The organism is Bryocella elongata (assembly GCF_900108185.1).
In the GTDB taxonomy this organism is placed as follows: Bacteria; Acidobacteriota; Terriglobia; order Terriglobales; family Acidobacteriaceae; genus Granulicella; species Granulicella elongata.
The window spans coordinates 228,883-459,568 of sequence record NZ_FNVA01000005.1 but is presented as its reverse complement, the minus strand read 5'-3'; the positions used below and the strand labels follow the sequence as shown (position 1 = coordinate 459,568).

The window sequence follows — 230,686 nt, the reverse complement described above, 5'->3', positions numbered from 1 at the left end:
GAACCACGCATCGAGGTAGCATAGCCGAACATCGTGGACAGTGGCACCGTGGCCTTGATGGCCTGAACGCCGCCGACCATCTCCATGCCTTCAATGCGACCACGGCGAGAGTTGAGATCGCCGATGATCGTGCCCATGTACTCCTCGGGCGTCGTCACTTCCACCGCCATCACCGGCTCAAGAAGAACCGGCTTGGCCTTGCGGGCGGCTTCCTTGAACGCCATCGAACCGGCGATCTTGAAGGCCATTTCGTTCGAGTCGACATCGTGATAGCTGCCGTCATACAGCTCCACCTTGATGTCCACCATCTCGTAACCGGCGAGCACGCCACCGAGCAGAGCTTCCTGAATACCCTGGTCGATCGGCTTGATGTACTCCTTCGGGATGGTGCCGCCCTTGATTACATTGATGAATTCATAGCCCTTGCCGGGCTCGTTCGGAGCAATGCGGATCTTGGCGTGGCCGTAGTTACCCGAACCACCGGTCTGGCGAATGTACTTGCCTTCCGCTTCCGCGGTGCTGCGGATTGTCTCGCGGTAGTTCACCTGCGGCTTACCGACGTTCGCTTCGACCTTGTACTCGCGCATCATGCGGTCGACGATGATCTCGAGGTGAAGCTCACCCATGCCGGCGATGATCGTCTGGCCTGAGGTGACATCGGTGCGAACCTTGAAGGTAGGATCTTCCTGCGCCAGCTTGGCGAGGGCGATGCCCATCTTTTCCTGGTCGACCTTGGTCTTCGGCTCCACGGCCACTTCGATCACGGGGGCCGGGAAGTCGATCGACTCGAGCACGACCGGGGACTTCTCGGTGCAGATCGTGTCGCCCGTGACGAGGTTCTTCAGGCCCACGCAAGCGCAGATATCGCCAGCGAGGATCTCGGTGATCTCTTCACGCTTGTTGGCATGCATCTTCAACAGGCGGCCGATACGCTCCGTCTTGCCGGTGCGCGGGTTCAGGACCGAGTCACCGGTCTTGAGCTGGCCCGAGTACACACGGATGAAGATCAGCTGGCCGACGAACGGGTCGGTCATGATCTTGAAGCCCAGCGCCGCGAACGGCTCACTGTCGTCGGCGTGACGAATCACCTTGACTTCGGTGTCGTAGGGGTCGATGCCTTCGATCGGAGGAACATCCAGGGGGCTCGGCAGGTACGCCACAACCGCGTCCAGCAGGGTCTGAATGCCCTTGTTCTTGAACGCCGTGCCGCACATCACCGGGAAGATGTTCATCGCGATGGTTGCCTTGCGGATCGCACGCTTCAGTTCCTCGGTCGAGATCGCCTCGCCATCGAGGTACTTCATCATCACTTCCTCGTCAGAGTCAGCGACTGCCTCGACGAGCAGTTGGTGCATCTCCTCGGCCTTGGCCTTGAGGTCAGCCGGGATCTCGACGACCTCGTACTTCGCGCCCATCTCTTCGTTCGTCCAGACGATACCCTTCATCTCGACGAGGTCGATGACGCCCTGGAACTTGGCTTCTTCGCCAATGGGCCAGTTGATCGGGATCGCACGTGCGCCGAGGCGGTTCACGATCGTCGAGGTGGCGTACTCAAAGTTCGCGCCGGCCTTGTCCATCTTGTTGATGAAGCAGATACGGGGAACCTTGTACTTGTTGGCCTGGCGCCACACCGTCTCCGACTGGGGCTGAACGCCCTGCACGGAGTCGAAGCAGGCCACCGCACCATCGAGCACGCGGAGCGAACGCTCCACCTCGGCCGTGAAGTCCACGTGGCCGGGCGTGTCGATGATGTTGATGCGGATGCCGTTCCAGGTGCAGGTCGTCGCGGCCGACGTGATCGTGATGCCGCGCTCCTGCTCCTGCTCCATCCAGTCCATGGTGGCGGTGCCCTCGTGCACTTCGCCGATACGGTGGTTGACACCCGTATAGAAGAGAATGCGCTCGGTCGTCGTCGTCTTGCCGGCGTCGATGTGAGCCATGATGCCGATGTTCCGACACTTAATCAGAGGTACTGTGCGAGCCACGGTAGTTCTTTCTGCAGGCTTGACCTGCGGTGATGCGATCTCGTTGTACGTTCTACGTTGAACGTTGCACGAGTGCGCCTACGTACAACGTAGAACGCACGACGTACAACGGAGCACCGTTACCAGCGGTAGTGAGCGAACGCCTTGTTCGCCTCAGCCATACGATGAACGTCTTCCTTCTTCTTCATCGCGGCGCCACGGCCATTGGCCGCATCCAGCAGCTCGGCCGTCAGCTTCTCGACCATGCCCTTTTCGCCACGGGCGCGGCCGTAGCTCACCAGCCAGCGGATCGCCAGCGAGGTGCGGCGCTCGGGAGCGACCTCGATCGGCACCTGGTAGTTCGCACCGCCAACGCGGCGGCTCTTGACTTCGAGGGCCGGCTTGACGTTCTCAACGGCCTTCTTGAACAGCTTGAGGGCCTCGTCGCCGCCCTTCTTCTCGAGGTTCTCCATCGCCTCGTAGAAGATGGCCTGCGCGGTGGACTTCTTGCCACCCCACATCATGCTGTTGACAAACTTCGTGACCAGGGTCGACTGGTAGATCGGGTCCGCAGGGACCTCACGCTTGGCGATGTAGCCTTTTCTCGGCATTCTCTCTCTTCTTTCTTCTTCCCCCGGTGCGGTGACTTCTCACGCTGCCGGGCCTGAATTGCGTTGTACGTGGTGCGTTGTACGTTCTACGTGAACACAGCCTTAGAAGCCGTACCGTAGAACGTACAACGTAGAACTTGTTACTTGCTCGAGGCCTTCGGGCGCTTCGCGCCGTACTTGGAGCGGCTCTGCTTGCGGTTGGCGACGCCAACCGAGTCAAGCGTTCCGCGCACCACGTGGTAACGGACACCCGGGAGATCCTTCACACGGCCGCCACGGATGAGCACGATCGAGTGCTCCTGCAGGTTGTGGCCGATGCCCGGGATGTAGGTGGTGACTTCGATGCCGTTGGTCAGGCGAACACGGGCGACCTTACGCAGCGCCGAGTTCGGCTTCTTCGGGGTCTGGGTGTACACACGGGTGCAGACGCCGCGGCGCTGGGGCGAACCCTGCAGCGCAGGCGAGGCAGTCTTGTAACGGGTCGGCGTGCGGCCCTGCTTGACGAGCTGATGGAATGTAGGCACTTCGAAAAACCTCTCTCTTCTTGCAACACCGGCAGCTGCGTTGATCGCAACCTCCGGGCTTTCGACTTCTCCCTCGAACGCACTGCAGGGCAGCACCTTCGCTCTTCTCCGCATTCACACCAGCGCAATACCACCGGCGCACACGCGAAAGGCGGAGCTCGCTGCTGGTCTCCCAGCGGATTGCCCTCCTCTTTTCAGGGGAGTCTGCAACCCAAGCTCCGGCGAAGTTCTGAATCCTGCACGCGGCCGTACTGCTCCCAGACCGCTGCTGGGTACTGCAATCACTGCTCAAGGCTTGAGACAGGCGACGGTGGCTGAAGTCATCTCTCCGCTTGCAGGCTCGCGCCCACGCCCAAAGATCCGCCCAACTCCGTATCGCGCTGTTCCGGCCCGCAACTCCCGTCCCTGGTTGAATCCGCTGATGCTTTCTCGCGGAAGGAGGGTGGCGCAGGCTCTCAGACAGGTGGTCCCGCAAAACACACGGAACCTTCACACTCTACCAAGAGCCAGGGGGTGAGTCAAGAAAACGAGACCCTCAAACAGAGGGACAGGGGCCAGTCTTTCCCGCCATTTGCCCCATTTCCGGGGCAGCCCGTCGAGGCCTGCCGACCACTTGCTATCGTCTTTCCATGCCAGACGCTCGCCCCACTCCCCCGCCCGAGGCCACCGACGACCGCTTCGCCAACACGGCGCTGACTGCGCTGCGTTCGTCGCAGGCCCACCTGGCGGATGCTCCGGGCGAACATATGCTCCGCTACCGGCCCGATGTCTCGCCCTTCGTCTGCCTGCTCGGAGACCCCGAGGCCGGGCTCACCGAGCTGGCAGGCCGCATGGCTCCCGGAGAGCTGGAGTGGGTGCTGCACCCCACCGCCGATCCCCTGCTTGCAGAAGACCGCGCGGGGGCCTGGGCCGAGGCCCACGGCGTCCGGCTCAGCGGCTTCGGCGGCGTCAGCCAGATGGTCTTTCCCGCGGAGGCACCGATCCCCGAAGGCCCCGGCGACGACGAGGTCGTCCCCATGAGCGGCCCCGAAGCCGGCCAGGAGATGGTCGACCTCACCACCGCCGCCTTTCCGGGCTTCTTCCGCATCCGCACCAACGCCATGGGACCTTACTTCGGCATCCGGCGCGAGGGCCGCCTGATCGCCATGGGCGGCGACCGCATGTGCTTCGGCGAGTTCCGAGAGGTCTCCGGCATCTGCACCCTACCCGAGTACCGCGGCCAGGGCCTCGCCTCCGCCATCATCCGGCGCATCCTGCGCGAGCATCGTACTGCGGGGTATCGCAGCTACCTGCACCTTGGCAGCACCAACACCGGGGCCCGCCGCATCTACGAGCAGCTGGGCTTCGTCTTCAATCGCGAGGTCTTCTGCACAAGGGTCTTCAAGCCCGAGGAAGCCGCGGGCTGACCCAGCCATCTCACTCCGGTCCCGAACCCATTTCGCCTCAATCTGATATGTCAAAATGGGCTGCGAGCGCAGATCGTTGGTAGGCTGGACGACATGATCCGCCGTTCAACCGCTCTCCTCTCATGCGCCTCACTGGCTGTGTTCACCTTCTGCGCCGGGGCGCAGCGCCCAGGCCGGGTGCGCACGCCGGGTGCCGTAGCTATCTCCCCTGACGGTGCCCTGGTCGCCTGGACCTTGCGTGGCGCTGGCACCGAAGGCCTCCGCTCCGGAGGTGCGTCTACCTTGTACGTGACCGGGGTCGCGAATCCGGGGCAGGACAAAATCATCGCTCCCGGCGGGCCCCACTGCACCGACTCCGATCCGGTCTGGTCGCCTGACTCCCAGACGCTCGCCTTCACCGTAGGCTGCCCAGGCACGGACGGTAAGGGCGCACAAGGCGAAATCTTCCTCTGGTTCCGCAGTAGCGGCGAGATCAAGCAATTGACGCGCATTACCGGCATCTTCAAGCAGGCGACCTTCTCGCCCGATGGCAAGACGCTCGCCTTCCTCTTCGTGAAGGACGCCAGCCGCCAGGCCGGTGCCCTCGACGCGATGAAGCCGTGGGCCGGCGTCATCGGCGAGGACAACCTGGAGATCCAGGGCGTCTATGGCGTGGACACCAACAGCGGAGTGGGTTCGTGGCTTGTCGAGCCCACGCCGCAGCGATATGTCTTCGAGTACACCTGGGCGCCCGACTCAAAGAGCATTGCCTTCATCGGCGCTGCAGCTCCTGGCGAGAACAACTGGTGGGTAGCCAAGCTATACACGGCGACTGCTGGCTCGACGGCGGAGGTCATCTTCAACCCCAACACCACCAGGTCCGCGATGCATGGCCTGCAGATGGCCGTGCCGCGGTTCTCGCCGGACGGCAAGCGAATCGCCTTTATCGGCGGGCTGATGAGCGACTTCAGCTCCAACGGCGGCGATGTGTGGGTGGTCAATGCGGACGGCAAGGGCGAGCCCATTGACGTCACCCCGAAGATCGACGGAACCCCCACCTATGAGGCGTGGCTGAACGACAAGACCATTGGCTTCATCGAGGATCGTCGCGGACACATCGTCGCGCCCGACTACGACGTCACGACGCGCAGGGAGATTCCTGGTTCGGCCACCGATCTGGGAGAAGTAGCTGTCTCCGGCGGCCCGCTGAAGAACGCGGTTTCGTTCACGAACAAGGGCGTGTTTGCGTTCGTCAAGTCGGGCCTCACCGCACCGCCCGAGGTCTACGTGGGCCCGCTCGACAAGTTGCAGCAGTTCACCCACCTGAACGACGGCGCGAAGCCTACCAGCCGCGTCGAGTCCGTCGAGTGGGAGAACGAAGGCTTCCACGTGCAGGGTTGGATCACCTACCCCAGGGACTACGACCCCGCGAAGAAGTATCCGCTCATCGTGACCGTGCACGGAGGACCGTCGGCCTCGGTCGGACCACGCTTCAGCACGACGGCAGGCTGGGCTGACGAAGGCTACTTCGAGTTCCAGCCCAACCCCCGCGGCAGCTACGGCCAGGGCGAGGCCTTCACCATGGCCAATCGCAAGGACTTCGGCTACGGCGACCTGCGCGACATCCTGAAGGGCATGGACATGCTCGAGGCGAAGCTGTCCATCGACAAGAACCGCGAGGGACTCACCGGCTGGAGCTACGGCGGCTTCATGGCGATGTTCGCCATCACCCAGACGCATCGCTTCCGCGCGGCCGTCGCCGGCGCGGGCGTCAGCAACTGGCAGAGCTACTACGGCGAGAACTCCATCGACCAGTGGATGCTGCCTTTCTTCGGTGCCAGCGTCTACGACGACCCGGCCGTCTACGCCAAGAGCTCGGCGATCAACTTCGTCAAGAACGTGAAGACCCCGACGCTGATCATCGTGGGCGACCGCGATGGCGAATGCCCCGCACCGCAGAGCTTTGAGCTGTGGCACGCACTGCGCGCCGAGGGCGTGAAGACACAGCTCGTCGTCTACCCCAACGAAGGCCATGGCTTCAAGGATCCCGAACACCTCCGCGATCGCCACGACCGCGAGGTGAAGTGGTTCGCTGAAAACATGCCGGCAAGCCATTAGTTCGGTTGGCAGGAACAGCAGATCGCGGCATCAGCCGTGACACAAGCCCGGCACGACCCAAAACACCCACCCCACGGGGCCAAAGTTTTCACTTTGGCCCCGTGCTCTTTGTGCAGTAGGCTGGCGAACATCCGGGGACGTCGAGACAGACTGCGGCGGGCCTTCACCTGCTCCCGGCGGAGAGTACGTGACCTACCTGATTCAGCGCGACGGCCAGCAGTTTGGCCCCTACACCCTGGAGCAGCTGCGCGGATACGTCAGCGCAGGCTCGATCCTGCCGACCGACATCGCGCTGCAGGCCGATAACGGCGCGATGTCCACTGTCGCGGCAGTGCTGGAGAAGGCGACAGCGCTCCATCCTCCGCCAGGCTATGTTGCGCCCGCTTACGGCTTCCTGCGTCCGGAACACGTGCCGATCGTGCCGCTGCCGCCAAACCTCCATTGGGCCATCGTCCTGGTGATCAGCCTTGCCTTCAGCCTGTTTCCACTCGGCTGGCTCATCTACCAGATGGTCTGGGTGCGCAGCCTCGACCTGGCCAACAAGGCGCTGGTGTACCTCCTCGCCGGGTTTGGCGTTGGGCTGGGCGGATGCCTCGCGGGTGGTCTTTCGATGGCATTCGCCGGCTCGGACCACTTCCCGGTCCTGGGATTCGCCGTAATCATGCTGGCCATCTTTGCGATGTGGGCGCTGAACATCCTGTCGGTCTTCGAGGTCCGCCGCTCGATGCTGGCGTACTACAACACCGTCGAACCCATCGGGTTGCGACTCTCCGGCGTGATGACGTTCTTCTTCAGCCTCTTCTACTTCCAGCACCACATGTCGAGGATTGTGACCTGGAAGCAGACCGGCTACCTGAGCCCGCAGGGCTGATCCGATCACCCGGACTTTACAGGCTCTGCCCTCTGTGGTCGCAGGGGATACCCGGCTGCCGCAGGAGATGGCCGGCCACCGATGGGCCATCCGGAGGCAAAGGTTGGAGTGTGCCACCTTGCCGCTTCTTACGTCCAACCCCTAAACTGAATTCTCGGAGATTCAGCGGGATTGCGGTTTACCGCTCAGCGTGAGTTCCGGTTGAGCGGGGAGGTTCTTAGTGCGTTTGGTGGTTCATTCGACAGCGAGGCGGATTCTCGGCCTGGCGATTCTTCTGTTTCTTGCCCTTCCCTTCGGCATGTCGGTCACGGGATGCTCGAAGCATGTGGCAACGGTCTATTGCAATGGTCTCAGCTCGGGTCCGGTCGTGGGACAGGTCGCCAGCATCACGCTGTCGCCCACTCTGGCCACCACTGGCCTCTCGCTGAACTATGGACAGATCGGAACGTCCCTCTCCGCCACGGCGGTGGATTGCAAGAACAACAGCGTCTCGGTCTCCAAGTACACGTACGCGTCCAGTGATATGTCGGTGGTGGACATCAATCCGTCCACCGGCTCGACCTGCGCTGGCAGCTGGAACCGCAACACCGGCGGCGGCGTTGCCGACTACACCATCTGCACGGCGCCGGCGACCGTACCCAGCACGCACCTGGCCTACATCACGGCCACGGCAAGCGGAGCAAGCTCGAACGCGATTCCGGTCTTCGTGCATTCCACTGTCACGAGCGTCACGCTGGGGGCCGCGAGTACGGACTGTATCAACGACCCGGCGACCAACTGCACCTTTGCCGGTCTGCCCGCACCGACGACCTCCGCAACGCCGTACCTCCAGAACACCTGCGTGTCGCAGACCCAGACCGCGCAGCTCATCGCTCGCGTCTACGCCGGCACGACCAACATCACGGCGCAGGTGGGTCACCTGACCTTCACCGCGCTGACCTCGTCCTCTGTCGGCACCATCGACGAAAACGGCGTCGTCACGGCGAATATGCCTGGCTCTTCAGCCATCGCGGCTTCGATCGCAAACTCCTCGACGGCATCTGAGGTCGGCTTCTTTTCGACCTGCCCGCCCACGTCGATCGTGATGTCGATTCCCGGCGCCGCGACCGGTACTTCCAGCATCAGCGTCTCGCTGAACACCACCCAGTCGCTCAACACCGTGGTGTACGACAAGAACGGCCAGCAGCTCACCGGCCTGACGCTGGGCTTTGAGTCCACGACGCCGCAGACGATCCCGGCCAGCTCGGGCTCCGCGACGCCCAGCTTCCCCGGGTCGGCCCTCATCAACGCCGTCTGCATGCCTTCGTCGTGCAACCCTGCGCCGTTCAGCCAGATCGGCTACCTGGGCAATGGCGTGCCGCTGACCTCCAACGGCATCACCATCAACACCACGGGCACCAGCGCCACCGTGCTCTTCATCGGCAGCACGCAGTCGCAGTACCTGTACCCCTACGACACCACCACCGGTGCGGCCAGCTCGCTGATCAAGCTGCAGTTTGTGCCCAACACAATGGTGATGAACCAGGGCGGCACGGAGATCTACCTTGGCAGCGCCCAGGGCATGATGGTCGTCTCGACCGCATCTCTGGCACAGACCAGTGCTTACACCTCGCTCCAGGGCCAGGTACTCTCGGTCTCGCCGGATGGAAGCACCGTCGTCGTCACCGACCCGAACCGCCAGACGATCTCGCTGGTCTCGGCTTCCACCGGCGCGGTATCGACGAGCTACAACGGCGTCGGCACCAGCGCCGCCTGGACCCCGGACAGCTCCATCGTCTACATCACGACGACCGCAGACACCCTGCTCAAGTACTCCGCCTTCACCAACTGGCAGTCTGACACCACCACGGTTCCCTACTCGGCCGTAGCGGTGACCGTCCCTGCCGTGGGCGCGTACTTTGCGGGCCAGAGCACCCCCGGCGCCGGTACCACCGATGGGCGCAGCTACTGCCCGTCGCAGACTGCAGCCACCGGCACCACGCCGCCCTCCATCACCAACGACTTCATTCCGCTGGCCGACACGCAGCCTGGCGTCATCAACGATGTGCTGGTGGCAACCAACGACGGTGCGCGCATCCTCGGCGCCACGGCGGCCTCCCCAGCCCGCATCAACGACCTCGCCATCACCCTGCCCAAGAGCACCGGCTACGGTTCCACGGTGGTGGTTCCGGCGGTCTGCCCGACCACAGTGGCCACCGGCTACTTCTCCAGCACCAACACGCCGCACAACATCACCGGCCCGACGATCACCTCGATCACCGGCGTCGTTCCCTCTCCAAACTCGGCGTTGGCCTTCGTGACCTACAACGGTTCCGGCGGTCTGTTGCCCGAGTATGTTCCGGCGACCGGCACTGTCTCAACCGTGACCCTGGCCAACGGCGCAACCTCTGCTTCGGCTCCGGTCGCAGGCGTCTTCTCGAGCGATAACCTGACCTTCTGGGCTGGAACCTCGAGCGACGACCAGGTGCACACCTTCTCGATCAGCGGCACCACCCCGACCGAGACCGGCGTCATCGTTCCGAAGCTGCCCTGCAGCATCGGAAGCAACCTGACACCGACCCCCACCTGCACCAGTGGCAGCTACGTGATGCCGAACCTGCTCAGCCAGCATCCGAAGAAGTCGCTGAACTAAGGCAGCGGAACAGCTGAGTAGCAGAACAGCAGAACAGAAAAGCAACGGACCAGCGAGAGCTGGTCCGTTTTGCTTTGCATACAACTCGCAGAAGGCAATGGTCCAATCTGCTGTTCTGCTGTTCTGCTGTTCTGCTGTTCTGCTGTTCTGCTGTTCTTAGCGCGAAGCGCTGCCATTCAGCCGCTGCTCCAGCAGGTCGCGCCCGATGGCATCGAGCACGCCGTTCAGAAACTGCAGGCTCTCCGGCGCGGCGAAGGCCCGCGCGATCTCCAGCGTCTCGTTGATGATGACGGCTGCGGGCGTCTTCGGGAAGCCCAGCATCTCGGCGGTAGCGGCACGCAAAAGGCTGCGGTCGACCACTGGCATGCGCTCCAGGCGCCAGTTCTTGGAATGCGCCTGGATCAGCTTGTCCACCTCGTCGATGCGGGCAGCGGCGGTGCGGTGAATGTCATCGGCAAAGCCGCGCGTTTCGTCATCGACGTCGTCGCGCGACTCCCAGAAGAGCTTCTCTACCTGCTCGGGTGTCTGCTTGCCAAGGTCGCCCTGGAAGAGCATCTGCATCGCCAGCTCACGGGACTTTCTACGGGTTCCCATCAGGCTGTCTGCTCCGCGGGTTCGGGCTGACGTGCAGCCAGTTTCTGTTGAATGGAGGCCATCTCGATCGCGGCAATCGCGGCCTCGAAGCCCTTGTTGCCTGCCTTCAGGCCAGCGCGATCCAGTGCCTGCTCCAGCGTCTCGCAGGTCAGCACGCCGAAGGCATGGGGCACGCCGGTATCCTGCTGGCTCTGGCCAATGCCGCGCGAGACCTCGTTGTAGATGGCCTCGTAGTGCGCCGTCTCGCCGCGCAGCAGCACGCCCAGCGTGATGATCGCGGCAAAGCGCTTGGACTCGGCCAGCATACGCGCGGCGCTGGGGACCTCCCACGCGCCGGGAACACGGACGATCTCGATGTCTTCCTTCTTCGCTCCGGAGCGCAGCAGCGCGTCCAGCGAGCCCTGCAGCAGGCGATCCGTGATCACCGCGTTCCATCGCGCCACCACGATGGCCCACTTGCGGCCTGCCGCGGAGAGATCGCCTTCCAGCGCTACCGGAACGCCGTGCAGCACGTTCTCCGACTGCCAGAAGCCGACCTCGAGGTCAGCGTCCAGCTTGACCGTGAACAGCCGCGAGTTCCAGTGCGTCAGCTCGACGGAGCTGATCTTCGCGGGCACCTCTTCCGTGCGGAGGCGTCCCTGTAGCCAGGCCTCGACCGTGGTGTGCACCTGGTCCAGCTGCGTGGTTTCGATGAGCAGGCGGGGCACGGCAGGCTGCCGCCCCGTCACGAGCTCAAGGTTCGCCAGCGGCGCAAGAAATGCCGCGCCCCGGCCCGTACCGTCGTTCCAGTTCTTGCCGGGCTCGAAGCCCAGCGCGGCCAATAGTTCGCCCAGCGCGTCGAAGGTCTCCGACGACGCGACCGGCGTGACCGCTGTAATCGCTTTAATCATGACTCTTTGATTGTATCGCCCGGTACGATCTCCAGCCTCGAAGGGCGCGGCCGCCAACGCGCAGCGCATAGCGGGTACCGGCGGAGCCGCTGCCTCCTGCTATCCTTTCCCCGTGCGTTCCCGCTACCTCTCCCTCCTGCTTGCCCCGGCGCTCCTGTTGGCCGGTTGCCACAGTCATCCGCCCTCGCTCAGCCAGCTCGAGCAGAAGAAGGCCGAGCAGCAGGCCCTGGCCAATGCGCAGCGCTCCCAGCTAGAGCAGATCCTTCCCCCCTCGAAGAACCGCTACATGAATATCCACAGCTTCGACGAGTGGCAGAACCCCTACATCACCGTCCAGCCAGGCATGCTACAGATCCACATCATGCAAGGCGACGCGACGCCGGGGGCGTTTGGGTCGGGAGGCATGTTGCGACCGGCCGGAGCCCGCCGCCAGGAGGTCGATATCGCCTTCGACAAGCTCGGTGAGGCGGTGACCTCGATCCCGCAGAACGCGTGGCCCTACGGTCGCGTGGTGGCGATTGAAGAGGCCAACCACACGCCCAAGGCCGCCGAACCCCTGGTCCGTAAGAATATGGAGCAGGCCATCGCCACGCTCAACGACCTTGGCATCGAGGTCTACGACATCGGATCGGGGAACCTCCGCTAAACCGTAGTCTGCGACGACGTTGGCCGCTGCTCCGAAACGAGAAACCGCCCTGCGACGCGGCGGAAGACGCAATCCCATTCCAAGATGGGACGCTCCGGCCCGTTGGACCAGACCGGATGAATAGCCTGCGGCAGGAACCCCAATGTCCGGCAGGAGGCGATGACCTCTTCCATGTTGGGCGTGCCTTCGTACAGGCACAAAGCGGAGAGCTCCATCTGGAACTGCGGCACGCTCGGCAGGATCCCACTCGCGCCAGCAAGCACCTGCAGATCGTGCCCCTGCGTATCGATCTTGAGGTACAACCTTGTGTTGGCGGCGTCGATACCCAGCTCCGGCAGCAGCGTGTCGAGGCGGCGAATGGCGATCGCCTCCGTCCCGCCCGGTTCGAGGTGACTGCTCAACCAGCTTGCCTCCCCGAAGGTGGACGGAGCGTGCAGTGAATTGAACTCTGCGGCCTGAAAGCGGAGCAGTTCGGCAGTGCCGTCGAAAGCGCCGGCACACAGCCGATGCACCTCCCAGTTCCCGTCCGCCGCGCATACCGGACCGATGCACCCATACGCCTCCGCCGAAGGCTCGAAGCTCACGATGCGCCCTTTGTATCCCAGCGAGCGAAGCAGCGAGCCGAATTCGCCGTGGTGCGCGCCCACGTCGATCACGCATTCGATGCGACCTTCGCGAAGTGCCTCCTGCAAGTGGCGGGCGAGGGTGTTTCGTCCCGGCAGCTTTGAGATCGTGAACCCAAGGCGCTCCAGCCCAGAGTTCACTACGGCGGCAACTCTGCCCATCGGTGTTCGCTTCATCGGAACCTCTGAGCTACCCGACTGATTCGGCAACCCTTCGCTGTTGTATGGGACGGTGCGCCGATCATACGTGCGACTTCGGCAGATGCCAATGCCCTCCCGAAGCTCGCTTCGCGGCCCTGCATGGACTGGTACCATACGCAGAAGCTCATCTCTTCAAACCATGATTCTGCATCCGACCGCGCTTGGCGTCTTCATCCTCCTGTTCCTGCTAGTCACGATCGCGGGCTTCTGGGCCGCACGTTGGCGACGTCCCGCAGCCGGGCTGCATTCGCTCGAGGAGTGGGGGCTGGCCGGGCGCAGCTTCGGCACGCTCATCACCTGGTTCCTCGTCGGAGGCGATCTCTATACCGCTTACACCGTCATCGCTGTCCCGGCGCTGATGTACGGCGGCGGGGCGAACGCGTTCTTCGCTGTGCCCTACGCGGTGATCGCGTACCCGTACATGATGGTGGTGTTGCCGCGACTGTGGCGCGTGTGCCATCGGCACAGCTATGTCACCTTCGCGGACTTCGTGCATGGGCGTTACGGCAACCGCTGGCTGGCTGCGGCGATCGCCATCACCGGCATCCTCGCGCTGATGCCTTACATCGCGCTGCAGCTTGTGGGCATGCGCGTGGTGTTCGAGGCCATGGGCCTGGGAGGCAATGGATGGAAGGGCGAGCTTCCGCTCATCATCGCCTTCATCATCCTTGCGACGTACACCTACTCCAGCGGCCTGCGCGCGCCAGCGGTCATCGCCATCGTCAAGGACATCATGCTGTACGTGATGGTGATTGCCGCGATCATCATCGTCCCGTTGAAGCTGGGCGGCTACGCGCACATCTTTGCCTCGGCACAGACTGCGCTGGCAGCGCACAAGGCGTCGACGCTGCTGCGGCCGCCGCAATACCTCGGCTACTCGACGCTGGCGATCGGCAGCGCCATTGCGCTGATGCTGTACCCGCACACGGCGACCGCGGTCCTCAGTGCCAAGGACGAGAACGTCGTCCGCCGCAACGCCGCACTGCTGCCGGCCTACAGCTTCATGCTGGGGCTCATCGCGTTGCTGGGCTATATGGCGCTCGCTGCTGGCATCGTGACAAAGGATCCCAACACGGTCGTCCCTCTGCTGTTCCTCAAGCTCTTTCCGGAGTGGTTTGCTGGCTTCTGCCTCGCAGCGATTGCGATTGGCGCGCTGGTGCCCGCGGCGATCATGTCCATCGCCGCAGCGAACCTCTTCACGCGCAACCTGCTGGGCAGCTTCCGCCGGTCGGAACTCACCGACCGCGAAGAGTCCTCGCTGGCCAAGATTGTCAGCCTTCTCGCCAAGGTAGGCGCTCTGTGGTTCGTGCTCAAGATGCCCACCACCTACGCCATTCAGCTGCAGCTGCTGGGTGGCATCTGGATGGTGCAGTTGCTGCCCTCGGTCGTCGTGGGAGCCTTCACGCGCTGCTTCCATCCCTGGGCGCTGTTCGTGGGCTGGATGGCCGCGATGGTCTCCGGCACAGCGATGGTCGCGTCGCTGGGATTCAAGGCCAGCGTCTATCCGCTGCATCTCTTCGGCCATACGTACGCGATGTACGCCGCGGTTCCTGCGCTGCTGCTGAACCTCGCGCTGAGTATGCTGCTCACGCCGCTGTTCCGCGCCGCGAACCTCGACAATGGCAGCGATGAGACGGTGGCCGAGGACTACGCCTGACCTCTCCCCGTTGCGGGACACCACGCGCGATGATCGCGCGTCTGTGACGAGAATCATTGTCACCTCTAAAATCGCGGTGCTATGCTTCGCCCCAGAATTGACGCGGGTTTCCGCACGTTTGCGGAGCCTTGCGCCACGCGCGGGCGCGCAACCCAAACCTCCCCGCCCGCGACCCCGAAAGGCGAGGACTCCTCATGCAGACCAGCTACAACGGCATTCCCGTGCCCACCGACGGCGCAGCCATCCAGTACACCGACGGCCAGTACCAGGTGCCCGATAACCCCATCATTCCCTTCATCGAAGGCGATGGCACCGGCCGCGATATCTGGAAGGCCTCGCAGCGTGTCTTCGACGCCGCGGTCGAAAAGGCCTATGGCGGCAAGCGCAAGGTGGCCTGGTACGAGGTGCTCGCGGGGGAGAAGGCGTTCCGCCAGACGCAGAACTGGCTGCCCGACGACACCGTCAAGGCGACGGTAGACTTCCGCGTCTCCATCAAGGGACCGCTGACCACACCCGTCGGCGGCGGCATCCGCTCGCTGAACGTCGCGCTGCGCCAGCTCATGGATCTCTACCAGTGCATCCGCCCGGTGAAGTACTACGCCGGTGTGCCCAGCCCGGTGAAGCATCCTGAGCTCGTCGACATCGTCATCTTCCGCGAGAACACGGAAGACATCTACGCCGGCATCGAGTTCCGCGAAGGCACACCCGAGGCCGAGAAGTTCATCTTCTTCGTCAACAACGAGATGCTGCAGGGCACCAAGAAGAAGGTCCGTCTTGACTCCGGCGTGGGCGTGAAGCCCATCTCCATCACCGGCTCCAAGCGCCTGGTTCGCGCCGCCATCAAGCATGCGCTCGAGAACAAACTGAAGACCGTCACGCTGGTGCACAAGGGCAACATCCAGAAGTTCACCGAAGGCGCCTTCCGCGACTGGGGTTACGAGGTCGCCACGCAGGAGTTCCGTGATCAGACGGTCACCGAGCGCGAGAGCTGGATCCTCGGCAACCTCGACGCCAACCCCGGCCTGACCGCCGAAGCCAACGCCGCCATGATCGAGCCCGGCATCGACTTCGCGCCCAAGGCATTCAGCGATTCCATCATCGCCGAAGTCAACGACGTGATCACCAGGATTGGCGCCACGCATGGCAACGGCGCGTGGAAGTCGAAGATCCTCGTGAACGACCGCATCGCCGACTCGATCTTCCAGCAGATCATCATCCGGCCCAGTGATTACAGCGTGCTGGCGACGACGAATCTCAACGGCGACTACATCTCCGACGCCGCAGCGGCGCAGGTCGGCGGCCTCGGCATCGCTCCCGGAGCCAACATCGGCGATGGCTACGCGGTCTTCGAAGCCACCCACGGCACCGCACCGAAGTATGCCGATAAGGACGTCATCAACCCCGGCTCGGTGATGCTCTCCGGTGTGATGATGTTCGACTTCCTCGGCTGGAAGGAAGCCGCACGCATGATCGAAAGCTCGATGGAGAAGACCATCGGGCAGAAGTACGTGACCTATGACTTCGAGCGCCAGATGCAGGGCGCGACGAAGGCGAAGACCAGCGAGTTTGCTACGCGGATGATTGAGAACATGTAAGGGCAGTGAGCAGTGAATAGTGAGTAGAGGCAAGACACAAGGGCTGACGAATGCCGTCAGCCCTTGTGCTTTTCTTCACTACTCACTACTCACTACTCACTGATCTCTACTCACTTCAACACCACATCCACCGTCTGAATCGTCAACGCCGGCACTGTATGACTCCATGAGCTGCCCTGCACCTGCGATGAGGACAGCAGTGGCCGTACAATGCTGGGCTCGGTGATCGTGTTCGTGGCCTCGTAACTGGCCCCATGAAGCGACGTGAGCTTGGCCACATGCAGGCCGGTCAGACCTGTCAGCTCCACCTCGAGCGGCTGCTCCTTGTCGCTCGCGTTCACGAACTTCAGGTGCAGCGTGCTCGTCTTCGAGTCCACCGTCGCGGAGTAGTAGAACCTCGGGCCGGCCTCGGTGATCGTCGACTTCGGCACACCATCGCCCAGGTGTTCCGCAAACATCACCTGCGCGTAGTAGCTGGGTGAGCCGAAGCTCGTCTGCGCATCGAAGCCGATGAGGTTCGTGCCCCACTGCGAACCCTGCGGATTCACGTTCACCAGCAGAGGAGCATACGCACTCATGATGATGAGATCGCTGTTGCGCTCCATCGACGTCATCCACGCCGAGTCCGCCAGCGCCGCACCGAAGTTCGGCGTCGGCGAACCTGCCAGCGTCGCCCACTCACCCACGAAGATCTTGGGCCCGGTGCGCGGCGCATCGTCGTAGTGCTTCGTGAAGTCCAGCATGTCCGCCGTGTGCTTGTAGTAGTGGTCGTCGACGACCTCAGGCTCTTCGAGCTTGTCCGTCGCCTTCACCGGCTCGGTCGCAATCAGCTTGTACTGCGGATACTTCGTGTGCAACGCGCGTGCAAACTGCGGCCAGCGCTCCTTGTAGCTTCCACTGTGGTCGAGCCAATCCTCGTTGCCCACCTCGATGTAATGCAGCGGGAACGGCTTCGGGTGGCCATCCTTGGCGCGCTCTGCACCCCACTTGGTGCTTACGTCGCCGGTCACGTACTCGACCTCATCCAGCGCCGCCTGCACGTAAGGCTCCAGGTCTTTGCCCGCCTTCACGTGCTCGCCCTTCAGCGAGTAGCCCGCATACACCGCCAGCACCGGTTCCACCTTCAGGTCTTCACACCACTCGAGGAACTCAAGCAGGCCAAAGCCATCGGTCGACCAGTAGCTCCATGGAGCCTGATGCCCGGGGCGATCCACGAGCGGCCCGATGGTCTCCTTGAAGTCGTACCAGTCCTGCAGCTTGTCGCCTTCGAGATAGTTCCCGCCGGGCAGACGGATGAACGTCGGCTTCATCGCCGCCATCTTCTCCATCAGGTCGATGCGGTTGCCGTTCTCGCGATTCGCATAGGTGGGCGGCATCAGCGAGACGGACTGGAGCCACAACGTGCCCGGCTGTGAGACCGTGAACTCGATGTGGTTCTCCGCTGAGGCCGCGATGGAGCCCGTCTTCAACGTGTAGGTGTACTGCTTCCAGTCTCCCCCTTTGAGGTCCACCTTGGTCTCGGCCATTGTGAGGCCACTCTTGTTGCCAATCAGCTTCACGGTCAGCGGACCGCTGAGGCTTTCTGATTTGGCATAGAACGAGCCTTTGTATTCGGTGTGTGCCTTCAGGCCAATGCCCCACCAGCCCGGATTGCCCAGCCCCGCCACGTTGCTTTCCGTCGCCGAGGCCACCACCAGCTTCGCGCTGTAGTTCAGGGCAGCGCTCGGGCCCGTGGTCTTGTCGATCGAGAGCGTAGCCTCAGCGTTCCCGTGACGCGCGATCTCCCAACGCTGCAGGCCAGCCCAGTCGCCGCGGAAGGTGCGGTTCGAGATCAGTTCGGCGTAGAGACCGCCCTCGTACGAGTGGTTGATCTCCTCGGTCATCAGGCCATACAGCATCGGACTCACCGGATGCACGATGTCCTTCACATCAATCGTCAGCTTCGCTGCATCCGGATGCGACTCCTGCGCGAAGCCTGCTGCGGGCGATGCCATCATTACCGAGGCGCACATCACTCCAAGCCACTTGCTGGTCATGTTCTCTCCGTTCTCAATCTCTTGGGAAGTCTTTTATGCTTCACGCACAGCGTCAGGGCTTCGCCATCCAGCCGTGGATGCGCATCCATGTAGCCAGTTCCTCGGTCCACGCCTCGACCCCGGGCTTGCCGACCGCGAGTCCCATCCCGTGCGGCCCGTGCTCGAAGAGGTGCATCTCCACTTCGACATGATGCGCGGCGCAGGCCTCGTAGAAGCGGACCGAGTTGATCACCGGCACGGTCTTGTCATCGGTCGTCGCAAACAGGAAGACCGGAGGGGTAGTGTCCTTCACCTGCAGCTCGCTGGAGAACAGAGCCTGCATCTTTGGATCCGCCTCCTTGCCCAGCAGCGAATCATGAGAGCCCATGTGCGTGATCGCCGGATCCATGCTGATCACCGGGTAGGCCAGCGCGGCAAACGCCGGCTTGTCGGAGAGCTTGTCGATCGCGTCCGTCGGGAGCGAGGACGTGTCCGGAAGCGTCTCATCGAAGTGCGTGGCCAGCACCGAGGCGAGATGCCCGCCAGCCGAGAATCCCCACACGCCGATGCGGTCCTCACCGAGGCCAAACTCCGTCGCCCGCGAGCGGATCACACGCATCGCGCGCATGCCGTCCAACAGTGGCGCGGGATAGGTATAGGGGGCCACGCGATAGTGCAGCACGAAGGCCGCGACCCCACGCGCGTTGAGCCACTGCGCGATCAACGTGCCTTCCTTGTTGATCGCCTCGTGCGTGTAACCGCCGCCCGGGATTACCAGCACCCCAGTCTCCGTCGGGTTCTCCGCAGGAAGAAAGACATCGATCGACGGGATGTCGGTGGTGAGGGTCTCGGTGCCGAAGGCTGTACCCTTGGCGAGGGGTGCGGGGCCGTCCCACAGGGGCAGGTTCCGGGCAGGTGCCTGGGCCAGGGCAGCGCCAGGAGCAGCCCCCAGCATCGTGGCGGTAGCCAGCGCTGCCAAGAGGGCAAACCGCGCAAGAGAGGGGCGGGACAACGTTTTCTTCATCAGGGAGGATGATTCACCCAAACCCCAAAGCACGTCAATACGAAGCGCTAAAGTGCACAGGCTGCGCCAGTTTCCTGCGCAGCCTGTGAGTGGAGGCCATTGCCCTGTTTGCATGTCGATTGCAGCCTCTAAGAGGCCGGTGGAGCTGCAAAGCCCGAAGCCGGGACGTACGCAGGCGCCGGAGGCAGCAGCGGCTCAAGATACGCGCCCACCCTGGGATAACGTCCGCCCAGAAAGTACAGCGCATAGGCTTGCAGGAACGTATACAGGTAGCCGAAGAGAATGATCGCCGTGACGACGATCAAGGCGACTGCAACGAGTCCAAGAACTCCCGCACCGGTGTACAGAACGGCATGGCCGGCCACGCCCGAGTGGCGAAGGATCGCCCAGAGCACCGCCCCCGCTCCCCCCAATGGGATCACCACCACCACAGCGAAGATACCCAGCACGAGCCCGCCGGCCATCGCTCCCGCCAGTGACAGCAGGAAGTTCATCAGCAGGAACAGGAAGATATCCACCGGCTCCGCCTGCGCGAGGTTGAAGACCCGCCGCACCGTCTCGCGCAGCGTTGTGCTTTCGAGCGCCATCGATGGCAGCGCGAAGCTCACCAGCAGGCGATACGCCGCTCCCAGCAGAGTTCCCACGACGAACAGCACCATGCCGTAGCCCAGCATTCCCACGAAGAACCCGGCGATCTGCCGAGGGTCTTTCGAAAGGTGAGGTAATGTGCGCAGCATATGCACGAGCATCGGCACCAGCACGGGAGCAAGGGCCAGCAGCACCACCGCCAGGAACGCCAGCTTGAGCGCGATCCAGCGCCACGTCGCCGCGCTGTACCGGCTCCAGATCGGCCCGATCGTCGTATCCCGCCGCAGCACCACCTCGAACAGCACAAACTGCATGCGCGAGCCGACATAGAACAGCACAGCCCATATCACCAGGCCGGCGATCACCAAGGCCACGATGCCAGCCACCAGCGCGGCAACCATCCCCGCAGGCAGGCCGGTATGAGCGCCGTGCATGGGCCCGTTCATATTCTTGTTGCCAGAGAGATTGAAGCCGGCCATCTGGGCCAGCACGGCGACGAGGCCGACCTTCAGCAACAGCCGCCAGCTCCGCGGAGCCCACAACAGGTTGCGCGTGTGATTCCACGCGGGAGAGATCGCATCAATCGCAGAGAGAGGACGCATGCTGCACCTCGAGGAGAGATCGGCCTGCGGGTGTGAGTCTAGTCCAGTCCAGGTCCGAACGCTATCGTACGCATTGTTCTACGCAGAGAGCACGCTCGTGGTTCCGCGCCAAATCCTACTGCGATTCGGATGGAGCGGGCGGCGGCGGAGGAGGCCACATCCCGATGGGAGACCGAAGGGGCTCTGCCGGAGTCGACCGTTCAAGAGCTTCCGCCAGCAACGGATAACGCCCGGCAAGGAAATATGCGGCATACGCCCGGTCAAAGGTCAGCAGGATTCCGACCCCATAGATCATGAAGTAGAACATGCTTCCGTACAAAATCGGTATCCCGATCACCAGCCCGATCACCAGCATCGCGTTATTCCCAACTCCCAGCGCATGCAGCACAACGTAGCCCAGGAGCGCGACGACGGCCACCACCAGGAGCACCAACATCAGGACCAAATTGACCGCCACGCTCAGGCCGATGTAACCGCCAAGGAACAGCACAAACTTCATTGCGATGTAGCCCAGCAGCTGGCCGGGAGACGTTCGGGCAAACACCCAGAGACGGCGGAAGGCCTCAGCAAGTCCGGCATCTTCCAACGCCAGAGGCGGCATGACGAAGTCCGAGAGCAACCCGCCCACAAGCAGCATGATTCCCATGACAAGAAGCAGGCAGAGCTCGAATCCGAAGATTGCGCCGAAGAGGCGCGGATCCGGCGGGTGGCCAGGAGCCAAATTCAATCGGGGAAGGGTTTGCACCATCTTCACGATGATTTCGCCAAATGGCACGGCCACGACCGCGGAGATTGCGGTCCCGACTGCAGCCTTCAGCAGCGACCATCTCCACCGGGCAGGGGCCGTCCGATGCCACGCCGGCGCGACCATCTCGCCACGATGAACCACGATGTCAAAGAACGCCAGCTGCAGGCGGGAAAAGACGAGATACAGCCAGAAGAACAGCGCCGTGAACACCAGGGTACCGACGACCAGAAAGACCCTGAACCCAACGGGGACCCACGGAATCGCCGCGAGGTACAGCAGAGGCCACGGCACAAAAAGTGTCGAAGCGAAGCCCAGGTAGGCGGTCGCGCAGAGCTTCCACGTGCGCCCGACGCGGAACGGCGTAAACAACACATGCCCGGTACGGCGCAGCGCGGGCGAGATGGCCTGGATCGGGTCGAGGGGCAGCATGGACGTGTAGCGGGAGGCTATCACGCCGCCCTGGCGCACGCTACGCCGTCAGCGCTGCGGCACTCCGCTCCAGCCAGACGTCCCAGGCCTCCAGCGCGCGCTCGCACTGAATCCGGTGGCGTACCTTCTTGTCGCGGATCTTCTTGCGCAACTCTTCTTCGAGTGGCACCAGCAGGTCGAAGGTGATGTTGGCCGGCTGGAAGGTCTTCCCCTCGGCGTGGGTGATGTAGTGCGAGAGAGCTCCATTCGCGCTCAACCGCGGCGCAGGCGCAGGCTGCACGCCGCGAGCCAGCGCCGCCGCATATCGCCCGGCAAGCATCCCGCTGGCGATGGACTCCGTATAGCCTTCAACGCCTGAGAGCTGGCCAGCGATCATCACGCCGGGATGCTCGCGCAGCTGCAGCGTCTCCGTCAGCAGCGAGGGAGCATGGATGTACGTGTTGCGGTGGATCTGCCCGTAGCGCGTAAACGTCGCCTTCTCCAGCCCCGGAATGAGCCGCAGCACCTTGTCCTGCGCGCCATACTTCAGCGAGTTCTGGAAGCCCACGATGTTGTAACTGTCCGCGCGCAGGTTCTCCTGCCGCAGCTGGACACAAGCGTAGGGCCAACGGCCGGTTTTGGGGTCGGTGAGACCCGCAGGCTTCATCGGGCCAAAACGCAGCGTGTCGCGCCCGCGGCCTGCAAGGATCTCGATGGGCAGGCAGCCCTCGAAGTACGAGGGTTTAGGAGCAGAGGGTCCAGAGTCCAGGGCCAAGGGTCCAGACTGCGCACGGTTGCCGGCCACAGGGTCGCTGTCTGAGCCCTGGGTCCTGGGCCCTGGCCCCTCTTCGACGCGCTCCCATGACTTATGCGGCACACGCTCAGCCTCGATCAGCGCGTCGATAAAGGCGTTGTACTCATCTTTCGTCATCGGGCAGTTGATGTAGTCCGCCGTGCCCTTGTCCCAGCGCGCAGCCATGTAGACCTTGTCGCGGTCGATGGTGGAAGCATCCACGATGGGCGAGATGGAGTCGTAAAACGCCAGCTGCGACGCGCCTGTAAGCCGCGTCAGCTCGGCCGTCAGCGCAGCGCTTGTCAGCGGCCCGGAGGCAAGGATCGTGATGCGGTCAGGATCGTTCTCTTCGAGCTTCGTAACCTCTTCGCGACGCACCTCGATGTTGGGATGCGCTGCAATCGCTTCTGCCACGCGGCGCGAGAACTCCACGCGGTCCACCGCCAGCGCGTGGCCAGCCGGAACCGCCGTCGCATCGGCCTCACGCAGCAGGAACGAGCCCGCACGCCGCATCTCTTGCTTCAGGAGCCACGGCGCGGTGTTCTCGCTCTCGCTCTTCAGCGAGTTCGAGCACACCAGCTCCGCAAAGTCCGACGTGAGGTGCGCTTCCGTCGAACGATGCGGCCGCATCTCGTACAGCACCACCTTGCAACCCGCCGCAGCCGCCTGCAACGCGGCTTCCGGGCCAGCGAGCCCACCGCCAATTACGTGAATCGTCTTCATCGTTACTATCGTTTCATAACGACTGGCACTTCATCCCCCAGAGGCGCCCATGCAGAAGGAACGGATCGCACCCAAAGCCGGCTCACCCGGCAACGTGTCTGCCGCACTCTCCATGCTCTGTGCGGCTCCCTACCTCATCCTGCGCGTGGCCCAGGCTCCTGACTGGATGGCGCCGGCAGTGATCTGGACCCTCTTCACCGCGCCGTTCTTGGGTCTGGTGCTGGCTCTCATCGCGGTCCGATGGGACAGGCGATGGCTTGTCCTCGCCCTCGCGTGGGGCGCGTTCCTTGCGTACGGCTGGTGGTGGGAGCTGCACCATCCGTTTGATCTGTAACGCCGTTTCATCGCGAAGCCGCTTGATCTATAAGACCGTTTGATGGCAAAGATCAGCTGCTGCGATCCATCCGCGCCATCGCGTGCAGCGCCTCATCCGCCAGCCGCATAATGCGCCACTCCGTCTGCACCCATGCGCCGATGCGTTCATACACCGCAATCGCCGGCGCGTTCCAGTCCAGCACATCCCACTCCAGCCGTGGACAGCCCTCATCCACCGCGATCTTCGCCAGCCGCGCTAGCAGTGTCTTGCCCACACCATGCTTGCGCTTCGCGGGCGTCACGTACAGGTCTTCGAGACGGATGCCATGGTGCCCACGCCAGGTCGAGTAGCTCCAGAAGTACAACGCGAAGCCGACCGGCTCTCCATCGAGCTCGCCGATGAGTGCTGCGAAGCGGGGTCGCGACTCGCCAACAAGTGGTGTCACTCCATCGGCACCGAGTCCCCACCCATCGCGTAGGAGATCAGCCTCGGTGGCAAGCACGGCATCCGGCTCGCGCTCGTACTCGGCGAGCTCGCGGATGAAGCGCAGCATGGTGGGGACGTCGGAAGGCTGTGCGGGGCGGATGTGAATCATGAGTATGCGAGATGGCCTCGTGGCGGCAGAGCTCTTAGCTTCTAGCTAAAAGCTAAGAGCTAATGGCTCGCCTTTAGTGGCTATCCTTCCCTTCCACCGTCGGATGCAACGCTATCTCAAACGTATCCAGCGCCTGCTGCGAGGTCGTCCAGCGCACCTTGCGCAGCTCCAGCGTAGCCTTTTCGAGCACAGGGTGGTCGAGCCCCTGCATGTCGTAGAACAGGTAGCCCGCGACCGTGGAGTGCGCCTTCACCGTCGTCGTCTTGAAGCCGAAGTCATCCAGGTCAGCGAGGATCTTCTTGTCGACGTTCTTGTGCACGGTGATCGGCGGCAGCGGCAAGGGCAGCGGAATCTTCTTGCCCATTGCGTCTTTAAGGCCCACCAGCCTGCGCTGCAGCTCGTCGTCGGTGGCCGCGGGCACGGTCGTGTTGTCTCCGGCGATGAAGTGGATCCGCACATCGTCCAGCGTCAGGTCCTGGTCTGAGTTGTTGGTCACGATCACCCGGATCGGCATCATCTCGCGGTCGTAGTAGTCCACGCGGGTATCGGGCCGCGTCTCCTTCACATCGCCAGGTTCGGCGGCAATCGTCACTTTCTCCAGATCGTGCGTCTCGTGCATGGAGTACTTCGCTGCGTCCTGCGGAGGCACCGGCACACGAGGCTTCTCAGCCTGCACGGCGAGCGGCAGCGCGAACACCAGCGCAGCAAAGGCGAGACCCGGCGCGGCGAAAGTAAGACTCGAGGTGCGAAGCATATCCGATCCATTATCCTTTGGTTGATGTTCGAGAAGCAAAGCGCGCGCCTGCAGGGTGTCTCGCCGCACGCGGACGCCGCGGCAGCGGGGACGCGATGATGCCCGCCTACAGCCTGCTTCTCCTGCTCGCTCTGACGTTGAGCGCCCCGTGGTGGTTGACGCGCATGTTGACCACGCAGCGCTATCGCGAAGGCCTCGCGCAACGCCTCGGGCGCGTTCCCGCCACCCTGCGCGAGTACGCCCGCGGCCACCGCATCGTCTGGCTGCACGCCGTCAGCGTGGGCGAGGTCCTCGCCGCTACGCGACTTGTGGCGGAACTCGACGCCGCGCTCCGCGAGCAGAAGAACGACAGCTTCCGGATCGTCATCTCCACCACCACACGCACCGGCCAGGAGCTTGCCCGGCAGCGATTTGGCGCAGAACGGGTTTTCTACTACCCGCTGGACCTTGCCTTCGCCGTGCGCGCGTACCTGAACGCCCTGATGCCCGACGCCCTAATCCTGATGGAGAGTGAGCTATGGCCGCGCATGCTCGCCGAATGCCATCGCCGCAGCATTCCCGTCAGCGTCGTCAATGCCCGCGTCAGCGACCGGTCCTTTGCCCGGGCGCAGCGATTTCGCGCGATATGGTCGCGATTGCTCGCGAAGGTCACGCTCTTCCTTGCTCAGAGCGAAGAAGACGCTCGCAGGCTCGTCAACCTCGGCGCACGAGCGGATGGGGTGCGGACGAGCGGCAACTTGAAGTACGACGTGCGAGCGCCAAAGCAGAGCAAAGTTGCGGATCTGATCCGGATCGTCGCGAACGGACGGCCAATCGTTGTCGCCGGAAGCACCGTCGCCAGCACCGAGGCGCGAGTTGCCCCGGAGGAAGCACAGGTCGTCGAGAGCTGGATGCGGGGCGCTCTGCCGAGCGATGCCCTGCTCGTGCTCGCACCCCGTCACCCAGAGCGCTTCGAAGAAGCATGGCAGATCGCCTATGACTTCCCATCTCTCCGGGCTACCGACCTTCTCGCTGGGAAGAGTGCGGAAGATACCGTGCAGCGCAATCAAACTGACGGCCACAGCCTGGATGCGCCAGACATTGTGTTGCTCGATACGATCGGCGATCTGGCGGCCGTCTACGAATTAGCCGATGTCGCCTACGTTGGCGGTAGCATGTTCCCCCGAGGCGGCCACAATCCTTTGGAGCCGGCACAATTCGGCGTACCCGTCGTCATGGGCCAATCGTTCGAGAACTTCAGGGATATCGTTGGCAAGATGCGCGAGGTTGACGCGATTCGAATCGTCCGTGACGAGCTGGAACTCGAAGAGGTCTTCCGATATCTCATCGAGCATCGAGACGAAGCCAGGTCCATCGGTGCACGCGGGCGCAGTGTCTTCGAGCAACAGCAGGGCGCCACCGCCCGCACCGTCGATGCCCTGCTCGCACTGCTCTCCGGAGCCTCCCGATGAGCGCCCGTCGCCCCTGGGCGTGGCCCCTGGTGCCCATCTACGCCGCCGCGCTCAAAGCCAAGGACGCCCTGCGCCGCATGGGCCTGCCCGCCACGAAGCGGCTCACCTACCCCGTGCTCAGCGTCGGCAGCATCTCCGCCGGCGGCGCGGGCAAGACGCCGGTCGTGATCACGCTGGCGAAGCTGCTGCGTGCACGCGGCTGGCAGGTCGACATCCTCTCGCGCGGCTACCGCCGCGAGAGCCGCGGCGTGGCCCACGTGGAGCCCACGGCCGACAATGCCGCCGCCATCTACGGAGACGAGCCCGTGCTGCTGGCGGAACGTACAGGGGCTCCTGTCTGGGTCGCCAGCAAGCGCTACGCCGCCGGCCGGGCGGCCGAAGCAGCAATCAAGCCCGCCCCCTACGAGCTGGGTCCATCGACGCGCGCGCTGCATCTGCTCGACGACGGCTTTCAGCACCGCCAGCTCGCGCGCACCCTCGACATGGTGCTGGTCACTGAAGCCGACCTCGACGATGCGCTGCTGCCCGCAGGCAATCGCCGCGAGCCTCTGGCCGCGATTGCACGCGCCGACTTCATCCTGCTGCGCGAGGACGAGCAGGAGCGCATCGAGAAGCGCGTCCGGCTTCTGATGCGTCCGGCAACCCCGCAACGGCCGGCGGCTTTGATCTGGACGCTGCGGCGCAGCCTGCACTTCGCCTCGCCGCTGTTCGTCTTTGGCGCAGGCCTGCGGCCTGTCGCCTTCTGCGCCATCGCGCGACCGGAAGGCTTCGCGGTCATGCTCACGCAGGCGGGCTGCGGCATCGCCGACACCATCTTCTTCCCGGACCATCATCGCTACACGATGCCCGACATCGAGAAGATCATCGAGCTGGCGCAGTCGCTCAAGGCCACGGGGCTCGTGACCACGGAGAAGGACGCCGTCAAGCTCACCCAGCCCATGCGCGAGCGCCTCGCCACCATCGGCGCCATCATGGTTGCCGAGCTCAACGTCGACTTCGTCTACCCGGAGCGCCTGATGCGCGAGGTAGAATCTCGCCTCGCCGACGCCGTCACGCCCCAACCCCAAGGGGCCACGCTGTGAAGATCCTGCTGGTCCGCACGGGCGCGATGGGCGACGTGATCCACGCCCTGCCCGCGGTCGCCGCACTGCGCCGCGCGCGGCCCGACTGGACGCTCGACTGGGTCGTCGACCCGCGCTGGGCCCCGCTGCTTACTGCCGTAGATTCTCCCGGAGCCAATCAGGGCCGCGGCGGTGGACTGGGGCCCGTCGTGGATCACGTCCACCTCGCCGAGACGAAGCTCTGGTCGAAGGCGCCGATTTCGCTCGCAACACTGCGGTCGATCCGCCGGCTTCGCTCCGAACTGCGCTCGAACGCCTACGACCTCGCCGTCGACCTGCAGGGCACGCTCCGCTCAGCCATCATCGGCAGGTTCGCGAACGCGGTAGCCTTCGCCGGGTTCTCCGCCCCACGCGAGCCGCTCGCCGCTCGCCTCTACTCCCAGCGCATCCCCCGCACCGGGGAGCACATCGTCGCCATGAACACGCAGCTGCTCGGCGCGGCCACCGGCGTCGACCTCCAGCCCGAGCCCTTCGCCCTCCCCGTGGAACCCTGGGCCGAGGATTGGGCCGAGCGCGAGGCGGTCCTGCGCCGTCCGCTCGCGCTGCTGGCGGCTGGTGGAGGCTGGGCCGCCAAACATTGGCCCAACGCCCGCTACGGCCGGCTCGCGCAGGAGCTCCAGACCCGCGGCTACGACGTGGTGGTCAACGCGCCCCGTAAGGACGATCCCACCGCCCTCACGGTCGCTTCAGCCAGCCAGGGCGCGGCGCGCACGGTGGTGTGCAATGTCTCCGGACTGATCGCCCTGGTCCGCCGCGTCGACCTGGTGGTCGGAGGCGACACCGGCCCGCTGCATCTCGCTGCAGGGCTTGCAGTTCCCACCGTCGCGCTCTTCGGTCCGACCAGCCCCGAACGCAACGGCCCGTGGGGTCCGGGGCCGAAGATCATCCTGCGCGATGCGGCTTCTCCGACGAGCTACAGGAAGTCCTCCGAGCCCGACCCCGGCCTCGCTCGCATCACCGTCGAGCAGGTACTCGCAGCCGTCACAGAGGTCGCCGCACCCCCGCCCCAGCCGTCAATCTGAGACAATCGACCGAATGAGCTCTTCGCAGTCGAACAAGACCAGCTGGCAGCGGATCGCACGCCGCATCCGCGTCCCCTTGGGGTTCGTGCTGGCGGTGGCGCTCATCCTGCTGGCGCGTCCCAGCTGGCAGTCCCTGCTCCTGAGCCTTCCGCTGACTGCCGCCGGGCTTTGGCTGCGCGGTTATGCCGCCGGCTATGTCAAGAAAAACGCTGAGCTTACGCGTACCGGCCCCTACGCACACACCCGCAATCCGCTGTACCTCGGCTCGATCCTGATCGCCGCCGGCTTCGCCATCGCGGCAGGCCGTTGGCAGATGGTCGTCCTGCTGGTCGGGATGTTCCTCGCCATCTACTGGCCGACGATCCTGAGCGAAGAGACCTTCCTGCGGGCGACCTTCCCGGGGTTTGACGACTACGCCCGGCAGGTTCCGCGTCTCGGCTGGCGGCTCACCCGGCCGCACTTTCCTGACGTCCAACTCAATAGCGGCGGCTTCGACCCTGGGCGTTACCGGCACCACCGTGAGTACAATGCCCTGATAGGCGCGGCTGCCCTGTACGCTGTGCTTGCAATAAGAATGTGGGTCGGCAGCAGCGCCCACTGGCGAGTCTGAGCAAGGCCTTCCGGAGCACTGCCGTCTAAGGCACTGCCTCCACGCAAACAGGAGACCATCACGTTGAAGGCCAGCAAGGTTCTACTCGCCAAGGCAGGGTTGTGCGTTGCCGCCGCAATGGCGCTCGCGCAGGCAGCCCCGGCCGGAGCGCAGTTCCTCGGTGCGCCCAGGACTCCTGCCCCGCAGAAGCCGATTCCCCCTTTGACCGCTCCAGATCCCGCCTTCACCTATCCGCAGCACGAGACCCTCAGCTTCACCGTGGACTGGCGCGTCTTTACCGCCGGGGTCGCGGTCTTCAAGCTCGATCAGGTAGGCAGCGACGTCAGGATCTCGACCACCGCCGACACGGTCGGCGCGGTCAACATGCTCTTCCCTGTGGTCGACCGCTTTCAGTCGGGCTTCGACCTCAAGACGGGCTGCTCCACGGGTTTTCACAAGCAGATCCAGGAAAATCGGCGCAAGATCGCTACCGACCTGACCTTCGACTACGCCCACGGCAGGCAGCTGCAGGACGAGCGCAACCTGGTCAAGGGCACGGCGACCCACAAGGAAGCCAACATCCCCGCGTGCGTCACCGACGACATGTCGGCGATCTTCTACACGCAGTCGCAGACGTTGACGCCGGGCCAGACGGTATCCTTCCCGCTGGCCGATTCCATGCGCACCATCACCGTCGGCATGAAGGTCGAAGCCAAGGAAGAGATCAAGACCCCGGCCGGAACATTCCAGACCGTCCGGGTGCAGGCCACCGCCGATGAAGGCGTCGTGAAGAACCGCGGCTCCATCTGGATCTGGTACACCGACGACGCACGGCACATCCCGGTGCAGATGCAGGCGCGCCTCTTCTTCGGGACGATCACCTTCCACCTGCAGTCCATCGACATCAAGTAAACGTTCGGGCGCAGGCAGGCGATCGAACCGCTGTTTCCTCGTCCTTCGGCCACGTCTCACCTCTCCTTGTCATCCAAGCTCGAAGAACCAGGAGCATGCCATGAGCCTCACCCCCGAAACAACCTCCGATGAGCAACTTGTAACCGTAGGGACCTTTACCGACCTCGCAGGCGCAGGGCTGGCGAAGTCCGCGCTGGAGTCGGCCGGGATTCCCGCCCTGCTCCGCAGCGCCAACGCCAACAGCCTGATGCCCTTCGCCTTCGAGAGCCAGGTGCAGGTGCGGGTTTCCGATGAGTCGGCAGCGCGTGAGCTGCTGGAGTCTGCAGAGGACACACCTCCCACCGAGGCCGAGGTGACAGCCGCGGAAGAGACACAGGAAACTCTTTCGGAAGAGGGCACGGAAGACTGATTCGCGGCGTTTTTGGCGCCGGGGCATCCGGCGTGCGTGCGGAGTTCGCGCAGCCTCCGCGCCCAAGGTTGAATTGGGCGAGCCGTTCCATGTAACTTGATCGTGCTGCTCACCCGGCGCGATTTTGCGGCGTGGTGGGCCGGGTCCGCCTGCTGCAAGCACTGTCAGGCCTTCACCCGGCCAGGACTGCAAGGGTTGTCCGCTGGGCATCTGGACTGGCTTCTGGACCGGGCCACACGCACGCGCAGATGCCGCACCCGGCCGACTCCAGGCCACACATAGAAACCCGGGCCGCCCCAGGCGCCCCGCAAGAGAAGCACCACGCGAGGAAGGTTCACCGACCATGAAGACTCTGAAGGGCAATCTCTGGACCGCGGCCGCTGGCGCCGTTCTGTTCAGCTCGACCTTGTTTGCGCAGGCTCCCGCCGCCTCCACCACCACCGCTCACGGCCACGTGCAGAACGCTGCGGGCCAGCCGATCCCAGGCGTTACGGTCGAGTTCACCAAGGACAAGTCTGTGGCCTACAAGGACGCCAAGATGGCGGCCAAGGTGACGGGCGATGCGAATGGCAACTACACGGCGCCCGGCCTGACGCCCGGCGACTACTTCATGTATGTCTCCCAGGGCGACAAGCACATCGATCAGATCGAAGTGACGATCAAGCCCAACACGCCGGACATGGTCGTCGATGACGACATGACGCGTGCGGATTACATCGCGAAGATGACTCCCGAAGAGAAGAAGCAGATCGAGGAGTTCAAGAAGAAGAACGCCGAGATCATGAAGTCGAACTCGGTGATCGCGAACCTGAACAACACGCTGAAGCAGGTGCGCGCGGACCTCGCGGCGGCTGCCCCGACAAAGGGTGACGTCAGCAAGGACGTCGCTGACATGAAGCAGGCGACCGACCAGAAGCCCGATGAGCCGCTGCTCTGGCTGAACTACGGCGATGCCGCTGCTGCGCAGGGCGACCACCTCGCCGCCGCGGACAAGGCCGCCGGGAAGGTAGCTTCCAGCGATCCCGACACGATGGCGATGTACGACACGGCCGTCACGGCGTACAAGACGGGCATCGACAAGGACGCCGCCAGCAAGAAGCCGCTGCCTGTGCAGGAGGCCGTCGGCTACGGCCAGATGGGCAACGTACTCGCCAAGGAAAACAAGATTCCGGAGGCCACCGCGGCGTACGAGAGCGCTGCCAAGGCTGATCCCACCAAGGCCGGCCTCTACTACAACAACGAAGCCGCTGTGATGCTCAATGCCTCGCAGTCGGAAGCGGCTCTCGCCGCGGCGGAGAAGGCGATCGCCGCCGATCCGAACCGCGCCGATCCCTACTACATCAAGGGCCAGGTGCTGGTGCAGAAGGCAACACTCGACCCGAAGTCGCAGAAGCTCGTCGCGCCTCCGGGCTGCATCGAGGCCTACTCGAAGTACCTTGAGCTGGAACCGAACGGCAAGTTCGCACCCAGCATCAAGGAGGTTCTCGCAGCCTTCGATCAGACCCAGGTCACCAAGTTCGGCGGCAAGAAGAGGTAAGCCCCGTCTCAACTCAAGAGCCCCGGCCAGCGCACGCTGACCGGGGCTTCTCTCTTAAGCTGAAAGCACCCGGGCGGTCGCCCGGAGGAGGAAGATCATCGAACGCGTACTAAGCTTTCCCGATGCTCTGGCGGAGGTTCTGCGCCACGCTCGCACCTTGCCAGCTCCCCTCGAGCGAGAGCGCATCGGCCTGCGCGACGCCGATGGCCGCTTGCTGGCGGAGCCGATCTATGCCGACCGCGATCAGCCGCCGTTCGACCGCTCCACCCGCGACGGTTACGCGGTGCGGGCTGCCGAGTTGTCTGCGGGCACGGCGCTGCACATCATCGGCTCGCTGCGCGCGGGCGAGCTGTGGAGCGGCCCGGCGATTTCGTCGGGCGAGGCACTGGAGATCATGACCGGTGCGCCAGTGCCGGAAGGCGCAGATTGTGTGGCGATGCTCGAGCATGTCCTGCGGAATGGCGATAACCTCTCCGCACAGCCAGCTCGGACCTGGAAGCCCGGCGAGAACATCGTCCCGCGCGGAGCGGAGGCGCACGCGGGCGATGTGGTGCTCCCTTCGGGCCGCACCGTCGGGCCCGCCGAAGTTGCGGTTGCCGCAACCTCGGGCTGCGCCACCCTCGAGGTCTATGCGAGGCCCAGGGTCGCCATCATCGCGACGGGCGACGAACTGGTTGGCATCGCCCAGCAGCCTGAGCCGTGGCAGATTCGCAACTCCAATAGCTGGTCCCTGGCGTCGCTGGTGAGCGCAGCAGGTGGTTCGCCGGAGCGTCTCGCCATCGCGCGGGATGAACTGGACGATCTTCGCGAACGCATTGCACAGGGATCGATGTGGGACCTGCTGGTGCTCTCCGGCGGGGTCTCGATGGGCAAGCATGACCTCGTCGAGCAGGTGCTGACCGAGTGCGGGGCGGAGTTCTTCTTCACCGGCGCGTGGATCCAACCGGGCAAGCCGGTGGTCTTCGGGCGCCTGCCGAAGAGCGGCATCGTGTATCACCCCAGCCGCGCCCGGGAGTTCGAAAACTGGCAGGGCGAGTGGACGTACTTCTTCGGTCTGCCGGGAAACCCAGTCTCGACCGAGGTCTGCTTCCACCTGTTCGTCGCGCCGCTGCTGCGAGCTCTTGGCGGACGTGCGGACCTGGCTCCGGCATTTGTGGAAGCTCGGCTGGCCGAGGACGTGAAGGGTGCAGGGGCTCGCACGCGGTTCCTTCCAGCGCAGCTGACCAGTGCGTGGGACGGCGTCACCGTGAAGCTGGTGCCGTGGCAGGGCTCGGGCGATGTGGCCGCCAGTGCGCGGGCAGGGTGCTTCTGCGTGCTTCCGCCGAGCAGCGAGGCGCTGCGGGCCGGGGATACGGTCCGCGTGCTGCTGCGGTAGCTGCTGGCTGCGATAGCATCAGGTTCATGGCGAAACGAGGCAGAGGCAAGGCGTTCTTCGGCGGGGTCCTGACGGGCATCGGCCTTAGCTGCTACGTCTTTGGCTTCTTCGCGGTGTGGATGATGCAGCACGTCGTGACGGCCGGCGTGAACACATTGCTGATGGTGATTGTTTGCCTGCTGCCGCTGCTGATCATCGGGCCGGGGCTTTGGATGGCGCGAGATCGGGCTGAAAAGGGACGGACGGAGAAGAATGAGCAAGGATCCTGAGGTGCCGCCTGGGGTGCGTCCTGATGCGCCGGAGAAGCTCTCCCACTACGACGAGGCCGGGCAGGCCCACATGGTCGATGTGAGCGCGAAGTCGGCGACGCGGCGCGAGGCCGTGGCGAGGGCTTTCGTGGAGCTGAACGAGTCCGTGCTGGCGGCGCTGCCGGAGAACCCCAAAGGCAATCCGCTGGAGGTGGCTCGCTTTGCCGGGATCATGGCAGCGAAAAAGACTGCTGACCTGATTCCAATGTGCCATCCGCTGCCGTTGAGCTTTGTGGACGTGCAAGCGACGGTCGTTGCCGGGGGCGTGGAGATCCGAGCGACTGCAGCGACGGTCGCGGGCACAGGCGTCGAGATGGAAGCGATGACGGCAGCGTCCGTCGCGGCGCTCACGGTCTATGACATGACCAAGGCGCTGGACAAGGGCATCCGCATCCGCGAAGTTGTGCTCGAGTCGAAGACCGGCGGCAAGAGCGGGGACTACCGCCGGACGGCTGAGTAGCAGAGCAGCGAATAGCCTCTGATGCCGTATTCTCGCGCGGGCTGGATGAGGTCGAGGTGCGTTGCGCTCCATCGCGGTTTTTCGACTTCGTCAGACGCGACGAGCGCGTCAGACCTCGCTCAGGATGACGCTTTCTCTGGACCGATCAGGCCACGCGGGCGAGGGTCACGGCGAACCATTGCCTGGGATCGTTCCAGGTGCGGGAGACGGTGAAGCCTGCCTCCTGGAAGAGTGCCTGCAGGGAGTCCGCGGAGAACTTGTGGCTGTTTTCGGTGTGGATGGTCTCTCCGGCGGCGAAGCGGATGGTCTGGCCTGCGATGTGGACGGTCTGTTCGCAGAGACTTTCGAGGTGCATCTCGATGCGGCTTGCGGCTTCATTCCAGCGCGCCACGTGGGAGAAGGAATCGAGGTGGAAGTTGGCATCGAGCTCGCGGTTGAGGCGGACGAGGACGTTGCGATTGAACTCCGCCGTCACCCCTTCGGCGTCGTCGTAGGCTGCCTCCAGCTGCGCGATGGTCTTGCCAAAGCCGGGGCGGAGGTCCGTACCGAGCAGCAGGCCATCGCCGGGCTGGAGCTGCGAGCGGAGGTTGCTGAGGATCTCGATGGCCTCATGCGGGGCGAAGTTGCCGATGCTGGAGCCGATGTAGAGCGCCATGACTCGACAGGCGCCCTCCTGCGTGAGGTCGCGCTCGATGGTGTAGCCGTCGGTGATGTAATTAGCGACGAGCGGCCTGATGCGCACAGTCGGAACCTTCTCGCGGAGGCTGACGGAAGCTTCTTCAAGTGCAGAGGAGCTGACGTCGATGGGCTGGTAGAGGACGCCGTTCTGCTGATGCGAGGCCGCGCAAAGGAGCAGCCCGGTCTTGGTGCTGGTGCCGGCGCCGAGCTCGACGAAGCTGACGGGGCCACCGAGCGACGCGACGATCTGCTTTGCGTTGACGGCGAAGATCTCGCGCTCGGTGCGGGTGAGGTAGTACTCGTCGAGGCGCGTGATGTCTTCGAAAAGCCGGGAGCCGCGCTCATCGTAGAAGAGCCAGGGGGAGAGGGTCTTCTGCTGGCCGGGAGCGACACACAGGCCCTTGAGGGCTTCGTTACGAACGGATTCCTGCAGGGAGTCGGTGATCTGGATCATGATTCGTCCGCGCCTCTTCGCGCTGGTGGTGCCTTCGGGTTTACGGGCTGGCTTCGGGCTTGGATGCAAGCGGGCGGGCGAGAAGATCACTCATTGCGTGAAAAGGCTCGAAAGCCCTCTATCGAGGGGTTACGTGTGTAGCCGAAATGTCTACTTTCGGAAGTCACATTGGGATCGTCGATCAAAGAAGACTGATTGAGTTTCGAGCTGCCAGTTTCGCGTTGCGAGTTGCCAGTTGCGCTACCCGGGGAAGCAGATCTTGTCCGAGGATGACAACACGAAAGCCAGCAGTGTCTAGCCTGGACCGTCCTGGGCGAGGCGGAGGCCGCTGAACTGCCAGCGGATGGAAGGCTGGAAGAAGTTGCGATAGGTCGCGCGGATGTGGGTCTGGGGTGTCGCGCAGGACCCGCCGCGGAGGATCATCTGCGAGCTCATGAACTTGCCGTTGTACTCCCCGAGAGCGCCGGGAAGCGGCTTGTAGCCGGGATAGCCGGTGTAGGGCGAAGCCGTCCACTCCCACACGTCGCCGAAGAGCTGCTGCGGCTGGCCGAGGTCCGCACTCGCGGTCGCGGGGTGCAGGTAGCCTGACTCGAGGAGATTGCCGGCCGGGTGACATCGCGCCGCAACGTACTCCCATTCGAACTCGGTGGGCAGACGGTGACCGCTCCAGCGGGCAAAGGCGTCGGCCTCGAAGTAGGAGAGGTGGCAGACGGGCGTCTCGCTCAGCTCCGCCAGGTCGCGGAAGCCGCTGAGCGTGAAGACGCTCCAGCCGGACTTCGCCTCGGCGTCGCGACGCCAGTACATCGGAGCGGTCCAGCCCTGGTCGCGCATGGTGTCCCAGCCCTCGGAGAGCCAAAGCTCCGGGCGCTCATAGCCGCTGTCCTCCATGAAGGCCAGGTACTCTGCGCAGGTGACCAGGCGCGAAGCAAGGCGGAAGGGCTCGAGATACACCTTGTGGCGCGGCGTCTCGTTGTCGAAGGCGAAGCTGGTGAGCGCAGCCGGATCGGGCGTCACCCCAATCTCGACGATCCCGGGAGCAAGGCCGGCGACCTCCGGCGTATAGCTGAGCCATTCCAGCGGAGGCGAGATACGCTCCTCATGCTCCGTCGGGCTTTCTAGGCGATAGGCCGGGTGCAGCGGGTTGGTGAAGAAGGCGTTCTTCACGTCCGTGACGGCCAGTTCGAGATGCTGATACTCGTGCTCGAGGCCGAGGACGATGCGGCGCATGGCCTCGTCCTCCGGCGTCTGCTCGAGGAGCTGGGCGATGCCGGCGTCGACGTGCTGGCGGTAGGCGAGGATTTCGTCCAATGGGGGCCGTGAGAACGAGGCGCGGAGCTTCTTCGCGGGCATCTCGCCGAGCGCCTTGTAGTAGCTGTTGAAGAGCCAGCGGAAGTCGGGATTGAAGGGCTTGTACTGCGCGACGAAGTCGGAGAGGACGAAGGTCTCGAAGAACCAGGAGGTGTGGGCAAGATGCCACTTGACGGGCGAGGCCTCGGCGCAGGATTGCACCATCATGTCCTCCGGCGTGAGGCGCGAGGCGAAGTCCATGGTGGCCTGGCGAACGGAGCGAAAGCGCTCGAGGAGCGAAGCGGCGACCGGCTGCTGAGTCAGCATGCGAAGAATCTCCAATCGGCGGTGGGATGCTCCGCTGGCACGAGTTGTTGCTCTTGCTCGTGGCCACGATGCGTTGTCCCTGTTGCTGTGGTTTGGATGCCGTGTTTGCCTTACGGTTACGAGGAATTAGACAACGCCCGGATGTCTGCTGACACAGGAAAGCGTAGTTCCTGACACCTTGGTATCGGTTGGCGTCGAGCGGCGAGCCCGCGAGCTGCCATTATGCGCCGTGGCTGTTGAGCAAACGTGCCAGGACGAAGGCCACGGAGGCGGCGAGGCCGCCGATCAGCACCGTCTGCACCGCGCTGCGCAGGATGTGCGAACCCAGGAGACGGCCCTTGAGGCCACCGAAGATCGCGAGAGCGATCAGGGTGATGACGACGGAGGTCTGGAGGGCAGCGGTCATGCTGCCGAGGAGGAGATAGGGCGCGAGCGGGATGGCGCCCCCTGCAATGTAGCTGGCGGCGATGGTGGCGGCGGAACGCCACGCCCGGCCCTTCTCCTGCTCCTCCAGGCCGAGCTCGAAGCGCATCATGAAGTCGACGTAGGCTTTGGGATTGGCCTGGAGCGAGCGAAGGACGGGGGTCGCGGCGGCGTGCGGGACACCGTACTTCTCGAAGATCTCATAGATCTCGTCAGCTTCGTCGCCGGGCTGCTCGACGACCTCGCGCTGTTCGCGGCGAAGCTCGGAGGCGTAGTGCTCGGCGTCGCCACGCGCAGCGAGGAATCCTCCGAGGCCCATGGCGATGGAGCCGGCCGCGATCTCGGCGAGTCCGGCGACGACGACGAGGCGCGGAGAGGAGACGGCCCCGGCGAGGCCGGCAGCGAGCGCGGAGGGGACGGTGAGTCCGTCGGCGAGGCCGATGACGATGTCGCGGACGGTGTCCGAGGACTGGAAGTGGTGCTCGTGGTGCTGGTTGGGGGAGATGGCGTTGGCGAGGGACTCGGGCATGAGGCGAGTGTAAGACGGTCGCGGTAGGGCGGCCAGCCTACGGCGATGAAATCACTAGGCCGGGTGGTTAGCTCCCCGCGTTGAGGTGCAGCGTCGGAAGATCGGGAGGCTTTACAAATTGTTACCCCCAGGGCCGCGTCTTCCGGCGGACAATGGCGTCTACCCGTGCAGAAGGTCACTCCTATGTCGAATATGTCGAAGACGATTCAGACGCGCTTGATCGCAGCCAGCCGCAGCCTTGCGGTCGCCGCTCTTACCCTGGGCCTGCTGGCCGTTGCACTTCCCTGCCGCGCGCAGGATGCGGGACAAGATGCCGCCGCCGGAGGCGGGCGCCGGTATGGCGGCGGGCAGGGCGGACCGTATGCCGGCATGCAGCGCGCTGCGGGCGAGGTGGTGTCGGTCTCCGGGGCGAACATCACGGTGAAGACCGAGGACGGCAGCACCTTGACGATCGTGACGACGGACAACACCCGCGTGATGAAGGGTGGAGGCCGGATGGGGATGGGCCGTCAGGGTGGCGGCGAGAGCGCCCGGCCGGCAGGCGCGGCCGATGGCGCCGGCCGAGGAACCATGATGACCGAGGCCAAGGTGGGCGACCTGAAGCCGGGCGACGGTGTGACCGCGATGGGCAACCTCGACGCTCCCAACAAGGCGCTGCATGCGGCGCTGGTGATGGTGGTGGACGCGGCCACCGTAAAGGCGTTGAAGGAGAACCTGGGCAAGACCTACATCACGGGCCGGGTGACGGCGATCGACCTGGACAACGCGAAGCTGACGGTGGAGCGGCCGGACAAGGTGTCGCAAACGATCGGGCTGGATGAGTCGACGAGCTTTCGGCGGGGACGCCCGGGACGCGGCGGCGCCGGCGGGATAAACGCGGGCGGCATGCAGCCCAGCGGCGCGCAGGGCGCTGCGCCGGCGGACGCAGGCGAGAGCATCACGCTGGCGGATGTGAAGGTGGGCGACCAGGTGGCGGGTCAGGGTGAGTTGAAGAGCGGAACGTTTGTGCCCAAGCAGCTGGTGGTGATGACTCCGGGCCAGGGCGGAGGACGGCGTCGGAACGGGGCCGAGGGCGCTCCTGCCGGGGCTGGGGCGGGGAGTGCTCCACCGCCTCCCGGGATGTAACGGACGGCTGAGGGCTATTCGGACCGGCTGGTGGATTCAAGCGCATTGACGAAGAGATTTCTGGCTCCAACCACTGGCCTGAGGGCTGGTACGGGAGAGGTGTTCTTGCCAAGTACGCACAAACTCGTTCGCGCCGGAGCGCTGGCCCTTGCGGCCGGAGCCGCAGCCTGCGCGCAGGTGGTCCCGGCAGCGCCGCAGGCAGCGGCAGCGGCACAAGCTCCTGCCGCGGCGGCGCAGAATCCGGCGGCAGCGCAGTCCCCCGCCCCCGCGCAGGGCGGCACGATCCGCGGCAAGGTAGTGGCGGGGACGACGGGCAGGCCGGGCGGCATTCCGCTGCCGGGCGTGAGCGTGACGGCGACGAACACGCTCACCGGGCGCAAGTACACCTCGGCGACGGACGTGGACGGCAACTACGAGATGAAGATTCCGCGCAACGGCCGCTACGTGGTGAAGGCTGAGCTGACCGGCTTCACCACGCCCACGCAGGAGGTAGTGCTGACCGGCGTGGAGGCGCAGGCGGCGACGCAGGGCATCGTGATTGCGGCCAAGGCGACGGACTTTGGGCTGGAGCTGGCGAGCCGGGCTGCGGCGGCCGAAGCAGCGCAGACACGCGCCACGGCGCGCACGGGCAACGGAACGCAGTCTCTGGCGCTGGCGCAGGGCGATACGGATGTGACGGACGCGAGCTCGGGAGCAGGCAATGCGGGAGCAGCGCTGCCGTCCCTGTCGGGGCTTTCGGACAGCGTGACCGGGCCGGGAGCCGCGGCAGCGGACGATGCGATCGCGGTGAACGGGCAGGCGGGACAGACCAACGCACTGGCCGGAGTAAGCGAAGACGATATGCGCGACCGCATTCAGAACGCGATGGATAACGCTCGCCAAAACGGAATGCTGCCTCCGGGTGTGGATGCGAACCAGATCGTCGCCGGAGTGATGGGCGGCATGATGGGCGGCGGAGGCTTTGGCGGCCCGGGTGGCGGTGGTCCCGGCGGGGGTGGAGGACGCGGTGGACGTGGCGGCGGAGGTGGTGGCGGGTTTGGCAACTTCCGCAACTTCAACCCGGCGCAGCCACACGGCAGCTTGCAGTACCAGGGCGCGGACTCTGCGCTGAACTCGTCGGCGTGGTCGCCGACGCAGACCTCGGTGCCGAAGCCGCCGGGGTTCCAGAACAACTTCAACGTGACGCTGGCAGCCTCGCCGTATATCCCGGGGCTGACGAAGCCGAACACGAAGCAGTTCATGTTCCTGAACATCTCCGGCAAGAAGAACCTGACGCCGGAGGTCTTCAACGGGATTGTGCCGACGGCGGCGGAGCGTGCGGGCGACTTCTCTGCCTCGACGCTGCGGGGTGGAAGCTCCGCGCAGCCGGTGACGCTGTATAACCCGACGACAAACGGCGCAACGACGATCCCGAACAACTGCCTGGTGGCGCTGTGCGGAGCGAACGCCGGCGCGGGACTCACGCTCTCTCCGCAGGCGGTGGCGCTGCTGAACTACTATCCGCTGCCCAACATTGCGCCGAACTCCGTGGGCCAGAACTACCAGACGGTGACCAACCAGGCGACGAACAGCATCGCGATCAACACGCGGTATGTGCGGACGCTGGGACAGGCGACGAATACGCCGTTCGGGCGCTTTGGTGGCGGTGGTGGAGGCCGCGGCAATGGCGGTGGTGGCAATGGCCGCAACGGGCAGCAGAACCAGAAGCCGACGCTGCGGCAGAACATCAACGTCGCCTACAACTACTCGCACTCAGCCAACGATGTGCGGCAGATCTTTGTGCCGCTTGGCGGAGCGACTTCGAGCGATGGCAACGGGCTGAACGTGGGCTACACGATCAGCTATGGCAGGCTCTCCAACAACGCGAGCGTGAACTGGAACCGGCTGTCGTCGGAGACGCACAACTACTTTACGAACACGGCGAACAATCCGAGCGCGACGGCGGGCATCACGGTGCCGAACAATGCTTCGGGGTTTGCGAATCCACGGTTCTACAACGGCCTGCCGTCGATCGGGCTCTCGGGCTTTACGGGGCTTTCGAACACGACGCCGACACAGAGCATTCAACAGACGATTGCGTTCTCCGACTTCGTCGCGTGGCGGCATGCGAAGCACAACTTCCGCTTCGGGCTGGACGTGCGGCGGGTGCACGCGGACACGGCGGGCGGCAACACTCCGCTGGGCAGCTTCAGCTTTACGGGCTATGCAACGGCGAGCGCAGCCGACCGCAGCGCGGGCTCGGCCGGTGAGGCGGGCGGCAGCGGCGATGCGTTCGCGGACTTCCTGCTGGGATCGCCGCAGACGACATCGATCCAGGCGAACCTCTACAAGACCTACCTGCGCGAGAACGTCTACGACTGGTACGTGATGGACGACTGGCGGTTGAGCTCGCACATCACGGTGAATGCGGCGGTGCGGTATGAGTACTTCGGGCCGTACACGGAGAAGAACAACCGGCTGGTGAACCTGGACCACGATGCGGGACTCAAGAACTTCGATGTGGTGCTGCCGGGAGCGAATGGCACCTATGGCGGCAAGTATCCCTCGAGCCTGGTGAACCCGGACCGTACGATGTATGCGCCGCGCATTGGCGTCGCGTACCGGCTTCCCAATAAGGGGCTGACCAAGCAGGCCGTGCTGCGCGGGGGCTACGGCATCAACTACAACACCGGGCAGTATGCGGTGTTTGCGCAGAAGCTGAGCGGACAGCCGCCGTTCGCGGTGACGCAGACCAACACGCTGAGCAACTCACCGAACATCACGCTGGCCAACGGCTTCCCGACGACGAGCACGGTGATCGAGAACAACTGGGCGGTGGACAAGAACTACCGGCTGGGCATGGTGCAGCTGTACAACCTGAACCTGCAGAAGACTGTGGGGATGGGAATCGTGCTGAACGTGGGCTACAACGGCACGAAGGCCTCCAACCTGGATGTGGTGGGTTCGCCCAATGGTGTGCCGACGAGCGTGGCCGCGAGCGGCAACCTGCTGCCGGCGTTCGCTCCGTTCGACTATGAAGAGTCGGCAGCGTGGGCGCACTCCAACCAGCTGGTGGTGAGCGCGCAGAAGCGGATGCAGAAGGGGATCGCGCTGGGAGCGACGTACACATACATGCACGCGATCGACAATGCGAGCGGCGTGGGCGGAGCGGTGGGCGCGCCGGTGCAGAACCTCTTCAACCTGGCAGCGGAGGAAGGCAACTCGAGCTTCGACCAGCGGCATAACCTGTCGGGCAACTATGTGCTGGAGCTGCCGTTCGGACCGAACCGCGCGTTCTTCAACAAGGGCGGCAAGGTGGCGTACATCCTGGATGGGTGGAACCTGAGCGGAAGCTTTGTGTTTGCGAGCGGGACCTACTACACGCCGCAGTATGCGCAGAGCTCGGTGACGGCGCTGAGCGGCAACGTGTACATCCAGCGGCCGAACCGGGTGCAGGGGCAATCGACCAAGGGCGCGGGCACGGTGAAGCAGTGGTTCAACACGGCGGCCTTCACGGCCCCGCTGGTGAACGGGCTGACGGTGTACGGCACGGCATCCCCGGGTTCGATTGAAGGCCCGGGGACGCTGACTCTGAACTCGTCGCTGTCGAGGACGTTCACGCTGGGCAGCACGCGGTCGCTGGAGTCGAGGCTGACGGTGAGCAATCCGTTCAACACGGTGCAGTACAGCGGGATCAGCACGTCGTTGAACTCGAACAACTATGGTCAGGTGACGAGCGCTGCGGGGATGCGGTCGATCACATACCAGATGCGGTATCGGTTCTAAGGACGTTGCAAGTTGTCAGTTGTCAGTTCTTCGTTCTTCGTTGTTGGGTGTTGGGTGTTGGGTGTTGGGAGCGAATGGTGGCGCGATCACGATGACGGTAGCCTCGATGCGAAGCATGGCGGTGGTGGGGTTGACGCTGGTGGCGTCGTTGCAGCCGTGGGCGCTGACAGCACAGACGGCAGCGCCGCAGCAGGTGCCTGCGCCGGCCGACGCGCAGGCGCAGTACGACAGGAACGCAGCGCGGCAGGGCGCGAAGGGCTTCACGCTGAGCGTGAACGCGGACATCGTGCTGACCAACGTGGTGGTGCGGGACAAGAAGTCGGGGCTGCCCGTGACGGGGCTGAAGGCCTCGGACTTCACGATCATCGAAGACAAGACGCCGCAGAAGATCGTGAGCTTCGACTACCAGAACGTGGACCAGGCGGCGCAGCTGGCGGAGAAGTCCACAGTGGTGGGCAAGGCCAGCGTGGCGGACCTGCTCGAGAAGAACTTTGCGGCCGACCCGAAGGCTCTGCACGATCACCGGCTGATCGTGCTGTTCTTCGACCTGAGCTCGATGCAGGACGAGGACATCGACCGGGCTGTCGATGCCGCTACCGATTACGTGAATAAGCAGATGGCCCCGGCGGACTTGGTGGCTCTGGTGAGCATGTCCACAGGCCTGACGATGGACCAGGACTTCACCAGCGACAAGGCTGCGTTGCTGCGGGGGATCAAGCGCTATAACGGCGACGACGAGACGGGCTTTGCGAACGGCGGCACGGGTTCGACGGACGGCACCGGCGACGACGCGACGGCGTTTGCAGCGGACGATTCGGAGTACAACTCGCTGAACACGGACCGCGAGCTGCTGGCGATCCAGGCGATCTCGAAGTCGCTGGAGCATGTGGACCAGCGCAAGTCGATGCTGTACTTCTCGGGCGGGCTGACGCGCCAGGGCGTCGAGAACCAGGCGAGCCTGCGCGCGGCCACGAACGAGGCCGCGAAGGCGAACATGGCGATCTATGCGGTGGACACGCGCGGACTGCAGGCGCTGCCTCCGGGCGGTGCGGGCAACTCGGGCTCGGTGCGTGGGACGAGTGCGTACTCGGGATCGTCGATGACTGCGCAGCTGGCCTCGAACTACAGCTCGCAGGAGACGCTGGATACGCTGGCGCGCGATACAGGCGGCAAGGCATTCTTCGACGACAACGACTTTGCGCCGGCCTTTCAGCAGATCCAGCATGACACCGAGGCGTACTACATCCTCGGCTTCCACTCGACGAACAAGGCGCGCGATGGCGGCTATCGCCACCTGACGGTGAAGGTGAACCGGCCGGACGTGAAGCTCGAGTTCCGCCCCGGCTACTACGCCCCCGCGGACTTCCAGCACCAGAAGACCGAAGACCGCGAGATGGCGCTGACCGAGCAGATGCGCAGCGACCTTCCCGCAACCGACGTGGCGCTGTATCTCCAGGCGCTGTACTTCCGGCAGAACGAGACGCTGTTCTACGTTCCGGTATCGCTGGTGATCCCGGGCTCGCAGATTCCCTTCACGACCGTGAAGGACATGAGCAAGGCATCCATCGACGTGATGGGCCGGGTGCAGAACGCGCAGGGCGTGACCGTGGGCAATGTGCGCGATACGGTGAAGCTTTCGCTCGATGCCTCGCAGCACGTGGAGCGCAAGAATATCCAGTACGGTACGGCGTTTACGCTGGCGCCGGGACGCTACCACCTGAAGTTCGTGGTGCGCGAGAACCAGACCGGAGCGATGGGAAGCTTCGAGACGGACCTGCAGGTGCCGGACATCAAGAAGCTGCCGATCAAGACGAGCTCGATTGTGCTGGCCAGCCAGCGCGTGCCGGACACCAGCAAGAACAGCGGCAGCAACCTGCTGGTGCGCGATGGCCTGAACTGGGTGCCCAACGTGGCGCACGTCTTCCGGCAGGACCAGCACCTGTACTTGCTGTACGAGGTGTATGACCCGGCGCGCGCGAAGGATGCTCCTGCGCCTGCTCCGACGCCGGGGATCGTGCGGCGCGATGCAGGGCCGGTGCATGTGCTGACCAGCATCGAGTTCCTGAGCGGCGGCGTGAAGGTGTACGAGACGCCGCTTGTGACCGCCGACGTGGTGAACGTGCCGACGCGCGGTGCGGTGGCGTTCCAGTTCGATGTGCCGCTGGCGCCGCTGAAGCCGGGGACGTACATCTGCCAGGTGAACGTGATCGACGATGCGGGCGGAAGCTTCACGTTTCCAAGGATGGCGGTGCGCATCCAGCCGGCCGCAGCAGCGGCGCAGGCTGCGGCGAGTCCGGCGCCTGCTCCTACCGCGCATTGATGAGTTTCGCAGGCTGAGGATGAGCCGTGACCGGCTCATCCCTGCTCCCAGAATCGGGACCCGGAGCACCTCTGCGGCGTAAGTCCGGAAGGCCAGGTCGAGAGAAGGCTTGACGCGCTATCGGGCGCGGCGCATGATGTTGGGCCACCGACAAGGAGGGGCCCTTCCATGCGCCCACTTCGCTGGCTCTCAACAACGTTTGGCCTTTCGATGCTCGTTGTGGTCGCGCTTACGGCGACCGTCGCTGCAGCGCAGAAACCTGCAGCTTCGACGTCTCCCGAAGAACGCGCCAGCCTGCATAGCGGCCCGGAGTGGGACTCGATCGCACCACATCTCCCTGATCCGAAGACCGCGAGCGCCGCACAGCTGGAACTCGCCGGGGATGTGTTGCGAGCCCGGCGCTTCCCGGAAGACTCGCTGGACTACTACGAGTTTGCGGTGCAACGTGGCGGCGAGGTAACGCACCTGCTGAACAAGATGGGCATTGTGCGCCTGGAGCTGCGGCAGAATGAGCTTGCGAGGGAGCTGTTCCTGCGCGTGGTCCGTGTGAACAAGAAGAACTCGCAGGCATGGAACAACCTCGCGGTGGCGGAGTTCACACAGAGCCATTACGGCTCGGCGATCGAAGATTACAGGAAGGCGATCCACTACGACCGGCGGTCCGGGGTGTATCACGCGAACCTCGCCATGGCCTACTTCGAGAAGAAGGACATGGAGGGCGCGCAGACGCAGCTCGCGGCGGCGCTGAAGCTGGATCCGACGATCATGCGTGCACGCGAGGCGGGTGGCATCACCGCGCACGTGGTGGGATCGCGGAACTATCCGCAGTTCTGCTTCGAGCTGGCGAGGCTTTACGCGCGGTCGAAGCGGCCGGCCCTGGCGCGCGAATGGCTCGCGAAGGCCAGCGAAGGCGGCTACGACGTGCGCTCCGAGATGGCGGACGACGATGCCCTGCGACCGTATCTCAACGACCCTGAGGTGAAGTTGATGCTGGCCAACGCGGATGAGCTGCGCAAGCGACGCGTGGCGGCAGCAGGAAGCCTGCCGGCGCTGGGCAGCCCCGCGGCTGCGCGACCGCAGCCGGAGTCAAACTAGGCCGATTCACGCGGTCAGGATCGAACAGCCGGAGTTGAAGCGCCGATATCTCGCTGTGCAGCCGCGATGCGGTCTGGCCAGCGGGGTATCCCATGGACTTTCGATCAGCCGTCACCTCGCATTCGGAATGGAAGGCGAAGCTGTCGGGATACCTTTCGCAGCCGAATGGCAGCCTGGACGCAGCCACGGTAGAGCGCGACGACCAGTGCGAACTGGGCCTATGGCTGCATGAGGAAGGCATGGAGTGGCATGACCTGCCGGAGTATGCTGCACTGACTGCTGACCACGCCCACTTCCATGAAGCTGCAGCTGAAGTGGTGCGCCGCGCCGACGCCGGCGAACGCCTGAACCACGAGACCGTACTTGGCTGCGGCAGCGCCTACATGGATGCGGCCAAACGCATGGTGATCGCGCTGATCCGGCTGAAGGCGCGAACCGAAGTCAGCCAGCAGACGCCGATCCCTCTTCTTCAGAATAGGGACAGTGACGGCAGCCATTGCCACAGCAGTAGCCACGGCGAAGCAGGAAGCTCGCGGTAAAGACGACAAAGCCGTCTTCAGTGTAGAAGTCCTCGTCGGCGTCGGCCGGGGCGGGATTGCTGCGCTCTGAGGATGGCGGCGGCTCGGAAAGGCTCACGAGAACAATCGTAACGAGTCGTAGCTCGCGGCAACAGGCTGCGCGGTGTTGGCTTCAGAACGAAGCAGGTCGGCCATGGAGCGGGTGCGAGCCTTCTTTGGCGGAAGTCTAGCCGCGACCGGCTGCGCGGATTCGTCTTCGAAGACGGCACCGTCGATGAAGCGGACCGCTCGTCCGGGAATGGCTGCAACGCGCTCGCCGGGAACGAGGATGCCGGCGAGGTTGAGGGGGTCGGCGGCGGCGACGGAGAGGATCCGGGGCTCGGCACCAGCAGAACGGGCGGAGCTCTGTTTCCGAGCTGCGCGGAGGGAGTCGACGGCCTCCTTGAGGGCATACTGCTCACCGAAGGGACCGGAGACAAAGCGGCCGCCGCGAATCTCGCCGCGGGCCTCGAGGCGCCGGAGGATAGGGACGAGATCGCGCCACTTGGGGGCGTTTGACTCGCGCGCAAGGAGATCGCGGAAGAGAACGCCGTAGCGCGTGAGCAGAATGCGGGCGTGGGCGTCGAGGGCGGCATCGCGGGACTTGGCGTGGGCGATAGCGCGTGCGCGAACGTCCTGCGAAGCCCACGTCTCAGAAGCGAGACGTGGGGCACCCGGAGCTGCAGGTCTCTCCGCTCCGGCCGCGAAGTGCGCGTCCTCCGGTCGAGATGACACATTTGCCAGGAGGGACCAGCGGCCGGCGGTGGTGCGGGCGAAGGCTCGTTTGCGGAGGCTGGTGGCCGGCGTTTGCGCGATGGAGGCGGACTTGCGGCGGGGGTCCATCATGGCCCGGAGCTGGTCGAAGCCGTCGGCGGAGGCGAGACCTGCCGTCGCGAGCTCCCAAAGGGCGGTGGTGGTCTCGAGCTTTGTGAGGCCGGACTGGCGCTGGAGGTCGGCGGTGAAGGCCGCGCCCCTGTCGTGAAGGAGCGCGCGGATGGCCTGGGCCTGTGGCGAAAGCGACTGCGCGAGGATGGGCTCATCGATGCACTTCTCGGCGAGGGCGTGATGCAGCCAGTCGGCGGACTCGCGGAGGAAGAAGGTGATGGGCGCAGCGGAGGTGGGGATGACTCTACGTGGCCCTTGTGATGCGGAGGCGGGTTGGGCTCTCTCATCCCGGGTTCCCAAAGGCGAGGGACCCGGGGCACCCGAATCGTTCCACGCGGGGTGCGGAGAGATCCGGCCCCAACCTACGATGCCGGCGAGGCAGAGGTTATCGAGCCAGGTGGGGTCGTAGTGGGCGACGCGCGAAGGGAGCAGGGTGCGCTCCCATTCAACGGCCGGAGCTTCGAAGCCTTCGAGCTGTTCGATCGCCGCGAGGACGCCTTCTTCCCCGCTGAGTTGGGACTCGGGCGTGACGTGCTGCCAGGTGCCGAGCCAGTCCATGAATACGGCGGGGGCAACGGGCTCAATGGCCTTGCGGAGGGTGCCGAGGGTGAGGCGATGAATGCGCTGGAGGATGCGGCGCTCGCACCATTCGATGGAATACGGGTCAGCTTCGCTCGGCTTGGGGCACTCGAAGACGCCACGCATGGCGAGGCCCTGGATCTCCATGGCGAGGGCGGACTGGAAGAGCGTCGCGGGGTCGAGCTGGAGCAGCGCGCCCAGCCCGGCAGGCGTGAGCGGGCCGAGGATCTGCAACCAGCCCTGCGTGAGGGCGAGGGCCGCAGTGTCGCGCGGAGCGAAGGACTGGGGCTCTCGGTACTCAGTGCCGGCGAGGACGAAGTCGCGTGCGGCTGCTCGGGGTGCTGGCAGGTCGAGGGCAGCAAGCTCGGGCCAGAGGAGCTTCGCGTCTTCGAGGCGCTCGGCGGCGATCCAGAAGTGGCGATCGCCAACGGGGAGGGCGAGGGCTCGGCCTTGTTGGGCGAGGCGGTCGAAGAGGGTGGGCCAGTGACGGGCGCGGTGGGATGAGGGTCCAGAGTTTAGGGCCCAGGGGCCAGCGTGCGGAGTCGTTGCAGTCGCCGGTGGAGAAGCAGGTCTCTCCGCTGCGCTGTGCTCCGGTCGAGATGACACATTTGCGGAAGAGTCCGATTGCGATGACACATTTGTTGTGGGGTCGAGACCGATGAAGTTTGTGGGAAGGGCGACGAGCTGCAGCAGGAGGTCATGCAGCTCGTGTTCGTCGCGGATGTCGGGGAAGAGTTCCTCGCGAATCTTTTCAATGGCTGCCGGATCGAGAAGGCCTTCGCCATCGGCGATGTTGTCGGGCAGGGTGCGCCGGGTGGTCACGTTGCGGGCGCGGCGTTCTTCCAGGCCGGCTTCGTCGAGGTAGGCGTAGGGCATGGCGTTGATGAGCTCATGCGCGAAGAGCGAGGGCACGGGCGTGTCGACGGCGAGGCATTGGATGGCGCCGGACTCGATGCCGGCGAGGAGTTCTTCGAGGCCTTCGATGTCCATGGCCTCGGTGAGGGTGTCCTTCATCACCTCGCGGACGAGCGGGTGGTTGGGGATGACGATGTCGCCGGTCATCGTCTCCGGGCAGGCGGAGGCGTGGGGGAAGACGCTCGCCAGCAGGTCATCGGATCTCGTTCGTTGAATCTGAGGCGCGACGCGCTTGCCTTTCTGCATACGGAGCAGCTGGAGCGAGCGCCCGGCGGCCCAGCGCCAGCGGTTCTTGAAGAGCGGGTTGGGGATGCAGGCCTGCTCGAGCAGCTCGCGCGCGGTGTGCACCGAGAGGAAGCGGAAGACGTCGGAGAGCGGGAAGCTGTGCTGCTCGGCGAGGGAGATGTTGATGCCGTTGTCGGTGGCAGCGGCCTGAAGCTCGAAGTTGAAGCCGCGGCAGAAGCGCTTGCGCAGAGCGAGGCCCCAGGCCTTGTTGAGGCGGCCGCCGAAGGGAGCGTGCAGGATGAGCTGCTGGCCGCCGCCTTCGTCGAAGAAGCGCTCGGCGATGATGGTGGTTTTTGTGGGAACGGCGCCGAGCACGGCGCGGCCGGTGACGATGTAGGCGATGAGCTGGCGTGCGCCGGAGTCGGAGAGGAAGCAGGTCTCGCGGAGCCAGGCGATGGTGGAGAGGAGCTGGTGGTGAGGGGATTGTTTGGGTTGTTGGGTGTTGGTCGTTGGGTGTTGGGGTTGAGATGCAGGTCTCTTCGCTGCGGCCGCAAAGGGCGCGGCCTCCGGTCGAGATGACACCTCAGGGGTAGGTCCTTCCCACATCTCTTCGAGATATGGGGCACCCAGATCGTTCGGCTTCAGGTTGCGGGTGCGGACGTCGATCTCATGACGGAGATCACTGACGCCGTCGCTGAGGACGGAGGTGCGCTGCGGGGCTTCGCCTTCCCAGAAAGGGATGGTGGGTGGAGCGCCGTGGGCGTCTTCGACGAGCACCTTGCCTGCCGGGTCGACGCGCTGGATGCGCCAGCTGGTGTTGCCCAGCAGCACGACATCGCCAGGAGAGGAATCGACGGCGAAGTGCTCGTCGAGGGTGGCGATCTGGACGTTCTCGGGCTGCAGCATCACAGCGTAGTTGGCCGTGTCGGGGATGGCGCCGCCGTTGGTGATGGCGATGGACCGCGCGCCGCGTCGAGCCTGCAGGCGGCCGTTTACGCCATCGTGCAGCAACAGCGCGCCATAACGGCCACGCGTGCTCTCGATGCCGGAGTGGAGCAGACGCACGACCTCGTCGAACTCGGTGCGGGTGAGGTTGCGATAGGGCCACGCGCGGGTGACCAGAGCGTAGAGCGCATCTTCCTCCCACGGCTCCGCACCGCAGGCGGCGACGATCTGCTGCATGAGGACGTCGATGGGAGCTTCGGGGACTTCGAGGAGGTCGAGCTCGCCGGCGGTCATCTTGCGCAGAAGCGCGGCCTGCTCCATGAGGTCGTCGCGGGTGAGGGCGAAGAAGCGGCCCTTGGGGATGGCTCCGCGCCAGTGGCCCGCGCGGCCGACGCGCTGCATGGCTCCGGCGACGTTGCGCGTGGTCTGGATCTGGCAGACGAGATCGACGGAGCCGATGTCGATGCCGAGCTCGAGCGAAGCGGTGGCGATGAGGATCTTGATCTCACCGGCCTTGAGGCGCTGCTCGGCATCGAGGCGCATGGCGCGGGAGAGCGAGCCGTGGTGCGCGCCGACGGCGTCTTCGCCGAGGCGTTCGGTGAGCTCAAAACTGATCTTCTCGACGAGGCGGCGGGTGTTGACGAAGACCAGCGTGGAGCGATGGCCCGTGGTGTAAGCCGCGAGCTTGTCGTAGAGCTCAGTCCACATGGCGGTGGAGGCTACGGACGAGAGCTCGTCGGAGGGGATTTCGATGGCGAGGTCGAGGGTGCGGCGTTGGCCGACCTGGATGATCTGGGGGGAGGGGCCAGGGTTCAGGGCCCAGGGGCCAGGGTTCAGGGCCCAGGGCTCAGAGGGCGCTGTGGCGCACAACTCCTCCGGGGCTGAAGCCCCTTCAGTGCGGGTGTGCGCTTCCGCGGGCTGAAGCCCGCTGCTGCTCCCGAAGAGGAAGTTGGCCACGAGCTGGATGGGATTCTGCGTGGCAGAGAGGCCGATGCGTTGTGGGGCGCGGGCCATGCCGGTGAGCATCGCGCCGGGGGAGAGACGGTTTTCGCCACGGACGAGGGCATCGAGGCGTTCGAGGGTGAGGGCGAGGTGGGAGCCGCGTTTGTCATCGGCGACGGCGTGGACTTCGTCGACGATGATGGTGTCCACGCGGGCGAGGTTCTTGCGGGGCTTCTCGGCCGTGAGCAGCATGTAGAGCGACTCAGGCGTGGTGACGAGGATGTGCGGCGGGTGGCGCAGCATGGCCGCACGATCTTTCTGTGGGGTGTCGCCAGTCCGGACGCCGGTGCGAATCTCCGGGCAAAGAAAGCCGCGCTGGAGTGCCAGTTCGCGGATCTCGCGCAAGGGGCCGTCGAGGTTCTTCTGAACGTCGTTGGAGAGCGCCTTGAGGGGCGAGACGTAGAGGATGTGGGTCCAGGGAGCGAGGCTGCCCGAGAGCGCTGCGCGCAGGAGGCGGTCGATGGCCACGAGAAACGCGGCGAGGGTCTTGCCGGAGCCAGTAGGCGCGGAAATCAGCGTGGGATCGCCGCGGAGGATGGCGGGCCAGCCCGCGATCTGGGGCTCAGTGGCGGAGCCGAACCTGGCGAGGAACCACTCGGCAACGACAGGGTGCGCCCAGGCGAGAGCCTGCGCGGGGTCGTCCACGCAGATGCCTTCGAGCAGCACTCTGTTGTCGAGCAGTCCCTCTGGCGAAGCCATGTGCGATTGTAGCGCTGTTCGTGGTTTGTTCGCCTGGCGGGAATGTGTTCGATCCGGAGAACGAAATGGCCCCGGCGAGCATTGCTCGCCGGGGCCACTCCCTCGTCAGAGAGGTGCCGCCTGCTGGTTCTGTGTTGCTGAGACGTGGATCAGCTTAGCGGGGGTGACCGCCGCCATGATAGTCGTGATCGACATGCTCGGCGTGGCCGTCGTAGTAGTGGCTGGCGTGGAAGTTGTTCCAGTGATCATCGGGCTCGCGATAGGCCCCGCCGCGCTCCGGGAAGGGGCCACGATAGCCGTAGTGGGGGTCATAGGCGTGGTTGATGTGGCCGTGGAAGTGATCTCCGCCGTGGTACCAGCGACCTGCGCCGATGAAGACGCCGTTCGAGAACCACTCCGGGCCATAGTAGCCGTACGGAGCGCAGCGATAGGGCGCGTAGCCGTAATAGCCGTACGAGCAGACAGGCGGAGCGCCAATGTTCACGCCGAAGGTCACCTGAGCCTCGGAGGCCCTGGGAGCAGCTACCGTCAGAGCCAATGCTGCCGTTGTGAGAGCAGCCAACTTGAAGAAACTCATCGTTCGTACCAACCTTTCGTGATTCCTGGAACGCTGTTCTGTACTGGGTGCTGGGCCTGCGCAACAGGTCCAATTTGGACACCGCAGCGGGCCAGCTGCGCTTGTGCCCCGGCCTCTGAATGATATGCGTCGTCCCGGCAGGAAAGCTGACCTGTCAGTAAGAGGCCACGCAGGCTCCTGCGGTTGTGCGGAGGCGCGAGAAACCTCTGTGCTTTCCCACTAGCCGCGGCTGCGGCGAGTAGGCGGCTTCGGTCCGGGACGATTGCTGGTGGGCCGCTTTCGCTTTGGCGCGACAGGCTTCTTGAGCTGTGCGGCTTCGGGCATCACCTTCTTGCGCTCGACCTTCTTGCCGGCGGCGGCGCGGCCCAGGGCCATCACCTCACCCATGGTGAGCTCGCGGAAGGCTCCCGGCGGAACATCCAGAACGAGGGCTCCGTATCCGATGCGCCGGATCTTTTCGACGTGATGGCCGACCTCTTCGAACATCTTGCGGAGCTGGCGGTTGCGGCCCTCGGTGAGGGTGACCTCGAACCAGGGGTTGTCGCCGCCCCGGACGCGCTCGACCTTGGCGGGTTGGGTCATGACCTTGACGCGCTTGCCCTTGGCGTTGTCGGGCGTGATGCGACCACGATCGATAAGAACGCCGCGGCGAAGGATATCGAGCGACTCCTCTGTGGGGATGCCTGCGACCTTGACGAGGTAGGTCTTCTCCACGCCGGCCGAGGCCTTGGAGAGCTTGTTGGCGAGGTCGCCATCATTCGTGAGGATCAGCAGGCCTTCGGAGAGATAGTCGAGGCGGCCGACCGGAAAGAGACGCGGCATGCGCTTGTGCTCGCCGGTAACCTTCTTCTGCGAGTCCTGGCTGATGAGGTCCAGAACGGTCTTGCGGCCTTCGGGATCTTCGTTCGTGGTCACATAGCCGCGCGGCTTGTTGAGCATGAAGTAGCGCACGGCCTGGCGGCCATGCAGCAGCCTGCCGTCGACGCGGACATGGTCGTGCTCGAGGTCGGCACGGGTGCCAAGTTCGGTGACGGTCTGGCCGTTGACCTGAACGCGGCCCTCGAGAATGTACTGCTCGGCGGCGCGACGGCTGGCGATACCGGCTTGTGCCAGGATCTTCTGCAGCCTGTCGCCGCGGGGGGTGTCTTCCTGCTTGCTCTTCATATTTCCTGCCTCTGCGCGCTCTCCGCGCTTCGTGGTGTCCTGTCCAACGAAAAGGAGCGCCCTGCCCTTCGGCAAAGCGCCCCTTCTCTTTCGCCAGTCCGTGTTGAGTTTAGAACGGGTTCAGCTTGTCGAGCCCCTTCTTCTTCTTGTCCTTGCTGGAAGACTCGTCGGCCTTGTCTTCCTTGGGGGACTTGGTCTTCTTCTTCTTGCCCTTGGCATCGGTCGACTGATCCGCGGCCTGGGCAGCCTGCGGCTTGCCCGCAGCCTCGTTGATCTGGTCAGGAGCGTCGGCAGGCTTCTCAACATCCGGCAGCGCGCTGGTGTTGGTTGGAGCCGCGGTCTTGAGGCCGAAGTTGGGATCGGCCTTGCCCGTAGCTGAAGGCAGGTCGCTTGCCGGAGCAAAGGCGGGCTTGGCCGTCACAGGAGCTGAGCTGCCGCCGTTGGGCGAAAGAACCTCAACGCCAACGCCCGTTCCGGAGGCGCCACCTTCCGTGGCCGGAGTCATCGGAGCGACCGTGCTATCGGTGGTGCTGCCGCCCGGGCCCGGGACGTCCAAGAGCGAAGGTGCCGCCGTCGAGACAGGTGCAGCGGGAGCCGCCGGGGTATCCCCTGCAGCATCGCTGACGGGAGCGTTCGGAGCCGCGCCCGGCTTGGGCGCGTTGGGATTCAGTGCGGCGGTATAGGCCTCACGAATCTCCTTGAGGATGCTGGGAGCGGTGGTCGCCGGTGGATCGTCCAGCGGCGGTGCACCGATCTGCGCGGCCGTGACGGTGTCAGGGCGATGCATCATCAGGAGCTCGAGGCGACGGCGGATGTTGTACTGAGCACGGCTGCCTTCAAGGGCGTCGCTCGCGGCGACCTGCTCCGCCGTCGGCGTCGGGATGGGCAGACCCATCGACGCGAGGCGCTCCTTGGCGTCTTCGACATGCGGCGCCGCAGCGTGCTCGAGCACGACCTTGCGGTAGGCATCGGCGGAAAGGCCATCGTCATACTGCAGGAGTCGGGCCTTGATGTCTTCGGAGAGGCACGGGCCCACTGGCTTGACGTTCGGAACGCAGGTAGGGGTATTACGGACAGCCCGAGCCTGCGCGGCGTACGCATCGCCCTTGCCGATCAGGGCGTCATCGAGGTGGCTGTACAGAGGGTAGCTGTCGATGACGGTGTCGTAGCGGGCGATGGTGGCGGCCCAGTTCTCGTGCGAAGCGTAGAAGGCAGCGATCTCAGATTCACGCGTGGCGAGGATCTCCTGCACCTCGCGCAGCTTCTGGGTAGCCTCGTCGCGAACTTCCTTGGGCGAGTCCGGGTACTGCTTGAGCATGGTGCGGTACGCCGCTTCGGCCTTGTTGGCCTTGGCGTAATCGCGGTCCGGAACGTCCATCTGCTTGAAGTAGATGTCGCCGATGCGCATCTGGGCTTCGGCGGCTTCGGGGACGTTCGGGAAGAACGTGATGAAGTCGTTGTACTCCTGCTCGGCCTGGGTCAGGGAGGCTGTGCCGCCTTCCTTGTACCAGCAGTCGGCGACGGCGAGCTTGGCGCGCATCAGGTACTGCGAGTCAGGATAGGTGTTGAGCAGGGTCTGGAGGTCGAGGCGAGCTACGTCGAAGTGGCCGCTCTTTTCCTGAGCGAGAGCTTTGTCGTAGAGCTGCTTGTCGGGCAGGGACGCGTCCTTACCGACGAGAATCTTGTCGCGGGACTCTTTCTTGATCTCCCGGCGGGTGTCCTTGGTCTGGGTGACGCGGTCCTTCTTGTCGACCTTGGGTGCGTTGGCCTTGGCCTCTGCAGCCTTGGCCTTAGCCGCCTTCGCCTGTTCGGCCTTGTCCTGGTCAACCTTGGCCTGTTCGTCCGGCGTGCGGACGCGGGCGAAGATGGGCTTATGCTTCTTCGGCGCCGGCTGGTCGTCCTTCGCAGCAGTGGATGAGGACGTGCCAGAGGCCGGGGTGCCGGAGGTCTGCTGCGAAGTTGAAGCTGGCGCGGCAGCATCCTGAGCCTTCAGCGGCAGGGAGACAAGGGCCACAGCCAGGGCCAGACCAGCAAGCTGGGCTGCCTTGCGGCTGGGGAAGAAACTGGACATCGTAAAGCGCATGAAGACTCCGGAACCTCGTGGAGCGCCGCCCGCAAAGGCAGACACACCTGTCCATTGTAGCCGCCGGATGGCCGGGATCGCATCCTGCCGGGCGGCAAAGTTGGCGTAGTGAGGGGGCCGCAGAGCCCCGTAGATGTGGGACGGGCGGGAGCCGCCGTTGTCAACGCGCCTTGGCGATCGACTTGGTGGCCTGGGGCGGCGCGATGAACGGGTGTGCCGCAGCCTGGGCAGGAAGCACTGTGGCGGCAGGCGGTTACGACCTTCGAGGGATAACCCGTGCAGGCCGGCGATGCGATACAGATACGGTGGCCACCTACAGAGCTCCAGACGCCCAGCCGACCTACCAGTTCCGCAACCCTCCGGGCGACGACCCGGGCGGGTTCTTCTCCCCGCGAGGGCCACGGCGGCCGTTCTGGAAGATTCTCGGCGTGCAGATCGCCGCAGCGGTCCTCATGTACCTCGGACTGACGGCGGGGCTGATCTGGGGAGTCCTCCGGTTTCTTGGTGATTTGGCCAACATCGGCTCCGAGGCGCGGTCGTCGCTGCTGGTCCACAGAGGCGAGATTGCTCCGATGTCGGCGCTGTCCGGAACAGGCCGGATCTATTTTGTTCCTCTGGGACGGCTGTCAGGCCGGTACTCTCTGGAAGAGTTCGCACTGCAGCTGCGTAACAAGTATGCGCTGGAGGTGGTGGTGACGGAGCCGATGCCACTCGATACGAGAGCATGGAACGGCAGCCGCAGACAGTACGGCGCGCAGCTCCTGATGGATTCCATCCGGCAGGCAAAGCCCGAGATCGCCGGAGAGAAGGATGCGACCGTGATTGGGGTGACCGACGCTCCGGTCTACAACATCGTGTCCCGCGGAAACTTCAGCATCACGGCACGGCGGGAGGACGGGTACGCGATCGTCTCGACGGCTGAGCTGGACGCTTCGCGGTCACGACGAGCCCTGGATCGGCACAATACGGAAGTAGCCAAGCTCAGGATGCGGATGGAGCGCTCGCTGCTGCGGGACATCGGCGTGTTGCACTGGCACCTGCCGCTGAACTTCGATCGCACCAGCCTGCTGTACTGGAACTTCGACCCGGACATTCCCGCGACGGAGATCTTCGCTTCGGACCTCGATCCGGTCGAGAGCGGCAGCGGAAAATTCTTTCGCGAACCGTGCGTGTACGTCTCGTATTCGGCGAAGACGGGGACGGTGGATGCCACCGGTGAGCAAGTCCGCGAGTGTGGCGACCTGCCCACCGATGAGGCCGACGAATCGGTGGAGACCTTCGAGGTCAACCTCGAACAGCAGGTGATGTCGGTTCGGCATGTAGACCTCTACCAGCCGGGACCGATCCCGTTGCGCTTCGGGAGGTCGATGCGAAGCGACTGGCAGAAGACGAACGGCTTTGGCGTGAGCGGAGACAACGACTACGACCGGTACCTTGCGACCTCCGACGCGATGCGGCAGATCGAGGTGGTGGATGCGCAAAGCACCGTGTGGCTGAAGCGGCTGCCGACTTGGCTGAATATCCTGCAGTGGAACCACTGGGTGGATGAGTACGACTCCGGCTATGAGCAAAGGATGGATTGGGTCGGCGGGCGAAGCCGCTTTGTGCTGGCGCGTTATGACGGCGAGCGGGAGTGGTATCTGCCCTGCGATGACTCGACGGTGTGCTATCTCGATGCCGTGGAGGACGGCAACGGACACAGCATTCGCATGGAGCGGGACGCGGTGAATCGCGAGCTGGCGCGGGCGCAGGCGTCGGATGGAAGATGGCTGGAGCTCAAGTACAACGGCCAGAGAGACATCGTCTCAGCGACCGATAACCTGGGGCGCAAGGTGAGCTACACCTATAACGCTGCGGACCAGCTGGAGAGCGTGCTCTTTCCCAGTGGCGAGACGCACGCGTACACGTACGACAAGGCCGGCCACCTGCTGAGGTTCCAGGCGAATGCGCAGGCCACGACGCAGAAGCAGGCGGCGCAGATGGAGATGGCATACGACTCGAAGACCGGCTATCCACGATCGCAAAAGCTTGCCGATGGGACGGTGAACACCTTCGACACTCTGCTGGGTAGCAACGGACAGATCACGCAGGTGAATCTCCAGCTGGGCAGCCGGAGATTCCGGGTGGACCTATGGAAGGGCGGCGGCGGGGTACTTCACGCGGTGGACGCTGCAGTCCCCTCAGGACGCAACGGAGCCCCTACGCGATGAGCGACGCCGGATCGGCGGCGCGGGCGATCTCGAGAAAGCGCTTGGCGTTCTCCTCGGTCTTGCCGGGCTCGAAGATGGCGGATCCGGCGACCAGCATGTCGGCTCCGGCCTGAACGACGCTGGCCACGGTGTCGTCAGCGACGCCGCCATCGACCTCGATGCGATAGTTGAGGCCCATCTCGGTGCGCAGACGGGCGAGGTGCGCGATGCGGGCGACCGAGCGCGGGAGGAACTTCTGGCCGCCGAAGCCGGGGTTCACGCTCATGACGAGGACGTGGTGCACCATGGGCAGCACCTCGACGAGCATCTCGATGGGCGTGGCGGGGTTGAGGACAACGCCCGCGAGCATGCCGTTGTCGGTGATGTGCTGCAGAGTGCGATTGAGGTGACGGCAGGCCTCGATCTGCACGGAGATCATGTCGGCGCCGGCCTTGGCGAAGTCGGGGATGAAGGCGTCGGGATCCTCGATCATCAGGTGGCAGTCGAGGGGAAGCTTCGTGACCGGGCGGATGGCCTTGACCACGGGCGGCCCGAAGGTGATGTTGGGGACGAAGTGGCCGTCCATCACGTCAACGTGGACAATGGTGCCGCCGCCGCGCTCGGCGGTGGCAATTTCGTCGGCGAGATGCGCGAAGTCCGCAGCAAGGATGGAGAAGGCCAGCTCGATCATGAGGCCTTCAGTTTAGCAGCGGGGGGATGCATGGCGTTCAACCGCAAGGATGTGCACGGGCGGGATAATGGGCCGTGCGTTCCAGGACGCTGAGGGGGTTCCATGGCAGACACGAAGAGTGTGATCGAGCAGGCATACACGGCGTTCAACGCGCGGGATATCGACGGCGCACTGACCCTGATGACAGAGGATGTGAGCTGGCCGAAGGCTTCCGAGGGTGGGACGGTCGTCGGAAAGGATGAGATTCGCGCCTATTGGACACGGCAGTGGAGCGAGTTTGATCCGCATGTGACGCCGACGGCCATGAGTGAGGGAGATGACGGCAAGGTGCTTGTGCGCGTGCACCAGCTCGTGAAAAGCCTCGCAGAAGATGTGCTTTGGGACGGCGAGGTGGTGCACACCTTCACGATGGTCGATGGGCTGATCGCAGCAATGGAGATCGGTGGCCCTGGCGATGAGGCTGAGGCGGGGCCATCGGCGGCGTTTGCGCATCGGGGATGATTTGAGGTGGCCCCGGAAGGCTCAAGCCATGGAGCATCCCTTGCGGACAAATTGCGGATGAGGGTTATCAGTCCGGCTGCCCATCGGCATCAGGCTCGTCTTCCTGGGCAGGACTTTCGAACCTCTTCCAGGGAGCGCCGACATGGTCGCGCATCGCGTACCAGCCGTGGGGCAGGTCGTGCAGTTGGCGCAACGTAGGGTCTTTGTCGATGGGGTGATGGAGGCAGGAGAGCACTGGGCCTCCGCCATCGGACATCTTGTCGCCGAGAAACTGCCAGGCACCGTCGTCGGCGTCGTGCGAGACATAGGTGACGGGCTCTTCACCATCGTTGACAGTCTTCGTGAGGTAGGAGTTCGTGTGGGGATCGTCGGGAAAGGGCCAGTCGGCGAGGTATCCGGGCGAGAGTCCGTGGCGATCCGACTTTGGTTCGTTGCTATACCAGAACCGCCGTTCCAGCTCCCCTTCGGGTTGCCCCGGTTGCAATAGGGGCTGCGCGTAGTCTGAATCGAAATCGTCATCCCAAGGAAACCGATTCGCGGCGTCTGGGTAGATGAGTTGGAGCACTGGGAAAGCTTCGCCCCCGTAATACCAGTTGGTGCGAAGCATGACGTTCGGAAGCCACTTTGGATCGACCGGCCGAAAAACCACATCCACGTTGCCGAGGATGCCGGATATCGGTCCATGGGTGAGGTCAGCGCCCTCGCGAAGGAGCTCTGCGGCGCGGTTCATTGCTTTGAGCGCCCCACTTGGGGCGAGCGCAACGGAAAGAAGCTCGGGCTGACCGCAGGTGTCAAAGACACCTACGGTGTATGAGAAGGAGTCTGGATGTGAGCTGGATTCGCCAACGCTCCACACCTCCAATCCTGTGGACTCGATACGATCCAGTGTCTTGAGGAAGCTCCCCCGTGTTTCTTCGGCGCGCCACCGAGCGATGCGACTTGTAGTGAAACTCACTGGGACTCCTCGACAACCTGAGATGGCAGGACAGCTTTACCTCGACGGCTTCGCTTGGGCAGGACGGGGACAGTGCGCTCTACGCCTTCGCGGCCTTCGTGGAGGGTGCGGGTCTTGAGGTCTTTGGTGAGTTCTTTGGCGGCTTCTCGCTGGACGGGTGGGAGCTCGGCGGGTGGGCCGAGGACGGCGCGGGCGGCGGCGTTGAGGATGCGGCGGATGGGCCACTCCCCTGCTGCGTTGGGCAGGAAGGGCTCGCCGGATCGCTGCCTTTCGGGGCGGTAGTACCAGCGGCGGAAGAGGGAGAGGAAGTCGCAGCGCTCGGAGATCTCGGGGTCGCCGGCAGACTCGGCCTGAGCGTGGAGGTCGGCGAGGACGGCGCGGGCTCGGTCTTCGGGGGACAGGGTGAGGGCCGAGGGTTTAGCGCCCAGGGCCCAGGGTTCAGGGGGGACTGCCGGGAACGGTGTGGGTTGTGCGGGAACCCGCGTCTCAGAATCGAGACCCTTCGACGAGCTCAGGGCAGGCTCTGGGGCACCCGGATTTGTGATGGTCCCAAGATCCGACCCTGAGTCCATAGAAGAAGCAGCTCTCTCCACTTCGGCTTCGCTTCGCTGCGCCTCCGGTCGAGATGACACAGGTTGGGACGGCTCGGGAGCTGGTTCGTCGAGGGGGATGGCGGCGAGCATAAGGGGCTGCGCGAAGAGGCTGCTGCCCACGGCGGTTTGTTCGCGGACGGCGCGGACGCCGAGGGTGGAGAGTCGAGCGGGGCCGAGGATGCGGCCGCGTTCGAAGAGGAAGATCGCGGCGTCGAGGCTGCTGTCCTGCGAGGCAGGTGCGGCCGGAGATGCAGGTCTCTCCGCTGCGTCCGCAAAGAGCGCGGCCTCCGGTCGAGATGACACATTTTGCGGGGAGTCGACAGCCGGTTCGAGATTGGCAGGCGCGGCCTTCTGGACGATGAGGGCGCGGAGGTCAGGGGCGGGGCGGACGATTTCGTCGGCGAGGTTGGCAGCGGCGCGGGCCTTTTCGTACTGGGCGTGGAGGGCGGCGGCTCGCTCGAAGTCCATGGCCTCGCTGGCGGCGTCGCGGTCGGCGGCGAGCCGGGTGAGCATGGACTCGCCGCGCGTGGTGAAGAAGGCGGCGACCTTATCGGCCTCGGCACGATAGTCGGCGTCGGTGCAGGCCTGCTGGCAGGGGCGGAGGCACTTGCCCATCTCGCCGTAGACGCAGCCGGGATGGTCGGGATAGGGCGCGAGGTCCTCGTAGCAGCGGCGGAGCTTGAAGAGCTCGAGGACGGCGTCGCAGTGGCGCTCGGCGGCGGCACGTGAAGGGTAGGGGCCGATGAACTCGGCGAGGCTGCGCTTGGAGAGCTTGTTGGTCGCGTAGACGCGCGGGTAGGCGTTGGTCTGGGTGATGCGGAGGAAGTAGGGCGCGTGCAGGCGGAGGCGTTTGCGAGCAGCCTCAGCACCAAATGTCGAGCGCGTTGCGCAGTATAGGACGAGGACGGACTCGAACTCGGAGCCGGTGCGGGTCCACTCGATGAAGCGGACCTTGTTGCGGAGGTTGAGGCGTTTCGACAGCACGGGTTGGCCGGAGTCAGCGCTCAGCTCGGGCGGGGCGAGGAGGCGCTTGAGACGGCGGCGGATGTCTGCGGCACGGGTAAGGTAAGGCTCAGCAGAGGCGTCGGCGCCACGGAGAGCGAAGACGCCCGCGGCAGCAGGCACCTGGCGCAGGATGCGCTCGGCATCTTCGGGGTCGAAGGCGACGTTGTGCTCGAAGTGGAAGGCCGCGCTCACAGGTTGGATTGTAGTTGGAAGCGGCTACGCCGTTGGCGCGTTGCGTTAGCGGCTTCGCCGGTAGCCGCTTCGCGGTTAGCGGGGATGGAGGCGCTGCGGAAAGATGGGGCATTCGGACGTATACTCTCGCCATGGCGATCCAGCTAAGTCCGGAACTCGAGAGCCGCATCCAGGAGAAGGTTGACCGGGGATACTTCGACTCGGCGGAGCACGTGATCGAGACGGCGCTCTATGAGCTCGAACATCGGCGGCTTGCCTTACCGCCCGCGGATGAATTGGAAGCGTTGCTGGATGAGGCAGAAGCCGAGTTTGCTCGTGGCGAGTTTTATACGCCGGAGCAGGTACGGGAGCACATGGATCGCGTAAAGGCCGAGCTCAGGCGTGGCTAGATACATCCTGGCGCCTGCTGCTGCACGCGACCTCGAAGCGATCTATCGCTATCTCCTCCAAGGGGCAAGTCTGGCGGTCGCCAATCGCGTAGAGACCGACATCTACAAGGCATTCGATGATCTCGCGAGCCTTCCCTCAATCGGGTATCGCCGCGAGGACATCCGGCGCTCCGGGTTTCTTTCTCACACCGTATTTCAGTATCTGATTCTTTTTCGCCGTAATCCGGAGCTGCGTATCTATCGCATCATTCATGGTGCGCGAGACATTCCGCGGCGTCTTTAGCTGCCTGCAACCGTCATGCCGTCGATACGCACCGTGGGGACAGCTCCGGAGCCTCGGAACTCGAGGTCGTTGCCGATAGCGGTGACATTGCGGAACATGTCTTTGAGGTTGCCGGCGATGGTGATCTCTTCGACCGGGTAGGCGAGTTCGCCGCCGTCGATCCAGAGGCCGCTGACGCCTAGCGAATAGTCACCGTTGACGAGGTTCACGCCGAAGCCCATGGTCGAGAGCACGTAGAGGCCCTGCGGGATATCCGCGATGATCTGCTCGGGGGTCAGGGTACCGGGTTCGAGGAAGTAGTTTCCTCCGCCGATGCCAGGAGCTCCTGCGAGGCCGCGCGAGGCTTTGCCGGTTGAGGCCATGTTGAGCTTGCGGCCGGTGTAGGTGTTGAGCATGAGCTGCTTGAGGATGCCGCGCTCGATAACCACCGTGCGGCGAGTGGGCAGGCCATCGCCATCGTAGGGTGAGGTGCCGAAGCCTCCGACGCGAACGCTTCCCTGCTGGCCGCCGAAGAGCTTGTCGCCTCCGAGCGAATGCTCGAAGACCATGGTGCCGTCGTCGACCATGGTGATATTTTCGCCGCCCACCTGCTCGCCGAGCTTGCCCGCGAACATTGACGCGTTGCGGTAGATGGAGTCGCCATCGGCAGCCGAGAGCAGGTTGCCCATCAGGCTGCGTGCGACCTCAGGAGCGTAGACGACCGGGCACTTCTGGGTGGGCACACGGCGGGCGCCGAGGCGGCGCAGCGCGCGTTCTGCAGCCTTGCGGCCTACGGACTCCGGCGAGTCGAGCAGGCGGGCGGTGCGAGCCGAGGAGTACCAGTAGTCGCGCTGCATGGCGCCGCTGGCGTCCTGCGCGATGGGGGTGACGGAGAAGCCGCAGTAGCTGCGCCGGTACTCGCCGCGGAAGCCACGGGAGTTGACCATGACGCGATGCGCGGTGGAGGCGTCGAAGTCGGCGCCGACGGAGTTCTGGATGCGGGTGTCGTGAGCCAGTGCGGCGGCTTCGCAGCGACGGGCGATCTCGATGCGTTCCTGGGCGGGGATGGCGTCGACGTCGTCGAAGTAGAGGCAGAGATCGTCGATGGCTTTGGCGGAAGGCTGCGCGAGGAGCTCGCGCTCGGGCAGGCCGGCGAAGGGGTCAGCGCCGGTGACTCTGGCCAGGCCGACGGCGCCGTCGATGAGTCGCTTCAGGCCATCTTCACTGAGGTCGGAGGTGGAGGTACTGGCGGTGCGCTGACCGTCGGGGCTCTCGAAGAAGACACGCAGCCCGACCGCGCGGGAGCCGGACTCGGTGAGCTGTTCGACCTGCCCCATGCGGACGTGGACGGCGAACTCTTCTCCCGCGAAGGCGACGGCTTCTGCATCACAGGCTCCGGCGGCGAGGGCGCGCTCGACGGCCTGCTGCGCCAGAGCATTTAACGATTGAGCCCGCTCGGCCGGCTGTATGCTGAAATCCACGAATCCCCCTCGCAGCGGAGCCGAATGTGATCCAACGCGTGATTCACGGTGAAAGACTGCGGGTGCGTCGCTACTTCCTTATTGTAGCGAGCGTCGCGGCGGCGATGGCGTCCGGCTGTGGCCGCACCATATCGATTGCCGTGGCAACATCACCGGTCGTGGTCAGCACGCCGTCGACGCCACGGGTGATCTCTGTTGTACAGAACTTCGGGGACTCGATCACCTGCGGCTATGTGTCTTCTCCAGCCGACGGAACAGGGTACATCTACTCCAACGAAGGGTATGCGGGGTTGTTCGATACGTTCCTCGCGGTACCGGCGACAAACCTGTGCCGGTCTGAGGACCAGGCTGCGGATATGAGCCGGGTGTGGGTGTATCCCAACGCCGTGCCAGCGGCCGGCGCAAGCCAGCTCTACACGGTGATGATTGGCACCAATGATGCCAACAGCTGCGGGGGGGCGTCTGGTTGCATGCAGAACTGGGCGCAGGCCCTGGAGGCATCGCTGGCGTGGCTGGGGCTTCCGCCGGGGGACAAGGCGCTGGCATCCTCCGCCACGACGACCGGGAAGTGGACCGCGGACCTGGGGTTTGGCATGGCGACGAGCGATGCCGCGGCTTCCATCACCTTCAAGGTGAACCAGGCGGTAGCGGGGCGGCGGTTGTATGTCGCTTACAGGGTCTTCGATGCGGGGCAGGTGACCCCGGGCAACGCGGCGCTGACGATTGACGGCGTGGCCACGGATACCCTGCACACGCAGGTCGCTACGGGCCATGCCATTAGCACGCTTCGCGGCACCACGGACACGATCTTTCTCGAGACGGCTCCGCTGGGGGCTGCTGGAGTGCACACAGTGACGCTGACGACGTCGGCGGCCGGCGGGTTCTTTTCCGTGTTGTGGGCAGGAGCCTCAACTCAGAACTATGCGAGCGTGAGTGGTGCACCGCGCGTGATGCTGGCGCAGATCACGCAGACGCCGGTGGATGCCTTGAACCCGACGGTGATCGCATACAACGCTATGCTGGCGCAGATCGCGACTTCGTTCACCGGGGAGGGCTTGTATCTGACGACGGTACCGACCTATGGGGCATTGGACCTGTACACGGATATGGCGGATGGGCTCCACCCGAACGCGCAGGGGCACGCCAAGCTCGCGAAGGTCTTCGAGTCATCGCTTTGAGACGGAGCTCGCAGGCTCCCGAGCCTTAGTGGCCCGTACCGCCCACGGTCATGCGGTCGAGCTTGATGGTGGGCATGCCAACGCCCACGGGGACGCTCTGGCCGGCCTTGCCGCAGGTGCCGATGCCTTCATCGAGCGCGAGGTCGTTGCCGACCATGCTGACGTGCTTGAGGGCCTCGGGGCCGTTGCCGACAAGGGTTGCGCCCTTCACCGGTGCGGTGACCTTGCCGTCTTCGATGAGGTAGGCTTCGCTGGCCGAGAAGACGAACTTGCCGTTGGTGATGTCCACCTGGCCGCCGCCGAAGTTGACGGCGTAGAGGCCGCGCTTGACGCTCTTGATGATGTCGCCGGGATCGTCTTCGCCGTTGAGCATGTAGGTGTTCGTCATGCGCGGCATGGGGATGGCCTGGTAGCTTTCGCGGCGGCCGGAGCCGGTGTTGGGCATGCCCATCAGCTTCGAGCTGAGCTTGTCGGAGAGATAGCCGCGCAAGATGCCGTTCTCGATGAGCACGGTCTCCTGGGTGGCATTGCCTTCGTCATCGACGTTGAGCGAACCGCGGCGGCCGGCGATCGTGCCATTATCGACGACGGTGACCTTGCTGGACGCGACCTGCTGGCCGATGAGGCCGGAGAAGGCGGAGGTCTTCTTGCGGTTGAAGTCGGCTTCGAGGCCGTGGCCGACGGCTTCGTGCAGCAGCACGCCGGGCCAGCCGGGGCCGAGGACGACCTCCATCTCGCCTGCGGGTGCAGCGACGGCGCCGAGCTGCAGGATGGCGGTGCGGGCAGCTTCGCGGGCGAAGTGCTCGGGGGACTTGTCGCCGTCGAAGAAGTCCAACGTCACGCGGCCGCCTCCGCCTGAGGTGCCGCGCGCGGTGTTCTGGGAGTCCTTCGCGATGACGAAGACGTTGAAGCGGGCGAGGGGCTGGGTGTCGGCGGCGTAGGTGCCGTCCGAGGCCGCGATGAGGATGCGGCGGAGCTCGTCGTTGAGGCCGGCGCGGACCTGGGTGATGCGGGGATCGAAGGCGCGGGCGGCCTTGTCGGCGCGCTCGATGAGGGCGATCTTGGTGCTCAGCTCGGCGTCGCTGCTGAAGCCGGCGATGGGATAGAGCTGCGGGGTGTGGGCCTCGCGGAAGCCTTCGACTCGCTGCGTCTGCGGGCCGCTGGCGATGAGCGCCGCGGTGCGGGCGGCCTTGAGCAGGCGCTCGGGCGAGAGATCGTCTGTGTAGGCGAAGCCGGTGCGTTCGCCCGAGAGCACGCGGATGCCGCAGCCCACGCTGATGCCCTGCGCAGCGGTCTTGAGGATGCCTTCGTCGATGCCCAGCGAGGTGGAGGTGACGGCCTCGAAGTAGAGGTCCGCAAAGTCGCCGCCCGCGGAGAGCGCTTCGCCGAGGCAGCGCTCGAAGAGGCGCTCGGTGAGGCCGAGGTGGGAGAAGAACCAGCGCTTGTGATCGAGAACTTCCGGGGCGGGCGTGTGCGGTGCAGCGGCCATCGTTCGATTGTAAGACTCTGGTTCGATCGGTGCTTGCTGTGAGGGCTGGCCGGGCGCACGGAAGCCCTCAGTGCTGCCAGTTTTTGTAGACGAACTCCAGGCTGTAGCCGTCGGGATCGAAGACGTTGGCCGCGTAGTAGCGGGGATCGTAATAGAGGCGAATCCCGGGAGCTTCCTTCTCGCGCGCTCCGGCGGCGATGGCCGCAGCGTAAGCGGCGTCGACCTGCTTGCGGCTGTCCGCGACGAAGCCGATGTGAGCGGCGTGGCTCGCCGCCTCACCCGCCTGCAGCCAGAAGAAGATGCGGCCGTTGGCGCCGAAGCCGAAGAGGTCAGGATGGCCGGGAGGGCCGTCGGCGCCGTTGTAGTCGTACATGTGCGTGACGCCGAGGGGAGCAAGCGCTGCGGTGTAGAACGCGATAGAGCGTTCCACATCGCTCACGGTGAGAAAAACGTGGTCGAGCATGGCCGTCCGATAGGGGGATTATGCCGACTGCGGAGAGTCAGGCGTTGAGGGGGATTCCAGGCGGCCGAAGAGCATCGGAAGCTCGACGTGGATGGGCGTTCCCGGAACCTCAAGGCGCTGCGCGGAGACCCAGCCGGAGGCGCGGCAGATGCGTCCGGTGCGGGTGCGGGGATCAATAACCCAGACGGTCTCGACGCCCATGGTCAGGTAGTCCTGGCAACGCTCTTCGAGAGCGGTGTAGGTGTCGTCGGGGGAGAGAATCTCGATGACGAGCAGCGGAGGATCGGTAAGGACGTCGGGGTGCGGACCCGGGCGCACCGCAACCAGATCCGGAACGCGCACGCGGGTCTCGGTGACACGAGTTCTCTGTTCCGTGCTCACCAGAAGATTCCAGATGGATTCGTGCATTCCCAACCATTGCGCCAGCAGCGCTTGCAGCCTTGCGTGCTCCCACTTGCCCACATTGCGCTCCAGTACCTCGCCATCGACATACTCGCGGTCGGGGCGGTAGGTGGTTTGCAGATACTCGGATACCGGAATCTGGACGGCGCTTGCCATGGCTGCAGTGTAGTCCTGAACAGAATGGGTGAAAACGGCCAATAGTGTTGCAATGCTCAGCGGCCGTGCGAGGGATCGGGAGAACTGGCGATATCCATGTCCAGCAGCACGTCGGAGAAGCCAGGAGCATAGCAGTTGCCATCGGAGGAGTAGGTGGCAGCGCAGGCTTTGGTGATCTCCGGGCGGCGCGGAGACTGCGAGTACTGCCAGGCGGTGAGGTCGGGCTCGCCGGCTTCGCTCAGCGGCTTGGCGCCCTTGACGGTGCAGCCGGGAGCGGGCGGACACGCGTCCTGCGTATCGAACATCGCGATCCCGTGCAGATGCCCGGCCTTCACGCGCTCGCGGATGTCGCGGATGGTGTCGATCCACTTGCCGGGATCGTCCTGCACCAGCTGGCCGCTAGCGTAGACGCCGGGGCGGAAGCTGGACTGCGCGACGGCTTCGGTCCAGGCGAGGAGGTACTGGGCCTGTTCGTCGAGGAGCCGTCCTCCCTCCTCCTGGTCGAGGAAGAGGATGGTCTGCGCGGGAAAGCCCTCAGCCCGAGCCGAGGCGATGGCCTTGGCCGCGTCCTGCTGGCCGAGCTGTGCGGCGGTAGTTCCCTTCTTCTGCGCGGCGAGGATCTCCTTGTCGAAACGGCCGTCGGCGAGGACGAGGAAGCCCCAGTCCTGCTGCTTGAGCAGGAGCCGCTTGCCGGCCCAGTTGTTGGCCTTCTCGCCGGGGGGCGGAGTGACCCAGTAGCCGGTAAAGGCGAAGGTCTTCTTCATGGCGGCCATGGTGGCGTCGCCGGGATAGTCGTTGCGGTCGAAGCCGGCGTAGCCACCGGCGACGGCGCCTATTGCGGGGTCGATCATAGCGCCAGCCGCTGGATTCACGGTCTGAGGCTGGCCTCCGGAGACAGGAGCGACCTGGCCATCGGGCACGAAGGTGCCGGGCGCGGGCGTTGCTGCCGGGGTGGCGGACTTGCAACCGGCGACGAGCACCGAGGCAATGACGGTCAGGCGGATCCAGCTCATGCGTTCTATCCTCACTGCGCGAGTGGGAACTCGCAACTGGTTCAGACGCGATTGACGGAGAATTCGTCGGCCAGCAGCGGAAAGAGGTTTGATCGGGTTTCGAGCTGCGAGTCGCGAGTCGCGATCGCTTACTCTAGCTTCTATGGCAACCGACCTCGCGTTCGACCCTCGCTTTCCCGTTGGCGACTTCCACAAACCTGCCTCCATTTCGGCCGACGACCGTTTGGCGGCGATTGCCACGCTGCGCGAGCTTCCGGTGAAGCTTCGCGAGGCTGTCGCCGGGCTGGACGATGCGCAGCTGGACACGCCGTATCGCGAGGGCGGATGGACCGTGCGGCAGCTGGTGCACCATGTGGCCGACTCGCACATGACGGCCTTTCACCGGATGCGCAAAGCGTTGACCGAAGACTGGCCGGCGGCTGCCGGGTACGACGAAGCGAGGTTCGCGGAACTCCCGGACTCGGCGCTGCCGATTGACGCCTCGCTGGCAATCCTCGAAGGACTGCACACGCGCTGGGTGGCGATGCTCCAGGGCCTGAGCGAGGAGCAGTGGCAGCGCGGCATCACCCACAGCCAGAACGGACCGCAGTCGCTGGACCTGCTGGCACTGCTCTATCAGTGGCACTCGCTGCACCACACAGCGCACGTGACGAATCTGCGGAGAACGAAGGGCTGGTAGGGCATCCTGCCCACCCGCATCTCTGCAAGCCGTGCGGCACCCGCACCCGATTGTGCCACGCCAACACCGAACAACCGACACCCAGCAACGTTGCCTGCGCCCTACCCTGCTACCCTTAAGGGCAGTATGAGTCACGAACTTCCCAAGGCATACGATCCCTCGTCCATTGAAGAGAAGTGGGCGAAGTTCTGGATCGACGAGCGCCTCTTCGACGTCGCGACGCCGGCTGATGGCCGCGCGCACAACCCTTTCGTCCAGCTGCTGCCTCCGCCCAACGTTACGGGCCGTCTGCACATGGGCCACATGCTCAACCAGACGGAGATGGATGTGCTGGCGCGCTGGCACCGCATGAAGGGCGACACGAGCGTGTGGGTTCCGGGCACGGATCACGCGGGCATCGCCACGCAGATGATGGTGGAGCGGCAGCTCAAGTCCGAAGGCGGGCCAGGCCGCAAGGAGATGGGCCGCGAGGCGTTCACCGAGCGCGTGTGGGCGTGGAAGCAGCAGTATGGCTCGGCGATCACGGACCAGATGAAGCGGCTGGGTGCGAGCGTGGACTGGTCGCGCGAGTACTTCACCATGGACGAGAAGCTCTCCGTCGCGGTGAAGGAGACCTTCGTGCGCCTGTGGGAGCAGGGCCTCATCTATCGCGGCGCGTACATCGTGAACTGGGACCCGCAGATCCAGACCGCCGTCTCCGATCTCGAAGTAGAGAACGAAGAGCGCGCCGGTCACCTGTATCACGTGCGCTACGACTTCGCGGATGGTTCTGGCTCCATCACCATCGCAACGACGCGGCCCGAGACGATGCTCGGCGACGTCGCCGTGGTGGTGAACCCGAGCGATGAGCGCTACACAGCGTTCCTTGGCAAGATGCTGGTGCTGCCGCTGAGCGCGGTGAACGGCGGAGCCAATCGTGAGATTCCGCTGCTCGCCGATGAGTGGGCCAACCCCGAGTTTGGCACCGGTGCCGTGAAGGTCACTCCGGCACATGATCCCAACGACTTCGCGATCGGCCAGCGGCACAAGCTGCCGCAGCCTTCGATCATGGATGAGCAGGGCCGCATTGCGCTGGCGGGCTCGCCATATGACGGGCTGGATCGCTTTGAGGCGCGCAAGAAGATCGTTGCTGATCTCGAAGCCAACGGACATCTCGTCGCCATCAAGGACCACACGCTCACGCTGCCGGTATCGCAGCGCACGGGCGCGATCATCGAGCCGCGGCTTTCGATGCAGTGGTTCCTTGCAGTCAACAAAAAGCCCGGGAAGGACGGCGCGCCGACGGGCGCAGCTTCCATCGCGGAGAACGCCATCGCCGCAGTGCGAGACGGCCACATCAGGTTCACGCCGGAGATGTACTCAAAGACCTACTTCGAGTGGATGAACAACATCCATGACTGGTGCATCTCGCGCCAGCTCTGGTGGGGCCATCGCATTCCCGCATGGCACTGCAACGCCTGCGGCAAGATCACGGTGTCGCTGGATACGCCGGGCGCGTGCTCGGGTTGCGGCATCACGGACATCCACCAGGAGACCGACGTGCTGGACACGTGGTTCTCCTCGGGGCTGCTGCCGTTCACGGTGTTTGGATGGAACAGCACGAATGAGCTGACGCCGGACCTGAGCGCGTTCTATCCCACACAGCTGCTGGTCACAGGCTTCGACATCCTCTTCTTCTGGGTGGCGCGCATGATCATGCTGGGCTCGCACTTCATGCTCGATGTGCCGATGCCGGATGGCAGCAAGCGCATGCTGGCCGATGCGGTTCCCTTCCGCGAGGTGTACATCCATGCGCTCGTCCGCGATGCCGACCGCCAGAAGATGTCCAAGACCAAGGGCAACGTGATCGATCCCATCGAGATCATCACGAAGTACGGCACCGATGCGGTGCGGTTCACGCTGGCTTCGCAGGCTTCGCCGGGCACGGACATTGCGTTCAACGAAGGGCGCACGGAAGGCTATCGCGCGTTCGCAAACAAGATCTGGAACGCGGCGCGATTCCTGCAGATGAACATCGAGCGGGGCAAGGAGGCGGCCTATACGGCCTCTCTGGGCTCGCACGATTCATTCTCACTCGAGTTGCCCTCCACCACACCGTTAGAGACGCGTTGGATCTTCTCGCGGCTCGCGACAGTAAGCGCTGAGGTGGATCGCTCACTGGCTGCGTATCGCTTCGATGAAGCGGCGCAGGCGGTATACCAGTTCTTCTGGGACGAGTTCTGCGCCTGGTACCTGGAGCTGGTGAAGGTGCGGCTGGACTTCGAGGCGCCGAAAAACGATGTGACCGCGCTGACACTCAACGCTGTGGTGAGCGTGTTTGAAGCGGCGCTGCGATTGCTCTCGCCGTTCATGCCGTTCCTCACGGAAGAGCTGTGGCACGCGCTGTATGCGAGTGTGGACATGCCCTCACCAGCGAAGTCCATCGCGCTCACGCGGTATCCGCAGGCTGCGGACTTTGCGGCCGATGCGGCCTCTGTCGAAGCGATGAACACGCTGCAGGAGCTGATCGTCACGGTGCGCGGTCTGCGCAAGGACCTCGGCGTTCCGGAGAAGGAAGCGGCTCCGATCCTGCTGCACGCCAGCGACAAAATCTCCGCGCTCGCGCAGGCCAATGCCGACATGCTGGCGAAGCAGGCGCGTGTCGCTTCTGTTGCACTGGCCTCGGCTCCGCTGACAGGCAACAACGCGCGCTCGACAGCGAGCTTCGATGTGGCGGTGATCTACGAGCGGCAGATCGACGTTCCCGCCGAGCGCGAGCGCCTCACCAAGGAGATCGCGAAGTTCACGAAGGGTGTGGAGTCCGCGCAGAAGCAGCTGGGCAGCGAGAGCTTCCTGGCGAAGGCCCCGGTGCACATTGTGGATGGCCTGAAGAAGCAGGCGGCGGAGACGCAGCTGCTGCTGGAGAAGGCGCAGGCCGCGCTCGAAGCATTGCCTCCGGCGTAGCGCAGACGCAACGCAGACACCACAAACAGGGGCGGTCCCACATTCGTGTGGGGCCGCTTTTCCTTTGGCAGCAATCAGCAACGCGCGGGGGCGCAGTTGCGTCCTATTCACATTGTGAAAACAGCGAAGAAGTCTCACGGGGACAGCAAGATGGGTGGGGAGACGGCCGCCGAGTACGCGGAACGTCTCAAGATCCTCGAACAGGCGCAGCGCCGCAAGATGGCGCAGAGCGCGCACCGGTACGTGCGCGGCAGCACGGTGCAGTTCTACGAGTGGCTCCAGCGTGGACGGCGGCAGGGCGTGCCTGAAGGGCCGCCGGTGTGGATCTGCGGAGACTGCCACCTGGGCAACCTGGGTCCGGTGGCGAACCATGAGGGCAAGGTCGAGATCGAGATTCGGGACGTCGACCAGACGGTGATCGGGAATCCAGCGCACGACCTGGTGCGGCTGGCGTTGTCGCTGGCTTCAGCCGCGCGGGGCAACGATCTTCCCGGTGTCACCACGGCGCACATGATGGAACACATGATGGAGGGCTATCAGCAGGCGCTCAAGCATCCCAGCGTGCAGCGCGGCCGGACAGCCAAGGGAGACGATCTTGCGCCAATCGCCAGCGCCCTGCGCCTCTCCGTGCGCCGCCGATGGAAGCACCTCGCGGATGAGCGTATCGAGGGCGTCGAGCCGGTGATCCCGCTGGGAAAGCGCTTCTGGGCGCTGCGCAAGGAGGAACGCGCCGCCATCGACAGCTTGTTCACGGAAGAGGCCACGGTCGCGATGATTCGCAGGCTGGCGGGCGACGATGCGCCGAAGAAGGTGACGGTGGTCGACGCAGCCTACTGGATGAAGGGATGCTCTTCGCTGGGCAAGCTGCGCTATGCGGTGCTGCTGGGCCTGGGCAAGGGTACGAACCGGCGCTATCGCCTGATCGACATCAAGGAGGCGGTCGCGCCCGCCGCGCCTGCGACTTCGCGCGTGGCGTTGCGGAAGGCAGGCCTGACGCAGCCTGAGGACTTCGCTGAGCGGGTCGTCATCGGAGCGCGTGCGCTTTCGCCGTTTCTCGGCGAGCGGATGCTTCCGGCTACGCTGCTGCGGCGGCCCGTGGTACTGCGTGAGTTGATGCCGCAGGACCTGAAGCTGGAGCTCGACCGAATGACATGCGATCAGGCCGTGGCTGCAGCGCAATTTCTCGCAGCTGTCGTGGGGAGAGCCCACGCGCGGCAGATGGATGCAGCTACGAGGCGACACTGGAATGCGGAGCTGGAGCGTAATCGGCCAAAGAGCCTGGAAGCTCCAAGCTGGCTGTGGAACAGCGTGGTGGAGCTATTGAGCGAGCACGAGGCGGCGTACCTGCAGCACTGCCGGCGCTATGCTTTGTCGGCGTAGGCTGGCCTAACGCTTGCTCGCATCCTGCGTTGCAGGCTCGGGCAGTCTGGTCTGCTCAACGGCGATCTCGACGTTCTCATGCTTGATCTCGAGCCGCAGCCGGTTGAAGACGCTCATGTAGACGTTGGCGACCCACACCAGGGCGAACCACGCGACGACGTAGCCGCGCCAGCCAGCGTAGAGGAGCTGAAAGCGGAAGAGGAACAGAGCAAGCGCGGAGACATAGTGCGAGAAGCAGTACTCGCACGTGAAGAGGTAGAAGAACTTTCTCTCGACGAGCCGGTGACAGCTCTGGCTGCGGCTCTTGCAGAATTCGCGAGGCTCGCGAAAGACCTCTTCGTGGGTAACGGTCCACGCGATGCAGGCGATGGGAACTGCGAGCAGCAGCAGCATCGCAGTCTGGTGCGACAAGGGCGTGTTGAGTTCGATTGGCATAGGAGGTCTGTGGCAGGCCGGAAGCATTCGCGTAGGGCTCCCGCAGTTGTCTCCCGTTGGATGCGGAGAGATCCTGGTGAGCCGCTTGTAACCCAGCACGGCGTTCGGCGCTCTGCCGTACGATGACTACGGTGGCTTCGTCTTCCAGCTCGAAAGGTGCAGACCTGAACCCTGCGGCGCTCAATGTGGCACTGATGGGCACGCGCTTCGCGGGGCGAGTGCATCACTTCGCACACATCGGTTCGACGAGCACGGCATTGCTCGAATCTGCGGCAGAAGGCGCGCCGGAAGGGACCGTGTACCTGGCCGACGAGCAGACCGCGGGCCGCGGGCGAGGTGGCCATGCATGGCACTCGGCGCCGGGAGATGGCCTCTACCTCAGCGCGCTGGTGAAGCCTTCGCTGGCGCTGCGTGATGCGCTGCTGCTCTCGCTGGCGACGGGCCTCGCGGCGTGGCAGGCGATCCATGAGGTGAGCGGCGTGAGCGTCGATCTGCGCTGGCCTAACGATCTGCTGGCATCACGCGACGGTCGCAGCCGCAAGGTCGGCGGGATTCTGGTCGAGACTTCGGTTGAGCCTGGAGCGGACCCGCTGCTGCGCTATGCGGTCATCGGAGTTGGCATCAATGTGCATCATGCGGGCTTTCCGGCGGAACTCGCATCGCTGGCCACGTCCCTGGCGCTGGAGAGCGAGCTGCCTGTTTTTCGCGGCCCCATTGCGCTCTCTCTGCTGCGGCAGATTGATTTGGAGCTGACGCGGCTGGAGCTGGGCGGCGGCCAGAAGGACCTGCTCGCCCGGTTCACGGAGCGCTCCAGCTGGGTGCTCGGCAAACGTGTGAGTGTGCCGGAGCAGGGCGGATATACTGGCGTCACCGCCGGACTGGACGCCCAGGGCTATCTGCTCGTCGATGGGGATGACGGCGTTGTCCGCACGGTTCGTTCCGGCGGTGTGCGCGAGATCGAGACAAACTAACCCCGGTGACTGGGGCTCCTGGAAGAGACACATGCTGCTGGCCATCAACGTAGGAAATACGAATACCGTCCTGGGTCTCTTCCATACGGGCGAGCCGGGCAAGCCTGCTGAACTTGCCGCGGACTGGAGGGTGACCACGCCCTATGGGCAGACCTCCGACGAGCTCGGCCTGCTGTTCCGCACCCTGCTGGCGACGCGTGGCTACAGTGCGGAAAGCGTGACGGGTATTGCAGTCGCCTCCGTCGTGCCACCGCTAGACTCGGCGCTGCGGCAGGCTGCAGAAGCACTCTTCAGGATCAGGCCCCTGTTCATCGAACCCGGCATCAAGACGGGGCTGCCGATCCTGGTCGACTCGCCGAGCGAGGTGGGAGCAGACCGCATCGTGAACTGCGCCGCTGCGTTCGACAAGTATGGCGGACCAGCGATCGTGGTGGACATTGGCACGGCAACCAACTTCGATGTGGTGTCGCGCAAGGGCGAGTTTCTTGGCGGCGCGATCGCACCGGGGCTTGGCATCTCCGCGGATGCGCTGTTCGCTCGCGCTGCCCGGCTGGCTCGCGTCGAGATTCGCAAGCCGCCGAAGATCGTGGGGACGAACACGACGGACAACCTGCAGATTGGCTTGTACTACGGCCACATCGGCGCAATCGATGGCATCCTCGAACGGATGATGACGGAGCTGGGCCCGGACACGAAGACCGTGGCCACCGGCGGCTTCGCGACGCTGCTGGCGCCGGACAGCAAGTTCATCCAGAACGTAGATCCGATGCTGACCCTGACCGGGCTACGGCTCATCTACGAGCGCAACCAGGATCGACATAGAAGGAAGTAAGAAAAGATACGAGGTGCGAGAGACGAGATGCGAAGGCAGCCTCACTCGCGTCTCGTATGACTGCGTATCCAGATGAACTACTACGAATATTTCAGTGAAGTCGAAGAACGCTTCAGCCGGAGGCGAGGTGCGGTGTTGCTGCTCTCGCCCCTCGACTGGGCGGTGATTGAGACGTGGCGCGAGGCAGGCATACCGCTTGAAGCGGTGCTGCGCGGGATCGACAACGCGTTCGACAAGTACGATGAGCGGGCGCTGCGCAGCAACGCAAGGACGCGCAAGGTGAACGGGCTCGCGTGGTGCGCGCAAGCGGTGCTGGACGCGGCGGAAGAGCTGGTTGAAGCTTCGACCGGCGAGCCAGCGCAACGCCCACAACATGAGCAGGAGTCGGGCTTCGAGGCGGAACGGGTGGCTCGCTATCTTGAGTCCACCGCGATGCAGCTTGAGGCCGCAGCTTCAGGGACGGAGCCGTGGACGGCCAAGGTCAGCGCCACCGCGCAACGGCTGCGCGAGCTGGCGGCATCGCTTCGGCTCGAGCCATCGCAGCGACTTGAGGATCTCGATCGCACGCTGACGGTGTTGGAAGAACAGCTTCTGTTGGCACTGCAGGCTTCCGCGAGCGAAGCGGAGCTGGTGGCGTTGCGCGAGCAGGCGGACCGCGAGCTCGCGCCGTATCGCTCGCGAATGTCCGGCGCGCAGCTGAAGCAGGTGCAGCAGCAGTTTCTGCACAAGCGCTTGCTGGAGATGCGGGCCATACCGCGGTTGAGCCTCTTCTACATGGGGGTGGGCGATTGATCGACCTGACGCAGATCCTCGATGCGCCGGCAGAGGTAGATGCGCGATGCCCACACTTCGGCGCGTGCGGCGGGTGTCAGCTTCAACACCTGCGATATGAGACGCAGCTGGCCCACAAGCAGACGGCGCTACTCGCGTTGTTTGCCGAGGCTGGGCTGGATGAAATCCCAACCATCGTGCCGCATTCTGCCGGGCCGTGGCACTATCGCAATCGGATTCGCCTGCGCATTGAGCGGGTGGAGGGCCAGTTTCGATTCGGCTACAACCGCCGGGCGAGTCATGTGTTTCTGCCGGTCATCGAGTGCCCCATTGCTGCGGAGCCGCTGTGGGGCGTTGCCGCTGCGCTGCTGGAACTCGCCAAGACGGACGCTACGGCCGAGGCGTTGCTCGACGTGAGCGCTGAGCTGGAGCTGTTTGCGAACCACAAACTGTCGCGGCTGCAGCTCACCTTCTTTGCCCGGGACAAGCGGACGAAGTCGATGCCGCAGTTCGAACGCGTGATGGTTGCCCTGCAGGAGGTAGTCGGCATCGAGCTGCTCGACGCCGCAGCGCTGGTCTACGCCGATCCCCAGTCGGGACGAATCGTGCGCACGTTGAGTGAGCATGGCGCGGATGGCCTGGGGTACCGCGTGAAGGATGAATCCTACTGGATCTCACGCGGGGGCTTCTTCCAGGTGAACCGCTTCCTGCTGGATACCCTGGTGGACCAGGTGACGAGGAACGGTGGCGCCCCTCGCGCGGGTGCGCTGGCGTGGGATCTGTTCTCAGGTGTAGGTCTGTTCTCGCGGCCACTTGCGCGCAGCTTTGATCGCGTAACGGCGGTGGAGGCCAATCCAACTGCTGTAGAGGATCTTCGCCGCGCACTGAAGAAGATCAGCCCAGCGAGCACCGCTATCGCCGCTACGACGGTTGAGTTCCTTCGCCGCGCCATCGTCGATCGCGACAGGCCCTCGCTGGTGGTGCTCGACCCTCCGCGTGCCGGTGCGGGCGTGGAGGCGTGCGAGTTGTTGGTAAAGCTCGCGCCGCAGGAGATCGTCTACGTCTCCTGCGATCCCACAACGCTGGCGCGCGACCTCGCTGTGCTGATGCCGCACTATAAGCTCACCGGGCTGCACATGGTGGACCTGTTTCCGCAGACGGTGCATGTGGAGAGCATTGCGGTACTGAATCACCGCTGAACTCCGATCATCGCGGCGCGTGGCGTATGCTGGCGATGCAGCACACATCCTGAACGTACTTCGGTAGCGCTTTCCCATGCAGAGCAATGGTGCTGCCCGCCCGTGGGTTGTCCCGCGCTCGCCTGTCGAGCTGCTGGCGTTTCGTCGCGTGCCTATGTTCGCGGCGGCGGTTGCGTTTGCCGTGGGCGATGCCCTGGCGCGGCGATGGCATACACCTGCGATGCTGCTGGCTGAGACCGCTTCCCTGTTGCTTCTCGCAATGCTCGCGCTTCGGTTCTCTCTGCGCCTTGCCTTGCTGCCAGCGCTGGGATTCTGGATCGCGGTGGGATGCTGGTGCGCGCAGCTTGAGCCGCAGAACACTCCGCAGACTTCGCTGGCTCCATACGCCGATGGTCTGAGCCGTACCTTTCGTGTGCGGGTGAAGCGCATACGCGAGTTGCATACGGCTGATGAGACCGAAGAGAGCGCTCCGGACAGATCGTGGATGCTGGAGGATGAAGCGTGGGAGGCAGACTCACGCCCTGCGGTGCAGTCGCTTGATCTCGAGGTGCTTGGTGCGGAAGAGGTGACGCCCGATGCCTCCGTCATGCGTGATGTGCATGGTGGAGTCCGCATCACCATTACCGGTGCTGCGCTGGACGCCCGCTGCGGTGATGGGATCGAACTTCCGTTGCGGCTGCGCGAGCCTGAGGTCTACCGCGATCCGGGCGCGTTCTCCTACGCGGATGTGCTGCTTGCCGATGCCATGGGGTATCTGGCTTCGGGCACTGCCGACAGCGCGCATGTGCTCCACGAGCGCCGAGCCAGCGTGCGCTGCGAGTTGTACGCGGCACAGAGCTGGGCTTCATCCCGCGTAGCAGCTTTTCTGGGGTCGAAGGAAAACCGCCTGCTGCCAACGGCGGTTCGCATCACACGGGAAGACGCAGCGCTTCTCGATGCGATGCTCTTCGGCGATCGCCTGCAGCTGACTCAATCGTTGCGCGTTGGCTTTGAGCGCACGGGGACGTTCCACCTGTTCGTGGTCTCAGGCGTGCACGTGGCACTGCTCGCAGCCGGGGTCTACTGGCTGCTGCGACGCCTGCGTTTCCGGATCGTTGTGGCTCTGCCCATCACCCTGGCCATTACAGGTGGTTACACGCTGCTTACAGGCTTCGGTGTTCCTGCGCAACGCGCGCTTTGGATGACGGCGTGCGTGCTGCTTGCGCGTGGCTTGCGACGCCAGGGGTCTCCTCTGAATGCCCTGGGATTTGCAGCGATCATCGTGCTCGCGCTCAGTCCACGAGCTCTCTTTGAGAGCGGATTTCAGATGACCTTCCTGGTGCTGCTGGCGATCGCAGGGATCGCGGCACCGCTGACGGAGCGACTGTTCTTCAGGTTCTCGCTCTCACTGCGGCGCGTCGATGATGTTCGCCTGGACGCATATCTGCCGCCGCATGAGGCGCAGAGGCGCGTCGTGCTTCGCATGCTCAGCGGGCTGGTGGCGGGCCTGCTGCATCCACGACTGGGGCCGGTGCCTGTCTGGGTCCTGCGAGGGAGCGTGCGACTGCTCGAGCTACTGCTCTTCGGGCTCATCACCGAAGCCGTGATGGTGCTGCCGATGGCGATCTACTTCCACCGCGCCACGCTGCTGGCCCTGCCCGCGAACATCGTGGTGGTTCCGCTGGTGGGTGCTTTGCTCGCAGCGGCGCTGCTGTTCTTCGTCTGCGCGGTGGTAAGCCCGTGGCTTGCTCTGCTGCCCGCAGCGTTGGTGGGTGCGGTGTTGCATCTGGTTGAGCTACCGCTGGGGCATCTGAATCGCAGCGCGTGGGCGGACGTCCGTATCCCGGCGCCCGAACCTGTCGCCGTGATGGCTGCAGGCGTGCTGCTTGCCTTTGGCTGCTGGGCTCTGCGCCGTCCTCAAGCCGCAATGGCAGCGAGTGGCGCGCTGGCAGTGGCGTTGATCCCGATGCTCGCGCTGTGGCCGGCCAGTGCGCATCTGCATCCGGGGAGGTTGGAGCTGACCGCGATCGACGTTGGCCAGGGAGACAGCATTCTGCTCGTCTCACCGACGGGGCAAACCATGCTGATCGATGCGGGAGGGCCGAGCGGGTATGCAGCGTTGATCCAGTCGAGGGAGCACACGGCCGGCCCATGGGACGTCGGAGAGAACGTAGTCGCACCATACCTGTGGTCGCGGCGCATACGCCGGCTGGATGTGGTCGTGATCTCGCATGCGCATTCGGATCACATCGGCGGCATGGCTTCGCTGCTGCGTGACTTCCAACCGCGAGAGCTTTGGCTTTCGATTGATCCCGGAGACTCTCCTGCGCTGCAATCGCTGCTGGAGCAGGCACGCACGCAGCATATGATCATCCGGCACATCTCGGCTCCGCAGCAATTTTCGTGGAGCGGGCTTACGTTCGAGGTGCTTGCTCCTGAAAGTTCCTATGCCAATGCGGGCAAGCCAACGAACGATGACTCCCTCGTTCTCCGTAGCAGCTTTGGGCGAGCCAGCGCTCTGCTGGAAGGTGACGCGGAAGCGCCGAGCGAGCACGAGATGCTCGAGCATGGGCGCGTGGAGGCTTCGACGCTGTTGAAGGTCGGCCACCACGGCAGCCTCACCTCTACCGGGCAGGGTTTTCTGGATGCCGTGCAGCCACGCGATGCGGTGATCAGCGTGGGACGCAGCAATACATTCGGGCACCCTCGCGAGGAGGTGCTGCAGCGCCTTGAAGCTGGCCACGTGAGAACGTTGAGGACGGATCGTGGAGGCGCTGCGACCTTTCTTCTCGCCGCTGACGGCAGCATCGTGAGCGAAGATATGGCGTCCCATCCGTAAGAAGCTGGATGGTTGCTCGCACTGAACTTTCACCGCAGGACTCGTCCGCAACCGAAGGAACGCCCTCAAGTGCTCACAGATCATTGCCGGCGCGCGTAGTGCAGCACTCGCGATGTTCCCCGGCAAGGAACTCGCGTATGACCTGATCTGGAGGCCGCGCCTTCAGCGACTGCTGCGAGAGCGCTACCGGATCCTGTAGCGTTGGCGGTTGAGTCTAAGCAGGCAAAGCAGACGGCCACTCCCGTCGGAGTGGCCGTTCGCTGTCGTGATGGTTGTGGGTTAGAAGTTGAGGCGAGCCGTCAGCTGTACCGACTTACGCGGCGCCGAAGCGTTCGGAGCGACGGTGCCGAAAGCCGAGTTGCCGACTGCAGTGCTGCCCATGGAGAACAGCGTGTAGTTGGTGACGTTGTACCACTCAGCGCGGAAGTCCAGCGAGGAGTGCTCGAGGTGCAGAGGGACGGTCCGAACCAGCGCGAGGTCGAGCTGGTAGAGACCCTGGCCGTACAGGTTATAGGCTGCGGTGCGAGGTGCATTGCCGAAGGTGTATGACGGCGCGTAGGGGGTGTTGAGGCAGGACGTCTGACCGGAAGGAGCCGCCGGATTGATGAACGGCCCGGTGGGAGGCGTGACAGTGCTGCAGACGCTGGGTTGAATGAAGTAGGTCGACGCGTAGTTGCCGTATGTCACGCCCGAGCCCCACTTCCCGTTGATGCGGGGGTTGCCGCTCCAGCTGGGGTTGAGTGTCGGTTCGCAGGTGGACTGTGCCTGGTTGGTCTGGCAGGAGGAACCGGTGATCGCGAGGGGCGAACCGGTGTATGCCTGGAAGACGCTCGACAGCTTGAAGCCGCCGAAGGCCGCCCGCTCCCATGCGTGGTTTGCGAAAACCTGCTTGCCGAATGGCAGCTCATACACGGCAGTCGCTACGAAGTGATGCTTCTGGTTGGTCGTGGAGGTGGTGCGCTCGATGCGATCCGCCGCCCAGGAGACGTTGGGCTCGTTGGCGATGGTGCCAGCCGGAATGGCATACCCGGTCCGGAAGGTGCCGCCATCATCGATGGAGTGAGCCCACGTGTAATTGATCATGAAGGTCAGGCCGTGCTGCGGACGCATGTTGGCCTGAAGCTGCAGGGCGTTGTAGTTCGCGTTGCCCACATAACCGAAGCTGTCGCTGACGCTCTGGAACGGGAAGGGCTTAAGCGCGACGTTCAGCTGCTGGCCCGTGTTGAAGTTTGACGGGCAGGCCAGCGAGTACGTGGTGCAGTCTGCAGTTTCCGTCGCTCCCGTGTCGGCCAGGTGCGATCCCAGGTAGAGGTACTTGGGATCGAGCTGATCGGCGTAGTAGCCGCGGGGATTACCGCCGTCTGTGGGCAGGAAATGACCCTGCGATCCGACGTACGTCATCGTCGTGGTGATGGCCGTAGTCCACTGGTGCTGCATGCCGAACGTCCAGTTGATGAACTCAGGAGCCCGCGAGCCGAGATACGGATCGGTGTAGCCCATGCTCTGAGGGGAAGAGGTCAGCGCCGGAGACGCCGTATAGCTTGAGCCATAACCAGGGCCCGAAGCGACTCCGGTTGGGAGCGTATATCCCGGGAGGACATAGCCAGAGGCTGCCGTTAGCGGAGCTGTGCTGAGGAGCGAGCCGCTTGCGGACTGGGAAAGACCACCCGAGAAGCCCAGGGTGCCGAGGCTGGTGGCCGAACCGCCAACCGCACCACCATGGGTGAACATGATGCCGTAGCTGGCGCGGAGAACGGTCTTGTCGTCAAGCTGGTAAGCCAGACCGAGACGGGGTCCGAAGTTCTTGTACCACTTCTGGACCGGCGTATCGCAGTTGCAGGTGTTGGTGCCATAGCCAGTGAACAGGAGAGCGCCATTTGCTCCAGTGACGGGGTTGGCGGTTGTCGGCGAGAAGAAGCTGCCGGCGTCATGCACTTCGCGGAGGGACGGGAAATAATCCCAACGCAGGCCCACGTCAAGGGTCAGCTTGCTCGATACCTTCCAGTTGTCCTGGACATACGGCGAGATAGGACGGAAGCGAGCGCCATAGATCTGCTGAAGGTATTGCGTGAAGCTAGCCTTATCGATCTGGCCGATGAGGAAGCTGGCGTAAGAGTATCCAGTGTTGGCGATGCCCGTGTAGGCGTTGCTCAGCCCTTCGGTTTCGGTTACTGCCGTGGCGAGAGTGAGATCGGTCGAGCCGCCGGTTGCGTTATTCACGTTGTAGAGGAGCCAGGCGATCTGCGCACCGAAGGTGAGGTTATGGCGCCCCTTGACCCACTGGACGTTGTCGACCAGGGTGTAGTTCTGGGCGATGGTAACGCTGGGTGTGGTCCCAGCCCACTGTGTAGGAGCGTTGGTACCAGCGAAGGTGGTGATGGGGAACGCCTGCGAAGCGGGACCGGACGGGAGACCGGGGGACGCCTCTGAGATCCCCATAGCCGTAGCCGCATAAGCCGGCGACTGATCGGCGTCGAAGGTAGGACCGTTGTAGCGGGCGTAGCCGTACTTGAGTTGGTTGACGACGTTTGGTGTGAACGTGTGGGTCAGCTCGACGATGCCGACAGCGGTCTTTGGCGCGTAGGTCTGACCGTAGTTGTAAGGAATGGGGCCGACGTTTCGGCCCGAGGTCGTCTGGCCGACGGGGTTCGAACTGGCCTGGCGGCCAATGGCGGCCATGAACGTGACGTTGTCCTTCTTGCTTGCGACCCAGTCGATACGGTCAGTGGTCGACCAATTCACGAGGCCCGTCTTGTTCTTGGCGATGAAGTTGTTCTGGTTTCCTGTACCAATGCCCGAGGGGAGGAAGCTCTGCATCTTGAGAGCCACGGCAGAGAATTCGCTTGCCGGGATGACGTCGACGCCCGCGGCGCCTCCGGGACCCAGAACCGGGTCGCCTGCACTGGCGGCGGCTCCGGTGCCTGAAGTAGGTGTTCCACCATAGACATAGCCATAGCGGTAGCGGCAGGGCTTGCCGCCGTTGTTGGCGGTGCACTGGGTCTGCGTGTTGGGATCGAAGATGCCGCCCGTCACGACGCCCTGGAAGTTACCTTGCTGCTGCGCGAGCGTGGGGAATGTGATGGCGGTGGGCGTCTCGCTAGCGTAGCGGAAGCCGTTGTAGTTGCCGAAGGCGAAGAGCTTATCGCGCCACTTGCCCACAGGGACGAGCGGACCGCTGAGGTTGATGCCGTACTCGTTGGAGTTCTCGATCGGCTTCTTGACGACGCCGGTTACCGGATTCGGAGCGGGGCCGAAGAAGCCCCAGGTGTCAAGCGCGGTGTTGCGGAAGAACTCGTAGAGGCTGCCGTGGTAGCTGCGACCGCCCTGCTTGATGACGTAGTTCTGGATGCCCTGCCCCTCGTACACTGCCGAGTAGCCAGAGGTCTGGAGCTGGAACTGATCGACCGCGTCGACCGAGATCGCGGTCCATACGTAGCGGGGATCGCCGTTGCCGCCCGCGCGAACGAAGGCCACGCCGTCGACGTAGACGTCAGAGACAGCGCCCTTGGAACCGGAGCCGTTGACGATACCGGTATTGGTGGTGGGGTTGCCGCTGGTGTTGTTGCCCTGCACGCCAGGCATCAGGAACGCGAAGTCCGTGGCGCGGCGCTGATCGGCCTGGCCGTAGGCACCCATTTCGATCGGCAGCGCGGAGTACATCTCGTTCTCCATCGTTGCGCCGAGGGTGGCATTGGTCGTTTCAAGCTGGGGAGGAATCGTATCGACGGTGACCGAGACGTCGGTGCCGCCCACGGTAAGCTTGGGGCTCAGGGAGACAGTCTCGAGCGCGTTGACCGTTATGTTGTTCTGGACGAGCTTCTCGAAGCCTGAAGCCGACACCGTGACGGAATAGGCGCCAGGATCGAGGGAGACAGTAAAGTCGCCAGACGAAGTGCTGACGGCCTTCGTGGAGACGCCGTTGGCGATGCTGGTAGCGGTGATGGTCGCGCCCGGGACAGCCGCGCCCGTCGGATCGAGCACGGTACCGGAGATCGCGCCCTTACCGGCAAGCTGCGCGAGCGCGGAGCCGCCCGAAAGGAGCAGCAGCGCCAGGAAAAGCGCCACTGCATACCGAAGGGTCTCGGCTGGTTTCTTGATTAGAGATGGGAAGGTCATTTGGCTCCTCAGAAAGTTGCAGTCATGCGCAAACCGCCTGGACGGCGTGATTACCGTTCTCGTTGCGGTCCACCTGCTTCTGCGACTCGAAAGCCTCTACCCTGCACAACACAGCTGTCAAGCTAACCGGGAAGCCAGTCATACAGAAATGAGCGATGCCGGCGATACGTCGTGCGACAAATATCTACTTTTCAATGACTTACGTTGAGTTAACAAAAATTCACAATCCGCACTGACAGCCTTGGAGGATTAGCGCTAACTGTCAGACCGCCTAGCCAAATACGTACCGATTTGGCGCCGACCTGTCAGACTGCTCTCGGCGTCCGAGTTTGGGACAGGCAGTGAACGATCGTGGCCGGCGCGATGTACCAAAACAGAACAGGGAGCCTCGAGGCTCCCTGTCAGTCAGGTCGGGCGGCTTGCAGAATTCAGCTGGAGGTCGAAGCGGCGCGCTCCGAGTGTCCACTGAGCTCGGCGGCGCGAGCTTCCGCGTACGCAGCGGCCCCCAGAAGGGCGCACGTGTCGTCGAGGATGATGCGTACCGGGACGGCATGCAGCAGCGGCGAGAGACGCCCCTTGTCGAGGAAGGCCTTCACAAACTCACCGTTCTGCATGGTCTTCATGATCTTGGGAGCGATGCCGCCACCGAGGTAGATGCCTCCCATGGCGAGGACCTTGAGAGCGACGTTACCGGCCTCGGCTCCGTAGGACGACACGAACATCTTCAGAGCTTCGGCGCAGATGGGGCTCGAGCCGTCCTCGCCGCACTGGCCGATGACGGCGTTGGGATCTTCCTTCGCGATGCGCTCGCGGAGCCACTCGGGCTCTTCCATCTTCTGGTCGTCGCGGAGGAAGGCATAGATGTTCTTGATGCCGATCCCCGAAACCACGCGCTCGTAGCTGACACGGCCATTCAGCGTCCGCTGCAGGTAATGGAGGAGAGCGATCTCCTGGTCGTTGCGTGGAGCGAAGTCGGTGTGGCCGCCTTCGCTGGGCAGGGGGTGATGCTGACGGGATTTAGGGTCCCAGATGAGGAGGGCTTCGCCAAGACCGGTGCCTGCGGAGACGAGGCCCCGGTGTCCGACGACGGCGGGATCGCCGGCATAGAGCGTGAAGACGGCCTCGGGAGCGAGCTCGGGGATGCCGTAGCCGTTGGCTTCGAGGTCGTTGATGAGGAAGATGTGCTCGATGCCGAGGGATTTTGCGAGGAGGCGCTGGTCGAGCTCCCAGGGAAGGTTGGTCAACTTGAGGCGGCCATCGCGGACTGGGCCGGGGCAACCGAAGCAGGCTGCCACGACCTGGGCGACTTCTTTGCCGTCCTGCTGGGCAAAGAAAGCCTTCACCACGTCGTCGAGGCTGGCGAACTCACCAGCAGGGAACTTGTGGTCCCGCACTGGGGCAAGTCTGCCGTCCGCAAAGTTGTACAAAGCCAGGTGGACCTTGGTCCCGCCTACATCACCAGCAAGAATCATCGAGCCTCAGTTCCAGTCGTGTCAGTCAACGCGCCAACCTTATCATCTTTGGCGGACTGGATTCATCGGCCTTTCGGACGATTTCCCGGGCACGACCCCGGTGGACAAACGATAGCTCTAACCGCGATGTTCAGCCGGCTGAACCTTAGATCTCCAGTGTGCCGACCCTGGGCTGCCCGTCATTGAGCACCGATGCCGCTGGCAGTTTGGCGGCAGCAACCTCGTCCAGCAGCAGGAGGAGCTTGCCGTTGGAAGGGCGGATGAGCTGCGAGGGCAGGCGGTCGACGTCGCGGGGGCCGGTGAGGACCTTTGCGAGGACGTCGGTCTTCTCTTCGCCTGCGATCTCGAAGACCACCTCCGCGCCCTGGTTGATGACGGGCGAGGTGAGCGTGATACGCCAGGTGTCCTTCTCAGGCACGTAGTTCGCGACGCAGATGCGGCCAAGCTCGTTGATGGCGTCGGTATGCGGGAAGAGCGAGGCGGTGTGGCCGTCCGGGCCCATGCCGAGCTCGATCATGTCAAAGTGCGGGCTCTCAGCGCCTTCGAGCTTGAGGGCGTTGCGGATCGTCGCCTCATAGCGCGAGGCGGCTTCCTCGGGATCGAGCTCGCCTTCCATGCGGAAGACGTTGGCGGCGGGGATGCCGACCTTGCTCAGGAGCAGATCGCGGCAGACGCCGTAGTTGGAGTCAGGATGCGAGGGCGGGACGCAGCGCTCGTCGACCCAGAAGAGCTGCAGCTTGTCCCACGGGATTGTCGCGGCGAACGGGTGCGATGGGTCGGCGAGGATCTTGAACATCGCCTGCGGGGTAGAGCCGCCGGAGATAGCGAGACGCGCGATGCCGCGCGAGGCTACTGCCTGCTCAATCTTGTGCGCGAAGCGAGTCGCGGCAGCGAGGGCCATGGCCGGGGCGTCGGGGAAGACTTCGTAGGTAACTTGGACGGGACGAGGCATGAGTGAGGGTCCAGAGTTCAGGGCTCAGGGCCCAGAACGCTCAGCGTTGTGGCGAGGACGCCAGTTGTCGTTGGATGCGAGACCGCAAAAAAGGGATTGGGCCCAGGATTCGAAATTCTGAACCCTGAGCCCTGGGCCCTACACCCTGTCTCTTACAGCTTGCGCCACTTGCGACCGTCGGCCTTGAGCATGGCATCGGCCATGACGGGGCCCCAGGTACCGGCAGCGTAGTTGGGGAAGTCCTTGACCGGATCCTTGGCCCAGGCCTGGAGAATCGGGGTCATGAGCGCCCAGGTGGCTTCGACGCCGTCGCGGTGAGCGAAGAGCGTACCGTCGCCGAGCATCGCGTCCAGCAGCAGACGCTCGTAGCCGTTGGCCGAGCTGGCGCCGAAGGCATCCGCGTAGCTGAAGTTCATGTTCACCGAGCTCATGCTCATGTTCGGGCCAGGGACCTTGGCCGCGAAGCGCAGCGCGATACCTTCATCGGGCTGGATGCGCATGGAGATGACGTTCGGCTTGATGCCTTCGCCACCCTTGCCTTCGCCGTCCTTGAAGAGCATGAGCGGCGGCTGCTTGAACTGGATGGTGATCTCGGTGACGCGCTTGGCCATACGCTTGCCGGCGCGGATGTAGATGGGCACGCCAGCCCAGCGCCAGTTGTCGATCTCCACGCGAAGAGCAGCGTAGGTCTCGGTCTGCGAGCGGGGATGCACACGGTCTTCCTGGCGATAGCCGACGACGGCCTTGCCATCGACGAGGCCAGGGCCGTATTGGCCACGCACCGTATCCGCCGGATGGATGGGCTTGATCGAGCGCCAGACCTTGACCTTCTCGGTGCGGACGGCATCCGCGTCGAAGCCAGATGGAGCTTCCATCGCGATGAAGGACAGCACTTCCATCACGTGGTTCTGTACAACGTCACGAAGCGCACCGGCCTGCTCATAGAACGGGCCGCGGCCTTCGATGCCGATGGATTCGGCAGCGGTGATCTCGACGTGGTCGATGTAGTTGCGATTCCAGACGGGCTCGAAGATACCGTTGGCGAAGCGGAAGACGAGGATGTTCTGCACCGTCTCCTTGCCGAGGTAGTGATCGATGCGGAAGATCTGGCTTTCGTCGAACACCTTGTTGACTTCATCGCTGAGCGCGCGGGCCGACTCGAGGTCGTGGCCGAAGGGCTTTTCGATGACGGTGCGGACCCAGTGCTTTTCACCGGCGCCAGGCTTGTTCATGCCATGCTTGCCGAGGAAGCCCACGATGTCGGAGAAGTACTCCGGCGCAACGGAAAGATAGAAGAGGCGGTTGCCCTTGGTGTTGAACTGGGCATCCATGTCCTCGAGCTTCTTCTTGAGGCCGGCGTAACCGCCCTCATCATCGAAGTTCATGGCGAAGTACTGAACGCGCTCCATGAAGGGATCGAGGTTGGGGTCGTTGGTCTCGACGCCGCCGCCCTTGACGATACCGTCCTTCATGTCGTCAGCGAAGGTCGCGCTGAGATCGCGACGGGCAACACCCAGGACTGCGAAGTCTTCCGGCAGGAAGCCGGACTGCTCCAGGTGATACAGAGCGGGGAGAAGCTTGCGCTTGGTCAGATCGCCCGATGCGCCGAAGATGACGACAACGCAGGGGTCGGGCCGACGGTCGAGGTGCTGGCTGCGCTCCAGCGCCGCCGGACTTACGTTCACTTGGGTAGTTGCCATTTCGTTCTCCTGGGAGATCGAGTATCCGGGAGGCGGGCGACGAGATGCGAGGGAGGCCGAGCCTCGATCGTATCGTGCATCTCACCCGCAACTCGTATCTCGCATCTCGCGATTGCTATGCCTTCTTAACTGCGTGACCGCCAAACTCATTGCGCATGACGGCGAGCATGCGATCGGTGAAGTTGTTCTCTTCACGCGAACGCAGACGACGAATCAACGACTCTGTGATGACCGGCGCGGAGACGTTCAGATCGATCGCCTCGTATACCGTCCAACGACCTTCGCCGGAATCGGGGACATAGGCCTCTAGGCCATCCAGCTCCGGGTTCTTCTTGAGCGCGTCTGCCGTGAGATCCAGCAGCCACGAGCGAACGACCGAACCATAGCGCCAGATCTCGGAGATCTGCGTGAGATCGAGGCCGAGCACCTTCTTGGCCTTCATGATCGAGAAGCCTTCGGCATAGGACTGCATCATGCCGTACTCGATGCCGTTGTGAATCATCTTGACGAAGTGGCCGGAGCCCGAAGGTCCGACGCGTCCCCAGCCCTTGTCGGGTGCAGGCGCGAGCGCTTCGAAGATGGGACGGAGGCGCTCGACGACATCGTCGTCACCGCCAATCATCATCGAGTAGCCCTCGGTGATGCCCCAGATACCGCCGGAGGTCCCGCAATCGAGAAACTCGAAGCCCTGGGGCTTGAGCTCGTCGTGACGGCGCTGCGTGTCCTTGTAGTTGGAGTTGCCGCCATCGATGAAGATGTCGCCCTGAGAGCACATGGGCTTCAGCTTCGCGATGGTCTCGTCAACCGGATCGCCGGCGGGCACCATGATCCAGATGGCGCGAGGCGCCTGCAGGTTCTTTACGAGGTCTTCCAGCGTGGTCACACCCACGGAGCCCGCATCGTTGAGCCGCTGTACCGCTTCGGCTGAAAAATCAAATCCCACGACCTTGTGGCCGGCGCGGCGAAGACGCTCCGCCATGTTGCCGCCCATCTTGCCGAGTCCGATCAGTCCAAGTTCCATTCACCTGTCCTCATGACGCGTGGAGCGCCATATAAAGAGTAACCGTAATCGTCGTCAAACGGGGCCGTCCGCTCATCGCCGGATCTCGTGAAAACGGTCTCTTCATGCAAATTTTCAGCTTTGGCCTGCTGGTCCGGCCAGGCCCCTCCTGGGCTGACTGGGACGAATGCTCTACTCAAAGTCCGTCGCGGCCCCAAAGGCTTCCCACTGCTCCAACTCCGTGCCAAGCGCCGTAAGCTGGTTCTTCCAGCGCTGAATCGCGATCTTGCCGAGGACGAGGTGCTTCGGCGGGTGGGGCGCGCTGACTGCGGCGACGATCGCCTCAATGGCCTTCTGCGGATCGCCGGGTTGCAGGCCGGATTGGGTGCGAAGGTACTCGCGGGCCTTGCCAGCGGTGGCGCGGTAGTCGTCGATCTCGACGGCAGCCTCCTGCCCGGACCGGCCGAGGAAGTCGGTGCGGAAGGGGCCGGGCTCGACGACGGTGACGTTCACACCGAGCGGCGCCATCTCGCCCGCGAGGGCCTGGCTGAGGCCTTCGACCGCGAACTTGGTCGCATTGTAGTAGCCCCATCCGGGCGAGCCGATGAGGCCGCCAATAGACGAGAGATTCACGATGCTGCCGGAACGCCGCGCGCGGAACTGCGGCAGAAGCGCCTTGGTCACGCCGAGCAGGCCGAAGACGTTGGTCTCGAACATGGGACGGAGCTCGTCCTCGGAGACCTCTTCGATGGCGCCATTGACGCCGTAACCCGCGTTGTTCACCAGCACATCGATGTAGCCGAGCTTCGCGAGCGCGCTGCTGACGGCTGCCTCGATCTGCCCGGGCTTCGTGACGTCGAGCGCCTCGGGGAAGACGTTGCCGGGATACTTCGCGGCGAGGCCCGCGAGGGACTCGGGCTTGCGAGCCGTCGCAATCACCTTCGCGCCGAGGGTCGCGAGGTATTCGGTGAGCAGGAAACCGAAGCCTGTGGACGCACCGGTGATGAACCAGTTCTTGCCGCTCTGCGAGGTGGGATCACCTGCGAGGGCTGCCTTCGGAGAGGGTTCCTCGAATGCCATGCGTTAAAAGACGCCCGAGACCACCGCAACGATGCAAACGTTGCCATCTGTTCATGTGGCCAGTGCCGGCATTCCTGCGCAGGACAAACGTTCGCTGGCGCGTTTTGCAGTACGCTGACCGAAGGAGACCCAGACGTGACTTCGGCGGGCAAATCCCTGTTTCCACTCTTCCCGATGGTCGACGCGGCGCTCGCGTCCGCGGCCGAACGCTCGGGTGCCTGGCTGGCTTGCCGGCCGGGTTGCCATCAATGCTGCGTGGGAGTCTTCCCTATCTCGCCGCTGGACGCAGCCGTGCTGCGCGAAGGCCTTGCGGCTGCGGCAGAGGACGTCCGCCAGCGAGTGATCGCACGCGCCGAAGCGAGCCGCGAGCGGCTGATCGCGATGGGCTTCCCGGGAGATGCTGCGACGGGCGAGCTCTTCACTGAAGATGGGCAAGAAGAGGCGTTCGAGGACTACGCGAACGATGAGGTGTGCCCGGCGCTCGACCCGGCCAGCGGAACCTGCGACCTGTACGCGCATCGCCCGGTCCAGTGCAGGACCTTCGGACCTCCGGTGCGCGATGAAGACGGCGCGCTGACGGTGTGCGAACTCTGCTTTGTGGACGCACCCGAGGAAGAGGTCGAACGCTGCGAGATGGACCAGAGCTGGCGCGGGCTGGAGGCTGAGCTGATCGAGGAGATCGATGCGGAAGATCGTCCTACTTTGGTGGCGTTTGCGTTGACGGCCAGAGCTTAGCTGTGGAGAGCGCGGTCTGTCGCTCGCAAGTGGCCCGGGGAAATTGCAGCCGGTTAGGGCTCCGTCGTTCTGGGGATTCGCAGACCTGTTTTGTTGGGGCGGAGCTTCAGCCCCGCCCAACAAAGCGATTTCGGTCAAGATGCTGTTCGGATCATGCATCTCGGCGCTGCTACGCTTCCCTCTCCTCCACACCATTCTCGCCCGCAATCAGCACCTTCGAGGCCATGCCGAGGAAGAGGCCGTGTTCGACGACGCCGACGATGGAGCGAATCTCCGCGGCGGTCTCTTCGGGGTCTTCGATCACACCGCAGTGGCAGTCGAGGAGGTAGTTCTGCTCGTCGGTGAGAACGGGGCCGCTGTCGTCTTTCTTCCTGCGGAGGACGGGGTTGAGGCCAAGGTCGGCGAGGCGGCGCTCAACGAGTGGCCTCGCCATCTTGATGATCTCCACGGGCAGAGGGAACTTGCCGAGCTTGGGGACCATCTTCGACTGGTCGACGACGCAGATGAACTTCTCTGCGGCGCTGGCGACGATCTTTTCGCGCAGCAGGGCGGCGCCACCGCCCTTGATGAGGTAGAACTCGCCGTTGGGGCTGATGGCGACCTCATCGGCGCCGTCGATGTAGAGATCGAGCTCGGGGAGCTCTTCGAGCGTGACGACGTCCATGCCGAGGGAGCGGCCAAGCTCAGTCGAGGAGTCGGAGGAGGCGACGCAGCGGATCTTGAGGCCTTCGGCCTGCACGCGTGCGCCAAGCGCCTTGATGAACGCCACCGACGTGGAGCCGGTGCCGAGTCCCACCCGCATGCCGCTTTCGACCATCTCCGCGGCGCGTTTGCCTACCAGTGCCTTTGCTTCGTCCTGAGTCATGCGGCGATTCGTCCTCACCTCAACGATACAGCCTAGTTTGCGGTGGGGTGTTCGACGTGCTTCACGACGTACACCTTGGTGGAAAGATGGGTGGCTTCGACCTTGAGGGCGAGCTGCTCCTGGATCGCGGTGAAGAGGACAGGAGGCGCGTTGGAGTCTATCGCGGGCGGAGCGTCGTTGCGGGTGAAGCTGAGCCGGAAGTCGAAGCGGCCCGAGAGGTCGGTCTTGTTCACGACGGGGCGGTCTTCCCAATAGGAAAGCTCGCTCGCGAACTCATCGAGCGAGATGTTCTCGTAGACGAAGCTCTGCACGCCGTTGTTGCCGTTGCCGTTGACGTTGGGCAGCGTGTTGCCGGTGGCGCTGGGCGTCAGCTTCGGCGCGTCCTTCGTCTTCACGAGGGCGTAGACGGGAATCTCGCGCGCCTGCTCCTCGAGCACGAGACCGAAGCGATCGGCGAGCAGCTTGCGGAACATGTTGCGGAACTGCGCAAGACTGGGATCGCCGGGCGTGTCGCTGATGCCGCTGATCTCCCAGCGCTCGCTCTTGATCCACGAAGGCGCATCGATGATCTGCGTGCGGTGGATGTTGTAAGCGAAGTCAATGATGGTCTCGAGGTTCTGGTTGTGGGCGCGGGAGCGGGTACCGTCCTGCTGAAAGCCGGTGTTGTGCAGGTCGGGGTCGGCGAGGCGGATGGTGGCGACCTCGAAGGAGGGGTCGGCGGCGGGGTCCATCGCTGCGCTGATCTTCGGGATCTCCCAGGCGGCATCACCGGCGACGTGCGCGAGATTGAGAGGAACGGATTTGCCGCGGACGGTCCAGGTTCCGGTAAGAGAGGCATGGTCGGCGCTGAAGGCGCCGCTGAAGGTGGCCTCGATGTTCGAGAGGCTGAACGAGACGGCGGTCTTCGATACCTCCAGTGTGGAGGTTGCGTGAGCACTGGAGGAGTTCTCCTCGTCGAGCAGGTAGACGAAGCCACGTTTGGCGGCGACCTCCGGAAGGAGAAGGACGACGCGCTCGGGCTTCTCGCCTGCGGTAGTTCCCTGCCACTGGCCCGTTGCCGGGGCCTGGGCGTGGGCTCGGATCGTTGCTGCGCCGAAGCTGAGAATCGCCAGCACGGCCGCCAGGACGATGCGGGTCACGAGGAGGGCGAGCGAGGGCTTTTGGTCCGGCCGCTGGCTCGTTGGTTGACGGCTGGTGGTCATGCGCAGCTCCGGGAAGACAGGATCTGCTGCCAGATACGCGAGGACCGTGCTGGTTGTTCCAGCTTGATTGCAAAAGCAAAAAGGCCGGAGCGAACGCTCGCTCCGGCCTTCGTGTTGACTTCGCTTACTTCTTGACCAGCCCCTTGGCAGCTTCGACGACGTGAGCGACCGAGATGCCGAGCTTCTCCAGCGCGATGGGACCGGGAGCCGACGCGCCGAAGCGGTCGAGACCGATGGCCACACCGTTGCCGGCGATGTACTTGTACCAGCCCATCGTGGCGCCAGCTTCGACGGAAACGACCGGCGTGCCCTTGGGGAAGATGCTCGCCTTGTAGGCCTCATCCTGCTCCTCGAAGATCTTGAAGCTGGGCATGGAGACGACGGTCGCGCTGATGCCTGCGCCCTTCAGCTCTTCAGCAGCCTTCATGACCAGTTCGACTTCGGAGCCAGTAGCGACGAGGACGATGTCCGTGCCCTGCTCGAGGATGTAAGCACCCTTCGCAGTGCCTTCGAAGACCTTGTACTTCGCGGCATCGAGGACCGGGAGATCCTGTCGGGACAGAGCCATCCAGCTGGCGTGCTTGCGCTCGAGAGCGAGCTTCCAGCAGGCAGCCGTCTCGTTCGCGTCCGCGGGACGGAAGTCGGTCAGCTGCGGGATCGCGCGCAGGCTCATCAGGTGCTCGATCGGCTGGTGCGTAGGACCGTCTTCGCCGAGGCCGACCGAATCGTGCGTGAAGATGTACAGCGAGTGCACGCCCATCAGACCGCCCATGCGGAGGGCCGAACGGCAGTAGTCGGAGAAGGTGAAGAAGGTGGAGCCGAACGGGATGAGGCCACCGTGCGCCGCCATGCCGTTGACCGCAGCCATCATGCCGAACTCGCGCACGCCGAAGAAGACGTTGCGGCCCTTGGCATCGGAGTGGAAGTTGCCAGAGTCCTTGAAGATGGTCTTGGTGGAGCTGGTGAGATCGGCCGCGCCGCCGAAGAGCTCGGGCAGCACCGCACCCACCGAGTTGAGGACGACCTGGCCGGCGTTACGCGTGGCCACAGCCTTCTCGACGGGGAAGGTGGGAACCTTGGACTCCCAGCCTGCGGGAAGCTGCTGTGCGAAGGTGCGCTCGTACTGAGCGGCGAGCTCCGGGAACTCAGCCTTGTAGGCATCGAAGCGCACCTGCCACTCGGCCTGGGCCTTCTGTCCCTTGGGGATAGCCTCACGCCAGACCTTCAGCGCGGCATCGGGAACAGCGAAGCTCTCTTCGGGATCGAAGCCGAAGAACTTCTTGGTCGCCTTGGTGCCTTCGACGCCGAGTGCCTCACCGTGCACGGACTTGGTGCCGGCCTTGGGAGCGCCGTAGCCGATAACGGTGCGGACGCGGATCAGCGAGGGGCGAGTGCGCTCCATCTTCGCAGCCTCGATGGCGAGGTTCAGCTCGTCGAGGTTGTTGCCGTCGGAGACGAACTGCACGTGCCAGTCGTAGCCTTCGAAGCGCTTGGTGACGTCCTCGGTGTAGCTGAGGTCGGTGGGACCATCGAGCGAGATGAGGTTGTCGTCATAGAGCACGATGAGCTTGCCGAGCTGCAGGGTGCCAGCCAGCGAAGCGGACTCATGCGAGACGCCTTCCATCAGATCGCCGTCGCCGCAGAGGACGTAGGTGTAGTGGTCGACGACCTTGTACTTGTCGTTGTTGTAGACCGCGCCGAGGTGCTTTTCAGCGATCGCGAGGCCGACGGCCATCGCAAAGCCCTGGCCGAGCGGACCGGTGGTGACTTCGACGCCGGCGGTCTCACCGTACTCCGGGTGACCGGGGGTGTGCGAACCCCACTGGCGGAACTGCTTGAGCTGCTCCATCGGCAGGTCATAGCCGGCCAGATGCAGCGACCCATAGAGCAGCGCGGAAGCATGACCGTTCGAAAGCACGAAGCGGTCGCGATCGCTCCACTTCGGCTCCGTCGGGTTGTACTTCATAAACTTGTGGTACAGCAGGTAGGCGATGGGGGCGCAGCCAAGGGGGGCGCCGGGGTGGCCGCTGTTGGCCTTCTGGACCTGGTCCACGGCCAGAAGCCGGAGGGTATTGATCGCCAACTGCGTGACGTCCGCTGTCAGCGGCGTAGCATCCTGATGCTGTTCGCTCATTCCTATCCTCAACGAAAAAATGTCACGAGCCGCAGCCGCACCACGGACGGGGCGGCCCGTACCTCACTCGCAAACCGTGGCTCTAGTGTACTCGCCCTCTTTGCGGCGGCGTGAATCTCTTCCGAGTTGGCAGCCGATACCACGATGGTGCGGGAACGAAGGGCGAAGGCGGCCCGGACCAAGGGGCTCAGACCGCAGTGGGCGGCCTGCTGGAAACCTGCAGTGGAACCAAAACGGAGAGTCCGTCGTATGCTGATCTGCACCAGCAGTCTGGCGGAGCTGCGTCTCCGCCACGGAGGATCCATGAAGATCACCCTCGCCGCCGCTGTCTCGGCCACATTGATGCTTACGCTCGCCACCGGCTGCCGTGTGAGCAGCGAGGAGCAGGGCGACAAGAAGAACGTCAGCATCGCCACGCCGTTCGGCTCGATGCATGTGAACACGGACGAGAAGCCGGACACGACCTCGATCGGACTGGCGGTCTATCCCGGCGCGACGCCCTACAAGGACCCGGGAAGCGACCACAAGGACAGCGGTTCCGCGGATATCAACATGAGCTTCGGTGACTTTCACCTCGGGGTGAAGGCCGCGACTTTCATCACGCCGGACTCGCAGGACAAGGTGCTGGCCTTCTACAAGAAGGAGCTGGCGAAGTACGGCGACGTGATCACCTGCCGCGGGGATTCGACACTGGGCGAGCCCACCCGCACGGCGCAGGGCCTGACCTGCGATGAGGACAAGAAGAACCACGTCACCTCGTCGAACATGGACTCCGGCGACCTGGAGCTTCGCGCCGGTAGCCAGCAGCACCAGCACGTGGTGGGAGTCGAAGACAAGAGCGGCAAGACCAAGATTGGGCTGGTCGCGCTGGATCTGCCGGTAATTCACGACAAGAAAGACGTGGAGTAGCCTCCACGGGGATCAGCAGGGCTTGCGAAGCGGTTCGGGCCGCGGGACGCCAGTTTGCCCCCGGCCCTTCGCACGCTTACCCTGTGAAGAGTGATCGCCCGCACCTGCCCCCGCTGCCACACCCACCTCGAGCTCGAGGAGTCTTCGCTGGTGTTCTGCTTTCATTGCGGAGCGCCGCAGGTCTTGCTGAGCCAGGAGCTGCGGGACGTTGCCGAGCAGCAGCAGGCTCCAGCCGACGGCGCGGATGGGGCTGCCACTCCGGCGACTCAGCAGCTGGATCCGACGGTCATCCAATGGCAGCCGATGCTGAAGCTGGTTGCCGGGGTGAGCGCATGCTTCGGCCTCTTCAGTTTCCTGCTTCCCCTATCGCTGTTCGCTCCGGCGATCGCCATGTCGCTGTACACGAGCCGCTTTCGGCAGGCCCGCGTGACGGCAGGGCTGGGCGCGCGGATCGGGCTGTTGTGCGGGATCATCGTGTCTGCGGTGACGGGGACGATCGGGGCTATAAGTTCGCTGATCCTGCGGGTCCGCAGCCACGGCGATTCGGCCTTTGACGACGCCTTCCGCACGCAGATCCAGCAATTCCGTGACCAGCTGACGGCGCAGCACACTCCGGATGTCGCGGGGACGACGGCGTTCCTGAATATTCCTGAGTTCCGCGCCGGGATGATGCTGTGCGGTGCGGCGCTGATGATCGCGATCTTCCTGGGCGTCATCAGTGCAGCAGGAGCGCTGGCGGGCTATACCCGCTCCCGCGCGCCGGGCCGGGCGGCACTTTAGGTCTGGCCGAAATTCGACGCCAGGCGCTTTCCGTGCCGTGCAGCAGATCACCCAATCCACGGTGCAGCGCTGCTATGATCGGAGCCATCATGAGTGAAGTAACCTCCGCCACGCCTGAGAGCCGTTCGCCCCGCCTTCGCGAGAAGGGCCGCCTGATGTCCGCCTCCGAGATTGAGCGCACGCTCGTTCGTCTGGCCCATGAAATTGTGGAGCGCAACAACGGAGCCTCGAACCTTGGGCTCGTCGGCATCAAGCGCCGCGGCGTGCCGCTGGCGGCGCGCATCGGTACGCTCATCGAAAAGATTGAGAAGACCCCGGTTCCAACGGGCACGCTGGATATCAGCTTCTACCGCGACGATCTGTCGACCGCAGGCCCGCGGCCGACCGTGACGCAGAGCGAGCTGGGCTTCGATGTCAACGGCAAGGACATCATCCTGATGGACGATGTGCTGTACACGGGCCGCACGATTCGCGCGGCGCTGGATGCGCTGTTCGACCACGGCCGCCCCAAGAGCGTGCAACTGCTGGTGCTGATCGACCGCGGCCACCGCGAACTTCCCATTGAGGCCCGATTTATTGGCCGCACCGTCCCTACAAGCCGCCGCGAGATTATCGAGGTGAAGCTTCGGGAAGTAGACAACGACGAACAGGTGATCCTCGTGGAGCTGATCGACTAGATCGCTTCCCTTCCCTATCAGGCGAAGGCCCTCCACGCAGACCAGCGTGGAGGGCCTTCCCTTTTTAGCTGCTACCATTCCTTCACCCCATTCATCCAGAAAGTTCTGACCATGGAAGAACAGAGCCAGAATCCTGTCTTCGACGAGACCGTCGAGGCCACAGAAGCTATACCGATTCCGCAGCCGACCGCCCCGGCGGAGCCGCTATCGATGAATGCCGTGCTGCAGATCGCTCCGCTGCGGCGACTCTGGTACGCCCAGATCGTCAGCGTCTTCGGCGACTTCCTTGCGCTGTTCGCGATCATCACCATCATGACGTTCCAGATGCATGCAACGCCGCAGCAGGTGACGGGCCTGAACATTGCCTACCTGCTGCCGATCGCTGTGCTGGGCGTCATCTCAGGCGTGTTTGTCGATCGCTGGCCGGTAAAGCTGACGCTCGTAGGCAGTGACTACATCCGCGCCTGCCTGTGCCTGCTGCTGTTCTTCGTGCACAGCATCACGGGGTTCTACATCGTGATGGCGACGATCAGCATCTTTTCGAGCTTCTTCTCGCCGGCGCAGGGCGTGGCGCTGCGTTCGGTGGTGCCGATGCACGGCCTGCGCTCGGCCAATGCGCTGATGCAGCAGGTCATGTTCATCATGCGCATCATCGGCGGCCCCATCGCGACGACGCTGGTTCATTACACGACGCCGCGGCTCTGCTATGGCCTCGATGCAGCGAGCTTTCTCGCGTCCGGTTCGTTGATTGCATCGATCGCGCTGACGATCCCGAAGAGGCCCGCGGTACCGGCAGCAGAGGGAGCCGCGCCGAAGTCGAAGGTGGGTAGCATCCTCGAGGACATGAAGGTGGGCGCGGGGTTCATCTTTCACCACGCGGCGCTGCTGTTTGTGATCGTAGCGCTGGCCGCGGGCATGTTCGTGATGGGCTGCTTCGGTCCGCTGATCGCGATCTATGTGCGCGATACGCTGCGTGCTTCGACGAACACCTTCGGCATCACCAGCGCGGCGATCGGCATCGGCCTGCTGATCGGCGTGAATGCGCTGAACGCCTTTGCAAAGCGGATTGCGAATACCACACAGGTGTACCTCGGGCTGGGCGGCATCGCGCTCGGCACACTGCTGCTGGCGCTGGCGCCGATTGCCGGCTTCACGGTGCTCCACGTCGGTGTGCCGATTGCGATCACGGTCTTCGGCTGCTTCCTCATCGGCTTCTCCTGCGCGGGCATCATTGTGCCATCGCAGACGCTGATTCAGCAGGAGACACCGCAGGCACTGATGGGCCGCGTGGGGTCAACGACGATGTCGGCGATCTTCTCGGCGCAGATTGCCGGTTTGCTGCTCTCGGGCATCCTGGCGGACCACACCAGCGTGCGCAGCGTCTTCGCCATCTGCACGGGAATGCTGGTCGCCCTGGTGATCGCAGGCAAGCTGTGGATGGAACCCGAGCCGCACGCGGCTTGAGCGGGCTGTTTGCTGTTCGTTGCAGCCGCATTCCTCGTGACCTGATGGCCTCGCCCCTCTACAGCATCTTTCTGTAGAGGGGCGAGGCCTTCAGGTAAGGGACGCTGCTACCTGGTGACCGCCTTCAGGGCTTCCTTTGCAGCCTCCAGCACAGCGTGGATCTCCGCATCCCCGATTGCCGTGGAGACGAACGCGGCTTCGTACTGGCTGGGCGGGAGCCACACCCCGGCGTCCAGCATGGCGCGATGGAATCGGCCGAAGGCGGCGGTGTCACTGGTGCTGGCGGAGGCGAAGTCGGTGACCTTCTCCGGCGTGAAGAACCAGGTAAACATGCTGCCGATGCGATTGGTGGTGAGCGCGATGCCCTGCTCCGCCGCGAGGCGCGCGACGCCGTCCGCGATCTTCGCCGTGGCGGCTTCGAGTTGCGGATAGATCGTGTCCCTGTGCGCGAGGATCTCCGTGAGCATGGCCTTGCCTGCAGCCATCGCGAGCGGATTTCCGCTGAGCGTGCCGGCCTGGTAGACAGGGCCGAGCGGGGCGAGCATGTTCATCACGTCGAGGCGCCCGCCGAACGCGCCCACCGGCAGGCCTCCACCGACGATCTTGCCCAGCGTGGTCAGGTCCGGAGCGGCCTCGCCGCGATCCATCCCGAAGCGACCCTGCGCTCCGCCCGAGGACAAGCGGAATCCCGTCATCACCTCGTCGAAGATCAGCAGCGCGCCGTGCTTGCGCGTGATCTCGCGGAGTCCCGCGAGGTAGCCTTCGGCGGGAAGAATGGTTCCCGCGTTGCCCACAACCGGCTCCACGATGACGCAGGCGATCAGGCTGGGATGCGACTCAAATGCGGCTTCGACGGCGGCGAGATCGTTATACGGCAGCGCGAGCGTGTGCATCGCGGTCTCGTCGGGCACACCGGCGGAGCCCGGGATGCCGAAGGTCGCGACCCCGGAACCGGCTTTGACGAGCAGAGCGTCGGCGTGGCCGTGATAGCAGCCTTCAAACTTGATGACGAAGGGGCGTCCCGTAAAGCCGCGCGCCACGCGGATGGCCGACATACAGGCCTCGGTGCCGGAGCTCACGAAGCGCATGGACTCCATGGACGGATAGCAGGCATTGACCAGTTCGGCGAGCTCCGCTTCGGCAGCGGTGCTCGCGCCAAAAGACGGGCTGCGGCCAGCGGCATCGCAGATGGCCTCGACGACGGGTGGCCAGGCGTGGCCGAAGAGCATCGGTCCCCAGCTGCCGAACAGGTCGACGTAGCGGTTCTGGTCGGCGTCGACGAGATATGCTCCCTCGCCACGCTCCACAAAGGGCGGATGACCGCCTACGGCGCGGAACGCTCGTACCGGCGAATCCACGCCACCGGGCAGCCAGCGCTGCGCCTTTACCTCGAGAGCTGCGGATCGCACACGCTCGTTCATCTTTCCCATGCCGTAAGTATAAGAGCGGCTGGTACACTTCCCGTGAAGCCAGGCACTGAACCCTTCGCAGTAAGGTGGTTGTTGTGAGCAGGTTTCCCGCAGATGCCAATCCTCCAACCACGCCTTTGAGCGAGGAAGAAGAACGGGCAGCGCGCGCCACCTGGTTGGGCGACAGGTATATCCAGTCCAACGACCGCATCAAGGGCCTCGCCCGCCGTACCTTCAACAAGCAGGTGCTGAGCGAGCTGGGCGGCTACTCCGGCCTGTATGCGCTGGATGCCGAGCGCTATCCCGAGCCGATCCTTGTCGCGTCATCCGCGAGCATCGGCCCCAAGCTGGAGTTCGCCGCGCAGATGGGGCTGCATGGCGTGCTGGGCGCGGACCTGGTGAATCACTGCGTCAATGACGTCGCGGTCCAGGGCGCCACGCCGCTCTACTTCATGGACTACTTCGCTGCCGGGCGGCTTGATCCGCAGGTGGTCGAGCAGGTGATCAGCGGGCTGGTGGACTCCTGCAAAGCCAACGGCTGCGCGTTGCTGGGCGGCGATACCGCAGAGCGTCCCGGGCTGCTGCGCGAGACGGAGTACGAGCTGGCCGGCTTCCTGACCGGCGTCGTGAGCCGCGCGCGGCTGCTGGAGCCGGATCACATCCAGGACGGCGACCTGATGCTCGCGCTGCCTTCGAACGGCCTGCACAACACAGGCTTCGATCGCGCCCGCCAGGGGCTGCTGGAGGTCGGGCGATACCACATCGAGCAGTATGTGAACGCGCTGCAGGACAAGGTGGGTGCAGCGTTGCTGCGGCCGCATCGCAGCTACCTGGCGCCGATCCGCAAGCTGCTGCAGGCGGAGTGCGCACACGGATTCGCGCACATCACCTCGGGGGGCGTGACGGACAGCCTTCCCCGGGCATTGCCCCGGGGACTCGCAGCGCATGTCGATCTCTCCAGCTGGGAGGTTCCGCCGCTCTTTCAGCATCTGCGGGACCTGACGGAGATCGATCAACAGGACATGCTGCGGGCATTCAACATGGGTGTGGGGCTGGTCGCGTTTGTGCCTCCGGCGCTGCTCCCCAAGGCCCGGGCCGTGCTGCACCGGATCAACGAGCGCAGCTGGATCCTGGGTCGCGTGGTGCGCGCGCCACAGCGCAGGGTGCTGTACGTGTAGGAAGGCGCTGCTACCCTTGAAGGGATGAGTTTGACGACCTCTCCAGACAGCACCCGCAACGGCACTCGTATTGGCATCCTGATCAGCGGTCGCGGCTCCAATGCGATGGCCATTCTCCGCGCGGTACAGGAAGGCCGTTTGCCCGGCTGCGAGATCGCTGTCGTCATCTCCAACATTGCCGGCGCCGGTGGGATTGAAGCTGCCCGTGGTGCGGGGGTTCCTGCGGTCGCGCTGGAGAGCAAAGGGCGATCCCGCGCGGAGCACGAGCAGGCCGTGACGGCGCTGCTGGAGAAGTTCCGCGTCGACCTCGTCTGCCTCGCAGGGTACATGCGGCTGTTGTCGGCGGAGTTCACGCAGCGCTGGGGTTCGCGGATGTTGAACATCCACCCGTCCCTGCTGCCGGCCTTCGCCGGGCTGCATGCTCAGCGGCAGGCGCTGGAGTATGGCGCGCAGGTGACAGGCTGCACCGTGCACTTTGTGAACGAGGTGATGGACGGCGGCGTGATTGTGCTGCAGCGGACCTGCGAGATCCTGCCGGAAGACACCGAAGACACACTCTCAGCACGCGTGCTGCGGGAAGAGCATCAAGCGTATGTCGAAGCGATCGCGCGGGTCGTCAGCGGAGAGTACGAGGTTGTGGGGCGGAGATATCTGAAGAGTGAGGGATAAGGGATGAGGGACTGTCGCGGCGCGCTCGCAAGACTTGTAATCCCCAATACCTGTGCCCTGATCCCTGCTCTTACATTCCCGGAACCTGCGAGCGCATCAGCAGCGCCCCCAGCGCAATGATGAGCACCTGGAAGATCACGAAGATCCTGCTCGGGGTTCCCTCTTCGGCAACATCGCGGCCGAGCGCCCGCCAGCCCATTCCAACAGCAAGAACGAGGAAGATCCAATGGGTGTTTGGGCCCATGGGATTGGCGTCTATGTTCATGCTGACGGTGAGGCCGAAGAACAACAGACAGGTCGCGGCGACCAGGATGCGCTGCATGCGGGTGAGAGCGATGGTAGCCTGGGCTCCGTCGAAGGCCACGATGAACGCTACCGGAAACAGGTTGAGCAGGTTGATCCAGGCTCCCAGATACGCCATCAGGTGGAAGAACGGCGGGTGGGAAGGCATGACGACGAAGATCCCGTAGGCGATCAGCGCGACAGCGAGGCCCATCATCGGTCCGGCGAGAGCGATGATGCCGAGGTCCTCGCGAGAGACGCCTGAGGCGTACCAGCGAACGTAGGCGCCAAAGCCGGGCAGGAAGACGGGGAGGTCGACGGGCAGGCCGCGACGCTTGACCGCGATGTAGTGGCCCATCTCATGCAGCGTGACGGTGAGCACGAGAGCCAACGCGAACGCCCAGCCAAAGAGAGCCCAGTAGATACCGAAGTAGGCGAGGAAGCTCAGGAGGAACTTGGCCTTGAAGAGCAGGAAGAGCCAGCTCTTGGCCTTGATGAGGAACAACGCGATAGGAGCAAAGGGCCCAAGACGCTTGGTCCACCTGGCCTTCTGGTCCTCCTGTGCGGCGAGCCTGCGGTCGATCTGTACGATGTGTTCGCGGATGCTGGCAGCCTGCCGGGTGTCCTCCGGGAGCCAGGGAAGGGTTTCCTTCCAGCGCGCGCGGGCTTCCGCCCACTTCTGCTCCTGCTCCAGCTGCTGGGCCTGTGCGGCGACCTGCGAGAGGTGTGCACCGTAGGTCAGGGTTTGGCAATCCGGGCAGGTGAGGGTGCCGTCGGGCAGCCAGTGACTGCAGCTGGGGCAGCTATGGATCACCTCCGGTGCTACATTTTCGTTTCCAGCCACCGTGGTGGACATCATTCCAAGCCTCTGAATCCATTTTATTGGACTCGCGGCACATGGGGGAACGTCTTCGGCCGGGGATGGCGATCGTTGCGTCCAGGCTGGGCCATCGCCAGGGCGCTTCCGGGCGAGCTGGCAGAGACGTTCAGGCCTCCAGCGCCCCGGCGCGATAGAAGAGTTGGAGCATGCCGTTGAGGCCTCCCTCAATGTCTCCGGGCGGGATCTCTGGACTCCTCGCCGCGAGCTCGCGGGCCAGGTCGGCATGATCGCGCGTGCCATCGAGGAGCTGGAGGAGCTTGAATACCAGCGGCTCTTCGGTACTCAGCGTCGCGTGCAACGGTGTGACGATGAGACCGCCGCCATTCAGGAACACCAGGCACAACGGGCTTAGTTTCGGCCGATCAGGGACGCCATGAGCCACAGGCACAGGCACAGGCACAGGCACAGGAGACGCCTCAAGAGTGATAAAGCGGGCGATGACGAGTTGCAGTAGCAGGGTAAGCAGCTGCGTCTCTGATGCGAGGCCCTGCGCCACGATCGGTCCGGTGATTTCGGCGAACGGAACCGCCTCCGGAAAGCGATCCGCAAGACCACCCAGCAGTGCGATGAGGCCAGGATCCTGCGCCTCGAATCGCACCAGGTCAGGCAGTGAGAACACGCACACCCCGTCACTGCGACGCTCCACGGAAGCCTTCGAGGACAGCCAGAGATGACGCATCGGCTCCAGCTGCGGATCGACCTGGAACGGTACGCCCGCGTGGCAAAGCAGTGACTCGCGGTAGGACCGCATCCGGACGAAATCGAGCGCCTGCTCGTTGGCGAGCGAATCATCGCCGACGAGCTCCTGAATCTTCTTCCGAACCTCGGCGCGATAGCAGGGGTCGGTCGGCGGAGGAATCTGGGCATCACTGAAGTGCTGCAGCGTATGGGCCTGCGCGTGGAGGAAGAAGTCCTGAAAGCTGACGGGCTTGTACTCGGAGGCCATCTCATCGTGGAAGACGACGGCTGGGCCGCGCCTCTCCATCCCATGGATCTCGCGCTCCAGCAGGACGCGAAAGCCGTCACCTTCCGGACGCGACGCCGCGATGAAGCGGAGGACATCGAGCCCCTTCTCAGGAACGTTCTCCGTCCCATGGCCTTCAACGGCGAGGAGAATCTCCCGGCTCAAAAGGCGGAGATACCCACCGGGAAGCGCCGCGTAGCTGATGAATGCGATGCCGTGCGGCGAGAGGCGCTCGTTGCAGAAGCCAAGCAGGCGGTCGCGGACGGCGTCAGGAACCCAGCTGTAGAGCCCGTGCGCGATGATGTAGTCGAACTCGCCCTGCAGCTCGGGGAGTTGGTCGGCCTCCATCAGGTCGGCCTGCAGGAGACGGATGTTGCGAAGCCCCAGAGACTCGATGCGCCGCTGCCCCTCAGCAATGGCTCCCCCGGCAAGGTCAAAGCCGGTGAACTGGCTGCCCGGCAGAGCATAGGCCATCGGGATCAGGTTCGCACCAGTGTTGCAGGCGATCTCCAGCACACGACAGTTGTCCGGGGCAACCGCGGGAATACCATGCAGCCTGGCTATCGCTGCAAGGCGGCGGGGATGCGTATCCGGATGCGTGGCTGCCGGATAGATCACGCGATCATAGATGTTCTGGCTCGGCATGGTCCTGGGTTCGTCTTCAGCAGAAGGCAGGCAGCGGCAGCGGACCGTGCTTTGAGTGGTCGCCAGGAAGGGAAGTTTACGCTGGGCGAAATCTAAACGAGCCCGGTTCCGGGGTCAATACGAAATTCCGCGTCCGGGACGGGCCAAGTGGAAGACTCAAAAGGAGAACCTCTGTTTTTCCACCGATCTCCGGCGACGCGACCTATACTTGCGGTGAGACGGATGGCTGTTCAGAATCCAATTCGGAAGAACACGGCGAAGACGCCGGAGATCCCCGACAAGCTGTACTTCCGCATCGGGGATGTGGCTCGCATCTGCGAGGTGCCCGCATACGTGCTGCGGTTCTGGGAGAGTGAGTTCCCTCACCTGAAGCCCAACAAGGGCGGCACCGGCCAGCGGCTGTATCGCCGCAAGGATGTCGAAGTGGCGCTGCGCATCAAGACCCTGCTTTACGACCAGGGCTACACGATTCCCGGAGCGCGACAGGTCTTCAAGGGCGAGGCCAAGCCGAAGGAGGCCGCGTCGTTTGCCGCGGAGCCCGTGATGGCCCCAGCGGCGCCTGCGATATCCATGGCAGCGCCCGCCCCGACGCAGATGCCCGTGCGCGAACCTTTGCAGGGCGCTCAGGTGGCCTCCATCACGACGCTTCGCCGCGAGGCAGCGATTCAGTTGCTGCGGGATGATCTTCGTGCGCTGGCCGCGATTCTCGCGCGACCGGTGAACATGGACGGCGAGACCGCGACGCCGGGACCGACCAAGGTGCGGACCATGAGGCCGCGACTGGTGGAGCGGAATACGGAGAAGCCCGCAGATCGCGGCGAGCGATTCCAGGGCGACCTGTTCACAACCGAGTAGCGAATCCCTCGCACACTCAGCCCGTGCCATCCCACTCCTCCCTACCTACTTGGTATCGTCAAGATTGAGCGCATGGTGGCAAACACGTGCCGCGCGGAACCCTTTGCCTTGAAGACGACGTGAGCGAAATTCAGACGCCCCCCGCGGCCACGACCGCGAAGACAACGAAGACCCACACGGCCGGTTCGGCCGCGATGCTGCTGATGGCGAGCGCCCTGCTCTCCGGCGTTCTGGGCCTGGTGCGGACTGCGTATGTGAACTACCTGTTTGGCGCGGGAGCGCAGCAGGACGCGTATCGCGCAGCCTTTGCGTTGCCGGACTTGCTGGCCTACTTCCTCATCGGTGGAGCGGCCTCAATCTCCGTCATCACGATCCTGAACCGGTACCTCACGGCGGGCGATGAGCGCGGCGCGGACCATGCGCTTTCGGTGATCCTGAACAACATGCTCGTCGTGCTGGGTGTGGGCGTGCTGTTGGCGGAGATCTTCGCGCCGCAGTACATCTGGCTCGCGAACGAGGGTTTCCGTGGCGATGCGCTGCGCAGCAGCCTTGCGACGACGATGACGCGAATCATCCTGCCCGGGCAGATCTTCTTCTTCTTCGGCAGCGTGATGGGATCGCGGTTGCAGGTGCGCAAGATCTTCATCTACCAGGCCGTCGCTCCGCTTCTCTATAACGTCGGCATCATCGGCGGGGCGTTCCTGCTGCACAAGCAGCTGGGGGTGGTGTCGCTGGCGGTGGGCGTGACGGCGGGCATGCTCTTCGGCAATGCGCTGCTGAACGGCATCGGCGCGCTGCGCTCCGGGCTCCGGTACTCACTGCATATCGACTTCCGCGATCCGGCCTTCCACGAATGGCTGCGGCTCTCGTTGCCGCTGATGATCGGCGTTTCGCTGGTCATGTTCGACCGGCAGTTTCTGAACTACTTCGCTTCCGCGCGCGAAGGCGGCATCACCCTGATCGGCAACGCGAAGGACCTTTTCAATGCTCCGTTCAACGTGATCGGAGCCGCCGCCGGAGCAGCGTCGCTTCCCTTCTTCGCATCGCTGTACCAGCGCAAGCTGGAGTGGGAGTTCTCGGCGTCGGTGACGCGGGCGGTGTCGCGGCTGGCCTCTGTGGGCTTTCTCGTTTCAGCGTGGATGATCGCGCTGGCGCCATGGCTGATGGACCAGTTCCGCCGCGGCGCCTTCAGCCGCGCGAATGCGTCCACCACAACGCACCTGTTTATCCTGCTCGCGTTCACGCTGAGCATCTGGGCAATTCAGGGCATCTACGCGCGGGCGTTCTACGCCGCCAGCGACACGAAGACACCTGCGATCATCGGCACGACTGTGACGGTGCTCTCGGCGCCGATCTACTGGGCGCTGTTTCACACGCTGGATCTCACAGGCCTTGCGATCGCTTCCGACCTGGGCATCCTGGTGCAGACCGGCACGCTGGCGATCCTGCTGCACAAGAAGCGGCTCGTGTCGCTGGCGCAGCTGGAGTTTGGCGAGCTCGGCCGCGCAGCGCTGGCGGCGGTACTGTCATTCGGCGCGGCTTATGCCACGGCACATGCGCTGCCGGCAACGACGAGCCATCGCGGCGGGCTCGTGATCATCGCGGCAGGGTCCGTAGCGTGGGGTCTAGTCGCGCTGGTGGTGCTGCTCGCGTCAGGGTCGAAGCTGCCGAAGCAGCTACTTCGGAGAGGCAGATAGTAAACAGTAGACAGTGCGTGGGTCGCTCGGCCCCACGCAACTGTCTACTGTCTCGCCTCTACTGTCTCGCCTTATCCTTTCGCTTCCTCGTACTCTTCATGCCAGGCGAGCTGGATGGCTTCCAGGCCCTTCTCGGTGGACTTCATGGGGTCGCCAACGAAGCCGGGCAGCTGCGTCACCCACTTGTGCAGGTCCGTGAAGCGCACGGTGTAGGGATCGGTGTCGGGGAACATCTCCAGCAGTTGAATCCCAATCTCCAGTACGTCGGTCCAGTCGATCTCGCGCGGCATCGTTGCTCCCTGTCTTGCTTCTTCAGCGTTCTCCTTCAGTTTACGACTACGAGGATCGTGAAACGCTACGGCAGCACGCTGAAGCTCTCATGCAGCGTGGCCTCGGAGCTGTCACCCACCCACACGTCGAAGTCGGAGGGCTCGGTGACCCAGCTACCCTTCGCGGCGCTGAAGTAGGTGCGCTCCTTCGGCCCGACGGTGAGGCTGACCTCCTGCGACTGGCCGGGAGCGAGCGTGACGCGGCGGAAGCCCTTGAGTTCGCGCACCGGGCGCGAGCCGGAGCCGTAACGCTGATGCAGGTAGAGCTGCACAACCTCATCCGCGGCGACCTTGCCGGTGTTGGTAACAGTGACGGTCGCGGTCGTGGTGCCATCCACCGGCGAGGACTTCGCGCTCAAGCGAAGGTTGCTGATGCTGAAGGTCGAGTAGCTGAGCCCGAAGCCGAAGGGATACAGCGGCGACGTGGGCAGGTCCCAGTAACGCGAGGTGAACTCCGGCGAATCATAGGGCTTGTGCGATGCGGTGTGCGCATAAAAGACAGGTACCTGGCCCACGTTGCGCGGCCAGGAGACGGTGAGCTTGCCGCCGGGGACGGCATCGCCCGCAAGCAGATCGGCCACGGCATTCCCGGTCTCCGTGCCGCCGAAGAAGCAGTCCATGATGGCCGGCACGTGCGACGAAGCCCAGGCCAGATCCAGCGGCCGGGTGCTGAAGAGCAGCAGCACGACGGGCTTGCCCAGCGCCTGCACGGCCTGGAGCAGCTCCTGCTGCCGGCCGGGAAGCTGCAGCGAGGAGCGCGAAGAATACTCAAAGTCCATCGCCGCAAGCTCGCCCAGCGTCATCACGACGACGTCGGAGTTGCGCGCGAGATCCAGCGCGGCCTTCCACTGCTTCTCGGCCTCCTCGGCGGACCAGGGCGTCTCGGGCTTGGGGCCGAACATGCCATCGAAGGAGGACGGAAACTCCTTGATGAGCTGCACTCCCGGAGCGAAGCGCACATTCGCGCCGACGAACTTGGTCTTGAGGCCTGCGACGACGGAGACGGTGTCCGTACCCTTGGCCGTGAGGCTCCAGGGACCGTTCATGTCTTCGGCGCGGTCCCCCATCGGGCCGATGACTGCGATGCGCTTCGTGCTCTTGGCCAGCGGCAGCAGATGGCCTTCGTTGCGCAGCAGCACCGCGGAGCGCTCGGCAGCGAGACGTGCAGCCGGGCGATGCTTGGCGAGCATCTCGGAGTGGGTCTGTCCGGTCGCGTCGGAGAAGGGATGATCGAAGAGGCCGAGGTGGTACTTCGTCGCGAGGATGGGCCGCGCGAGGTCATCGAGCTGCGACGTAGGGAGCTGCCCCTTGTCGAGCAGCGCCTTCATCTGGTTGAGGTACGTAGCCGAGCCCATGTCCATGTTGACGCCCGCGATGGCTCCTCGCTGAGCGGCGTCCGCGGGGTCCTTGGCGAAGCCCTGGGTGACCAGGCTGCCCACAGCGAAGGCGTCGCTGACGACGAAGCCGTGGAAGCCCATCTGCTCGCGTAGGATCTCGCGCAGCAGATGTACGTTGCCGCTGGCGGGCACGTCGTTCAGGTCCATGTACGCGCTCATCACGGAGCCTGCGCCGGCCTCGACACCCGCGCGGAAGGGTGGGAGATAGACGTTCTGCAGCTGCTCTTCGGAGATGTAGGAGGCGTCGTAGTCGCGGCCGCCTGTGGCAGCGCCGTAGCCGGCGAAGTGCTTCAGCGTCGCGAGGAAGGGACGCTCCGAAGAGCCCTGGAAGCCGAGCACCTGCGCCCGCGCCATCGCCGCGCCGAGGAAGGGATCTTCGCCGGCGCCCTCGGAGATGCGGCCCCAGCGCGGGTCGCGCGCGATGTCTACCATGGGAGCGAAGCTCCAGCGCAGGCCGGCGTGCCAGGCCTCTTCCGCGGCCATCGCCTGCGCACGCTGCACCATCTCAGGGTCCCACGAGGAGGCCGCGCCGATGGGCACGGGGAACTCCGTATCGAAGCCGTGGATGACATCGAAGCCGAAGAGGATGGGGATGTGCAGGCGCGATTCGTTGAGCGCGATCTTCTGCAGCCGGTTGATCTCGGCAGCATCCGTGAGGAAGAGCAGTGAGCCGATCTCGCCGCGCCGAATGTGGTCTTCGTAGGAGACGGGGTCGGCCTTGAAGCCGGCAATCGGCAGCTTGAAGTAGAAGGGCTGATTGAGCTGGCCGATCTTCTCGGCTGGCGTCATCTGCGCGAGGAGCGCGTCGGCTCGGCGAAGATCGTCGGTCGTGAGAGCCGATTGCGCCGGGGCCTGACCGGCAAGAAGTGCAAGGGCAACAACAGAGGGCAGGAGGGCGTGGAGCTTGATCATGGGCAGAGTCACGGGCCTTGGGCTGCGCGCGGAGAAAGAGACCGCTAACGGAGACAGATAGTAGCCCCTGCTCGCAACCTCTGTCAGCACGCGGGTTAGAGGGTCGTGGCGTGACTTGCTTCGCTGTAACCAGAACGGAACCGAGACCGCCGCAGAGCGAAGCTGGCCCGTCTCTGGCAGGCTGTTGACCGCATCGCGATAGAATGGAGCGTTGACTATGGACACCACAGCCCAGACCCAAACGGCCCCGAAGACGGAAGCGCGCTTCACCCCTCCGCCTGCCGCAGCACGTCGCATGACCGCGAAGCGCCGCCTGATTGCGGCCTCGCGACGTATGCGCGAGCTTAGCTCGATCGGCTGGGCGCTGGCCGATACGGCGCACCCGTACATGGCGCAGATCGTGCCCATGCGCCGCTGCAACCTGGCGTGCACCTACTGCAACGAGTATGACGACCACTCGAGCGCGGTGGATCTGGCCGAGATGGAGCGCAGGATTGCGCACCTCGGCAAGCTGGGCACGTCCGTCATCACCATCTCCGGCGGCGAGCCGCTGCTGCACCCCAACATCGAAGGCGTGATCCGCGCGATCCGCAAGACCGGCGCCATCGCCGGGATGATCACCAACGGCTACCTGTTGATGCCGGACAAGATCAAGGCGCTGAACGAGGCTGGCCTCGACCACCTGCAGATCTCCATCGACAACGTGATGCCCGACGATGTCTCGAAGAAGTCGCTGAAGGTGCTGGACGCCAAGCTGCGCATGCTGGCCGAGCACGCCGACTTCCACGTAAACATTAACAGCGTCGTGGGCGGTGGGATTGCCGATCCGAACGACGCGTACCTGGTGAGCACCCGCGCGCTGGACCTCGGCTTCTCGTCGACCATCGGCATCATCCACGATGGTTCGGGACAGCTGAAGGCCCTGGGAGCAGACGAGCGCAAGACCTGGGACGCCGTGCGCAAGCTCACGCGGCGCAGCTACTCGCGGTTCAACCATTTTCAGGAAGCCATCGCAAACGGCAAGCCGAACGACTGGCGCTGCCGCGCGGGCTCGCGCTACCTGTACGTGTGCGAGAACGGGCTGATCCACTATTGCTCGCAGCAGCGCGGCTACCCCGGCGTGCCGATCGCGGAGTACTCGGTAGAAGATGTGAAGCGCGAGTTCCTGACGGAGAAGTCCTGCGCTCCGAACTGCACCATCAGCTGCGTCCACCAGGTGAGCTACATCGACCACTGGCGGGGAGAGCAGGCAAACGCGATTACGCCGGGCGGCGCGGGGCATGGCGCGGACTCAGGGCTGGTTCAGATTCAGTAGGGCCAGTCGTAGGCCAGCGGCTGCGAGCGGACCGTGCCTACCCAATCAGACGGATCAGGATTTGATGCAGGGGGCGCCTCGGTGAAGACCGCCGTGATGCTGTAACGGGCCGCGGGCATATCCTCCAGCGGTATGGGGTGGGCATTGTCAGCGTGCCCTGGTCCCCCTGGAAAAATGAAAAAGTTCCACAACACCACATCGCCCGTCCAGGTTCCGTGGGGAGGAATCGTCACTTCCACCCTTCGCGACACGCCCGTGATCGGCATCGCCAGGTACTCGAGCTGGTACTGCTTGCCGTCCTGCGAGCGCATTTCCAGAGAAATGGCTGTGAGGTAGTCATAGCCGCGGTCGTCGCCAGCGCCAAGGCGTAGGTGCACGTTTCGTTCGGACTCATTTTGCAGGCCAACGCGTAGGAGGCCAATCATCCGTGTCCTTGCAAGAGTCAACTTCAGCGGGACGGCATCTGCCTGCTGTGACCAAGCAGCGCACGGGACGAGGAGAGTAACGAGCGATAGGCATTGGAGTGGGCGCATTTTTCTTAGACGGGCGCGGATGAAAGTGGCACCGGACTAGCGATGCGTTGCGACATGGCACCGCGGGTCAGCCCACTTGAGAATGTCGACCTTGTCGCAAGCTCTCACCTTGAGCACCGAGCTGTGCTTGATCAGTATCCCCGGATACTCCCAATGGAAGCCAATGACTGTTTGTCGAACCGCCACCACCGCGGATACGGTCAGAAGAAAAGCGGGTAAGCAGAAGTCGCAACAACATTGTGCTCTGAGCAATGAAGAAGGCCCGACGCGCGGGCCTTCAGGTCGTAAATTCTCGGTCTCCCTACCGCGCTGCGTTCCTATGCGCTGCTGGAGCTCCTCCTTCACGCGCGGCTTCGGCCTGGGCCTGGTCGATGGCGGTGTAAAGCTGCATCACGTCCTTCACCTGGATCCAGTGGCGGTTGGTGACCACGAGGATGGTCGGGGTCTCACGCAGGCCAAGCTTGTCGCCGAGGGCAGCGTCAGCCTCGACCTCGCGGGTGAATCTGCCGCTCGGGTCGACGACGAAGGGCAGCGACTTGCCGCCGTGGTTCTTGAGGTACGCCTCGGTGAACTGCTTCAGGTCGTCCGGGCTGGCGATGCGGAACTGCGAGGCAAAGACCTGGCGGCGGTAGTCGGTCGCGTAGTCGAAGCCGATGGTGTCTTCCATCCAGCGTGCATAGATGGCGGCGGTGCGGCTCCAGGTGTGGCCGGGAATGAGGAAGTCATGGCGCACCAGGGGGATGTGGTACTTGGCGACAGCCTCATGCACGATGGGAAAGGCGTGCGCGCAGGCCGGGCATTCGAGGTCTTCCCACTCGATGACAGCGACCTTTGCCCCGGCCGGCGGCTTGAGCATCGAGGTGTCCTTGTAGGGCGCAACCTCGTTGGGAGGTACAGAGGTCTGCGCAGCTGCGATTCCGCAGCCGGTTGCCAACGCTACAGCCAAAGCCAATGCACGATTCATACCCATCTGACGCAATTGCCGGTCCTTTGCGAGCAAGCGTGCTCTCACTGAATATTTGAACACAGCGTGCGGAAATTGCACTCGCTAGTGGGCCGCGCTGGCGCCAGAAACCTCGGCAGTGGCGCGACTCAGAACGATCTGCTCCTGATCGGCGGTCGCGATGTCGCCAAAGTACTTCCGAAGCGTCGGATAGTCGTCGATGGGAAAGTCCATCGTGCTTACCGCAAATACACGGTCTAGAAGAAGGACGTTCGGATCGGAGCCGGGTGTGCCGGCCAGATGCCCCTTCTTGATCTCCGAGGCGTAGTCCAGCGAGGTGCGAACGTTCAGCGTGTGCCCATCGGGCGTGAAGTCGATCTTTAGGCCAGCGGGCATCCGAATCTTCACTTGATCGTGGCTGCGGACGATTTCGGGAAAGCTGATCGGTAATTTGCGCTCGGCTTCGGTGAAGGGATTTGTCTCGTTCGTTTGAAATAGCTGCGCAGGCAGAAGGAGCCGCCGTGGAGTCACGGTTCCTAGCTTGCCTGACACCTCAAAACTGGCGATCAAAGGGGCTTCTCCATCCTCCACACCCTCCAGCTTGGTGAGCTTCACCTGGAAGGCTGAAGGAAGGTCGCTCCGCAGCGATTCCTCTAGTCCCTTCTCCATTGCGGTCGCATCTGTGGCGCGGGCGACGAGGCGTAATGCGATGCCGCCACCTCCGACCCAAGCCTCAGTCACAGTGCCAGTCACAGATCCATCGGGCGCAAGCAAGAGGTTTGCGGCACGCTCCCGGCGATAGTTAGCGGGACTGAAGGCCGGACTGGTGATGAGCGACATGCGGTCGGTCGAGGCGGCAAATCCGGCGGCCTGCAGATGCCACGGCGCGAGAACACCGTAGGGGCAGGCAGGCATCCCGGGATCGAGGAAGAAGAGCTTGCCCTTGTAACTCACGACAGCAAGAGTGGAATCGAGCTGGCTCCAGGTGAGGACCTGCTCGTCGAAGCGGGTACGGTTGCGAGACGCGACGACCATCGGAAATGCATCGAAGCCCGCGACGCGAGCCATTGCGATGAACAGCATGGCAATGGCATAGCTGGTGCCCCGGCGGCCGATCCAGACGTCGTCGATGAGACCTGTGGTTCGGATGCCGCTCTTCTTGTCCTCCCGCGCGGAACGCTCCCGGGTAAAGTCGGTGTTCTCCAGCGTCATGACGGCTGCGTAGAGGCGGCGCAGCTTCTGATCTTCCGTATCTCCCTCGTGAAGGAGCCCGTGGACGGCTGCCTGAAGGTCTTTGCCCGCGATGAGCTCATGGTTCCAGTCATCGCGGGTAGAGGTACCGGTTAACGCCCAGAAGCTCGCAGGGTCGCCCGCAAAGTAGAAGAAGCGGACACGATAGACGACAGCATCGGCCGGAGGCATGAAGGGCTCGGTCTGGTAGGCGGGCACGTCGGCGAGATCGAGCCGCACGGTCTGCTTGTCGCGGACGAGATCGGCACCGGGAGGGAGATGGGATACCCAGCGCGCTCCGGCGGAGTTCTCGCGGCTCGCGAACTTGAGCAGAAAGTGTTCCTGTTTCACAAAGAAGGTGCGCTGCACGCGCCAGATCGGAGCGTAATAGCGCGCGAGTTGCTGATAGATGCGGTTCTGGCTGTCGAAGTGACAGATGTATTCGAGGATGCTGCCAACCTCAACCGAAGGCATCGAGATAAATGTCTTGTCGGCGTCGCTGTTTTCAGACTGCTGACCATGATGCGGCTTCCCATTGAACGGAATAATGGTTCCATCGGCGTGGATGGTGCGGGCGACGATGTGCTCGCCATCAACGTCGTAGTCGAAGATGCGGGGCGGCAGCTCGATGGTGCCGGAACGGAGTCCGGCTTCCGTGAGGATCTTGATCCGGACATGGATGGTGACTTCGGCCGAACTGGCGTCGTCCACCTCGTCGTACGAGAGCATGACGGAAGGTGCGCCGGGAGCCTTCGGCTCGGCCGTCATCTTTAGCTCGTCTGGGGTGGGCGCTGTCCATGCCGGAGAAGAGGCGTGAGCGTATGGAGCGAAGATCGCATGCAGCAGACCCACGAGGCTCTGGAGAAGGACACTTCTCACGGCACGGTGGCACAGAGCAAATCGATTCAGGGCAATTCTGGTCACGGCAAACTCCGCGGGGAAGGACCGAACCCGCCGCCCCCCAAACCGAAATCACCTCTACTGGACGTGAGTGAGCCGACCCGGGATGGAGTTCCAGCACGCCACGAATCCGAAGAGGAAATGTCTGCCAAGAGTAGCGTCGCGATCGATGCCTGACAAGTAGAAGCCGAGACGCCGAGACCCAAAGCGATTCCGCAATTCCCGGTGCTATTCTCCGATCCAGGCTGTTAGCGAAGGAAAACCGAAATGCTGCCCATTCTGATTGCTCTCCAGATCGTCACCCTTGTTGCCCTGATTGTGCTCTGGATTGCCTCACGCAAACCGGCCGCGAACGTCGCCGATCCGCGGTTGGAGTCGTTGCTGGCCGCCGATCTGCCCTCTCGGCTGACGCGCCTGGAGACGCAGGCTGGAGGCACCGAGCGTGCGTTGCGCGAGGAGCTGGCGCAGACGCGGCAGGAGGCTTCAGGAGCCGCAGAACGAGCCAGAGTGGCCGCAGACAAATCTTCCCGGGAGTTGCGTGAAGAGCTTCTGGGCACTGTGAACACGCTCGGCAAAACGCTGGCCAGCGGCCTGGAAACCTTCCGTGGCGATAACAAGACAGGCAGCGAGGCGCTGCGACAGGCCGTCGAGGCTCAACTGAACACGCTGACGCAGCGCATGAATGCGTTTGCCGCCGACCAGGCACAGTCGCAGACCAGCGGGCGCGAGGCGCTGCAGCAGAGTCTTGAAGCGTTGAGCACGCGGCAGGCCGGCGAGCAGGAGAAGCTGCGCGAGACCGTACAGCAGCGGCTGGACAAGCTGAACGCGGACAACACAGCCAAGCTGGAGGAGATGCGCAATACGGTTGACGAGAAGCTGCAGAAGACCCTGCACGACCGGCTCACCTCGAGCTTCGGTGAGGTGACAGACCAACTCGCCAAGGTGCACACCGGCCTCGGAGAGATGAACACTCTCTCGGCTGGAGTGAACGACCTGAACCGCATCTTCTCCAACGTGAAGTCGCGCGGCGGCTTTGCCGAGGTGCAACTGGGTAAGCTGCTGGAGCAGGTGCTCGCGCCGGGACAGTTCCTGGAGAATGCGCGGGTGAAGGCGAACTCGCTGGAGGTAGTCGAGTATGCGGTGAAGTTTCCGGGCTCAACGGGAGCAGACGTGCTGCTGCCGATCGATGCGAAGTTTCCGCGCGAGGACTGGGAGCGGCTGGAGACGGCCTACGAACACGGCGAGCAGGCGGAGATCGAGCAGGCCCGCAAAGCGTTCGACAACGCGATCCGGACCGAGGGCAAGCGGATCTGTTCGAAGTACATCAACGAGCCGGTGACAACGCCCTACGCGATCATGTTCCTGCCCACCGAGGGCCTCTACGCGGAGGTGTTACGCCGCGACGGCCTGCAGGCCGAGTTGCATCAGCAATGCCGCGTGATGGTGGCCGGCCCCTCGAACCTCTATGCCCTGCTGACGAGCTTCCAGCTGGGCTTCCGCATCCTCAACCTGCAGAAGAAGGGGAACGAGGTGTGGAATGTGCTGGCGACCGCGCAGAAGGAGTTCAAGAACTTCGAGGGCCTGATGGATTCCATGGAGAAGCAGGTGGGGACGGTGCAGAACACGATCCAGAAGCTCGGCGTGAGGACGCGCGCCATCAACCGCACGCTGCGGGATGTGAGCTCTGAGAGTGCGTCTGGAGGCGCAGACGCGTTGCCCGCTGCGGCTCAGGGGAACTTCGACGGACTATTGCCGATGCTGGCGGCGAACGAGGAGGAGTAGCAAAGCTCCTCAGTTACATTTCACCGCGTGTGTCGTCCAACGATCACACAAGTCGGAGATGTCAGTCGGCGGGCGACTGGCTTTCGGTGTGTTCCTGATCGCGGCGGTCGTGGGCTTTGCGCCGGAGTTCGGAGTGGCCGTTATTCCGCAGGAAGGTCTTGCGCCGGCACATGGCGCACTCCCACGGAAAGAGGCCAAGCTTGGGGAGCAGTGTCTCTTCGAGAAACCCTTTTCGATTAATGCGGCGCATTGCATTGGAACCGCAATGCATACAGGTCTTGTGCGTCAAGGTGTTGCTCCGCCGCCCGGCCTTATTCGGCCACGCCTCAGGTACCGGGTCGAAACCCATGCTACCGGAAATCGGTTCGGCCGGAACAATTTCCTCCTGCGGTGGGCGGAACGGGGGTTCGGTTTGCTTTACACCCGCAGACCACGTCTATATGCTCTTTCCTTGAGGCTTCCAGATGGCTCTGCGGCCAGAGGGCCCGTATCCCACTCCCACACGGAACCTGATTAGGAGATTTGCAAGATGGCAGCAGTAGACGAGAAGGTAAAACAGATTATTGTCGAGCAGCTTCAGGTGGACGAGGCGGAAGTGACGCCGGGCGCGAGCTTTCAGGAAGATCTCGGCGCTGACTCGCTCGATGTCGTTGAGCTCGTCATGCAGTTTGAGGAAGCGTTCGACATTCAGATTCCCGACGAAGACGCCGAGAAGATCAAGACTGTCAAGGACGCCGTCGACTACATCGAGAAGACCAAGAAGTAGTCTTTCCACGAATTTGAAATTGAGGTTCTGAAAGCAAGATGTTGCAACAGCGTCGCGTCGTCGTGACCGGCATGGGCCTGCTCTGCGGCGTGGGTAACACCAAAGACCACGTTTGGGAGTCGGTGCTTGCTGGCAAGAGTGGCATGGCTGAGATCACGCAGTATGATCTCGCCGGCCACTCCGTTCGTTTTGCTGCTGAGGTGAAGGATTTCGATCCGCACCAGTTCGTGGACAAGAAGGAGGCCCGGAAGATGGGCCGCTTCATCCACTTTGCTCTCGCTGCCGCCCATGAGGCCATGGAGCACTCGGGACTCAAGGTTACCGACGAGAACTCGGAGCAGGTGGGTGTTCACATCGGCTCGGGTATCGGCGGCTTCGACATCATCGAGCGCGAACACACGCAGTTGATGAACCACGGCCCGCGTCGTATCTCGCCGTTCTTTATCCCTGCATCGATCGTGAACCTTGCCGCCGGACATGTGTCCATCCGCTACGGCGCCAAGGGACCGAACGAAGCGACGGCAACGGCCTGCACCTCGTCAGCTCACTCCATCGGCGACGCCTTCCGGATCATCCAGCGCGGCGATGCCGACGCCATGATTGCCGGTGGCGCCGAAGCTGCGATCACACCGCTTTCGGTGGGCGGATTCGCCGCGATGAAGGCTCTCTCCACCCGCAACGACGATCCGACCCACGCCTGCCGGCCCTTCGACAAGGACCGCGACGGCTTTGTGGTGGGCGAAGGCGCAGGCATCCTCATCCTTGAGGAGCTGGAGTTTGCCAGGGCGCGCGGAGCGAACATCCTGGCCGAGATCGTCGGCTACGGTATGAGCGCGGACGCCTTCCACATGACCGGCATGGCCCCCGAGGGCGACGGTTGCCGTCGCGCCATGATGGCGGCCATCAAGTGCGCTGGGATCCGGCCGGAAGAGATCGGCTATGTGAACGCCCACGCGACGTCCACACCTCTGGGCGATGCACTGGAGTCCCAGGGCATCGAGAACACCTTCGGCGAGCATGCCACCAGCCACAAGCTGCTGGTCAGCTCGACCAAGTCCATGACGGGTCACCTCCTGGGTGGCGCCGGCGGACTGGAGGCGGGCATCACGGTGATGGCACTCATCAACCAGATCGTCCCCCCGACGATCAACCTCGAGAATGTGGATCCGGCCTGCCGCCTGAACTACGTCCCCAACAAGCCGCAGGAGGCGAAGATTAACTACGCGCTCTCCAACAGCTTTGGATTCGGTGGAACAAACGGCTCGCTGATCTTCAAACGCTGGACTGAGTAGGCTCAGCGGATCCAGGAAGCTCGAAAGGGCCCCGGCTTCGGCTGGGGCTTTTGTTTTGCCAGAGGGATTCACCAAAACGTGATGCCACGCCCTGCCAGGAATGCGTCCAACAGCTTAAGGAGAACCAGAACATGCCTTACCTGAAAGTTGGCGAGGAGAACTCCTCGGACATCTCGATCTACTACGAAGACCGCGGCACGGGCCGCCCCATCGTGCTCATCCACGGCTGGCCGCTCTCGGGCGCGAGCTGGGAGAAGCAGGGCTCGGCGCTGCTGGCTGCCGGCTACCGCGTGATCACGTATGATCGCCGAGGCTTTGGCCGCAGCTCGCAGCCTTCCGAAGGCTACGACTACGACACACTCGCGAAGGACACCTATCATCTGCTCGAAGCCCTGGACCTGAAGGACGTGGCGCTGGTCGGCTTCAGCATGGGGGGTGGCGAGGTGGCGCGCTACATGGGCAAGTACAACGAGGGCCGCGTGACGAAGGTGTGCTTCATGGCCTCGATCGCTCCTGCGCTGCGCAAGGATGGCAACAATCCCGAGGGCGTTCCTCCGGAGGTCTTCGAAGGCATCAAGCAGGCGATCGAGAAGGATCGCTTCGCGCAGCTGGAGGGCTTCCTGAAGCTCTTCTACAACAAGAAGCTGGTGGGCGGCACGGACATCTCCGATGCGGCGATCCACGCGAGCTTCAACGTCGGCTGCGGGTCAAGCTACATCGCGTACCTGAGCTGCGTGGACGCCTGGCTGGAGGACTTCCGCGAGGACCTCAAGCAGATCACGGTGCCGACACTCGTGATCCACGGCGACGAGGACCAGATCCTGCCGATCGACGCGACCGGAGGACGGGTGCCTGCACTGATTCCGGGATCGAAGCTGCACGTGGTGAAGGGCGGACCGCACGGCCTGAACTGGACGCACGCGACCGAGGTGAACCTGGCGCTGCTGGAGTTCCTGAAGTAGACAGACGCAGAAAGGGCATGGCCCAAGCCATGCCCTTCGGCTGACAGCGTGTTCTCTAGCTCATGGCTGCGGTAATACCAGCGGTGAGCAGCAGGCCAATGACCCAGATCCCGCCGATGATCATTGCCGAAGACGAAACCTTCTTCTTCGAGATAATCGCCATACCCAGGATCAGCAACCCCAGTGACCAGAGGCCCAGAACGTCGAAGAACTTTCCGCCGGCCTGCATCCACTTGGGTGCTTCGCTGAGGTAGTAACCGAGGTTGGTGCCTACGGGATTTTGCACGTCGAAGTTGTCTCCGCCAACACCCGCTGCCATCAGGATCATGCTGAGCACCCACGTGAGGGCCCGCGGCAATCCAGCAAAGGACACGACAGCGAAGACCTGCGGGAACGTCGTCTTCGCTCCCAGTCCGAAGTTGAAGGCCGCCCACAGGAGCAGAGCCTCGATCAACATAAAGACGATGACGATGATGAAGCTGCAGTAGGTGATGGTCCGGGTGAGCTTCACCCCCATCTCGATCTGGGCGGCGCGCTGGTCAGCGGGCAGGCTCTGCAGCTGTGCGGCACGTTCGGGATTCTTCGCCATCTGAACCTGCATGACGGTATCAAAGCCGATCGTCTTATCGATCGTCGCCGTCCACGCAAAGGTAAGAACGGCCATAAGAACCAGAGGCAGCCAGCAGTTAGCGCTCTTCAGGATGTCTTCGAAGGTCTTCGACGGCGCTACGAACGTGTCGATGACGCGCATGGGCTGCGACATGGGGGGTGTGATTTCAAGGGAAACGGCCGCATCGGACATGGGGCTGACCTCCTTCGCCGGCTTGAGTTGTCGGGACGAAGAGAGTGTACCGCGCGTTCCCCGGTCCAGAGAAAAAATCCCAATGCCTGCCTGTGCTGAAGGTGCGGCGACCGAGTCTACTCGTGGTCCCGCTCTTCCTTCGGGCGCATGGCGCGGCCCATGGAGGTCAACATCCCGAGCATGGTGGCCATACCTCGGCGGGCGTCCTTCGACGTGGCACGGCGGTAGAGCTGCCACAGGCTTGGCGGCTCGGTTGTGGGATCGCGGCGAGCGTGGACAGCGAAGGCCGGCCGCGGAGGCGTAGAGCTCTCCGTGCCTGCCGAGCTCAGCGGGGCGGTCTTGGCGACGGCGGTCTCCTTCTGGCGCTCGAGGATGGGCGCAGCAGCCTCGGCCATGGCGCGGGACAGGCCGTGCAGCATCTCGGGGTCGATGGAGGCGAGGATGCGGGTGAGCGCGATGGTGTTGCGCAGCGCGGCAATGGTCTCCGGCAGAGCCATGCCCGCGCCGACCTTCTCGGCGATGACGTCGCGTCCACCCACTATGGCGCGCAGCAGGTCGAGGATGCCCTGGTCGTGCGCGGACTGCAGGAGCTCATAGGCGGAGAGCAGAGCCTCGGCGTGCTCGCGCCGCGCTTGTTCGAGCTCGCGAACCAGCTCGTCCTTGGGATCGATGGGCTGCGGTTTGAACGTGATCGGATGTGCCATGGTTTCGTGCCCTCTGCTGTCAGCCTGTCTACTGTCTGCCCTACGCCGAGCGCGTGGTCTTGATATGCACCAGTTTGTCGGCGGGCCTGGTACCGGGCATGTGATAGTCGGCGCGGGCGCGCTTGCGCTCGACCTCGACGCCGGTGGTGGGGTTGCGGGTGCCGTAGCGGAAGTTGCGGCGCGGCAGAGGGTTGGGCCCGAGCTCGTCGAGGAGCGTCATACGGACGCTGCACTCCTTGTAGGCGGGGGTGTGGGTGGTGCGGTCCACGTGCAGGCTGGTGAGCTTGTTGACGGGATCGTCGACGGAGATCATGCCCATGTAGAGCTGCTTGCCCGTAACACGGGTGGTGATGACGACCGGCACACGCACGATGCCGTACGGGCTTTCGAGCTTGACCCAGCGCCCCGAGCTCAGCCCACGCTCATCCGCCAGCTCGGGTGAGACCTCCACGAAGTTCTGGGGCGTGATCTCGCTGATGCCCTTGCTCCGGAAGGTCATGTTGCCCTGCTGGAAGTGCTCGAGGAAGCGGCCGTTGTTGAGGTGCAGATCGAAGGTCTCGCTGACCTCTTCGCTGGGCCCGACGTACTGAAGCGGCCAGAAGGTGGCTTTGCCGTCGGGCAGCGCGAACTTCTCCGTGTAGAGCACGGGTGAGTCCTTGCCGTCTTCGCCGACAGGCCACTGCAGGGAGTTGTAGCCTTCAAGGCGCTCGTACGAGACGCCAGCGAAGGTGGGCGTGAGGTCGGCGACCTCGTCCATAATCTCGGAGGGGTGCGTGTACTTCCATCCGCCTGCGCCGCCGAGCTTCTGCGCGATCAGCTGGATGATCTCCCAGTCCGCTTTCGAGTCGCCGACGGGATCGAGGATCTTGTAGAGGCGCTGGATACGGCGCTCGGTGTTCGTGAAGGTGCCGTCCTTCTCGATGGAGGCGCAGGCAGGCAGAACGAGGTCAGCGTAGCGGCAGGTCTCGGAGAAGAAGATGTCCTGCATCACGAGGAAGTCGAGCTTGGAGAAGGCGTCGGCGACGTCGTTGGCGCTGGCGTCGGAGGTGATGGTGTCTTCCCCCTTGATGTACATCGACTTCAGCTTGCCTTCGTGGATGGCCTCGATCATCTGGCGATTGTCGAGGCCGACGCTGACCGGCAGTGTGACGCCCCAATAGGCCTCGAACTTGCCGCGGATGGCCGCATCGTCGACCTTCTGATAGCCGGAGAAGGTATCGGGCATCGAGCCCATATCGCTGGCGCCCTGCACATTGTTGTGGCCGCGCAGCGGGAAGCCGCCACGGCCCGGCTTGCCGAAGTTGCCGGTCGTCAGCAGCAGGTTGCAGATGGCGGTGGAGGTATCCGACCCGCCGCAGTGCTGGGTGACGCCCATGGCCCAGCAGATGGCCACGCCATCGGCCGCGATGATGTCTTCAGCAACCTGCCGGAGGACAGCAACGGGGATGCCCGTGACGGCCTCGGCGTGCTCCAGCGTGTAGCCTTCGAGCGACTGCTGGAACTCCGGCCACTTGTTCACCCACCGGTCGATGAAGGCCTGGTCGTGGCGACCGGTGTCGATGATGTACTTGGTGACGGCCTGCAGCCAGACCTCGTCGGTGGAGGGATTGGGCTTGAGGAAGATGTCGGCGCGTTCGGCCATCTCGTTCTTGCGCAGGTCGGCGACGATGAGCTTCTGCCCGCGCCACTTGTGGCTGCGCTTGATGCGCGTGGCCAGCACGGGATGGCTTTCGGCGGTGTTGGCGCCGACGATGATGACCAGGCCGGCGGTCTCGATATCTGCGATGGAGCCGGAGTCTCCGCCGATGCCGACGGTGCGCGAGAGGCCCTTGGAGGCAGGCGTCTGGCAGTAGCGGGAGCAGTTGTCGACGTTGTTGGTGCCGATGACGGCGCGGGCGAGCTTCTGCATGAGGTAGCTCTCCTCGTTGGTGCACTTGGAGGAGGCGATGAAGCCGAGAGCGTCGGGGCCGTGCTGGTCCTTGACGCGAGTGAAGTTGTCGACGACGATCTGCAGCGCCTCGTCCCACTCGATCTCGACGAAGGTCTCGCCCTGGGATGTCTTCACGCGCTTCAGCGGCTTGCGCAGGCGGTCGGGGGAGTTCACAAAGTCCCAGCCGAACTTGCCCTTCACGCAGGTGGAGATGCCATTAGCTGGGCCTGGGCCGGGCTCCACCTTGAGGATGTGCCGGTCACGGGTCCAGATGTCATACGAGCAGCCCACGCCGCAGTAGGTACAGACCGTCTTGGTGCGCTTGACCACCTGCGGACGCAGGTGCGACTCGATCTCGGAGAGCTGCAGAATGGCCGGATAGCCGGTGGAGGGCTCGACGCCTTTGACGGCATCGATCATGCCGTCGAGGGCCTTTCTGGGCAGGCCGGTAAGATACCCCGCCTGGCCCAGCATGGACTTCTCCATGAGCGCGTTGCAGGGGCAGACGGTGACGCAATGGCCGCAGCTGACGCAGCTGGAGCCTTCGATCTGCTCGCCGCCATCCCAGAGCACGCGCGGGATCTCGCGGTCCCACGCGATGGAGAGTGTCTCGTTGACCTCGACGTTCTGGCACGCCTCCACGCAACGGCCGCATAGGATGCACTGGTCCGGATCGTAGCGATAGAACGGGTTGGACATATCCACCGCGTAGGGCTTCTTCCGGTAGGGCCGGGCGTTGTGCTTCACCTCGAGGTCGCTGGTGGTGTTGTGCATGGTGCAGTTGCCGTTGTTGTTGTCGCAGACGGTGCAGTAGAGATCGTGATTTTCGAGCAGGCGATCGAAGGCTTCACGCTGCGCGACGTCGGAGCGCTCCGACTTCGTCTGCACGCTCATGCCCGTGGCGACCCGGGTCTCGCAGGCGCGAACCAGCTCACCGTTCACCTCGACCATGCAGGTGTCGCAGCTGCCGATGGTGCCCATTGCGGGCAGATAGCAGACGTGGGGCACGCTGGGCTGCTCGAGCATCTCCGCGGCACGATTGACCGCGTCGATGAGCCGCTCACCGGTCTGCGCATAGATCTCATAGCCATCGATGCGGATCTGAACGTCGGGGAAGAACTCCCGCGGCGTGTTCATCAGGGGCTTATGGTTTTGAAGGCTCTGCGGAGTGATCGAGCTATGGTCAGCCATGTTGCCTAGGATGCCACCAGGCGGCGGGAGGATGCGAGTCCGCTTTTCTGGGGATGCCCCGTGCGATCACCGGAGTTACAATCTCGGCGACTGCGTGTCGAGGATCTGTTCCGCCGCACGGAGTCCGGAGCGAATGGCCGCATGGACAGTGCCCCAATGGCCTGTAACGTCGGTATGCTCTCCAGCGAAGAAGAGCGTGTTCTGCTCGGGTTCGGTCATCGCCCGGGGAGCATCGATGCCACCCGCCGCCACGTAGCTGTAGGCTCCGCGCGAGAACGGGTCTGCGGTCCAGTCATGCGTATGCGCGGAGAGAAGCTCGCTGCGAACGAGGAACTCGTCCATCTGGAAGATCTTCGCCAGCGTCGAACAAGCTTCGGCGGCGAGCTCGTCGGTGGTGCGGCCACTGAAGATCAGCGATCGCGGGCCGCCCGACCAGCCGGTGAGCGTCGGTGCAGGTTCGGCCTCGGTGCGTGCCGTCCACCACACGCTGGGTAGCCGATCGCGTGTGAGCAGGAAGCCCATCTGCTGCAACTCTTCGGGGGGCGCGGCGGAGCCTTTCTCCCACCAGCGCGAACGAAAGACCAACGTGACGCGAGCGGCTTGGCCCATCTCCATGCGATGCGACTGTGCGATGGCCGCAGGCTGAGGTTCGATACGGATCCCGCCCTCACGATTGACCTGCTGCAGCACGCCAAGGGGAAGCGTGATGCCACAGCGCGGAGCGCGGAAGGTGCCCTTCGATGTGGTGACCTCAACACTCCCCTGCTGCCACGCGATGGACTCGACAACGCAGTTCGTCTCGATCCGGCCATGTTGCGCCACCAAGCGCGTCGCGAGGTAGTCCGCAAGCTGCACGTATCCGCCGTGTACATGCCAGGAACGGTAGCCTTCGGTCTCGTCCTCGGCTTTCTGCTGGATGCCAAGGCTCTTGATGCTGATCTTCGTGGCGTCGGCGGCGTTGAAGCCTTCGACGTAGGCGGTGACGGCGGCGCGGGAGTCTTCGGGCACATCGCTCGTGTTGAGCCAGTCGGCGAAGCTGAGGTCTTCGCCTTCGTAGCCTTCGAGGTTTTCGAGCGGAGCGAAGATGTCTTCGCCATGATCTTCGGCAGCGTTCAGGCCATCTGAAGTCTCGCGCAGCATCACACCATCGCGCTCGGCTGTCGTGACTCCGGACTCTTCGATGAGCGACCACAGCTCCGGCGCGCGACCGTGGATGAATTCCGCGCCAAGCTCGACGACGTCGCCTGATAGAGCGCGCTGAGACCAGACGCGGCCACCGATGCGGTCGCGGGCTTCGAGCACGAGGACGCGCATGCCGCGCTCCCCAAGCGCACGTGCGGCCGCAAGGCCGGACATACCAGCGCCAAGGATGAGGAGGTCTGCGTCGAATTCGTGCTGCACTTGCATGAGGAGTCAGATGCGGCGAAGCGCGGTTCGGCTCAGTGGGTCTTCTTCCACGTGGCGTACTCGGCGAGTGCCCTGGCCGGACCGTTGCCATACCAGGCGTAGCCGTTGCGGCGTTCGAGCGAGATGTCCATCACATCATCGTGAATGCTCTTGTCGCGATCGCCGAAGATGGGCTTCTGGGTGTCGAGGGCGTAATAGCGGGACCAGATGGGGCCCGCGCCTTCCTTCGCTTCGAGATGACGCCCGCCCGGCGTATTGCGCCCGCCTGTAAAGATGTAGCCCATGATCTTGTGAGCTTCGAACCATGTGGCGGCGGCGCTCACAGAGCGCACGACCTGGGGCGAGGGGTGATCGAGGTCCATGAGGTACTCGATCACTTCGGCGGACTCACCGGAGCTGAGCGAGGGCATCTCGTAGTTGCGGGCCGAGCAGGGCTCAAGCGTCAGCGGATCATACTGCTGGCCCCAGATGGTGAGAGCCTTCGGCTGGCCGGGTGCTGAGGCGAGCTGCACCTGGGTCTTCAGAATCACGTCCAGTGATTTCGTGACGGCAGCCCTGGCGCGAGCGCGCAAGGGCGCGGGGACGAAGCTCCAGTCCTCCGTGCTGGGGTGCTCTTCAGGGAGTTTGCGGCCCATGCGCTCGAGAGCAGCCCTCGTCTCGAGGTCGATGGCCTCGGGGTCGCTCGTGACGCGCGCTCCCTTTGCCGCGGCCGCGAGCACCTGGGTGGTCTCGATCTGCGCGCCGTCGTTGAAGGTGATGGCGTCGTGGTAGCCGCCTTCGAGCGGATAGACCTGGGGCCAGCCGCCGTTGGGATATTGCGCGGCGAGCAGATACACGATGCCATGCTTCGCTGCAGCGCGGTACTTGTCGCCTTCGGGCCCGGGCAGGGCGGCGCTCAGTTCGGCGAGGTAGTGCAGCTCGGTGTTGGTCGCGTCGTTGTCGAGCGTGGCGATGTAGTGCCAATGCTCATCGGCAGGATGATCGAAGTCATCGGCGCTGCTCTGCGTGGGCGCGGCGTTGGCGGTGGCATAGCTCTGGCCGGGCAGGCGGGGTGAAGCGCCCATCTCCAGGTTCTTCGACCACCCGCCGGAGGGCGTTTGGAAGCTGAGGATGACGTCGCCGATGTGCTTCGCTTCGTCGCTCGCGTAGAAGCCGGCCTCGCGATGCAGCGGGATGGTGTGCGCGGAGTAGCTCTGCGTGGGCAGCGGCGGAATCGTTGCAAGGCCCTTGCGCTCGGCCTCGATGGAGGCCTTGTCTGCTGCCTGAAGGTCAGCGGAGTGCTTCAGGTAGGTGAGCCAGGCTCCGCGCTGGGCAGCGGGCACGATCGTGTTGATGCGCTCGACGGTGAGCGGCTCCACGGGTTTGCTGACACCGATGACCGAGGCATGAAGGCCTGCAGCGACTGAGAGAACGAGGAGCGTGCGCATCCGGATCATCCTAAGCCTCCGCGTCAGAAAACGATTCCGCTTGCCGGCTTCGGGAGGAAAGACGTTGCGTTTCGATGAAAAGCCTCCGGGATTTCCCGGCTTCGGACCGTAAGAGCGGACCAATTCCGTACCTTGGGCGGAACCTGCCCAAGATTGAAGGCATTTTCATACTTCCGACACCTTCAGTGCATGGGCGCTGGCGATTCTGTTCCCAGCACCGCAAGAGCGGTAGCGGGTAAGTCGGCGCAAGGGGGCGCGACACGCATGCAACTGACGTCCAGAATCACGAACAACTGGGACGAGCCGCTGGCAGGCGGCGAACTGACCACGGGCGTCTCTCTGCACAGCCACACCAGCGTGTCGGAGGAGACATTGAACTTCATCCACGCGCTGAGCCAGTGGATCCCTGGCGTAAAGAACATCGAGAGCCACTACCGCAAGCATGTGCGCAACAAGTTCGGGATCGAGCTGGACTTCGATCGCGCCAACTGGCGTCCGCCGCTGCAGCCGCGCATGGCGTGGGACCTGGAGTGCGGGCAGATCGAGAAGCTTGGCTTCCGCTCGCTGGTCTCGATCACCGACCATGACACGATGGATGGCTGCTTCACCCTGCGCACGCTGCCCGGTTCGCGCCACATCCCGATGTCGGTGGAGTGGTCGGCCCCGTTCGGCCAGAGCATCTTCCACCTCGGCATCCACAACGTGCCTTCCGCCGACGCTACAACCTGGATGCAGCGCTTCGCCGCCTACACGGCGCAGCCCAACGACGAGATCCTGCTGAGCATGCTGCGCGAGCTGCACGAATCACCGCAGATTCTCATCGTGTTCAACCACCCGCTGTGGGATCTGCACAAGGTGGGTGACTGCCTGCACACCTCCGAGGTGCTGCGCTTCCTGCAGCGCGCCGGCGACACCATCCACGCCGTGGAGCTGAACGGACTTCGTCACGCACAGGAGAACCGCGAGGTGATCCGCCTGGCGCGCGACACGAACACGCTGCTGATCTCGGGCGGCGACCGCCATGGCCTGGAGCCGAACGCGGTGCTCAACCTGACCCGCGCCGCCACGTTCACGGAGTTCGTCGAAGAGATTCGCGTGGAGAAGCGCAGCCACCTGCACATCATGAATCAGTACCAGGAGCGCTGGGAGCAGCGGATCGTCCGGTCGACGCTGAACGCTGTGACCAACTTTCCGGAGTTCATGCCCGGCTGGCAGCGTTGGGACGAGCGCGTGTACCACCCGGATGCGAATGGCCAGATGCAGACGCTGCACTCGCTGTGGGCCGATGGCCGCCCCCCGCTCGCGGTACGAACGGCGATTGGTATCACCCGGCTCTTCGGCAAGGGACCGGTCTCGGCGCCGCTGAGCCTCGCCTTCCCCCGCGTGAACGACGCGACGCACGAGATGGAGTGGATCTAAGAGAAGTGAGCAGAGGGCAGTGAGTAGAGAGTAGAGATCGAATCTGGAATCTGGAGTCTGGGAATCTGGGAATCGACCTGCATCACCTGGCCACCGGCAACCGCCGGTGGCCTTACTCTTTCTGCAGTTCATCCCACGAAACGAAATCAAAGTAAGCGCCGAAAACAGAAGCCGCCGGGAGTCTTCCCGGCGGCCTCAGTCTTTCTCTACTCTCTACTCACTGCCCTCTACCCACTTCCCTCTACTCCTGCGTCTGTTCGCGGATGTCGATGTGGGTCTCGGTGAACGGGCGCTTCATGAAGGTGGTCCAGAGGTAGTTGATGGAGTAACGCGCAGCCATCGTGAACATGCCTTCCTTGCGCAGGCGGCGGGCGGAGGAGAACATCTTCAGCTCGAAGGTGAAGCGGACCTCGCCGACGTCGTTGAGGCGGCGGGCGATGTCCGTGTCCTCGCCGTAGAAGGTGATGTCGGTGTTGAAGCCGCCGATGGAGGCGAGCCCCTTTCGCGTGACCACGAAGTTGCCGCCCTGCACCATGGAACCAACGCGGAGCACGTAGCGGTTCAGCGCATAGGTGCACCAGGCCAGCATGTAGAAGCCATGCACAAAGACCCGCTGCGAGGGCGTGAGATCGAAGTAGAGGAACGGGCCGGAGAAGGAGACCAGCGGCCGGTCGGCATTCTTCGGAGCTTCCTCAAAGGCGGCGATCACCTTGGTGAGCCAGCCCGGAGTGAGGCGCGAGTCGGAGTCAATGTTGGCGATGAGGTCGCCAGTAGACGCGGCGAAGCCCGCCTGGCGGGCATAGGTGAGGCCCTTGCGCGGCTCATCGACCAGCTTGACTCCCGGATAGCGCAGGGCGACCTCGCGGGTCCGGTCCGTGCTCGCGTTGTTCACGACGATGATCTCCGTGACGTCCCGGAGTTCGGGCGTGATCTGAGCCAGAATCGATTCCAGGCAGGCAGGGAGGTAGGCCTCTTCGTTGTAGGCCGGTATGACGAAGCTAAGTCGCATGGTCTTCAGGCTAGTCGCCGTTGATTACAGCGTCGCAAATTCTCGAGGAGAACATGTACCGCAGGCGGCACCGTTCGACTCCGGGACGGGCGGCGCGGGATCGTCGCCAGTTGATGCTATCCTTCCGCAATCCAGCACATCGCGCCGGCCCGGTTCAACTGCCGCCGCGTACCCCGGAAGATTTGCCGGGATACGCCAGGCCGACCGCTTCGGTGGAGTGGAAGGAGTCTTCGCATGGCGTCAACCCCGTGGAGCCCGTCGCCAGCCCAGCCGACTGCGCCGCCCAACACCTCGCAAGGTGCGGCCTTCGAGCTGCGCCCGCTCTCGCTCGGCGAAATTCTCGATCGCATCTTTACCGTCTACCGTTCGCGATTCTGGCTGTTCTGCGGGCTGCTGGCGACCCCGGCGCTGATCCGGGTTCTGATGGCCGGCATTGTCGTTGCGGTCGCGCACTTCATGCGAGCGCGGGCCACGCAGGCGACCATCTCGCTGGTCTCTCTGGCCATCAGCTACTCGGCGAGCGTCCTTGGGTACCTGATCTTCTCGGTGGTGCATGCGGCGGTAGTTCATGCCCTTTACGAGACCTATCAAGGGCGCGACGCCTCCATCTCGGAGTCGATGAGCGCGGTCTCCTCAAAGTGGCTGCGTTACCTCGGCATTGGCGCGTGGCAGTTCTTCGTCAGCGGCGGACTGTATTTTCTGTTCGTGGTTCCGGGAGTGGTTCTTTCCACACGCGCCACGGCGAACAACAACCCGACGATGCTCATCGCCGCCGGGCTGTTGATCATCCTGGGAGCGTTCATCGCCATTCCGGTGGGTGCGTTCCTTTATCTGCGTTATGCGCTGGCGATCCCGGCTTCGGTGCTGGAAGACCTTCCGGTCCGGGCGTCGATACGCCGAAGCAAGGTGTTGTCCGCCGGAACCAAGGGCCGGCTGCTGGTGGTGCTGCTGGTGGTCGTCGCCATGTACATGGTCGTCGCCGCGCTGGAGGCTCCGCTGGGCTACGTGGCCGTGAGAGCGGCCATGCGGCACCAGGAGGCTCTGTGGGCGCAGGCGATCAACCTCGTCATCTCGTTCCTTGGAACCTGCATGGTCGGGCCCATCGGAGCGCTGGGCATCGCGCTGGTGTACTTCGACCAGCGGGTGCGGAAGGAGGCCTGGGACCTGGAACTTCTGCTGGGAGGCTCCGCAGCCGCAGGCACTCCTGCACCGGTGGCGACGCAGAACAACGGGTCGTGGGTCCAGCCAGAGCAACCCAGGTTCATCACCGCAGACGCAGTGCAGCCCGCGCCGGATGGAGGCATCTACCAGGCGCTGGTGGCCAGGCCGCGAGCTCCGCTATCGACCGACGCACCCGCAACGCCCCCTTTGCCTGAAGCAGAAGCTCCTGGCTCAACGACTACATCTGACATCCCTCCGGGCACCGATGGTCACAGCGAAGGCCTCTAACTCGCGCACCTCCGCCGGGCTCCTTGCTGTCCTGCTGGCGGCGGCGACGGGGATGGGCTCCACCGCCCTCGGCGAGTCCCTGCCTGCAATCACGGCGGGGGATCTTCGCGCGCAGATCGGGGAGATGCGAGCGCTCGTCGCGGCATGCGCGGCAAAGGCGGAGGCGTGCGACTCCGGCAAGGTCGCTAATGATGGCAACGTGGGCGAGCCCGGCAAGGATGGTGGCTACGCCCAGCACTGGATCTGGCTGCGCACCACCCTGGATGAGGCCCGCAAGGCCAAGCCGGACGAACGTGCTACGGAGATGAAAGGCGCCACCGCGCGACTCGACGAGTTGGAGAGTGAAGCGAAAGCGCCCGCCACCGCGCCTCCGGCGGAGTCCAACGCCCGCCGGCAGGTGGACGCGATCCTCGCACGGCCGGAGTTCCAGCACGTGAAGGGCACGTCCTGGATGGACCGCTTTGCTGCTCGCTTCTGGCAGGCGATCAATAGCCTCTTCAACGGTGTCGGCAAGGTGGGCCGATCGACACCATGGATAGGCCCTCTGCTGGAGTGGGTCTTCTTCCTCGGCGCGGCAGCGGGATTGGCTTTCGTGATGTTACGCGCGCTGGCTCAGCAGCGGCTGCAGGTAAAGCTGAGCGCGGGTTCCTCCGCCCACGCGGCGATCTGGGACCGCGAATCCACGGACTGGGCCGAACACGCGGAGAAGTGCGCCGCAGCTCACAACTGGCGGGAGGCGCTGCATGGGCTGTACTGGGCAGCGATCCTGAACCTGGAGTCGCGGCGGATGTGGCGTCATGATCCCTCGCGGACGCCGCGTGAATACGTCCGCCTGCTGGCGCCGGGGAGTGAGCAGCGGGAGGCTCTGGCGAAGCTGACCCGAATCTTCGAGCGCGCCTGGTACGGCCTCGAGAGCTCGAATGGCGAAGAGTACCGCGAGGCGCGTGCCTTGTACGAACGCCTGGCCACGGCATCGGCTCAGTCGCCTTCCGCACCGGAGATCGCCGCCGGGGAGGCTGCATGAGCTATCGCGTCAGCCGTCGGGACAAGTGGATGCTGGGTTCGATCGCAGGGGTCACGCTGGTGCTCGTGATCGTGATTGCCCTGCTTGCGCCCGCGAGCTCGGACAATGATCCCCGCCCGACCACGATGAACGCCGGAGACGGGGGCGCCAAGGCGGCGTACCTGATGCTGCAGGCCCTGGGCGTGCCCACGGAGCGCTGGGAGCGACCGATGGCAGAGCTGAGTGATGCGGACGCCCCGCACACGACGCTGATCCTCGCAGACCCGAGCTTCACCGACCAGCAGGGCAAAGAGCTTGCCTCCGAGCTGCACCGGTTTCTCGAGCACGGCGGGCGCGTGATTACCACGGGCTGGGGTGGGGCGCAGCTTCTGGACGGCAAGGTGGAGTTTGTCGGTCAGCTCGCCAAGGGTCTTTGCCTAACGACACCGGAAGGTCCCGGCGAACTTGCCGCGGCGGGTCACGCGCAGTTCCAGGCCTACCTCCGCTGGGCGAAGCCGGGGCCGCAGTATCGCGTGGAGCAACGGTGCGGACTCGATCCCGTGGTGGTGCGGTTTTCTGTGATCGGAAAATCGGGTGTGGGCGAGGCCATCTGGTGGACCGAAGCGACTCCCCTGACCAATGGCGGCCTGAAGGACGATGCGAACCTGAGGCTGTTCCTCGCCAGCCTGGGACCTGACCTGGGCCATGGACGCCGCGTGTACTTCGACGAATCGCTGCGGACGGTTCGCGAGTCGTTGTGGGACTACGCGCGCGGCCTGCCGCTTACGTGGCTTGTACTGCAGGCGATGGCCGTAGGCGCGCTGCTGCTCTTCAGCTTCAGCAGACGCCGAGGGCCACTGCGTCTGCCGGTGACTCTGCCGCGCTCGTCGCCGGTCGAATTTGCCGAATCGATGGGCGACCTGTACGAGAAGGCCGGCGCGCGGATCGCCGCTATCGGCGCGGCACGGCGACGGCTGGATCGTGTGCTGACACGCGAGGCCGGGCTGCCGCAGGCCGTCCTCGCAGAGGGGCCAACAGCAATCGCCGCTTCCCTCTCCAATCGCCTCGGAGGCGAATGGACGCTGCTGCGGGATCTGCTTGAACAGGCTGCCGAAGCGGACGAGAAGAAGCTCACGCCACGCAGCACCCTGCATCTTGTCCGCGGCATCCACGAGCAGGAGATGCGCCTGCACGCCATCCTTCATCCCACCACTGAAATGGCAGCACAGCAAAGAAAGTCAGTGGCTCCAGCTGCGAACAGCAGCGGATAGGACCGACCGCCTCCGCTGACACGAGTCAGGCGCTGCCAACGAGAACGACGCGACACCGCCTTAGTGCAATACCGCTACAACACAGCTAGCAGCAGGAGATACGACCAGCATGGCCAGTCACGAAACCGGCGCAGTATCAGGAGTTGGAGCAGGAGTCGCCGCCGCCACGGAACTCTTTACACGCGGCCGCGATCAGATCGGGCGCATCATTGCGGGCCAACAGGAGGCCGTGGAGCAGGCGCTTGTGACCATGCTTTGCGGCGGTCATGCGCTGCTGGAGGGCGTGCCCGGCGTTGCCAAGACGCTGACGGTGAAGACGCTCGCGCGCTTCCTCGGCCTCGAGTTTCGCCGCGTGCAGGGCACCCCGGACATGATGCCCGCCGACATCCTCGGCACGAACATCTTCACGCCTGCCTCCGGCGATCAGCCCGGCGGCTTCCGCTTCCATCCCGGCCCCGTGTTTACACAGTTCCTGCTGACGGACGAGATCAACCGCATGCCGCCCCGCACGCAGGCCGCACTGCTGGAGTCGATGGAAGAGCGGCAGGTGACAGCCGATGGCGAACGACGTGCGCTTGACGATTTCTTCACCGTCTTCGCAACGCAGAATCCGGTCGAGTTCGAAGGCACGTATCCTCTGCCCGAAGCGCAGCTCGACCGCTTCCTGCTGAAGATCATGATCGACTACCCGAGCGCAGCGGAGGAGCGCACGGTGCTGGAGCGGCACCATGCCGCGCACACCATGACGGCCCTCGCGGATACTCCGATCGAGCCTGTGCCGGTTGAGTTGCTGAGCGCGGCGCGAAACGAGATCCGCAGCGTGCGCGTGGAAGACGATATCTTCGACTATCTGCTTGCCGTTGTGCGTCGCACCCGCGAGTGGCCGGCCATCTCGCTCGGTGCAAGCCCCCGTGCGAGTGCAGCGTTGCTGCTTACATCGAAAGCCTTTGCAGCTCGCGAGGGACGCGACTTCGTGGTGCCCGACGATGTGAAGGAAGCTGCTCTGCCGACGTTGCGCCATCGCCTGGTGCTGCGGCCCGAGGCTGAGCTTGAGGGCATGAGTTCCGACCGCGTGCTGCGGGATGTGCTCGCCGCAACGCCGGTGCCGAAGTAGAGACACGATGAGGACGCTGATCCCACCTTCGGCCTCGGCCGCCGCGCAGCCCTTGGGCAAGCGGATCCGCTGGATCTCATTCGGCCTCACGCAGCGTGCCCTGCTGCTGCTGGCTGGCGGTCTGCTGCTATCCATCCCGGCGTTCTATCACCCGCGCGCCATCGGCTTCATGCTGTTGTGGGACACGCTTGTGCTGGCGCTCGCCGCACTCGATCTGATACTGCTTCCGCGAGCTGCGGCGTTCACCGTGCGCCGCACGTTTCTCGATTCCCCACAGCTGGGCGAACCGACGCGTGTAGAGCTGGGCGTTATGCACACCGGCAGCGGTGTCCTGCACGTCGTCGCTATCGATGACCTGCACGCTGGGCTCATCCTTCAGCCCGCAATGCAGCAGATCGAAGCCTTCCCGCAGGACGAGAACCTCAGCATCACGACGCTGAGACCCGGCCAGCGGGGCGACTTCGCCCTGGGCAAGGTATATCTGCGCTATCGCAGCGCGCTGGGGCTGATCGAACGCTGGGCCGCTGCGCTGCCTGTCGTCCAACGCATCGAAGGTCCACAGCCGCAGCCCGTGCGAGTCTTCCCTGCGCATGAAGACAGCCGAGGCACAACGCAGTTCTACCTGCTGCGCGCGAGGCAGATCGAGATGCAGCGGCGCAAGCTGCAGATGCGCGGTATCGGCCGCGACTTCGATTCGCTGCGCGACTACCAGCCCGGCGACGAGCTCCGCAACGTGAGCTGGACGGCGACGGCGCGGCGTGGCAAGCTCGTGACTCGCCAGTTCACGGTGGAGCGCTCGCAGCAGGTGTGGGTGGTGCTCGATGCCGGCCGCCTCTCGCGCACGGCCTTCGAACTGCGGCGATCGGTGAACGAGGTGGTTGCCGAGACGGATGCCGAGCGGGAGCGCGCGCACGCGATGACGGTGACCCAGCTCGACCAGGCGACCACGGCGGCGACGATGCTGGCGCAGGTGGTGTCCATCTCCGGCGACAAATTCGGCATGATGACGTACGGCCGCAGCGTGCAGCAGCTGCTGATGCCAGGCGCGGGACCGATGCACGTTCGACTGCTGCTGGACCTGCTGAGCCAGACTCGCAGCGAGGCTGCCGAGGCGGATCATCTGAATGCCATCGCGAGATTGAAGAACGTACAGCGCCGTCGTGGGCTGATCGTGTGGATCACGGAGCTCGCCGACGCTGCGGGCACGCCCGAGCTGGTGATCGCCGCGACGGAACTTGCACGACGCCATCGCGTGGTACTGGTGCTGCTGCACCATCCCGAGCTCGATGCCCTCGCGGCGAGCGCACCCACGACGAGCTCGCAGATGTACCACGCAGCCGCGGCAGAAGAGATGCTGGAGCGCCGTCGAGAACGCATCGCGAAGCTGGAGCGCTCGGGCGTGCTCATCGTAGAGACCACCGCCGAAGAGATCGGGATACGCGCGGTGAGCCAGTATCTCGAAGTGAAGGCGAAGGGAATGGTGTAGGGGCGGACAGTAGAGGTTAGACAGTAGTGTGCAGGCAAGAGCCTTCGATTGCTTGTCTGCTGTCTACGCTCTACTGTTTGCTGTCTCAGTCGCTCGTCCGCCCAGGTACAGCCACAGGCAAAGCCCGACGAACAGCACGCCGCCCACCCCGAACTTGATGCCCACAGCGATGTGATTCGGAGAGAGAAAAGCCTCCAGCGTGCCGGCGATGATGAGCAGCGGGATCGTGCCGCTGACGATCTGCACGGCGTCGGAGCCAGCGATCGCCATCGAATCGCGGCGGCGCAGGTTGCCTGGGAAGAGAATGCCCGCACCGAGGCGTAGCCCGGCCGCGCCCGCGAACATGATCGACGGCAGTTCCAGCGCGCCGTGTGCGGCGATGAAGCTCCACAGGCTGAGTGCCATGTGATGCTGCGCGCAGATGACCGCGATGACGCCCAGCATCAGCCCGTTGTTGAACAGCGAGTACAACGTGAAGAGGCCGCCCGTGATGCCACCAATGAACGTAAGGAAGCACACCATGATGTTGTTGGTCATGATGCTGGAGGACTCTTCCGGCTTCACGCTGAGGATGCTGTCCGTCCACATCTTGTGCTTGTCGAGGTCGGCGATGCGTTCTGCGCCGAAGAAGGCGACACCGAACTCCGGACGCACCATGGTGATGATGGCGCCCAGGGCCGCCGTCAGCAGCGTGATGGCAATCGCCGCATAAACGTAGCCATTGAAGCGGCGGATGACGCGGGGGTAGCCGTGCACGAGGAATCGCCATACGGTGAGCGCCGAGAATCGCTGCCCGGAGTAGACATAGTTATGCGCGCGGCTGACGATCTGGTTGAGATATTGCTCGATGGCTCGCGAGCCGCGGTCTGCGCGTGCCGCCGAGAGATCCGCCGCAGCCTGCCGGTAAAGCAGGCCGAAATCGCGAAGCTCCGGGTGCGACAGCGAGCGCACGCCGAAGGTCTCGGCCTGCCGGGCGAGCGTCTCGAGCCGACTCCAGTTATCCTTGCGTTGACTGATCCAGGAATTGCTCAGCACAGGTCTACCGCCGCAGGTCACCGCAGAGATTCAAAGCAGAGGGCACAGCATGGGAAGCTTCGAGCGCCACCACTTTAGCGATCAGCTTAGCATCGACACACCGGAGCGGGTCGATCTTCGTTTCAATATTGCCGGCATCGGCAGCCGCTTCGTCGCGGCGCTGCTGGATGGCCTGCTGATCCTTGCGTTCTTCTTTGCGGAGATGCTGATCATCTTCGGGGTGGCGGCCGCCACAGCCGTCACGCGGGCCGGAGGCAGGGGCGAGACATGGGTCGAGCACTGGGCGACGGCCATCCTGATATTCATCAACTTCGTCATCGTGTGGGGATACTTTGCGATCTTCGAAGCGGTGTGGCATGGTCAAACGCCCGGCAAGCGCGTGATGAAGCTGCGGGTGCTCAAGGATTCGGGCCGCCAGATCACATTCTTCGAGGCACTGGCGCGCAACCTGATGCGATTTGTCGACTATCTGCCCAGCGCGTACGTTGCCGGGGTCATCGCCATGCTGTGCAACAAGCAGAACAAGCGTCTGGGCGACCTCGTGGTGGGTACGATCGTCGTGCATGAGAGCCTGGCGGAGCAGCCGCTCATGGTGCAACCGACGCTTCCCCTCGCGGCTGCCGAAGCGCCCGCATGGCAGTCGCAGCCGGTGCCGGCTGTGTTCCCGGCCGATGCCATTGCAAAGCTGAGCCAGCAGGACCTGATCGTGATCGATGCCTTCTTCGCACGCGCACTGGACCTTTCGCTCGAGACCCGGGCAACAATGGCGCAACGCATCGTGCAGCAGATGGCAGCGCGGATGAATGTGCCGCTGCCGGAGGGCAACCCGGAGCGTGCACTGGAGTCGATCCTGTACGGGATCCGTGGCGGGGCGCACACGCTGCGATAGGCTGCGCGGCGGCACAAGCTCTTCACATCGCACCAACTCGCTTCGTCGTGGACGCATCTGAGGTTGCAGGAGCGACCTTCGCACGGTCAAGGAGCCGCCCGCGCGGTGCAAACGCAGGCATCGCGCCGTAGAAGGGCCCCGATGCTTTCCTCCGATTCAGCCTCGACCAAAACGCAACCCGCAATCGAGATAGGGCCAGCGCGCGAACTCGCTCCCGCCATTGCGCCAGCTATCCCAACGGCACATGCACCCGTCAACGCGAAGGACCACACCATAGCGCACGTCGACCCGTGGGCGCAGCGCATCTGGGACCGCGTCTCGCACTCGCCGCTGCACAGCCTTTGGGACCTGCAGGGTGTTCCGCCTTCGCTGATCGCGAAGCGCACGCTTGCCGCGCTGCTGGACGACAACCTGCTCTCCCGTGCAGCGGAGATGGGCTACTACTTTCTCTTTGCGCTGTTCCCCACGCTGGTGTGCGCGAGCGCGCTGCTGGGCCTTGTGGCACGACGCGCAGGCGAGTTCTACGACCACCTGCTCCAGTACCTCGCGCTGGTGGTGCCGCACACCGCCTACAGCATGGTCATCGACACGTTCAACCAGACGACAGCTGCGGCGACGCGGGGCAAGCTGACCTTCGGTATCGTGGCTGCGCTGTGGTCAGCGTCGGTGGGCTTCTCTGCGATGCAGGACGGGATGAACACCGTCTACAAGGTGAAGGAGACGCGGCCTTACTGGAAGGCCCGCGGTGCGGCGATCCTGGTAACGACGCTGCTCAGTCTGCTCGTCACGGGCAACCTCGCGGTGCTGCTGGTGGGTGATGCCGCGGCGAGGTTTGCACATCTGCGCATCCACCATCACTGGCTGGAGTGGACAGCGATTGTCCTGATCCACACCGTTGCGACCGTTGTAGCGCTGGCGTTGCTGATGCTGCTGTTTGCGGTGATCTATTACTTCGCGCCCGACCTGAAGAACAAGGTATGGCGATGGCTGACGCCGGGCGCAGCACTGGGAATCAGCGGCTGGCTGCTCACATCGATCGGGCTGCGAATCTACCTGCACTACTTCGACACATACTCGCTCACCTATGGCTCACTGGGGGCTGTCATCGTGCTGCTGACCTGGTTCTACCTGAGCGGGCTCATGCTGCTCCTGGGTGCGGAGGTGAACTCGGAGATTGAAGCTGCGGTGGCCGAACGCGGGATGAAGCGCGAAGGCGCCATCCCGCAACAGGTGAGTGCAGAACCCGGCACGCAGCCGACTATGTAAGTTTTTCTACTCCCTACTCACTGACCTCTACCCACTCCCCTACTTCACCATCGGCTCCACGATGTCATCGAGGCGGTCCTTCGTGCCGGGTACGCGCTCGAAGTGCGGATACTTTTCGCCGTCGTGGTAGTCGAGGTGAATCATCTTGAAGTAGCCTGTGTTCTCGACGATCAGTTCGACTGCGGGACCCTTACCCGCGGCATCCTGCAGTGCCTGATGCATCAAGGCAGCGGAGTACGCCCGGCCATTGACCGCGACGATGTGGAAGCCCGGAGCGACACCGGCCTTGTATGCCACGCCGCCTATGATCGCGTCCTGCACGATGCCGTTGGCATCCACCTGCAGACCCACCGAGTAGCGTGCATCGATACCACCAACGCCCGCCGAACTCTCCGTCAGTTGCGACCAGTAGTCAGGCTTGTCGGTATAGATGAGCTTGTAGCCGGAGAGCGCATCGATGCCAGCCATCTCCGGTGCATGGGACTCATTGGAGTCGAGGCGCGCGCGCAGGAAGGCCTCCCAGTCGTTGGGCACCACAGCGTTGAGGCCCTTCACTACATCGTTGAAGTCATACGGCACGACCATGGGACCGGTGTTGCCATTGAGGCCGTGGAACGCCGCAGCGAAGTCATTCAGCGACTTCTTGCCATCGGTCTTGGAACGGATGGTGAGATCGACTTCGAGCCACAGCAGCTCGCCTTCATCGTAGTAGTCGGTGTCGCGGCGGTAGTTGTCATACGCTCCGCCGGTGAGATAGAGCACCTGCGCGAAGGTCGCGGTGTCCTGCAGGTCGCGCCATGTCCGGCCAGGGCGGGCGTCGTTGAGATACGCCGCAATCGTGGCGAGCCTGTCGCGATAGATCGCGTTGTTCCAGATGCCGCAGCGGGCCGCGAGCACATCGCCGAGATACTCGGTGAGGCCTTCGTACACCCACAGCAGGTCGCCCTTCATCGGGTCTTCGTAGTTGCCTGTAGCAAGCCCGATGGGCCGGCGGTACTTGCCGTTCCACGAGTGCGTGAACTCGTGCGGCAGCAGCAGGCCATTGCCGATGAACTGATCATCGTCGACGAAGGTCTTCTCCGCAACGCGATCGTCGGACGACTGATGATGTTCGAGGCCGAAGTGCGCCACCTGGTCAGAGAGCGTCACGAGGAAGTGATACGAGTTGTAGTGGCGCGACTTGTAGAGAGCGCCCGTCTCGCGGATGAGCCGAGAGAACTCATCGATATGCTCCTGCGAGAGCTTGATGTCTTCCGGGCCATCGCCGGCGAGATCCAGGTAGTGCTTCGGAGTGATCTCCGCAGCCAGCGGGATCTCGCGGAACCAACGGCCAGCGAGGACAGGCGAATCGATCAGCTGATCCATCGCAACCGGCTTGAAGCTCGTAGTCTGACCCTGCTTGCTGGTGGCCTCCAGGGCCGTGCCGAAGTTCCAATCCACCGGGACGGTGACCGACGGCGTGAACATCACCTTCGCGGGATCGGAGCCCTTCGGGGTGACGAGCAGCGTGTTCCAACTGAGCAGCGCAAGGTTGTTGCTGGTCGAGCCACCCGCCGTGAACGACCCTCCCGAGACCGCGAGGAAGTCCATCTTGATGTTGAGCGTGGTGACGCCCTGCGGCACCGTGACGTGATACGCAAACATCTCGACCGGGTCACGCTCCCACTTCACACGCTCTCCGCTGGGCGTGGTGATGATGAAGCCTGCCTGGTTCTGGATCGGTCCGTCCGGCATGTGCTCGCCGGGAATCCACTTGGGATACATCAGGGTGAGCGGGCCCGGCTGCACGGTGAGCGTCTCGGTCGCATGCAGGATGTGCCGGGAAGCGTCGGTGAGATCGACCGCGAGCGTAGCTGAAGGAGTCTGCGCGAAAAGGCTGCCGGCGGCAACCGCAAGGAAGGCTGCGGAGAAAGACCGAAAAAGCATGAGGTTTAGTGTACGCGCAGCTTCTCGGCAGCCTCCTGCTCCACGGCCATGGTCTTTGCGGCCCATGCCTCATAGGTGAGCCGATCTTTCACACGCTGCCAATCGGCATCCGGCAACACCATCAGATCTCCGCGTGGGATGCCCGGCAGGCCCGTGCCGACAGCATCGAGGCCCCCTTCACGATCTTCGCGGAAGTAGTTCTTCGAGATCGCAACATGGTTGGCGGTGATCCATGTGCTGACGTGCGTGGTGCCCTGCGCTTCGATGATCGCGTTGGTCTTCCAGAACGGAAAGTGCAGCTGGCTGTTGAGCCACTCCACACCATCGCGATTGACCCACGACGTGCGATGGCTGATGCCCGGATAAAAGACCGCCTGAAACATCGCGCTCTGCGGCAGGCCGAAGTCCTTCATCGTGCGATCGTGCAGCTCCTGGAACCACGCCGCGTTGTGATGCGGGATGTCCATCACCGTGTCGTTGTCGCCATTCATGATCAGCATGGGATGGTGAGAGCTCGCGATGAGCGCATAGAGGATCTCGCCACGCGCAGGTTCGCCCTTGATCTTCAGCCACGGCAGCAGCGCACGATACGGCGGCGCTTGGCAGGGGTTCCTGTTGACGTCGAAGTAGCCGCCTGCGGCATCGTCATACGTTCCGCCACCCGAGAGCACCACGGCCGCGATGCGGTGGTCGTAGTAGTCCATCGCAGCCGCCAGACCGGTGATGAAGGCGCCCATGCTGTAGCCGGCCACGCCGATGCGCTTCGGATCGACCTCAGGCTGCGCACGCAGGTAGCTGATCGCCTGCGCGAGGTCCACCTGCATCAGCCCGGCTAGCCTCTGTCCCCAATCGTCATGGGGAATGGGAGCCGGCGGCGTCACATCGGCATCGTGAGGCGAAGGGTTCTCCATGCTGGCCTTGCGGGCGTTGCGCTCCCCTTCGCCGATGGGGTCGTACGTGATGACGACCGCGCCGGCCTTGGCGAACATCATGCCCGAGTAAAACGCGTACCAGCCAAACTTGTCCGAGCCGTGGCCGTTCACGATGACGATGCCCGGCAGCTGGCCCTTGTACTTCGTCACCTTCGGATCCGGACGGTAAACGATTGCCGGGACCAGCATTTCCGATGCCGTGCTGTAGGTCACGCGGTCTGCCAGCACGCCAGGCGTCGGAGAAAAGGTCGACCACACCTTCGCGTCCAGCGCGGGAAGCTTGCTGTCATATGGCGTATGGAGGACATCGTGCATCGAGGCCTCCCAGGCGTCCTGAGAGTCCTGCGCGGCGCATCCGATCCCCACCGCCATGACACTCACCGCAGCCAACCAACGCACGATTCGCATACAGGAAGCATAGCTCCGGAAGCGGCCATCTTCACTTGGATCAATCTGCCGGGGCGATCACGGTGGGTGGGCAGGGAAATGCTCTAGAATGGCCCCACCCATGACTCTCTACGTCATCGTTCTTGGTCTCATCGTTGTCACGCTGCTGGGCGTGTCTCTCGCGCGCCTTGGCAAGACCAAGACGAAGGCGGACTACCTCGTGGCGGGCCGGTCGCTGCCTGCCTTCGTGCTGGTGTTCACGCTGCTTTCCAGCTGGATCGGCTCCGGCTCGCTGCTGGGCGGAGCGGAGAACGCCTATAAGCATGGCTTTGCGGCGCTGTGGCAGGCCGCCGGCGGTTGGGCGGGGCTGGCGCTGATCTACTTCATCGCGCCGCGAGCACGGAAGTTCGCGCAGTTCACCATCCCCGACCTGCTGGAGTCGCGCTACAACCAGACGGCCCGGGTGCTGGGCGTCATCGCGGTGCTGTTCACCTACACGGCCATTACCAGCTACCAGTTCATCGGCGGCGGAGACATCCTGCACCTGATCTTTCCCCAGGTGACCGCAATCCACGGGCGCTACATCCTCGCTGGCTTCGTGATCCTCTTCACCGCGATCGCGGGTATGGGCTCGGTCGCATACATGGATGTCGTGATCGGCATGCTCGCCAGCGTGACGCTGATCGTGGCGCTGCCGGTGCTCATCCACCTGGCCGGCGGTTGGAGCGGCGTGCAGGCGGCGCTGCCTGCAACGCACTTCCAGCTCTTCGGCGACCTGCGGCCGATCTCCAGCTATACGCGAACGCTTCCCGACGGGACCCACGAGCAGGTCAAATCCGCGCTCGCAATCTTCCTGCCCACCTGCCTGCTCATGTTGGGCAACCAGTCGATGTACCAGAAGTTCTTCTCCGCCAAGAGCGAGAAGGACGCGACCCGGGCGACGCTGGGCTGGATCGTCGGCACGGTCATCCTGGAGAGCGTCATCGTGGGCGTGGCGGTGGTCGGATCAGCGATCTTCCGCACCGGTGAGGTGGCCCAGAGGCCGCGCGAGATCCTGGCCTACACCGCGACCCACGCCTTTAGCGGAAGCCCCGCGCTGCAGCTGCTCGGAGCCCTGCTGGTGGGGGCCATCTTTGCCAAAGTGGTCTCCACGGCCAACAACTACCTGTTTTCCCCAGCGACGAATTTGGTCAACGACATCTTCGTGCGCTATCTTCGCCCAGAGGCTTCGAACGGCGAGGTGCTGATGGTCTCCCGTGCGATGGTCATCCTGCTAGGGATATGGGCGCTGGTGCAATCAATCGCGGTCACCAGCGTGCTGGAAAAGAGCCTGCAGGCTTATACGATTTACTCTGCGGCGCTGACACCCGTGATCCTGGCCGCGTTCTTCTGGAAGCGAGCCACGGCCGGGGGTGCTGTCGCCAGCATCGCCGCTGGCACCGTCATAACCCTTGCCTGGGATCGCCTGGGGCCGCTCTTGCCTCCGGCGATCGGCCAGCAGGATGCGATTCTTCCGGCGCTGGTCGCCTCACTCGCTGGACTGATCGTTGTCAGTCTGATCTCCCCTCGGCCCACCCAGGAACAGCTTGCAAAGTTTCAGCCGTAAGTCGTCACAACAGTTGGCCTAAACTCAGGCAATAATATTGGGGCGGATCGAACCCCGCCGCATCTAAACCCGCACGTGGGAAGTTCCCACGAGGAGACGATCGATGTTTTCCATCCAGCCGCTCACCGCCTTGGACCTGACCAGCCCACTGCTGCTGGCCCTCGCCGGCAACTCGACCGCCCAGTCCACAGATCCCGTCCAGACCTCTTTCCTGCCCCCCACCGAAGCAGCCGAGCCCCTCTTTGCCGCGTATGACGAAGATGAGGACGAGGAGGAAGAGGACGAAGAAGATGAGGACGACGACCTCGAAGACGACGACGATGAGCTCGACGAGGAGGACGATGAGTTCGAAGACGATGAGGATGAGGACGACGAAGACGACGAGGATGAGGACGAAGATGAAGACGAGGAGGACGACTACGTCGACTACGACGACGATGACCCGGACTCCGAGGACGAGGACGACCCGACCATGACCGGCGGTCGTCGCAAGCGTCCCGGCTACACGTTTTAGCCCTGACACGTCCATGCAGCGCGCCCGGCCCGGGCGCGCATCTCACTCATCGTGCAAGATAAAAAGCCAACCCGCTCGCTCTCCAAAGCTCTCATCGCCGGTCTTGTCGCTGGCGTCGTCGCCACTGCGGCCAAAAGCCTGGCCGAACGGTTCTACCCTCCGCGTACGCATGGCGAGCCTGAGCCACCCGAGGAGCTCGCCGAGCGCATCGCAGGCCACAAACTTTCCCCGCAGACCAAGCACGTCGCTGCCGAGAGCCTTCACTGGGCTTTCGGTGCGGCTGCCGGCGCAGCGTATGGAGCGCTTGCCGAGTACTATCCCGCGGCGACTGCCAAGGAAGGCGCTGCCTTCGGCATGGCGCTGATGACCCTGACCCACGAGGCGGCGCTGCCCGCTCTGGATCTGGGAGCGGCCGCCGAAGACCAGACGCCACGCGAACACACCAGCGAGATGGCATCGCACGTCCTCTACGGCGTGGTCGCCGAAAAGGTGCGCGGCTGGGTGCGGCGCGCCATCGACTAACGCCGGCGCCGTGAGTGTTTTGTGGTGCGTCTGCGCCCAAAACACGGCTTCTATCAGGGACCGACAAACCAGAGAACCGAATCCCTAATCCCTGATCCCTAATCCCTGCCTTACTCGTAGTAGCGAGCGAAGCTGGTATCGGTCTCGTAGAGGGTGCAATCCTTCACGCGAACGCGGCCGTCGGTCATCGCCTTCACGTGGTCGCTGGTCTTCTCGAAGAAGTACTTCGCCAGGTTCTCGGCGGAGGGGTTCACGACGTCGAACGGCTCCAGCTCGTTGATCATCTGGTGGTCGAGGTACTCGACCGTGGGACGCAGGACGAGCTTGAGATCCTTGAAGTCCAGCAGAAGGCCGCTCGCGTCTAGGTCCTGGCCGACGAGCGTGACCAGCACGCGGTAGTTGTGTCCGTGCGGGTTCTCGCACTTTCCCTTGTAGTTGCGCAGGAAATGCCCGGAAGAAAACCCTGCCTGCACGGTGACTTCAAACATCACTCACTCCAACGACGCCAATCGCGCCAATACCCATTGTAGAAGCTCGGGACACTTAGCGTGCCCTGCGCTGGCGGCGTTCGGTGCGCTCGCGCTGGCGCTGATCGGCGGCGCGACGGTCCGCCTGTTCAAACAGCGACGACAAGGTGGCTCCCAGGGCGGACATCAACGCGAACAGAATCAGGCCTATGCCCATCATGCGCCACATGGGCGCGTCGCTCGGCGAGCCCACGGTGTGCACGAAGCTGCTGAAGGAGATCAGCAGCGAGAGCAGGCCAAGGCCGCCGAGTGTGCCAGCCAGGATGTAAAGGTTGCGTCCCATAACGTCTCGTCTAGTTTACCGGCTCGGGGCGCGGTCTACCGGCTTGCACGCGATCACTTCGTGCCAGCGGGTGACGGTTCCTCGAAGAACCGCTCCACATCCGTAATGTCATCCGTCCGCCGATACGGCGGCAGCGACTCCAGGAACGTCGCACCGTAACGCGTAGTGCGAACGCGGGGGTCGAGCAGCATCAGCACGCCGCGGTCGTTCAACGAGCGGATGAGCCTCCCGAAGCCCTGCTTGAGCGCGATGACCGCCTGCGGTACCTGAAGGTCCGCAAAGGCATTGCCGCCGGCCGCTGCGATGGCGTCGGTGCGGGCTTTGAGGATGGGGTCGCTGGGCACGGCGAAGGGCAGCTTGTCGACGATGACGCAGCTCAACTGCTCGCCCTGCACGTCGATGCCCTGCCAGAACGAACTCGTGCCGAAGAGCACGGCGTTGGGGGTATTGCGAAACTCCTCGACGAGCACGTGCCGGGGCGCGGAGCCTTGCAGGAGCAAGGGAAAGGGCAGCTCCTGCAGCAGGCGGTCGTGCAGGTCGCGCATCTGCGCATAGCTGGTGAAGAGGCAAAACGCACGCCCCTTCGTGATCTCCAGCACGCGGCGAATCTTCTCCTGCGCCTGGCGCACGAACTCGGGGTGCCGCGGCTCGGGCATGGAGTTGGGCAGGTACAGCAGCGCCTGCTTCGCGTAGTCGAAGTGCGACGGAACAATGAGCTCCTTGGGCATCGGCACGCCGAGGCGCTTGCGCAGATGCGTGAAGCCCGGCGTGGTCTCGCCTGCGACGATGGCGCTCTTCTCCGCCACGGCCAACGTTGCCGAGGTGAGGATGACGCTCGGATAGCTCATGTAGAGCGAGTCCGCGAGCACGCCCGAGACATCGATGGGCGTGGCCTGCACATGCGTGGAGTAGGCCTGCGCGGCATCGCTGGAACGCAACAGCCGAGCGGCGTTGCGCATGTTTCCCGTTGGGCGGCGCTCGATCCAGAAGACGTTGTTCGTCTCCTCGCTCTCGAGCAGGAACTTCATGTGGGCCTGGATGTCCTGCGCGCGCTTGCGCAGGCCGCTGGCCTCTTCCACCTCGCGCAGCCGCTCCAGCTCACCGCTGAGCTTCTCCAGCGCATTGAGCGCGCCCATATACACATCGCCGCACTCTTCGAGGAAGTCCTCGCGGTCGTGAAACTCCATGCGGCCCATCGGATTGCCCGACGGCCCGTTGGGCATGGGCAGCGCAGAGAAGAACAGCCGCGCGCGTTGGCGGATCATCTCGCACGCACCGGGGATGGACGCCGTGTACACGCCCTTGGCCTTGAGCAGCGCCTCGACATCGCGTGCGAGCTCCTCGAAGCGGGCATTCGATAGCGCCACGCCGAAGTACTGCGAGGCCACGTCCTCCAGCTCATGCGCCTCGTCGAAGATCACTGCCGCCGCATCGGGCAGGATGCCGGCATCGCGCGCGCCATCCGACTGCTGCTTGATGGCGAGGTCCGCGAAGAACAGGTGGTGATTGACGATGATGATGTCGGAGTCCAGCGCCTTGCGCCGCATCTGCGTGATGAAACACTGCTCGAAGCTGGGGCAGCTCTGGCCCAGGCACACCTCGCTGCGGGCATCCATCTTGTGCCACAGTGGCGAGTGCTCCTGCAGCGTGACCAGCTCGGCGCGGTCGCCGGTCTCGGTCTCGCGCTCCCAGTTGGAGATGCGGTGAAACTGCTCCACCTCCTCGAGCCCGCGCAGCAGCGGGTTGTCGCGCAGCGCGTAGAGCTTCTGCCGGCAAAGGTAGTTCGCGCGGCCCTTCATGTAGCACACGTCGAGCGGGCCCAGCAGCGATTCAAGGAACGGTACGTCCTTGAAGAAGAGCTGCTCCTGCAGGTTCTTGGTGCCGGTGCTGATGATCACGCGCTGCCTCTGCTCGCGCGCATGGCGCAGCGCGGGCAGCAGGTACGCGAGCGTCTTGCCGGTGCCCGTACCGGCCTCCACGATCAGATTGCGGCGGTGGGTCAACGCTTCCTCGACCGCCTGCGCCATCTTGTACTGGCCGGGCCGGTGCTCGAAGGCCAGCGAGGAGTCCGCCAGGATGCCGCCGGGGCGAAAGAACTCATGCAGCGAAGGCAGCCGTCGCCGCTCGGACGCCGCGGCCTCGAGCTTTTTCTCGAGCTTGCTTTCGATTGGAGGCGGTGGCGGCATCAGATCTCATGATAATCGCCCTTTCTTCGCCTTCCAGATGAACCACAAGATTCCCTGCATCGCGAGGTAGCCGATGATCCAGAAAGCGAGCGGCCATGCGAGGTCTCGCGCTACCTGTCCGAGGGGAAAATACGAGTCATTCAGCTCCGTGCGCAGTGCAACCGCGACGACAATCGCACCGACGACGTAATGCAGCACAAGCAGCATGGGCAGCATCCACTTGGCTCCCCGCGCCGCCACATATCCTGTGTTGCCCCAGTAAATGACGACCAGCGGAAGGCCGTAGTACCCCATCCATTGGACGGGTATCGGCGCAGCCATCAGCAACAACGGCTCAACGAGTCCGTGTCCACCTCCTCCGAGCACAAGGGCCGCCGAGCCAAGAAGGAAATAGGCGGCGGTGGCGCTCAAGATCGCGGTCGGGATGGGTTTGGCTGTCATGAATCTCGAAGAAGGTGTCAAGGGAAAGGTTATTGCATCTCGTTACAGGTAGGCCTTGAGCTGCGGCAGCGTTGCGAGGACGAACTCCAGATCCTGCGGATCGAGCTCGGCCAACGGCCGCGGCTTGTCCTGCGGGCGCAAGCCTTTCTGGTTGATGCGATTCATCAGGCTCCAGTTCTTTGCCGGGTGCTGCGGGCTGGGGTCGGGCGGCTCCTGCGCGGGCAGGTCGTAGCGGGTGAGATCGATGACCTGGCGCGGGGTGTTGCTGTGCCAGTCGCGCAGCAGGGCGAGGCGGAAGCTGCGGTTCATGAACCACTCGATCTCGAGGTTGTTGTACGAATCGCCCAGCCCGGAGCCTCGTTCGAGGAAGCTCACATTGAGCTTGTCGTTGTTGGGGAAGGTGCTGCGGTACAGCGCGCCGTACTCGCCGAAGGTGACGAAGCGGGCGTCGGGCCAGCGTTTGCGCGTGTCCGTCACCCACATGCGCATCGCGGAGCAGACGAGGTCCATGCCGAACTCGTAGACCATCTGCGCCTCCCAGATGTTGGTGACCCAAGCGAAGCCGTTGCGCTGGAAGCCTTCGTCGAAGTGGATGCTCTGGGTGTGCATCACCTCGCGATGGCCGAGGTCCAGGCCCCAGCCGACGTAGGTCTCGATGGGCCCGACGCCCCGGCGGCTGTTGTAGCCGGTCAGCTTGTGGTCCAGCGCCCCGCTGCGGCGGGCGCAGATGAAGTCCATCGTCCAGCCATCGAGGTTCACGCAGTCGATGAAGTCGGCAGCGCCCTGCGCGGGCTTACAGAAGTGCTCCGTAGAGGGATAGAACGGGTACGACGGCGAGCCATCCGCGCCTCCGCCGTCGATGGCATGCTGGCTCCAGATGACCGCGTGCGCCGCGTGGATCTTCTCCTTTTCGGCCAGGTAGCGCAGCGTGTCGGCGGAGAGAAAGCCGCCCATCACGCAGCCGGGGCGGTAGCCCTCGCCAACAAACGAGGTGATGATCTGGAGGGCCTCCGTCATCTCGCGGTTCACGCGCTCGCGCGGAAGGTACATCGCGGGAAAGTAGCCGGGGAAGTAGGAGATCTCGTCGCCGAAGCGATGGTGGCACTCGACCGCGTAGGCCCGGATCTGCTGGTAGTTCTTGCGCTTGTCTTCGAGCGCGTTGAGCGTGAAGCCCCAGGTGAGGCGGCCGTCGGGATTGCCTGTGGCGAAGGCCTCGCGCAGCGCGCGCACGCCTTCCAGCGTGTGCCAGGCGGACTCGTCGCGATCGAGCAGCTTGACGTCGCGCGAGACCTCCCATGGCGTGGTGCGGATCATGAGGCAGAGCGTGATGAGCCGCTGGCCGCGCACGGTCGTCGCGGTGGGTTGCGGAGCAAGCATCGCCGGGATCTTCTGCGCGCGCGAGGCGGCGGCGGCACCGCTCCACAATGCCCCTTGCAGCCAACGTCTTCGATTCAACCTGTCACCTCGCGCAACGCCAGACGGAGTGGAGGACTGGCCCCCGCATTCTACGGAAGGCCGCGACAGAGGGAAACAGAGGCCAACATGGAGCCTCGAAGAGCCGCGAATGGCGGCCCGACGGGGCCAAACGTGCGACCATAGAAGAGATATGGCTCCGAAGCGTGGAACGACAAAGCGGTTAGGCAAGAAACACCGGCAGGCCAGCACCCGGCCCAAGCTGGGCCGCAACCCGAAGCAGGGAGCCGACAAGACTTCCGCAAAGACCGCGGCGGTCTCTCCGAAGAAGCGTAAAGAGATTGCTGCGAAGAAAGCTGCCGCCGAGAAGGCAGCGCGGATCCCTGCGCGCAGCCCCGAGTTCGAGCACAAGAAGACGCTGGCTCCCGGCAGCAAGGCCGGCGCTGAGCCGACGCGCGCACGCACCCGCCGTCCTCTGCTGAGTGGCGCCGTGGGCACAGGCGATGAAGAGCGCGACTGGAAGGAAGCTGAGAAGCTTGCCAGCCGCCTGACGCTGGTCCCTGACGCGGGCCATCGCGACCCGTACCGCATGCCGCTGGTCGCCATCTGCGGCCGCCCCAACGTGGGCAAGTCCACCCTGTTCAACCGGCTCACCGAATCGCGCCGCTCCATTGTGGGCGATGAACCCGGCATCACGCGGGATCGCATCTACGGCGAGGTCGAATGGTCCGGCCGCACGGTGCGCCTGGTCGATACCGGCGGTGTGATTCCTGACGATGAAGCCCTGATCCCCAGCGAGATCTTCCGGCAGGCGCAGGTTGCGCTGGAAGAAGCTGACGCGATCATCATGGTGGTCGATGGCCGCACCGAACTGGCCTCGCCCGACCGCGAGCTGGCACGCCTGCTGTTGCGCAGCGGGGGCAAGAAGCCGCTGTTCCTCGCGGTGAACAAGGCCGACTCTGCGGAGATGTTTGCGCAGGCCGAGAACTTCCGCCAGCTGGGCTTCAAGAACGTACAGCCCATCAGCGCCGAGCACGGCAATGGCATCGGCGACCTGCTGGACGAGGTGTGGGCCGCGCTGCCGCCGGAGTTTGTCGCCGAGGAGCCCGAAGAGAGCCTCGACACCGAAGAGACGGAAGAGCTTGAGGACATGGACGGCGGCGGTGATCCTCTGCCGGGCGCCCAGCAACCGCCCGACGAAGAGACCGGCACGCCGGAGCGCAGGTTGCGCTCTCATGCCGAACATGTACCGACCGAGACGAAGGTCGCCATCATCGGCCGCCCCAACGTCGGCAAGAGCACGCTGCTGAACGCGCTGACCGGCACCGAACGCGCAATCGTCTCACCCATCGCAGGCACCACGCGCGATGCGGTCGACGAGGTCGTGCATCGTGATGGCCACGACTTCCGCTTCATCGACACCGCCGGCATCCGCCGCAAGGGCAAGACCAAGCTCATGGCCGAGAAGCTCTCGGTCATCATGAGCCGCAAGCATCTTGAAGCTGCGGACGTGGCTCTGCTGGTGATCGACGCGATTGAAGGCGTCGCCGCCGCCGATGCCAACATCGGCGGCTACGCGCACGAGAGCGGCCGCAGCGTCATCATCATCGTCAACAAGTGGGACCTGATGACCAAGGCCGGTCCTGACGGCAACCGCGCGTTCGACGGCGGCCCGATCGCCGACAAGAAGGTCTATGAGCAGCAGGTGCGCGACGCTCTGAAGTTCCTGGACTACGCTCCGCTGTTGTTCATCTCGGCCGCAGAGTCCAAGGGCATCGGCGAGGTCTTCAAGAAGATCGAGCTGGTTGCGCGCGAGCGCCGCAAGCGCGTGTCGACCGGCGCGATGAATCGGTTCCTCGACCGCATCGACTTCCAGCGCGCCAGCGTGCCGATGAACAAGCGCGTCAAGATCTACTACATGACGCAGGCCGCCGTAGCTCCACCCACCTTCGTGCTCTTCACCGACCGCGATGTGAAGCTGCACTTCAGCTACGAACGCTTCCTCGCCAACGAAGTGCGCGACAGCTTCAAGTTCATCGGCTCACCGATCTGGTTCAAGGTGAAGTCGCGGAACAAAAAGAAGGAAGAGTAGCTCCGTTCCGCCCTAACCCTGTCAACCCCACCCGTCCCGCCGGCAACGCGCAAACCCGCGTCAATGCAGCTCAAATCCATCACCTGCGGCCTGGCGTACTCCCCCCTCGCCAGCCGCTATCATGGAAGAAGTGCTCGAAAAGCAGGAGACGCGTCGCAGCCTCTTCCGCGAGGACTGGGCCCCGGATCGTCTGCGGCCTCAAGCAGCGCAGCCAGCCAGGGGTAATCCCCGCCTCTATCCCGATTGCGATCAGGATTTTATCGACACCCGGGGGTAGGGGGGTCACCGCTCCCCGGCACGTGCAATCATCGTCGCCGTATACGCCGCGCCAAAGCCGTTGTCGATATTCACCACCGTCACGTTCGGGCTGCAGGAGTTCAGCATCCCCAGCAGCGCGGTGACTCCACCGAACGAAGCTCCATAACCCACGGACGTCGGCACAGCGATCACCGGCACTCCAACGAGCCCGCCAACGACGGAAGGCAGTGCCCCCTCCATCCCCGCGCACACGATGACCACGTCTGCGGCATCAAGCTGCTCGCGAACAGCCAGCAAGCGATGGACGCCAGCAACGCCAACATCATAGAGCCGCGTCACCTCGGCGCCGAAGGTCTCGGCTGTTACAGCAGCTTCCTCCGCAACAGGAAGATCGCTCGTTCCTGCACAAACCACAGCGATGTGCCCGCGCCGTGCCGTCTCGCTTCGACGCAATGAAACGGTCAGCGCCAGCTCGTGATGCTGAGCTGAGGGATGTTCCGCGAGGATCGCCGCAGCAGCCTCTGCAGCAACGCGTGTCGCCAGTACATCGACACCGCTCACTGCCAACGCACGGAAGATCTCCAGCACCTGCTGCGTTGACTTGCCCGCCGCATAGATCACCTCCGGCAGCCCCGAACGCAGGCTGCGATGATGATCGACGCGAGTGTGGCCGAGATCTTCGTACGGCAGCGAGCGAAGGCGCGACGCTGCATCTTCCGGCGATAACGCACCCCGCTCCACCTGTGCCAGCACCTCAAGCAGTTGCGGCTTCGTCATCGGGACTCCGCCGACTTGTTCGTCCAGGCAGCCATCGCGGCCTGCTGCACAAGCTTCACCGCGACGTCACGAGCCTCTGCTGCTGCACGGCAGTCTTCGAACTCCGGTGCGGCATTGAAGACCTCACTGCCACGCAAGCCAAGCTTGATGCGAATCTCTCCAAACTTCGTCGCAACCGTCTCGAAGCGCCGCTCGAGGACGATGCGTTCATCACGCCGTATCCGCAGCCCGAGCGAGCTGGTCTCTCGCAGCAGCAGCGACTGCAACGCTTCGGTAGTCGCATCGCTCGCGAGCACCGTGATGAGCGTACCTGGCCTTCCCTTCTTCATGATGACGGGCGTGAGCATCACATCGAGCGCACCCTTTGTCAGGGCAAGCTCGGCCACGTTCGCCAGCAGCTGCGGCGAGAGGTCGTCGATGGCCGTCTCAATGACGGTGACCATCTCACTCACCTGTGCCAGAGCTTCACCGAGGCTTAGCCTCAACACATTCGGGAAGCCATGCGGATTGCGCGAGCCCGCGCCATAGCCGATGCTCTCGATCTGCATTGCCGGCTGCGGTCCAAACTCGGCATCGAGCACACGCAGCAACGCGGCGCCGGTCGGCGTCACGAGTTCCTTCTGCACATGCGCCGAGTACGTTGGCACGCCGCGCAGCAGATCGGCCGTCGCAGGCGCAGGCACAGGAAACGTGCCGTGCGCGCACTCCACCATACCGCCGCCAACATTGACCGCCGAGCTGAACCATTTGCCCACGTTGAGGTGATGAATCCCCGCGCTGGCAGCAACGATATCGACGATCGCATCGACAGCTCCTACTTCATGGAAGTGGATCTGCTCCACATCCACACCATGGATCTTCGCCTCGGAGGCTCCCAGCAGTTCGAAGGCGCGAATGGCTGTACGCTTGACCGGCTCCGCCAGCGAAGCGGCCGCGATGATGCGGCGAATCTCCGTCAACGAGCGGCCATGCGAGTGGTCGCGACTGTGCGTGTTCGTCTCATCATGAGCGTGCTCGTGAGGTTCGTGGTCATGATGATGGCCGCCCTTGTGCTCATGCTGCGTCTGCGGATGATGCGAGTGCGTATGCTCCTGCTGCTCCGGCATCGCGTCGGATGTGGCATCTTCAGCAAGCCGCTCGCCTTCCATCACATGCACCTTGGTGGACATAATGCCGCTGCGATCCACACGCTCCACGCGCAGGCTCGCACCGATGTTCAGAGTGGCTGTGGCTTCTTCCAGCACGGCGAGCGGCACACCCGCATCCAGCAGAGCGCCGAGAAACATGTCACCGGAGATGCCGGCAAAGCAATCGAGATACGCAATCTTCATAGGTCCTTGTCGTTCTTTCGCGCGACTCAACGCGCGGGCCTTACCGCCGAGACTGGCAGCACATCATTCATCGAGCCGGAGCGATACCCCTGCGTGTCCAGCGTGGTGTAGGTAAAGCCAAGTGGCCGCAGCGCGTGCGTGATGGCATCGAACATCTCGACATTGAGCGCACGTGCAAGATCTTCGCGAGCGATCTCTACACGGGCGAGATTGCCGTGATGCCGCACGCGCACCTGCGCAAAGCCCAGCGCGTGCAGTGCATCTTCAGCCTGCTCCACCTGCGCGAGCGCCTCCACCGTTACCGCACGTCCATATTCAATGCGCGAGGACAGGCAAGCGCTCGCGGGCTTGTCCGCGAGACTGAGTCTGGCCTCGCGTGCCAGGGTGCGGATCTCAGCCTTGGTCAACAACGCCTCCGCCAATGGAGCAACCGCATGATGCATCGAAGCCGCGCGCTGACCGGGCCGGAACTCGCCATCGTCATCGAGGTTGCGGCCGTACGCGAGATGCGCGAAGCCCAGCTCCGAACGCGCTTGCTCCATGCGCGTAAAGAGCTCGTCCTTGCAGTGAAAGCAGCGCTGCGCATCGTTGCGGGCGTAGTCTTCGCTCTCCAGCTCAGCCGTCTGCAGGATGCGCGTGGGGATTCCGTGCTGCGCCGTGAAGTCGAGCGCCGCCGCCAGCTCGCGTCGCGGCAGGGAGGGCGAGTCCGCGATCACCGCGAGCATGCGATCTCCCAGCTCCCGATACGCCTTCCATGCCAGGAACGCCGAATCCGTGCCGCCCGAGTAGGCGACCAGCACCGAACCGAGCGAACCCAGCTGCTCCGCGAGCTTAGCCGACTTGTCCTTGAGATCCATTTCTTCCTATCGAAGGAGGCTGCCGCGTGCGCCGCTGCAACCATCCTCCTTCAGGGTATGCTGGAGGCGTATCCACGGCCAAGTTTTCCGTCCTTCTGCGAATCGAACCGATCCGCAGACGTTCGTGTATTCCGTGGCTGTACCGAAGGATCTTCCGCGAGGAGTGTGACGTTGCACCACGAGACCGCAACCATCAGCGACGGCCCCAAGACCTCGTTCTCCCCCTCGTTCGGCCTGCGCGAAGGCGCGCTTTCGCCTCTGGAGACGCTCGCGCAGTCCATCTCCACCATCGCGCCCAGCACCTCGCCCCCGGCGACGATTCCGCTGGTCTTCGCGCTGGCAGGACAGGGCACAGCCATCGCTTACCTGGTCGCGACCGCGCTGATGATCCTCGTCGGCCTGTGCGTGGCGGCGTTCGCGCGTGAGTCCTCATCGCCCGGCTCGCTGTACGTCTACACCCGGCGCTCGCTGCCGGAGGCCTGCGGCGCCATCACCGCCTGGGCGCTCTTCTGCGCGTACATCGCGACGGCCTCGGCCGTCATCGGCGGCTTCCTCAAGTTCTCGTTCGTCTTCCTGGACCGCATCCCCGCGACCGCGCATCTTCCGCGCACTCTCACCTCCGTGGCACTCGTCGCCATCGCGGCGGCGACGGCCACATGGGTCGCCTATCGCGACGTGAAGATCTCCGCGCGCATGATGCTCTATATCGAGGCCATCTCCGTCGTGCTGATCTCCATCGTCATCGGGGCGACGCTCTTCCGCCACGGCTGGAACCTCGACCACCGGCAGTTCGCCGTAGCCTCGCTGCTGAAATGGCCGGCCTCGCGCGGCGTGGGCCTGGGCGTGATGCTCGCGATCTTCAGCTTCGTCGGCTTCGAGAGCGCCACTACGCTGGGCGCGGAGGCACAGAACCCGCTCCGCACCATCCCGCGGGCCGTAATCCAGAGCGCCATCCTCTCTGGCATCTTCTTCATCGTCTGCTGCTACGGAGAGGTGATGGGCTTCGCCGGCTCACCCATCGCGCTGGACCAGAGCGATGCTCCCTTCCACTACCTTGCGGGCGCGGCACACATCGGCTTCGCGGCTTCGGTCATCGATGCGGGCGTGCTGGTGAGTGCGTTCGCCGCGACACTCTCCTGCGTCATCGCGTCTTCACGCGTGCTGCTGCTGATGGCTCACGACGGCATGGCGCACAGCAGCTTGAAGCACACCAGCGCGGTGCATGAGACTCCGGGCTTGGCCAGCCTGCTCGCAGGCGCGCTGGCCTTCCTCCCGGCCGCACTGATGGCACTGCGCGGCGCGACGGGCTCGGACATCTACAACTGGGCTGGCACCTTCGCGGTCTATGGGTTCCTCACCGCGTATGGCATGGTCGCGGTCGCGCTGGCCTTCCACCTGAAGAACACCGGCAGGCTCACCGCAGTCACCTTGCTGCTCACAGGCGCAGCCACGCTCGCCATGCTGGCTGCAATGGCGAGCAACTTCTACCCCGTGCCGCCAGCTCCGCTGGTGTACTTCCCGTACTTCTACGCGGCATACCTGGTCGTAGCTGTGGGCTGGGTGATGATGCACCGGCGACGCAGCCGCGTGGCTTAGCCGAGCATCTCCAGCAGCTTCGCTTCGTCGATGACCGCGACGCCGAGCTGCTGCGCCTTCTCGAGCTTCGAGCCAGCCTCATCGCCTGCGACGACGTAGCTCGTCTTCTTCGAGACCGAGCCTGAGACCTTGCCACCGGCAGACTCGATCCGCTCCTTGGCCTCATCGCGAGTCAACGTAGGTAGCGTGCCGGTAAGCACAAAGGTGAGGCCCGCGAAGGCCGTGCCGATCTCCTTCTTCTCGGCCTTCATCTCGACGCCCAGTTCGCCCAGCGCGCGCACCAGCTCCACATTGCGCTCGATGGAGAAATACTCGCGGATGGCCTCGGCCACACGTGGTCCCACCTCGTTGACTGCCATCAGATCGTCGAGGCTTGCGGCTTCAATAGCTTCGATCGTCCCGAACTGCTGCGCGAGTAGCTGCGCGGTGCGCTCGCCAACGAAGCGAATGCCGAGGCCTACGAGCACGCGTGCAAGGCCTGCCTTCTTTGAGCGCTCAATTTGCGACAGCAGAGCGTCGGCAGTTTTCTCGCCGATACGTTCAAGCCCCAGCAGCTGCTCACGCGTGAGCCGGTAGAGGTCTGCGATGCTGTGCACGATGGGCTCGCGCTCGATGACCGGTGCGCCCTCTTCGCTGACCTCTTCTTCTTCACCCAGCAGCGACGCCTTCTGCCCCAGCAGCTGCGCCACCATCGACTCGCCCAGGCCCTCGATGTTCATCACGCTGCGCGCGGCCCAGTGCAGCAGCTCCTCGCGCACGCGGGCCGGGCAGGCGTTGTTCACGCAGCGCCAGTCGACCTCGCCCTCCGCCTTCACCAGCTCCGTGCCGCAGACGGGACAGTGCGTAGGGAAGACGATCTCCTGCGTGCCGCGCTCGTGCTTCGCGTCGCTCACGACTTCGGTGATCTTCGGGATCACATCCCCGCCACGCTCGACTGAGACGCTGTCACCGATACGAACGCCCAGGCGCGCAATCTCATCCGCGTTGTGCAGCGTGGCGCGCGTGACGGTAGTGCCGCCGATAAAGATCGGCGCAAGGCAGGCGACAGGCGTGACCTTACCCGTGCGTCCCACCTGGAAGAGCACGCCTTCGAGCTTCGTGATGCCCGCACGCGCCGGAAACTTGTACGCGATCGCCCAGCGCGGAGCTTTGCCCGTAAAGCCCAGCCGCCGCTGCTGCGCCACCGAGTCCACCTTGATCACCACCCCATCGATCTCATAGGGCAGCGAGTCGCGGATGCCCTCGGCATCAGCGATGAAAGCGAGCACCTCGTCGATGGTCACAACGGTCTTCGCGTGCGTATTCACCAGCAGCCCGCAGGCCCGCAGCGCAGCCAGCGCAGAGCTCTGGTTGGCGAGCAGCGGCTCCCCCGCGTTCTCCCCCGGGCCACGCAATAGGAAGTAGGCGAACATCTCCAGCCGGCGCTGTGCGACGATGTTGGGCTCCAATGTGCGGATGGTGCCTGCCGCTGCGTTGCGCGGGTTGGCTGCAGGGGCCATGCCCTGCGCGACGCGCTCCTCGTTCATCTTCTCGAACGCCGCCTGCGGCAGCACCACCTCGCCGCGCACCTCGAACTCCTGCGGCAGTCCGACGTCCTTCAGCCGCTTCGCGCTGATGTGCAGCGGTACAGAGCGAATCGTCCGCACATTGCTGGTCACATCCTCACCCACCGTGCCATCGCCGCGCGTGACGCCGGACTTGAGCACAGCCTCACCCTTGGCGCCGGCGATATACGTCAGCGCCAGCGAGAGCCCATCGAGCTTCAACTCGCAGACGAAACGCGGCGTCTCTCCGGCAGCCAGGCCGCCCTGCACTCGCTCCGCCCACGCGCGCAGCTCGTCGCCGTTGTAGGCGTTGTCCAGCGAGAGCATCGGCCGCGAGTGCGCGACCTTGGCGAAGCCCTCCTTGGGCTTGCCACCCACACGCTGCGTCGGCGAGTCCGCCGTGACCAGCTCGGGATGCTCGGCCTCGAGCCGCTTCAGCTCGTTCATCCGCGCGTCGTACTGGGCGTCGGTCCAGGTGGGCGCGTCCAGCACGTAGTACTCGTACTCATGCTGGCGCAGCTCCTCGCGCAGCGCTTCAATCTTCTGGTCGGGAGTCAGGTCGGAGGTCGGCTGGGAGCTCATGCACTTCGGATTATAGGGAGCCGGAGGGCTGTCAGAATCGGCGCAGGCCAGCGGCATGGCCTCGGCTTCACGCCCATCGGGTAAACTGGAGTACGGAGGAAGCGCACGATGGCTCATATGGTGTTTTGCACGAAGTATCACGCGGAGATGGAGGGCCTGGACGAGCCGCCATTTGACTCCGACTTCGGGCAGAAGATCTACAAGAACGTCTCCCAGAAGGCCTGGACCGAGTGGCTGGAGCGCCAGAAGATGCTGCTGAACGAGTACCGCCTGCAGCCCTGGACGCGCGAAGCGCAGGAGTTCCTCGTGGAGCAGATGAACGAGTTCTTCTTCGGCGGCGGCGGTGAGCTGCCCAAAGAATACGTGGCGCCCGAGAAGTAGGCAGCGAGATGCAGCTGGAGATTGGCCTGCCCGGCTGGGAAGTTCGAATCGAAGAACGCTCGGCCAATGTGTGGCTGGTGCGGGGCCGGCATGCCTCTGGGGCAAGCTTCGAATTCACGACATCTGCCTCCGACCCGGCGCAGCGAGCGCGGGCGGAAGCTCTAGAGATAGAAGCGCATCTCCGCATCCGCAGTCTGGTGTAGACTGGTTGTACCCCGCGCGAGGCGAATGCCTGGCGCTACAAGAAAGAAGTCGGGACGTGGCTCAGCCTGGTAGAGCGCACCCTTGGGGTGGGTGAGGTCGCTAGTTCGAATCTAGTCGTCCCGACCATTTACTTTCAACAACTTGATCAAAGCTTCTAGATCCTCTGGGTGCAACCTCGGGTGCAGAGGGGTTCAGTTATGCTGCCGCGCCTGAATCAGCTTCATTCAACGCTACCGCCGGCCCAGAAATGAGCGCCGCCAGGGCGTTCTGAGCCTGCCGCTTCTCTTCCGTAATGGCCTGGGCATACAGCTCCATCGTGATGTCGGCAGTTGCGTGTCGCATCAGTTCCTGGGTTGTTTTCAACGACGAGCCGGACGACATCAGTAGCGTTGCTGCCGTGCGCCTGAAGGTATGCCACCCAATCCGCTTCCGAATACCCAACCGCGTCGCCGCGGGCAGGATGTGCCGACGCAGCATCATGTCCGGCCAGTAGGGGAACTCACCGAAAGACACGGGGCTCGCAAAGACCCAGTCTTCGGGTTGCGCGTAATCTGTGCGCTCCCTCCAGGAGGAGAGCGTCACCGCGAGGCCGTCTGACATCGGCAGAGGTTTCCGCGATGTCTCCGTCTTCGGCAATCCCTCCACCTGATCCACTAGGCTGCGCCTGATGTGGATCGCTCGACCATGGAAGTCCAGATCCTGCCACTTCAGCCCGAACAATTCGCCGCGCCGCATCCCCGTGATGGCGGCGAGCTTGGTGACGGTTCGTGCCGGCTCAGAAAGCTCCGCGACGATCGCCTGGATCTCAAGGGGAGTGAGGATGTCCGGCGCATTCACCCGCTTGCTACTGCTGCGCACGAGCGCGATCGGATTGGTCGCTACCCATTGGTAACGCATTCCATGACGGAATAGCGTGCCGAACACTCCCTTCACTTTCGTGCGTGTGGCAGGGGCGTACGGCAATTCAGCGAGCCACCGTTCCACCGCCACTGGCGTGACGTCTTGCAAGCGGTAGTCGCCCCACCTCGGTAGGATCAAGTCGTTCAGGTTATGCTTGTAGACCTGTCTTACGCGAAGCGTATGCTTGCCGCTGGCAAGCTCCACTTCTTCGTAGTGTGAAATTAGCTCCGCGACTGTGCGAGTCACGGGCATCTTCGTCACCTCTGCGTTGATATCGAGCTTGAGACCTTCGATAGCCTTGTGAGCCGCGGATTTTGTCCGCAACTCACTCACCAGCCCGACTATCCGCTTTCGGTACGTCGACGTCCCGTCGCTCCGATACTCGCGCCAGCGATAGATCCAAACATCTCCGCCGGTGCGACGCTTCTCGATTTTCAAAGAACCAGCTTGGTAGCGTTCGCGCGTGTGCGTCATCTTGTTCATGCTGCCTGCCTTTCGGGTTGGGCGGCACGAACGGCTGGATCAGTGTACCGCGAGCTCAGCCACGCGTTGATCTCCGTAGGCAAGAAGACGATCTTGCGCGCGCTCAGGCGAAGGTGTGGGATTCGGCCCTCTCGCGCCCAACGCAGGATCGTGACGGGGTGCAAGGGGATGATCTCTGAAAGCTGCTGTGCCGTGATTGGCTTCTCAATGTTGTTAGACACGTGGTAACTATCCTTGCGGTACTGTGGCCTGGGCCGTTGGCTCCTGGCGTACCAACTGCATCCGCCGCTCGACCTTTTCGGAGGAGTTCTGCCGGGCTAGCTTGATACGCAGTGTTCAGACTGGCGAAGTAAGCCGTACGAACGCCATCGTCGCGTGATACTCGCGAGCGACCCGCTCTGCCTTCATGTGGAAGTAGCGCTGAGTTGTTGCGAGGCTTGAGTGCCCCATGAGCTCTTGAAGCACCGGTGTTGACATACCCGCGTTGACGGCTCGGGTAGCGAACGAGTGCCTAAGCTGGTGCGGATGGATGTGGGGAATTCCGGCGGCTTCGCACGCAGAAGACAGGATGCGCTGGATACTACGGGCACTAATGCGTTCGCCGCGCTCGGAAAGGAATAGTGCAGGGTTAGAGTCATCTTCACGATCCTCTGACATATAGATCGCGATCGCCGCCAAGGCCGGAGGGCCCAGCCGGAAAGACCGACGCTTGTTACCCTTCCCTGTCACTTCACCTTCCCCGAAGTAGTCGGAGCTCCCATCTGGGAGTGATACGCAACGTGCGCTAATGGTGTCTCGGTTGAGACTTCGCAGCTCCGAGAGTCGCAGTCCTGAATACAGGAAGAGCAAGATGATCGCCCTGTCACGTCTGTGACTCACGCTCAACAGAAGTGCCTCGAGCGTGACGTCGTCCACTGATCGAATCCCGACGTTGCGAACTTTGGGACGACGCACAATGCGCGCCGGATTGAGACCGAAAGACTCTGAGTCCTGTTGCGTCCAGTCGAAGTAATCCGACACGACCGCTAGCCTTCGCACAATCGTGGCTGGAGACAGCGCTTGCCCGCGTAGCCGCTGACTCTCGGTGTTTAGGTGCGCCACGTAAGACTCGATCGTCGAAGGCCTCACCTGGTCTATTGAGAGGTTGTTGGTATGGAGGAAGAGCTGGAAGCGCTGAAGATCCTGGCGGTATGCCCGAAGCGTTTCGACGCTTCGGGTCCTGACGGACAGTGACAACATATATTCTTCGATCCGCATAAGTCCTTTGTTTTTAATTGATGGCGGGTAAGCAGTGTTACCCGCCATCCTGTGACTGGTGGTCTACGCCGCCCTGCGCCGGGCATACTCGTTCAGCGAGATGACCGGAGCGATGCGCTCCTGAGGCCTCGCCGAGAGCTTCTGGAATGCCTCCTGGTACTGGCGCTGGATGGTCTCCGGCATCACCTGGATGTACCGCTGCATCGAGGTGAGGTCCTTCCAACCGCCAAGCAGCTTGAGCACCGACAGTTCCAGACCGTTGTTCATCAGCTTCGTGGCCCAGGTGTGGCGGAGCCGATGAAACGAGAAACCATGCGCAGGCGAATCCTGTCGGAGGAAGAGGTTGTGAAACTGCATGCAGAGTGTGCTGTTCGAGTAGGGCCGCCCCCTCAAAGAGAGGAGCAAGTGGTCGTCCTCTCCGCATGGCAGACGACGCTCAAGCCACCGGCTCATATGCAGCGCGACCCGGTCATGATAGGGGACATCACGTTCTTCCAGATTCTTGGTGGGTAGTCGCACATGGATGGTCTGCCTTAGCGTGTCGACATCGACAACCCGAATGTTGGCTACTTCACCGATGCGGAGCCCGCACTCTTCGCCAATTGCGGCCGCGAGCATCAGTTCGAGCCGCCCGCTTCCCTCGATCAGATCGCGGATCCCGCTCAGCTGCTCGTCGGTATAGGGCCTCGGAAGCCTCTGCGGCCTCTTCTCGTAATGCAGCCTCGAGATCACCGGGTTGCGCAGCATCATGGAATCGTCTTCTGCCATCAGGTAACGGTAGAAGGTACTCAAGAATCCGATTGCGTTGTCTGCGGAGCGCTCCCGCCGACGCTCCGAAGCGATGTACCGCGTTACCATCGACGGCGTGATTTCGTTGACGGTATTAGCGCCTTCAACGCTGTGAGCATAGGCGAAGAAGGACACAAGACCAACCTTGACGGACGTCAGGGTCTTTCCCCTGTAGTGAAGAGCGCGGCCGAGATAATTCTCGATTACGGACCTGAACGGTCCCGCCGGAGCAAAGTTCTCATCTTCGATGCCGAGAATCTGGTGTTCTCGCGAGCAGTAGACACGCTTGCCCACACGACCGCGACTATCGAAAATCTCGGAACCGCAGTACCGACAGTGGCCCGCCAGATGTGACTCCTTGTGATACTTCGCCCGGCACTTTGTCGAACAGAACGCCAACCTATGGCGCTTGATGACCATAGCGGCCCGGACGATGACCTCGCATCCACGCCGATCGCACTTCCGGGCCGGGCGGTAAGTAGTCGGGATCATCTTGTTGCGCTGCACAATGCGCTTCGCCCCGTGTGGGACGGTGCGGGCCTCAGGCTCGGTGTTCTGCGGCTCGACCGGCGGCAGAACGCTATCCAACTGACTTGACATCCTTCGTCCTTTCAGCAACTCGTTTGTATGTTTCGATCAAGACTTCGAGATCCTTCGAATCGAAGCGAACCTCTCCGCAGAGCCGAATGCCTACAAGCTGACCTGTATTGATCAGCCTGTCTACGTCGTGACGGCTGATGTTGAGTAATTCCTGTACCTGAGCGGCGGAATAAAGCCGCCGCTCCCTCGTGGTTGTCATGCACACTCCCAGTGGTCGTATCACTGCTATCGCGAAGTGAGCTTCGCAGTCGCAAAGGTGATGCTGCCGTTCTTGCTACGCAGGAGGGGAGCACCAAAGGGTGCCCGCTAAATGGGTGCGCGGCAACCACGCAATGGTTATGCCCCCGTCCTGTTTCCAACACTGCTACGGGAGGGAGGGGCTACCAAAATGTCCAAGTAAATCCAACGCATTCGCGGAAGGTGCGGTACGACTCGAGTTGGCTGGCGACCAATCACACAGAGCGAAGGGCGGTTAGTTGCTCGCTGGGATTTTCTCGTCCTGATCACTGAAGGCGTTCTCCAGCTCAAGGCCGCCGGAAGACGATTTCGAGAGTTCGGCGATCCGAGCTAATGCGCGGCAACCCGAAGTAGCGGTCAGGCAACTTCCGACCAGCCAGCCGGTGCAAGGCTTCGTAAAGAAAGCGAGCCTCTTGCTGCGCTTCGGCGCGGATCCCCGCCAGATCACGTACAGACCATCTATTGACAGTTGTGTTCAGCCGGACGTCGTAGCGGACAATGTCAAGCATTTCTCCCAGGTCGTCCAGGGATGGACGGTGCAACACGGGGCAGTTTCCCCACATGGTTAGCACTTCCACAATGTCGTGGCTGAAGAAGCGCTGAAGATCAAACTCGTCTGCCGGCCGTATCCCCGCAAGCAGGGACCGCTGTCGCACCCAGGACATCGACTTCTCAACGGAGTCTAGCCCGATCAGGAGATCGCGAGGCTTTAGAGCATTCCAGAATGCCCTGAGAATTGCAGGCTCGTAGTCGCTGACGAGAGAATGCTCCGTAAGCTTCTGTCCGTCGTCGATTAGCAAGCTAATGGCGATAACAGGTGGATCGGCAGGTGCACAGTCGTAGCGTAGCGCCTGAGGCAATGGTCCGAGGGTTTGGACGTCTAGTGCCACGTAGCGAAGATCTTCTTTTGGATCGATGTTCATTAGTTCCTCTATTCGTTTGGTTTGGATGGGCCGGGCAATCTGGGTCCTATCCTGCTTGAGTTCACATGGGCGTCTTGCAGATGCCGGCGAAGCAACTCGACCGCGACCAATTCCGTTGAGCAGTCTTGGCAAGAAGAAAGGGCACCCAATGGGTGCCCTTCGCAGACCGCATTCCTATTTATTCGGACTCTGCCCAGGCTGCAAGAACTCCGTAGGGGCGCTCTGCCTGAGCAACCGCTGTCACTGTGTCCAACTGCGCCTGACGAACGGAGTCGATCGCACTGAGACGCCGATGATCATGAAGACGCAACCACTGCGTCTGCTCCTGGGAGGTCATCCAGGACCCGCGTGCCGAATCGTTCACGCTGAGGCAGTCGCTGAAACTGGCCAAGATTGCACAATCCTTACACCCTTCGGCGCCGGCTGGCGGTTCCGTCGCATCGATCAGCTTCCTAACCTTGCGAAGCAGCGGTTCAACGATCTCGGCGGGATTGCAGGTGAGTTCCTGGATTACCGGCTTGAAACGCGCAAGCATAGAGTCGCTACTCGTCATCTCGTAGAGTTCCTCGTCATCGAGGCCGGAGATGGCGTAATTGAGCAATGCGAGCCTAGTTGGAGCATTTTCGGGGTCCATCATGGCAATCACCATCGCGTAAAAATTCAGCTGCGCGACATACATTCCATAGAGCGGATGATCCGGATCCTTGGGCTGGGCCGTCTTGTTATCAATAACGAGGACCTCGCCGGACTGAAGCCGCAGCACTAGGTCAGGCAGGCCATAAAGATCGAGACCCGTTTCCTCGTGGCGCCCCGACACGGTGCGCATCGGGATGATCTCGACAACGTCACGGAATGCGCCGAAGTACTTTGGGAGGCGTTCGCCGCGGGAAACGAATGCCTTAACGAGCGCCTTTTCCTGGGCGTCGAGCGTGAACATGATGCCAGGCATGGGGAAGCTGAAGGGCTTCTTGAACTTAGCGCGAAGCAGAGTCCAGAAGCAGCGCAAACAGGCATTGGGGTTGGAGAGCACGCCGATCTTTGACGGGCTCATGCGGGCGTTGGACCACTCACGTGCTGGGGACATGGATTTTCCTTTAGGTTGTGACCGTCGACCTGCGGACGGCCAGACTCTGGTTGCGAGACCATTCGACAAGGTCTGAGGCTTGGAGGTGTGAGAGTCCGCTCCTATGGAGCAGCCCCAGGATGAGAGTGTTTAGGGTGAGCTGGCCCTCATTGATCGGGGCGAATATAAAGGGAGACTTCTTGTGGGGAAGCCGGTTGAACAGGGTCTGAAGGTAGGGAGTGATCCACAGAGAGCCGTACCCGTTACCGCACGGGTAGGCCAAGATGGCATTCCTCCGGTCTAGTTGGTTCCATCGGAGGCGATTGAGGACGGCGATCGAAGTGCCTTGGGAGAGCATTAGCCCAAGCGCAGGTAGTGCACGCTGGTCCGGGCATTTATCTGCCTCCCTCCAAAGCCAGCGGACTTCGTCGTCCGACGGCGTTATTGAACTTCTCATCTTCCCTCCAGTCGAGCGTGGGCTCTATTGCCACATTGCAGCAAAGCAGGAGGGCTACCAAAATGTGCAGGGTAGATACGCAAATAGAGCCGTCCTGATTGTCATAGTTGCGACCGCGCTCGAGCACTAGATTGCCTTTGACGCTTTCGCCAGCAAGCGACAGGGACCGGATGAGCAAGAGGTCGCAACGCCGCTCTTCAGCGGCTACCGATCGGCTATGAGGCTGGGTACGCACGATACCCAGCAAATCCGCGATAGGTCGACGTAGGAGTTCGAGATCATCCTGCCGACAAGAGGATTCAGATTTCGTGGGGTAGGCCTGCCAGCATCCGACCGGCAGGCCAAAGATCGCGGGGGCTTAGCTAATCGGACTCACAGGGATGTCATAGCGAAAGTCACCCCGATGGGACTGCTCATGCTGCCGGCGCTTTGCAGCGATTCGCTGCATGCGACGTATCTGGGTCTTCGTCGGAGGCAGGCGGCGCGATCCAAGTGTGTCAATCAGACCCCAGGCGTCAGGGTCAATGTGATGATCCTTGAGCATGTAGTATGTCGCGGAAATGCTGGAGACGAACCGTACGATATACGCCGATCCCCCCATAGTCTCGTTGACGTCGACACCGCGCCTTTGCTCATTGCCCTTACAACGCTTTCCGCCGTAACAAGCACGTTCCCAGTGGGCTTTCACACGACTGGGATCCATATCTTTGCATTCCAACAGCAGGTGGAAGTGGATTCCGTTACCAGCGAATCCCAGTCCTGACGGTTTGCTCTCTTCTACCCAGAGGATCGCCGTGATGTGGCAATACTCGGCGACCTCTCTGAAGAACGAGTCCCGGAGACCACGCGCAACGGCGGGTGTAAGGCCACGATCCATCGTGAGCGTCACATACCAATCCCACGTAAAGATCGGCGCATTGAAGAACGCTGCAAACTCCTGTCGGAGTTGCAGCTCCTTGCGGGTCGGGTACCGCTGGTAGAACTTCATCCATGTTCCTTTCAGGCATACCGAGTACATCCTGCCGTCTCGGGCAGGTGCCGGAAATCCGGTGGGTTTCGACCGCGGCCGCATATGCGGCCCCTCGTTCTGAAACCCTTCGAATCTTCTGAGGTGGTTGCGTGGGCGCTTTGCCCACTGGTTAACCCTGAGGTACGATCGTGAAGGTGCAGAAGGTGGGTGTCTTCTCTCCGTTCATCGCCCCCGATTCAATCCTTGCGCTTTGGCGCTCTCGGCAGCAGAGAGCGCTATAAACACATTGACATCGCTGAAGAATTGGTCATACGTCTCTTCAGGACAATGTCCCCTTGGGCCTGTTCCTCGGGCCTCGAGAAATGAGCAGCTCAGGGGAAGCCGCTCCAGCGCCTCTAGACGCGGTCAATCGCATTCAGAGCAAGTTGATGTAGCCGGATCACTTCATTGGCTGAAGGTCCCAACGGGACATTGACCCGGGACTTTCCCGAGTCGTCGGCCGGCAAGTCCTCCCCGGCACCTGATCGAGAATCGGCTTCGACGTTCAGGATGGAGATATCCAGCGAGGGGAAGCGCCGCATCCAGGAACGATGCAGGAGCAAGGTCCACCGGGCATCAATTGCGGTTCCCCCAATCGCCACGTCATTCGGCTTCATCAGTTCCCAAAGGCGGCTCAGCAAGTCATCCTCCCTCCGCTCCTCGAGGTGATGTGTGACAACCTGTACGCCGTTGTCGATCAGCATCGCGATGGACGCCACCCTATGAGTCAACCCAACGAAATTTCGGTACCCCGGGGTAAACCCCACGGGGGCAGACCGGATGTCCAGGACGACCCAGCGCCGACGAGGCGTTGGGGGTGCAAGCATATGTGCCTCCAATGAGAAGAGGCGGCTCTAGGCCGCCTTCTCTGTGTGCGTTGATGGTTGCTCTCCCGCCTTTCTTGCCAACGATTTGTTGCAAGCAGGTCTTGGCGGAAAGCGATGTAATACGTTGACTTACGAGGTAAACTCCTACTCAACGCCTATGCAGTGGATTGCCCCTTCCGAGAAAGATGCCGGCACCACGACGCTCGAGAAGCGCCTGTGGGACGCCGCCGACCAGTTCCGCGCCAACTCTGACCTTGCTGCCTCCGAGTACTCGCAGCCGATCCTTGGCCTCATCTTCCTGCGCTTCGCCGGCGTGCGCTTCGACGCCCAGCGCGCCACGCTCGAGAAGGCAGCTGCCGGTTCGCGACGCAGCTCTCGCGTTGACGACCCCGCCGCTTATCACGCATCCGGGGTTCTCTACCTCCCGCCGGATGCTCGCTTCGATTACCTCCTTTCGCTGCCCGAGTCCGCCAACATCGGCAAGGCCGTCAACGAGGCCATGCGCGAGATCGAGAAGCACAATGACCAGCTCGCCGGCGTCCTCCCGCGCACCTACAGCCGCTTCACCAGCACACTGCTGAAGGAGATCCTCAAGCTCATCTCCGAGATCCCTGCGTCGTTGGACTACGACGCCTTCGGCCGTATCTATGAGTACTTTCTCGGCGAGTTCGCCCGCACCGAGGGCCAGGGCGGCGGCGAGTTCTACACCCCCTCCCCCATCGTCCGCCTGCTCACCGAAGTCATCGAGCCCTACCACGGCCGCATCCTCGATCCCGCCTGCGGCTCCGGCGGAATGTTCGTCTCCTCGGCGCGCTTCGTCGCCGAGCACAAGCACAACCCCGCCGCCGAACTCTCCATCCATGGCGTCGAGAAGACCGACGCCACCGGCCGGCTCTGCCGCATGAACCTCGCCGTCCACGGCCTCGAGGGCGACATCAAGCACGGCGGCAACGTCAACACCTACTACGACGACCCGCACTCCGCCATCGGCAAGTTCGACTTCGTCCTCGCCAATCCTCCTTTCAATGTGGATGCCGTCGACAAAGAACGCCTCAAGGATGCGGTCGGACCCAACCGCCGCTTCCCGTTCGGTCTTCCGCGCGCAGACAACGCGAACTACCTCTGGATCCAGCTCTTCCACTCCTCGCTAAACGCTAAAGGCCGCGCCGGTTTTGTCATGGCGAACTCGGCCGCGGATGCACGCTCCTCCGAGCAGGAGATTCGGCAAAAGCTAATCGAGTCCGGCGCGGTCGACGTCATCGTCGCCGTCGGCCCAAACATGTTCTACACGGTCACGCTGCCCTGTACGCTCTGGTTCTTCGACAAGGCCAAGGCCACGACGTCGCGCAAAGACACGGTGCTCTTTCTTGATGCGCGCCACATCTACCGCCAGATTGACCGCGCCCACCGCGACTGGAGCGCTGCACAGATCGGCTTCCTCGCCAATGTCGTAAGACTTTACCGTGGCGAGAAACTGGACTACACCTGCGGCGGTGTTGATGCGGAGGCGAAAATCAAGGATATCTTCGGGACGAAACCGAAGTACGTCGATAGCCTCGGACTTTGCAAGGTGGCCACACGACAAGAAATCGGGGAGCAGGGATGGTCACTCAACCCCGGCCGGTATGTTGGCGTGGCTCCTGGAGAGAGGATCAGCGATGTGGATTTCCATCAACAGTTCGAGGCGCTAAATGAACAGCTCTCATCCCTTAATTCCCAAGCGCGTGAGTTAGAAGTAACTATCGCCCGCAACGCTGCTGAGATCCTTGGAGCTTAAGAATGCCCGAATCTTGGAAAAAGATGGAGATCGGGGAAGTTGGCAGACTAGTCACGGGCCGTACCCCTCCCACTGAGAACCCTGAGTATTTCGGGAATGATTTTCCGTTCATCACCCCTGGGGATATGCATCAGGGTAAATACGTCAGATCGACAACGAGGAGCTTGTCGGAGAAGGGCGCCGCGTTACTCTCCAGGATCAAAGTCCCAGCAGGAAGCGTCTGTGTCTCCTGCATCGGTTGGCAGATGGGTGAAGTTGTGATGACGGAGACGGACTCCTTTACCAACCAGCAAATAAACACAGTAGTCCCGCATGATGAGGTGAATGCCAGCTTTCTTTATTATTCTTTGCTGCCAAGAAAGCAGCAACTTCTGTCGCTGGGCTCCGCAGCTGGAGTCAGGACCCCAATTTTGAATAAGACGGCCTTCAGCAAGCTGACCCTTCGCATGCCGGAGCCGCCAATGCAGCGACGAATTGGGGCCTTGCTGTCTGCCTATGACGATCTGATTGAGAATAACCAGCGACGGATCCGGATACTGGAGAATATGGTCCGCAGTGTCTATCGAGAGTGGTTCGTCCACTTCCGCTTCCCCTGTCACGAAAACCATCCTCGCGTTCCATCACATCTCGGGCAAGTCCCGATGGGTTGGAAGCCGGGAACAATCGACAATATCGCCGCATTTCTCTCTCGTGGCATTTCGCCGAAGTATGATGACGACGGAGAGTCGTTAGTTATAAATCAGAAGTGCATACGTGACCAACGTCTTTCACTCGGCCCGGCCCGCAGGCAATCGAAGATGATCCCCAAAACCAGGATCCTGAGCGTCGGCGATGTGCTCATCAATTCAACTGGGGTCGGAACTCTTGGTCGGGTAGCGCAGGTAGTAGATAAAATCGGCCCCGTCACGGTTGACTCTCACGTAACAATCGTTCGGCCTACACCCGGCACCGACCAACACTATTTCGGGTGCGCTCTTCTTGATCGCGAGACCGAGTTTGAGCGTCTAGGAGTCGGTGCAACGGGACAAACTGAATTGTCGCGAAGGGCTATCGGACAGGTCGAAATGATTATTCCCCCTCTGGAAATTCAGACCGCTTTCGGAGGGGTAGTTGGACCGCTCCGAAAAGCAGTTGTCAGCTACCTGAATCAAAACGAGAACCTTAGAGTAACGCGCGATCTACTCCTTCCCCGCCTTCTTTCAGGTCAAATCAAGTTGGAGGCTAACTAGCCCATGCCACCCTTCTCCGAAAACCTTCTCGTCGAACAGCCAGCCATCGAGCTGTTCCGCTGGATGGAGTGGGAGACGGCATCGGCGGCGGAGGAAACCTTTGGAGCCAACGGTTCGCTCGGTCGCGAGACGAAGAGCGAGGTCGTGCTGGTGCCGCAACTGCACACTGCACTTGAGCGTCTGAATCCCGGCGTGCCTGCGGAAGCCATCACTGCGGCTATTGAAACCCTCATGCTCGACCGTTCGGCGATGCTGCTGCCCGCGGCCAACCGCGAGGTGTACAAGTTACTGAAAGAAGGCGTTCTCGTCACCGTCCGCGACGGCGACCACCACGGCCAGAAGCAAGAACGCGTTCGAGTGATCGACTGGGAGACGCCGCAGGCAAACGACTTCCTGCTGCTCAACCAGATGACCATCACCGGCACTCTCTACACTTGCCGGCCCGACCTGATCGGCTTCGTCAACGGACTGCCGCTCGTCGTGATCGAGCTGAAAAACGCTGGGGTCCCGGCCCGCGCCGCCTTCGACGACAACCTGACGCATTACAAGGCGCAAATCCCAGCCCTCTTCTGGTTCAACGCCCTGATGATCGCCTCGAACGGTACAGACAGCCGCGTCGGCTCTCTGACCGCCGACTGGGACCGCTTCTTCGAGTGGAAGCGCATCGAGAGCGAGGACGAGAAGCGCCGAGTCTCCATGGAGACGATGCTCCGAGGCACCTGCGACAAGACCCGTCTGCTCGACATCGTCGAGAATTTCACGCTGTTCTCCGAGGCCAAAGAAGGCATCGTCAAGATCATCGGCCAGAACCACCAGGTTCTGGGCGTGAACAACGCCATCGCCTCGACCCTGAAGGCCCGCGACGAACGCCACGGCCGCGGCGGCGTCTTCTGGCAGACCCAGGGCAGCGGCAAAAGCTACTCCATGGTCTTCTTCGCGCAGAAGATGATGCGCAAGCAGCACGGCAACTGGACCTTCGTCATCGTCACCGACCGCGTGGAGCTCGACGACCAGATTGCCAAGACCTTCAAAGCCACCGGGGCGGTAAGCGAGACGGAGAGCAAGCAGGTCCATGCGGACAGCGGCAGCCACCTCCGCGAGCTGCTCCAGGGCAACCACCGCTACGTCTTCACGCTGATCCAGAAGTTCCAGTCGCCCGAGCCGCTGAACGACCGCTCCGACATCATCGTGATCACGGACGAGGCGCACCGCAGCCAATACGACACTCTGGCGCTGAACATGCGCTCCTCGCTGCCGAACGCGACCTTCCTGGCCTTTACCGGGACGCCCCTGATCGCCGGTGAGGAGCGCACCAAGGACGTCTTTGGCGACTACGTTTCGATTTATGACTTCCAGCAGTCGATGGAGGACGGCGCCACGGTACCGTTGTTCTACGAGAACCGCACGCCTGAGCTGCAACTCGTCAATCCCGATCTGAATGAGCAGATCTACGACCTGGTAGAAGATGCCGATCTTGATCCGGAGCAGGAAAAGAAGCTGGAGCGCGAGCTCAGCAGGCAGTATCACCTGCTCACTCGCGACGACCGCCTGGAGACGATAGCGAAGGATGTCGTGCGGCACTTCCTGGGCCGCGGCTTCGCGGGCAAGGCCATGGTCGTCGCCATCGACAAGGCTACTGCGCTGCGGATGTATGACAAGGTCCGGAAGTACTGGAATGAAGAGGCTGCTCGTGTCGACATGGAGGTGCAACGTACCGATCTCAACGAATCGCAACACGGCGAACTGTGGCAGCGGCAAGAGCTGCTGAAGTCGACAGATATGGCCCTGATCGTTTCGCCTGCGCAGAACGAGATCGCGGAGATGCAGAAACTAGGTCTGGATATCGCGCCGCACCGTAAGCGGATGAAGGAGTCCCAGCCCGGACTTGACGAAAGATTCAAGGATGCGAAGGACCCGCTCCGCATCGTCTTCGTGTGCGCCATGTGGCTGACGGGCTTCGATGTGCCGAGCTGCTCAACGATCTACCTGGACAAACCGATTCGTAACCACACGCTGATGCAGACCATCGCCCGCGCGAATCGCGTGTACCCCGGGAAACACAGCGGCGTGATCGTGGACTACGCCAACGTCTTTGCATCGCTCGAGAAGGCGCTTGCGATCTATGGCGCCGGCAAGGATGGGAAGTCGCCGGTCAAGGATATCGGGAAGCTCGTCGCGGATCTGGCGGTTAGCCTTGAGGAAACCAGGCAGTTTTGCGTGAACCATGGTGTCTCGATCGACGAAATCGCGCAGACGCCGATCGGCCTCGAGCGTTTGGCACGGCTGGATGATGCGGTGAACGCGTTGATCTCGCCGGACGCGGTGCGCCGCGACTTCCAGGCCCACGAACGGCTGGTGAACACTCTTTATAACGCCCTGAAGCCAGACAAGGCAGCCCTGAACTTTACGGAGTCTGTTCTTTGCTTGAGCGCTATCGCTGAGGCGATGCGTGCCAAGCTCCATCCTGACCCAGTGAACATCTCGGCCGTGATGGCAGACATTGGCGAGCTGCTGGATACATCGATCACTGGCGTCTCGATGCCGAAAGCAGGCGGGGTCGTTTTGGACCTTTCCAAGATCGACTTCGACGCGCTCCAGAAGAAATTCACTCGAGCGAAGCACAAGAACACCGACTTGGAAGTCTTGAAAGCAGCCGTCCGGGTGCAGTTGGAAGAGCTGGTCCGCCTGAACAAAACCCGAGTCGACTTCCGTGCGAGGTTTGAGCAGTTGATCGAGGACTACAACGCTGGGAGCCTCAACATCGAGGAGCTATTCCGCGCGCTAGTAGAACTGAGCCGCAGTCTGACCGATGAGGAGAAGCGGCATGTCCGCGAGAATCTGTCTGAGGAAGAGCTGGTCATCTTCGACATATTGACGCGGCCAGCACCAGATCTATCCACAGAGGAACGAGCGGAAGTGAAAAGAGTCGCGAGGTACTTGCTGGAGCGGCTCAAGAACCTTCTCGTCCTCGACTGGCGGAAGACGCGCCGGGCGCGAGCGTCTGTCGAGGATGCGATCAAGGATCTGCTAGATGAGGGGCTGCCCCGGGCCTTCTCAAAGGATCTCTATGAGCAGAAGTGCTCCGCCGTTTTCGAACACTTCTACGAGAACTACCCCGATCGAGATTTGAATGTCTACCAGTAACGCAATGTCAAAGGCCGAGTTTCCTAGCTGGCGAGGCTGAATAGTCTTGCAGCGAGAAGGCCGACCGGTGGCGGTTGCCCGTGTCATCTGGTGCCGCGACAGGTCAGGACCGTAAGATCGCGAAGTATCATGGACCGCAACGCGCCGACCTTAAAGGATCATGTTGACAGAGAGGCGATGAGTTGCTCACCTGTGTTGTCTTCCGAATCTGCAACTGGTGTGAATCCTTCTTTCGCGAGCGTAGCCCTCGCCAGTTCCTCTCTTCTTGTCATCAACCGATCTAAGAGCTCATCGAAAGAGTCCCTGATCTGACCCGATGGGTCGTAGAGAATTGGTAGGTAGACGCTCACCGGGCGCTGCTGACCTCTCCGATAGGCGCGGTCCGTAGCCTGCGACTCCAGTGCAGGATTCCACCAGCGACCGTAGTGGATGACATGGTTTGCCTCGACGATCGTCAGACCAACACCGGCGACGAAAGGCGACAGCACAATCACGCTGAATCCGGTGCGTTGTTTGAACTCGTTGAGAAGCAACCGACGAGTCTGCGTCGCACCGTTCCTAGCCGAACTTGAGGTTGGTGTATCGCCGTTGAGAATTCGCACGGGGAGGTCGAACTCGTCAGATAGGACCGATGCCAACATGCGTTGTGCGTCCTTATGACGCGCGAAGATCAGAACTTTTTCTCCCTTCTCCCTAATTCGATGGAGGAGATCAACCACGCCCCGCAGTTTTGAGCTGGATGCTCGAAGAGCGGAGCTGGTCTGGTCATCTCCAGAAGACCGTAAGAGAGCTGGATGTTGGTAAAGCCGTGCGAAGTCATTGAGAAGAGTGAGCTTTTGTTTCTTCGCCCCAGCTGATGTCATCCCTTCCGACAGGGTCTTGTGTGCTTCAATCTCCTCCGGGGACATCGGGCACAGGAGCCGCTCCACAGTCTTCTCCGGCAGGTCGAGAACCTCCTGTTTGTTTCGGCGGAGCATGAATGCGCTCGGACGCTGATAGAGGAGTGCCTTCTTGAGGGCACTCACCCCTGACGCTCCGACAGGAGTTTCGAATCGTTGAACAAACTCCCGAGCAGAGCCCAGGAGCCCGGGCTGTGCCGCATCAAAGATGTTCCACAGGTCCAACAGACGAGTCTCTACTGGAGTACCGGTGCATGCCACTCGAAAAGGAGGATCAAGCTTCTTCATCGCATGGGAGATCCGAGAATTCGGTGTCTTATACTCCTGAGCTTCGTCGGAGATAACCATGGACCACAGAGATTGCCCCTCAGGATGGTAAGCAAAGCTGAACTCGTAGTCGCGCAGCGCTTCATAGTTTGTGATCACAACTCGATGCTGACGAATCCGATCAAGGTCGAGGATTGGCTGTCCAAGGACACCCTCCGTGCCAGCGAGGTCCTTCCGCCGAAAACTCCGAAGCGCTGCGCCATAGAGCGGCAGTACCGGGAGGAAGATGTTGCCTTGTTCCCTGAAAAACCGCTTCATCTCATCCTCCCAAGTCTGGTTCTCTAGGAGGATAAGTGGCGCCGTGATCAGAATGGGCCGGTACGGTGGGCGAGGTCGAGAGAGCTCCGGGAACATTCCGCTCTCAATGACCCAAGCTATGAATGTCAGGATCTGGAGTGTCTTACCCAACCCCATGTCGTCGGCGAGCAATACCCCGCGCCGATCGGAAATTTGGCTGCATCGTTGCAGCCATCCAACACCATCTCGCTGATGCGCATCCAGGCGGCAGTCAGTTCCTAGCGCATTGGGAGAAACGAATTCCCAACCGTCGAGGCCAGCGGCGGCCCGAGCGGCCTCGCCAACGTATTCGTCGTCTACTTCGTCTTGGTTGGTGCGGATCAACAGAGTCTTGCGTGGGCTCGAGGATTCAGGCGAGCCTTCCTCAGATTCACCGCCCTGGGGACCACCGTCAGAACCCCAAAGAGCAGCTAGGCTGCTGTCGTCATTCGGAGCTCTTGGTACGGGCTCATACTGGAATGCCCCGATCCCTATTACCCGAGCACTATATGAATCCGGTAAGGTCACATCTCCCGCGATTCCATCGAACACTTGGAGGGGGTCTCGCTCGAGCGATTCCCTGAGCGGCCCTCTTACTCGCTGCACTCGCTTCATCCGTCGGAGGATTTCTTTCTGACCATCCGTCAGCACGACCCGCACTCGCTCACCGCCACTACGCTGCACCGTGTAGAGACCGTGGGCATCGCGGCTCTGTTGGAAGAGAGTACGGAACGTCGCACCATCGAGTGAGGGCGACGTAGGAACGAAGCTGAGAGAGCCGTCGGTCTCCTCGTAAAAATCGAGCCCAATCGAGGAGGGCACGATGACATCGTTACTAGCAAGCCAAGTGTCTAGGGATACATTTACCTCATTCGAAAGTCGTTTGACGTCGGCGAATGCCAGCCAGCTGGCTTGAGGTGAGCGCTCCTCCGCCGGTAAGGAGTTGAATTGTCTGAGGGCTCTGACAAGAGCGTATTGAGCACTATCGAGGTGGAAGCACTCTCCCGTCGCCACACGGCGAAGGTATGGGCCCGCGATGTCCAAAGGAATTGGGGCTCCCCCTAACAGAAAGCTAATTTCGTAGTGGAAGTCCGGCCTACCCAATACACCCCTGCGACCGATCCGAAGTAGGAAGGGACTGGGGTTCGTGAAGAGCCGATGGAGCTTAAGTTCTTCGCGCTCGAGGCTTTCAAAATTCGTGTACGGGACCACGAAGTCTCCGCCCAGGACATCGCCCAGTCCCATCTCCAGAGCCAACTGGACGTCGAAAACCAGCCTTCTTCCCGTAGCGCTCTCGCGAACAACCGCTGGCCACGCCTCGGAAATCTCCCAGGGAAAGCTCGTGCCTCTGTGCGTCACCAACAGTGCATCCTCCGCAGCGCTGATGCGGACAGTCCCATTGAAAACCCGGAGGTCTATCGTCACGGTACGATTCCTATCTTCCGCAGCTTCATCGCCGCGGGATGCTCCCATGCACCCAGGTGGTTAATGCTGTCATCACGTCGTTTGGTGTCGCGAAGCTCTGACATTCCAAAACTTCGCCGTCGGAGAGTCGCGCCATTCGACTCGAAGATAGTCTTCCTGTAAATGCACGCAGCATTACCGGTTTCGCTAAATTCAATGATGATGTAGCGCTCACCCATCGCGTGAAATTCCATGAGGAACGCGCTGCTCGCGTTGGAAGCCGCACTGACGCGTGCCCACATCAAGCCTTTCGCCGCGGGCACACCATCAACCTTTCGCAAGTCTTCGGCTGAAACCGCGACCTGGAAATCTTTGATCGAGCCTCTTCTCGCCGCGTACTTCAGCCAAAAAAGCGCGCGCCGACGATTCTCGTCACTGCCTGGAACGATAAGGTTGAAAAATAGCTGTATGTACTGCGCGGCAAGCCAAGAGACCAAGGTCTCTTTTGCCTCAACCGGAATCTCGCGCCAGTTCGGACCGTTTTCTGGGAGCCGCGGATCACCGAGTTTCGTATGGCGGCCGACAACTTGAATAAGCAGTTGTCGGATCTGCGAATATCGATCGGGCAGATCGCTCAAGATCAAGTCGGCTATACATCGCCGAAGGGTGCTAGGGTCCAACGCGTCCTGGAATACCGTTTCCACAAGCCATTTCGCCTGCTCGCCAACGACAGCATCGGTAGCCACTTTCGGAGTTCTCATAAGAGCATGGGTGGCTCGCAATGCCACCAGGTCGAGACTCTTCACCGCAAGCTGGGATGTTGGCTCCACATAGGCAGACTTCACCACCTCGGCAACAGAAGACCGCTGACGCATCACACGATCAGCAACCCACCCGGTGCCGTTTACGCTAAATAAAGCAACCGCAGTCCTCCAAGAGACTAGAAGAGGGCTCTTGCTCTCTCGATAGCGCGTCTCGAGGCGGCTCACGATGAGGTTCTCAATGTCACCCGGCGGTGCCATCGATTTATGCTCGGGCCGCCAATACCTGAAATAGGCGGCCGCAATTCCTAGGAAGTTCGCCAACCTATCTAGGGGCTCCGGTCGGGCTTGCAGTTCGGCGATGAGTTGCGAACGGAGACAGGTCAGGGGAGAGCCGCAGAGCGTTCTCATCTCTCGGGATGAGAGCGCGTGAGGTCGGAATCCGACGGCGGCCCAATCCTTCCAAACAGTCTCGGGGTCAAGACCAGTGGCTTGGTGGAATCTTGGCGAGCGCTTAGACACCGCATCTGTGAACCTGACCAAGTCCCTTAGACATCGACGCACTTCGATATCATCGAGTGCGGGAATTGCTAAGCCCGTGAGCTGTACCTTGAGTTGTGCGAAAGCCTCCTCTAGATGCTTCATCGGAGCTGCTTCTCTATATTCTGTTCATTTGTGGCTTTGACTCGAATGCGGAAGATCACACGCCGACTCTCTTCATCTGTAGGTTCGGGATCCCGCTGTCCTCTGCCAACAGCCGAAAGCTTTTCCAAGAAGCAGTCCCGCTCCTGTGGACGCGCCTCCAGCGAATGCAGTGCCTCCTTCACGACTGCCATAGATCGTTCCTGACTCAGGGCCAGATTGGCGTTTTCACTCTCTACCCCTGGTTTGCCGGCCCAGCCCTGCTTATCCGTATGCCCCTCGACGACGATGGAGTCTACGCTGGGGGCGTACTTCGCCGCACAGAGAATGGAAGAGAATTTTGGAATGTTCTCGTCGAGCCAGTCGCGTCCTTCAGACCTGAGGTCCGACTTCTGCGTCTCGAATCGCATGAGGTCGCCGGGGACGATGACGAGGATGACATTTTTGTCCCGGGGATCGAGCTTGAGCCGTTCGTTATCGATTCCCTGAATTTTCAGATCCTTTTGCAGCTTCTTGAGAAGAACATCCGCAACAGCCGCATCCTTCGATGCCGTGTGACTGATGAACGCGAGTAGTAACAGGATAAAAATGACCATTAGCGATGTCATCAAATCCGTCAGCGAGTTGCTGAGATGGTCAGTCTTAGCGGACTCTTCCATCGCCCGCTCCCTTGACCTTCTTAATCTCGTCTTGAATGGCTTCTGTGAAGCCTGTCATCTGCTCAGTGAATTCAGCAACGCGCGTCTCCAAGCCAGTCGAGGCCCGTGGGATGAGCTCGTTGGCGATTTTCACGATGCTGTCGAAGTTCTTTGAAACGCTCGCTTGGTAGTCATTGAATCCTCTGCCGAACTCCTGTAGGACGGCTGCGATTCGCTTGTCCAAGTCTTCCATGACCTTCTCAAACTGTTGGAGGCTGGATGCGTAGCGATTCAGACGCGCCTCTTGATCGTTCAGGGCCTCTTGCACCTTCGTCGCCGCCCCGGAAAGGCGGTCCGCGACAGAAACCTGCCCACTCACAACAGTGCCGAGTGACTGAGCTTGCGCACGAAGATCGGCCGTGTAGCCGCGAACCTCCGCACTTGCAGCACCGAGTTGTTGGAGGGCCGTACCATTCTGTTGCAAGAGTGCTGAGATAAAGCCTTGCGCAGCGGTCAGCTGCTGACTTGCATGCTCGAAGTCGGAACTACGATCCTGAAGGCTGTTCAGCACTCCTTCAAGACGGTCGGTCATCGCTTGGGACGAGGATGCCGCCTGTCCGAGAAGCGTCGACGCAGAATCTTGTGAGGATCTGGTATGAAGCTCGACCTGCGAAACAAGTTGGTCGATCGTCTCCTTCAGTTGATCTCTCAGGGTTTGCATATTGTCCGCAGTTCCTGAGGTAATGCTTGCCAGAACGCCACGCATTACCTGATGCAGTTGTTCGGTTTGTTCGCGTCCGGCCGCCACCTGCTGCATCGTCGTCTCTTCCGCTCGTGCGATCACCCCGTTGAAGGATGCCTGCGTGGCGCCAAACTGGTCGTTCATGGCTGACAGCATGCCGCGCGTAGCTTCGAGCGTAGCTTGCATGTTGGTAAACTCATGGCGCGCGGATCCCGATAGCGCATCTTGGAATCCGCTTGCCATCTTCCCGAGAGCATCCGTCATCGATCGTTCGAGCCCATGCAAGAGTCGCTCGAACTCACCAGTGACTGATGATTGCTTCTGGGCTTCAAGGCCCACGATCGCACCCTGTAGGGTGTCTAGGGACCCCGTCATCCTGTCGAGTGTTGGGCTGAGTTGTTGTTGGAATGCGCCAGCAACCCCGGAGGCCATGGAAATAGCTAACTGAGGAACAACCTGGTCGTTCAGCGCGTCCGTAAACCGCGCGACGACATCAGAGCTTATGTGCTTAACCTCGACGCTGGCATCCTCTGACGACTTCCGAATGTCGAGCAGGATCCGTGCTGTCGTTAAACGCGGGATCACCGCCCGCAGTGTGCTGATCGTATCGGCGTACGCTTTTCTTGCGCGAGCGGACTGAGAATGTTCAAAGAACGTGAAGAGAATACTGCACAGCAGGGCGACGACGGAACTGAGAAACTTTCCCGACAATCCATTGATAAGAATGTCGATGCCAGTAATAGGTTCGACCGCGTTCGCTTTGTCGTAGTGGACGCCGTGAAGTGCCGAGAGAATGGAAACAAAGGTTAGAAATAGGCCAGCACCTGTCAAGACTCCTGGGAGCGACCGATAGAAGTCTCTAGCGATGGATGCCATTACAGTCTCGAATGGCAATACCTCTGTCGGTGGATCCGTAAGGAAGTAGCCTTCGTGCCCGTCGAGACCTTCATATGCTTCAGCGGCGTCTTCACAACGCTGCCACCAAGCCATCAGTGGCCCTGATAATGATCCGCCCTCGGTTCTCAACCGATCAAAGACCTGAGCCGTAGCTCCAGCGTGATGGGCATCGGGTACGTCGTCAACCGAACCGAGGAAAAGGCAAAACTGGCGCATCAGCTTTACAATTCGACGCGTTCTTGCGTACAGGCTCACGGCCCCTGCTGCGGCCACAAGAGCCACCACTGGCGTACCAATCTTTATTGGTAACGGGAGAAGACGGAAAAACTCAACAGTCGGGTTCAGCATGGGAGTGAGTAGAGATTACGAAAGATGTCGCCCCAAGAGAAGAGAAATTCGATCCGACCGTTAGCCGGAGGTCGCGGATGCCAGCTTGGGAGCTATGGTGGGAGCAAGAACCGTGAAATAAGGCTTTGGAGCCCTCTTGAGCACAGTCTCGCGGGCGTGCGGCTAGGCTGCGACTTGTTGCCCGGGAAGAGCTGAGCCGGGTTCCTGTATAGACCTAGCATGGTTGTCAAACCTTACGACAACCGTCTCAATCGTTTCCTTGTGTTCATCCCGACGCGTCCGCATATTGTCCGCTGTTCCTGACGCGATGCTGGCAAGAACAGCACGCATGACTCGATGTACTCGTGGGGAGCAATTAGCAACACTCAAGCCTATTGAGGGTAGGCTTTATCGACATCCCGCTGGAAGGACTCGATCGCGACCACCCACTTTTTCCGACCGACATCCGTCAAGAAGTTGACTATTTTCAGCGGTCCAACCCCAACACGATGCAGTCCCCATCCTTTTCCAGAAGCTGCTTGAGCGACCGTCGCCGTGGGAGTGATTTCGGCAAGTCTTTGTAGGTATGCACGGCTTTCCTCGATCAGGTTCAGGTTCCGAGCCTGCTGCGAGTGGTAATCCATCCAGAGTGCGCCATCATTGTGAAACGTACCGAGGTTCCAGTTCACCCGGTCAGTAGTCCATCGCAGCGTTAGCGTCTTGGCCTTGAAGTCCGGCTTGACCCCAAGAATATCCAGGTCGGCCAATAGCGCTTGCAGGCCGGCGCTCGCACCAGGGGCCGCAGCATCTAGGCTTTCGTAGAAGCTCTCCGAACTGATGCTACTGGGCTGTGCAACCACTCCCGGTTTCGTAGGAAGTGGCTTAATAGAGATGCGTGAATCATCCAGCACCACGATGCCACGCTCAATGTTTGTAGTCCTCCCCACGATGCGCGGCTGTGCAATGATCGCGCCATTGCTGTTGGGGAGTTCAAATAGAGCCAACTCGACCAAGCACAGAGTGAAATGTAGTCCGGCATGCTGCTGGAGGAAGCCAGCCATCGTCTCCAATCCCTGTCGAATACCGTCTCCTAGGATGATGATCAGAATCCGACCGCGGCGAAGGGTCTCCGTCACGGCATCGTGGAAAGCTGCCTCATCGACACCCTCCCCTTCCGTCACCATCTCAAAGAGCGTACTAGCCCCCGCTGGAGTGTCATCTTGCACCGGTTCCGCTCTCCGCACAGCGGACTCAAACTCTTCATAGCTGAGCTTGCTCAGCTCACTTGCGTACTCAATGACCTGAGCGATGACGTTACGACGCGCCTCGGCATTTCGCCACAATTTACATTCGACGATCGCGATGTGACCGTTGGGGGTCACAAAGACGTTGTCGACAAACCGATCTCGGATAGGCAGTTCCATGCAGATCGGAACCATAGATTCAAACACCGGTTCCACCTGCGAGATTGGCAGCAAGCCTGGATGGGTCATGATCAAGCGTTGCAGCCAACGTTCACTGCACTTCTTATCAGTTTCCCCGGGTTCCAGTGCTAATCGGGTGAGCTTCTTCGCTTTGGAGCTATCCGACAAACTCTCGATAAGAACGGTGTCGCCGTAGTGCGATAGATCAGCCATGCTGCTGACGCTATGAGACCCGCGCCCTTTCGCCTATACCACCAAAGCGGGAATTCATTTCCAGGCTCAATCGCCACAGCCGCTCGGCCTCAGGCTCAAGGGCGTGAAGCACGACAACCTGTTACAGAGCGATGCGCAAGTTAAATAGAAATTAGCGACGTCAGGCCAAGTGACGTCGCCTGTACCCCAGGAGCTTGCCTGGATCCATGCCACGATCGCCGTCGACTGGCGGTTCGTGGTGGCCGTGGTTCTTCTCATCGTCGTGCTGCTCATGAAGTAGCACATAACTCCGGGGATCGGTGTTCTCGCGCCTTCCCCCGAGACATTAACCTCATTCGATGACGAGGCCCTGTCAGTTGTCAATGTCCCGCACGGCCTCGCACTCGGCTTCGTCGACGCAGCGAAATGGCTATCGACTGCGGCATATATGAATCAGAGCCAGGCTGGCGTTGCCGTTCGTGCCGCGTGGTCGCGGTTGCCAGCGTGGGTGCAACTGTGGGTGCAGTAAAGGTGCAATATGGGTTTTGAAGCGCTTTTTGGCGCTCTTCAACGTGCCGAAAAATCCAGCAAAGTTGAGCAAATTCCCACTATTCCGGGTTTGGGGTGGGTGAGGTCGCTAGTTCGAATCTAGTCGTCCCGACCATTTATCCAACCAACAGCGAATGCAGCGGGTCCTCCATTCGTGGTCCGACGGCAGGCGTTCTGTCCGTGCGAGTGGGTTGGGTGCGGTGCAGTCATCACGCCACTAGGCTGCGCAGTGCCGTCTCCTTTCGCCGTTCGCAGGAAAACACGACGACGACAGCACAGAAGCCAGCTAGCATGCCTCATCGTCCCGGATCTTGGAGCCTCTCGGGCGCACGAGCTATGCTCGCGACCACGATCACGGAAGCGCTGTGCGCTGCCTGGGCATGGCAAACGGATCACGCAGGATTGCCACCGCGGTTCCACCGCAATGCATGGCAGTATCGGCCGAGCCCTCGATTTTGCGGGCTTCGGAGGCGATGCTCTGCGGCTAGTTACTGGATGAGGCTATTGCCGTCCCGTTGTAGAGCGGACCTGGCAGGCGATCTAGACCATACCGCAAGAAGCGGACGAAGACTGCCGGCATCACTCCTTGGCGTCGTAGAAGCTCCAGGCGACCCGTTCTAGAAACACAATCGCCCTGGCCGTCGCCAGGGCAGATTGATAGAGCCAGAGTATATTGCGGATTACCGGTTCAACCAACTAGGCGCCTTGTCGAGGCCCTTGAAGTTATAAGAGACTCCGACGGACGGAGATGGCTTGCTACGCAGGCCGACGTCGTTGATCGGAACAAGAACGTTTCCATAGAGCACGAGGCCGCCTCGCACGAACGGCTTCCACTTGATACCACCACTGAAGTTCGCGGTCGTGAAGGTCTTGTTGACGATGTTCGCAGTGCAAAGGGTTGAGACAGCCGTCAATGCCACGACGCCGGTCTGGCAGGACGCAGTAGAAGGCACGGTAGTGCCAGTGGCGCCGGCGCCGGCGACCGTACTGCCATACTGCACAACACTGATCGATGGCGAGTTCTGGAACTCATTCGACACAACATCGGCCGAGATGGTGAAGTGACGGGTGGCCCCGAAATCCGCGCCCACAGCGGTCTGAAGTCCACCAGGAAGCCGCTGATTCTGCCCTGCAGCCCCGGAGACGTTCAGAAGCACCGAATTGGTGTTCCACTGGTAACCGATCTTCACGTGCGTCGAGAAGCGGCGCTTGTCGGCAGCCAGAGCGTAGACGTTATATCCATACGCACCTGAACCGAGGTAATTCAGCGCATCGCCAGTAGGAAGGCGAAGCCCGAAGCCCGTTGAAACGGACATTCTGCCCTCGTCACCACCACTCCAGAGGACATGTTTGGCGTTCAGCACGATATCGCCGATGCCCTTGGCAAATCCTGCGTTGTAATGACCTTGCGCGGTATTGACAGAGCTACTGGTGTAAACGGCAGTTGGCGTGGAGGTCGCGCCGATGGCGATTCGGTTATAAGGGACAGTTACGCTGATATCCGTCTTCTTGGGGAGTCCAAGGATGCCCACAAACGTATATTGATTCAGCCTGATGTCGGCCTTCTCTGTCTGCTCATACGTTTGCACGTTGGAGCCGGAGCCTTCAACAAAAACCAGAGGAACAGCGTTAATGGGAGTACCGTCCAGGTGGTCAAACCTGTACTGCTGTGCACTGAAACCGACAATCAAATGCCCTTGCCCCACACTGTCCGGACGATCGATCAGAATTGGGCCGAGGTTGTAATACGGTTCGGGATTTCCGTGGATGGTCAAGATCACCGTACCTGGAGCAGACGACGCCGAAGGTAGCTGGGTCAACTGCGAGCCAATGGGAGCGTTGAAGATCGACGTCGTGGGAATTGCCGTGCCATTCGTCTGATTCGCCGCGCCGGTGCCATACGGCACAAGGCACACTAGTTGGGTGGCTGTGCTGCTCCCGCAATTCACATATTGGCCGTCAGCCCCCAAAACCGCCAGACACCCGGCAGCCATCACAATCATCCTTCTAATAGCTTTCATCCCTGCGCTCCGTCGTTCTGCGGTCATTTCGCTCACCTGGCGTTCCGGTTCATTCGTCTGCGTATAGCGAAGCGGTCTGGGCCCTGAAAAAAGGATCGCTTGGGACCGCTTCTGGAGTCCGTCTGGCTTGGCCAAGGCATCCGGATCAATCCTGGACAACGAATGGAACTTCAGCCACCGTTGCTCCGCTCGTCGACTTGATGTTTATCAGATAAGAACCATCCAGGGCGCCAGCGCCGTTGGACCTGACAAACCCGCCGCTACTGCACCCCGTGGCCTGGGACAGAATAAGTCCCACGATGAAGATCAGTGCTCCCTGCAACAGCGCCTTGCGCGATCTCCGCATCCTGGGAAGCAGGCCGAGCAACAGCAGGAACGGTGCGGCCATATAGGCCCACTCAATCTTTCCACCGCCCTTTTCCAGGAGGGACAGCTTGGTACCTGCCGTAAGCGTGAAGGTATAGGTTCCCGCTGGATTCTCGGCGAAGTTTGAGCAGGATACGTTGATGTTGCTAAGCAGGCCATCGTCGACATACGTGCCACTTACCAACGAGTAGACTTCCGTCCCGCATTGGAGGCCCGTCTGGCCAGCCGTCGCCGTGAACTGTGCCGTCACCGTGCCGACAGACAAGACATTGACCGAAGCTGGGAAGTTGACGATGGTAAGCGGCTGAGTCGCCGTCATCTTCAAATTCGAGTTCGCAGTGTCTGTAACTGTGACATTCAGAATGTAGCTCGTGCCAATAGGAGTTACAGTGCTCTGCGAAGTTGGGCTCACCACAACCGTCTGCCCGGAGATCGTGCCCGAGGCAGGGGTTGGCGCGCAGGTCAGGGTCGAAACCAATGTGCCGCCGGAAGTGACAGAGCATGCCGTGATCGCCAGGGGGTCGACGAAGCCGGAGGTCGTAGCCGCGGTCACCTTGATCACCGCAGGGTTGAACGGATCAGAGGCGCTGGTGTATCCCTGCGCAAAGCTGATCGTGGAACTCTTGGACGATACAACGACGGTCGGCGTGAAGGTTTGAACAGCCACGGTGACCGGAGTTGCAGTGACCGCGTTGTAGTTGCCGTCTCCACCGTAGGTGATGGCGGCCTGGATGGTACTGGAGCTCGTCGCGGCTGTGGGTACGACACAGGTATAGGTGTATGAAGTGACACTTCCGGTCTGCGTCGGATTGCTGCAGGAGTAACCGGCCGGGCTGATGCTGATGCCTGTGGGCAAGTTCGTCGGCGTATCCGCAGTTTGAGCACTTGGGAACGACAGAACCGCAGTGAAGGTGACCGACTGAGTCGCTACGATGCTTGTCGCGGAGGGGGTCAGCGTCAAGGTCGGCGTTTCCAGTGCCACGGATACGGTCTGCGGCGTCGGTACCGCGCTGGACGAGAAGTTCCCGTCTCCGCTGTAAGAGGCGCTGATCGAGTGGGATCCTGACGAGATAGGCGTCAGGGAGCAGGATGCTACTCCGGTAGCGGCGACCACATTTGCGGTGCACGTGACGGTTGGATTGTTGAGGTCCGTGATGGTGACCGTCCCGGTAGGCATCGCGAGCCCCGAGGCCGAGTCAGTGATCGATCCCGGCAGTGAAACGGTTGCGGTATATGTCCCGGCGGTATTGATGGCAGCGCTCGTTGGCGTTACCAGCGCAAGGGTGGTTGCCGTCTTCGTTACCGTCTGACTGACTGCTGTGGGAGAAGCTGGCGCCGAGAAGTTCGAATCGCTGGAGTAGGTTGCCGTGATGGTGTACGTTCCCGTCGCCGGGAGCGGACCGCTGCACGCAGCAGACGAGGTGCTTGCAGCCGTGGTGACTGAGGCAGTACAGATCGTGGTCGCGGCTCCTCCGCCAAGAGAGTACGCAAACACCACCGATCCACTCGGTGTGGTGGCTCCGGACGTCACTGGCGCCACGGTTGCTGAGAACGCAAGAACCTGATCGGTTGTCGCGGTGGCGCCAGCCGTCGGCGACGTGATGCTCAACGTGGTCGCAGTCTTTGCCGGTGTGACCGTCACGACGTTCGACGTGAGCGTTGAGAAGGATGCCCCTCCCGGTCCGGGAGTGAAGATAGCCGAGATGGGGTGCTGGCCCGCCGTTGCGAACGCGTAGGAACAGGCCCCTGGAAGAGTACCTGTCGTCGAGACTGGCACGTTGGAGCAGGTAGCCCCGCTGATCGCGGTGGAGCCATCAAAATAGGTGATCGTTCCGGGTGAGGAGGTCAGACCTGTTGGGAAGGTGTTGAAGCTCGCCATGAAGCTTCCCGACTGATTCACCGTGATTCCCGAAATCCCGGAGGCGGTGAGAGCGAGGCCAACGCTGGAGGTCCCAACCGTGATCGTTGCGCCCGTCATAGCCGACGCCAAGGTGCTCGCAAAGTTATTGTCGGTGGAAGTGAAGCTCGCCGTGATGACGTGTGTGCCGAGGGATGCGGGGGCGTAGGAGCAGGTCGATTGGACGACTCCGCCGGAGACTGGGGAGCTGCAGATCGACGTGGTCGGATTCACCGAGTCGTAGAAGTTCACCGTGCCGGATTGCGGCGTCTGCGTGCCCGGATAACCTGCGCCGGAGTTCGCCGCTGTCACGGTGGCCGTGAGAGTGACATTCTGATTGACGCCTACCGAGGTCGGGTTGGAAGTCACTGCGGTTGCCGTCGGCGCGGCGAGAACGGTCTGTGCCACGGTTCCGGGAGTTCCGGCGAAGAAGTTCGCGTCGCTACTGTACGTAGCGACGATGTTCGTCGAAGAGAACGACGTGGTGAAGTTGGGAGCGCAGGATGCCGTACCGGTGCCTGTTGCGGAGTTCCCGGCCACCACGACGGCTCCGCATAGCTGCGTGCCCCCCTTGGAGAAGATGATGCTACCGGTTGGGACAACACCTGCCCCTGAGGCTCCATTCGGCGTTACGGTCGCGGTAAATGTCACCGTCTGATTCACGACCGCAGTGGTCGGCAGAGTCGAGCTGACGCTGATGACAGGGGTGTTCTTGGCCATCGTCTGTGTGACGGGGGCCGCGGTGGATGCCGCAAAGTTCGTATCGGGGGTATAAGAAGCTCCGATCTGGTCGGCAGGGGCGACCAGCGAGCTCGTGGTGCAGGTCGCTGTATGGCTGGTCCCGCTAACGCTCACAGCCGCGCAACCGGGGATCGTTACGCCGCCTGCCGTAAATCCAACGGTACCGCCTGCGGTCAGGGGGCTAAAGCCTGACGTTGAGGACAGGGTCGCGGTAAAAGTGATCGCACTATCCACGGTTGACGCAGTGGTCGGTGACAGCACGAGGGTTGTCGGAGCAACAGCGACCGTCTGGACTACGCTGCCTGAGGTAGCAGTGAAGAAGTTGCTATCGGCCGCAATCGTGGCCGTTACCGAGTTGGATCCGAGGCCAAGGGTGCTGGTCTGGCAGGTCGCGGTCAGGGTGGGGCCCGCGGCTGAAACCAGGGCCACCGTGCCGCAGTTGGCGATCGTCGATGTCACTCCGCCCAGCACCGTGTTGAATGCGACCGTGCCGCTCGGCGTGATGCCGCTATTCGGCGTCACGGTGGCCGTGAGAGTTACCGGCATGTTTACCGTGGTGTTCGCGCCGGAGGTGCCGAGCGTGATAGCTGGAGTCCCCTGCGCCACGGCCTGGGTGATGCTGCTCGAGGTGACCGAGACAAAGTTCGTGTCCGCCTGGAGCGTTGCGTTCACTGAATTCGATCCCGCGACGAGGCTGGTGGTCGTGCAGGTCGCCGTCAACGTCGGGCCCGCAGATGCCACCAGCGCGACCGAACCGCAACCCGAGATCGTCGAAGTCGCGCTGCCGACGGTGGTTGAAAACGCGACCTTGCCCGAAGGGGTGATGCCGCTGGTCGGCGTCACAGTCGCCGTCAGGGTAACGGAGCCATTCACTGTGCTCGACGCACCCGAAGTTCCAAGTGCAATCGTTGGCGTTGCCTGCGTGATCGTCAGCGTGGTACCGGTCGTGGCGCTGTTGTAATTGCTGTCTGCGGCCGAGTTGGCAGTGACCGCATAGGTATTTGCGGTCAGGCTGGCAGTGTTGTAAGTCGCCGTGCACTGCAGGGGCGAAGACGATCCCGTGCAAGTCGCCGGGATAGCGGCTCCCGAGTTCACCGAGAACGTTACGGCGCCCGTAGGTGCCGGGCCACTGCCGTACGTGAGCGAAGTAGACAACGTCACGGAGGCGGTGTTGACTGGCACCGACTGCGTGGACATCGCGAGCGTCACGGTTCCGGGTGTCGCCTGGCCAGCAAGTGTGATGGATTGGGTCGACGTCGTCAGATTGAGATTGTTGTCCGTGATCGCGAGAGCGCCGCTGATCGTTCCTGCCATGAGCGGCGAGAAGCTGACGATATTCGTGCAGCTGGCGCCGGGAGCGAGCTGCGCCGGCGTGGTAGCCGTCGAATTCGTCTGCGGGCACGTGGACGCAGCGCCGATTGTAAAGTTCGTCGAGATGGCAGGGTTGCTGCCCGCCCCCGGGATCGCGAAGATGAGCGGGTCCGTGCCCGTGTTGGCGATCGGCACTGTCACCGGGCTATCCGTGCTCGTCTGGCCAACAGCTGTGGAGGCGAAGTTTACCGTCGGCGCAGTCTGCGCGTTCAGTTCTGCAGCTGCGTTGCCACCGGTATTGGTGACATAGAGATCGAAGCTGCCATCCACCGCCAGCCCGGAGGGCGACGTGAATCCGCTGCTCAGCGTGACGATGGTGGGGCTGGCAGGGATTGCCCCGGACACGGCCAGGATCTCCTTGACGGCGTTATTACCCGAGTCGCCCACATAGACGTTGCCGTTGCCATCAACCGCCACTCCCGTCGGAAGCTGGAAGCCTGTGCCGAGGGGAGTAATCGTCGGGGTGGCGGGAATCGCGCCGCCTACAGCGACGATCTCCTTCACCGCACTGTTATTCGTGTCGGCGACATAGACGTTCCCGCTCGGATCCACGGCAATGCCGGTCGGCATGGAAAACGCGCTGCTCAACGTAACCGGAGTAGCGGCCGCCGGGATGACTCCATTCACCGACTGAATCTCTTCCACTGCATTGTTTGCGGTGTCGGCGACATAGACATTGCCACTCGCGTCCACAGCAACGCCGGAGGGAGAGGAGTAACCGCTTCCGATCGAAACGATCACAGGCGTCGTCGAGACCACTCCGTTGACTGCGACCAGTTCCTTGACCATGTTATTGCCAGTGTCGGCGACGAAGACGTTGCCTGCGCCATCGACGGCGACGGAGGTAGGCCCCGAAAAGCCGGTCCCCAGCGTAAGAGGCGAGGGGTTCGCCGGAATGACGCCGCCCACCGCGACCAGCTCGGTGATGGTGCTGTTGCCCGTGTCGGCAACATAAACGTTTCCGCTGCCGTCTACCGCAATGCCCTTCGGGTGCAGGAAAGCATTGGCGAGAATCGTGGGTACGCTGGAAGCGCCCAGGGGGTAGCTCACCTGCGGGCCCGTGCCAGTTCCGACGAGATAGATATTTCCCAGGAGAATGCCAGAAGAATCGGAAAGCGAGATAGCGCCGTAGCGTGTCCAGGGCTTCGACGGGGCAAAGGTGAAGCTGACCGTGCAGGTCTGCCCGACGGTGTACATCGTCGTCGTGGCACAGGTACCACCGGCGACGAAGGCGTAATCCAGTCCGGCTGCGCCTTGCGTCAAGACATTGATGTTCGCCAGCGTACCCGCCGTCGTAATGGTTACCGTTGCCGTCTGTGTCGCGCTGGTCGCTCCAAGAGCCGTCGTGGGAGCCATGGCTAAGCTCTGGGCCTGCACAGAGACCCCTGTCCCCATCACCAGGCCTGACACGACGACAGAAAGAATGGCGGAAGCGACACTGCCACAGACGCGGAACCACGGACGCAAGTTCATAGAGATCTCCAAACACCAGCTGCAGACTTGACGCAATACCAACAGGAGTCGCCCAGGCATCCAGCGGACCGTGGGAGACGGCGATTGGGCATACCTCACCCACCGGCTCATAAGCCGGGTAGAGCTTTCCCATAGCGAACGATCTGGCAAAACAGAAACTGCGGGCAACTCAGGATGACCAAATCGATCACCTGCCGCGGGCCCGAAACACACTCGCTGCGATTCGAGTCGCCAAGCGCTTAACGCGCTTACATAATGAACGCAGCAACGTCTAATGCATGGCCTAAAAATCCTGGTCGTGAACCTGTGCAGATCAACCTAGCATGCAGGGTAAGGCAAGTCAAAGCATAAAAGCCCTCAACTTACATCTCGAGAATCCCGTCTCGGCACTGCATTCACACAAGCGACATGCTGACCCAACTTGGTGTTAATCGTTCCCAAGATAGGCCCCGTTGCGTGCGGCCCAGCTAGTGCTGCGGAGTACTGTCGAGCTGGAAATGCCGCACACAAGATCGCCCCGCTCCCCCTGCTGCACTGCCCAGGGAGGGAAAGTCGACTGTCAAATAATGCGCCCCATCGGATTCACGGAGATATCGCTCGTTGGAAGATGCCGTTGATACCTCCTTTTGCAGATCGACCTATATAGCTATCGCCGGCACGGCGTTTCAGGGAGCTGTCATCCTAACCGGCGAAGTCGCGGGAGCCGACCATACTACTCCAGCCCAGAGATAGTGGAACCAATTTTTTCTTCCCCGTCATATCTCAAAGGTGCAGCTAGCCGGTACCGGTTTCACCTGCTGCGAGAGCGGCGCTTCCGCAAGCCTTCCAATCCGGAGCATGGAAGCCCTCGCGCGCAGCGTGACGAAGAGGACCTGGGAAACGCAATCGCGCCAGGAATGCCGAAGTTGCGGACGCCCAGGCTGGTGCCTTCACCCGTGTTTGAGTTCGTGCGGAAGTTGACCTGCCAATCACGAACGTGAGGTGTATATTTTCCGGTAGGAATCCCACATTCAATGACGGATACAACGATCCAGGGGAAGTACAGCTCATATCACGTCATTAAGAGTCTTAAGAGCGGTGGCATGGGCGAGGTTCTTCTCGCCCGGGACGACAAAGAACGTCGCGTCGCCATTAAGCGCCCCTTCCTGTCAGCGCAGGAAGACGGTCTCGCGCGCTTCGAACTCGAGGCCAAAGCCTCCGCACTGGATCATCCGAACATCGCGAAGATCTACGAGGGCGGATTCTCCCCGGACGGGAGACCGTTCCTCGCGATGGAATTTGTCGACGGCGAAGAGCTGAAGGAGATGATCGACTCCGGCAAGCCGATGGACCTGCTTCTCAAGCTCAGCATTATTGAGCAGGTCTGCGCCGGACTTGGATATGCGCACCAGAAGGGCTTCATCCATCGCGACATCAAGCCGGGCAACATCATGGTCACCGCCAATGGCGTGGCCAAGATCATCGACTTCGGCATCGCGAAGATGGTGGACCTGGAGCGCACCACTGATCTGACCCAGACAAGCCAGGTGATCGGCTCCCTGCATTACATCGCGCCCGAGCGCTTCAAGAATGAAGCGATGGATGGGCGCGTCGACGTCTTCTCCACCGGCGTCATGCTCTACCTTCTCCTCACCGGGCGGCTTCCGTTCTCCGGCGGCGAGATGACTGCGGCGTATCAGATTGTGAATGAGGCCCCGACGCCGCTGCGGGCACACCTGCGCGATTACCCCGAGGCGCTTGACTCCATCATGGATCAGGCCCTGGCGAAGAATCCCGATCAGCGGTTCCCTACAGCCGAGGACTTCGCGGACGCTCTGCACGAGGTGATTGAAGACATTAAGGAGACCCGCATCCTTAAGCTCTTCGACGATGCCGAGCGCCTCACCGTGGAGACACGCTACGAGCCTGCGCTGGATCTGCTCGACGAAGCCCTCAAGCTGGACCCATCGAATACGCAGGTACGCAAGCTTCGCAAGATCGTCCGCGAACACCAGGACAAGCGGAAGCGGACCGAGAAGCTCAGAGAATATTTTGTCCGTGCCGATGAACTCCTCGCGGTCGAGAACTATGCCGAGGCGCTCGCCCAGCTGAAGGAAGCGCTACGCGTCGACCCTGCATCGCCGGAGTTGAAGGCCCGCATCGCGTCGGTCGAAGAGACCAAGCAGCGCTATGACAGGTGCATCGCCTCTATCAACGAGGCGGAGGCGGCAAAGAGCCGCGGCGACATCACCGGCGCCCTGCGCATCTCCGAAGCTGCCGTCCGCGAAGATCCCGACAACACGCGGCTCCTCGCACTGCGGGCGGCCATCGCCAAACAGCTGGAGCGCGAGGCCCAGGAAGCCCAGCTGGCAACGTTGTTCGACGCGGCAAGAAGCGGGCTCGCAGCGAAGAACTTCGACCAGGTCGCGCAGATCCTCGCGGAAGCCGAGGCGGTCGACCGCTCGCATCCGGTTCTCGACGAGTTGCGCCACGAGTTGGCTCGCGCACGGGAACGGGAGAGCCGCCGCCAGCTGCTCGAAGAGATTCACCGTCACGTCAACGAGTTCCTCCGCGCCGATAACTACGAGCAGGCCACGGACCTGTTGAGCCGCGCGATCGACAAGCTACCCGACGAGACCATGCTCCATCGGCTGAAGCTGGAGGTCGATACCGCGGCGCAGAAGTTCGACTCGATCCGCTTCGTGGACCGCGCGGTGGCTTCAGCACAGGAGGCCTTCGCCTCCGATCCGGAAAAGGCCATCGACATCCTGAGGCAGGCGCTGCAGCATCGCCCCGGGGATGAACGCCTGATGGCGGCCGAGCGCTCGCTGCGGCAGCAGGCCGATGCAGCCCGCGAGAAGCAGCTGCTCGACGAATCACTGCGCGAGGCCCGCGAGTTCCTCAAGGGCGAACAGTTCGACAAGGCGATCGGGGTGCTCGAGGCCTACCAACTCGAACATGGAAGCCATGCCGAAGTGGACCATCTGCTGATATTGTCCCGACAGGAGCTGGCCAATCAGCGTCGCAGGGCGCTGGTGGAGCGCACCGCGACCGAGGCACGCTCTTTGATGTCGCAGGAGCGGCTCGAGGACGCCGCCCGAGCACTGGAGTCCGCCCTCCAGTCCCCGGAGATTCGTGACTCCGGCGACGCGACTTTGTCAGGCCTTCTGGAGGACGTTCGCACGCAGCAGCAGGCGGTTGTTCGCAAGCGCGACGCGATCCTGAAGCGTGCCGTCTCGCATCGGGAACGCGGCGAGCTCGACGACGCGATCAAACTGCTCAGCGACTATCTCGCGACTGGTGCGCACAATCCGGACGCCGAGGATCTGCTCCACTCGATCGAGGCCGAGCGCACCCGTAGGCAAGTCACAAAGCAGGCGATCGCCACCTCGGAGGCATCTTCGCAGCAGGCCAACTTCCCTGCCGCGCTTGAGTCCCTGCAGGCCGTCGTGCTTGCATACGGCGAATCGGACGAGCTGACCAAAGCTGCCGAGGCCGTGAAGCGTGCCCGTGTCGCCCACGCGCAAAAGGTAGTTACCCAGTCGATTGAGACCTCTCGCGCTGCGTTGCTCGCAGGCGATGTCAACGGCGCCATGACGGCGCTCCGCTCCGCCAATGAGATGGTGGAGTTCGCCGATGCCAACCGCCAGGCTGACTGGCGTCGAATCGGGCAAGCGGCCAAGAAGGCGCAGAGCGCTCCGACCGGAACCATCATCGTGGATCCGCTGGCGGACCTGCCCGACGCGCCCGCGGCTCGCAAGCCGGTTTCGCCGCTCATCCTCGGCCTGGGCGGCCTGGCGGCCTGCGCTGTGATCGGCGGTGTGGGCGTGCTCGTCCTGCGCAAACCGCCACCAGCAGCGCCCGTCGCTCCGACCGAGTCCCGCATCAGCATTGCGAAGGCTCCCGCCGGAGCGCTTGTTTCCATCGACGGTGGCACACCTCGCGCAGCCGACGCCAATGGTTCATTGTCGGTGCCAGTGAGCCCCGGTACCCACCTGCTGCAGGTGACCAAGGATGGCTACGATCCCTACAACGACAAGCTCGAGGTAAAGGCCGGCGACGCCGTGGTCGACAACATCGCCATGGCGAAACAGCCTCCCGCCAGCAACTCCGGCACTCTCGTGATGGAAAGCAACCTGCCCGGATTCAAGGTCATGGTGGATGACCATTCCCGCGGCGAAGTCCTGAAGAAGCAAGGTACGCTCACCCTCGAGGCTGGATCGCACACCATTCAATACCTCAATGAAGATGGTTCGGACACCACACCGAAGCACACCATCCTCATCGCAGCCGGCAAGAGCCTGACGGACGCGTTCACCCTGAAGCAGCCGGTCAAGGTGGCGCCACCTCCCGCGCCCACGCCAGTAGCCTCGGCGCCAGGTAGCCTCATCGTCCAGACCAGCCCCGGCGCTCTCGTCACGGTGGATGGCCAGGCGAAGGGACATGCGGATCAGTCCGGTTCACTCACCATCAACTCCCTGAGCGCGTCGAACCATACGGTCGATATCAGCCTGGATAACTTCGAACCAATTTCGGGTCGCACCGTCACGATTACGAGCGGGCAACCTGCGTCCTTCCGGCAGCCGCTCTCACCGATGGCGCCGGCGACCGGCATCCTTTCGATCCAGACCACGCCCGGCGCGCAGGTCTCCTTCAACAATGGCCAGAGCAGTGGCACGGCAGACGGCTCAGGCATCGTCAATCTGGCGAACCTCAAGCCCGGCCCCTACTCGATCGATATCAGCAAGGACGGCTTCCAGCCCGCACACATGACCGGCAGGATCAACGTCGGCTCGCAGTCGGTGCTCGCGAACCTGATGGCGAAGGCCGCTCCAGTCCAACCGGCCACTGTCGTCCAGCCAGCAGCGCCTGCCGCCGAGGATCACAGCGCCGACTACAAGGGAATTCAGGCTGCGGTTTCGAACTTCGTGGCCGCCTTCCAGAGCCGGAACATGGGCCAGTTTCAGGCAGCGTGGCTCAACGCGGGAAGCCAGGGCAAGAACTTCAAGGGCGTCTTTGAATCTGCATCGATGGTGAAGATGAGTGACAAGTGCCAGGGTCAGCCAAACATCAACGGCGACACCGCAACGCAGCGCTGCGATGAGACGACCCAATACGACAAGAGCGACAGCCCAAGAACCAACCCCTTCAACTACACCTTCGTGAAACAGAATGGGAAATGGGTGCTGAAGGACAGGACTTCGCTGCGGTAAGACGTTTCTCGCAACCCACGAAGTAACAGCTTGGAACCAGGAGCGGCGTCGGGGAAGTTATCTCCCGACGCCGCTGCAATTTCAGAGCTTCAGATACGCCTGATCAGATAAGGCCTTGGGCGGAGACGATCCTGCCCAACCCGCTGGACATGAAATTATGGCGTTGAGATGGTATGCGGGGTTGTCTCGAGGCTATCGTCGGTCAGCTTCATCTCGAGCACGGTCCCGTGAGATTCAGCTTCGACGAGCCAGGAAAACACTGCTCCAAAGAAGATCCTCAGCTCCTGCGCGCTGGTGCTCGGAAGAAACTCCCGCAGGACCCTGGGATCGTAGAACCGGAACGAAATCTCATTTCCGCCCTCGAGCTGTGCCAGAAGAAACCGGCGGAAGTGCTGACGCAGCTCCTCGAACGGAGCAGCGGAGGTGAAGTAACTGGCCCAGCCCTTGCCCCAGCCCTGCCGGACGAGCACATCCAGAAGCGGGCCATCGGGGGGAAGCTCGACAAGGTACGGCGCCCATTGCGCCATCGTCTCCGCAGCCTCACCGTCGTAGAGAGACTCGTGGTTTTCCGGCGCCAACGCCAAGAGGGCTGGGATGACTTCGCTCGCGCCTGCGTCCAGCAGGCAGTACAGCGGCCTGCGGCAAAGGCTGCGCACCAGCACCGAGGTGGGACTCAGTGCGGCCCTCTGTTCGCGGCGCGCCGAGTCTGAAAGCTGCGGCGATCGCACCGCCTGCACCGGCCGAACCACCGAGGTCTTCCCTGAATCGCTGAACGACCGGGTTACTGGGACCTGCAGCTCGAGCGACATCGCGCCTTCAACCCGCGGCAACGCCGGCACAACTTGAAGGGTCAAGCCCCCTAGCTTCACAATGTCGCCGACAAACGCCATGGCCTGGGCGATAGACTGGCCATTCAGCTTGGTGCCATTGGTACTTTGCAGATCGATCAGCAGGACACCCACACCTGCGGTCTGCACAGACAGGTGATGGCCTGACATGAAGCTATCGGCCGGGAACGGCAACGGAGCGTCCGGGGCGCGGCCAATCACCAGCGGCTGGTCCGTCAGCGTAACGCGACGTCCCACCTGCGGCCCCTCGAGAACGATGAGTTCGAGCTTCATTCGTGTCTACCGTACTCCCCTGCTATCGTCCCGTTCAGCGGCGGTATCACCACCAACAGAAAGATATCGTTTCAGCCGAGCCCGATTTCTATCGCTATCGATCTTTGCGTCCGCTGTTCGAGTACGCTCCGCACCTTCCGTCGCCTCACAAACACTCACTGTACCCGCTCATACGGTTGAGACGACGATTTCAAACTCCATGGTACGCGGCGAACACAACTCTATGTCCCGAGCCTGCCGATGGAATCTCCATCATGCTTCAGGACATGGTGCAGGATTGTAAGAGCCTTCGACAATCCTGTATTCCAGTCAGCAATGTTCTTTACTGCGAAGGGTCCGATCTTGATGGTCTCCTTCACACCCTGCGAGAGAGGCCACTCCTGCTGAACCTGCAGCCGCAAGATCTGGAGGTCTTTGATCTCTTCCTCAACCGCTGCATCCGGAGTCCTTGCCTGAGACTCAATACACCACGCGATGACACGATCAATCGCCGCCACCACGTTGACCTTCGGTACGAAAATCGCTTGCGTCATATCTGCTTCACCGATTTCTGCCAGCCCGGCTCCAGGATGTACTGCGGTCCCCCGCCCTTGCCACCCACGCCCTCAACCTTGCCGTTGTCGAAATCCTTCGCTGTGGACTTTACCACTTTGATATCTTGCTGCACCTCGTACCGCTCAAGGTGTCGCCCCTCGACGATAATCCCGATCGTCTTTGGGTCGGTCCCGGGCTCGGTGGCATACATATTTGGCTTGCCTCCGTCGCGCACCCACACGTCGAACGTATCACCCTTCTTCAACGTCTCGACAGTTACTGGCTTGTCAAGGTCGGCACCGTCGACATGGCTCTCCTGGTCTATCGGATCATTGATGCCGTAGGCGGCGCAGATCACTTTGATCTTCTGCGCCCTTTGGATCGGCGTCTCAGATTCAGGCGCAAGCGCCGCGCCCGCTGAGTTTGCGGTGGAGTACTTCGACGTGTTCTCGACGATCGGAGTGTCCGCCTGGCTCTGCGTCAGGCCGATGCTGATGGATGCCGCTCCACCCGCGCCGCCTCCGCCGCCAGCGCCACCCCCACCACCGCCCGCTTCGCCGATCATCACCGTCGGGCAGCCGATCACGATGACGCCGCCGTGCATCGTAGGATCGCCGAGGCGCGCGGCCATCAGGTAGCCGATCAGCACGGTCGGAGATCCCATCGCGATCGTATCCGGGGGGCCGACACACACCGCCATATCTGTCGCGCGAGCGGCAGGCATGAAGCCAATCAAGACGGTCGGTTCGCAAGGCGGAAGAATCGGACCGCCTACGTGTGGGATCGGAGGGACTCCGGGTGTGACCATCGGGCAGACGTGCATGTCTCCCAATCGGGCTGCTGGCGGCATCGGGTTCCTCCTTTCCTCGTGGTCGTCTTCTGCGCTTCTTCGGGTCTTCTACTGCAGTTGCTGTGGGGGCGCTGGTGGTTCGGGCGGCAGAATACACAACCCCTTCACAAACGCATCATGGTCCGGGCGTATGGTCCGCAGCATCGGTTCGGCGACCGTGAGCGTGACGATTCCGATCCAGGTCCCGACGCGCACGTAGTTCTGCACGTGCAGCATGTCCATGCCCATGGGCACGCGATGGCGCACCAGCAGAAGAAAGCCTTCTTCGGCGTTGGGGAACGGCGACGGCTGCGGCCCGGCGATCTGCGCCTCGGGATAGCTCGCCGCGATCATGGTCCGCTGCGTGGTCATGTACTCGAGGAGTGTCTTGCCGGGCGGCAACGGGTCGTGCGACAGCACGATGCTGCTTACAATCGCGCGAGGATCCTGCGAGAACTGGCGTGCCCCCAGGTTCGGGACGATCACCCATCCCTCGGGCAGGACAGTAATTCCCCACCGTCCCACGCGGGGGTAATTCCAGACCGCCTCGGGTTGTCCTGCTGCTTGCGTCAAACCTCACCGCCAGGTTCACATTGCGCCTCGTGGAGAGAATCAGTGGGGTCGCGCTACATCTTGCCGCCCTTGGTCCCATCGTCGGCCTTGTCGGGATCCTTGGGCGCCGTGGGTGCCGTGGGTGCGTCTGGCTCGGTAATGGTTGGGGGCGAGCCTGAACCGGCCGCACCACCGCTGTTGATCAGCACCATCGTGCCGGAGATGGCCACGCCCGCAGGCCCAATCGTGATGAAACCACCCGCAGCCTTCAGCGTGAGCTCCAATCCTGCCTCGATCGTCACGCTCATGCCGCCCTTGATGTAAGCCTCCATCCCGGCATCGAGCGCATAGTTCATGCCTACTTTTTCGCCGAGGTTCTGGGCAATCTTCAACGACATGCTGTCGTCGTACTGCTGCGCGACGGCGCCGGTGACCTTCACGCCGAGCTTGCCATCGATCTTCTCCAGCACATCGCCGGAGACCTCACGGCCATAGTTCGCGTTGTACTTGTGCGAGACGTTCCCCGTAATTTGCACGTCCTGTTTGCCGGTTGTGGACTCCACCGCATCGCCCTTAATGCTGCGGTTGTAATTGCCGCCAACCTGCTCCAGCTGATCCTTGTCGACGATGCGGGACTCCTGCCCCATGACGTAGGTCCGCAGATCGTTCTCGATGCGGTGGTCCATGTCCATCTCGGCGTTGAGAAAGATCTGCTCGCTTCCCTTCTTGTCTTCGAAGCGAAGCTCATTCGCGTTGGACGCCCCGCCCTCCTTGACGCTGCGCGTGAGGAAGCCTGACCGCGTACTCATATCCGGCAGAGCATACTTCGGGACATTCACGCCGTTGTACACCGAACCGATCACGACCGGCGCGTCCGGATCGCCGCTCATGAACTGGATCAGCACTTCGTCGTTCTTGCGAGGCCAGAAGTACGATCCCCAGCCGCTGCCGGCCCAGGGCTGCGCGACACGGACCCAGGTGTTGTCCAGCGTGTCAGGCTTACGCTCGCGGTCCCAAAGGAACTGCACGCAGACCCTGCCCAGCTTGTCGACATACAGATCTTCTCCCGACGGAGTGACGACCAGAGCGGACTGCGGACCCGCGATCACCGGCTTTGGCGTGCGTGCGACCGGGCGAAAGAGGCGGTTGCTCTCGATCGCGGTGAAGCGGCCGGCGTACGGATTCGCTTCGTGTTCGTTGCTTAGATAGCCCGGAGACTGCCGCACATGGTGAATCACCTCGGTGAGCAGGTAGTCGCGGTTCCAGTCACCTCGAGGATGCGATCCCAGCGTGAAGAGGCCGCCCGGATAGAAGTTCCGCGCAGTCATCGAGCCATGAAACGTGTTGAAGCCAACATCGCCGGCATCGCGCTCTGCAATGAGAACATCCCCTGTCTTGGACTTGGTCTTCACCTCGGGAATATCGCCGAGTTGCTTGATCGCCGCATTGCCTTCAGCAGGGTAGGCGTAGACCTCGAACATGTTCTTGCCGGCCACCTGTTTGCTGAGCTCGGGGCCGACCTCCATCGCCTGACGGGCCGAGACGTCATAGTCGCGATAGCTGTACTTACCCGAGACCATTACCGCCGTGGCCCGGATGTCAGTGACGAGAGCGCGATAGAGCTGTTCGGAGTTCTGTCCCTGTGCCGCGTATTCGACCTTGACCGGATCGGGATCATAGCCGGTGGTGGAGTTTCCGAAGACCACCGTGTGGTCGCCGTTTTCATGGTCGAACCAATAGTAGATGCCGTACTTCTCAGCAATACGGCTCACAAACGCAAAGTCGGACTCGTTGTACTGCGTACAGTAATCAAGCGAAGGAGCGCCACCGTCCGTCTGATCCTTGAGGCTCAGGCTGTACTGCTTCAGCACCTTCTTGATGATGTCCATCGGCGTCTGGTTTTGAAAGACGCGGCAGCCGGAGGTCAATGTCAGCTGCCACATCGAAGGCACGATGTGGGCGCGATAGTTGTCGAAGTTTTCGTCGCCGCTGGTCTGCTCAAACGCTGCAATCAGGCCGTTGATATAACGCGGATCGTCCGAATCCACGGTCTTGATGGCGATCGTGGCCTTGGTTCCCACCAAGGCCACAGGGTTCACCGTCTCTCCGGCTTCTACCAGCAGTTCCACCTGGAAATCGAACAGGCGCGACATGCCCTCGACGCCCTCCAGCGAATCGATCAGGAGATCGTCCTGACCGAGCACGCTGGCAAACTGCATGAGTCTATCGGCTTGTTTGTACGGCATGATTGCCTCTCTTCCAGGCTGCGGTTGACCGAACCTTCAGCCTATCCCCAGACGTATGCGAACTTACCGTCATCAATCGTTACGTTGACTGAAGCGGCGGAGGTACCCGAAGCGAGGCGGCCCAGAATCTGGCGACTCATCTCCGGAAGCAGCGTGTTGGACAGAATGTTGTCGACGTTGCGGGCGCCACTCTCCACCTCGGTGCAACGGTCCGCAACCCCGTTCAGCAAAGCGTCGTCGTAACCCATCTCAATGTGATGAGTTTCGAGGAGACGGCGCTGAATCTTGCCCAGCTTCAAGCGGATGATCTTCTTCAGATTCTCATCGCGCACCGGGAAGTACGGTACGACGAGCATTCTTCCGAGGAACGCGGGCTTGAAGATGGCATTCAGCTCCGGCTTCATCGCCAGCAGAAGGCCATCTCCGTTCGGCATCGTCTCGGGATCCGCTGTAAGCTTCATCAGCGTGTCCGTCGCAGCATTGCTGGTCAGGATGATGACCGTGTTGCGGAAGTCGATCTCGCGCCCTTCACCATCTTCCATGCGGCCCTTGTCGAAGACCTGGAAGAACAGTTCCAGCACGTCGGGATGCGCCTTTTCCACCTCGTCCAGCAGCACGACGGAGTAAGGCCGGCGCCGTACGGCTTCCGTCAGCACACCACCTTCGCCGTAGCCCACATAGCCCGGAGGCGAACCCTTGAGGGTCGACACCGTGTGCGCTTCCTGGAACTCCGACATGTTGATCGTGATCATGTTCCGCTCGCCGCCGAAGAGCAGATCCGACAGTGCGATCGCGGTCTCCGTCTTGCCGACGCCGCTGGGCCCGACCAGCATGAACACGCCAACAGGCTTGACCGGATCGTCCATGTTCGCGCGCGAAGTGATGATGCGCTGCGAGATGGCTTCCAGCGCGTGGTCCTGACCGATGACCTTCTTCTTCAGGTGCACATCGAGCGAGAGAACCGTCTCGATCTCGTCCTTCATCATTTTGCCGAGAGGGATACCCGTCCATGCACTGATGACTTCGCCGACGATCTGCGCATCGACCGCAACGCGCATCATGCCCGTCTCGCCCTGGAGGTCGATCAACTCCTTTTCCAGCGCAGAAAGCCGTTCCTTCGCGCCTTCCGGAGCAGCTTCCTTCTTCGAGACCGCATCTTCCAGCGTGGCCTGGATGCTGCGAATTTCGGAGACGATTCCCTTCTCTTTCTCCCACTGCCCTTCGAGAATCTTCTTCTCTTCGTCGCAGATGGCAATGTCCTTGTCGATGGCCGCGATCCGCTCATCGTGGTTGGCGCCGATCGCTGTCTCACGCTCCAGGATGCGACGCTGGACGTGAAGACTATCGATGCGACGCGAGACCTCTTCGAGGGTCGGCGGCTGCGAGTTCTGTCCCAGCGACAAGCGCGCGCATGCCGTGTCCAGCACGCTGACCGCCTTGTCCGGCAACTGGCGTCCCGCAAGATAACGGTGCGAAAGCTTCACGGTCGAGGTAATCGCCTCGTCGAGGATGCGCAGGTTGTGGTGCTTCTCCAGCGAGCTTACGATGCCACGCAGCATCGTGCAGCACACCTCTTCGGTCGGCTCCTCCACCTTCACCACCTGGAAGCGGCGGGCCAGTGCGGGGTCCTTCTCGAAGTACTTCTTGTACTCGCTCCAGGTCGTGGCGGCGATGGTCCGCAGCTCACCACGGGCGAGCGCCGGCTTCAGCAGGTTGGCAGCATCGTTCTGTCCGGCCTGTCCTCCGGCTCCGATCATGGTGTGCGCTTCGTCGATGAAGAGGATGATCTTCGCCGTCGAGCTCTTGACCTCGTTGATGAGCCCTTTGAGGCGGTTCTCAAACTCGCCCTTGACGCTGGCTCCTGCCTGCAGCAGAGCGAGATCGAGCGAGTGCAGCTGCACGCCCTGCAGCGCCGGGGGCACATCGCCCTCGGCCACGCGGTTGGCGAAGCCTTCCACAACGGCCGTCTTGCCCACGCCGGCCTCGCCGGTGAGGATAGGGTTGTTCTGGCGGCGGCGCATCAGGATATCGATCATCTGGCGCACTTCGGCATCGCGGCCCAACACCGGATCGATCTTGCCTGCCTTGGCGTTCGCCGTCAGGTTCACCGTGTACTGGTCGAGGTGCGGCGTCTTGCCGCCCGAAGGCGATGCCGCTCCGCTGGGACCGGACGTGCTGACGGGACCACCCGAAGCAACGCTCGCACCGAGAGGCGACTGACGCTCGGCCGAATTCGACACGATGTCGTAGAACGCGACGCGAAGGCCCTCCGCTTCGACCTTGCGCAGCTCAGTCGTGGTCTCACGCAGCACGCGAGCCAGCTCCTCGTTCGAGAGCAGCGCGAGCAGCGTCAGGCCCGTACGGATCGAGCCCGCATCGAACTCGATCGACGCCAGCGTCCAGGCTTCGCTGAGCGTCTTCACCAGCAGCGGGCTGAATGCCGGCGAGCGCGCATTGCCGCTCTTCAGCTTGTCCAGGCTTCGCTGCAGGTCAGCTGTCAGGCGCGACTTGTCGATGCCGTAGTGCCGGAGAATTGCGGCGATGTCGTTGTCACTCGACTCGAGCGTCTTGAGCAGATAGTGCTCGATCTCGATGTCATAGTGCGCACGGGACACGCAAAGTCCGGCAGCCGCCTCAAGGGCGCTCCGGGTCGTGTCGTTCAACTTGCTAATCAGCGACTTCAGATTCAGGCTCACTTCAGTTCCTCTCCCCTTCGATCGTGATCCCACTCTTGCGACGAACTGGCCCGCTGGCGAACAGTGCCTTTGCTATGTCAGCAGGAAGATTGCATCCCCTGGATCGCCCGCGAGGGGCCTGGTCTTCAACCAGCTCACCAGGCCGAGGCGCGGCTCATCCTGCCCTCGAACTCCCAGCTGCACTCCGGGTGCATCCTTTGCCACAAGCACCAGTTGTATCTCTGCTTCGTATTGGCCCGACGAATAAAACTGGATCCAGTCACGCAACATCAGGTACGCATCGTTCCCTGGAAGAAACTTGACGTAGCGATCAAACTCCATCGGGCCGAGAGTCACGCGAATGCGCCCATGATGATCCCACACCTCTTCCCCGATGATGGTGCCCACTCCGAGCAACTCCGAATCCTGCCCCGTGCCGTTCAACTCGCTTCGATCCTGCTCCGGAAGCCGACGCCAGGTACCCGCAAACTGATGCACCGCTACCTGGACTTCGAAGTAGTCCTCCAGAATCTGCCGCAGCGACTCCGCGGATCGAACGTGACGTGCAAGCAGACCGGCATAAGACAGATACGCTTCATCCGGAAGAACTCCACGGTTCCGCTGCCCCTCTGTGCCCAGACCCAGCAGATCATACAGACGCGGCGACAAGCTGTCAGGGCGTCCGCTCTCCAGGCCGATGTAAAACCGATACTTCTCCCATCCGCGATAGAACAGCGAGATCAGTCGATGGTTGAAGATGTCGAAGAACTCGGCGGTGGCCTTATCCCCTTCGCGCTGGATGCGGAGCATGTGCTCCACGTAGGCATCCGGCATCACCGAAATCGTCGCAGTCAGGCCCATGAAGTGAACCCGCATGTGGTACTGCCCATGCTCGTCCTTCTCAACTGTTGCCAGCTGACTGGGAGGAAATGCGAGCGTCGACACCGAGGAGAACCGCAACACCTCGTGGTTCGGCGAGTGAAAGTAGCCGACGGGCTTCTGCGCCGGGTGCATGAGCTGAAGGAGCCTCACGGCCTGGAAGAACTCGAACAGGAAACCCTGCTCCTGCAGCATCTCGCGCAAGGTACCGAACGGATCGCGCTGCCAGGCAGGCGGCTCCGAAGGGTCGATTACAACAACGTCTGTCGTCCCGACCGTGGTCTCCATGCCTGCAGGTTCTCCTTTCGCAGATTGGTACGTGCCGTGGTCTGCGCAAAGCTGTTCACGGAAGCATAGCCCGAGAAGAACTGCTCCAGCACCGCAGCGAAAAGATACGCGCTTCCGCCGGCAAACTGCTGCTCATCGAGCTCCACCAGAATTGCATTCCCTCTCGCCGGCATCAGCCCGTAGTCCGACGCGACCATGGCGAAGTGCGGAGAGACGGTGAGTTTCTGGATCGCGCCGATCTGGTTTTCGGTCGTCGTCGCTCCGGTAAAGTTATGCAGCCGCAGAATCTCCTGCAGCGCTCCCTTGCCCTCTTCGCTCAGCGAGAGATAGTTCAGCGAGAGCAGTGAGATAAGCCGCCAGACCTGCCCCGGTCCCGTGGGCGGCGAGTACGAGTCCGTCGGTTTGCGCAGGCACGAGATCTTCTTCGCCGCAGGAAACGTCGGCGCCCGAAGGTCGCCGTCGGCAATCATCACCGGCAGGCGGGTCGGCAGATCGAAGTTCGTGCAGGTCGTGCGAACGGTAAGCGACTCGAAGCGTGGATCGGTCAGCTCGCCGTTGATGTCTACCACCGACAGACTGACATGGGTAGGCGTCGACTCGCCCAGCTCGCTGCGCTGCCTTGAGGCGCTCCAGAACGCCAGCCGGTTCTCCGACCGGGTCTGGAATCGATACCCGAAGATGGGCTCCAGCTTCATGGTCTCGCCCATGCGGACGTTCGTGCCGTGAACCTCATCGATCGAATACACCTCAATCGAATCGCCTGCGCGCGTGTCCGGGACAACGGTATAGGCCCCGCGGCGCTGCGAGAGCTGAATCGGTTCAGCCACCTTTTCAAACAGGTTGATCGCGGGCGTACAGCTCAACCGGAACGTCGTCTCGTTGAGGTTCCGTTCCAGGATCTGGTGCCGCTCGGAACGCTCGAACCGCGAGAACAGCAGGATGATGTCGACCTCGTTGCCGAAGTCCGTGTTCGAGAGCTCTTCGAGGCCGGAGAGATCGAAGAAGAGGAACTTCTCCGGCAGCGCAAAGTACTCCTGCAGGAGCCGATGGCCGTCCATCGATCGCCGGTCATACGGCAGCAGGCAGTCCTCAGGAGAGAATCCCACCGGCTTCAGGCAGCTCGGATCGAGGACGATCACTCGCCTCTCCCCACCAAGCTCGTGTATCTGGATCTCGATGCAGTTGCCGGACAGCAACTCGTAAAGCGCATACACGACCGGTGAATCGCCTGCCAGATAGAAGCGCAGCCTGGTCATCGGCAGGCCGCTGAAGTTGACGTCCGGCAGGCAGGTGAGACGCAACCTTGCTGCGGCCGAAGCCTGACGACCACCTGTGGGTCGAGGCTGGCGCGGAAGCTGTTCCGGCATGCGCCACTCCGCCTGGGTCACCGAAAACGGCCACAGGTCCACGTCGTACGCGGTACGGAAGTCCACCTGCACACGGTCCACAGGACGCGACACCATCTGCGTTCCCTTGGGGATTCGCATGCCCGCCGTCTTCTTTCCCAGCGCAGGATCGGGCGTGCACTCCACAATGGTCATCGACGGCACAGGCCGCAGGAACGTGGGATAGAGCAGGTTCAGCAGAGACTCGCTGAGCAGGGGAAAGTCGTCGTCCAGGCGGCGATGAACACGCGCCGCCATGAAGGCCACCCCCTCCAGCAGGCGCTCCACGTGGGGATCCACGCAAGCGTCGCCACTAAGTGTCAGCCGGCTCGCGATTCCCGGATATCGGCGCGCGAAATCCCCGCCCATCCGGCGAAGATAAGTGAGCTCATTTTCGTAATATTCTCGAAGCTCCTCGCGCATGCTCTCCTAAGTCCTCACCCGCGCCGGATGTCGCCGCGGGTTGGGTCGGTAAACTCTCCGTTGACGGTGTCCAGCAACGTATCGAAGCTGATGTCTTCCTCGCTGTTTTCGATCATCACCGTGCCTTCTACGTGAAAGCGAAAGCTGCGCCTCAGCTTGTCCTCGCGGATCAGAGTGATTCGGGGATCGCGGATGCGGGGCTCGTGCACCTTCAGCGTCGAGCGAATCGACTCGAGCACCTGCGTTGGGCCAACGACGCCCGCGCCTAATTCAGCGATGTCCGGCAGTCCATAGGTGGCTACAGAGTTCAAGGCCTGCGGACACCGCTCCAGCGAATCCTCGCCGGTACGCCGCGTATTCAACAGCCACTCGATATCCCGCCGGATCCCCGCTTTGAAGACGGCGATCGACGCGGCGCGCGAGGTCGGAGCCTCAAAGCCCGTGTCCAGCCGATCCAACAGCGACTGCGTAACCGGCGTGTCTGTCCGTCCTCTCGGTGCCATATCCCCTCCGGTGCGTTTGCGTCGTTAGTGGCGGATGCTGAGGGCTGCTTCGGGATCGAGGCGGCACAACCGCGAAAAGATGACTTCCTTCTCCTCGCTGCTGGCCTTGCGCGCATCCATGCATCGCAGCAGCAGGCTCAGCGGCTGGGCCAGCATCTCAGCCGCCTCCCAACTCTCGAGTGACCGCCGTTCCATCTCACTCGACAGATCGAGCAACACCGGATAAGCAACCGCAGACTTGTCGGCCGCAAGACAAAGCTGAGCCATCTGCACACGGCGCTGGAAGCGCATTCGTCCGCTGGGTTGCAGTTCGGAGTCTCGCACCAGCAGCGTGATCGCTTCGTTCACTCTTCCCTGCTTCAGGATATCCAGCGCGGTCCGATAGACATCCGGAGCTTCGTCCGCTGCCGCAGCCACAGCAGGGACCGGCTCATAACGAGGTGTCTCCTCGGCCTCGCTCGCATCCTCCGAGACAACCACTTCGGGCGCCGGCGGAAACACCTCGGTATCGAGCCACTGCTGCGTCTCGGGATTGGCCGCGGGAGTGTCATCGTTCAGCGTGATGCGGCGAACGCCCGGCTTGTCCTGCAACAGGCCGCGGACCGTGCTGATGACCGCAGCTGCGACGTCGTACTGGCCCATCTCCTGGGCCGCCCGCCAGAGATACCGCTGCACATCGAGCCATACACGACCGCATGGCTCCGCCAGCGCCTTGAGCCCCACCTGCATCAGCTCATCCCAGCCTGACTCATTCGCCAGACGGCGAAGCTGCTGCCGGGTTTCCGTAGGAGGCGCTACCGCAAACGTGTAGTCGTCAATGTCCGCATGACGCGTCTCGCCCAGGCGAAGCGAAGAACAGAGCAGGTAGGGGATGGGCGAATAGTTATCTTCGTTGCGCAGGAACTCTGCAGCCGCCAGTACCGCCGCATAGGCGCTCTGCTGGTCCGTGACGGAGATTCCGCCACCTCGTGGCCCTCTTGCAGCAGGCGCTCCCTGCGCGACCTGTGCGGTTTCCTCCCCGCCAGCCGCACCGGACGAGGTCGAATCGAAGTTCGCCCAGGGATCGACGTCCTCGAGAACCTCCTCTTCCACCACTGGAGCGTCCGTCGGATCGGGATCGGTCTTGCGCTTTTCAGCCAGCGACGACCCGATCACGCGCTTCACATCTTCAATCGCCGCCTTCAGCTTTCCAAACGAAGGCTGCTCCACGGGATACTTCTCTTCGTGGAAGATATCCAGCTGGTCGAGCTCCTCCAGAGCCGTGGCCAGCAAAGCCTCCGTGTCCTTATAGAACGCCTTCGGGGTCAGCTCGATGGCTTTGATCAGATCTTCTTCGGTGGGACGGCCACGCGCGATAGCGTCTTCGCGCATCTCCCGCCGCTCGTCGGAAGTCGCGGACTCCTCCGTACCGATGGTGCGCGCATCCTGGTACTGAAGCCAGTTGAATCCCCGTGCCACCGGGATCTGGCGCATCGACAACGCGATCAGGTTCGCTGAACTCTCCAGCGCGCCGACACGAAGATCGGGGCTCTGATCGTCTTCATCCAGCTGCGGATGGACTGTGTCCCAGAACGTCTGCTGGAGTTCGCGCAGGAGCGTAAGGCCGGGCTGAAGGATAGGGAAGCCCTCCTTCCGCAGGAGAGATTCCAGGTACCAGCCCGCGAGACGGATATCCTTCGTCTTGGTCGCAAGCGCTTCGCCCGCAAGCTTGATGACAAGGTTGCGGTCTGCCTTCTTCGGCGCTCTGCCCCAGACGCCGGCAGCAAGGGACTCATCATCCTCCTGCCGGGCTTCCTTGATCTGGTCGAAGAGCTTGTCGTACTGGAGATTCGGTCCCGATGGCGCCTCGGCTGAGATCGGTGTCAGCAGATCATCACGAAGCGGCATCTTCAGGCTCTCCTACAGGATTTGCTTCCGACTCGTCCTCGGACCCCTTGGGCGAATTCCACACCAGGCTGCGGAACTCGAGTATCGGAATCTCTTCTCCATCCACCAGCAGCATCTTCTGCCCAAAGAGGCGTTCACTGCCATCCGGCTGGTCTTCCCATACACTCGTCCGTCCCAGGCGTACCGAGTTATCACTTGAGGTCCAGCTCAGCGGAGCGAGCACAGGCAGCAGAATTTCACCAAGATCCTGAAGCCGAAACTCAGGGCTTGCTTCGATGCGCGCACGGGCCCACATCAGGTCGCGCAACGCTACGGGAGCCTCGATTTCGAGTCGACGCACATAACTCGTCGGGATCCAGGTGTAGCTTCCCGCAATAAACACCTCCAGATGGTCGCCAATACGGGCATCGGCGTCCTGCAAGGATTCAAATGGCTCATCGTTCCAGGTTCCACCCTGGGCGGCGATCTTGGCGACCGACGCCGGCAGGACACCGGTCTGGAACATCTCCTGGCGCGTGCGCTCCGCATGCAGCGCACTCCGATACACCAGGTAAGCCATCTGCGTCTTGGGGTTTTGACTTTCGAGCACGGCCAGTTGCTTCTCAGCGCGGTCGTACTCGCCAGCAAAGCACAGAAGTTCGAACAGGAAAGTACGGCGCTTGGCGTCGAGCGGCGCGGACCGCAGCTCTTCGCCAAGCGCCTTGATTGCCTGGTCTAACTCCCCAGCACGGTAAAGGTCCTGTGGAGTCATGAACCTCTTAGCTGACCTTGTTCGCCTTCAGATCGTAAGTCACCGGCGACTTAGCCGCGAGCTTGCCCGTCTCGTCCTGCTGCCAGTACTGCATCTTGATCGTGTTGTAGCTGAAGGAGACCGATTCCATCGGGATTTCGCTGGAGCCGCTGATCTGAATGCTGGTGACAAACAACTCGCCCAGATTTACCTGGAGGAAGGGAGCTCCGTTGGCGCCGGACTTGACCGCGGTCAACACGCCAGTCTTGATATGCGTGCCCAGACACATCGCCTTGAACAGCGGGGTGCTCGCCGCGTCATAGTTCTTCATGATGCTGAGGTCAGCCAGGCTCACTTTACCCGCACCCGAACCGCCCGAGCCGGAAACGGAAGTCACCTGCGATCCGCCCCAGCTAAAGGACATGACCGTGATCTCTTTCGGGTGCTTATCGTCCGCCGACTCGCCATCAATTCCATCCAGTTTGAGGAAGAAATCTACCGCCATGATGCATCTCCTTTTTCGCCTGCGCATGGGCAGGGTTCACGTTATGAGTTTCGCTTCCCTTGGCCCGACCCGTGACTTACTTCGCCGGGGCCGGAAGCTCCGCAACCAGGCGGAGAGAAACGGTGAGTTCATCCAGCTGGAAGTGCGGACGCATGAAGGCCACAGCACGCAGGGCACCGGCGTTGCCGGGCACCTCCATGACCTCGATGCGAGCCTCGCGCAACGGACGCTCCGCCTTCGCGGACTGCGACGCATTGTCGTCGGCCAGCACATACTGCCGGACCCAGGTGTTCAGGTAATCCTCAGCCTGGCTGCGGCTCATCGCGCTGCCAAGCTTGTCACGCATCATCGCCTTGAGATAGTGCGCAAACCGGCTCATCGCCAGGATGTAGGGCAACTGCGCCGACAGCTTTGCATTGGCATTGGCCTTGTCGTCGTCGTAGACCTTGGGCCGGTTCACGGTCTGCACGCTGAAGAATGCAGCGTAGTCCGTGCCCTTGCAATGCACCAGAGGAACAAAGCCCTGGTCGGCAAGTTCCTTCTCGCGCCGGTCGGTGATCGAAACCTCCGTCGGGCATTTGAGGGCAATGTCACCGTCATCGGTCTTGAAGTTGTGGGCCGTAAGACCCTCAACCAGACCGCCACCTTCCACGCCACGAATGGAAGAGCACCATCCGGACTTGGCGAAGGAGGTGGTCAACTTCGCGCCGAGAGCATAGGCAGCATTTCCCCACAGGTACTTGGAGTGATCGCGGCCGTCGACGTCTTCTTCGAAGTCGAAAGCTTCCACGGGACGCGTCGCCTTGCCGTACGGATCACGCATGAGCACGTGAGGGAGAGTAAGAGCCACGTAACGCGAGTCATCCGAATTCCGGAAGCTCTTCCACTTCGCATACTCTGTGCTGTCGAAGACCTTGCTCATATCGCGAGGCGCACCCAGCTGGGTGTAGTCCGCCAGGTTCATCATCTCCGCCGAAGCAGCCGAGAGGAATGGCGCATGCGCCGCAGAGGCAACCTGGGCAACCTTCTCCAGCAGCTCGATATCTTCCGGGCCGCGTCCAAACTCGTAGTCTCCGACCAGCGCCGCGAACGGAGCTCCACCGAACACGCCGAACTCTTCCTCGTAAGCCTTTTTGAACAGAGCGCTCTGGTCGAACTCCGACGCCTTCTGCAGGTCGCGCAGAAGCTCCTTCTTCGAAACGTTGAGGACCTTGATCTTCAACATGTCGCTGGTTTCGCTCTGGTCCATCAGGTACTTGATGCCACGCCACGTTCCTTCCAGCTTCTGGAAGGCAGGGTGATGAATGACCTCGTTCAGCTGCAGGGAAATCAGCCGATCGATCTGAGCAATGCGCGCCGTGATGGAGACTTCGGCATCCTTGGACAGGGACATGTGGCCATCGAGAACCTGGGCCACGAACTCCTTGACCAGATTCTTGCCACGCTCCAGCGATGCAGTGTCGCGATCAAAGCGGCCCGTCGCGACGATCGAATCAAGCAGCGAGGTCGACGACTCTTGTGTCTGTTCGGCGGCTACTGCGGCGGCAGCTGCCGGGCTGGCTGTATTACTCATTGCCATCCTCCCCTGTGGTTCCAAGTTCAGACCGCAGCTTGTTGCGGGACTCCGTGTTGGAGACGGCGTCGAACAACATCTCGTCGAGCTTGTCGTTGCCCTGCAGCGAACCGCGCAGATCCGAGAGGCGCGTGCGGAGATCCAGAAGATCCTTCAGCGGCTTCACCTGCTTCGCCACGTTCTCCGGAGAGAAGTCTTCCATGCTCTCGAAACGCAGATCGACCTTAACCTGGCCAGCGTTCGGATCATCGCTGAGTTTGTTCGCCACCGAGTACGCCAGATGAGGCTGCATGCCCTTCAACACCTGGTCAAAGTTGTCGGGATTGATCTCGACGAACTTACGATCCTTCAATGCAGCCAGAGGCTTCTCCGGCTGTCCTGTCAGATCACCGAGAACTCCCATCACGAAGGGCAATTCCTTCATCTCGATGGCGGAGCCCACTTCTACGTCGTAGGTAATTTGAACGCGAGGTGAACGCACCCGGTCCAGCTTATGCTGCGTGTTGGCCATACTTCCCCCTGGAGGAGTTGAGAGGCAGCACGAGACAAAAGTCTTCGCGCCATAGACGTGCGGGAAAAATACTTACTCAAGGAAACACAGGATTTCGTACATGTAAAGAGAAATAAATGTAGCAATTGCTGGTGGCACAGTTCAGCTTCACTGACGTAGCCCGACCATCGCGTCCTGCGAAATACCCGCGGAGAGATCCTCGCTGCAAAATAGAGATGGCGTCAAGTCTTTCCGCACTGAACTTCTCCCTCCCGGTGCGCGCAGTGTTGTACATTGGGCCCACCTGCTGAATTCCCTGGCATCCGCCAGTCCTGCCTTCACGGAGCCGAAGCTTAATGCGACAGTTACAGCCCGTCGTCTGGTCAAAAGGAACGTTTCTCTCGCCGCAGCACCTGCAGGCCCAGGAGCGATTTGTTGAAGAATCGGTGCGTTTCTATCTCGACTCTCTGATTGAAAATGCGTGGGGTTTCTCCCAGCTGCGTGTCGATGCCAAGGCGCTCTCCGAAGGTAATCTCGCACTCTCCGAAGCAAGCGGTGTATTTGGCGATTCGCTTCCCTTTGAATTTCCCGGCGCTGATCCTATTCCCGACGGTCGTGCTTTGGCAAAATGCTTTGAGCCCGGCCAGAAGTCCTGCACGTTCTATCTCGCGATACCGGAGTATCGTCCGGGCGGTGTTAATGTGGCGATGGCTCCTGGGCCCAGTACCCGCTTCTCCGCGCAGCAGCAGATGCTTCGAGACGAGAACAGCGGAGATATGCGCGAAAAGCCGGTGCGGGTCGCGCAGAAAAATCTAAAGCTCATCGCTGAGGGTCAGCCGCAGGACGGATTCGTCGTCATGCCCTGCGCGCGCGTGCTCCGCTCGGACACGGGGAGCTTTGCTCTTGATCCCAGCTTCGTTCCGACGCTCATCAATGTGCGCGCCAGTAATCTGCTGGAGAATATACTCCGCGGACTCGTCGAGATTCTAGTGGCACGCAGCACAAGATTGTCGGGCAATCGCCGGCAGAAAAATCAGAGGCTGGCTGACTTCTCCAGCTCCGATATTGCGGAGTTCTGGCTGCTCTATACCGTGAACACGCATCTCCCCGGCTTCCGGCACCTGCAGGAGTCGGAACGTATTTCGCCGGCGCAGCTGTTTACCCAGATGGCAGACCTGGCTGGCTCCCTGGCGACGTTCTCGAACACGCTCGTGCCGCGCGACTTCCCGGTCTACGTGCACGAGGAACCTGGTCCAGGTTTCATACGGCTCGACGAGATCATCCGCAGCCTGCTCGACACTGTGGTGCCGACCAACTTCGTTGCACTGCAGCTCAAGTTTCTGCGCGACTCCATCTACGCGACCTCTATCGACAAAGATGAGTACCTGCACAACACGCGGTTGTATCTTGCGGTCTCAGCGGACATGCGTGAGCCCGACATCATCGATCGCGTACCGAAGCTGATGAAGGTGTGCTCCGCGACGCACGTCGAGCACCTCGTACGGCAGGCGCTTCCAGGCCTCAAGCTCTCGCATGTGCAACGCCCTCCGCGCGGAATCGCGCTGAAGGTCGGCCATCAATACTTTGCAATGGAGCAGAGCGGTCCTGTGTGGGAGTCGATCCAGCGCGCCAGAAACTTCGCGGTCTACGCGCCGCAGGACTTCCTCCGGCCGGAGATGGAGCTGATCGTGCTGCTTCCCAGCGCCGGCGCGAACTAGTCTGCCACCAGAAACGGAGAAGGCGCGCCGTGGCGCGCCTTCTCCGTTTCTTAGCCTCAATCGAGCTTACTTCTTCACCATCAGAACCACCGCGAGCAGGATCGCAACCAGCAGCACAATCACGATGATGAGCAGGATCGGCAGCATCTTCTGCATCGCCGAAGGAGGGGCTGCGGCCGGGGTTGGCGGCGCCGGTGGTTGTGGCATCTGCATCTGCGGCATCTGGTACATCGGCATCTGCGGGGCTTGAGGCATCTGTGGCGCCTGCGGCATCTGCATGCCACCACCACCGCCCGAAGGCATCGTGGGCATAGCAGGCATCGTTGGCATGGAGGGCATCGTCGGCATCGCAGGCATGACGGGCGACGCACCTCCGGCCGCACTCGCCGCCGGGGGCCTCGGCGTCTGTCCCGTGTTGCCCGTGCGCTGGCTCTCACGCAAGGCCGACATGTTGATGATCTGGGTGAACTCACTCGGACCAGCCGCTGCTGGAGGTGCGGAAGGAGGAGGCATAGACGGACCACCGGCCGGTGCGCGGAAGACCGACGTCGAATCCGCAGCGAAAGACGAGGAAGTCGGCGCAGCGGGCGATTGCGGCGCAGTTGGCCCTGGCCAGGAGGGCGCTGCGGCAGACGGCATAGGAGCCGGAGGTGCGGAGTATGCCGGAGCGGCCGGTGCAGGAGGAGGCGCAGAACTCGGCTGCTTTGACTCAAGCGTGCGCAGGATCTGAGTCAGGCCTCCCGATCCCGTTGGCGAGGCACTCGAGGATGCGACAGGCGGCGTATACGGCGTTGGAGCTGGCGTGTATGACTGCTGCGGCGGGTACGACGGCTGCGACGGCGCTGATTGCGAGCCCAGAGTGCTGAGCAACTGCGTCAGCCCCGACCCGCCAGTGGATGCCGGGGGCGGAGGTGCGGGGTTCGAAACCGGCGCGGGAAAGCCTTGCGACGGCGCACTTCCCGGCTGCCCCATCACGTTCAGAAGCTGCGTGAGACTTCCAGCGGCAGGCGAAGACGCGGGCCTGGATGCGAACGGATCGTCGGCAGGCGCAGCGCGCTGCACCGGCGCCGGAAACGCTGCCCCTGACGGCGCTGCTGGAGCAATGGGAGGAAACGCGTCGGCCTGACTACTGGCGCGGGCCGAGGGTGCGGCAAAATCCCCTGCATTGAAGAGCTGCGTAAAGCTGGAGCTGGCAGGCGTACTCGGAGGTGCGGCAGCTGGAGGTGGTGATGCCAACGGTGCGGCTGGAATGGAAGCTGCCGGGGTGAATGCTGGCGGCGCAGGCATAGGCGCTGGTGGAGGGACTGGCGCAGCCGCAACTGGCTCCTGCGCGACCAGAGGATGCGAACCCGTGACCGGGAGCGGACGCACGGCTGGAGGGGCGACAGCCTTGTCGAGCGCTCCCAGCAGCTGCGTCATGCTGCTCGCATTGACGCTGCTTGATTGCGAAGGTTCGATCGGGGCGGTCGCCTTGAACGCGCCGGTAGACGACTTCGGCGCAGAATCGAGGGTCCGCAGCAATTGCGTAAAGCCCAGGGCTTCGGCCTTAGCAGCCGGAGGAGGCGGTTCGGTAGCAAATGGAACCGCCGGCACCACCGGTGCACCGCTGTAAGGAGGAGGCGCGGGCACGAAGGCTGGAGCCGCAGGGACTACCGGTACAGGCGCTGCCGGTGTAGCGGCTGCGGGCGCCGGGCTATCCAGGGTGCGGAGTAACTGCGTGAATCCCTGGTACCCACCGGGCGATGGAGCTGCGGGAGCCGGAGCTGCAGGCGGAGCCGGAGGATACGCCGTAGCAGGCTGGCTCTGTGCCACGGGCGGCGCGATCGCGGGCTCTATAGCGATGGGCGGAGCGGCAGGAGCCGCCGGCGTATTGATCGTGCGGAGCAGCTGCGTGAAGGAATCGGCTGCCGGTGTGGATGAGGCGACCGGAGCAGCTGAAGCCATAGGCGGCGGAGGTACAGGAGTTGCAGCGGAAGGCTGCGCGAAGACAGGCGCTGGCGGAGTCGATGGACTCTTGCTCTCGATGGTCCTTAACAGTTGCGTGAAGTTCTGGAACTGGTTCGGGTCGGGCGTTGGCGCCGGAGCGGGGGCTGAACCTGCTCCAGGACTGAAGGCTTCCGCGGCAAATGGATCTGCGGGCGGCTTCTCTTCGCTCATGACGCGGAACAGGTCCGTCACGCCCGAGGACGGAGAGCCCGCTCCATGCTGATCTGGCCGTTCCTCCATGCTGCTGTCCTTCATCTCCAGCTACCTCGCGCGGTGGACTTCTGCAGGATCGCTCCTGTATCGGGGAAATGAATTGACACTCAGGAGAGTAGTTCCTAGCATAGCCCTAACTTCCTCGACGAATCTGCTTGGGGCGTCGCACCGTTACAGCATAATATCGCTGTGCATCAACACTGCGCCCTGCAACCGCGGAATGTTTTCGATCCGACTTCATCCACGAGCACGGCTTTGGCATTCCACGGATAGGTTGCATTCATGAAATGCTTGTCTCGCGTCGTGTGGTCGGAAGGCATGCACCTCACGCCGCAGCACTTCCAACTTCAAAGCCGCTACTTCGAAGACCTGCTCTGGTTTCTCAACGGACAGCTCCACAATCATCCGTGGGGCCTGTTGAGTTTTGGCCTGGATACGGATCTGATCCGCAATGGCAGCGCGGTCCTGAGCTTCGGTTCGGGCATCTTTCCCGATGGCCTTATCTTCGATATTCCAGATAGCGACCTTCGTCCGCAGCCGCTGAATCTTCACGAGATCTTTACTCCCATCGACAGCGACATGATCCTTCATATCGCTGTACCGCAGCGTGTCGACCAGCAGATGACGACGGATCTGTCTGACACCAAGCGCACTCGCTTCGGGGTGGTGGAGAAGGTAGTTCGCGATGAGACGATCAGCACCGAAGAGTATCGGATCACGCTGTCGCGCAAGAATCTGCTGCTGCTGGGAGCCTCCCAGATCGACAAGAGCCTGATCTCGATTCCCATCGCGCGTGTGGTCCGCGATGGCAAGGGCGGATTTGCGATCGATCCCACCTTCTACCCTCCGCTGCTCCGTATCGGTGCGGTAGAAGATCTGCTGGTTCGCGTGCAGCACATGATCGAGGCGATCGAAGCCAAAATCCTGATCACGCGCTCCGGACAGAAGCGCACCGGCAGCTTCGAGATAGGCTCGTCAGCGCTCGACGTGGCGAGTTACTGGTTTCTGCACTCTCTGTGCACCGCGATTCCGCCTTTGCGGAACCAGCTAAGTGCGCGGGACGGGCATCCCGAAGAGCTCTATCTGGCTCTATCGAGCCTCGCCGGTTCGCTGTGCACGTTTGCACTCGACGCAGATCCCTCGGAAATTCCTGCATACGACCATCTGCAACTCAACGCGGTCTTTTCGCGGCTGGAGAGGCTGATCTACCGCAATCTTGAGGTCGTCGTACCGTCGAATACGGTCACGTTGAACTTCACGCAGACCGAGCCTGCTATCTTTACCGCGCCGGTACTTGACGAGCGAAGCTTCCGCCGATCGCGCTGGATCCTCGGGATTCGCTCCAATCTCTCCGAATCAACGTTGATCCGGCAGGTTCCGTCCTCGCTCAAGATCTGCTCGGCGGAGGGCGTGGTGAAGCTGGTGCAACGCGCATTGCCGGGCCTTGAATTGAGTCATGTTCCTGTTCCGCCCTCGGCCATCAGCGCGCAGGCGGACATGCATTACTTCAGCATTGCCAGCGCCGGGCCATGCTGGCAGCACATCCTCGCAACCAGGCAGGTCGGCGTCTATCTGCCGAACGAGCTTGGCGCAGCTGTATTTGAGGTCACCATCATCACCGAGGCATAGCATGAGTGCTACCGAATCACCGCGGAAGTTCCCGACCAACAGCCTTGCCTTCGAATTTCAGGATGTCATCACCGTGATTCTGCGCGTGCGCTTCCGCACGCAACGAGTGGCCGACGTCGCTGCCTTCCGCAACAACGTGCGGCAGATGATCTCCACCGCAACGACCAACGCGCGGGCCCAGGGCTACTCCGACCCGGCCTCCAAGATGGCGCTCTACGCCATCGTCGGCTTCCTGGATGAAAGCGTCCTCAACTCCGGTGACCCCACCTTCAGCACCTGGTCGCAACGCACCGTGCAGGAGGAGATGTTCGGCAGCCAGTTCGCCGGCGAGTACTTCTTCCGCCACATCGAAGAGCTGCTGCACGGCCCTGACTCGAACGAGACCGCGGACGTGCTCGAGCTGCACGCCATCTGCATCCTCCTCGGCTATCGCGGTCGCTACGCCTTCAACGACCGCGGCGAGATCCAGAACATCCTGCGGGCGATCCGCGAGAAGATCGCGCGCATTCGTGGGCCGGAGGTCCTGTGCCGCGTTCCGCCAGCACCTGAGGTCCCCACCGTCTCGCAGAAGGATCCCTGGATCCGGAGGCTGTTCGTGATCACTGCCGCAACTGCGGTGTTGGCACTTGTAGCCCTGGCCTGTTACAAACTCATCCTCGATACAACCCTGGCTCACGTGACGATGCTTCACATCACACTGCCGTTTCAGCAACGCACCGTTGCAGCACTGGCTTCCGGCCTGAAGGGACGGGCGTAATGAAGAAGGCCCTGCTGATCGGAATTCCCTGCCTCCTCGTTTATCTGGTGCTGATCGTCCTGTTTGCGTTCGCTGCCCACCTGGAAGGCATGCGCTTCGGCATCTTCGTCGGGGTGATGTCCGTCGTCGGCATCGCTGCGCTGGTGGCGATTGTGATCTACCAGAAGAAGATGGAAGGCGACGCTCTTCCCTCCGATCTGACCGCAGCCGAATCCTCCAGCCTCGATTCGCTGGTCAAGGCTGCAGAGCATAAGCTCAAGGGCTCGTCGACCGGAAAGTCGCTCAGCGGCCTTCCCCTCGTCTACCTTGTCGGCGACTCCAACTCTGCCAAGACGCACACGCTCGTGCAGTCCGGCCTCGACCCCGAACTGCTCGCGGGCGAGGTGTATCGCGATGGCCAGATCGCGCCCACACCGCTGGCGAACATCTGGTACACCGGCCATGGCATCATCGTCGATGCCGGCGGCGCACTGCTGGACCAGCCCAGCCTCTGGGCAAGGCTCGTCCGCCTGACGCAGCCCAACAAGTACGGCGCCGCCCTCGCGAAGGGTGGCCTGCAGCCCACACGTGCCGTGCTGCTCTGCGTAAGCCTCGAGCATCTTGCACCGGGACAATCGCCGGATGCCGCCCGCGTGCTGGGACAGAAGCTCCGCGAGAGCCTTCGCAAGGTCTCACAGACGCTCGGCATCTCGCTGCCCGTCTACGTTCTCTTCACCAAGCTCGATACCGTAGGTTCGTTCGCCGACTACGCGACCAACCTGACCGAAGAAGAGGTTCGCCAGCCGCTTGGCGCAATGCTCGCGCGTGTGGATGCCGATGCGGGCCTCTACGGCGAGCGCGCGGCAGCGCAGACCACCTCTCGCTTCGATGAGCTCGTCTACTCCCTCGGCGAGTTCCGCCTCGAGGTTCTCGGCCGCGGCAGTGCACCCGAGCAAACCGCCAAGGCCTACGAGTTCCCCCGCGAGCTGCGCAAGCTGCGCGGCCCCATCGTCGACTTCCTGGTCGAGGTGGGCCGTCCCAGCCAGCTTGGCGTAAACCCGTTCCTCCGTGGCTTTTACTTCTCCGGCGTGCGTCCCCGCGTCATCGAAGACTCGGGTCCCGTCAGCCAGGCCGCTGCGCCCGCTGCCGCGGTCGATCCCGGCGCGACGCGGGTCTTCAGCTTCAACGCAGCACAGATCCCCGCAATCCCCACACCCGTGCAGCGAGTCACCCGCCGCGTGCCGCAGTGGGTCTTCCTGCCGCACCTGCTGCCGCGTGTCATCCTCAGCGATCGCACTGCGCTCGACACGAGCCGCGCCAGCACCAAGGTCAACGTCGTCAAGCGGGTTCTCATCGGGACCGTCGCGGCATTCTTCTTCCTCTATTTCGTTGCCCTGACTTTGTCCTGGCTCAATAACTCGGGCCTGGATGACAAACTCAAGGAGGCCTCCGCCGCAGCGGTTGCTCCGACAGGCCAGCACGAGGGCGCGTCGGTGGCCGACCTGCAGCATCTCGAAGCGCTGCGCAAGGTCTTCATGCAGATCGACGACTACCACTCCCACGGAGCTCCGCTGGCCTATCGCTTCGGTCTCTACGGCAGCGAGCCGCTCTATGAGAAGGCATGCACGCTTTACGGTGCGCGCCTCCGCGCCATGCTGCTGGAACCGGCCCAGGCCAATATCCTCGCGCAGATGAGCGCGCTGCCTGCGGCCTGGGACAAGAACAGTGCCTACTCGGACACCTACCGTCCACTGCGGGCCTATCTCATCTCGACGTCGAATCCCGAGAAGGCAACGCCCGACGTCGCCGACGACTTCGTCCATGCCTGGGTGGGCGCGCGCAGCGTCTCGCAGGAGCAGACCGACCTCGCCCGCACGCAGTTCCAGACCTACGCTGCGCTTCTTCCGCAGCCCAAATCCTGCATGGCCACCCTCGGTGGTGAACCACACATGTCCGCCGTCACCCAGGCCCGCAACTTCCTGCGCGGCGCCGATGGCAGCGATCAGGTCTACCAGAGCATGAAGGCCGCTGCGGATCGCAAGTTCCCGGGCGTCAACTTCAACCGCCAGTTCCCTGCCTACGTCGCGTACGTGAGCGACAGCTATGACGTGGAAGGCGCCTTCACCAAGGGCGGCTTTACCTTCATGCAGGACGCCATCCAGCACCCCGAACCCTACGCCAGCGGCGAGGAGTGGGTGCTCGGCTTCCGCGCAGCCAATACAGTCGATATCCCATCGCTGCGCGCGCAGCTGGCGCCAAAGTACCTCAATGACTTCCTCAATGCCTGGCGAAGCTACCTCAAGGCAGCCCACGTGCTCACCGGCGGAGACCTGCCCGAGGCCAAGAAGAAGCTGCACGTGCTCGCGGGCTCCGGCTCCCCGATGATGCAGGTCTTCAAGCTCATCTCCGACAACACGGCCGTCAACATCGACGACTTCTCCAAGCCCTTCCAGGCGCCGCAGATGGTCGTTGCGCCCAACAGCCTGGCCCTTCCGCCGTCCTACACCGGTGGGCTCGAAGCGCTCGACAACGCGATTCCGGAGGCTGGAACGCCCATCACACCCGCGGTGGCCGATCCGGTGATCCAGGCTGCAAATGCCGCCTCAGCCGCGGTGAACACCATCCGCAGCGCCTTCCCGCCCGACCCGACCGGAGCGATGGACTCAACCTCCGAAGCCCTGCTCCAGGCGCCCATCAAGTCCGCCCTGGCAGCGGCAAAGGGGTTGAAGGACGCAGCTGCTGGCGGCGGAGCGAAGGTGCTCTGCGCTCAGATGGCGCCGCTGCTCAACAAGTTCCCCTTCAACCCCGACGCGCACGACGACGCGGACCCGTCCGAGGTGGCCAGGATCTTCCAGCCCGGCTCCGGCGCCTTCGCACAGTACGCCCAGACCCAAAGCGCGAACCTGACCCTGATCGGCAGCCAGTTCACGGCGAATCCGACCGCTAACCTAAACCCCGCCTTCGTCACCTTCATGAACCACGCGCAGCAGCTTTCGACCGCTCTCTTCGCCACGGGGGCGACGCCGCAGCTGGTCTTCAGCCTCACCGAGGAGCCGCCAGCCGCAGGTCAACCGCCCGCTGTCATCGAGATCAACGGCACGGCCCTGAGTGGTCCGGGGCAGAAATCCTTCACGTGGGTCTCGTCAGCCGGTTCGACGACGAAGATCAGCGGGCCACAGGGCCAGTCCCATACCTACCCGGGAAATTGGTCGGTCTTCCACTTCGCGTATGAGGCGAAGCATCCGACGCAGTCCCAGTTGGAACTCATCTTCCAGGAATCCATCAACGGTCACTCAACCGGAACGCCGTATGACTATAAGCTTGACGCTTCGGGCCCCGGCGCTCCGTTGCTCAACCCTGCGTTTATGCGGCAGATGCATTGCACGACCAAGGTGAACCAGTAATGCCATTGCCAAAGGTGAAACAACCGCAGAGGCTTCTGGAACATCCCTTTTGCAGGACTCAAGCTCAGGATTTTGGAGGCGTCTGACATTGCCAGCGAAGATTGAGGTGGCGGCGCTTAGTGACATGGGCTGCGTCCGCACCAACAACGAAGATAATTTTGGCTACGATCCCGCCAACCAGCTCTATGTCGTCTGCGACGGTATGGGCGGCATGGCAGCGGGCGAAGTCGCGAGCGCGATCGCATGCCGCACCCTCATTGAGGTCTTCGCCGCGCAGCCGGAGCCGACGGCGGTCGACGTCAGGCTGTTCACTGCGATTCGGGCCGCGAACGACGCCGTATGGGCCGCCGGACAGCTCCCCGAGCACAAGGGCATGGGGACCACCACGGTCGTCCTGGTGGTTCGCGACAACCGACTGCTCGTCGGCAACGTGGGTGACAGCCGCGCCTATCGCATCAAGGCCGGGAAGATCCTGCAGATCACCCAGGACCACTCCTACATCAATGAGCTGATCCGCATGGGCACCGTCTCCGAAGCCGACCGCCACACCGTCGACCTCAAAGGGATGGAGACGGTCATCACCCGGGCCATCGGCGCCGCTGCGACCGTTGAGCCGGACTTCTTCGGCGGTGACCTGACGCCCGGGGACATGATCCTGCTCGCCAGCGACGGCCTCACCCGCTACGTCGACAAGGAGCACCTCACCGAACTCATCGGCAATGACAGCCTCGAGGCTTCCTGCCAGCGCCTGATCGATACGGCTCGCTCCATGGGCGGAGCCGACAACATCACCTGCATCCTGGTGCGATACCTTGGCCTCGAAGAGGAGCCGGCGTTTGCGCCGCAGGGTAACGTGGTTGAGCCGACGGTCACCCATGACTTCGAGCCGGCCATCGAACACGCCCTCGAGTTGGCTCCCGAACCCGCTCCACCGGTGCCGGCTTTTGTGCCGGAGCCTGACGTCGCGGAGCCGGCCGTCGCGGAACCCTACGTAGAAGAGCCAGGTTACGAACCTGTCCTCCACACAGGCATGGACGAACCAGCCCCAGGGCCCGCTCTTGAGTCTGCTGCTGCAGTTGCTGAAACATCACTCGATATGCCAGCGTTCTCCCTCGTCTTCGAACCGGAGAGCGCAGCGCCTACTGAGCCGACTGATCCGTCGTTGAAGCAGGGCAGCACCGAATCGGAAGACGAGCACGAGGCCATTACGCCCAAGCCCGTGAACGGAGAGCCGCTATAACCCATCACAGACGTGGCGCGGGGACATGCGAATCAGCTCGCATGTCCCCGCGCCATTTCATTGCTTCAGGCAGCACTTCCATTCGGCTGCGACCTACACCTTTGCCTTGACAGGCTCCGCAGGCGCTTCTTCAGGCGCAATATGCGGTGACTCCGAACGGCCCGGCATGCCAGCACGCGCTGAATATACGCGCCACTGGCGCTCGACGTCGTCCTGCGCCTCCTCCAGAAGCTTCGCAGCCATCTCCGGATTGCTCCGCGCCAGCATGGAGTACCGCGCCTCGCGATAGGCATAGTCCTTCAGCCGGATCGTCGGCGCCCGCGAATCCAGCTGGAACGGGTTCTTCCCTTCCTCGCGCAGCTTCGGGTTGTAGCGCATCAGCGGCCAGTATCCAGACTGCACCGCCAGCTTCTGCTGGTCGAGCGAATGCACCAGGTCATAGCCATGCGCGATGCAGCTTGCATACGCGATGATCAGCGACGGCCCGTCGTGGGCCTCGGCCTCCTGGAAGGCCTTCGCCACGTGACTGTCATTGCCACCCAGCGCGACGCGCGCCACGTACACATAGCCGTAGCTCACGGACTCCATTGCGAGGTCCTTCTTGTTCATCGTCTTGCCCGCCGTGGCAAACTTCGCCACCGCGCCGCGCGGGGTCGACTTCGAAGCCTGCCCGCCCGTGTTCGAGTAGACCTCGGTATCCATCACCAGCACGTTCACGTTCTTGCCCGATCCCAGCACATGGTCGAGGCCGCCGAAGCCGATGTCATACGCCCAGCCATCGCCGCCCAGGATCCACACACTCTTGCGCACCAGTGAGTCCACCACCGCGAGCAGGTTGCGCGCGTCGCTGGAATCAACAGCAGCGATGCGGTCGCGCAGCAGCTCCACGCGCTTGCGCTGTGCGTTGATCTCCTCTTCCGTGCCCTCCGGCGCGTTCAGGATCTCGTTCACCAGCACCGTGCCCACGGGCTCTTCCAGCCGCTTCAGCAGCATACCGGCAAAGTCCTTCTGCTGGTCGAGCGCGGTCCTCATGCCAAAGCCGAACTCCGCATTGTCCTCGAACAGTGAGTTCGCCCACGTCGGCCCACGGCCTGCAGCGTTCTGGCTATAAGGCGTCGCCGGAAGACTGCCGCCATAGATCGACGAGCACCCCGTCGCGTTCGCAATATACAGCCGGTCGCCAAACATCTGCGTCAGCATCTTGATGTACGCCGTCTCGCCGCAGCCCGGGCACGCACCTGAGAACTCAAACAACGGCTGCAGCAGCTGCAGGTCCTTTACCTGACCATGTGAAAGCTTGCTCCGATCGCTCTCCTGAATCGACAGGAAGTAGTTCCAGTTCTCGCGCTCCGGCACACGCAGCGGCGCCTGCGGCTGCATGTTGATCGCCTTGTGCTCGGGATTGGTCTTGCTCTTCACCGGGCAGATCTCCACGCACACACTGCAACCCGTGCAATCTTCCGGCGCAACCTGCAGCGTGTACCGCTCCTGCTCGCGGCCCTTCCACTTCGGCGTCGCGGACTTGAAGGTCTCCGGCGCCGCAGCCGCGAGGTCCGCGCTGTAGACCTTCGACCGGATTACCGCGTGCGGGCACACCAGCACGCACTTGCCGCACTGGATGCAAAGCTCCTCATCCCACACGGGGATGAACTGCGCGATGTTGCGCTTCTCATACTGCGAGGTCCCCGTAGGGAACGCTCCACCTGCCGGGAACGCGCTCACCGGCAACGCATCGCCGCGACCTGCGGCGATCTCGCCGAGCACATGGCCGACGAACTCCGGCGGATTGCCCGAGAGCGACGCCGCAAGCTCCAGCTCGGAACTTGCCGCTGAAGGAATCTTCACCTTTTCGAGATGGGCCAGCGCTGCATCAACGGCAGCGAAGTTCTTCTCGACCACAGCCTCGCCGCGCTTGCCGTAGGTCTTGCGGATGGACTTCTTGATCTGCGCGATCGCCTCCTCACGCGGCAGCACGCCGCTGATAGCGAAGAAGCATGTCTGCATGATGGTGTTGATGCGCGAGCCCATGCCCGCATCGCGCGCGACCTTCGAACCATCGATGACGTAGAACTCGATCTGCTTGCGCACGATCTCCTGCTGCAAGGTGCGCGGCAGCTTGTCCCACACCTCTTCCGCGGAGTACGGCGAGTTCAGCAGGAAGACCGCTCCGGGCATCGCTGCTTCCAGCACGTTCAGCCGCTCCAGGAAGGTGAACTCGTGGCACGCAAGGAAGTTCGCCTGCGAGATCAGGTACGTCGAGCGGATGGGGTTCGGGCCGAAGCGGAGATGCGAGGTCGTCATCGAGCCGGACTTCTTCGAGTCGTACACAAAGTAGCCCTGCGCGTAGTGGTCGGTCTCGTTGCCGATGATCTTGATGGAGTTCTTGTTCGCGCCGACGGTGCCATCCGAACCGAGGCCGAAGAAGAGAGCGCGCACCGTCTCCGGATCTTCAGTCGAGAAGCTGGGGTCGTAGTCGAGGCTCAGGTTCGTGACGTCGTCGTCAATGCCGATGGTGAAGTGGTTCTTCGGATCGGCCTTCGTGAGTTCGTCGTAGATACCCTTCACCATCGCGGGCGTGAACTCCTTGGAGGAGAGGCCGTAGCGTCCACCGATGACCTGGGGCTTGACCACGAACGAAAGCTTGTCGTGATGCTCGGCGAGCACCGTGACGATGTCCTGATACAGCGGCTCGCCCGCGCCGCCGGGCTCCTTTGTTCGGTCAAGCACGGCAATCGAGCGCACCGTCTCCGGCAACGCCTTGAGGAAGGCGCTGGCATCGAAGGGCCGATACAACCGCACCTTCAACACGCCGACTCGCTCGCCATTTCGCCGCAGGGCGTCGACGGCCTCTTCCACGGCCTCTGCCGCAGAACCCATCACGATGATCACGCGCTCGGCGTCCGGCGCACCGTAGTAGTCGAACAGGTGATACGCGCGCCCGGTCAACGCAGCGAAGCGATCCATCACCGACTGCACGATTCCCGGCGCCGCCTTGTAATACGGATTCGCCGCCTCACGCGCCTGGAAGAAGACATCCGGGTTCTGCGCCGTGCCGCGAATGCGCGGACGGTCCGGGCTCAGCGCCTGCTTGCGGTACTCGATGATGTACTTGTCGTCCAGCAGCGCGCGGATCGTCTCATCGGAGATGGGATACGCCTTGTTGATCTCATGCGAGGTGCGGAAGCCATCGAAGAAGTGCATGAACGGTACGCGCGACTCCAGCGTGGCGATCTGCGCAATCAGCGCCATGTCGCCCGCCTCCTGCACGGAGTTCGAGCACAGCATCGCCCAGCCGGTCGAGCGGCAGGCCATCACGTCGGAGTGATCGCCGAAGATGGACAGCGCATGCGTGGCGAGCGTGCGGGCAGTCACATGCATCGTCGTCGGCGTCAGCTCGCCGGCGATCTTGAACATGTTCGGGATCATCAGCAGCAGGCCCTGCGAAGCCGTGAACGTGGTGCCAAAGGCCCCTGCCTGCAACGCTCCATGCAGCGCGCCCGCAGCTCCACCTTCGCTCTGCATCTCTTCCACGATGGGTAGACCACCCCAGATGTTCCTGCGGCCATCCGTGTGCCACTGATCGGCAGCCTCCGCCATCGAGGACGACGGTGTGATTGGATAGATCGCGATGACCTCAGACAGCCGGTACGCGACCGACGCTGCGGCGTCATTTCCATCCATGACCTGGGGTGATTCAGCGCCCACGGGGTTTCCTCCAAACGGCAGATTGCGCCGCGAGGTCAGTGTCATTGGCGAGGCCGCAGGAAGCTGTGATGGCAGACACCGAGCGACGGCTCGCAACAGCAGCGGTGGCGTTGGCGGCAAGTCCCGAACCGGGACACACGGCTGCCAATCCCCCGGGAATAGGCCGCATATCCCCGAAAACTCCGTCTGAGATGCCGATTAAGAGTTGCTATGCTCCGCCCAGCCACCAGAGCGCTCCTAAGAATCTTCTGTTTGGTTCTGCTGGCTCGTCCGCTCGTGGTCCTGGAGGGACAGGAATACTCCTTCCGCCACTACGACGCGTCGGACGGGCTCAATGACCTGGGCGTTCACTGCATCGTGCAGGTCACCGCGGGGCCGCTCTACACGTGCACGGATGGCGGTCTGTACCGTTACGCCGGATCACGCGTCCATCGCGTTCCGCTGACCGTTCCGGGAGACTCCTACGTAGCGGGAGGCACCGAGGGCCGGAGTGGCGAAGCCTGGTTCGCCACGATCCACTCGCTCTATCTTCTGGATGCTGGCGGGATGCACGCGGTGACCTCGCCACCGGAAGGATTCGAGTTCGACCTCTTCGCTTCTCTCGCAGCCAGCCGTACGAGGGATGGGCGAATCTACTTCGTAAGCCGTCATCAGCTCTATCTCGCCGAGCGCGCATCGACCGGACAGTGGACGGTGCAAGAACTCTTTGGGGACACGCTTCGGGCCCAGCACCCCGGACTCAACAACGTCTCCTTTGTCTACGCGGCCCCGGATGACACCCTGTGGCTCGGCTGTGACAGCCAGGTCTGCCGCTATGACGGACGCTCCCTGAAGCTTTACGGCACGCCACAGGGCCTTCCTGCTGAGTCGTGGAGATCTGCCTTACTCGATAGCCGCGGCAGGCTCTGGGTGCGCAGCGAGCATTCCATCTACAGGCTCGATCGCGACGCGGAACGCTTTCACTCGCTAAGCGGCGCTCTCACCGGCGAGTCACTCACCGTGCGAGGGATGGACGTCGCGGAGGATCCCCAGGGACGCGTCCTGATCAACTTATCCAAAGGGCTCGCGCGGTTCGAGCAGGACAGATGGCGCGTCTTCGACCGGTCCTCCGGAATTCCCCCCAATGAGATCGACGCTCTTTCGTTCGACCATCAGGGATCGCTCTGGTTGGGACTCAGCGGTCACGGCCTGGCGCGGTGGCGCGGATACGACAGCTTCGAGAATTGGACCTCCGCCACGGGACTCAGTTCAGACGTGGTGTGGAACTTCCTTCGGGACCGACGGGAAAGGATGTGGGTAGCCACCGAAGGGGGCCTCGACGAGTTCCGCCCCGGCGCCCATGCGCCTTCGCCCGCCACCAGCACAACGGGGCGGGCAATGCGCCGCGTTCAGACGCTGGCGGAGACGCCCGACGGCCACATTTGGGCGGGCAGCGATGACGGCAGCGTGGTTGACTTCGACCCGGACACGCATCGGACGCGACCCGTGGCACAACTCAGCGGAATCTTTCAGCTCCTCTTCAGCCACTCGGGCCGCATGTGGATCTGCTCCATACCGGGACTGTACGTAGTCGACTGGAACTCCCCCCAACGCAAGCCGCAACGGGTCGCGGCCGTGCCGTCACTTCAAGGGCATCTTTACGAAGGCGTCGAAGATGCCCACGGCGGCCTCTGGTTCATTGGTGAGAAGGGACTCTCGCACTTCGTTGACGGCCACTGGAGCCAGATCCGTCTCCCCGCCGGTTTTCAGCCGGTGCTCTCCTCCCAGATCACGCTGGGAAAGGACGGGAGCCTCTGGCTCTCGGGTGCGAAGCCTTCGCTCGCTCACCTGCGGGTCGTGGGCGATCACGCGGAGCTCATCGAGTCTGCGCCGTGGGCCACCTCCGAGGACCTCTCGGTCTACCTGATCGCCTCCGACCATCGCGGCTGGATATGGGTGGGGACAGGCCAGGGCATATGGGTGTCAGACGGCAAACGCTGGATCCATGTCACCGTGGACGACGGTCTGGTCTGGAACGACATCAACAGCAGTGGCTTCTATGACGACCACGACGGCTCCGTGTGGATCGGCACCAGCGGAGGCGCGGCGCGACTGCCGAACCCGGAGACGCTCTTCAGCGCTCCTCCCCTCAC

The 230,686-nt window shown here is 62.9% G+C and carries 173 protein-coding genes, 1 tRNA gene and 1 pseudogene (2 of these 175 running past the window's edge); 77 read left to right on the top strand and 98 right to left on the bottom strand.

Translation table 11 applies throughout. From position 1 onward, the window contains the following. From fusA to rpsL, 3 genes are all read right to left on the bottom strand, one after another. On the bottom strand, positions 1–1,985 hold the 5' portion of the coding sequence (gene fusA, locus C4S68_RS16010) for an elongation factor G (RefSeq protein ID WP_103934073.1). 109 nt of this gene lie to the left of the window's left edge; only the first 1,985 of its 2,094 coding nucleotides appear in the window; its start codon is at positions 1,983–1,985; its stop codon lies off the left edge, out of view. A 119-nt stretch (positions 1,986–2,104) separates the two neighbouring features. Next, positions 2,105–2,575, bottom strand: coding sequence for a 30S ribosomal protein S7 (gene rpsG, locus C4S68_RS16005; RefSeq protein ID WP_103934072.1), 471 nt, complete (start codon positions 2,573–2,575; stop codon positions 2,105–2,107). Between the two features lie 140 nt (positions 2,576–2,715). Beyond that, positions 2,716–3,099: a 30S ribosomal protein S12 gene (gene rpsL, locus C4S68_RS16000; RefSeq protein WP_103934159.1), complete on the bottom strand. Its 384-nt coding sequence runs from the start codon at positions 3,097–3,099 to the stop codon at positions 2,716–2,718. Positions 3,100–3,728: 629 nt separating this feature from the next. Here rpsL and C4S68_RS15995 point away from each other — a divergent pair. The 4 genes from C4S68_RS15995 (at position 3,729) to C4S68_RS15980 (ending at position 10,105) form a co-directional block, all read left to right on the top strand. After that, positions 3,729–4,505 (top strand): GNAT family N-acetyltransferase, encoded by a 777-nt coding sequence (locus tag C4S68_RS15995; RefSeq protein WP_103934071.1) that lies wholly within the window; start codon positions 3,729–3,731, stop codon positions 4,503–4,505. A 93-nt stretch (positions 4,506–4,598) separates the two neighbouring features. Next, entirely contained in the window at positions 4,599–6,602 is a 2,004-nt protein-coding gene (locus tag C4S68_RS15990) for a S9 family peptidase (protein ID WP_103934070.1), read from the top strand. Positions 6,603–6,789: 187 nt separating this feature from the next. Then, positions 6,790–7,473, top strand: coding sequence for a DUF4339 domain-containing protein (locus C4S68_RS15985; protein WP_103934069.1), 684 nt, complete (start codon positions 6,790–6,792; stop codon positions 7,471–7,473). Positions 7,474–7,693: 220 nt separating this feature from the next. Next, entirely contained in the window at positions 7,694–10,105 is a 2,412-nt protein-coding gene (locus C4S68_RS15980) for a beta-propeller domain-containing protein (RefSeq protein ID WP_146072179.1), read from the top strand. Positions 10,106–10,261: 156 nt separating this feature from the next. On the opposite strand, the gene nusB is transcribed toward C4S68_RS15980, so the two are convergent. Further along, positions 10,262–10,699 carry a transcription antitermination factor NusB gene (gene nusB, locus C4S68_RS15975; RefSeq protein ID WP_103934067.1) on the bottom strand — a complete coding sequence of 146 codons (438 nt, stop codon included), beginning with the start codon at positions 10,697–10,699 and terminating at the stop codon, positions 10,262–10,264. Next, the gene (gene ribH, locus C4S68_RS15970; protein WP_103934066.1) at positions 10,699–11,589 is read right to left on the bottom strand and encodes a 6,7-dimethyl-8-ribityllumazine synthase; all 891 of its coding nucleotides are present in this window, start codon (positions 11,587–11,589) and stop codon (positions 10,699–10,701) included. Before ribH ends, nusB begins: the two co-directional genes overlap by 1 nt. 10 nt (positions 11,590–11,599) lie before the next feature. Between ribH and C4S68_RS15965 the strand changes: the two genes are divergently transcribed. Further along, positions 11,600–12,235, top strand: a complete 636-nt coding sequence (locus C4S68_RS15965) for a hypothetical protein (protein WP_235011641.1) — start codon at positions 11,600–11,602, stop codon at positions 12,233–12,235. Here the strand turns inward: C4S68_RS15965 and C4S68_RS15960 are convergent. Then, positions 12,232–13,035 (bottom strand): FkbM family methyltransferase, encoded by an 804-nt coding sequence (locus C4S68_RS15960; protein ID WP_160115191.1) that lies wholly within the window; start codon positions 13,033–13,035, stop codon positions 12,232–12,234. The genes C4S68_RS15965 and C4S68_RS15960 overlap by 4 nt on opposite strands. A gap of 163 nt (positions 13,036–13,198) precedes the next feature. On the opposite strand from C4S68_RS15960, the gene mctP reads away from it, so the two are divergent. Together mctP and C4S68_RS15950 are read left to right on the top strand one after the other, a co-directional pair. Further along, the gene (gene mctP / locus C4S68_RS15955) at positions 13,199–14,716 is read left to right on the top strand and encodes a monocarboxylate uptake permease MctP (RefSeq protein WP_103934064.1); all 1,518 of its coding nucleotides are present in this window, start codon (positions 13,199–13,201) and stop codon (positions 14,714–14,716) included. Positions 14,717–14,910: 194 nt separating this feature from the next. Continuing rightward, positions 14,911–16,311 (top strand): NADP-dependent isocitrate dehydrogenase, encoded by a 1,401-nt coding sequence (locus C4S68_RS15950; RefSeq protein WP_103934063.1) that lies wholly within the window; start codon positions 14,911–14,913, stop codon positions 16,309–16,311. 110 nt (positions 16,312–16,421) lie between these two features. Here C4S68_RS15950 and C4S68_RS15945 read toward each other — a convergent pair whose 3' ends face one another. The 5 genes from C4S68_RS15945 to trmFO all read right to left on the bottom strand — a co-directional run bounded on the left by C4S68_RS15945 (position 16,422) and on the right by trmFO (position 23,212). Continuing rightward, on the bottom strand, positions 16,422–18,347 hold the full coding sequence (locus C4S68_RS15945) for an alpha-L-arabinofuranosidase C-terminal domain-containing protein (protein ID WP_235011640.1): 1,926 nt from the start codon (positions 18,345–18,347) through the stop codon (positions 16,422–16,424). Between the two features lie 52 nt (positions 18,348–18,399). Beyond that, entirely contained in the window at positions 18,400–19,338 is a 939-nt protein-coding gene (locus tag C4S68_RS15940; protein WP_200821567.1) for an alpha/beta hydrolase, read from the bottom strand. Between the two features lie 140 nt (positions 19,339–19,478). Next, positions 19,479–20,540, bottom strand: coding sequence for a DUF7544 domain-containing protein (locus C4S68_RS15935; RefSeq protein ID WP_103934061.1), 1,062 nt, complete (start codon positions 20,538–20,540; stop codon positions 19,479–19,481). A gap of 115 nt (positions 20,541–20,655) precedes the next feature. Further along, complete coding sequence (locus tag C4S68_RS15930) at positions 20,656–21,741, bottom strand: DUF7544 domain-containing protein (RefSeq protein ID WP_146072178.1); 1,086 nt, start codon at positions 21,739–21,741, stop codon at positions 20,656–20,658. A gap of 16 nt (positions 21,742–21,757) precedes the next feature. Then, the gene (gene trmFO, locus C4S68_RS15925) at positions 21,758–23,212 is read right to left on the bottom strand and encodes a methylenetetrahydrofolate--tRNA-(uracil(54)-C(5))-methyltransferase (FADH(2)-oxidizing) TrmFO (protein WP_103934059.1); all 1,455 of its coding nucleotides are present in this window, start codon (positions 23,210–23,212) and stop codon (positions 21,758–21,760) included. A 49-nt stretch (positions 23,213–23,261) separates the two neighbouring features. Here trmFO and C4S68_RS15920 point away from each other — a divergent pair, with 49 nt between their 5' ends. After that, the gene (locus C4S68_RS15920; protein WP_103934058.1) at positions 23,262–23,546 is read left to right on the top strand and encodes a hypothetical protein; all 285 of its coding nucleotides are present in this window, start codon (positions 23,262–23,264) and stop codon (positions 23,544–23,546) included. A 52-nt stretch (positions 23,547–23,598) separates the two neighbouring features. Here C4S68_RS15920 and C4S68_RS15915 read toward each other — a convergent pair whose 3' ends face one another. Both C4S68_RS15915 and C4S68_RS15910 read right to left on the bottom strand, forming a co-directional pair. Next, positions 23,599–24,123 (bottom strand): GNAT family N-acetyltransferase, encoded by a 525-nt coding sequence (locus tag C4S68_RS15915; RefSeq protein ID WP_103934057.1) that lies wholly within the window; start codon positions 24,121–24,123, stop codon positions 23,599–23,601. A 73-nt stretch (positions 24,124–24,196) separates the two neighbouring features. Beyond that, positions 24,197–24,877, bottom strand: a complete 681-nt coding sequence (locus C4S68_RS15910; protein WP_103934056.1) for a hypothetical protein — start codon at positions 24,875–24,877, stop codon at positions 24,197–24,199. Positions 24,878–24,972: 95 nt separating this feature from the next. Here C4S68_RS15910 and C4S68_RS15905 point away from each other — a divergent pair, with 95 nt between their 5' ends. From C4S68_RS15905 to moaC, 10 genes are all read left to right on the top strand, one after another. Further along, positions 24,973–26,328: a 3-deoxy-D-manno-octulosonic acid transferase gene (locus C4S68_RS15905; protein ID WP_327333763.1), complete on the top strand. Its 1,356-nt coding sequence runs from the start codon at positions 24,973–24,975 to the stop codon at positions 26,326–26,328. Continuing rightward, a complete protein-coding gene (lpxK, locus tag C4S68_RS15900; RefSeq protein WP_103934055.1) occupies positions 26,325–27,410 on the top strand; it encodes a tetraacyldisaccharide 4'-kinase in 1,086 nt (361 codons plus the stop codon). The genes C4S68_RS15905 and lpxK overlap by 4 nt, the downstream gene beginning before the upstream one ends. Then, entirely contained in the window at positions 27,407–28,471 is a 1,065-nt protein-coding gene (gene waaC / locus C4S68_RS15895; RefSeq protein ID WP_103934054.1) for a lipopolysaccharide heptosyltransferase I, read from the top strand. Before lpxK ends, waaC begins: the two co-directional genes overlap by 4 nt. A 13-nt stretch (positions 28,472–28,484) precedes the next feature. Continuing rightward, complete coding sequence (locus C4S68_RS15890; RefSeq protein ID WP_103934053.1) at positions 28,485–29,081, top strand: methyltransferase family protein; 597 nt, start codon at positions 28,485–28,487, stop codon at positions 29,079–29,081. Positions 29,082–29,144: 63 nt separating this feature from the next. After that, complete coding sequence (locus C4S68_RS15885) at positions 29,145–29,972, top strand: DUF3108 domain-containing protein (protein ID WP_235011639.1); 828 nt, start codon at positions 29,145–29,147, stop codon at positions 29,970–29,972. A 100-nt stretch (positions 29,973–30,072) separates the two neighbouring features. Then, positions 30,073–30,381 carry a putative signal transducing protein gene (locus tag C4S68_RS15880; RefSeq protein ID WP_103934052.1) on the top strand — a complete coding sequence of 103 codons (309 nt, stop codon included), beginning with the start codon at positions 30,073–30,075 and terminating at the stop codon, positions 30,379–30,381. 343 nt (positions 30,382–30,724) lie between these two features. Further along, positions 30,725–31,918, top strand: coding sequence for a carboxypeptidase-like regulatory domain-containing protein (locus C4S68_RS15875; RefSeq protein ID WP_103934051.1), 1,194 nt, complete (start codon positions 30,725–30,727; stop codon positions 31,916–31,918). 94 nt (positions 31,919–32,012) lie between these two features. Next, positions 32,013–33,293: a molybdopterin molybdotransferase MoeA gene (locus C4S68_RS15870; RefSeq protein WP_327333774.1), complete on the top strand. Its 1,281-nt coding sequence runs from the start codon at positions 32,013–32,015 to the stop codon at positions 33,291–33,293. 26 nt (positions 33,294–33,319) lie between these two features. Beyond that, positions 33,320–33,562, top strand: coding sequence for a hypothetical protein (locus tag C4S68_RS15865; protein WP_103934049.1), 243 nt, complete (start codon positions 33,320–33,322; stop codon positions 33,560–33,562). After that, positions 33,546–34,061, top strand: coding sequence for a cyclic pyranopterin monophosphate synthase MoaC (moaC, locus tag C4S68_RS15860; protein ID WP_103934048.1), 516 nt, complete (start codon positions 33,546–33,548; stop codon positions 34,059–34,061). Before C4S68_RS15865 ends, moaC begins: the two co-directional genes overlap by 17 nt. Before the next feature lie 145 nt (positions 34,062–34,206). Here the strand turns inward: moaC and egtD are convergent, their stop codons facing one another. The 3 genes from egtD to C4S68_RS15845 all read right to left on the bottom strand — a co-directional run bounded on the left by egtD (position 34,207) and on the right by C4S68_RS15845 (position 37,759). Then, positions 34,207–35,193, bottom strand: a complete 987-nt coding sequence (gene egtD, locus C4S68_RS15855; protein WP_103934047.1) for an L-histidine N(alpha)-methyltransferase — start codon at positions 35,191–35,193, stop codon at positions 34,207–34,209. Positions 35,194–35,487: 294 nt separating this feature from the next. Continuing rightward, positions 35,488–36,807, bottom strand: coding sequence for an ergothioneine biosynthesis protein EgtB (gene egtB / locus C4S68_RS15850; protein WP_103934046.1), 1,320 nt, complete (start codon positions 36,805–36,807; stop codon positions 35,488–35,490). Between the two features lie 220 nt (positions 36,808–37,027). After that, on the bottom strand, positions 37,028–37,759 hold the full coding sequence (locus C4S68_RS15845; RefSeq protein WP_200821566.1) for a VIT1/CCC1 transporter family protein: 732 nt from the start codon (positions 37,757–37,759) through the stop codon (positions 37,028–37,030). A 183-nt stretch (positions 37,760–37,942) separates the two neighbouring features. On the opposite strand from C4S68_RS15845, the gene C4S68_RS15840 reads away from it, so the two are divergent. The 5 genes and pseudogenes from C4S68_RS15840 to C4S68_RS23640 form a co-directional block, all read left to right on the top strand. After that, on the top strand, positions 37,943–38,884 hold the full coding sequence (locus C4S68_RS15840; RefSeq protein WP_146072177.1) for a hypothetical protein: 942 nt from the start codon (positions 37,943–37,945) through the stop codon (positions 38,882–38,884). Between the two features lie 105 nt (positions 38,885–38,989). Next, the gene (locus tag C4S68_RS15835) at positions 38,990–42,649 is read left to right on the top strand and encodes a carboxypeptidase-like regulatory domain-containing protein (RefSeq protein ID WP_235011637.1); all 3,660 of its coding nucleotides are present in this window, start codon (positions 38,990–38,992) and stop codon (positions 42,647–42,649) included. A 91-nt stretch (positions 42,650–42,740) separates the two neighbouring features. After that, the gene (locus C4S68_RS15830) at positions 42,741–44,969 is read left to right on the top strand and encodes a VWA domain-containing protein (RefSeq protein WP_235011636.1); all 2,229 of its coding nucleotides are present in this window, start codon (positions 42,741–42,743) and stop codon (positions 44,967–44,969) included. A gap of 168 nt (positions 44,970–45,137) precedes the next feature. Continuing rightward, positions 45,138–46,064 carry a tetratricopeptide repeat protein gene (locus tag C4S68_RS15825; RefSeq protein ID WP_103934044.1) on the top strand — a complete coding sequence of 309 codons (927 nt, stop codon included), beginning with the start codon at positions 45,138–45,140 and terminating at the stop codon, positions 46,062–46,064. A gap of 92 nt (positions 46,065–46,156) precedes the next feature. Continuing rightward, a pseudogene (locus tag C4S68_RS23640) lies at positions 46,157–46,372 on the top strand (CZB domain-containing protein); the annotation flags it as partial. A gap of 133 nt (positions 46,373–46,505) precedes the next feature. Here the strand turns inward: C4S68_RS23640 and C4S68_RS15815 are convergent. The 5 genes from C4S68_RS15815 to bamD form a co-directional block, all read right to left on the bottom strand. Next, a complete protein-coding gene (locus tag C4S68_RS15815; protein WP_103934042.1) occupies positions 46,506–46,700 on the bottom strand; it encodes a DUF5522 domain-containing protein in 195 nt (64 codons plus the stop codon). After that, on the bottom strand, positions 46,697–51,871 hold the full coding sequence (locus C4S68_RS23635; protein WP_235011635.1) for a DEAD/DEAH box helicase: 5,175 nt from the start codon (positions 51,869–51,871) through the stop codon (positions 46,697–46,699). The genes C4S68_RS15815 and C4S68_RS23635 overlap by 4 nt, the downstream gene beginning before the upstream one ends. Before the next feature lie 154 nt (positions 51,872–52,025). Beyond that, positions 52,026–52,448 carry a hypothetical protein gene (locus C4S68_RS15795; RefSeq protein ID WP_103934041.1) on the bottom strand — a complete coding sequence of 141 codons (423 nt, stop codon included), beginning with the start codon at positions 52,446–52,448 and terminating at the stop codon, positions 52,026–52,028. Positions 52,449–52,667: 219 nt separating this feature from the next. Then, positions 52,668–53,612, bottom strand: a complete 945-nt coding sequence (locus C4S68_RS15790) for a pseudouridine synthase (RefSeq protein ID WP_103934040.1) — start codon at positions 53,610–53,612, stop codon at positions 52,668–52,670. A 109-nt stretch (positions 53,613–53,721) separates the two neighbouring features. Then, positions 53,722–55,695, bottom strand: a complete 1,974-nt coding sequence (gene bamD / locus C4S68_RS15785; RefSeq protein WP_103934039.1) for an outer membrane protein assembly factor BamD — start codon at positions 55,693–55,695, stop codon at positions 53,722–53,724. Between the two features lie 305 nt (positions 55,696–56,000). Here bamD and C4S68_RS15780 point away from each other — a divergent pair, with 305 nt between their 5' ends. Beyond that, a complete protein-coding gene (locus tag C4S68_RS15780) occupies positions 56,001–57,905 on the top strand; it encodes an RHS repeat domain-containing protein (RefSeq protein WP_160115190.1) in 1,905 nt (634 codons plus the stop codon). Here C4S68_RS15780 and rpe read toward each other — a convergent pair. Next, a complete protein-coding gene (gene rpe, locus C4S68_RS15775; protein WP_103934037.1) occupies positions 57,895–58,575 on the bottom strand; it encodes a ribulose-phosphate 3-epimerase in 681 nt (226 codons plus the stop codon). The two genes, C4S68_RS15780 and rpe, sit on opposite strands and share 11 nt — an antisense overlap. A gap of 102 nt (positions 58,576–58,677) precedes the next feature. Between rpe and C4S68_RS15770 the strand changes: the two genes are divergently transcribed. Further along, positions 58,678–59,076, top strand: coding sequence for a nuclear transport factor 2 family protein (locus C4S68_RS15770; protein ID WP_103934036.1), 399 nt, complete (start codon positions 58,678–58,680; stop codon positions 59,074–59,076). Between the two features lie 67 nt (positions 59,077–59,143). Here C4S68_RS15770 and C4S68_RS15765 read toward each other — a convergent pair whose 3' ends face one another. Both C4S68_RS15765 and C4S68_RS23415 read right to left on the bottom strand, forming a co-directional pair. Further along, the gene (locus tag C4S68_RS15765) at positions 59,144–60,031 is read right to left on the bottom strand and encodes a DUF4262 domain-containing protein (RefSeq protein WP_160115189.1); all 888 of its coding nucleotides are present in this window, start codon (positions 60,029–60,031) and stop codon (positions 59,144–59,146) included. Further along, positions 60,028–61,821, bottom strand: a complete 1,794-nt coding sequence (locus C4S68_RS23415) for an excinuclease ABC subunit UvrC (RefSeq protein WP_200821565.1) — start codon at positions 61,819–61,821, stop codon at positions 60,028–60,030. The genes C4S68_RS15765 and C4S68_RS23415 overlap by 4 nt, the downstream gene beginning before the upstream one ends. Positions 61,822–61,952: 131 nt before the next feature. On the opposite strand from C4S68_RS23415, the gene C4S68_RS15750 reads away from it, so the two are divergent. Together C4S68_RS15750 and C4S68_RS15745 are read left to right on the top strand one after the other, a co-directional pair. Beyond that, a complete protein-coding gene (locus C4S68_RS15750; protein ID WP_146072176.1) occupies positions 61,953–62,210 on the top strand; it encodes a hypothetical protein in 258 nt (85 codons plus the stop codon). Continuing rightward, positions 62,203–62,493: a type II toxin-antitoxin system RelE/ParE family toxin gene (locus C4S68_RS15745; RefSeq protein WP_103934033.1), complete on the top strand. Its 291-nt coding sequence runs from the start codon at positions 62,203–62,205 to the stop codon at positions 62,491–62,493. Before C4S68_RS15750 ends, C4S68_RS15745 begins: the two co-directional genes overlap by 8 nt. Here the strand turns inward: C4S68_RS15745 and C4S68_RS15740 are convergent. After that, on the bottom strand, positions 62,490–63,953 hold the full coding sequence (locus C4S68_RS15740) for a TldD/PmbA family protein (RefSeq protein WP_235011634.1): 1,464 nt from the start codon (positions 63,951–63,953) through the stop codon (positions 62,490–62,492). The two genes, C4S68_RS15745 and C4S68_RS15740, sit on opposite strands and share 4 nt — an antisense overlap. A gap of 26 nt (positions 63,954–63,979) precedes the next feature. Between C4S68_RS15740 and C4S68_RS15735 the strand changes: the two genes are divergently transcribed. Then, positions 63,980–65,131: an SGNH/GDSL hydrolase family protein gene (locus tag C4S68_RS15735; protein WP_146072175.1), complete on the top strand. Its 1,152-nt coding sequence runs from the start codon at positions 63,980–63,982 to the stop codon at positions 65,129–65,131. A 25-nt stretch (positions 65,132–65,156) separates the two neighbouring features. Here C4S68_RS15735 and tldD read toward each other — a convergent pair whose 3' ends face one another. The 4 genes from tldD to C4S68_RS15715 all read right to left on the bottom strand — a co-directional run bounded on the left by tldD (position 65,157) and on the right by C4S68_RS15715 (position 68,654). Next, entirely contained in the window at positions 65,157–66,620 is a 1,464-nt protein-coding gene (tldD, locus tag C4S68_RS15730; RefSeq protein WP_103934031.1) for a metalloprotease TldD, read from the bottom strand. 67 nt (positions 66,621–66,687) lie between these two features. After that, on the bottom strand, positions 66,688–67,083 hold the full coding sequence (locus C4S68_RS15725) for a VOC family protein (RefSeq protein ID WP_103934030.1): 396 nt from the start codon (positions 67,081–67,083) through the stop codon (positions 66,688–66,690). 18 nt (positions 67,084–67,101) lie between these two features. Further along, on the bottom strand, positions 67,102–67,641 hold the full coding sequence (locus tag C4S68_RS15720; RefSeq protein ID WP_103934029.1) for a Uma2 family endonuclease: 540 nt from the start codon (positions 67,639–67,641) through the stop codon (positions 67,102–67,104). A 56-nt stretch (positions 67,642–67,697) separates the two neighbouring features. After that, a complete protein-coding gene (locus tag C4S68_RS15715; RefSeq protein ID WP_235011633.1) occupies positions 67,698–68,654 on the bottom strand; it encodes a glycoside hydrolase domain-containing protein in 957 nt (318 codons plus the stop codon). A 142-nt stretch (positions 68,655–68,796) separates the two neighbouring features. Between C4S68_RS15715 and C4S68_RS15710 the strand changes: the two genes are divergently transcribed. From C4S68_RS15710 to C4S68_RS15700, 3 genes are all read left to right on the top strand, one after another. Continuing rightward, on the top strand, positions 68,797–69,333 hold the full coding sequence (locus tag C4S68_RS15710; RefSeq protein WP_103934028.1) for a YfiT family bacillithiol transferase: 537 nt from the start codon (positions 68,797–68,799) through the stop codon (positions 69,331–69,333). A gap of 126 nt (positions 69,334–69,459) precedes the next feature. Then, positions 69,460–72,276, top strand: coding sequence for a valine--tRNA ligase (locus tag C4S68_RS15705; RefSeq protein WP_103934027.1), 2,817 nt, complete (start codon positions 69,460–69,462; stop codon positions 72,274–72,276). Positions 72,277–72,426: 150 nt separating this feature from the next. Then, positions 72,427–73,656 (top strand): DUF2252 family protein, encoded by a 1,230-nt coding sequence (locus C4S68_RS15700; RefSeq protein WP_103934026.1) that lies wholly within the window; start codon positions 72,427–72,429, stop codon positions 73,654–73,656. Positions 73,657–73,662: 6 nt separating this feature from the next. On the opposite strand, the gene C4S68_RS15695 is transcribed toward C4S68_RS15700, so the two are convergent. Beyond that, positions 73,663–74,091 (bottom strand): hypothetical protein, encoded by a 429-nt coding sequence (locus C4S68_RS15695; RefSeq protein ID WP_103934025.1) that lies wholly within the window; start codon positions 74,089–74,091, stop codon positions 73,663–73,665. A 131-nt stretch (positions 74,092–74,222) separates the two neighbouring features. Here C4S68_RS15695 and C4S68_RS15690 point away from each other — a divergent pair, with 131 nt between their 5' ends. The 5 genes from C4S68_RS15690 (at position 74,223) to C4S68_RS15670 (ending at position 80,682) form a co-directional block, all read left to right on the top strand. Then, complete coding sequence (locus C4S68_RS15690; protein WP_235011632.1) at positions 74,223–75,062, top strand: biotin--[acetyl-CoA-carboxylase] ligase; 840 nt, start codon at positions 74,223–74,225, stop codon at positions 75,060–75,062. Between the two features lie 31 nt (positions 75,063–75,093). Then, a complete protein-coding gene (locus C4S68_RS15685) occupies positions 75,094–75,894 on the top strand; it encodes a type III pantothenate kinase (protein ID WP_103934023.1) in 801 nt (266 codons plus the stop codon). A gap of 72 nt (positions 75,895–75,966) precedes the next feature. After that, positions 75,967–76,686 (top strand): hypothetical protein, encoded by a 720-nt coding sequence (locus C4S68_RS15680; protein ID WP_103934022.1) that lies wholly within the window; start codon positions 75,967–75,969, stop codon positions 76,684–76,686. Beyond that, on the top strand, positions 76,683–77,864 hold the full coding sequence (gene rlmD, locus C4S68_RS15675; protein ID WP_103934021.1) for a 23S rRNA (uracil(1939)-C(5))-methyltransferase RlmD: 1,182 nt from the start codon (positions 76,683–76,685) through the stop codon (positions 77,862–77,864). Before C4S68_RS15680 ends, rlmD begins: the two co-directional genes overlap by 4 nt. 76 nt (positions 77,865–77,940) lie before the next feature. Then, positions 77,941–80,682: a ComEC/Rec2 family competence protein gene (locus tag C4S68_RS15670; protein WP_103934020.1), complete on the top strand. Its 2,742-nt coding sequence runs from the start codon at positions 77,941–77,943 to the stop codon at positions 80,680–80,682. A gap of 279 nt (positions 80,683–80,961) precedes the next feature. Here C4S68_RS15670 and C4S68_RS15665 read toward each other — a convergent pair whose 3' ends face one another. The 6 genes from C4S68_RS15665 to C4S68_RS15640 form a co-directional block, all read right to left on the bottom strand. After that, on the bottom strand, positions 80,962–84,798 hold the full coding sequence (locus tag C4S68_RS15665; RefSeq protein ID WP_103934019.1) for a TonB-dependent receptor: 3,837 nt from the start codon (positions 84,796–84,798) through the stop codon (positions 80,962–80,964). 428 nt (positions 84,799–85,226) lie between these two features. Further along, positions 85,227–86,270: a glucokinase gene (glk, locus tag C4S68_RS15660; protein WP_103934018.1), complete on the bottom strand. Its 1,044-nt coding sequence runs from the start codon at positions 86,268–86,270 to the stop codon at positions 85,227–85,229. Between the two features lie 145 nt (positions 86,271–86,415). Further along, positions 86,416–87,222: a 6-phosphogluconolactonase gene (gene pgl, locus C4S68_RS15655; protein ID WP_103934017.1), complete on the bottom strand. Its 807-nt coding sequence runs from the start codon at positions 87,220–87,222 to the stop codon at positions 86,416–86,418. A 152-nt stretch (positions 87,223–87,374) separates the two neighbouring features. Then, a complete protein-coding gene (gene zwf / locus C4S68_RS15650) occupies positions 87,375–88,922 on the bottom strand; it encodes a glucose-6-phosphate dehydrogenase (protein WP_103934016.1) in 1,548 nt (515 codons plus the stop codon). 115 nt (positions 88,923–89,037) lie between these two features. Next, the gene (gnd, locus tag C4S68_RS15645) at positions 89,038–89,943 is read right to left on the bottom strand and encodes a phosphogluconate dehydrogenase (NAD(+)-dependent, decarboxylating) (RefSeq protein WP_103934015.1); all 906 of its coding nucleotides are present in this window, start codon (positions 89,941–89,943) and stop codon (positions 89,038–89,040) included. A gap of 171 nt (positions 89,944–90,114) precedes the next feature. Then, positions 90,115–91,002 carry an oxidoreductase gene (locus C4S68_RS15640; RefSeq protein ID WP_103934014.1) on the bottom strand — a complete coding sequence of 296 codons (888 nt, stop codon included), beginning with the start codon at positions 91,000–91,002 and terminating at the stop codon, positions 90,115–90,117. A gap of 135 nt (positions 91,003–91,137) precedes the next feature. Between C4S68_RS15640 and C4S68_RS15635 the strand changes: the two genes are divergently transcribed. Further along, positions 91,138–91,737, top strand: coding sequence for a YkgJ family cysteine cluster protein (locus C4S68_RS15635; protein ID WP_235011631.1), 600 nt, complete (start codon positions 91,138–91,140; stop codon positions 91,735–91,737). A gap of 169 nt (positions 91,738–91,906) precedes the next feature. On the opposite strand, the gene rpiA is transcribed toward C4S68_RS15635, so the two are convergent. From rpiA to tkt, 3 genes are all read right to left on the bottom strand, one after another. After that, entirely contained in the window at positions 91,907–92,602 is a 696-nt protein-coding gene (rpiA, locus tag C4S68_RS15630) for a ribose-5-phosphate isomerase RpiA (protein WP_103934013.1), read from the bottom strand. Positions 92,603–92,634: 32 nt separating this feature from the next. Continuing rightward, on the bottom strand, positions 92,635–93,804 hold the full coding sequence (locus C4S68_RS15625) for a TIGR03435 family protein (protein WP_103934012.1): 1,170 nt from the start codon (positions 93,802–93,804) through the stop codon (positions 92,635–92,637). Positions 93,805–93,928: 124 nt separating this feature from the next. Then, the gene (tkt, locus tag C4S68_RS15620; RefSeq protein WP_103934011.1) at positions 93,929–95,938 is read right to left on the bottom strand and encodes a transketolase; all 2,010 of its coding nucleotides are present in this window, start codon (positions 95,936–95,938) and stop codon (positions 93,929–93,931) included. 303 nt (positions 95,939–96,241) lie between these two features. Between tkt and C4S68_RS15615 the strand changes: the two genes are divergently transcribed. The 4 genes from C4S68_RS15615 to C4S68_RS15600 all read left to right on the top strand — a co-directional run bounded on the left by C4S68_RS15615 (position 96,242) and on the right by C4S68_RS15600 (position 99,768). Further along, a complete protein-coding gene (locus C4S68_RS15615; protein ID WP_103934148.1) occupies positions 96,242–96,847 on the top strand; it encodes a hypothetical protein in 606 nt (201 codons plus the stop codon). Between the two features lie 90 nt (positions 96,848–96,937). Then, entirely contained in the window at positions 96,938–97,627 is a 690-nt protein-coding gene (locus C4S68_RS15610; RefSeq protein ID WP_103934010.1) for a hypothetical protein, read from the top strand. An 89-nt stretch (positions 97,628–97,716) separates the two neighbouring features. Then, a complete protein-coding gene (gene pyrR, locus C4S68_RS15605) occupies positions 97,717–98,304 on the top strand; it encodes a bifunctional pyr operon transcriptional regulator/uracil phosphoribosyltransferase PyrR (RefSeq protein ID WP_103934147.1) in 588 nt (195 codons plus the stop codon). A gap of 111 nt (positions 98,305–98,415) precedes the next feature. Next, the gene (locus C4S68_RS15600) at positions 98,416–99,768 is read left to right on the top strand and encodes an MFS transporter (protein ID WP_103934009.1); all 1,353 of its coding nucleotides are present in this window, start codon (positions 98,416–98,418) and stop codon (positions 99,766–99,768) included. Between the two features lie 107 nt (positions 99,769–99,875). On the opposite strand, the gene hemL is transcribed toward C4S68_RS15600, so the two are convergent. After that, on the bottom strand, positions 99,876–101,189 hold the full coding sequence (gene hemL / locus C4S68_RS15595; RefSeq protein WP_103934146.1) for a glutamate-1-semialdehyde 2,1-aminomutase: 1,314 nt from the start codon (positions 101,187–101,189) through the stop codon (positions 99,876–99,878). Between the two features lie 83 nt (positions 101,190–101,272). Here hemL and purM point away from each other — a divergent pair, with 83 nt between their 5' ends. After that, a complete protein-coding gene (gene purM / locus C4S68_RS15590) occupies positions 101,273–102,355 on the top strand; it encodes a phosphoribosylformylglycinamidine cyclo-ligase (protein WP_103934145.1) in 1,083 nt (360 codons plus the stop codon). A gap of 30 nt (positions 102,356–102,385) precedes the next feature. Then, positions 102,386–103,024: a phosphoribosylglycinamide formyltransferase gene (gene purN / locus C4S68_RS15585; RefSeq protein WP_235011630.1), complete on the top strand. Its 639-nt coding sequence runs from the start codon at positions 102,386–102,388 to the stop codon at positions 103,022–103,024. Between the two features lie 70 nt (positions 103,025–103,094). Here purN and C4S68_RS15580 read toward each other — a convergent pair whose 3' ends face one another. Together C4S68_RS15580 and C4S68_RS15575 are read right to left on the bottom strand one after the other, a co-directional pair. Next, a complete protein-coding gene (locus C4S68_RS15580; protein ID WP_235011629.1) occupies positions 103,095–104,165 on the bottom strand; it encodes a site-2 protease family protein in 1,071 nt (356 codons plus the stop codon). A gap of 127 nt (positions 104,166–104,292) precedes the next feature. After that, entirely contained in the window at positions 104,293–105,795 is a 1,503-nt protein-coding gene (locus tag C4S68_RS15575) for a methyltransferase regulatory domain-containing protein (RefSeq protein ID WP_103934007.1), read from the bottom strand. A 222-nt stretch (positions 105,796–106,017) separates the two neighbouring features. Here C4S68_RS15575 and C4S68_RS23630 point away from each other — a divergent pair, with 222 nt between their 5' ends. Both C4S68_RS23630 and murJ read left to right on the top strand, forming a co-directional pair. Next, on the top strand, positions 106,018–106,650 hold the full coding sequence (locus C4S68_RS23630) for a MerR family transcriptional regulator (protein ID WP_235011628.1): 633 nt from the start codon (positions 106,018–106,020) through the stop codon (positions 106,648–106,650). Between the two features lie 86 nt (positions 106,651–106,736). Further along, positions 106,737–108,347: a murein biosynthesis integral membrane protein MurJ gene (murJ, locus tag C4S68_RS15565; RefSeq protein ID WP_160115188.1), complete on the top strand. Its 1,611-nt coding sequence runs from the start codon at positions 106,737–106,739 to the stop codon at positions 108,345–108,347. A 71-nt stretch (positions 108,348–108,418) separates the two neighbouring features. Here the strand turns inward: murJ and iscX are convergent, their stop codons facing one another. Next, entirely contained in the window at positions 108,419–108,637 is a 219-nt protein-coding gene (gene iscX / locus C4S68_RS15560; protein WP_103934005.1) for a Fe-S cluster assembly protein IscX, read from the bottom strand. Positions 108,638–108,702: 65 nt separating this feature from the next. Next, positions 108,703–110,985: a glycoside hydrolase family 3 N-terminal domain-containing protein gene (locus tag C4S68_RS15555; RefSeq protein WP_103934004.1), complete on the bottom strand. Its 2,283-nt coding sequence runs from the start codon at positions 110,983–110,985 to the stop codon at positions 108,703–108,705. Between the two features lie 295 nt (positions 110,986–111,280). On the opposite strand from C4S68_RS15555, the gene C4S68_RS15550 reads away from it, so the two are divergent. After that, complete coding sequence (locus tag C4S68_RS15550) at positions 111,281–112,300, top strand: radical SAM protein (RefSeq protein ID WP_103934143.1); 1,020 nt, start codon at positions 111,281–111,283, stop codon at positions 112,298–112,300. On the opposite strand, the gene C4S68_RS15545 is transcribed toward C4S68_RS15550, so the two are convergent. From C4S68_RS15545 to C4S68_RS15535, 3 genes are all read right to left on the bottom strand, one after another. After that, positions 112,294–112,677 (bottom strand): hypothetical protein, encoded by a 384-nt coding sequence (locus C4S68_RS15545; protein ID WP_146072174.1) that lies wholly within the window; start codon positions 112,675–112,677, stop codon positions 112,294–112,296. The genes C4S68_RS15550 and C4S68_RS15545 overlap by 7 nt on opposite strands. A gap of 457 nt (positions 112,678–113,134) precedes the next feature. Beyond that, positions 113,135–113,797 (bottom strand): DsbA family protein, encoded by a 663-nt coding sequence (locus tag C4S68_RS15540; protein ID WP_103934002.1) that lies wholly within the window; start codon positions 113,795–113,797, stop codon positions 113,135–113,137. A gap of 84 nt (positions 113,798–113,881) precedes the next feature. Continuing rightward, positions 113,882–115,774, bottom strand: a complete 1,893-nt coding sequence (locus tag C4S68_RS15535; protein WP_103934001.1) for a DUF3857 domain-containing protein — start codon at positions 115,772–115,774, stop codon at positions 113,882–113,884. A gap of 69 nt (positions 115,775–115,843) precedes the next feature. On the opposite strand from C4S68_RS15535, the gene C4S68_RS23265 reads away from it, so the two are divergent. Beyond that, the gene (locus C4S68_RS23265; protein ID WP_160115187.1) at positions 115,844–116,083 is read left to right on the top strand and encodes a hypothetical protein; all 240 of its coding nucleotides are present in this window, start codon (positions 115,844–115,846) and stop codon (positions 116,081–116,083) included. A gap of 90 nt (positions 116,084–116,173) precedes the next feature. Continuing rightward, positions 116,174–117,688, top strand: coding sequence for a DNA recombination protein RmuC (rmuC, locus tag C4S68_RS15530; RefSeq protein ID WP_103934000.1), 1,515 nt, complete (start codon positions 116,174–116,176; stop codon positions 117,686–117,688). A 61-nt stretch (positions 117,689–117,749) separates the two neighbouring features. Here the strand turns inward: rmuC and C4S68_RS15525 are convergent, their stop codons facing one another. Further along, positions 117,750–117,977, bottom strand: a complete 228-nt coding sequence (locus C4S68_RS15525) for a hypothetical protein (RefSeq protein WP_146072173.1) — start codon at positions 117,975–117,977, stop codon at positions 117,750–117,752. Positions 117,978–118,217: 240 nt separating this feature from the next. On the opposite strand from C4S68_RS15525, the gene C4S68_RS15520 reads away from it, so the two are divergent. The 3 genes from C4S68_RS15520 to C4S68_RS15510 all read left to right on the top strand — a co-directional run bounded on the left by C4S68_RS15520 (position 118,218) and on the right by C4S68_RS15510 (position 120,708). Further along, positions 118,218–118,454, top strand: coding sequence for an acyl carrier protein (locus C4S68_RS15520; RefSeq protein WP_103933998.1), 237 nt, complete (start codon positions 118,218–118,220; stop codon positions 118,452–118,454). A 38-nt stretch (positions 118,455–118,492) separates the two neighbouring features. Further along, positions 118,493–119,746, top strand: a complete 1,254-nt coding sequence (fabF, locus tag C4S68_RS15515) for a beta-ketoacyl-ACP synthase II (RefSeq protein ID WP_103933997.1) — start codon at positions 118,493–118,495, stop codon at positions 119,744–119,746. Between the two features lie 131 nt (positions 119,747–119,877). After that, positions 119,878–120,708, top strand: coding sequence for an alpha/beta fold hydrolase (locus C4S68_RS15510; protein ID WP_103933996.1), 831 nt, complete (start codon positions 119,878–119,880; stop codon positions 120,706–120,708). Positions 120,709–120,763: 55 nt separating this feature from the next. Here C4S68_RS15510 and C4S68_RS15505 read toward each other — a convergent pair whose 3' ends face one another. From C4S68_RS15505 to pelA, 5 genes are all read right to left on the bottom strand, one after another. Next, the gene (locus tag C4S68_RS15505; protein ID WP_103933995.1) at positions 120,764–121,510 is read right to left on the bottom strand and encodes a YIP1 family protein; all 747 of its coding nucleotides are present in this window, start codon (positions 121,508–121,510) and stop codon (positions 120,764–120,766) included. A gap of 116 nt (positions 121,511–121,626) precedes the next feature. Then, positions 121,627–122,214, bottom strand: a complete 588-nt coding sequence (locus tag C4S68_RS15500) for a DUF1641 domain-containing protein (RefSeq protein ID WP_103933994.1) — start codon at positions 122,212–122,214, stop codon at positions 121,627–121,629. Positions 122,215–122,254: 40 nt separating this feature from the next. Beyond that, a complete protein-coding gene (gene fdhF / locus C4S68_RS15495; protein WP_235011627.1) occupies positions 122,255–125,281 on the bottom strand; it encodes a formate dehydrogenase subunit alpha in 3,027 nt (1,008 codons plus the stop codon). A gap of 129 nt (positions 125,282–125,410) precedes the next feature. Next, positions 125,411–126,742, bottom strand: coding sequence for a flavin monoamine oxidase family protein (locus C4S68_RS15490; protein WP_103933992.1), 1,332 nt, complete (start codon positions 126,740–126,742; stop codon positions 125,411–125,413). 32 nt (positions 126,743–126,774) lie between these two features. Next, the gene (gene pelA / locus C4S68_RS15485) at positions 126,775–128,169 is read right to left on the bottom strand and encodes a pectate lyase (protein ID WP_235011626.1); all 1,395 of its coding nucleotides are present in this window, start codon (positions 128,167–128,169) and stop codon (positions 126,775–126,777) included. 264 nt (positions 128,170–128,433) lie between these two features. On the opposite strand from pelA, the gene C4S68_RS15480 reads away from it, so the two are divergent. Then, complete coding sequence (locus tag C4S68_RS15480; protein WP_103934142.1) at positions 128,434–129,588, top strand: PHP domain-containing protein; 1,155 nt, start codon at positions 128,434–128,436, stop codon at positions 129,586–129,588. Positions 129,589–129,829: 241 nt separating this feature from the next. Here C4S68_RS15480 and C4S68_RS15475 read toward each other — a convergent pair whose 3' ends face one another. Continuing rightward, positions 129,830–130,597 (bottom strand): glycosyltransferase family 2 protein, encoded by a 768-nt coding sequence (locus tag C4S68_RS15475; protein ID WP_103933990.1) that lies wholly within the window; start codon positions 130,595–130,597, stop codon positions 129,830–129,832. A 234-nt stretch (positions 130,598–130,831) separates the two neighbouring features. On the opposite strand from C4S68_RS15475, the gene C4S68_RS23260 reads away from it, so the two are divergent. The 5 genes from C4S68_RS23260 to C4S68_RS15455 all read left to right on the top strand — a co-directional run bounded on the left by C4S68_RS23260 (position 130,832) and on the right by C4S68_RS15455 (position 136,920). Beyond that, complete coding sequence (locus C4S68_RS23260; protein ID WP_160115186.1) at positions 130,832–132,046, top strand: glycerophosphoryl diester phosphodiesterase membrane domain-containing protein; 1,215 nt, start codon at positions 130,832–130,834, stop codon at positions 132,044–132,046. Further along, a complete protein-coding gene (locus C4S68_RS15470) occupies positions 132,024–133,070 on the top strand; it encodes a DUF4129 domain-containing protein (RefSeq protein ID WP_160115185.1) in 1,047 nt (348 codons plus the stop codon). Before C4S68_RS23260 ends, C4S68_RS15470 begins: the two co-directional genes overlap by 23 nt. Further along, positions 133,067–134,320 (top strand): DUF4350 domain-containing protein, encoded by a 1,254-nt coding sequence (locus C4S68_RS15465; protein ID WP_103933988.1) that lies wholly within the window; start codon positions 133,067–133,069, stop codon positions 134,318–134,320. The genes C4S68_RS15470 and C4S68_RS15465 overlap by 4 nt, the downstream gene beginning before the upstream one ends. Before the next feature lie 109 nt (positions 134,321–134,429). Continuing rightward, entirely contained in the window at positions 134,430–135,434 is a 1,005-nt protein-coding gene (locus C4S68_RS15460; protein ID WP_103933987.1) for an AAA family ATPase, read from the top strand. A 7-nt stretch (positions 135,435–135,441) separates the two neighbouring features. Continuing rightward, positions 135,442–136,920, top strand: a complete 1,479-nt coding sequence (locus C4S68_RS15455) for a DUF58 domain-containing protein (protein ID WP_103933986.1) — start codon at positions 135,442–135,444, stop codon at positions 136,918–136,920. Between the two features lie 63 nt (positions 136,921–136,983). Here C4S68_RS15455 and C4S68_RS15450 read toward each other — a convergent pair whose 3' ends face one another. After that, positions 136,984–137,955: a stage II sporulation protein M gene (locus C4S68_RS15450; RefSeq protein ID WP_103933985.1), complete on the bottom strand. Its 972-nt coding sequence runs from the start codon at positions 137,953–137,955 to the stop codon at positions 136,984–136,986. A gap of 49 nt (positions 137,956–138,004) precedes the next feature. Here C4S68_RS15450 and C4S68_RS15445 point away from each other — a divergent pair, with 49 nt between their 5' ends. Both C4S68_RS15445 and C4S68_RS15440 read left to right on the top strand, forming a co-directional pair. Beyond that, entirely contained in the window at positions 138,005–138,844 is an 840-nt protein-coding gene (locus tag C4S68_RS15445; RefSeq protein ID WP_103933984.1) for an RDD family protein, read from the top strand. 141 nt (positions 138,845–138,985) lie between these two features. Continuing rightward, positions 138,986–140,110 carry a YihY/virulence factor BrkB family protein gene (locus C4S68_RS15440; protein ID WP_103933983.1) on the top strand — a complete coding sequence of 375 codons (1,125 nt, stop codon included), beginning with the start codon at positions 138,986–138,988 and terminating at the stop codon, positions 140,108–140,110. A gap of 39 nt (positions 140,111–140,149) precedes the next feature. Here the strand turns inward: C4S68_RS15440 and C4S68_RS15435 are convergent, their stop codons facing one another. Both C4S68_RS15435 and C4S68_RS15430 read right to left on the bottom strand, forming a co-directional pair. After that, a complete protein-coding gene (locus tag C4S68_RS15435) occupies positions 140,150–142,036 on the bottom strand; it encodes a M61 family metallopeptidase (RefSeq protein WP_103933982.1) in 1,887 nt (628 codons plus the stop codon). Between the two features lie 5 nt (positions 142,037–142,041). Continuing rightward, positions 142,042–143,376: an alpha/beta hydrolase family protein gene (locus C4S68_RS15430; RefSeq protein WP_103933981.1), complete on the bottom strand. Its 1,335-nt coding sequence runs from the start codon at positions 143,374–143,376 to the stop codon at positions 142,042–142,044. 100 nt (positions 143,377–143,476) lie between these two features. Here C4S68_RS15430 and C4S68_RS15425 point away from each other — a divergent pair, with 100 nt between their 5' ends. The 3 genes from C4S68_RS15425 (at position 143,477) to C4S68_RS15415 (ending at position 145,997) form a co-directional block, all read left to right on the top strand. Further along, positions 143,477–144,961, top strand: coding sequence for a sodium:solute symporter family protein (locus C4S68_RS15425; RefSeq protein ID WP_103933980.1), 1,485 nt, complete (start codon positions 143,477–143,479; stop codon positions 144,959–144,961). Between the two features lie 103 nt (positions 144,962–145,064). After that, positions 145,065–145,475 carry a hypothetical protein gene (locus C4S68_RS23255; RefSeq protein ID WP_160115184.1) on the top strand — a complete coding sequence of 137 codons (411 nt, stop codon included), beginning with the start codon at positions 145,065–145,067 and terminating at the stop codon, positions 145,473–145,475. Positions 145,476–145,526: 51 nt separating this feature from the next. Continuing rightward, positions 145,527–145,997 (top strand): DUF1440 domain-containing protein, encoded by a 471-nt coding sequence (locus C4S68_RS15415; RefSeq protein ID WP_103933979.1) that lies wholly within the window; start codon positions 145,527–145,529, stop codon positions 145,995–145,997. Positions 145,998–146,107: 110 nt separating this feature from the next. Here the strand turns inward: C4S68_RS15415 and queD are convergent, their stop codons facing one another. From queD to C4S68_RS15390, 5 genes are read right to left on the bottom strand one after another with little or no spacing between them, the layout of a single operon-like run. Then, entirely contained in the window at positions 146,108–146,485 is a 378-nt protein-coding gene (gene queD, locus C4S68_RS15410; protein ID WP_103933978.1) for a 6-carboxytetrahydropterin synthase QueD, read from the bottom strand. 55 nt (positions 146,486–146,540) lie between these two features. After that, positions 146,541–146,807 carry a hypothetical protein gene (locus C4S68_RS15405; RefSeq protein ID WP_103933977.1) on the bottom strand — a complete coding sequence of 89 codons (267 nt, stop codon included), beginning with the start codon at positions 146,805–146,807 and terminating at the stop codon, positions 146,541–146,543. Positions 146,808–146,860: 53 nt separating this feature from the next. Beyond that, complete coding sequence (locus C4S68_RS15400) at positions 146,861–148,993, bottom strand: ATP-dependent DNA helicase (RefSeq protein ID WP_103933976.1); 2,133 nt, start codon at positions 148,991–148,993, stop codon at positions 146,861–146,863. Positions 148,994–148,999: 6 nt separating this feature from the next. Next, positions 149,000–149,434: a hypothetical protein gene (locus C4S68_RS15395; RefSeq protein WP_103933975.1), complete on the bottom strand. Its 435-nt coding sequence runs from the start codon at positions 149,432–149,434 to the stop codon at positions 149,000–149,002. Between the two features lie 42 nt (positions 149,435–149,476). Beyond that, complete coding sequence (locus C4S68_RS15390) at positions 149,477–150,889, bottom strand: DUF3863 domain-containing protein (RefSeq protein WP_235011625.1); 1,413 nt, start codon at positions 150,887–150,889, stop codon at positions 149,477–149,479. A 151-nt stretch (positions 150,890–151,040) separates the two neighbouring features. Here C4S68_RS15390 and der point away from each other — a divergent pair, with 151 nt between their 5' ends. Then, positions 151,041–152,939: a ribosome biogenesis GTPase Der gene (der, locus tag C4S68_RS15385; RefSeq protein ID WP_103933974.1), complete on the top strand. Its 1,899-nt coding sequence runs from the start codon at positions 151,041–151,043 to the stop codon at positions 152,937–152,939. Positions 152,940–153,221: 282 nt separating this feature from the next. Here der and larB read toward each other — a convergent pair whose 3' ends face one another. The 3 genes from larB to larE are packed head-to-tail and all read right to left on the bottom strand — an operon-like array spanning position 153,222 to position 156,162. After that, positions 153,222–153,974 carry a nickel pincer cofactor biosynthesis protein LarB gene (gene larB, locus C4S68_RS15380; protein ID WP_103933973.1) on the bottom strand — a complete coding sequence of 251 codons (753 nt, stop codon included), beginning with the start codon at positions 153,972–153,974 and terminating at the stop codon, positions 153,222–153,224. Continuing rightward, entirely contained in the window at positions 153,971–155,305 is a 1,335-nt protein-coding gene (gene larC / locus C4S68_RS15375) for a nickel pincer cofactor biosynthesis protein LarC (protein ID WP_103933972.1), read from the bottom strand. The genes larB and larC overlap by 4 nt, the downstream gene beginning before the upstream one ends. 26 nt (positions 155,306–155,331) lie before the next feature. Continuing rightward, positions 155,332–156,162: an ATP-dependent sacrificial sulfur transferase LarE gene (gene larE / locus C4S68_RS15370; RefSeq protein ID WP_103933971.1), complete on the bottom strand. Its 831-nt coding sequence runs from the start codon at positions 156,160–156,162 to the stop codon at positions 155,332–155,334. 171 nt (positions 156,163–156,333) lie between these two features. On the opposite strand from larE, the gene C4S68_RS15365 reads away from it, so the two are divergent. Next, on the top strand, positions 156,334–157,758 hold the full coding sequence (locus tag C4S68_RS15365; protein WP_103933970.1) for an APC family permease: 1,425 nt from the start codon (positions 156,334–156,336) through the stop codon (positions 157,756–157,758). On the opposite strand, the gene ligA is transcribed toward C4S68_RS15365, so the two are convergent. After that, entirely contained in the window at positions 157,755–159,884 is a 2,130-nt protein-coding gene (gene ligA, locus C4S68_RS15360) for an NAD-dependent DNA ligase LigA (protein ID WP_103934140.1), read from the bottom strand. The genes C4S68_RS15365 and ligA overlap by 4 nt on opposite strands. Positions 159,885–159,992: 108 nt before the next feature. Here ligA and C4S68_RS15355 point away from each other — a divergent pair, with 108 nt between their 5' ends. The 3 genes from C4S68_RS15355 (at position 159,993) to C4S68_RS15345 (ending at position 160,595) form a co-directional block, all read left to right on the top strand. After that, the gene (locus tag C4S68_RS15355) at positions 159,993–160,265 is read left to right on the top strand and encodes an oxidative damage protection protein (RefSeq protein WP_103933969.1); all 273 of its coding nucleotides are present in this window, start codon (positions 159,993–159,995) and stop codon (positions 160,263–160,265) included. 8 nt (positions 160,266–160,273) lie between these two features. Then, on the top strand, positions 160,274–160,468 hold the full coding sequence (locus tag C4S68_RS15350; protein ID WP_103933967.1) for a hypothetical protein: 195 nt from the start codon (positions 160,274–160,276) through the stop codon (positions 160,466–160,468). 50 nt (positions 160,469–160,518) lie between these two features. Further along, positions 160,519–160,595 (top strand) — tRNA-Pro (locus C4S68_RS15345). Positions 160,596–160,664: 69 nt separating this feature from the next. Here the strand turns inward: C4S68_RS15345 and C4S68_RS15340 are convergent. The 9 genes from C4S68_RS15340 to C4S68_RS15295 form a co-directional block, all read right to left on the bottom strand. Next, positions 160,665–161,852: a tyrosine-type recombinase/integrase gene (locus tag C4S68_RS15340; protein ID WP_235011624.1), complete on the bottom strand. Its 1,188-nt coding sequence runs from the start codon at positions 161,850–161,852 to the stop codon at positions 160,665–160,667. After that, complete coding sequence (locus C4S68_RS23985) at positions 161,849–162,073, bottom strand: helix-turn-helix transcriptional regulator (RefSeq protein ID WP_103933966.1); 225 nt, start codon at positions 162,071–162,073, stop codon at positions 161,849–161,851. Before C4S68_RS23985 ends, C4S68_RS15340 begins: the two co-directional genes overlap by 4 nt. A 115-nt stretch (positions 162,074–162,188) precedes the next feature. Continuing rightward, positions 162,189–163,091 carry a tyrosine-type recombinase/integrase gene (locus tag C4S68_RS23980; protein WP_407641113.1) on the bottom strand — a complete coding sequence of 301 codons (903 nt, stop codon included), beginning with the start codon at positions 163,089–163,091 and terminating at the stop codon, positions 162,189–162,191. 81 nt (positions 163,092–163,172) lie between these two features. After that, the gene (locus C4S68_RS23250; RefSeq protein WP_160115182.1) at positions 163,173–164,033 is read right to left on the bottom strand and encodes a tyrosine-type recombinase/integrase; all 861 of its coding nucleotides are present in this window, start codon (positions 164,031–164,033) and stop codon (positions 163,173–163,175) included. A gap of 445 nt (positions 164,034–164,478) precedes the next feature. Next, positions 164,479–164,697 (bottom strand): helix-turn-helix domain-containing protein, encoded by a 219-nt coding sequence (locus C4S68_RS23975; RefSeq protein WP_103933961.1) that lies wholly within the window; start codon positions 164,695–164,697, stop codon positions 164,479–164,481. 325 nt (positions 164,698–165,022) lie between these two features. Further along, positions 165,023–165,658, bottom strand: a complete 636-nt coding sequence (locus C4S68_RS15315) for a hypothetical protein (protein ID WP_103933960.1) — start codon at positions 165,656–165,658, stop codon at positions 165,023–165,025. 178 nt (positions 165,659–165,836) lie between these two features. Next, the gene (locus C4S68_RS15310) at positions 165,837–166,742 is read right to left on the bottom strand and encodes a PD-(D/E)XK nuclease family protein (protein ID WP_103933958.1); all 906 of its coding nucleotides are present in this window, start codon (positions 166,740–166,742) and stop codon (positions 165,837–165,839) included. A gap of 794 nt (positions 166,743–167,536) precedes the next feature. Continuing rightward, on the bottom strand, positions 167,537–168,166 hold the full coding sequence (locus C4S68_RS15300) for a hypothetical protein (RefSeq protein ID WP_103933955.1): 630 nt from the start codon (positions 168,164–168,166) through the stop codon (positions 167,537–167,539). 377 nt (positions 168,167–168,543) lie between these two features. Beyond that, positions 168,544–168,891, bottom strand: a complete 348-nt coding sequence (locus tag C4S68_RS15295) for a hypothetical protein (RefSeq protein ID WP_146072172.1) — start codon at positions 168,889–168,891, stop codon at positions 168,544–168,546. Positions 168,892–169,171: 280 nt separating this feature from the next. Between C4S68_RS15295 and C4S68_RS15290 the strand changes: the two genes are divergently transcribed. From C4S68_RS15290 to C4S68_RS15280, 3 genes are read left to right on the top strand one after another with little or no spacing between them, the layout of a single operon-like run. Further along, positions 169,172–170,791 (top strand): type I restriction-modification system subunit M, encoded by a 1,620-nt coding sequence (locus tag C4S68_RS15290; protein WP_103933953.1) that lies wholly within the window; start codon positions 169,172–169,174, stop codon positions 170,789–170,791. A 2-nt stretch (positions 170,792–170,793) separates the two neighbouring features. Beyond that, a complete protein-coding gene (locus C4S68_RS15285) occupies positions 170,794–172,020 on the top strand; it encodes a restriction endonuclease subunit S (RefSeq protein ID WP_103933952.1) in 1,227 nt (408 codons plus the stop codon). Between the two features lie 3 nt (positions 172,021–172,023). Beyond that, positions 172,024–175,164 (top strand): type I restriction endonuclease subunit R, encoded by a 3,141-nt coding sequence (locus tag C4S68_RS15280; RefSeq protein ID WP_103933951.1) that lies wholly within the window; start codon positions 172,024–172,026, stop codon positions 175,162–175,164. Between the two features lie 158 nt (positions 175,165–175,322). Here the strand turns inward: C4S68_RS15280 and C4S68_RS15275 are convergent, their stop codons facing one another. The 7 genes from C4S68_RS15275 to C4S68_RS15245 form a co-directional block, all read right to left on the bottom strand. Further along, on the bottom strand, positions 175,323–178,091 hold the full coding sequence (locus tag C4S68_RS15275; RefSeq protein WP_160115181.1) for a DEAD/DEAH box helicase: 2,769 nt from the start codon (positions 178,089–178,091) through the stop codon (positions 175,323–175,325). Beyond that, positions 178,088–179,476, bottom strand: a complete 1,389-nt coding sequence (locus C4S68_RS15270) for an EH signature domain-containing protein (RefSeq protein ID WP_103934138.1) — start codon at positions 179,474–179,476, stop codon at positions 178,088–178,090. The genes C4S68_RS15275 and C4S68_RS15270 overlap by 4 nt, the downstream gene beginning before the upstream one ends. Continuing rightward, positions 179,473–180,132, bottom strand: coding sequence for an OmpA/MotB family protein (locus C4S68_RS15265; RefSeq protein ID WP_103933948.1), 660 nt, complete (start codon positions 180,130–180,132; stop codon positions 179,473–179,475). The genes C4S68_RS15270 and C4S68_RS15265 overlap by 4 nt, the downstream gene beginning before the upstream one ends. Beyond that, positions 180,116–182,098 carry a methyl-accepting chemotaxis protein gene (locus tag C4S68_RS15260; RefSeq protein ID WP_146072171.1) on the bottom strand — a complete coding sequence of 661 codons (1,983 nt, stop codon included), beginning with the start codon at positions 182,096–182,098 and terminating at the stop codon, positions 180,116–180,118. The genes C4S68_RS15265 and C4S68_RS15260 overlap by 17 nt, the downstream gene beginning before the upstream one ends. Positions 182,099–182,469: 371 nt before the next feature. Further along, positions 182,470–183,714 carry a hypothetical protein gene (locus C4S68_RS15255; protein WP_103933946.1) on the bottom strand — a complete coding sequence of 415 codons (1,245 nt, stop codon included), beginning with the start codon at positions 183,712–183,714 and terminating at the stop codon, positions 182,470–182,472. Between the two features lie 1,208 nt (positions 183,715–184,922). Continuing rightward, complete coding sequence (locus C4S68_RS15250; RefSeq protein WP_146072170.1) at positions 184,923–186,236, bottom strand: transporter; 1,314 nt, start codon at positions 186,234–186,236, stop codon at positions 184,923–184,925. Positions 186,237–186,408: 172 nt separating this feature from the next. Further along, positions 186,409–192,111: an Ig-like domain repeat protein gene (locus C4S68_RS15245; RefSeq protein ID WP_160115180.1), complete on the bottom strand. Its 5,703-nt coding sequence runs from the start codon at positions 192,109–192,111 to the stop codon at positions 186,409–186,411. Between the two features lie 1,013 nt (positions 192,112–193,124). On the opposite strand from C4S68_RS15245, the gene C4S68_RS15240 reads away from it, so the two are divergent. Then, on the top strand, positions 193,125–197,303 hold the full coding sequence (locus C4S68_RS15240; RefSeq protein ID WP_103933942.1) for a serine/threonine protein kinase: 4,179 nt from the start codon (positions 193,125–193,127) through the stop codon (positions 197,301–197,303). A gap of 155 nt (positions 197,304–197,458) precedes the next feature. Here C4S68_RS15240 and C4S68_RS15235 read toward each other — a convergent pair whose 3' ends face one another. The 14 genes from C4S68_RS15235 to tssB all read right to left on the bottom strand — a co-directional run bounded on the left by C4S68_RS15235 (position 197,459) and on the right by tssB (position 213,944). Further along, positions 197,459–198,424 (bottom strand): DUF4123 domain-containing protein, encoded by a 966-nt coding sequence (locus C4S68_RS15235; protein WP_103933941.1) that lies wholly within the window; start codon positions 198,422–198,424, stop codon positions 197,459–197,461. A 221-nt stretch (positions 198,425–198,645) separates the two neighbouring features. After that, positions 198,646–198,957 carry a hypothetical protein gene (locus C4S68_RS15230; protein ID WP_103933940.1) on the bottom strand — a complete coding sequence of 104 codons (312 nt, stop codon included), beginning with the start codon at positions 198,955–198,957 and terminating at the stop codon, positions 198,646–198,648. Continuing rightward, complete coding sequence (locus C4S68_RS23245; RefSeq protein WP_268807291.1) at positions 198,954–199,766, bottom strand: PAAR domain-containing protein; 813 nt, start codon at positions 199,764–199,766, stop codon at positions 198,954–198,956. The genes C4S68_RS15230 and C4S68_RS23245 overlap by 4 nt, the downstream gene beginning before the upstream one ends. Before the next feature lie 90 nt (positions 199,767–199,856). Further along, entirely contained in the window at positions 199,857–200,360 is a 504-nt protein-coding gene (locus tag C4S68_RS15220; protein WP_146072169.1) for a DcrB/PsbP domain-containing protein, read from the bottom strand. A 53-nt stretch (positions 200,361–200,413) separates the two neighbouring features. Then, positions 200,414–202,585, bottom strand: a complete 2,172-nt coding sequence (locus C4S68_RS15215) for a type VI secretion system Vgr family protein (protein WP_235011622.1) — start codon at positions 202,583–202,585, stop codon at positions 200,414–200,416. Between the two features lie 41 nt (positions 202,586–202,626). Next, on the bottom strand, positions 202,627–205,281 hold the full coding sequence (gene tssH, locus C4S68_RS15210) for a type VI secretion system ATPase TssH (RefSeq protein WP_103933935.1): 2,655 nt from the start codon (positions 205,279–205,281) through the stop codon (positions 202,627–202,629). Positions 205,282–205,353: 72 nt separating this feature from the next. Further along, positions 205,354–206,427 (bottom strand): type VI secretion system baseplate subunit TssG, encoded by a 1,074-nt coding sequence (gene tssG / locus C4S68_RS15205; protein ID WP_103933934.1) that lies wholly within the window; start codon positions 206,425–206,427, stop codon positions 205,354–205,356. After that, positions 206,391–208,235 carry a type VI secretion system baseplate subunit TssF gene (gene tssF, locus C4S68_RS15200; RefSeq protein WP_103933933.1) on the bottom strand — a complete coding sequence of 615 codons (1,845 nt, stop codon included), beginning with the start codon at positions 208,233–208,235 and terminating at the stop codon, positions 206,391–206,393. Before tssF ends, tssG begins: the two co-directional genes overlap by 37 nt. 14 nt (positions 208,236–208,249) lie before the next feature. Continuing rightward, positions 208,250–208,738, bottom strand: a complete 489-nt coding sequence (gene tssE / locus C4S68_RS15195) for a type VI secretion system baseplate subunit TssE (protein WP_103933932.1) — start codon at positions 208,736–208,738, stop codon at positions 208,250–208,252. Positions 208,739–208,762: 24 nt separating this feature from the next. After that, a complete protein-coding gene (tssA, locus tag C4S68_RS15190; RefSeq protein ID WP_103933931.1) occupies positions 208,763–210,625 on the bottom strand; it encodes a type VI secretion system protein TssA in 1,863 nt (620 codons plus the stop codon). Then, on the bottom strand, positions 210,612–211,376 hold the full coding sequence (locus C4S68_RS15185) for a type VI secretion system accessory protein TagJ (RefSeq protein ID WP_103933929.1): 765 nt from the start codon (positions 211,374–211,376) through the stop codon (positions 210,612–210,614). Before C4S68_RS15185 ends, tssA begins: the two co-directional genes overlap by 14 nt. Positions 211,377–211,383: 7 nt before the next feature. Continuing rightward, a complete protein-coding gene (locus C4S68_RS15180) occupies positions 211,384–211,860 on the bottom strand; it encodes an Hcp family type VI secretion system effector (protein WP_103933928.1) in 477 nt (158 codons plus the stop codon). A gap of 76 nt (positions 211,861–211,936) precedes the next feature. Further along, positions 211,937–213,433, bottom strand: coding sequence for a type VI secretion system contractile sheath large subunit (tssC, locus tag C4S68_RS15175; RefSeq protein WP_103933927.1), 1,497 nt, complete (start codon positions 213,431–213,433; stop codon positions 211,937–211,939). Continuing rightward, on the bottom strand, positions 213,426–213,944 hold the full coding sequence (tssB, locus tag C4S68_RS15170; protein ID WP_103933926.1) for a type VI secretion system contractile sheath small subunit: 519 nt from the start codon (positions 213,942–213,944) through the stop codon (positions 213,426–213,428). The genes tssC and tssB overlap by 8 nt, the downstream gene beginning before the upstream one ends. A gap of 335 nt (positions 213,945–214,279) precedes the next feature. On the opposite strand from tssB, the gene tssK (C4S68_RS15165) reads away from it, so the two are divergent. Continuing rightward, complete coding sequence (gene tssK, locus C4S68_RS15165; RefSeq protein WP_103933925.1) at positions 214,280–215,641, top strand: type VI secretion system baseplate subunit TssK; 1,362 nt, start codon at positions 214,280–214,282, stop codon at positions 215,639–215,641. Between the two features lie 66 nt (positions 215,642–215,707). Here tssK (C4S68_RS15165) and C4S68_RS23805 read toward each other — a convergent pair whose 3' ends face one another. Next, entirely contained in the window at positions 215,708–217,882 is a 2,175-nt protein-coding gene (locus C4S68_RS23805; protein ID WP_146072168.1) for a hypothetical protein, read from the bottom strand. Between the two features lie 240 nt (positions 217,883–218,122). On the opposite strand from C4S68_RS23805, the gene tssK (C4S68_RS15140) reads away from it, so the two are divergent. From tssK (C4S68_RS15140) to C4S68_RS15125, 4 genes are all read left to right on the top strand, one after another. Next, a complete protein-coding gene (gene tssK, locus C4S68_RS15140) occupies positions 218,123–219,469 on the top strand; it encodes a type VI secretion system baseplate subunit TssK (RefSeq protein WP_103933920.1) in 1,347 nt (448 codons plus the stop codon). Between the two features lies 1 nt (position 219,470). After that, entirely contained in the window at positions 219,471–220,226 is a 756-nt protein-coding gene (locus tag C4S68_RS15135) for a DotU family type IV/VI secretion system protein (RefSeq protein WP_103933919.1), read from the top strand. Then, positions 220,226–223,609, top strand: coding sequence for an ImcF-related family protein (locus C4S68_RS15130; protein WP_103933918.1), 3,384 nt, complete (start codon positions 220,226–220,228; stop codon positions 223,607–223,609). The genes C4S68_RS15135 and C4S68_RS15130 overlap by 1 nt, the downstream gene beginning before the upstream one ends. 88 nt (positions 223,610–223,697) lie before the next feature. Beyond that, entirely contained in the window at positions 223,698–224,849 is a 1,152-nt protein-coding gene (locus tag C4S68_RS15125) for a PP2C family protein-serine/threonine phosphatase (protein WP_103933917.1), read from the top strand. A gap of 93 nt (positions 224,850–224,942) precedes the next feature. Here C4S68_RS15125 and nifJ read toward each other — a convergent pair whose 3' ends face one another. Further along, positions 224,943–228,554 (bottom strand): pyruvate:ferredoxin (flavodoxin) oxidoreductase, encoded by a 3,612-nt coding sequence (gene nifJ, locus C4S68_RS15120; protein WP_235011621.1) that lies wholly within the window; start codon positions 228,552–228,554, stop codon positions 224,943–224,945. Positions 228,555–228,806: 252 nt separating this feature from the next. Between nifJ and C4S68_RS15115 the strand changes: the two genes are divergently transcribed. Beyond that, on the top strand, positions 228,807–230,686 hold the 5' portion of the coding sequence (locus C4S68_RS15115; RefSeq protein WP_160115179.1) for a ligand-binding sensor domain-containing diguanylate cyclase. 1,072 nt of this gene lie beyond the right edge of the window; only the first 1,880 of its 2,952 coding nucleotides appear in the window; it begins with the start codon at positions 228,807–228,809; its stop codon lies beyond the right edge, outside the window.

Excerpts from the sequence above, each read along its gene's own strand:
- rpsG (WP_103934072.1), bottom strand. The coding sequence starts at position 2,575 with ATGCCGAGAAAAGGCTACATCGCCAAGCGTGAGGTCCCTGCGGACCCG.
- C4S68_RS15995 (WP_103934071.1), top strand. The coding sequence starts at position 3,729 with ATGCCAGACGCTCGCCCCACTCCCCCGCCCGAGGCCACCGACGACCGC.
- C4S68_RS15990 (WP_103934070.1), top strand. The coding sequence starts at position 4,599 with ATGATCCGCCGTTCAACCGCTCTCCTCTCATGCGCCTCACTGGCTGTG.
- nusB (WP_103934067.1), bottom strand. The coding sequence starts at position 10,699 with ATGGGAACCCGTAGAAAGTCCCGTGAGCTGGCGATGCAGATGCTCTTC.
- ribH (WP_103934066.1), bottom strand. The coding sequence starts at position 11,589 with ATGATTAAAGCGATTACAGCGGTCACGCCGGTCGCGTCGTCGGAGACC.
- C4S68_RS15960 (WP_160115191.1), bottom strand. The coding sequence starts at position 13,035 with ATGAAGCGAACACCGATGGGCAGAGTTGCCGCCGTAGTGAACTCTGGG.
- mctP (WP_103934064.1), top strand. The coding sequence starts at position 13,199 with ATGATTCTGCATCCGACCGCGCTTGGCGTCTTCATCCTCCTGTTCCTG.
- C4S68_RS15950 (WP_103934063.1), top strand. The coding sequence starts at position 14,911 with ATGCAGACCAGCTACAACGGCATTCCCGTGCCCACCGACGGCGCAGCC.
- C4S68_RS15945 (WP_235011640.1), bottom strand. The coding sequence starts at position 18,347 with ATGACCAGCAAGTGGCTTGGAGTGATGTGCGCCTCGGTAATGATGGCA.
- C4S68_RS15935 (WP_103934061.1), bottom strand. The coding sequence starts at position 20,540 with ATGCGTCCTCTCTCTGCGATTGATGCGATCTCTCCCGCGTGGAATCAC.
- trmFO (WP_103934059.1), bottom strand. The coding sequence starts at position 23,212 with ATGAAGACGATTCACGTAATTGGCGGTGGGCTCGCTGGCCCGGAAGCC.
- C4S68_RS15920 (WP_103934058.1), top strand. The coding sequence starts at position 23,262 with ATGCAGAAGGAACGGATCGCACCCAAAGCCGGCTCACCCGGCAACGTG.
- C4S68_RS15915 (WP_103934057.1), bottom strand. The coding sequence starts at position 24,123 with ATGATTCACATCCGCCCCGCACAGCCTTCCGACGTCCCCACCATGCTG.
- C4S68_RS15910 (WP_103934056.1), bottom strand. The coding sequence starts at position 24,877 with ATGCTTCGCACCTCGAGTCTTACTTTCGCCGCGCCGGGTCTCGCCTTT.
- C4S68_RS15905 (WP_327333763.1), top strand. The coding sequence starts at position 24,973 with ATGATGCCCGCCTACAGCCTGCTTCTCCTGCTCGCTCTGACGTTGAGC.
- lpxK (WP_103934055.1), top strand. The coding sequence starts at position 26,325 with ATGAGCGCCCGTCGCCCCTGGGCGTGGCCCCTGGTGCCCATCTACGCC.
- C4S68_RS15890 (WP_103934053.1), top strand. The coding sequence starts at position 28,485 with ATGAGCTCTTCGCAGTCGAACAAGACCAGCTGGCAGCGGATCGCACGC.
- C4S68_RS15880 (WP_103934052.1), top strand. The coding sequence starts at position 30,073 with ATGAGCCTCACCCCCGAAACAACCTCCGATGAGCAACTTGTAACCGTA.
- C4S68_RS15875 (WP_103934051.1), top strand. The coding sequence starts at position 30,725 with ATGAAGACTCTGAAGGGCAATCTCTGGACCGCGGCCGCTGGCGCCGTT.
- C4S68_RS15865 (WP_103934049.1), top strand. The coding sequence starts at position 33,320 with ATGGCGAAACGAGGCAGAGGCAAGGCGTTCTTCGGCGGGGTCCTGACG.
- moaC (WP_103934048.1), top strand. The coding sequence starts at position 33,546 with ATGAGCAAGGATCCTGAGGTGCCGCCTGGGGTGCGTCCTGATGCGCCG.
- egtD (WP_103934047.1), bottom strand. The coding sequence starts at position 35,193 with ATGATCCAGATCACCGACTCCCTGCAGGAATCCGTTCGTAACGAAGCC.
- egtB (WP_103934046.1), bottom strand. The coding sequence starts at position 36,807 with ATGCTGACTCAGCAGCCGGTCGCCGCTTCGCTCCTCGAGCGCTTTCGC.
- C4S68_RS15845 (WP_200821566.1), bottom strand. The coding sequence starts at position 37,759 with ATGCCCGAGTCCCTCGCCAACGCCATCTCCCCCAACCAGCACCACGAG.
- C4S68_RS15840 (WP_146072177.1), top strand. The coding sequence starts at position 37,943 with ATGTCGAATATGTCGAAGACGATTCAGACGCGCTTGATCGCAGCCAGC.
- C4S68_RS15830 (WP_235011636.1), top strand. The coding sequence starts at position 42,741 with ATGACGGTAGCCTCGATGCGAAGCATGGCGGTGGTGGGGTTGACGCTG.
- C4S68_RS15825 (WP_103934044.1), top strand. The coding sequence starts at position 45,138 with ATGCGCCCACTTCGCTGGCTCTCAACAACGTTTGGCCTTTCGATGCTC.
- C4S68_RS23635 (WP_235011635.1), bottom strand. The coding sequence starts at position 51,871 with ATGGCTTCGCCAGAGGGACTGCTCGACAACAGAGTGCTGCTCGAAGGC.
- C4S68_RS15795 (WP_103934041.1), bottom strand. The coding sequence starts at position 52,448 with ATGAGTTTCTTCAAGTTGGCTGCTCTCACAACGGCAGCATTGGCTCTG.
- C4S68_RS15790 (WP_103934040.1), bottom strand. The coding sequence starts at position 53,612 with ATGAAGAGCAAGCAGGAAGACACCCCCCGCGGCGACAGGCTGCAGAAG.
- bamD (WP_103934039.1), bottom strand. The coding sequence starts at position 55,695 with ATGCGCTTTACGATGTCCAGTTTCTTCCCCAGCCGCAAGGCAGCCCAG.
- rpe (WP_103934037.1), bottom strand. The coding sequence starts at position 58,575 with ATGATCGAGCTGGCCTTCTCCATCCTTGCTGCGGACTTCGCGCATCTC.
- C4S68_RS15770 (WP_103934036.1), top strand. The coding sequence starts at position 58,678 with ATGGCAGACACGAAGAGTGTGATCGAGCAGGCATACACGGCGTTCAAC.
- C4S68_RS15750 (WP_146072176.1), top strand. The coding sequence starts at position 61,953 with ATGGCGATCCAGCTAAGTCCGGAACTCGAGAGCCGCATCCAGGAGAAG.
- tldD (WP_103934031.1), bottom strand. The coding sequence starts at position 66,620 with ATGGCCGCTGCACCGCACACGCCCGCCCCGGAAGTTCTCGATCACAAG.
- C4S68_RS15725 (WP_103934030.1), bottom strand. The coding sequence starts at position 67,083 with ATGCTCGACCACGTTTTTCTCACCGTGAGCGATGTGGAACGCTCTATC.
- C4S68_RS15720 (WP_103934029.1), bottom strand. The coding sequence starts at position 67,641 with ATGGCAAGCGCCGTCCAGATTCCGGTATCCGAGTATCTGCAAACCACC.
- C4S68_RS15715 (WP_235011633.1), bottom strand. The coding sequence starts at position 68,654 with ATGAGCTGGATCCGCCTGACCGTCATTGCCTCGGTGCTCGTCGCCGGT.
- C4S68_RS15710 (WP_103934028.1), top strand. The coding sequence starts at position 68,797 with ATGGCAACCGACCTCGCGTTCGACCCTCGCTTTCCCGTTGGCGACTTC.
- C4S68_RS15705 (WP_103934027.1), top strand. The coding sequence starts at position 69,460 with ATGAGTCACGAACTTCCCAAGGCATACGATCCCTCGTCCATTGAAGAG.
- C4S68_RS15700 (WP_103934026.1), top strand. The coding sequence starts at position 72,427 with ATGGGTGGGGAGACGGCCGCCGAGTACGCGGAACGTCTCAAGATCCTC.
- C4S68_RS15695 (WP_103934025.1), bottom strand. The coding sequence starts at position 74,091 with ATGCCAATCGAACTCAACACGCCCTTGTCGCACCAGACTGCGATGCTG.
- C4S68_RS15685 (WP_103934023.1), top strand. The coding sequence starts at position 75,094 with ATGCTGCTGGCCATCAACGTAGGAAATACGAATACCGTCCTGGGTCTC.
- C4S68_RS15680 (WP_103934022.1), top strand. The coding sequence starts at position 75,967 with ATGAACTACTACGAATATTTCAGTGAAGTCGAAGAACGCTTCAGCCGG.
- C4S68_RS15670 (WP_103934020.1), top strand. The coding sequence starts at position 77,941 with ATGCAGAGCAATGGTGCTGCCCGCCCGTGGGTTGTCCCGCGCTCGCCT.
- C4S68_RS15665 (WP_103934019.1), bottom strand. The coding sequence starts at position 84,798 with ATGACCTTCCCATCTCTAATCAAGAAACCAGCCGAGACCCTTCGGTAT.
- glk (WP_103934018.1), bottom strand. The coding sequence starts at position 86,270 with ATGATTCTTGCTGGTGATGTAGGCGGGACCAAGGTCCACCTGGCTTTG.
- pgl (WP_103934017.1), bottom strand. The coding sequence starts at position 87,222 with ATGCCTCGTCCCGTCCAAGTTACCTACGAAGTCTTCCCCGACGCCCCG.
- zwf (WP_103934016.1), bottom strand. The coding sequence starts at position 88,922 with ATGGCAACTACCCAAGTGAACGTAAGTCCGGCGGCGCTGGAGCGCAGC.
- gnd (WP_103934015.1), bottom strand. The coding sequence starts at position 89,943 with ATGGAACTTGGACTGATCGGACTCGGCAAGATGGGCGGCAACATGGCG.
- C4S68_RS15640 (WP_103934014.1), bottom strand. The coding sequence starts at position 91,002 with ATGGCATTCGAGGAACCCTCTCCGAAGGCAGCCCTCGCAGGTGATCCC.
- rpiA (WP_103934013.1), bottom strand. The coding sequence starts at position 92,602 with ATGACTCAGGACGAAGCAAAGGCACTGGTAGGCAAACGCGCCGCGGAG.
- C4S68_RS15625 (WP_103934012.1), bottom strand. The coding sequence starts at position 93,804 with ATGACCACCAGCCGTCAACCAACGAGCCAGCGGCCGGACCAAAAGCCC.
- tkt (WP_103934011.1), bottom strand. The coding sequence starts at position 95,938 with ATGAGCGAACAGCATCAGGATGCTACGCCGCTGACAGCGGACGTCACG.
- C4S68_RS15615 (WP_103934148.1), top strand. The coding sequence starts at position 96,242 with ATGAAGATCACCCTCGCCGCCGCTGTCTCGGCCACATTGATGCTTACG.
- pyrR (WP_103934147.1), top strand. The coding sequence starts at position 97,717 with ATGAGTGAAGTAACCTCCGCCACGCCTGAGAGCCGTTCGCCCCGCCTT.
- C4S68_RS15600 (WP_103934009.1), top strand. The coding sequence starts at position 98,416 with ATGGAAGAACAGAGCCAGAATCCTGTCTTCGACGAGACCGTCGAGGCC.
- hemL (WP_103934146.1), bottom strand. The coding sequence starts at position 101,189 with ATGAACGAGCGTGTGCGATCCGCAGCTCTCGAGGTAAAGGCGCAGCGC.
- C4S68_RS15580 (WP_235011629.1), bottom strand. The coding sequence starts at position 104,165 with ATGATGTCCACCACGGTGGCTGGAAACGAAAATGTAGCACCGGAGGTG.
- C4S68_RS15575 (WP_103934007.1), bottom strand. The coding sequence starts at position 105,795 with ATGCCGAGCCAGAACATCTATGATCGCGTGATCTATCCGGCAGCCACG.
- C4S68_RS23630 (WP_235011628.1), top strand. The coding sequence starts at position 106,018 with ATGGCTGTTCAGAATCCAATTCGGAAGAACACGGCGAAGACGCCGGAG.
- iscX (WP_103934005.1), bottom strand. The coding sequence starts at position 108,637 with ATGCCGCGCGAGATCGACTGGACCGACGTACTGGAGATTGGGATTCAA.
- C4S68_RS15555 (WP_103934004.1), bottom strand. The coding sequence starts at position 110,985 with ATGATCAAGCTCCACGCCCTCCTGCCCTCTGTTGTTGCCCTTGCACTT.
- C4S68_RS15550 (WP_103934143.1), top strand. The coding sequence starts at position 111,281 with ATGACCGCGAAGCGCCGCCTGATTGCGGCCTCGCGACGTATGCGCGAG.
- C4S68_RS15540 (WP_103934002.1), bottom strand. The coding sequence starts at position 113,797 with ATGAATCGTGCATTGGCTTTGGCTGTAGCGTTGGCAACCGGCTGCGGA.
- C4S68_RS15535 (WP_103934001.1), bottom strand. The coding sequence starts at position 115,774 with ATGACGGCCGAGCCGAAGGCTCCCGGCGCACCTTCCGTCATGCTCTCG.
- C4S68_RS23265 (WP_160115187.1), top strand. The coding sequence starts at position 115,844 with ATGCAGCAGACCCACGAGGCTCTGGAGAAGGACACTTCTCACGGCACG.
- rmuC (WP_103934000.1), top strand. The coding sequence starts at position 116,174 with ATGCTGCCCATTCTGATTGCTCTCCAGATCGTCACCCTTGTTGCCCTG.
- C4S68_RS15520 (WP_103933998.1), top strand. The coding sequence starts at position 118,218 with ATGGCAGCAGTAGACGAGAAGGTAAAACAGATTATTGTCGAGCAGCTT.
- fabF (WP_103933997.1), top strand. The coding sequence starts at position 118,493 with ATGTTGCAACAGCGTCGCGTCGTCGTGACCGGCATGGGCCTGCTCTGC.
- C4S68_RS15510 (WP_103933996.1), top strand. The coding sequence starts at position 119,878 with ATGCCTTACCTGAAAGTTGGCGAGGAGAACTCCTCGGACATCTCGATC.
- C4S68_RS15505 (WP_103933995.1), bottom strand. The coding sequence starts at position 121,510 with ATGTCCGATGCGGCCGTTTCCCTTGAAATCACACCCCCCATGTCGCAG.
- C4S68_RS15500 (WP_103933994.1), bottom strand. The coding sequence starts at position 122,214 with ATGGCACATCCGATCACGTTCAAACCGCAGCCCATCGATCCCAAGGAC.
- fdhF (WP_235011627.1), bottom strand. The coding sequence starts at position 125,281 with ATGAACACGCCGCGGGAGTTCTTCCCCGACGTTCAGATCCGCATCGAT.
- C4S68_RS15490 (WP_103933992.1), bottom strand. The coding sequence starts at position 126,742 with ATGCAAGTGCAGCACGAATTCGACGCAGACCTCCTCATCCTTGGCGCT.
- pelA (WP_235011626.1), bottom strand. The coding sequence starts at position 128,169 with ATGCGCACGCTCCTCGTTCTCTCAGTCGCTGCAGGCCTTCATGCCTCG.
- C4S68_RS15480 (WP_103934142.1), top strand. The coding sequence starts at position 128,434 with ATGCAACTGACGTCCAGAATCACGAACAACTGGGACGAGCCGCTGGCA.
- C4S68_RS15475 (WP_103933990.1), bottom strand. The coding sequence starts at position 130,597 with ATGCGACTTAGCTTCGTCATACCGGCCTACAACGAAGAGGCCTACCTC.
- C4S68_RS23260 (WP_160115186.1), top strand. The coding sequence starts at position 130,832 with ATGGCGTCAACCCCGTGGAGCCCGTCGCCAGCCCAGCCGACTGCGCCG.
- C4S68_RS15470 (WP_160115185.1), top strand. The coding sequence starts at position 132,024 with ATGGTCACAGCGAAGGCCTCTAACTCGCGCACCTCCGCCGGGCTCCTT.
- C4S68_RS15465 (WP_103933988.1), top strand. The coding sequence starts at position 133,067 with ATGAGCTATCGCGTCAGCCGTCGGGACAAGTGGATGCTGGGTTCGATC.
- C4S68_RS15460 (WP_103933987.1), top strand. The coding sequence starts at position 134,430 with ATGGCCAGTCACGAAACCGGCGCAGTATCAGGAGTTGGAGCAGGAGTC.
- C4S68_RS15455 (WP_103933986.1), top strand. The coding sequence starts at position 135,442 with ATGAGGACGCTGATCCCACCTTCGGCCTCGGCCGCCGCGCAGCCCTTG.
- C4S68_RS15445 (WP_103933984.1), top strand. The coding sequence starts at position 138,005 with ATGGGAAGCTTCGAGCGCCACCACTTTAGCGATCAGCTTAGCATCGAC.
- C4S68_RS15440 (WP_103933983.1), top strand. The coding sequence starts at position 138,986 with ATGCTTTCCTCCGATTCAGCCTCGACCAAAACGCAACCCGCAATCGAG.
- C4S68_RS15435 (WP_103933982.1), bottom strand. The coding sequence starts at position 142,036 with ATGCTTTTTCGGTCTTTCTCCGCAGCCTTCCTTGCGGTTGCCGCCGGC.
- C4S68_RS15430 (WP_103933981.1), bottom strand. The coding sequence starts at position 143,376 with ATGCGAATCGTGCGTTGGTTGGCTGCGGTGAGTGTCATGGCGGTGGGG.
- C4S68_RS15425 (WP_103933980.1), top strand. The coding sequence starts at position 143,477 with ATGACTCTCTACGTCATCGTTCTTGGTCTCATCGTTGTCACGCTGCTG.
- C4S68_RS23255 (WP_160115184.1), top strand. The coding sequence starts at position 145,065 with ATGTTTTCCATCCAGCCGCTCACCGCCTTGGACCTGACCAGCCCACTG.
- queD (WP_103933978.1), bottom strand. The coding sequence starts at position 146,485 with ATGTTTGAAGTCACCGTGCAGGCAGGGTTTTCTTCCGGGCATTTCCTG.
- C4S68_RS15405 (WP_103933977.1), bottom strand. The coding sequence starts at position 146,807 with ATGGGACGCAACCTTTACATCCTGGCTGGCACACTCGGCGGCCTTGGC.
- C4S68_RS15400 (WP_103933976.1), bottom strand. The coding sequence starts at position 148,993 with ATGCCGCCACCGCCTCCAATCGAAAGCAAGCTCGAGAAAAAGCTCGAG.
- C4S68_RS15395 (WP_103933975.1), bottom strand. The coding sequence starts at position 149,434 with ATGACAGCCAAACCCATCCCGACCGCGATCTTGAGCGCCACCGCCGCC.
- der (WP_103933974.1), top strand. The coding sequence starts at position 151,041 with ATGGCTCCGAAGCGTGGAACGACAAAGCGGTTAGGCAAGAAACACCGG.
- larB (WP_103933973.1), bottom strand. The coding sequence starts at position 153,974 with ATGACGAAGCCGCAACTGCTTGAGGTGCTGGCACAGGTGGAGCGGGGT.
- larC (WP_103933972.1), bottom strand. The coding sequence starts at position 155,305 with ATGAAGATTGCGTATCTCGATTGCTTTGCCGGCATCTCCGGTGACATG.
- larE (WP_103933971.1), bottom strand. The coding sequence starts at position 156,162 with ATGGATCTCAAGGACAAGTCGGCTAAGCTCGCGGAGCAGCTGGGTTCG.
- ligA (WP_103934140.1), bottom strand. The coding sequence starts at position 159,884 with ATGAGCTCCCAGCCGACCTCCGACCTGACTCCCGACCAGAAGATTGAA.
- C4S68_RS15355 (WP_103933969.1), top strand. The coding sequence starts at position 159,993 with ATGGCTCATATGGTGTTTTGCACGAAGTATCACGCGGAGATGGAGGGC.
- C4S68_RS15350 (WP_103933967.1), top strand. The coding sequence starts at position 160,274 with ATGCAGCTGGAGATTGGCCTGCCCGGCTGGGAAGTTCGAATCGAAGAA.
- C4S68_RS15340 (WP_235011624.1), bottom strand. The coding sequence starts at position 161,852 with ATGAACAAGATGACGCACACGCGCGAACGCTACCAAGCTGGTTCTTTG.
- C4S68_RS23980 (WP_407641113.1), bottom strand. The coding sequence starts at position 163,091 with ATGTTGTCACTGTCCGTCAGGACCCGAAGCGTCGAAACGCTTCGGGCA.
- C4S68_RS23975 (WP_103933961.1), bottom strand. The coding sequence starts at position 164,697 with ATGACAACCACGAGGGAGCGGCGGCTTTATTCCGCCGCTCAGGTACAG.
- C4S68_RS15315 (WP_103933960.1), bottom strand. The coding sequence starts at position 165,658 with ATGAACATCGATCCAAAAGAAGATCTTCGCTACGTGGCACTAGACGTC.
- C4S68_RS15310 (WP_103933958.1), bottom strand. The coding sequence starts at position 166,742 with ATGTCCCCAGCACGTGAGTGGTCCAACGCCCGCATGAGCCCGTCAAAG.
- C4S68_RS15300 (WP_103933955.1), bottom strand. The coding sequence starts at position 168,166 with ATGAAGTTCTACCAGCGGTACCCGACCCGCAAGGAGCTGCAACTCCGA.
- C4S68_RS15295 (WP_146072172.1), bottom strand. The coding sequence starts at position 168,891 with ATGCTGATCGACAACGGCGTACAGGTTGTCACACATCACCTCGAGGAG.
- C4S68_RS15290 (WP_103933953.1), top strand. The coding sequence starts at position 169,172 with ATGCAGTGGATTGCCCCTTCCGAGAAAGATGCCGGCACCACGACGCTC.
- C4S68_RS15285 (WP_103933952.1), top strand. The coding sequence starts at position 170,794 with ATGCCCGAATCTTGGAAAAAGATGGAGATCGGGGAAGTTGGCAGACTA.
- C4S68_RS15280 (WP_103933951.1), top strand. The coding sequence starts at position 172,024 with ATGCCACCCTTCTCCGAAAACCTTCTCGTCGAACAGCCAGCCATCGAG.
- C4S68_RS15270 (WP_103934138.1), bottom strand. The coding sequence starts at position 179,476 with ATGAAGCATCTAGAGGAGGCTTTCGCACAACTCAAGGTACAGCTCACG.
- C4S68_RS15265 (WP_103933948.1), bottom strand. The coding sequence starts at position 180,132 with ATGGAAGAGTCCGCTAAGACTGACCATCTCAGCAACTCGCTGACGGAT.
- C4S68_RS15260 (WP_146072171.1), bottom strand. The coding sequence starts at position 182,098 with ATGCTGAACCCGACTGTTGAGTTTTTCCGTCTTCTCCCGTTACCAATA.
- C4S68_RS15255 (WP_103933946.1), bottom strand. The coding sequence starts at position 183,714 with ATGGCTGATCTATCGCACTACGGCGACACCGTTCTTATCGAGAGTTTG.
- C4S68_RS15250 (WP_146072170.1), bottom strand. The coding sequence starts at position 186,236 with ATGGCTGCCGGGTGTCTGGCGGTTTTGGGGGCTGACGGCCAATATGTG.
- C4S68_RS15245 (WP_160115180.1), bottom strand. The coding sequence starts at position 192,111 with ATGAACTTGCGTCCGTGGTTCCGCGTCTGTGGCAGTGTCGCTTCCGCC.
- C4S68_RS15240 (WP_103933942.1), top strand. The coding sequence starts at position 193,125 with ATGACGGATACAACGATCCAGGGGAAGTACAGCTCATATCACGTCATT.
- C4S68_RS15235 (WP_103933941.1), bottom strand. The coding sequence starts at position 198,424 with ATGAAGCTCGAACTCATCGTTCTCGAGGGGCCGCAGGTGGGACGTCGC.
- C4S68_RS15230 (WP_103933940.1), bottom strand. The coding sequence starts at position 198,957 with ATGACGCAAGCGATTTTCGTACCGAAGGTCAACGTGGTGGCGGCGATT.
- C4S68_RS23245 (WP_268807291.1), bottom strand. The coding sequence starts at position 199,766 with ATGGTCACACCCGGAGTCCCTCCGATCCCACACGTAGGCGGTCCGATT.
- C4S68_RS15215 (WP_235011622.1), bottom strand. The coding sequence starts at position 202,585 with ATGCCGTACAAACAAGCCGATAGACTCATGCAGTTTGCCAGCGTGCTC.
- tssG (WP_103933934.1), bottom strand. The coding sequence starts at position 206,427 with ATGGAGACCACGGTCGGGACGACAGACGTTGTTGTAATCGACCCTTCG.
- tssF (WP_103933933.1), bottom strand. The coding sequence starts at position 208,235 with ATGCGCGAGGAGCTTCGAGAATATTACGAAAATGAGCTCACTTATCTT.
- tssE (WP_103933932.1), bottom strand. The coding sequence starts at position 208,738 with ATGGCACCGAGAGGACGGACAGACACGCCGGTTACGCAGTCGCTGTTG.
- tssA (WP_103933931.1), bottom strand. The coding sequence starts at position 210,625 with ATGCCGCTTCGTGATGATCTGCTGACACCGATCTCAGCCGAGGCGCCA.
- C4S68_RS15185 (WP_103933929.1), bottom strand. The coding sequence starts at position 211,376 with ATGACTCCACAGGACCTTTACCGTGCTGGGGAGTTAGACCAGGCAATC.
- C4S68_RS15180 (WP_103933928.1), bottom strand. The coding sequence starts at position 211,860 with ATGGCGGTAGATTTCTTCCTCAAACTGGATGGAATTGATGGCGAGTCG.
- tssC (WP_103933927.1), bottom strand. The coding sequence starts at position 213,433 with ATGAGTAATACAGCCAGCCCGGCAGCTGCCGCCGCAGTAGCCGCCGAA.
- tssB (WP_103933926.1), bottom strand. The coding sequence starts at position 213,944 with ATGGCCAACACGCAGCATAAGCTGGACCGGGTGCGTTCACCTCGCGTT.
- tssK (WP_103933925.1), top strand. The coding sequence starts at position 214,280 with ATGCGACAGTTACAGCCCGTCGTCTGGTCAAAAGGAACGTTTCTCTCG.
- C4S68_RS23805 (WP_146072168.1), bottom strand. The coding sequence starts at position 217,882 with ATGAAGGACAGCAGCATGGAGGAACGGCCAGATCAGCATGGAGCGGGC.
- tssK (WP_103933920.1), top strand. The coding sequence starts at position 218,123 with ATGAAATGCTTGTCTCGCGTCGTGTGGTCGGAAGGCATGCACCTCACG.
- C4S68_RS15135 (WP_103933919.1), top strand. The coding sequence starts at position 219,471 with ATGAGTGCTACCGAATCACCGCGGAAGTTCCCGACCAACAGCCTTGCC.
- C4S68_RS15130 (WP_103933918.1), top strand. The coding sequence starts at position 220,226 with ATGAAGAAGGCCCTGCTGATCGGAATTCCCTGCCTCCTCGTTTATCTG.